At 70.5% G+C, this 222,959-nt stretch carries 204 protein-coding genes, 8 tRNA genes and 4 pseudogenes (2 of these 216 running past the window's edge); 82 read left to right on the forward strand and 134 right to left on the reverse strand.

The window, feature by feature from the left end; translation table 11 throughout:
- Window positions 1-348, reverse strand: the 5' end (the start) of a protein-coding gene (locus ACWCP8_RS08605; protein WP_352266148.1) for a hypothetical protein. The gene continues 936 nt to the left of window position 1, outside the view; 348 of the gene's 1,284 nt are visible here — the first part of the coding sequence; it begins with the start codon at window positions 346-348; its stop codon lies off the left edge, out of view.
- Window positions 348-944 (reverse strand): DUF4365 domain-containing protein, encoded by a 597-nt coding sequence (locus ACWCP8_RS08610; RefSeq protein WP_030918773.1) that lies wholly within the window; start codon window positions 942-944, stop codon window positions 348-350. Before ACWCP8_RS08610 ends, ACWCP8_RS08605 begins: the two co-directional genes overlap by 1 nt.
- 195 nt (window positions 945-1,139) lie before the next feature.
- On the opposite strand from ACWCP8_RS08610, the gene ACWCP8_RS08615 reads away from it, so the two are divergent.
- Window positions 1,140-1,865 carry a 3'-5' exonuclease gene (locus ACWCP8_RS08615; protein WP_352266147.1) on the forward strand — a complete coding sequence of 242 codons (726 nt, stop codon included), beginning with the start codon at window positions 1,140-1,142 and terminating at the stop codon, window positions 1,863-1,865.
- Window positions 1,866-1,954: 89 nt separating this feature from the next.
- Here ACWCP8_RS08615 and ACWCP8_RS08620 read toward each other — a convergent pair.
- Together ACWCP8_RS08620 and ACWCP8_RS08625 are read right to left on the reverse strand one after the other, a co-directional pair.
- A tRNA-Val gene (locus ACWCP8_RS08620) sits at window positions 1,955-2,029 on the reverse strand.
- Window positions 2,030-2,068: 39 nt separating this feature from the next.
- The gene (locus ACWCP8_RS08625; RefSeq protein WP_352266146.1) at window positions 2,069-2,515 is read right to left on the reverse strand and encodes an SRPBCC family protein; all 447 of its coding nucleotides are present in this window, start codon (window positions 2,513-2,515) and stop codon (window positions 2,069-2,071) included.
- Between the two features lie 83 nt (window positions 2,516-2,598).
- Here ACWCP8_RS08625 and ACWCP8_RS08630 point away from each other — a divergent pair, with 83 nt between their 5' ends.
- Complete coding sequence (locus ACWCP8_RS08630; RefSeq protein WP_451114990.1) at window positions 2,599-5,082, forward strand: SCO7613 C-terminal domain-containing membrane protein; 2,484 nt, start codon at window positions 2,599-2,601, stop codon at window positions 5,080-5,082.
- A 61-nt stretch (window positions 5,083-5,143) separates the two neighbouring features.
- Here ACWCP8_RS08630 and ACWCP8_RS08635 read toward each other — a convergent pair whose 3' ends face one another.
- From ACWCP8_RS08635 to ACWCP8_RS08645, 3 genes are all read right to left on the reverse strand, one after another.
- Window positions 5,144-5,362 (reverse strand): hypothetical protein, encoded by a 219-nt coding sequence (locus tag ACWCP8_RS08635; protein ID WP_451114992.1) that lies wholly within the window; start codon window positions 5,360-5,362, stop codon window positions 5,144-5,146.
- Between the two features lie 538 nt (window positions 5,363-5,900).
- A tRNA-Val gene (locus tag ACWCP8_RS08640) sits at window positions 5,901-5,972 on the reverse strand.
- 54 nt (window positions 5,973-6,026) lie between these two features.
- Window positions 6,027-6,494, reverse strand: coding sequence for a TIGR02611 family protein (locus tag ACWCP8_RS08645; RefSeq protein ID WP_352266144.1), 468 nt, complete (start codon window positions 6,492-6,494; stop codon window positions 6,027-6,029).
- 190 nt (window positions 6,495-6,684) lie between these two features.
- Between ACWCP8_RS08645 and ACWCP8_RS08650 the strand changes: the two genes are divergently transcribed.
- Entirely contained in the window at window positions 6,685-7,098 is a 414-nt protein-coding gene (locus tag ACWCP8_RS08650) for an SsgA family sporulation/cell division regulator (RefSeq protein ID WP_003959770.1), read from the forward strand.
- A 344-nt stretch (window positions 7,099-7,442) separates the two neighbouring features.
- Window positions 7,443-8,015: a CGNR zinc finger domain-containing protein gene (locus tag ACWCP8_RS08655; RefSeq protein WP_352266143.1), complete on the forward strand. Its 573-nt coding sequence runs from the start codon at window positions 7,443-7,445 to the stop codon at window positions 8,013-8,015.
- 15 nt (window positions 8,016-8,030) lie between these two features.
- Here ACWCP8_RS08655 and ACWCP8_RS08660 read toward each other — a convergent pair whose 3' ends face one another.
- From ACWCP8_RS08660 to ACWCP8_RS08675, 4 genes are all read right to left on the reverse strand, one after another.
- Window positions 8,031-8,186, reverse strand: a complete 156-nt coding sequence (locus ACWCP8_RS08660; RefSeq protein WP_176902249.1) for a hypothetical protein — start codon at window positions 8,184-8,186, stop codon at window positions 8,031-8,033.
- A gap of 162 nt (window positions 8,187-8,348) precedes the next feature.
- A complete protein-coding gene (locus ACWCP8_RS08665; protein WP_352266142.1) occupies window positions 8,349-9,320 on the reverse strand; it encodes an acetylxylan esterase in 972 nt (323 codons plus the stop codon).
- Window positions 9,321-9,422: 102 nt separating this feature from the next.
- Window positions 9,423-10,442, reverse strand: coding sequence for a LacI family DNA-binding transcriptional regulator (locus tag ACWCP8_RS08670; RefSeq protein WP_352266141.1), 1,020 nt, complete (start codon window positions 10,440-10,442; stop codon window positions 9,423-9,425).
- 172 nt (window positions 10,443-10,614) lie between these two features.
- Entirely contained in the window at window positions 10,615-11,064 is a 450-nt protein-coding gene (locus tag ACWCP8_RS08675) for a hypothetical protein (protein ID WP_451114995.1), read from the reverse strand.
- A 209-nt stretch (window positions 11,065-11,273) separates the two neighbouring features.
- On the opposite strand from ACWCP8_RS08675, the gene ACWCP8_RS08680 reads away from it, so the two are divergent.
- A complete protein-coding gene (locus ACWCP8_RS08680; protein WP_352266139.1) occupies window positions 11,274-11,789 on the forward strand; it encodes a DsbA family protein in 516 nt (171 codons plus the stop codon).
- 36 nt (window positions 11,790-11,825) lie between these two features.
- Here the strand turns inward: ACWCP8_RS08680 and ACWCP8_RS08685 are convergent, their stop codons facing one another.
- The 3 genes from ACWCP8_RS08685 to ACWCP8_RS08695 all read right to left on the reverse strand — a co-directional run bounded on the left by ACWCP8_RS08685 (window position 11,826) and on the right by ACWCP8_RS08695 (window position 14,593).
- Window positions 11,826-12,665, reverse strand: coding sequence for a GNAT family N-acetyltransferase (locus ACWCP8_RS08685; protein ID WP_451114998.1), 840 nt, complete (start codon window positions 12,663-12,665; stop codon window positions 11,826-11,828).
- A gap of 72 nt (window positions 12,666-12,737) precedes the next feature.
- Window positions 12,738-13,559, reverse strand: coding sequence for an aminotransferase class IV (locus ACWCP8_RS08690; protein WP_352266137.1), 822 nt, complete (start codon window positions 13,557-13,559; stop codon window positions 12,738-12,740).
- Window positions 13,559-14,593 (reverse strand): chorismate-binding protein, encoded by a 1,035-nt coding sequence (locus ACWCP8_RS08695; protein ID WP_382832529.1) that lies wholly within the window; start codon window positions 14,591-14,593, stop codon window positions 13,559-13,561. Before ACWCP8_RS08695 ends, ACWCP8_RS08690 begins: the two co-directional genes overlap by 1 nt.
- A gap of 163 nt (window positions 14,594-14,756) precedes the next feature.
- On the opposite strand from ACWCP8_RS08695, the gene ACWCP8_RS08700 reads away from it, so the two are divergent.
- The 5 genes from ACWCP8_RS08700 (at window position 14,757) to ACWCP8_RS08720 (ending at window position 15,202) form a co-directional block, all read left to right on the forward strand.
- A tRNA-Gly gene (locus ACWCP8_RS08700) sits at window positions 14,757-14,829 on the forward strand.
- Window positions 14,830-14,866: 37 nt separating this feature from the next.
- Window positions 14,867-14,940: transfer RNA gene (locus ACWCP8_RS08705), tRNA-Cys, on the forward strand.
- A 1-nt stretch (window position 14,941) separates the two neighbouring features.
- Window positions 14,942-15,013: transfer RNA gene (locus ACWCP8_RS08710), tRNA-Val, on the forward strand.
- 19 nt (window positions 15,014-15,032) lie between these two features.
- Window positions 15,033-15,104, forward strand: a tRNA-Val gene (locus tag ACWCP8_RS08715).
- A 23-nt stretch (window positions 15,105-15,127) separates the two neighbouring features.
- Window positions 15,128-15,202: transfer RNA gene (locus tag ACWCP8_RS08720), tRNA-Val, on the forward strand.
- 67 nt (window positions 15,203-15,269) lie between these two features.
- On the opposite strand, the gene ACWCP8_RS08725 is transcribed toward ACWCP8_RS08720, so the two are convergent.
- From ACWCP8_RS08725 to ACWCP8_RS08750, 6 genes are all read right to left on the reverse strand, one after another.
- Entirely contained in the window at window positions 15,270-15,386 is a 117-nt protein-coding gene (locus tag ACWCP8_RS08725) for an MFS transporter small subunit (RefSeq protein ID WP_415924710.1), read from the reverse strand.
- Window positions 15,367-16,713: an L-lactate MFS transporter gene (locus ACWCP8_RS08730; protein WP_352266136.1), complete on the reverse strand. Its 1,347-nt coding sequence runs from the start codon at window positions 16,711-16,713 to the stop codon at window positions 15,367-15,369. Before ACWCP8_RS08730 ends, ACWCP8_RS08725 begins: the two co-directional genes overlap by 20 nt.
- A 147-nt stretch (window positions 16,714-16,860) precedes the next feature.
- On the reverse strand, window positions 16,861-17,145 hold the full coding sequence (locus ACWCP8_RS08735) for a TFIIB-type zinc ribbon-containing protein (protein ID WP_030968663.1): 285 nt from the start codon (window positions 17,143-17,145) through the stop codon (window positions 16,861-16,863).
- 67 nt (window positions 17,146-17,212) lie between these two features.
- Window positions 17,213-18,208: an aminoglycoside phosphotransferase family protein gene (locus ACWCP8_RS08740; protein ID WP_451115001.1), complete on the reverse strand. Its 996-nt coding sequence runs from the start codon at window positions 18,206-18,208 to the stop codon at window positions 17,213-17,215.
- 272 nt (window positions 18,209-18,480) lie between these two features.
- Window positions 18,481-18,690 carry a hypothetical protein gene (locus ACWCP8_RS08745; protein WP_352266134.1) on the reverse strand — a complete coding sequence of 70 codons (210 nt, stop codon included), beginning with the start codon at window positions 18,688-18,690 and terminating at the stop codon, window positions 18,481-18,483.
- Window positions 18,691-18,879: 189 nt separating this feature from the next.
- The gene (locus ACWCP8_RS08750) at window positions 18,880-19,137 is read right to left on the reverse strand and encodes a hypothetical protein (RefSeq protein WP_030918716.1); all 258 of its coding nucleotides are present in this window, start codon (window positions 19,135-19,137) and stop codon (window positions 18,880-18,882) included.
- A gap of 205 nt (window positions 19,138-19,342) precedes the next feature.
- Here ACWCP8_RS08750 and ACWCP8_RS08755 point away from each other — a divergent pair, with 205 nt between their 5' ends.
- Window positions 19,343-20,671: a serine/threonine-protein kinase gene (locus ACWCP8_RS08755; RefSeq protein WP_352266133.1), complete on the forward strand. Its 1,329-nt coding sequence runs from the start codon at window positions 19,343-19,345 to the stop codon at window positions 20,669-20,671.
- Window positions 20,672-20,689: 18 nt separating this feature from the next.
- Here ACWCP8_RS08755 and ACWCP8_RS08760 read toward each other — a convergent pair.
- Window positions 20,690-20,992: pseudogene (locus ACWCP8_RS08760) on the reverse strand (TrmH family RNA methyltransferase); the annotation flags it as partial.
- A 131-nt stretch (window positions 20,993-21,123) separates the two neighbouring features.
- On the opposite strand from ACWCP8_RS08760, the gene ACWCP8_RS08765 reads away from it, so the two are divergent.
- Window positions 21,124-21,342, forward strand: a complete 219-nt coding sequence (locus tag ACWCP8_RS08765; protein WP_451115330.1) for a hypothetical protein — start codon at window positions 21,124-21,126, stop codon at window positions 21,340-21,342.
- A 103-nt stretch (window positions 21,343-21,445) separates the two neighbouring features.
- Here the strand turns inward: ACWCP8_RS08765 and ACWCP8_RS08770 are convergent, their stop codons facing one another.
- The 9 genes from ACWCP8_RS08770 to ACWCP8_RS08810 all read right to left on the reverse strand — a co-directional run bounded on the left by ACWCP8_RS08770 (window position 21,446) and on the right by ACWCP8_RS08810 (window position 33,307).
- On the reverse strand, window positions 21,446-22,279 hold the full coding sequence (locus tag ACWCP8_RS08770) for a TrmH family RNA methyltransferase (protein ID WP_352266132.1): 834 nt from the start codon (window positions 22,277-22,279) through the stop codon (window positions 21,446-21,448).
- A 64-nt stretch (window positions 22,280-22,343) separates the two neighbouring features.
- Window positions 22,344-23,600 carry a uroporphyrinogen-III C-methyltransferase gene (gene cobA / locus ACWCP8_RS08775; protein WP_451115004.1) on the reverse strand — a complete coding sequence of 419 codons (1,257 nt, stop codon included), beginning with the start codon at window positions 23,598-23,600 and terminating at the stop codon, window positions 22,344-22,346.
- Window positions 23,601-23,837: 237 nt separating this feature from the next.
- On the reverse strand, window positions 23,838-27,122 hold the full coding sequence (cobT, locus tag ACWCP8_RS08780; protein ID WP_451115006.1) for a nicotinate-nucleotide--dimethylbenzimidazole phosphoribosyltransferase: 3,285 nt from the start codon (window positions 27,120-27,122) through the stop codon (window positions 23,838-23,840).
- A 332-nt stretch (window positions 27,123-27,454) separates the two neighbouring features.
- Window positions 27,455-28,684: a precorrin-6y C5,15-methyltransferase (decarboxylating) subunit CbiE gene (cbiE, locus tag ACWCP8_RS08785; RefSeq protein ID WP_352266129.1), complete on the reverse strand. Its 1,230-nt coding sequence runs from the start codon at window positions 28,682-28,684 to the stop codon at window positions 27,455-27,457.
- A 118-nt stretch (window positions 28,685-28,802) separates the two neighbouring features.
- On the reverse strand, window positions 28,803-29,480 hold the full coding sequence (locus ACWCP8_RS08790) for a GNAT family N-acetyltransferase (protein ID WP_267006160.1): 678 nt from the start codon (window positions 29,478-29,480) through the stop codon (window positions 28,803-28,805).
- Between the two features lie 102 nt (window positions 29,481-29,582).
- Window positions 29,583-30,449, reverse strand: coding sequence for a MetQ/NlpA family ABC transporter substrate-binding protein (locus tag ACWCP8_RS08795; RefSeq protein ID WP_326816751.1), 867 nt, complete (start codon window positions 30,447-30,449; stop codon window positions 29,583-29,585).
- A gap of 74 nt (window positions 30,450-30,523) precedes the next feature.
- Window positions 30,524-31,195, reverse strand: a complete 672-nt coding sequence (locus ACWCP8_RS08800) for a methionine ABC transporter permease (protein ID WP_451115009.1) — start codon at window positions 31,193-31,195, stop codon at window positions 30,524-30,526.
- The gene (locus ACWCP8_RS08805) at window positions 31,192-32,271 is read right to left on the reverse strand and encodes a methionine ABC transporter ATP-binding protein (RefSeq protein ID WP_352266127.1); all 1,080 of its coding nucleotides are present in this window, start codon (window positions 32,269-32,271) and stop codon (window positions 31,192-31,194) included. Before ACWCP8_RS08805 ends, ACWCP8_RS08800 begins: the two co-directional genes overlap by 4 nt.
- 388 nt (window positions 32,272-32,659) lie before the next feature.
- Window positions 32,660-33,307 carry an HAD-IA family hydrolase gene (locus ACWCP8_RS08810; protein ID WP_451115012.1) on the reverse strand — a complete coding sequence of 216 codons (648 nt, stop codon included), beginning with the start codon at window positions 33,305-33,307 and terminating at the stop codon, window positions 32,660-32,662.
- A 71-nt stretch (window positions 33,308-33,378) separates the two neighbouring features.
- Here ACWCP8_RS08810 and ACWCP8_RS08815 point away from each other — a divergent pair, with 71 nt between their 5' ends.
- Together ACWCP8_RS08815 and ACWCP8_RS08820 are read left to right on the forward strand one after the other, a co-directional pair.
- A complete protein-coding gene (locus tag ACWCP8_RS08815) occupies window positions 33,379-33,738 on the forward strand; it encodes a hypothetical protein (RefSeq protein ID WP_030968639.1) in 360 nt (119 codons plus the stop codon).
- 2 nt (window positions 33,739-33,740) lie between these two features.
- Window positions 33,741-34,178 (forward strand): hypothetical protein, encoded by a 438-nt coding sequence (locus tag ACWCP8_RS08820; RefSeq protein ID WP_352266125.1) that lies wholly within the window; start codon window positions 33,741-33,743, stop codon window positions 34,176-34,178.
- Window positions 34,179-34,196: 18 nt separating this feature from the next.
- Here the strand turns inward: ACWCP8_RS08820 and ACWCP8_RS08825 are convergent, their stop codons facing one another.
- The 3 genes from ACWCP8_RS08825 to ACWCP8_RS08835 form a co-directional block, all read right to left on the reverse strand.
- Window positions 34,197-34,700 carry a GNAT family N-acetyltransferase gene (locus ACWCP8_RS08825; protein ID WP_352266124.1) on the reverse strand — a complete coding sequence of 168 codons (504 nt, stop codon included), beginning with the start codon at window positions 34,698-34,700 and terminating at the stop codon, window positions 34,197-34,199.
- 47 nt (window positions 34,701-34,747) lie between these two features.
- On the reverse strand, window positions 34,748-35,296 hold the full coding sequence (locus ACWCP8_RS08830) for a sigma-70 RNA polymerase sigma factor region 4 domain-containing protein (protein WP_355995497.1): 549 nt from the start codon (window positions 35,294-35,296) through the stop codon (window positions 34,748-34,750).
- Window positions 35,297-35,395: 99 nt separating this feature from the next.
- A complete protein-coding gene (locus tag ACWCP8_RS08835) occupies window positions 35,396-36,571 on the reverse strand; it encodes a glycerophosphodiester phosphodiesterase (RefSeq protein ID WP_451115015.1) in 1,176 nt (391 codons plus the stop codon).
- A gap of 235 nt (window positions 36,572-36,806) precedes the next feature.
- Between ACWCP8_RS08835 and ACWCP8_RS08840 the strand changes: the two genes are divergently transcribed.
- Complete coding sequence (locus ACWCP8_RS08840) at window positions 36,807-37,478, forward strand: lysophospholipid acyltransferase family protein (protein ID WP_352266121.1); 672 nt, start codon at window positions 36,807-36,809, stop codon at window positions 37,476-37,478.
- 112 nt (window positions 37,479-37,590) lie between these two features.
- Here ACWCP8_RS08840 and ACWCP8_RS08845 read toward each other — a convergent pair whose 3' ends face one another.
- Both ACWCP8_RS08845 and ACWCP8_RS08850 read right to left on the reverse strand, forming a co-directional pair.
- Complete coding sequence (locus ACWCP8_RS08845) at window positions 37,591-39,135, reverse strand: MFS transporter (protein ID WP_451115018.1); 1,545 nt, start codon at window positions 39,133-39,135, stop codon at window positions 37,591-37,593.
- Window positions 39,132-39,683 carry a TetR/AcrR family transcriptional regulator gene (locus tag ACWCP8_RS08850; RefSeq protein ID WP_451115020.1) on the reverse strand — a complete coding sequence of 184 codons (552 nt, stop codon included), beginning with the start codon at window positions 39,681-39,683 and terminating at the stop codon, window positions 39,132-39,134. The genes ACWCP8_RS08845 and ACWCP8_RS08850 overlap by 4 nt, the downstream gene beginning before the upstream one ends.
- Before the next feature lie 580 nt (window positions 39,684-40,263).
- On the opposite strand from ACWCP8_RS08850, the gene ACWCP8_RS08855 reads away from it, so the two are divergent.
- Window positions 40,264-41,496: a glycosyltransferase gene (locus ACWCP8_RS08855; protein WP_451115022.1), complete on the forward strand. Its 1,233-nt coding sequence runs from the start codon at window positions 40,264-40,266 to the stop codon at window positions 41,494-41,496.
- A 191-nt stretch (window positions 41,497-41,687) separates the two neighbouring features.
- On the forward strand, window positions 41,688-43,856 hold the full coding sequence (helR, locus tag ACWCP8_RS08860; RefSeq protein WP_451115024.1) for an RNA polymerase recycling motor ATPase HelR: 2,169 nt from the start codon (window positions 41,688-41,690) through the stop codon (window positions 43,854-43,856).
- Window positions 43,857-44,083: 227 nt separating this feature from the next.
- Here the strand turns inward: helR and ACWCP8_RS08865 are convergent, their stop codons facing one another.
- The 4 genes from ACWCP8_RS08865 to ACWCP8_RS08880 all read right to left on the reverse strand — a co-directional run bounded on the left by ACWCP8_RS08865 (window position 44,084) and on the right by ACWCP8_RS08880 (window position 48,858).
- Window positions 44,084-44,983 carry a sigma-70 family RNA polymerase sigma factor gene (locus ACWCP8_RS08865; RefSeq protein WP_352266116.1) on the reverse strand — a complete coding sequence of 300 codons (900 nt, stop codon included), beginning with the start codon at window positions 44,981-44,983 and terminating at the stop codon, window positions 44,084-44,086.
- Window positions 44,984-45,098: 115 nt separating this feature from the next.
- A complete protein-coding gene (locus ACWCP8_RS08870) occupies window positions 45,099-46,070 on the reverse strand; it encodes an aldo/keto reductase (protein ID WP_451115026.1) in 972 nt (323 codons plus the stop codon).
- A gap of 71 nt (window positions 46,071-46,141) precedes the next feature.
- The gene (argH, locus tag ACWCP8_RS08875) at window positions 46,142-47,575 is read right to left on the reverse strand and encodes an argininosuccinate lyase (protein ID WP_355995476.1); all 1,434 of its coding nucleotides are present in this window, start codon (window positions 47,573-47,575) and stop codon (window positions 46,142-46,144) included.
- Between the two features lie 89 nt (window positions 47,576-47,664).
- Entirely contained in the window at window positions 47,665-48,858 is a 1,194-nt protein-coding gene (locus tag ACWCP8_RS08880) for an argininosuccinate synthase (RefSeq protein WP_451115029.1), read from the reverse strand.
- A 172-nt stretch (window positions 48,859-49,030) separates the two neighbouring features.
- Between ACWCP8_RS08880 and ACWCP8_RS08885 the strand changes: the two genes are divergently transcribed.
- The 3 genes from ACWCP8_RS08885 (at window position 49,031) to ACWCP8_RS08895 (ending at window position 51,689) form a co-directional block, all read left to right on the forward strand.
- Window positions 49,031-50,290, forward strand: coding sequence for a hypothetical protein (locus ACWCP8_RS08885; protein WP_451115030.1), 1,260 nt, complete (start codon window positions 49,031-49,033; stop codon window positions 50,288-50,290).
- A gap of 42 nt (window positions 50,291-50,332) precedes the next feature.
- Complete coding sequence (locus ACWCP8_RS08890) at window positions 50,333-50,923, forward strand: pyridoxamine 5'-phosphate oxidase family protein (RefSeq protein ID WP_355995469.1); 591 nt, start codon at window positions 50,333-50,335, stop codon at window positions 50,921-50,923.
- Between the two features lie 64 nt (window positions 50,924-50,987).
- Window positions 50,988-51,689: a L,D-transpeptidase family protein gene (locus ACWCP8_RS08895; RefSeq protein WP_382832515.1), complete on the forward strand. Its 702-nt coding sequence runs from the start codon at window positions 50,988-50,990 to the stop codon at window positions 51,687-51,689.
- A gap of 18 nt (window positions 51,690-51,707) precedes the next feature.
- Here the strand turns inward: ACWCP8_RS08895 and ACWCP8_RS08900 are convergent, their stop codons facing one another.
- Genes ACWCP8_RS08900 through ACWCP8_RS08925 form a run of 6 tightly spaced genes read right to left on the reverse strand, consistent with a single transcriptional unit; the run spans window position 51,708 to window position 56,752 of the window.
- Window positions 51,708-52,244, reverse strand: coding sequence for an arginine repressor (locus ACWCP8_RS08900; protein WP_352266109.1), 537 nt, complete (start codon window positions 52,242-52,244; stop codon window positions 51,708-51,710).
- A 10-nt stretch (window positions 52,245-52,254) separates the two neighbouring features.
- Window positions 52,255-53,466: an acetylornithine transaminase gene (locus ACWCP8_RS08905; protein ID WP_352266108.1), complete on the reverse strand. Its 1,212-nt coding sequence runs from the start codon at window positions 53,464-53,466 to the stop codon at window positions 52,255-52,257.
- Window positions 53,463-54,383 (reverse strand): acetylglutamate kinase, encoded by a 921-nt coding sequence (argB, locus tag ACWCP8_RS08910; RefSeq protein ID WP_030968605.1) that lies wholly within the window; start codon window positions 54,381-54,383, stop codon window positions 53,463-53,465. Before argB ends, ACWCP8_RS08905 begins: the two co-directional genes overlap by 4 nt.
- Entirely contained in the window at window positions 54,380-55,534 is a 1,155-nt protein-coding gene (argJ, locus tag ACWCP8_RS08915; protein ID WP_352266107.1) for a bifunctional glutamate N-acetyltransferase/amino-acid acetyltransferase ArgJ, read from the reverse strand. The genes argB and argJ overlap by 4 nt, the downstream gene beginning before the upstream one ends.
- On the reverse strand, window positions 55,531-56,559 hold the full coding sequence (gene argC / locus ACWCP8_RS08920; RefSeq protein ID WP_352266106.1) for an N-acetyl-gamma-glutamyl-phosphate reductase: 1,029 nt from the start codon (window positions 56,557-56,559) through the stop codon (window positions 55,531-55,533). Before argC ends, argJ begins: the two co-directional genes overlap by 4 nt.
- A gap of 46 nt (window positions 56,560-56,605) precedes the next feature.
- The gene (locus tag ACWCP8_RS08925) at window positions 56,606-56,752 is read right to left on the reverse strand and encodes a hypothetical protein (RefSeq protein WP_451115035.1); all 147 of its coding nucleotides are present in this window, start codon (window positions 56,750-56,752) and stop codon (window positions 56,606-56,608) included.
- 315 nt (window positions 56,753-57,067) lie between these two features.
- Here ACWCP8_RS08925 and ACWCP8_RS08930 point away from each other — a divergent pair, with 315 nt between their 5' ends.
- From ACWCP8_RS08930 to ACWCP8_RS08940, 3 genes are all read left to right on the forward strand, one after another.
- Window positions 57,068-57,565: a peptidylprolyl isomerase gene (locus ACWCP8_RS08930; protein ID WP_352266105.1), complete on the forward strand. Its 498-nt coding sequence runs from the start codon at window positions 57,068-57,070 to the stop codon at window positions 57,563-57,565.
- 228 nt (window positions 57,566-57,793) lie between these two features.
- Entirely contained in the window at window positions 57,794-58,537 is a 744-nt protein-coding gene (locus ACWCP8_RS08935; protein WP_352266104.1) for a Clp protease N-terminal domain-containing protein, read from the forward strand.
- Window positions 58,538-58,586: 49 nt separating this feature from the next.
- Window positions 58,587-58,778, forward strand: a complete 192-nt coding sequence (locus ACWCP8_RS08940) for a DUF1059 domain-containing protein (RefSeq protein WP_352266103.1) — start codon at window positions 58,587-58,589, stop codon at window positions 58,776-58,778.
- 146 nt (window positions 58,779-58,924) lie between these two features.
- On the opposite strand, the gene ACWCP8_RS08945 is transcribed toward ACWCP8_RS08940, so the two are convergent.
- The 4 genes from ACWCP8_RS08945 to ACWCP8_RS08960 form a co-directional block, all read right to left on the reverse strand.
- Window positions 58,925-60,076, reverse strand: coding sequence for a serine hydrolase domain-containing protein (locus ACWCP8_RS08945; protein ID WP_451115038.1), 1,152 nt, complete (start codon window positions 60,074-60,076; stop codon window positions 58,925-58,927).
- A gap of 113 nt (window positions 60,077-60,189) precedes the next feature.
- Complete coding sequence (locus ACWCP8_RS08950; RefSeq protein WP_382842703.1) at window positions 60,190-60,765, reverse strand: histidine phosphatase family protein; 576 nt, start codon at window positions 60,763-60,765, stop codon at window positions 60,190-60,192.
- 48 nt (window positions 60,766-60,813) lie between these two features.
- Window positions 60,814-61,260, reverse strand: a complete 447-nt coding sequence (locus ACWCP8_RS08955; protein WP_352266100.1) for a GNAT family N-acetyltransferase — start codon at window positions 61,258-61,260, stop codon at window positions 60,814-60,816.
- Window positions 61,253-62,734 carry an aminotransferase-like domain-containing protein gene (locus tag ACWCP8_RS08960; RefSeq protein ID WP_352266099.1) on the reverse strand — a complete coding sequence of 494 codons (1,482 nt, stop codon included), beginning with the start codon at window positions 62,732-62,734 and terminating at the stop codon, window positions 61,253-61,255. The genes ACWCP8_RS08955 and ACWCP8_RS08960 overlap by 8 nt, the downstream gene beginning before the upstream one ends.
- Here ACWCP8_RS08960 and ACWCP8_RS08965 point away from each other — a divergent pair.
- Window positions 62,733-63,650 (forward strand): DMT family transporter, encoded by a 918-nt coding sequence (locus ACWCP8_RS08965; protein ID WP_451115041.1) that lies wholly within the window; start codon window positions 62,733-62,735, stop codon window positions 63,648-63,650. The two genes, ACWCP8_RS08960 and ACWCP8_RS08965, sit on opposite strands and share 2 nt — an antisense overlap.
- Window positions 63,651-63,724: 74 nt before the next feature.
- On the forward strand, window positions 63,725-63,937 hold the full coding sequence (locus tag ACWCP8_RS08970; protein WP_352266097.1) for a DUF1918 domain-containing protein: 213 nt from the start codon (window positions 63,725-63,727) through the stop codon (window positions 63,935-63,937).
- Between the two features lie 56 nt (window positions 63,938-63,993).
- Here the strand turns inward: ACWCP8_RS08970 and ACWCP8_RS08975 are convergent, their stop codons facing one another.
- The gene (locus ACWCP8_RS08975) at window positions 63,994-65,289 is read right to left on the reverse strand and encodes a glycoside hydrolase family 10 protein (protein ID WP_451115332.1); all 1,296 of its coding nucleotides are present in this window, start codon (window positions 65,287-65,289) and stop codon (window positions 63,994-63,996) included.
- A 190-nt stretch (window positions 65,290-65,479) separates the two neighbouring features.
- Here ACWCP8_RS08975 and ACWCP8_RS08980 point away from each other — a divergent pair, with 190 nt between their 5' ends.
- Window positions 65,480-66,340 (forward strand): 3-hydroxybutyryl-CoA dehydrogenase, encoded by an 861-nt coding sequence (locus tag ACWCP8_RS08980; RefSeq protein WP_267006126.1) that lies wholly within the window; start codon window positions 65,480-65,482, stop codon window positions 66,338-66,340.
- Between the two features lie 101 nt (window positions 66,341-66,441).
- Here the strand turns inward: ACWCP8_RS08980 and ACWCP8_RS08985 are convergent, their stop codons facing one another.
- From ACWCP8_RS08985 to infC, 9 genes are all read right to left on the reverse strand, one after another.
- On the reverse strand, window positions 66,442-66,972 hold the full coding sequence (locus tag ACWCP8_RS08985; protein WP_352266096.1) for an NUDIX hydrolase: 531 nt from the start codon (window positions 66,970-66,972) through the stop codon (window positions 66,442-66,444).
- 65 nt (window positions 66,973-67,037) lie between these two features.
- Window positions 67,038-68,378: a transcriptional regulator gene (locus ACWCP8_RS08990; protein WP_352266095.1), complete on the reverse strand. Its 1,341-nt coding sequence runs from the start codon at window positions 68,376-68,378 to the stop codon at window positions 67,038-67,040.
- 505 nt (window positions 68,379-68,883) lie between these two features.
- Complete coding sequence (gene pheT / locus ACWCP8_RS08995) at window positions 68,884-71,397, reverse strand: phenylalanine--tRNA ligase subunit beta (protein ID WP_451115044.1); 2,514 nt, start codon at window positions 71,395-71,397, stop codon at window positions 68,884-68,886.
- On the reverse strand, window positions 71,397-72,536 hold the full coding sequence (pheS, locus tag ACWCP8_RS09000) for a phenylalanine--tRNA ligase subunit alpha (RefSeq protein WP_352266093.1): 1,140 nt from the start codon (window positions 72,534-72,536) through the stop codon (window positions 71,397-71,399). Before pheS ends, pheT begins: the two co-directional genes overlap by 1 nt.
- Before the next feature lie 146 nt (window positions 72,537-72,682).
- Window positions 72,683-73,807 (reverse strand): sensor histidine kinase, encoded by a 1,125-nt coding sequence (locus tag ACWCP8_RS09005; RefSeq protein WP_382842697.1) that lies wholly within the window; start codon window positions 73,805-73,807, stop codon window positions 72,683-72,685.
- 156 nt (window positions 73,808-73,963) lie between these two features.
- Window positions 73,964-74,806: a TrmH family RNA methyltransferase gene (locus ACWCP8_RS09010; protein ID WP_352266091.1), complete on the reverse strand. Its 843-nt coding sequence runs from the start codon at window positions 74,804-74,806 to the stop codon at window positions 73,964-73,966.
- A 132-nt stretch (window positions 74,807-74,938) separates the two neighbouring features.
- A complete protein-coding gene (gene rplT / locus ACWCP8_RS09015) occupies window positions 74,939-75,322 on the reverse strand; it encodes a 50S ribosomal protein L20 (RefSeq protein ID WP_003970214.1) in 384 nt (127 codons plus the stop codon).
- 106 nt (window positions 75,323-75,428) lie between these two features.
- Window positions 75,429-75,623, reverse strand: coding sequence for a 50S ribosomal protein L35 (gene rpmI, locus ACWCP8_RS09020; protein ID WP_003970213.1), 195 nt, complete (start codon window positions 75,621-75,623; stop codon window positions 75,429-75,431).
- A gap of 120 nt (window positions 75,624-75,743) precedes the next feature.
- Complete coding sequence (gene infC / locus ACWCP8_RS09025; protein ID WP_352266090.1) at window positions 75,744-76,493, reverse strand: translation initiation factor IF-3; 750 nt, start codon at window positions 76,491-76,493, stop codon at window positions 75,744-75,746.
- Window positions 76,494-76,806: 313 nt separating this feature from the next.
- Between infC and ACWCP8_RS09030 the strand changes: the two genes are divergently transcribed.
- Window positions 76,807-77,169: a DUF1844 domain-containing protein gene (locus ACWCP8_RS09030; protein WP_352266089.1), complete on the forward strand. Its 363-nt coding sequence runs from the start codon at window positions 76,807-76,809 to the stop codon at window positions 77,167-77,169.
- Between the two features lie 91 nt (window positions 77,170-77,260).
- Here the strand turns inward: ACWCP8_RS09030 and ACWCP8_RS09035 are convergent, their stop codons facing one another.
- A complete protein-coding gene (locus tag ACWCP8_RS09035; protein WP_352266088.1) occupies window positions 77,261-77,989 on the reverse strand; it encodes an SseB family protein in 729 nt (242 codons plus the stop codon).
- An 87-nt stretch (window positions 77,990-78,076) separates the two neighbouring features.
- On the opposite strand from ACWCP8_RS09035, the gene ACWCP8_RS09040 reads away from it, so the two are divergent.
- On the forward strand, window positions 78,077-79,003 hold the full coding sequence (locus tag ACWCP8_RS09040) for a serine hydrolase (RefSeq protein ID WP_352266087.1): 927 nt from the start codon (window positions 78,077-78,079) through the stop codon (window positions 79,001-79,003).
- A 55-nt stretch (window positions 79,004-79,058) separates the two neighbouring features.
- Here the strand turns inward: ACWCP8_RS09040 and mycP are convergent, their stop codons facing one another.
- Both mycP and ACWCP8_RS09050 read right to left on the reverse strand, forming a co-directional pair.
- A complete protein-coding gene (gene mycP / locus ACWCP8_RS09045) occupies window positions 79,059-80,267 on the reverse strand; it encodes a type VII secretion-associated serine protease mycosin (RefSeq protein ID WP_352266086.1) in 1,209 nt (402 codons plus the stop codon).
- Window positions 80,264-81,172: a hypothetical protein gene (locus tag ACWCP8_RS09050; protein WP_451115049.1), complete on the reverse strand. Its 909-nt coding sequence runs from the start codon at window positions 81,170-81,172 to the stop codon at window positions 80,264-80,266. The genes mycP and ACWCP8_RS09050 overlap by 4 nt, the downstream gene beginning before the upstream one ends.
- 609 nt (window positions 81,173-81,781) lie before the next feature.
- Between ACWCP8_RS09050 and ACWCP8_RS09055 the strand changes: the two genes are divergently transcribed.
- A complete protein-coding gene (locus ACWCP8_RS09055) occupies window positions 81,782-82,984 on the forward strand; it encodes an amino acid deaminase/aldolase (protein ID WP_451115051.1) in 1,203 nt (400 codons plus the stop codon).
- 31 nt (window positions 82,985-83,015) lie between these two features.
- On the opposite strand, the gene ACWCP8_RS09060 is transcribed toward ACWCP8_RS09055, so the two are convergent.
- The 4 genes from ACWCP8_RS09060 to ACWCP8_RS09075 all read right to left on the reverse strand — a co-directional run bounded on the left by ACWCP8_RS09060 (window position 83,016) and on the right by ACWCP8_RS09075 (window position 87,555).
- Complete coding sequence (locus ACWCP8_RS09060; RefSeq protein ID WP_451115053.1) at window positions 83,016-83,927, reverse strand: DUF2510 domain-containing protein; 912 nt, start codon at window positions 83,925-83,927, stop codon at window positions 83,016-83,018.
- A gap of 98 nt (window positions 83,928-84,025) precedes the next feature.
- Window positions 84,026-84,814, reverse strand: coding sequence for a 3-oxoacyl-ACP reductase (locus ACWCP8_RS09065; RefSeq protein ID WP_352266083.1), 789 nt, complete (start codon window positions 84,812-84,814; stop codon window positions 84,026-84,028).
- A 6-nt stretch (window positions 84,815-84,820) separates the two neighbouring features.
- Window positions 84,821-86,185 (reverse strand): aldehyde dehydrogenase family protein, encoded by a 1,365-nt coding sequence (locus ACWCP8_RS09070; protein WP_352266082.1) that lies wholly within the window; start codon window positions 86,183-86,185, stop codon window positions 84,821-84,823.
- A gap of 8 nt (window positions 86,186-86,193) precedes the next feature.
- Window positions 86,194-87,555: a glutamine synthetase family protein gene (locus tag ACWCP8_RS09075; RefSeq protein ID WP_451115056.1), complete on the reverse strand. Its 1,362-nt coding sequence runs from the start codon at window positions 87,553-87,555 to the stop codon at window positions 86,194-86,196.
- Between the two features lie 75 nt (window positions 87,556-87,630).
- Between ACWCP8_RS09075 and ACWCP8_RS09080 the strand changes: the two genes are divergently transcribed.
- On the forward strand, window positions 87,631-88,374 hold the full coding sequence (locus tag ACWCP8_RS09080; RefSeq protein ID WP_451115058.1) for a FadR/GntR family transcriptional regulator: 744 nt from the start codon (window positions 87,631-87,633) through the stop codon (window positions 88,372-88,374).
- Window positions 88,375-88,466: 92 nt separating this feature from the next.
- On the forward strand, window positions 88,467-89,162 hold the full coding sequence (locus ACWCP8_RS09085; RefSeq protein WP_451115060.1) for a gamma-glutamyl-gamma-aminobutyrate hydrolase family protein: 696 nt from the start codon (window positions 88,467-88,469) through the stop codon (window positions 89,160-89,162).
- Between the two features lie 18 nt (window positions 89,163-89,180).
- Here the strand turns inward: ACWCP8_RS09085 and ACWCP8_RS09090 are convergent, their stop codons facing one another.
- Window positions 89,181-90,149, reverse strand: a complete 969-nt coding sequence (locus ACWCP8_RS09090; RefSeq protein ID WP_451115062.1) for an aminoglycoside phosphotransferase family protein — start codon at window positions 90,147-90,149, stop codon at window positions 89,181-89,183.
- A gap of 93 nt (window positions 90,150-90,242) precedes the next feature.
- A complete protein-coding gene (locus tag ACWCP8_RS09095) occupies window positions 90,243-91,181 on the reverse strand; it encodes a LysR family transcriptional regulator (RefSeq protein WP_451115064.1) in 939 nt (312 codons plus the stop codon).
- Window positions 91,182-91,251: 70 nt separating this feature from the next.
- Here ACWCP8_RS09095 and ACWCP8_RS09100 point away from each other — a divergent pair, with 70 nt between their 5' ends.
- Window positions 91,252-92,406: a TDT family transporter gene (locus ACWCP8_RS09100; protein ID WP_451115066.1), complete on the forward strand. Its 1,155-nt coding sequence runs from the start codon at window positions 91,252-91,254 to the stop codon at window positions 92,404-92,406.
- On the opposite strand, the gene ACWCP8_RS09105 is transcribed toward ACWCP8_RS09100, so the two are convergent.
- From ACWCP8_RS09105 to ACWCP8_RS09120, 4 genes are all read right to left on the reverse strand, one after another.
- On the reverse strand, window positions 92,345-93,073 hold the full coding sequence (locus ACWCP8_RS09105; protein ID WP_451115068.1) for a helical backbone metal receptor: 729 nt from the start codon (window positions 93,071-93,073) through the stop codon (window positions 92,345-92,347). The two genes, ACWCP8_RS09100 and ACWCP8_RS09105, sit on opposite strands and share 62 nt — an antisense overlap.
- Before the next feature lie 30 nt (window positions 93,074-93,103).
- Entirely contained in the window at window positions 93,104-93,649 is a 546-nt protein-coding gene (locus ACWCP8_RS09110; protein WP_352266075.1) for a helix-turn-helix domain-containing protein, read from the reverse strand.
- Between the two features lie 154 nt (window positions 93,650-93,803).
- A complete protein-coding gene (locus ACWCP8_RS09115) occupies window positions 93,804-96,431 on the reverse strand; it encodes an ABC transporter permease/substrate binding protein (protein ID WP_382844141.1) in 2,628 nt (875 codons plus the stop codon).
- Window positions 96,424-97,491 carry a quaternary amine ABC transporter ATP-binding protein gene (locus ACWCP8_RS09120; protein ID WP_352266073.1) on the reverse strand — a complete coding sequence of 356 codons (1,068 nt, stop codon included), beginning with the start codon at window positions 97,489-97,491 and terminating at the stop codon, window positions 96,424-96,426. Before ACWCP8_RS09120 ends, ACWCP8_RS09115 begins: the two co-directional genes overlap by 8 nt.
- A gap of 287 nt (window positions 97,492-97,778) precedes the next feature.
- On the opposite strand from ACWCP8_RS09120, the gene ACWCP8_RS09125 reads away from it, so the two are divergent.
- Together ACWCP8_RS09125 and ACWCP8_RS09130 are read left to right on the forward strand one after the other, a co-directional pair.
- Window positions 97,779-98,687, forward strand: coding sequence for a 5'-3' exonuclease (locus ACWCP8_RS09125; protein ID WP_352266255.1), 909 nt, complete (start codon window positions 97,779-97,781; stop codon window positions 98,685-98,687).
- Between the two features lie 46 nt (window positions 98,688-98,733).
- Window positions 98,734-99,576: a siderophore-interacting protein gene (locus ACWCP8_RS09130; RefSeq protein ID WP_383919672.1), complete on the forward strand. Its 843-nt coding sequence runs from the start codon at window positions 98,734-98,736 to the stop codon at window positions 99,574-99,576.
- 131 nt (window positions 99,577-99,707) lie between these two features.
- Here ACWCP8_RS09130 and ACWCP8_RS09135 read toward each other — a convergent pair whose 3' ends face one another.
- Entirely contained in the window at window positions 99,708-100,364 is a 657-nt protein-coding gene (locus ACWCP8_RS09135) for a MerR family transcriptional regulator (protein WP_451115071.1), read from the reverse strand.
- A gap of 169 nt (window positions 100,365-100,533) precedes the next feature.
- On the opposite strand from ACWCP8_RS09135, the gene ACWCP8_RS09140 reads away from it, so the two are divergent.
- Together ACWCP8_RS09140 and ACWCP8_RS09145 are read left to right on the forward strand one after the other, a co-directional pair.
- Window positions 100,534-101,445, forward strand: coding sequence for a hypothetical protein (locus tag ACWCP8_RS09140; RefSeq protein ID WP_451115073.1), 912 nt, complete (start codon window positions 100,534-100,536; stop codon window positions 101,443-101,445).
- A complete protein-coding gene (locus tag ACWCP8_RS09145) occupies window positions 101,442-101,912 on the forward strand; it encodes an ABA4-like family protein (protein WP_352266069.1) in 471 nt (156 codons plus the stop codon). The genes ACWCP8_RS09140 and ACWCP8_RS09145 overlap by 4 nt, the downstream gene beginning before the upstream one ends.
- A gap of 21 nt (window positions 101,913-101,933) precedes the next feature.
- Here the strand turns inward: ACWCP8_RS09145 and ACWCP8_RS09150 are convergent, their stop codons facing one another.
- The 3 genes from ACWCP8_RS09150 to ACWCP8_RS09160 form a co-directional block, all read right to left on the reverse strand.
- Window positions 101,934-102,713 carry an ABC transporter permease gene (locus ACWCP8_RS09150; protein ID WP_352266068.1) on the reverse strand — a complete coding sequence of 260 codons (780 nt, stop codon included), beginning with the start codon at window positions 102,711-102,713 and terminating at the stop codon, window positions 101,934-101,936.
- Window positions 102,710-103,723, reverse strand: a complete 1,014-nt coding sequence (locus ACWCP8_RS09155) for an ATP-binding cassette domain-containing protein (RefSeq protein ID WP_451115076.1) — start codon at window positions 103,721-103,723, stop codon at window positions 102,710-102,712. The genes ACWCP8_RS09150 and ACWCP8_RS09155 overlap by 4 nt, the downstream gene beginning before the upstream one ends.
- A 239-nt stretch (window positions 103,724-103,962) precedes the next feature.
- Complete coding sequence (locus ACWCP8_RS09160; protein ID WP_352266254.1) at window positions 103,963-104,625, reverse strand: PadR family transcriptional regulator; 663 nt, start codon at window positions 104,623-104,625, stop codon at window positions 103,963-103,965.
- Between the two features lie 189 nt (window positions 104,626-104,814).
- Here ACWCP8_RS09160 and ACWCP8_RS09165 point away from each other — a divergent pair, with 189 nt between their 5' ends.
- The 10 genes from ACWCP8_RS09165 (at window position 104,815) to ACWCP8_RS09210 (ending at window position 115,290) form a co-directional block, all read left to right on the forward strand.
- Entirely contained in the window at window positions 104,815-105,399 is a 585-nt protein-coding gene (locus ACWCP8_RS09165; RefSeq protein WP_352266066.1) for a sigma-70 family RNA polymerase sigma factor, read from the forward strand.
- Between the two features lie 14 nt (window positions 105,400-105,413).
- Window positions 105,414-106,169 (forward strand): anti-sigma factor, encoded by a 756-nt coding sequence (locus tag ACWCP8_RS09170; protein WP_451115335.1) that lies wholly within the window; start codon window positions 105,414-105,416, stop codon window positions 106,167-106,169.
- A gap of 13 nt (window positions 106,170-106,182) precedes the next feature.
- Window positions 106,183-107,547 carry a cryptochrome/photolyase family protein gene (locus tag ACWCP8_RS09175; RefSeq protein ID WP_451115078.1) on the forward strand — a complete coding sequence of 455 codons (1,365 nt, stop codon included), beginning with the start codon at window positions 106,183-106,185 and terminating at the stop codon, window positions 107,545-107,547.
- 329 nt (window positions 107,548-107,876) lie between these two features.
- On the forward strand, window positions 107,877-109,412 hold the full coding sequence (locus ACWCP8_RS09180; RefSeq protein WP_451115337.1) for a molybdopterin-dependent oxidoreductase: 1,536 nt from the start codon (window positions 107,877-107,879) through the stop codon (window positions 109,410-109,412).
- An 87-nt stretch (window positions 109,413-109,499) separates the two neighbouring features.
- Window positions 109,500-110,144: a fasciclin domain-containing protein gene (locus tag ACWCP8_RS09185; protein WP_451115080.1), complete on the forward strand. Its 645-nt coding sequence runs from the start codon at window positions 109,500-109,502 to the stop codon at window positions 110,142-110,144.
- A 188-nt stretch (window positions 110,145-110,332) separates the two neighbouring features.
- The gene (locus tag ACWCP8_RS09190; RefSeq protein ID WP_451115082.1) at window positions 110,333-111,181 is read left to right on the forward strand and encodes a hypothetical protein; all 849 of its coding nucleotides are present in this window, start codon (window positions 110,333-110,335) and stop codon (window positions 111,179-111,181) included.
- Window positions 111,181-112,200 carry an isopenicillin N synthase family dioxygenase gene (locus ACWCP8_RS09195; RefSeq protein WP_451115084.1) on the forward strand — a complete coding sequence of 340 codons (1,020 nt, stop codon included), beginning with the start codon at window positions 111,181-111,183 and terminating at the stop codon, window positions 112,198-112,200. Before ACWCP8_RS09190 ends, ACWCP8_RS09195 begins: the two co-directional genes overlap by 1 nt.
- 49 nt (window positions 112,201-112,249) lie before the next feature.
- Complete coding sequence (locus tag ACWCP8_RS09200) at window positions 112,250-113,779, forward strand: amino acid permease (RefSeq protein WP_356003513.1); 1,530 nt, start codon at window positions 112,250-112,252, stop codon at window positions 113,777-113,779.
- Window positions 113,780-113,783: 4 nt separating this feature from the next.
- Entirely contained in the window at window positions 113,784-114,743 is a 960-nt protein-coding gene (locus ACWCP8_RS09205) for an ADP-ribosylglycohydrolase family protein (RefSeq protein WP_451115086.1), read from the forward strand.
- Window positions 114,744-114,852: 109 nt separating this feature from the next.
- Entirely contained in the window at window positions 114,853-115,290 is a 438-nt protein-coding gene (locus ACWCP8_RS09210) for an SPW repeat protein (protein ID WP_352266060.1), read from the forward strand.
- A gap of 183 nt (window positions 115,291-115,473) precedes the next feature.
- Here the strand turns inward: ACWCP8_RS09210 and ACWCP8_RS09215 are convergent, their stop codons facing one another.
- Window positions 115,474-116,106, reverse strand: coding sequence for a TetR/AcrR family transcriptional regulator (locus ACWCP8_RS09215; protein WP_352266059.1), 633 nt, complete (start codon window positions 116,104-116,106; stop codon window positions 115,474-115,476).
- A 200-nt stretch (window positions 116,107-116,306) separates the two neighbouring features.
- Between ACWCP8_RS09215 and ACWCP8_RS09220 the strand changes: the two genes are divergently transcribed.
- From ACWCP8_RS09220 to ACWCP8_RS09240, 5 genes are all read left to right on the forward strand, one after another.
- Window positions 116,307-117,125: an urea amidolyase associated protein UAAP1 gene (locus ACWCP8_RS09220; RefSeq protein WP_451115089.1), complete on the forward strand. Its 819-nt coding sequence runs from the start codon at window positions 116,307-116,309 to the stop codon at window positions 117,123-117,125.
- Window positions 117,122-117,757, forward strand: coding sequence for an urea amidolyase associated protein UAAP2 (locus ACWCP8_RS09225; RefSeq protein WP_352266057.1), 636 nt, complete (start codon window positions 117,122-117,124; stop codon window positions 117,755-117,757). The genes ACWCP8_RS09220 and ACWCP8_RS09225 overlap by 4 nt, the downstream gene beginning before the upstream one ends.
- Window positions 117,754-121,278: a 5-oxoprolinase/urea amidolyase family protein gene (locus tag ACWCP8_RS09230; RefSeq protein WP_451115091.1), complete on the forward strand. Its 3,525-nt coding sequence runs from the start codon at window positions 117,754-117,756 to the stop codon at window positions 121,276-121,278. The genes ACWCP8_RS09225 and ACWCP8_RS09230 overlap by 4 nt, the downstream gene beginning before the upstream one ends.
- A 9-nt stretch (window positions 121,279-121,287) precedes the next feature.
- A complete protein-coding gene (atzF, locus tag ACWCP8_RS09235) occupies window positions 121,288-122,934 on the forward strand; it encodes an allophanate hydrolase (protein ID WP_451115093.1) in 1,647 nt (548 codons plus the stop codon).
- A gap of 199 nt (window positions 122,935-123,133) precedes the next feature.
- Window positions 123,134-124,237 (forward strand): LLM class flavin-dependent oxidoreductase, encoded by a 1,104-nt coding sequence (locus ACWCP8_RS09240; RefSeq protein WP_352266054.1) that lies wholly within the window; start codon window positions 123,134-123,136, stop codon window positions 124,235-124,237.
- Between the two features lie 128 nt (window positions 124,238-124,365).
- Here the strand turns inward: ACWCP8_RS09240 and ACWCP8_RS09245 are convergent, their stop codons facing one another.
- From ACWCP8_RS09245 to ACWCP8_RS09300, 12 genes are all read right to left on the reverse strand, one after another.
- Window positions 124,366-127,197 (reverse strand): DEAD/DEAH box helicase, encoded by a 2,832-nt coding sequence (locus ACWCP8_RS09245; RefSeq protein WP_451115095.1) that lies wholly within the window; start codon window positions 127,195-127,197, stop codon window positions 124,366-124,368.
- Window positions 127,198-127,247: 50 nt separating this feature from the next.
- Window positions 127,248-128,138: a diacylglycerol kinase gene (locus ACWCP8_RS09250; protein ID WP_352266052.1), complete on the reverse strand. Its 891-nt coding sequence runs from the start codon at window positions 128,136-128,138 to the stop codon at window positions 127,248-127,250.
- An 18-nt stretch (window positions 128,139-128,156) separates the two neighbouring features.
- The gene (gene tatC, locus ACWCP8_RS09255) at window positions 128,157-129,107 is read right to left on the reverse strand and encodes a twin-arginine translocase subunit TatC (RefSeq protein WP_352266051.1); all 951 of its coding nucleotides are present in this window, start codon (window positions 129,105-129,107) and stop codon (window positions 128,157-128,159) included.
- A 62-nt stretch (window positions 129,108-129,169) separates the two neighbouring features.
- Window positions 129,170-129,460 carry a Sec-independent protein translocase subunit TatA gene (gene tatA, locus ACWCP8_RS09260; RefSeq protein ID WP_030918467.1) on the reverse strand — a complete coding sequence of 97 codons (291 nt, stop codon included), beginning with the start codon at window positions 129,458-129,460 and terminating at the stop codon, window positions 129,170-129,172.
- A gap of 242 nt (window positions 129,461-129,702) precedes the next feature.
- Window positions 129,703-129,900, reverse strand: coding sequence for a hypothetical protein (locus ACWCP8_RS09265; protein WP_351079209.1), 198 nt, complete (start codon window positions 129,898-129,900; stop codon window positions 129,703-129,705).
- A gap of 44 nt (window positions 129,901-129,944) precedes the next feature.
- On the reverse strand, window positions 129,945-130,214 hold the full coding sequence (locus ACWCP8_RS09270) for a CpXC domain-containing protein (protein ID WP_383919714.1): 270 nt from the start codon (window positions 130,212-130,214) through the stop codon (window positions 129,945-129,947).
- An 18-nt stretch (window positions 130,215-130,232) separates the two neighbouring features.
- The gene (locus ACWCP8_RS09275; RefSeq protein WP_356003539.1) at window positions 130,233-131,189 is read right to left on the reverse strand and encodes a helix-turn-helix transcriptional regulator; all 957 of its coding nucleotides are present in this window, start codon (window positions 131,187-131,189) and stop codon (window positions 130,233-130,235) included.
- A gap of 14 nt (window positions 131,190-131,203) precedes the next feature.
- Window positions 131,204-132,157, reverse strand: a complete 954-nt coding sequence (locus ACWCP8_RS09280; RefSeq protein WP_326602665.1) for a helix-turn-helix transcriptional regulator — start codon at window positions 132,155-132,157, stop codon at window positions 131,204-131,206.
- 138 nt (window positions 132,158-132,295) lie between these two features.
- Complete coding sequence (locus tag ACWCP8_RS09285; RefSeq protein ID WP_266987638.1) at window positions 132,296-132,667, reverse strand: FKBP-type peptidyl-prolyl cis-trans isomerase; 372 nt, start codon at window positions 132,665-132,667, stop codon at window positions 132,296-132,298.
- Window positions 132,668-132,710: 43 nt separating this feature from the next.
- Window positions 132,711-133,646, reverse strand: a complete 936-nt coding sequence (locus ACWCP8_RS09290) for an FKBP-type peptidyl-prolyl cis-trans isomerase (RefSeq protein WP_451115099.1) — start codon at window positions 133,644-133,646, stop codon at window positions 132,711-132,713.
- 125 nt (window positions 133,647-133,771) lie between these two features.
- A complete protein-coding gene (pafA, locus tag ACWCP8_RS09295) occupies window positions 133,772-135,133 on the reverse strand; it encodes a Pup--protein ligase (protein ID WP_267006067.1) in 1,362 nt (453 codons plus the stop codon).
- 9 nt (window positions 135,134-135,142) lie between these two features.
- A complete protein-coding gene (locus ACWCP8_RS09300; RefSeq protein ID WP_352266048.1) occupies window positions 135,143-136,402 on the reverse strand; it encodes an MFS transporter in 1,260 nt (419 codons plus the stop codon).
- Between the two features lie 139 nt (window positions 136,403-136,541).
- Here ACWCP8_RS09300 and ACWCP8_RS09305 point away from each other — a divergent pair, with 139 nt between their 5' ends.
- The gene (locus ACWCP8_RS09305) at window positions 136,542-137,573 is read left to right on the forward strand and encodes a LacI family DNA-binding transcriptional regulator (RefSeq protein WP_352266047.1); all 1,032 of its coding nucleotides are present in this window, start codon (window positions 136,542-136,544) and stop codon (window positions 137,571-137,573) included.
- A 53-nt stretch (window positions 137,574-137,626) separates the two neighbouring features.
- On the opposite strand, the gene prcA is transcribed toward ACWCP8_RS09305, so the two are convergent.
- From prcA to arc, 6 genes and pseudogenes are all read right to left on the reverse strand, one after another.
- A complete protein-coding gene (prcA, locus tag ACWCP8_RS09310) occupies window positions 137,627-138,454 on the reverse strand; it encodes a proteasome subunit alpha (RefSeq protein ID WP_352266046.1) in 828 nt (275 codons plus the stop codon).
- Between the two features lie 58 nt (window positions 138,455-138,512).
- Complete coding sequence (gene prcB / locus ACWCP8_RS09315; RefSeq protein WP_352266045.1) at window positions 138,513-139,358, reverse strand: proteasome subunit beta; 846 nt, start codon at window positions 139,356-139,358, stop codon at window positions 138,513-138,515.
- A pseudogene (locus ACWCP8_RS09320) lies at window positions 139,310-139,501 on the reverse strand (endonuclease VII domain-containing protein); the annotation flags it as partial. The gene prcB and the pseudogene ACWCP8_RS09320, both read right to left, overlap by 49 nt.
- A gap of 100 nt (window positions 139,502-139,601) precedes the next feature.
- On the reverse strand, window positions 139,602-139,820 hold the full coding sequence (locus ACWCP8_RS09325; RefSeq protein WP_016325855.1) for a ubiquitin-like protein Pup: 219 nt from the start codon (window positions 139,818-139,820) through the stop codon (window positions 139,602-139,604).
- A 120-nt stretch (window positions 139,821-139,940) separates the two neighbouring features.
- Window positions 139,941-141,452, reverse strand: coding sequence for a depupylase/deamidase Dop (gene dop, locus ACWCP8_RS09330; protein WP_451115100.1), 1,512 nt, complete (start codon window positions 141,450-141,452; stop codon window positions 139,941-139,943).
- A gap of 236 nt (window positions 141,453-141,688) precedes the next feature.
- Entirely contained in the window at window positions 141,689-143,455 is a 1,767-nt protein-coding gene (arc, locus tag ACWCP8_RS09335) for a proteasome ATPase (RefSeq protein WP_030918430.1), read from the reverse strand.
- 241 nt (window positions 143,456-143,696) lie between these two features.
- On the opposite strand from arc, the gene ACWCP8_RS09340 reads away from it, so the two are divergent.
- Window positions 143,697-144,008, forward strand: a complete 312-nt coding sequence (locus ACWCP8_RS09340) for a ferredoxin (RefSeq protein ID WP_030968477.1) — start codon at window positions 143,697-143,699, stop codon at window positions 144,006-144,008.
- Window positions 144,009-144,047: 39 nt separating this feature from the next.
- Here the strand turns inward: ACWCP8_RS09340 and ACWCP8_RS09345 are convergent, their stop codons facing one another.
- From ACWCP8_RS09345 to ACWCP8_RS09355, 3 genes are all read right to left on the reverse strand, one after another.
- Window positions 144,048-144,629, reverse strand: a complete 582-nt coding sequence (locus ACWCP8_RS09345; RefSeq protein ID WP_451115339.1) for a hypothetical protein — start codon at window positions 144,627-144,629, stop codon at window positions 144,048-144,050.
- Between the two features lie 259 nt (window positions 144,630-144,888).
- Complete coding sequence (locus ACWCP8_RS09350) at window positions 144,889-145,794, reverse strand: tRNA (adenine-N1)-methyltransferase (protein WP_351793904.1); 906 nt, start codon at window positions 145,792-145,794, stop codon at window positions 144,889-144,891.
- 52 nt (window positions 145,795-145,846) lie between these two features.
- Window positions 145,847-147,094, reverse strand: a complete 1,248-nt coding sequence (locus tag ACWCP8_RS09355) for a site-2 protease family protein (protein WP_352266250.1) — start codon at window positions 147,092-147,094, stop codon at window positions 145,847-145,849.
- 171 nt (window positions 147,095-147,265) lie between these two features.
- Here ACWCP8_RS09355 and ACWCP8_RS09360 point away from each other — a divergent pair, with 171 nt between their 5' ends.
- Together ACWCP8_RS09360 and ACWCP8_RS09365 are read left to right on the forward strand one after the other, a co-directional pair.
- On the forward strand, window positions 147,266-148,111 hold the full coding sequence (locus tag ACWCP8_RS09360; protein WP_267008150.1) for a RecB family exonuclease: 846 nt from the start codon (window positions 147,266-147,268) through the stop codon (window positions 148,109-148,111).
- A gap of 9 nt (window positions 148,112-148,120) precedes the next feature.
- Window positions 148,121-148,792 carry a response regulator transcription factor gene (locus ACWCP8_RS09365; RefSeq protein WP_352266042.1) on the forward strand — a complete coding sequence of 224 codons (672 nt, stop codon included), beginning with the start codon at window positions 148,121-148,123 and terminating at the stop codon, window positions 148,790-148,792.
- A 45-nt stretch (window positions 148,793-148,837) separates the two neighbouring features.
- Here the strand turns inward: ACWCP8_RS09365 and ACWCP8_RS09370 are convergent, their stop codons facing one another.
- The 3 genes from ACWCP8_RS09370 to metH form a co-directional block, all read right to left on the reverse strand.
- Window positions 148,838-150,439 (reverse strand): ABC transporter substrate-binding protein, encoded by a 1,602-nt coding sequence (locus ACWCP8_RS09370; RefSeq protein WP_451115103.1) that lies wholly within the window; start codon window positions 150,437-150,439, stop codon window positions 148,838-148,840.
- Window positions 150,440-150,802: 363 nt separating this feature from the next.
- Entirely contained in the window at window positions 150,803-151,504 is a 702-nt protein-coding gene (locus ACWCP8_RS09375; protein WP_451115104.1) for an HAD family hydrolase, read from the reverse strand.
- Between the two features lie 119 nt (window positions 151,505-151,623).
- Window positions 151,624-155,136 carry a methionine synthase gene (gene metH / locus ACWCP8_RS09380; protein ID WP_451115106.1) on the reverse strand — a complete coding sequence of 1,171 codons (3,513 nt, stop codon included), beginning with the start codon at window positions 155,134-155,136 and terminating at the stop codon, window positions 151,624-151,626.
- A 239-nt stretch (window positions 155,137-155,375) separates the two neighbouring features.
- Between metH and ACWCP8_RS09385 the strand changes: the two genes are divergently transcribed.
- The 6 genes and pseudogenes from ACWCP8_RS09385 to ACWCP8_RS09410 all read left to right on the forward strand — a co-directional run bounded on the left by ACWCP8_RS09385 (window position 155,376) and on the right by ACWCP8_RS09410 (window position 161,739).
- Complete coding sequence (locus ACWCP8_RS09385; protein WP_352266039.1) at window positions 155,376-156,140, forward strand: IclR family transcriptional regulator; 765 nt, start codon at window positions 155,376-155,378, stop codon at window positions 156,138-156,140.
- A gap of 231 nt (window positions 156,141-156,371) precedes the next feature.
- Window positions 156,372-157,163 carry an MIP/aquaporin family protein gene (locus ACWCP8_RS09390; RefSeq protein ID WP_352266038.1) on the forward strand — a complete coding sequence of 264 codons (792 nt, stop codon included), beginning with the start codon at window positions 156,372-156,374 and terminating at the stop codon, window positions 157,161-157,163.
- Between the two features lie 55 nt (window positions 157,164-157,218).
- Window positions 157,219-158,745, forward strand: a complete 1,527-nt coding sequence (glpK, locus tag ACWCP8_RS09395; RefSeq protein ID WP_352266037.1) for a glycerol kinase GlpK — start codon at window positions 157,219-157,221, stop codon at window positions 158,743-158,745.
- A 5-nt stretch (window positions 158,746-158,750) separates the two neighbouring features.
- Complete coding sequence (locus tag ACWCP8_RS09400; RefSeq protein WP_352266036.1) at window positions 158,751-160,361, forward strand: glycerol-3-phosphate dehydrogenase/oxidase; 1,611 nt, start codon at window positions 158,751-158,753, stop codon at window positions 160,359-160,361.
- Between the two features lie 143 nt (window positions 160,362-160,504).
- A pseudogene (locus tag ACWCP8_RS09405) lies at window positions 160,505-160,947 on the forward strand (LLM class flavin-dependent oxidoreductase); the annotation flags it as partial.
- Window positions 160,948-161,067: 120 nt separating this feature from the next.
- On the forward strand, window positions 161,068-161,739 hold the full coding sequence (locus tag ACWCP8_RS09410) for a FadR/GntR family transcriptional regulator (protein ID WP_352266035.1): 672 nt from the start codon (window positions 161,068-161,070) through the stop codon (window positions 161,737-161,739).
- 122 nt (window positions 161,740-161,861) lie between these two features.
- Here ACWCP8_RS09410 and ACWCP8_RS09415 read toward each other — a convergent pair whose 3' ends face one another.
- The 5 genes from ACWCP8_RS09415 to ACWCP8_RS09435 all read right to left on the reverse strand — a co-directional run bounded on the left by ACWCP8_RS09415 (window position 161,862) and on the right by ACWCP8_RS09435 (window position 167,816).
- Complete coding sequence (locus ACWCP8_RS09415) at window positions 161,862-162,914, reverse strand: ABC transporter permease (protein WP_326602684.1); 1,053 nt, start codon at window positions 162,912-162,914, stop codon at window positions 161,862-161,864.
- Complete coding sequence (locus ACWCP8_RS09420) at window positions 162,911-164,431, reverse strand: sugar ABC transporter ATP-binding protein (protein ID WP_451115110.1); 1,521 nt, start codon at window positions 164,429-164,431, stop codon at window positions 162,911-162,913. The genes ACWCP8_RS09415 and ACWCP8_RS09420 overlap by 4 nt, the downstream gene beginning before the upstream one ends.
- Before the next feature lie 133 nt (window positions 164,432-164,564).
- Window positions 164,565-165,605 carry a sugar ABC transporter substrate-binding protein gene (locus ACWCP8_RS09425; RefSeq protein WP_313936462.1) on the reverse strand — a complete coding sequence of 347 codons (1,041 nt, stop codon included), beginning with the start codon at window positions 165,603-165,605 and terminating at the stop codon, window positions 164,565-164,567.
- An 88-nt stretch (window positions 165,606-165,693) separates the two neighbouring features.
- Entirely contained in the window at window positions 165,694-166,473 is a 780-nt protein-coding gene (locus ACWCP8_RS09430; RefSeq protein WP_451115112.1) for an SDR family NAD(P)-dependent oxidoreductase, read from the reverse strand.
- The gene (locus ACWCP8_RS09435; protein WP_352266032.1) at window positions 166,470-167,816 is read right to left on the reverse strand and encodes an L-fuconate dehydratase; all 1,347 of its coding nucleotides are present in this window, start codon (window positions 167,814-167,816) and stop codon (window positions 166,470-166,472) included. Before ACWCP8_RS09435 ends, ACWCP8_RS09430 begins: the two co-directional genes overlap by 4 nt.
- Window positions 167,817-168,072: 256 nt before the next feature.
- Between ACWCP8_RS09435 and ACWCP8_RS09440 the strand changes: the two genes are divergently transcribed.
- Complete coding sequence (locus tag ACWCP8_RS09440) at window positions 168,073-169,134, forward strand: PAC2 family protein (protein WP_352266031.1); 1,062 nt, start codon at window positions 168,073-168,075, stop codon at window positions 169,132-169,134.
- 69 nt (window positions 169,135-169,203) lie between these two features.
- On the opposite strand, the gene ACWCP8_RS09445 is transcribed toward ACWCP8_RS09440, so the two are convergent.
- From ACWCP8_RS09445 to ACWCP8_RS09465, 5 genes are all read right to left on the reverse strand, one after another.
- On the reverse strand, window positions 169,204-172,251 hold the full coding sequence (locus tag ACWCP8_RS09445) for an NPCBM/NEW2 domain-containing protein (RefSeq protein ID WP_352266462.1): 3,048 nt from the start codon (window positions 172,249-172,251) through the stop codon (window positions 169,204-169,206).
- Window positions 172,252-172,370: 119 nt separating this feature from the next.
- Window positions 172,371-173,600: a cysteine--1-D-myo-inosityl 2-amino-2-deoxy-alpha-D-glucopyranoside ligase gene (mshC, locus tag ACWCP8_RS09450; protein ID WP_383920297.1), complete on the reverse strand. Its 1,230-nt coding sequence runs from the start codon at window positions 173,598-173,600 to the stop codon at window positions 172,371-172,373.
- Between the two features lie 392 nt (window positions 173,601-173,992).
- A complete protein-coding gene (locus ACWCP8_RS09455; RefSeq protein ID WP_352266464.1) occupies window positions 173,993-174,838 on the reverse strand; it encodes an SCO1664 family protein in 846 nt (281 codons plus the stop codon).
- On the reverse strand, window positions 174,802-175,392 hold the full coding sequence (locus tag ACWCP8_RS09460) for a DUF3090 domain-containing protein (protein ID WP_267006045.1): 591 nt from the start codon (window positions 175,390-175,392) through the stop codon (window positions 174,802-174,804). The genes ACWCP8_RS09455 and ACWCP8_RS09460 overlap by 37 nt, the downstream gene beginning before the upstream one ends.
- Before the next feature lie 103 nt (window positions 175,393-175,495).
- A complete protein-coding gene (locus ACWCP8_RS09465) occupies window positions 175,496-176,194 on the reverse strand; it encodes a histidine phosphatase family protein (RefSeq protein ID WP_352266465.1) in 699 nt (232 codons plus the stop codon).
- A 59-nt stretch (window positions 176,195-176,253) separates the two neighbouring features.
- On the opposite strand from ACWCP8_RS09465, the gene corA reads away from it, so the two are divergent.
- A complete protein-coding gene (gene corA / locus ACWCP8_RS09470; protein WP_352266466.1) occupies window positions 176,254-177,249 on the forward strand; it encodes a magnesium/cobalt transporter CorA in 996 nt (331 codons plus the stop codon).
- A 49-nt stretch (window positions 177,250-177,298) separates the two neighbouring features.
- Here corA and ACWCP8_RS09475 read toward each other — a convergent pair whose 3' ends face one another.
- Both ACWCP8_RS09475 and ACWCP8_RS09480 read right to left on the reverse strand, forming a co-directional pair.
- Entirely contained in the window at window positions 177,299-178,087 is a 789-nt protein-coding gene (locus tag ACWCP8_RS09475; RefSeq protein ID WP_451115116.1) for a ferritin-like domain-containing protein, read from the reverse strand.
- Between the two features lie 198 nt (window positions 178,088-178,285).
- Window positions 178,286-179,335 (reverse strand): LLM class F420-dependent oxidoreductase, encoded by a 1,050-nt coding sequence (locus tag ACWCP8_RS09480; protein ID WP_352266468.1) that lies wholly within the window; start codon window positions 179,333-179,335, stop codon window positions 178,286-178,288.
- Between the two features lie 139 nt (window positions 179,336-179,474).
- On the opposite strand from ACWCP8_RS09480, the gene ACWCP8_RS09485 reads away from it, so the two are divergent.
- Together ACWCP8_RS09485 and ACWCP8_RS09490 are read left to right on the forward strand one after the other, a co-directional pair.
- Window positions 179,475-180,458: an aldo/keto reductase gene (locus tag ACWCP8_RS09485; RefSeq protein WP_451115118.1), complete on the forward strand. Its 984-nt coding sequence runs from the start codon at window positions 179,475-179,477 to the stop codon at window positions 180,456-180,458.
- On the forward strand, window positions 180,455-182,698 hold the full coding sequence (locus tag ACWCP8_RS09490; RefSeq protein ID WP_451115120.1) for an ATP-dependent DNA helicase: 2,244 nt from the start codon (window positions 180,455-180,457) through the stop codon (window positions 182,696-182,698). The genes ACWCP8_RS09485 and ACWCP8_RS09490 overlap by 4 nt, the downstream gene beginning before the upstream one ends.
- Before the next feature lie 63 nt (window positions 182,699-182,761).
- Here the strand turns inward: ACWCP8_RS09490 and ACWCP8_RS09495 are convergent, their stop codons facing one another.
- Entirely contained in the window at window positions 182,762-183,421 is a 660-nt protein-coding gene (locus ACWCP8_RS09495) for a hypothetical protein (protein ID WP_356002183.1), read from the reverse strand.
- 47 nt (window positions 183,422-183,468) lie between these two features.
- Here ACWCP8_RS09495 and ACWCP8_RS09500 point away from each other — a divergent pair, with 47 nt between their 5' ends.
- Window positions 183,469-183,657: a DUF5703 family protein gene (locus ACWCP8_RS09500; protein WP_030918345.1), complete on the forward strand. Its 189-nt coding sequence runs from the start codon at window positions 183,469-183,471 to the stop codon at window positions 183,655-183,657.
- Between the two features lie 74 nt (window positions 183,658-183,731).
- Here the strand turns inward: ACWCP8_RS09500 and ACWCP8_RS09505 are convergent, their stop codons facing one another.
- The 3 genes from ACWCP8_RS09505 to ACWCP8_RS09515 all read right to left on the reverse strand — a co-directional run bounded on the left by ACWCP8_RS09505 (window position 183,732) and on the right by ACWCP8_RS09515 (window position 186,336).
- Window positions 183,732-184,496: a chaplin gene (locus ACWCP8_RS09505; RefSeq protein WP_451115123.1), complete on the reverse strand. Its 765-nt coding sequence runs from the start codon at window positions 184,494-184,496 to the stop codon at window positions 183,732-183,734.
- A 138-nt stretch (window positions 184,497-184,634) separates the two neighbouring features.
- Complete coding sequence (chpH, locus tag ACWCP8_RS09510) at window positions 184,635-184,868, reverse strand: chaplin ChpH (protein WP_352266473.1); 234 nt, start codon at window positions 184,866-184,868, stop codon at window positions 184,635-184,637.
- Between the two features lie 142 nt (window positions 184,869-185,010).
- On the reverse strand, window positions 185,011-186,336 hold the full coding sequence (locus ACWCP8_RS09515; protein ID WP_451115125.1) for a M20/M25/M40 family metallo-hydrolase: 1,326 nt from the start codon (window positions 186,334-186,336) through the stop codon (window positions 185,011-185,013).
- A 183-nt stretch (window positions 186,337-186,519) separates the two neighbouring features.
- Between ACWCP8_RS09515 and ACWCP8_RS09520 the strand changes: the two genes are divergently transcribed.
- A tRNA-Leu gene (locus tag ACWCP8_RS09520) sits at window positions 186,520-186,607 on the forward strand.
- Between the two features lie 93 nt (window positions 186,608-186,700).
- On the opposite strand, the gene ACWCP8_RS09525 is transcribed toward ACWCP8_RS09520, so the two are convergent.
- Both ACWCP8_RS09525 and ACWCP8_RS09530 read right to left on the reverse strand, forming a co-directional pair.
- Window positions 186,701-188,488 carry a cation:proton antiporter gene (locus tag ACWCP8_RS09525; protein ID WP_451115127.1) on the reverse strand — a complete coding sequence of 596 codons (1,788 nt, stop codon included), beginning with the start codon at window positions 188,486-188,488 and terminating at the stop codon, window positions 186,701-186,703.
- Window positions 188,489-188,587: 99 nt separating this feature from the next.
- Entirely contained in the window at window positions 188,588-189,508 is a 921-nt protein-coding gene (locus ACWCP8_RS09530) for an aldose 1-epimerase family protein (protein ID WP_352266476.1), read from the reverse strand.
- Between the two features lie 348 nt (window positions 189,509-189,856).
- On the opposite strand from ACWCP8_RS09530, the gene ACWCP8_RS09535 reads away from it, so the two are divergent.
- The 3 genes and pseudogenes from ACWCP8_RS09535 to ACWCP8_RS09545 all read left to right on the forward strand — a co-directional run bounded on the left by ACWCP8_RS09535 (window position 189,857) and on the right by ACWCP8_RS09545 (window position 193,843).
- A complete protein-coding gene (locus ACWCP8_RS09535; RefSeq protein ID WP_451115129.1) occupies window positions 189,857-191,680 on the forward strand; it encodes a glycoside hydrolase family 15 protein in 1,824 nt (607 codons plus the stop codon).
- Between the two features lie 78 nt (window positions 191,681-191,758).
- Window positions 191,759-192,706 carry a cyclase family protein gene (locus ACWCP8_RS09540; RefSeq protein ID WP_352266478.1) on the forward strand — a complete coding sequence of 316 codons (948 nt, stop codon included), beginning with the start codon at window positions 191,759-191,761 and terminating at the stop codon, window positions 192,704-192,706.
- A 15-nt stretch (window positions 192,707-192,721) separates the two neighbouring features.
- Window positions 192,722-193,843: pseudogene (locus tag ACWCP8_RS09545) on the forward strand (GMC oxidoreductase).
- A 65-nt stretch (window positions 193,844-193,908) separates the two neighbouring features.
- Here ACWCP8_RS09545 and ACWCP8_RS09550 read toward each other — a convergent pair.
- Window positions 193,909-194,715 (reverse strand): SDR family oxidoreductase, encoded by an 807-nt coding sequence (locus ACWCP8_RS09550; RefSeq protein ID WP_352266628.1) that lies wholly within the window; start codon window positions 194,713-194,715, stop codon window positions 193,909-193,911.
- A 483-nt stretch (window positions 194,716-195,198) separates the two neighbouring features.
- On the opposite strand from ACWCP8_RS09550, the gene ACWCP8_RS09555 reads away from it, so the two are divergent.
- Window positions 195,199-198,084 carry a glycoside hydrolase family 2 TIM barrel-domain containing protein gene (locus ACWCP8_RS09555; RefSeq protein WP_451115131.1) on the forward strand — a complete coding sequence of 962 codons (2,886 nt, stop codon included), beginning with the start codon at window positions 195,199-195,201 and terminating at the stop codon, window positions 198,082-198,084.
- A gap of 225 nt (window positions 198,085-198,309) precedes the next feature.
- On the forward strand, window positions 198,310-199,245 hold the full coding sequence (locus ACWCP8_RS09560; protein WP_352266480.1) for an RluA family pseudouridine synthase: 936 nt from the start codon (window positions 198,310-198,312) through the stop codon (window positions 199,243-199,245).
- Window positions 199,246-199,257: 12 nt separating this feature from the next.
- Here ACWCP8_RS09560 and ACWCP8_RS09565 read toward each other — a convergent pair whose 3' ends face one another.
- From ACWCP8_RS09565 to ACWCP8_RS09580, 4 genes are all read right to left on the reverse strand, one after another.
- Window positions 199,258-199,887, reverse strand: a complete 630-nt coding sequence (locus tag ACWCP8_RS09565) for an MBL fold metallo-hydrolase (protein WP_356002177.1) — start codon at window positions 199,885-199,887, stop codon at window positions 199,258-199,260.
- Complete coding sequence (locus tag ACWCP8_RS09570; protein WP_352266482.1) at window positions 199,887-200,972, reverse strand: S-(hydroxymethyl)mycothiol dehydrogenase; 1,086 nt, start codon at window positions 200,970-200,972, stop codon at window positions 199,887-199,889. The genes ACWCP8_RS09565 and ACWCP8_RS09570 overlap by 1 nt, the downstream gene beginning before the upstream one ends.
- A gap of 172 nt (window positions 200,973-201,144) precedes the next feature.
- Window positions 201,145-202,788, reverse strand: a complete 1,644-nt coding sequence (locus ACWCP8_RS09575) for an amidohydrolase (protein ID WP_451115134.1) — start codon at window positions 202,786-202,788, stop codon at window positions 201,145-201,147.
- A 44-nt stretch (window positions 202,789-202,832) separates the two neighbouring features.
- Window positions 202,833-204,386: an APC family permease gene (locus ACWCP8_RS09580; protein WP_451115136.1), complete on the reverse strand. Its 1,554-nt coding sequence runs from the start codon at window positions 204,384-204,386 to the stop codon at window positions 202,833-202,835.
- Between the two features lie 52 nt (window positions 204,387-204,438).
- On the opposite strand from ACWCP8_RS09580, the gene ACWCP8_RS09585 reads away from it, so the two are divergent.
- The gene (locus tag ACWCP8_RS09585; protein WP_352266485.1) at window positions 204,439-205,167 is read left to right on the forward strand and encodes a TetR/AcrR family transcriptional regulator; all 729 of its coding nucleotides are present in this window, start codon (window positions 204,439-204,441) and stop codon (window positions 205,165-205,167) included.
- Window positions 205,168-205,235: 68 nt separating this feature from the next.
- On the opposite strand, the gene ACWCP8_RS09590 is transcribed toward ACWCP8_RS09585, so the two are convergent.
- Complete coding sequence (locus tag ACWCP8_RS09590) at window positions 205,236-205,937, reverse strand: FadR/GntR family transcriptional regulator (RefSeq protein WP_352266486.1); 702 nt, start codon at window positions 205,935-205,937, stop codon at window positions 205,236-205,238.
- Between the two features lie 144 nt (window positions 205,938-206,081).
- Here ACWCP8_RS09590 and ACWCP8_RS09595 point away from each other — a divergent pair, with 144 nt between their 5' ends.
- On the forward strand, window positions 206,082-206,591 hold the full coding sequence (locus ACWCP8_RS09595; RefSeq protein ID WP_352266487.1) for a gluconokinase: 510 nt from the start codon (window positions 206,082-206,084) through the stop codon (window positions 206,589-206,591).
- Between the two features lie 11 nt (window positions 206,592-206,602).
- A complete protein-coding gene (locus tag ACWCP8_RS09600; RefSeq protein ID WP_326602718.1) occupies window positions 206,603-208,000 on the forward strand; it encodes a GntT/GntP/DsdX family permease in 1,398 nt (465 codons plus the stop codon).
- Here the strand turns inward: ACWCP8_RS09600 and ACWCP8_RS09605 are convergent.
- The 4 genes from ACWCP8_RS09605 to ACWCP8_RS09620 all read right to left on the reverse strand — a co-directional run bounded on the left by ACWCP8_RS09605 (window position 207,997) and on the right by ACWCP8_RS09620 (window position 212,058).
- Window positions 207,997-208,632 carry a cytochrome b/b6 domain-containing protein gene (locus tag ACWCP8_RS09605; protein WP_352266629.1) on the reverse strand — a complete coding sequence of 212 codons (636 nt, stop codon included), beginning with the start codon at window positions 208,630-208,632 and terminating at the stop codon, window positions 207,997-207,999. The two genes, ACWCP8_RS09600 and ACWCP8_RS09605, sit on opposite strands and share 4 nt — an antisense overlap.
- A gap of 13 nt (window positions 208,633-208,645) precedes the next feature.
- Window positions 208,646-209,311, reverse strand: a complete 666-nt coding sequence (locus ACWCP8_RS09610) for a molybdopterin-dependent oxidoreductase (RefSeq protein WP_356007041.1) — start codon at window positions 209,309-209,311, stop codon at window positions 208,646-208,648.
- A 137-nt stretch (window positions 209,312-209,448) separates the two neighbouring features.
- Entirely contained in the window at window positions 209,449-211,011 is a 1,563-nt protein-coding gene (locus ACWCP8_RS09615; RefSeq protein ID WP_352266488.1) for an APC family permease, read from the reverse strand.
- Between the two features lie 87 nt (window positions 211,012-211,098).
- Entirely contained in the window at window positions 211,099-212,058 is a 960-nt protein-coding gene (locus tag ACWCP8_RS09620; RefSeq protein ID WP_451115140.1) for a tetratricopeptide repeat protein, read from the reverse strand.
- Between the two features lie 239 nt (window positions 212,059-212,297).
- Between ACWCP8_RS09620 and ACWCP8_RS09625 the strand changes: the two genes are divergently transcribed.
- The gene (locus ACWCP8_RS09625) at window positions 212,298-212,768 is read left to right on the forward strand and encodes an ASCH domain-containing protein (RefSeq protein ID WP_451115142.1); all 471 of its coding nucleotides are present in this window, start codon (window positions 212,298-212,300) and stop codon (window positions 212,766-212,768) included.
- Window positions 212,769-212,827: 59 nt separating this feature from the next.
- Here the strand turns inward: ACWCP8_RS09625 and ACWCP8_RS09630 are convergent, their stop codons facing one another.
- Both ACWCP8_RS09630 and ACWCP8_RS09635 read right to left on the reverse strand, forming a co-directional pair.
- On the reverse strand, window positions 212,828-212,995 hold the full coding sequence (locus tag ACWCP8_RS09630; protein WP_352266491.1) for a hypothetical protein: 168 nt from the start codon (window positions 212,993-212,995) through the stop codon (window positions 212,828-212,830).
- An 87-nt stretch (window positions 212,996-213,082) separates the two neighbouring features.
- Window positions 213,083-214,738 (reverse strand): FAD-binding dehydrogenase, encoded by a 1,656-nt coding sequence (locus ACWCP8_RS09635; protein ID WP_451115145.1) that lies wholly within the window; start codon window positions 214,736-214,738, stop codon window positions 213,083-213,085.
- A 210-nt stretch (window positions 214,739-214,948) separates the two neighbouring features.
- Here ACWCP8_RS09635 and ACWCP8_RS09640 point away from each other — a divergent pair, with 210 nt between their 5' ends.
- The 4 genes from ACWCP8_RS09640 to ACWCP8_RS09655 all read left to right on the forward strand — a co-directional run bounded on the left by ACWCP8_RS09640 (window position 214,949) and on the right by ACWCP8_RS09655 (window position 217,534).
- On the forward strand, window positions 214,949-215,842 hold the full coding sequence (locus ACWCP8_RS09640) for a DMT family transporter (protein WP_352266493.1): 894 nt from the start codon (window positions 214,949-214,951) through the stop codon (window positions 215,840-215,842).
- A gap of 436 nt (window positions 215,843-216,278) precedes the next feature.
- Entirely contained in the window at window positions 216,279-216,821 is a 543-nt protein-coding gene (locus ACWCP8_RS09645) for an NUDIX domain-containing protein (protein ID WP_451115147.1), read from the forward strand.
- Window positions 216,822-216,830: 9 nt separating this feature from the next.
- On the forward strand, window positions 216,831-217,226 hold the full coding sequence (locus ACWCP8_RS09650) for a YidH family protein (RefSeq protein ID WP_352266495.1): 396 nt from the start codon (window positions 216,831-216,833) through the stop codon (window positions 217,224-217,226).
- Entirely contained in the window at window positions 217,223-217,534 is a 312-nt protein-coding gene (locus ACWCP8_RS09655) for a DUF202 domain-containing protein (RefSeq protein WP_352266496.1), read from the forward strand. Before ACWCP8_RS09650 ends, ACWCP8_RS09655 begins: the two co-directional genes overlap by 4 nt.
- An 18-nt stretch (window positions 217,535-217,552) precedes the next feature.
- On the opposite strand, the gene ACWCP8_RS09660 is transcribed toward ACWCP8_RS09655, so the two are convergent.
- A complete protein-coding gene (locus ACWCP8_RS09660) occupies window positions 217,553-218,488 on the reverse strand; it encodes an NADP-dependent oxidoreductase (RefSeq protein ID WP_451115149.1) in 936 nt (311 codons plus the stop codon).
- A gap of 159 nt (window positions 218,489-218,647) precedes the next feature.
- Window positions 218,648-219,937 (reverse strand): glucarate dehydratase family protein, encoded by a 1,290-nt coding sequence (locus ACWCP8_RS09665; protein ID WP_451115151.1) that lies wholly within the window; start codon window positions 219,935-219,937, stop codon window positions 218,648-218,650.
- 152 nt (window positions 219,938-220,089) lie between these two features.
- Between ACWCP8_RS09665 and ACWCP8_RS09670 the strand changes: the two genes are divergently transcribed.
- Window positions 220,090-221,112 carry a phosphotransferase family protein gene (locus ACWCP8_RS09670; RefSeq protein WP_451115153.1) on the forward strand — a complete coding sequence of 341 codons (1,023 nt, stop codon included), beginning with the start codon at window positions 220,090-220,092 and terminating at the stop codon, window positions 221,110-221,112.
- Between the two features lie 7 nt (window positions 221,113-221,119).
- Window positions 221,120-222,370 (forward strand): acyl-CoA dehydrogenase family protein, encoded by a 1,251-nt coding sequence (locus ACWCP8_RS09675; RefSeq protein ID WP_352266499.1) that lies wholly within the window; start codon window positions 221,120-221,122, stop codon window positions 222,368-222,370.
- Between the two features lie 95 nt (window positions 222,371-222,465).
- Here the strand turns inward: ACWCP8_RS09675 and ACWCP8_RS09680 are convergent, their stop codons facing one another.
- Window positions 222,466-222,959 carry the final stretch of a hypothetical protein gene (locus ACWCP8_RS09680; protein WP_451115156.1) on the reverse strand. 634 nt of this gene lie beyond the right edge of the window, so 494 of the gene's 1,128 nt are visible here — the last part of the coding sequence; its start codon lies beyond the right edge, outside the window — the gene reads right to left on this strand; it ends in the stop codon at window positions 222,466-222,468.

Below are 222,959 nucleotides of genomic sequence, written 5' to 3' on the forward strand. Positions count from 1 at the left end.
GGCTGAGGGTGCGGCGCTCCGGGCGAGCGCGGTGAGTGCCTCGGCGAGGAGGTCCTCGCTGTCGGGGAAGGCCGTGGTGTCGGGTACGAGCAGGCTCGTACCGCCACCGGAGGGTGCCACGGTTCCCGGCGGGGTCCAGCGGCTGTACCGTCCGGCCGAGCCGCCGCGGCGACGCCAGCCGTGCCGGTCCAGCAGGGCGCCGAGGACCGCGGGGTCGACGCGAGCGGGATCGGGGATGTCCCCGAGGGGCGGCGGCACGGTGGGCCAGTGGCCCACCGTCTCGCTGGGGTGTGGTCGCGTGCCCGACGGCATCGCTGCGTCGACGGGCTCGTCCATCGGCCGGTGCATCAGGGTCTCCCTCCCGCCCCGACCCGCGTCATGATCTCGCAGAGCGCGCGGTCGTCGAATATGCGCGTGGTCGGGATCCGCACAGTGGTCCTGTGCCGGCCTGTCACCGCATGGCCGGCCAGGTTGGTCCAGTAGCAGCAGTGCCGCAGGTCGAGTCGGTCGTGTCCGGCCCGGAGCCAGTCGTCCTGGCTTCGGGGCACCACCATCACGACCAGGATCTTGTGCACCGACACGGGCGTACGGGCCAGCTTCACGAGGTGGGCGTTGTCCAGCGTGAAGGCGAACGTCGGTCCGGACGGGTGCGGTGGTATCTGATAGGTGCATTTCAGCTGCACCTTTATGGTCACCTCGTCGTCGACGAGGTGACCGGGGGCGCCGTGGCTGACATGCCAGTCGATGCCGTTGTCGGGGAAGGGCTGCGACAGGGAGCACCCCGCCGCGGCCGCGACCGCGTGCAAGTAGCCCACCTGGAGGGTCTCCATGCAGGCGGTGGTGGCGAGTGTGCCGCGCAGCGGAGCGATCTGCTGGGGCAACAGCCCTCCCCCGTAGCCTTCGGCACGGGAGGGGCCCCCTGATTCGGGCTGCGCGAGCGCCATGGCTCCGTATGCCTTCCGGGCTGTGCCGTTCGGTTTGTTCGGTTGGTGAGTCCTCGGGGCAACGTCCGCGCCCGTCACCTGTGTTGTCACCGCACGGAGCGGTCCGCAAACGGCGTATCAGGCAAAGGGCCCGGGTATCACCGAATCGGGCAGGGGAATCACGCCATCTGCCGGTCGGGCACGAGGAGTTCGGGGATGACTCACTGGTATGAAGGGCCACTGGCCGCTTTTGACACCGAGACAACAGGAGTGGACGTCGAGGAGGACCGCATCGTTTCGGCGGCCCTGGTCGTCCAGGACACGGCGGGCGGGCGCATGCGCGTGACCCGCTGGCTGGTGAATCCGGGGGTGCCGGTGCCCGTGGGGGCCACCGAGATCCACGGTCTGACCGACGATCACCTTCAGCGCAACGGCCGGTGGCCGGCGCCGGTGGTGGAAGAGATAGCCCGGGCGCTCGCCGAGCAGTGCGCGGCCGGGCGGCCTCTCGTCGTGATGAACGCGCCGTTCGATCTGACGCTGCTGGACCGGGAGCTGAAGCGGCACCGGGCGTCGTCGCTGGCCGGGTACCTGGAGAACACGCCGCTGTGCGTGCTGGATCCACGGGTCCTCGACAAGCATCTGGACCGCTACCGCAAGGGCCGGCGCACGCTCACCGATCTCTGTGCGCAGTACGAGGTGGTGCTGGACGGCGCCCATGATGCGGCGGCCGATGCGGCGGCATCGTTGGAACTGGTGCGGGCCGTGGGGCGACGCTTCTCGTCGCGTCTGGAGCGGTTGTCCCCCTCGGAGCTGCATGCGATGCAGGCGGTGTGGCATGCGGCGCAGGCGCGCGGGCTGCAGGCGTGGTTCGCGAAGAGCGGTACGCCGGAGGCGGTGGACCCGGCCTGGCCACTGCGTCCGGAACTGCCGGCGGCGGCATGATCGCGGGCCTGCGGAAGCCGGTCCCGTGATCGTGGTCCGGACATGCAGAGGCCGGTCCGTCGATGACGCTGACGGACCGGCCTCTCCCGTGGTGGGCGATACTGGTTTCGAACCAGTGACCTCTTCGGTGTGAACGAAGCGCTCTCCCACTGAGCTAATCGCCCGGGAACGCACTGAACCATACAGGGCTCGGCGGGTGTGGTTCAAACTCCTTCAAGACGGGCCACCAGCCCTCGGCGTCCGGCCCGCATCATCAGCGCGTGGTTCGCCCGGAACACCGCACGTCCCGGCACCGCGAGCAGCCGCATCATCGTCCGGCGCACCTCGACCTCCTGCTCGTACGTGGCGCGGGTGCCGGTGCCGTGTGCGGTGACGGTCCAGCGGGCCCAGCCGTCGAGGTCGCCGTCGAGGGTCACTTCGAGCACTCCGGCCGCCGGGTCGCGGCGGCTCTCTCGGACGGTCATGACGAGGTCGTACGGGAGGAAGGAGCGGATCCGCATGGTTCCGGTGGCGTCGTCGACGGTGGCGGCCTCACGGATCTGCGGCCACCATCGCGGGTACTCCTCGGCGCGTTCGAGGACTCCGTACACGACAGCGGGTGGGGCGGATACGTCCCAGATACTCACAAAACGGTAGCGGCTCCAGTCCATGGATCCCAGTCTGCGCGTACTCAGTCCCCCGGCTGAGTATCCGAGCGCATGTCCGACCCTGTGGGCCGCGCCACACTCCGCTCATGGAACATGTGCCGCCGCCCGCCGAGGAATTGGCGCTCCTCGACCGTGAACTGGCCCGGCTGGACGCCCGCCGGATGCAACTGCTGACCCGTCGTGCCTGGCTGCTGAGTGTTCTGCAGCCGCCGGCCACGCCTCCCGCAGCACCGCCCGGACGGCCGGCCCCGGCCCCGTTCGCGCCCTCGTTCCCCTCGGCGGCCCCCGTGCCGCCGCGCAGTGCGCAGAACGTGCTGCTGACCCTGGGCGGTCTGCTGCTGACGATCGCGGCGATCGCATTCACCCTGGTCAGCTGGGGTCAGATGGGGATCGGCGGCCGCTCGGCGGTGCTCGCTCTGGTGACGGTCGCGGCGCTGGCCGCGCCCGCCGTGCTGCTGCGCCGCGGGTTGTCGTCCACGGCCGAGTCGCTGGGCGCGCTCGCACTGGTACTGATGGTACTGGATGCCTATTCGCTGCACCGGGTGGCGGCGCCGGACACCGGCGGTCTCGGGTTCGCCTCGGCCGCTTCGGCGGTGCTGGCCGTTCTGTGGGCGGCCTACGGTCTGGCGCTCGGCAAGCTGCGTCTGCCGCTGCCGATGGCCGTGGTGAGCGTGCAGTTCACGCTGGTGCTGTGGGCCTGGGCGGTGGGTGCGCAGGCGTCGGTCTTCGGTGGGGCGCTGCTGCTGACGGCGGCGCTGGACTGTGCGATCGCCCTGTGGGGCAAGGGTGTTGCGGTGCGGGCGACCGCGGCCGTCGGTGGTTGTCCGACGGGGTCGGCCGGGCTGCTGGTGGCTCTGGTGCTGTCGGTGACGGCCGGTGCGCCGGCGGCGGCGGTGGCGCCCGGGGCGCTGCTGCTGGCGGGGGCGGCGGTCGCGCTGTTCGGGGTGTGGCGGGCGCCGAAGGAGTTCGCGGTGGCCGGTGGGCTGCTGGCCGGGCTCGCCGTGGTGGCCGGGGTGGGCGGTGTGCTGCGTGCGGGGGCGACTGAGGACTGGTCGGTTCCGGTGTATCTGCTGTGCGGTCTGGTGCTGCTGGCCGCTGTACGGGCTCCGCTGCCGCGACCGGCAGGGCAGGGCGTGCTGTGTGCGTCGGGGGTGGTGGTCGCGGGGTCGGTGCTGTCCGCGGCGCCTGCGGTCGGGATGACGCTGATGGGTCCGGTTTCGCGGCTGACGGCGGTGTGGTCGGGTGCGCCGGAGGGCCGCGCTCGCGGTGCACTGGGGCTGGAGGGGATGGAGTGGTCGCAGCTCTCCACGGCCCCGGTGATGCTGTTGGTGGCGGCCGGTCTGACGGGGGTGGCGTACCGATGGTGGACGTGGTGTGTGCGAACAGCCGGGGCGGTGGTCTCCCCCGGTGCGGCGTGGCGAGGTGCGGCGGGTGCGAGTGCGCTGCTGCTCGGCTGGGCGGGGCTGCTGGTGCTGCCGGTTGCGCTGGACGCTCCGTACTCGGTGGCGGTGGCTATGCAGTCGGTGCTGGTCGCTGCGCTCCTCGCCGTGACGGTACGGGGGGTGCGCCGCGGCGCGGACTCTGTGACGGCGGCCGCGCTGGTGTGCGCCGTGGTCGGAGCGGTGAGCGCGGGGGCGCTTTCGCTGGCCGCGGAGCCCGCCACCTATGGAGTGTTCGGGGCGCTGCTGGTGCTGTTCGGGGCGGCGGCGGTGGGGATGCGTGCCGATGCGGCGACGGCGGCACGGGTGAACCGGCTGATGCAGGCGGTGCCGGCGTGTGCGGCCGTGGTGTGCGCGATGGTGCTTGCCGGTGCGGTGGGGGCGTCGCTGGAGCTGGCGACGTACCGGGCCGCGCCGCTCATGCTGGTCGTCCCCACCGTGACGGTCCTGCTCGGGGCGCGGCTGCGGGGCGGGCCGTCGGCGTTGCCGGTCGAGCTGACCGGCGCCGTCGCCGGTGCGGTGGCGGTCGCGATGGCCGTACCGGATGCGCCGTTCCTGGCTCTGGTCCTCGCGCTGTGCGGGGTGCTGGCGGCGGGCACGGCCGTGCGTGCGGAGCGGCGGCCGGCGGCCGGGTATCTGGCGGTGGTCCTGTTCGTCCTGGCGACCTGGGTGCGGCTGTCGGCTTCGGATGTGTCGGCCCCGGAGGTGTACACCCTGCCGGTGACGGTGCCCGCGCTGGTGGTCGGTGTGCTGCGGAGGCGCCGTGATCCGGCGGCGTCCTCGTGGACCGCGTACGGGGCGGGCCTGGCGGCGACGCTGGTGCCGAGCCTCTTCGCGGCCTGGGTCGACCCGTCGTGGGTGCGGCCGCTGCTGCTCGGCGTCGCGGCTTTGGTGATCACGCTGGCCGGGGCGCGGCTGCGGCTGCAGGCGCTGCTGCTGATCGGTGGTGCGGTGCTGGCCATGGATGCGCTGCACGAACTGGCGCCGTATGTGATCCAGGTCGTGGGTGCACTGCCGCGCTGGCTGCCGCCCGCGCTGGCCGGTCTGCTACTGCTGGTGGTCGGGGCGACGTACGAGCAACGGCTGCGCGATGCGCGGCGGCTGAAGGACGCCCTGGGCCGGATGCGCTGACGAAGCCGTGGCCGGCAGCCCGGCCCGGGGCGTGCGTCGGCTGCCTCAGGCCGGCATCCGGTCACCGAGGAGTGCGAGGTTCTCGATGGCGGCGAGTCCGTACAGCGCGGTGTCGTCGGTGTTCGACCGCCAGCACGATCGAGTTGACGAAGAACGTCGAGACCGGGATCTCCGCGATGCCCTCGGTGAGCCGTCGGTAGTGGTCCAACACCGGTTGCGAGGGGAAGAGTTCGAGCCCGCCGATGATGTCCTCGTTGGGCTTCAGCGATCCGCCGATCACCCGAACAAGGGGTAGAGGACGACCGCGAGCACGGCCAGCGCCCCGATGTGCCAGAGGGCCGAGCGCAGGGTGCGCCGCTGCCCGGGGTGCGTGAGCGTACTCATCGGGCGTCCTCCTCGTAGTGCACCCGGCGCCGCTGGGACCAGAACAGCACGGCCGTGACCAGGCCGACAACGAGCAGCAGCATCCAGTGATCTCGACCTTCCCGCCGGCCCCCGCTCCCCCGCCGTCACCGCCGCAGCCGGAGGCCACCAGCCCCGGTACCGCCACACCGATGCCGGCCGCACGCAGCCCCTGGGCACTCCGCCAAGACCTCATGACACACCCCTCCCGGGCAGCGACCCCCGCCACCACGGTTCGATTGAATCGTTTTAAGAGACGCTCGTCAGAGATCCGAAGGGGCAACGTCAACGGTTGAGACGAAATCGATCGAAGCGCTTCGACCCGTACGGGGCGAGAGGGGCCGACGACACCGGATCGGCCCGGGAAACGCAGAGGGCCCGTGAGACTCTGCAGTCTCACGGGCCCTCTGTCCGGGTGGGCGATACTGGTTTCGAACCAGTGACCTCTTCGGTGTGAACGAAGCGCTCTCCCACTGAGCTAATCGCCCGGGCGCACAGCAAACATTACCCCATGTCAGCGGTGCCCTCCGACCACCGTCGGGTCACTCGTGGATCTTCCACGGCATCGTGATGCCGAACTTCCAGACATAGATCCCGACCAGCACCGCGACGATCACCAGCCCGACCACAGTGAGGATGATGTTCCGTCGCCGGACCTTGGGATCGAGTGCCTTCTGCGCCGCCTCGGTGACCTTGCGACGGGTCCAGCGCAGCACCAGCTGCGCCCAGACGAACTCGGTCGCCCAGATCGCCATGCCTCCGAAGATCACCAGCCAGCCGGGCCCGGGCAGCGGCAGCATGATGACGCCCGCCACGACCACGGCGAGGCCGACCACGAAGACGCCGACCTGCCAGCTCACATGGAGCGCCCTGGACGCCTTGATGAAGCCGGGCGCCCGCGATCCGAGCTCCCGTTCACCCTTCGTCGCACCCTCCGTCACGTCCCCCGTAGCGGGCGCCCGGGCCGCCGGTGCGGCGGCCTCGTCCCGCGCGTCACTCTCCGCATTCATGGGCCCCAACCTACCGGAACGGTCTTTGTCGCCGGAATGGCCGCATAACCCAAAGTTACACACCGCTGCACGAGCTACCTGAAGGGCCACAAAAAGGTCAGAGGGGTTTACAACGCCACCGTAGGTGGCATGTCGATTTCGCCGACGTGCGAATCCCCGAGCGCACACTGAGCGAAAGGCCCTGGCGCTTATGAACACCACGGTCAGCTGCGAGCTGCACCTGCGCCTCGTTGTGTCGAGCGAGTCCTCACTGCCTGTACCCGCGGGCCTGCGGTATGACACGGCCGATCCGTATGCCGTGCACGCCACCTTCCACACCGGAGCGGAGGAGACGGTCGAATGGGTATTCGCCCGCGACCTCCTTGCCGAGGGGCTGCACAGGCCCACCGGCACCGGAGACGTCCGTGTCTGGCCATCTCGAAGTCACGGCCAGGGCGTCGTCTGCATCGCGCTGAGCTCCCCAGAGGGCGAAGCCCTGCTCGAGGCCCCGGCGAGGGCCCTGGAGTCGTTCCTGAAGAGGACCGACGCCGCGGTGCCGCCCGGCACCGAGCATCGTCACTTCGACCTCGATACGGAGCTCTCACACATCCTGGCCGAGAGCTGAGCCAGATCGAGAGCTGCACGGCGCCGTCCGACTCGGGGCGACGGTGCCGCGCAGACAACCACATAGGGCAGACACCGGCGCCGTGACCACGGAAACCACCGTGGTGACGGCGTCGGTGCGATGTGCACCGGCGCACATCCGGCCCACCGATCCGCGCCTGGCATCCCCAGCGCGCCCCCAGTGCCCCCGTACGCCTCCCCCTGCCCCCTGATGCCCACCCATGGCCGGCAAGCGCTTCTCGCCGGCTCCACGGGCCCTCTCGGGCCCCTGTGCGTCTTCGCCGAGCCAGTAGAGTCAGCCGGCATCGGCAGGCGCCCGCCCGCCGGAGGCCAGGGAGCGAAAGCGTGCTGATCCCCCACGACACCCGGATCGCCCTCGACACGGTGGTCGATCTGGTGAACACCGCACCGGAGACCGACCGGCCCGAGGACAAGCGGAACGACGGTCTCGCCGGCGTCGAAGCGCTTTACGAATTCGCCCGGCGGCACCGCATCAGCGGCGTGGGCGACCTCGGCGAGAAGGACCTGCGTGCCGTACAGGACGTACGGACCCGCTTCGCGGAGATCTTCGCGACTCAGGACACCCGGATCGCCGCCGGTCTCGTCAACAACCTCGTGGCCGCCGCGGGCACCACGCCGCAGCTCAGCAACCACGACGGCTACGACTGGCATGTGCATTACTTCGCACCGGACGCATCGATCGCCGACCATCTCGCGGCCGACTGCGGCATGGCGCTGGCCTTCATCGTCGTGGCCGGCGAGCTGGAGCGGCTGCGGCGCTGCGAGGCACCGGACTGCCGGGACGCGTTCGTGGATCTGTCCCGCAACCGCTCCCGCAGGTACTGCTCCAGCCGCACCTGCGGTAATCGGCTCCATGTCGCCGCGTACCGGGCGCGCCGCAAGGAAGCGGCCGGCTGACCGCTCACCGCGCGCTCACAGCAGGAAGAGATCGTGCAACGCGGCCATCAGCAGCAGGCTGCCGACCACCGCGAGGAAGATCATCAGAGGGGGCTGGGACAGCGCGAAGAGGCAGCCACGCGGCTCTTCGTCGGGGGGTGCGGGGGCATCGCCCCGGGAGGTGTCCACCATCTCGGGACGATCATGACGCAGGCCGGACTCCGTTGGCGATCAACACGCCTTTTTGTGACGGGAGTTCACTCGCCCCATGACCGAGAGGATTCGCTCCGGCGTCCGATTCGCCGTCACGTATTCGGGACCGCGGCCGGCTTCCCGCACCCACCCCCGTACCGCTCAGCCGAGATCGCGCAACATGCGCAGCTGGACGGCCCGGTGAGCCGATGAGCCGCCCTCGTGGTTGTTCCAGGGGTAGACCTCGATCTCCTTCGGGCCCACCCAGTGGTTATAGGCGGCGAAGACCGTCGACGGCGGGCAGATGGTGTCCATCAGCGCCACCGAGTAGAGCGCCGGGGCGGTCGCCCGGGCGGCGAAACTGATGCCGTCGAAGTAGGAAAGCGTACGGAACACCTGCTCGGCGAGGCCGTGTTGAGTGGCGAGGAAGCGCACGATCTCCTGGTACGGGTCCTTGTCGGTGATCTCGACGGCCCGCCGGAAGTGGGACAGGAACGGTACGTCGATCAGCGCCGCCTTCACGTGCGGGCTGAGCCCGGCCACCGCCTGGGCGATGCCGCCGCCCTGGCTGCCGCCGTGCACGACGATCCGGTCCGGGTCGACGGACGGGTGGGCACGGGCCACCTCGACGGCGCGTACCGCGTCGGTGAACACGCGCCGGTAGTAGTACGCGTCGGGGTCGAGGATGCCGCGGGTCATGAAGCCGGGCGACTGCGGGTTGGCGCCGCCGTGCGGGTCGGGCGTGGAGCCCGCCGAGTGGCTGTTGACGGCGCCCTGGCCGCGCGTGTCGACGAGCAGGGTGGCCCAGCCGGCCGCGGGCCAGACCAGGTGGTCGTGCGGCAGTCCGCGACCGCTGCCGTAGCCGAGGTAGTGGACGACGCACGGGAGGGGACCCTCGGCGCCCGAGGGAACGTTCAGCCAGGCACGTATGCGGTGTCCGCCCCAGCCGGAGAAGGTCACGTCGTGTACGTCGACCGTACTCAACGCCCCGTCGTACGGCTCGAATTCGGGGTCGAGCGGGAACGCGGACGACTCGTCGAGGGTGCGCTTCCAGAAGGCGTCGAAATCGGCGGGTTCACCGGACTCCGGGCGGTAGTCGCGGAGTTGATCCAGGGGAAGATCGAACAGGGGCACGGCGTCTCCGTTTCGGACATACGGCAAGGAGGGACGGATGGACAGGAACACGGAAGAAAGCGGGTCCCGGGCGCGGACCGGGGAACCGGGCGCCGGCCCGGGTCAGTGCGCCGCCGTGCTGGAGGCGCGCACGACCAGCTCCGGCTGGAGCACCACGCTGCGGTGCTCGTGCGTGCCGTCCTCGTCGTCCGCCTCCTCCAGCAGGAGTTCCGCGGCCAGCCGGCCCATCATGACGGCGGGCTGACGGACCGAGGTGAGCGGTACGGCGGCAGCGGCGGCGAATTCGATGTCGTCGTAGCCGACGATGGCGATGTCCTGCGGCACCCGCACGCCGGCCGCGTACAGCGACTGCAGTACGCCGAGAGCCAACAGGTCGTTGGCGCAGAACACTGCGGTCGGCCGGGGCACGAGCCCCAGCAGCCGGGCCCCGGCGTCGCGGCCCGCCGCCACGTCCAGGCGCTCGGAGGGGATCTCGACGAGCGCCTCGGGCCCCAGCCCGGCCCCGGCGAGGGCCGACAGGGCACCCTCGCGGCGGTCCCTGATCTGGTGCAGGTCGCCGGGGCCACTGACGTACGCGACCTCGCGGTGCCCGGCCGAGACGAGGTGACCGACGGCGAGGGCGCCGCCCCGCACGTCGTCGACGGAGACCGCACAGGTCCCGGTGGAGGACGCGACCCGGTCCACCAGCACGAAGGGGATGCGGTGGCGCCTGAACGCCTCCAGATTGCGGCCGGTCGCATCGGCCGGCGTGACCAGCACACCGCACACCCGCTGCTCGGCGAAGAGCCCCAGATACTCGGCCTCCTCCGCCGGGCTCTGGCCGCTGTTGCAGACCATCACCCCGAGGCCGGCCTGCCGCGCGGCGCGTTCGGCACCCCGCGCCACGTCGACGAAGAACGGGTTGCCCATGTCGAGGACCAGCAGCGCCATGATCCGGCTGCGGCCGGCTCTGAGCTGGCGCGCGGACTCGCTGCGTACGTACCCGAGCTCCTCGATCGCGGCCAGCACCCTGGCCCGGGTCTCCGGCAGCACCGCTTCGGGCCGATTGATCACATTGGACACGGTGCCCACGGAGACTCCGGCCTGCCGGGCCACATCCTTGATCCCTGCCACACGCGCCACTTGCCCTGCCCTACCTGAATTGTTTCAATCCGACCGGGACGCTAGTCCCATCTCCGTAGAGCGTCAAGGATCACGGGAGGGCGTCCAGGATCACATATGAATCGATTCATCGCCGATTCGTCATCGCCCGGCCCCGATGGCCCGCCTGCGGGCCGGATCTCCAGGCCGGATCTCAGATGCCGTGCTTCCTCAGGATGGCCTCGATGTCGCTGAAGTCCTCGCCCGCGGCGGTGGCCTTCGGCTTCTCCTTGGCCTGCGGCTGGAGCGCCGGTACGCCACCCCCGAGGGAGGGCGCCGACGCGGCGGGCGCGACGGCGTCACGCTGCGCCACCTGTGCGGCGGCCTTGCGTTCCTTGCGGGTGCCGACACCGCGGCGTTCGATCGCGCGCGTCGTCATGAAGAGCAGCCAGGCCAGCCCGAGCAGTCCGAAGCCGAGCCAGACGCTGGGCTTGAAGGCGATGTCGGAGACCCACTGGACGACCCCGGTCAGCACCAGAGCGATCGGGACCAGGGAGTAGGCGGCGATCCGGGTCGCGGCCAGGAAGCGCTTCCGGTACGCGGTCACGGCGGCGATGCCCAAGCCCGCCGCGGACACCGCGGAGCAAATGGTCTCAGCAAGCATCGGGGCCTCCAGGCGCGCGGGGAAACGTCTCTTCCATCCTGCACCGCCAACCCGGTGGGTGGCCATGATCCAGGACCACATCAGGGACATTTCAGGGCCGGGATCCTCCCCAGGTGCCGACCGGAGCCCGGTCGCATTCCGAACGGGGCCGAGGCGGACGTCCACCGGGCCGATTGGGATGCTCACTCGGACCCTGGGAGACTGGCTCCATGAGCGATTCCACCCCCGCAGCCCCGGTCGTCCTCGACGTCTGGTGCGAGCTCCAGTGCCCCGACTGCCACCGCGCCCTCACCGATGTGCACGCCCTTCGTGCCCGGTACGGCGACCGGCTCGACGTGCGCCTGCGACACTTCCCGCTGGAGAAGCACAAGCACGCCTACGCGGCGGCGCAGGCCGCCGAGGAGGCCGCGGAGCAGGGCAAGGACTGGCCGTACGTCGAGGCCGTGCTCGCCAGGACCGACGAGCTCGGCCGCACGGGCGAGCCGCTGCTGATCGAGGTGGCGCGTGAACTCGGCCTGGACGCCGAGGAGTTCGACACCGCCCTGATCGACGGCCGGCACATGCTGATGGTCGACGCCGACCACGCCGAGGGCAAGGCCATCGGCGTGACCGGCACCCCCACGTATGTGATCGGCGGCGAGACGCTGGACGGCAGCAGGAATCAGGACGGGCTGCGCGAGCGCATCGAGGAGATCGCCGACCGGCTGCTCGCCGAGCAGGCCTGACGGCCCTCTCCGCAGCCGGCGCGGACCTGCCGACGGCTACAGGGCCTTGACGAGGTTGTACCGGGTCACTTCGTAACCGAGCGACTCGTACAGCCGGACCGCCGGCGTGTTGGACGAGAGCACGTGCAGACCGATCCGCTCGTGCCCGGTGTCCAGCGCGATGCGTTCCGCCTCGAGCATCAGCGCCCGGCCGAACCCCCGGCCGCGGAAATCCTCCCGCACCTCGACGTCGAAGACGTACCCGACCACCGTCCCCGGGTGCATCTCGAACCGCGACACCCAGACATGTCCCACGGTCCCGTCGTCCTCATGGACCAGGGTGTGCAGATGCGCGTCCTCCGTGGCGAGTCCGTGCGGCAGATACGTCCGGTGGGAGATCTCGGCCTTCCGCATGGCCTCGACCTCCGGGACGCCGCGGGCGATCCAGGTCTCCGCGTAACCGGTGATGGCGGTGGTCTCCCACTGCGCGAACTCCTCCGGCGTCATCGGTCGCCCGGTGACGCCGTCCGGCAGGACGGGAGGGACCTGCGGCAGATCCTTGATCATGTTCTTGCTGCGCTCGGTGTAACCGAGCGCAGCAGCGAGCCGCTGTCCGGCTGTGTTGTCCGGTCCCACCGAGAGCCCCAGCCGGGAGCACCCCCAGCCACGAAGCACTTCCTCGGCGGCGAGTGCGGCGATGGTGCCGCGGCCGCGCCTGCGGTTCGATTCGTCGATCCGCAGGGAGCGGAGGACCCCTGCCGTCGCTCCGAATCCCGGGTCGGTGCCGATCTCGACGACGCCGACCGGGCGTCCGTTGTCGCACACGTCGTACACGCGGGTCCTCGCGCCGTCGGCGCCTTGCTGGATCGGCCCGGTCGGCCGGAGGGTCGTGGTCATCACCGGTGTTCTATCCGCTGAACCGCGGCCCGTCACCCGATTTTGCGGATCCGGCCGTGGGACGGATCGGGCTCACGGATCGAGGTCGTTCCCGGCATGCTCGTCGAAGACTCGCATGGCCTTCGCCGTCACGGGTCCTGGCGTGCCGGGCAGCTCCCGGCCGTCGATCCGGTGGACGGCCTGGACATCCCGCAGGCTCGAGGTCACGAACACCTCCTCGGCGTGCTCCAGCACATCCATGGACAGTTCGGTCTCGTGCGCCCCCGCCCACTCGACGACCAGCGCGCGGGTGATCCCGGCGAGACAGCCGGAGGAGACCGGCGGGGTGTGCAGCTGTCCGTCGAGGACGACGAAGACGTTGGTTCCGGTGCCTTCGCAGAGCTGCCCGACGGTGTTGGCGAAGAGCGCCTCCGAGGCGCCCCGTTCATGGGCGCGGGCGAGGGCGACGACATTCTCCGCGTACGAGGTGGTCTTGAGCCCGGCGAGCGCGCCGCGCTCGTTGCGCGTCCAGGGGACGGTGATCACGGCGGTGGTGTCGTGACGTCGGGTGGATTCCCCGAGGGCGACGACGAGGCCCGCCCCGTCGTTGCCACGGTCGGAGCCGAGCGGGGAGAGCCCGCCGGTGTACGTGATGCGCAGCCGTCCGAGCTCCATGGGGTTGGCCTCGACGACCGCGGCGCAGGCCCGGCGCACTTCGTCGAGGTCGGGATCCGGCAGGCCGAGACCACGGGCCGAGCGGGTCAGCCGGTCGAGGTGCCGGGTGAGGGCGAAGGGCCGGCCGGCGGTGGTCTTGACGGTCTCGAAGATGCCGTCGCCCACGGTCAGTCCGTGGTCGAACACGGACACCCTGGCGTCGGCCTCGTCGCGCAGTGCGCCGTTGACCCAGATCCTCATCACGCGGTCCTTCCAGTCGCTTGGTGAGCGCCCGACGCTACAGCGAGCAGCCGGGCCGCCTTCAGCTCGGTCTCGTCCCATTCGCGCTCCGGGTCGGAGCCCCAGGTGATCCCGGCGCCGGTGCCGAACCGGAGGACCGGAGCGGCTTCGGTGCGGTCGACCCAGAAGGTCCGGATACCGACGGCGAGGCCGGCGGTGGAGCGGTCGGCGTCGACCCAGCCGATGCCGCCGCAGTAGGGGCCGCGGGGCGCGGTCTCCAGTGACTCGATGATCCGGAGGGCGCTGGACTTGGGTGCCCCGGTGACCGAGCCGGGCGGGAACGTGGCGGCGAGCAGTTCGGGCCAGCCGACGCCGTCGGCGAGGTGGCCGCGCACGGTGGAGACGAGATGGACGAGCCCCGGGTGCTTCTCCACCACGCAGAGGTCGGGGACGGTGACCGATCCGGTGGCGCAGACCCGACCCAGGTCGTTGCGGACCAGGTCGACGATCATCACGTTCTCGGCGTGGTCCTTCTCCAGCAGATCGGCTTCGGTGCGGCCGGTGCCCTTGATCGGTCCTGACTCGACGGTCCGGCCGTCCCGTTTCAGGAAGAGTTCGGGGGACGCGGTGGCGACCTCCACGCCGTGCGCGGGCAGCCGGATCGTTCCTGCATAGGGGGCGGGATTGCCGAGTGCCAGCAGCGCGGTGAGGGCGTCGACGTCCGCGGCAGCCGGGTCCGGCAGCACCGCGGTCATCACCCGGCAGAGGTTGGCCTGGTAGACCTCGCCCGCCGCTATGTACTCCCGGATACGACGTACTCCGGCGGTGTACGCGGCCCGGTCCAGGGACGAGATCCAGTCGCCGGCTCCGGGGCCACGCCAGGCGCCGGGGACGGGCGCGGGCACCGGCGCGGACCGTACGGTACCGAAGCGGGCGCAGACGAGGCCGCCCTCGAAATCGGCGCATACGGCCCAGAAGCCGGACGAGTCGAGGGCGGCTGGATCACTGGTCACATCCTGCAGATCGGACGCGATGAGGCCGTCGAAGCGGGCCATTGGAGCGAGGTCGTGCACGTTGCTGAGTCTAGGACGGCCCGCGGTGACCTGCGCCGGGGCGAACGCACCGCAGCACGCTGCACAAACGCGTTTTTGTACTGGCCCGGGAATCCGCTAGAGTTCAACACGTCGCCGGGACACGCAAGTGGAACGGAAACGACAAGCGGACGTGGCTCAGTTGGTAGAGCATCACCTTGCCAAGGTGAGGGTCGCGAGTTCGAATCTCGTCGTCCGCTCGAAATGGGGGATCTTTTCCCGAACCCCTGCACTCCTGGTGGAGTGGCCGAGAGGCGAGGCAACGGCCTGCAAAGCCGTCTACACGGGTTCAAATCCCGTCTCCACCTCCAAGGACGATTAGCTCAGCGGGAGAGCGCTTCCCTGACACGGAAGAGGTCACTGGTTCAATCCCAGTATCGTCCACCGGTCCGCAAGGATCCCCGCGCGATTAGCTCAGCGGGAGAGCGCTTCCCTGACACGGAAGAGGTCACTGGTTCAATCCCAGTATCGCGCACGCAGTACACGCGGGTTCACCCTGCGCGATTAGCTCAGCGGGAGAGCGCTTCCCTGACACGGAAGAGGTCACTGGTTCAATCCCAGTATCGCGCACCAGCCGAAGCCCCGGTCGTCTCGACGACCGGGGCTTCGTCGTTTCCGCGGTGGGCTCGACCGACCGGGGTCAGCCGGTGAAGAGCTGGGTGGCCTTACGGATCAGTTCGTACAGCCCGTAGGCGAACGGCAGGGCGACCCAGAGCCAGACCACGGCGGTGAGTGTTCTACGACTGCTGGTGTGCACGGGTCTTCCTCTCCGCTGCCTCGTGGAAGCGTGGATGGACGGGGCGTACGAGCTCGTTGGCGGCGAAGCCGACGATCAGCAGTCCGATCATGATCGTCAGCGATGTCGTGTACAGGTCGGACCCACTGCGGCCCGCCCGCTCGCCCGCGTCCGCCACCCAGTTGACGATCAGCGGGCCGAGGACGCCGGCGGTGGACCAGGCAGTCAGCAGCCGGCCGTGGATGGCACCGACCTGATACGTGCCGAAGAGGTCCTGCAGATAGGCGGGGATCGTGGCGAATCCGCCTCCGTAGAACGAGAGAATCACCAGCGCGCAGCAGATGAAGAGCGGCTTGGAGCTGCCGAACTGGACGATCGTGAGGTACATCAGCGCGCCGACACCCAGGTAGATGCGGTACATGTTCTTGCGGCCGATGAGGTCCGAGGTCGAGGACCACAGGAGCCGGCCGGTCATGTTGGCCAGGGAGAGCAGGGCGACGAAGCCTGCCGCGGCGGAGACCGTGACCGGGGCCGAGGTACCCGTGAAGAAGTCCGAGATCATGGGAGCGGCCTTCTCCAGAATGCCGATGCCCGCGGTGACGTTCATGCAGAGCACCACCCACAGACACCAGAACTGCGGTGTCCTCAGCGCGTTGCGGGCGGACACCTGAGCCGTGGTCACGAGGCGGCGGGGCGCCGCCTCCGACCGGCGGCCGGCCGGGAGCCAGCCGTCCGGCGGCACCCGGACAAGGAGGACGCCGAGCGCCATGAAACCGGCGTAGGCGAGACCGTGGACCAGGAAGGCAGTGGCGATTCCCGCGCTGTCGGTACCGAAGGCTTCGAGCATCCCGGTCGACCAGGGCGAGGCGATCAGCGCTCCGCCGCCGAAGCCCATGATGGCGATGCCGGTGGCCATGCCGGGGCGATCGGGGAACCACTTGATGAGCGTGGAGACCGGCGAGATGTAGCCGATGCCGAGTCCGATACCGCCGATGAAGCCGTAGCCGAGGACGACCAGCCAGAACTGCTCGGTGGCCACGCCGAGGGCGGCGACAAGGAAACCCGAGGAGAAGCAGACAAGGGAGACGAACATCGCCCAGCGCGGTCCGTTGCGTTCGACGAGGGTGCCGCCGAAGGCCGCGGAGAGGCCGAGCATGACGATGGCGAGTTGGAAGGGAAGGGCGCTGGCGGTACCGGAAAGGCCGAGAGCCGACTCGAGCGGGGGCTTGAACACGCTCCAGGCATAGGCCTGCCCGATCGAGAGATGCACCGCGAGGGCGGCGGGCGGAACCAGCCAGCGGCTCCAGCCGGGTGGCGCGACGGTCCGGGACCTGTCGAGGAAGCTCATGGGCCGGAACTTTAAGGATCAACCATGTCCCTGCCTAGATGTTCGACAAGACTTTGTCGACGGTATGCACTGCGGTCGGGCCGCGCGCGGTGCGCGCTGCGGGCCCGGACACCGCGCGTCCGGGCCCGCAGCGTGGCGTCGGCCCGATCAGGACGAGAAGAGCATGTGACCGAAGCTCTTGTGCCGGTAGTGACCGCCGTGGTGGCCGCCGTGGTGCTGCGGAGCGCCCCAGGCGGGGGCGGGTGCGGCCGGGTAGGCCTGAGGGGCCGGCGGTACGGGCGGCGCCTGCTGCGTCCACTGCGCCTCGATGCGGGTCAGGGACTCCAGCTCGCCGTAGTCGAGGAATATCCCCCGGCAGCCGCTGCACTGCTCGATCTGGATGCCATTGCGGTTGTATGTCTGCATCTGCGCGTGGCACTTGGGACACTGCATGGTCGGCTCAGCTCCTCGCCGTCGGTTCGCCGTCCCGGAATTCATGCCCGGAGACGATCGGTTCACCCTACGACGAGTGTTCGGCGGCCAACTCGTGCGGGAGGGACGCAATTCGGGCACAGGCGTCGATCATCATCTGTTCCACTTCATCCGGAGTTCTCCCCTCCGCGGCAGACTTGGCGAACGCCAGCGCGGCGGTCTGTACCGTCAGGGCGCGGGCCGGGACGTCCAGGTCGGGCCAGGGGTCGCCGTCGGCGCGTACGGCCGGCCCGCCGGCCGCCCGGTAGGCGTCCAGGAAGCGCAGCCAGACGTCGGGAGGGAGCAGCCCGGCCGCGTACCAGGCGGCGGGGCGCGCGAGGTCCCAGGCGGGGTCGCCGAGGCCCAGGTCGTCGACGTCGATCAGCAGCCACGGGCCGTGCGGGGTGGGGTGGCGCACGAGCTGGCCGAGATGCATATCGCCATGGCAGAGGAAGCGCGCGCGGTGCGGGGGCGCGACATCCTCGTCGCGGGCCCAGGCGGGCAGCCGCCGCCATGCTTCGTGTACGGGGACGGTGGCCGGGTCGCCGGGCCGGGCCCGGCCCATCCGGGCCACGGCGAGTGCGGACTTCGCGGGGCCGCGCATCGCGGGGAGCGCCCGCATGGCCCGGCGCGGGGTCGGTGGTGCGGTGAGGTGGAGCCGGGCCAGGAGGACGGCTGCCTCTTCCCAGGGGGCGGCGTCGGGGTCTGCGGGGTCGACGGGGTCGCCGTGGGGCCACAGGGTCACGGAGCGGCCGTGCAACGTGGAGTTGAGGGCGGTGGGCCCGGCGGGCCGAGGTATGGGTGGCAGGAGGATGCCGGTCAGCGAGGGGGACGCGGCGAGGGCGAGGCGGGCGGCCAGGGCCGTGGTGTCGGTATCCGGGGCGTGGGCCTTCGCGACCACCGGACCACTGCGGACGACCGTGCCGTCGGCGCGGTCCGCGAGCACCGCCGGTACCGGGCAGGCGCACGGGGCCTCGGCACCCGTGGGCGGGTGGGCCGCGTCATGAGCGAGGGCGCCCAGCGCGCGGACGACTGCGGTGGTCACGGTCTCCCCCGGAGGCAGCAGGTGCGACCCGGTTCCGCCCGGGTCCGCCGATGAGCGTACGCGCCGCCGCGCACGCTGCGATGCGGCGCCGAGTGCCGACGCGAAAGCCTCCGAACAGTGCCGCGGCCGGGCGCGAGGGACCCGGAAAGCGCGATGTCCGGTCAGCTCCCCAGCTGACCGGACAAACGCTGCCGTCCGCCGCACCCCCGTCCCCACGGGGCTGTTGGCCCGATGTCCCGGTCCGGACCGCTCTTCCGGACCCGGGGCGCCGCTCAGCGCCCCAGCATCACACCCACGGACGACGCCTGTGTGACCACTGCGTCCCAGCCGCCGAAGACGACTACGAGCAGGGCCGCCAGAGGAAGAACCATGGCCGTCGCCACCAGCGGGTGGCGCGTACCGGACGAAGGGCGGCTGCCGAACGTGGCATGTGCCCTGCGCCCCTGCGTACGGATCGTCGTCCGCGCTGCCGTGTCCGCCATGGTTCCTCTCCTGACCTGTTGTGGGAGCGGCGGGCATCTGACCTCGGGGGACGAGTGCAACGCCCGCCGCTCGACTTCAACATTAGGGACGGCCGAGGCGCGGGTCGTCATGCCCGCGTATCGAATGCCGGGCCTCCCGGAGGATGAGCCGTCGGTGCTCGGCGTACTCCCCTGGGTGGAGATCGGGCACTAGACCTTGGGGTCTTCCCGGAGGGGACGTTCGGATGCGTCCTCCCGGGGGACCGGTTGTTCGACCAGGGCGAGCACCCTGGCCGCCATGAAACGGGCGGTGCGGACCACGGAGCCGTTGCGAGTGACTTCACTCACTTCGACCACCCCTCGGCGGACGGCCGTCTCCACCCGGCGACCCGCTCTGCCGGCCACCACTTCGTAGGTACGCGTCGTGTCCCCGGCGTCCACGACTATTTCGACTCGATCGCCCTTCACTGATCCAATCCCCCTTCTGCGACGGACCTTTGAGATCTCGCACGGGCCGGGGAGCCTGGATCCGCGGCTCCCTGACCACCCTTCAAGTTTCCCACCCGGCACTGACAATCGATGGGCGGACGAGGGCGCGGCCTCTGAGCGCGCCGGGCCACGGGTACGTAAGCTGTGCCACGTCAGGCGGACCAGGCAGCGGGGATGGGCAGACATGGCGATGATGCGGCTCCGGCGCGAGGACCCGCGTGTCGTCGGCTCGTTCAGGCTGCACAGACGACTCGGAGCAGGCGGCATGGGTGTCGTCTATCTGGGTTCGGACCGGCGCGGCCAGCGGGTGGCGCTCAAGGTGATCCGCCCGGATCTCGCCGAGGACCAGGAGTTCCGTTCGCGTTTCGCGCGCGAGGTGTCGGCGGCGCGGCGGATCCGCGGCGGCTGTACGGCACGTCTGGTGGCAGCCGATCTGGAGGCGGACCGCCCGTGGTTCGCCACGCAGTACGTCCCCGGCCCCTCACTGCACGACAAGGTGGCCGAGGAGGGTCCGCTGTCGGCGGCCGAGGTGGCATCGATCGGGGCGGCGCTCTCCGAGGGGCTGGTGGCGGTGCACGAGGCCGGTGTCGTCCACCGTGATCTGAAGCCGTCGAACATCCTCCTCTCCCCCAAGGGACCCCGGATCATCGATTTCGGGATCGCCTGGGCGACCGGGGCGAGCACGCTCACGCATGTCGGTACGGCCGTGGGCTCGCCCGGGTTCCTGGCGCCCGAGCAGGTACGGGGCGCGGCGGTCACCCCCGCGACGGACGTCTTCTCGCTCGGTGCCACGCTGGCGTACGCGGCGATGGCCGACTCGCCTTTCGGGCACGGCAGTTCCGAGGTGATGCTGTACCGCGTGGTGCACGAGGAACCGCAGTTGTACGACGTGCACGACGCGCTGGCGCCGCTGGTGAGCGCCTGTCTGGCGAAGGATCCGGAGGAGCGGCCGAGCACGCTTCAACTCTCCATGCGGCTCAAGGAGATCGCGGCCCGCGAGGCGCAGGGACTGCACGAGAGCCGGCCGCCCGTGCAGCGGTCGGCGCAGGAGCTGGACCGGCCGACCGGCCGGCTCGACGGCCCGTACACCGAACAGCAGACCCGGCGTGCGGCGAGCGCTCCGGCGCCGCGTCCGCAGAGCCGGCAGACGGCGCCCTCGCGCACCGCGTCGCCCCGTACCGGCGGCTCGCGGCCGCAGCCGCCTCGCAACACCACGCGCTCCGGCAAGCGCCCTCAGGCCACCAACGGGACGAACGGCACGAAGGGGCGTCCGGGAACCCGGCACGGGACCCGTACGACATCGACGGGCCGGCGTCCGGCCAACCCGCGGCTGCTGCGGCAGCGTCTTGTCGTCTTCGTCGTGGTGACGCTGCTGGTGGCGCTGGGGATCGCGGCGGCGCAGGGTTGCCAGGGACCGGCCCGTGGGCTGGGCGCCACACAGGCCCCGGGACAGCAGGAACAGCACGAAGTGCAGGAACAGCACCAGGGGCAGCACCTGCTGCCCCGGCGGTAGGCGCCGGGCAGCAGCCGGTCAGTGCTGCGGGCGGCCCGTCGCCACCGCGTAGAACGCGACGGCAGCGGCCGCGCCCACGTTCAGCGAGTCGCCGCCGTGCGCCATCGGGATGCGTACCCAATCGTCGGCAGCGACCAGGGCCTGCGTGGACAGTCCGTCGCCCTCGGCGCCGAGCATCAGCGCCACCTTGTCCATCCGGTGCGGCGCCGCCTCGTCGATACTGCCGGCCTTGTCGTCGGGGGTGAGTGCCAGGAGCTTGAAGCCCGCCTCCCGTACGGTCTCCAGGACCTTGGGCCAGTTGTCGAGACGCGCGTACGGGACAAAGACCTTCGACCGATCGGCGGGGGATGTGAGTGGGAAGTGGAACCCCGCAACCTGGTCGAGCCCGACGCGAACGCTCAGCTCCGGGCGCGGGTGAGCGAGCAGAACAGCAGTCGGCTGTGACGCGGTCTGTGTTCCGCTTCGCCGACTGCACCATTCAGCACGAGCCCCTGGGTGGAGTGACGTGGAAAGTCTTCTGCGCCACCTACGGCTTCGAGGAGACGTCGATCACCGACTCGGATCAGCGGTCATCCGAGTGGGCCATGAGGCACACCGCAGCCACGGGGAACGGCCTCTTTCGCCGCGCCTGCACCGACCATGCGAAAGTCCGTCCGGTCCGACTCCCCTGATCCCCCGCCCCCGCGAGATGCCCTCGGCATCCGGCTCCCCCGTGTCGTGCTCAGGGCCTCGCGGGGACGGGCCGGCACTACGACACCCTGCGACCTACCGAGGTCAGGCAGACTTCGGCCGTGTGGCGTAGAAGGCCACCGCTGAGGCCGCCGCGACGTTCAGCGAGTCGACTCCGGCTTCCATCGGGATGCGGACGTGTTCGTCTGCCGAAAGGAGCGCTTCGGTGGTCAGCCCATCCCCTTCGGTCCCGAAGATGAGCGCCAGCTTCCCGTAGTCCCGCGAGGCGAGCTCGTCGAGGGTGATCGACTGCTCGCTGAGGCAGAGCGCGGCCGTTATGTAGCCAGCCTCCCGGAGGAGCGCAACATCTTTCGGCCAAGACTCCAGCCGGGTCCACGGGACCTGGAAGACTGCCCCCATCGAGACCTTCACGGCCCGCCTGTACAGGGGATCTGCGCATCGCGGAGTGAGGAGGATTGCGTCGACTCCGAGGGCTGCCGCACTACGGAAGGCGGCCCCGAGATTGGCGTGATCGACGATATCTTCGAACACCGCAATGCGCTGACCTGTAGTGACGACGACCCGGCTCGTCGTCAGCAGGTCGTCGGCCGTCGGCAGTGGTTTGCGCTGCATGGAGGCGAGCGCGCCACGGTGCACGTGGTAGCCGGTGACGCGTTCGGCAAGCTCCGGGCTGACCGCGTAGACCGGGGCCGGGACCTCGTCGATGACGTCGCGCATCAGGTCGACCCATTTCGCCGAGAGCAGCATGGACCGCATCTCGTACCCGGCGTGCCTGGCGCGTCTGATCACCTTCTCGCCCTCGGCGATGAAGAGGCCCTCGGCGGGCTCTCGCCTGCGCCGGAGTTCGACGTCGGTCAGGCCCGTGTAGTCGCGCAGGCGCGGGTCGTCGGGGTCGTCGACGGTGATGAGATCTGCCACAGGTCGATACTGCCTTGTCCGGTGTGTGGTGCCAACGGCTTGGAAGAAGATCCGTTACCGCTGGTTACTCGGCGGGGTTCGGGAGGGTGGCCGCACCGACCGCGACGACGTCACCGATGACGATCACGGCCGGGGGGCGTACCTCTTCGGCGGCGGCCCGTTCGCCGACGGTCGCGAGGGTCGCGTCGACCCTGCGCTGCGCCGCCGTGGTGCCCTCCTGGATCAGGGCGACCGGTGTCTCGGGCGACTTGCCGTGGGCGATGAGGGCCTTGGCGATGGCGCCGATCTTGTCTACGGCCATCAGCAGCACGAGGGTGCCGCGCAGCTGCGCGAGGGCCGCCCAGTCGACCAGCGAGCGCTCGTCGTCGGGGGCGACATGCCCGCTCACGACGGTGAACTCGTGGGCGACCCCGCGGTGGGTGACGGGGATACCGGCAGCGCCGGGTACGGAGATCGAGCTGGAGATGCCGGGGACGACGGTGCACGGGATGCCTTCGGCGGCGAGCGCCTGTGCCTCCTCCATGCCCCGACCGAAGACGAACGGGTCGCCGCCCTTGAGCCGGACGACGGCCTTGCCCGCCTTGGCGTGCTCGATGAGCGCCTGGTTGATCGCCTCCTGCGCCATGAAGCGGCCGTACGGGATCTTCGCGGCGTCGATCACCTCGACGTGCGGCGGCAGTTCGTCGAGCAGGTCGCGCGGGCCGAGCCGGTCGGCGATGACGACATCGGCCTCGGCGAGGAGGCGCCGCCCACGCACGGTGATCAGGTCGGGGTCGCCGGGGCCGCCGCCGACCAGGGAGACACCGGGGGTGGGGCGGGTGCGGTGGTGCGGGGCGGCGAGCGTGCCGTCGCGCAGGCCCTCGACGATGGCGTCGCGGACGGCGGCGGAGTGGCGCGGGTCGCGGCCCTGCGCGTCGGTGGAGAGGACGGCGACCGTCACGCCCTCGCTGCGGCCGGTGGCCGGGGTCCAGGCAGTGGCGACATCGGCGTTGTCGCTGCGCACGCACCAGGTGCGGGTGCGCTCGGCCTCGGCGGACGCGGCTTCGTTCGCGGCGGCGTCGTCGGAGGCGATGAGCGCGTACCAGGTGTCGGTGAGGTCCCCGTCCTCGTACCGGCGGCGCTCCCAGTGGATCTCACCGGCGTCGGCCATCGCCTCGACGGACGGCGTCGCGGACGGCGATACGAGGGTGATGTCGGCGCCCGCCGCGATGAGTGCGGGGAGGCGGCGCTGCGCGACCTGACCGCCGCCGACAACGACGACGCGGCGCCCGCTCAGGCGCAGTCCGACGGGGTACGCGGGGTGATCGGCGTGCTCGGCCATGGCGGTGCGGGCTCCTCGGGCGATACGGGGTGCGTGCGGGCCGCTACGGCGGTGGAGCGGCTGTGACGTGCGGTTTTGTGGGGTGTGGGTCCACGATACGGGGTGCGGCGGGGCGGGCCGGTGGGGTGGGATGGGGGCCGCTGTGCGGAGCTCTCCCCCACCCACCCCTTCCGGGAACCGGGGCTCCGCCCCGGCCCCCGCGCCTCAAGCGCCGGTGAGGCCGGCCATGGCCGGCCGCTACTTCTCGGTGACGCCCGCCGAGTCGAACGTCGCCACCTCGTGCATCGCCCGCGCCGCACTCTGCACGATCGGCAGCGCCAGCAGCGCACCCGTGCCCTCGCCGAGGCGGAGGTCGAGGTCGATCAGCGGGCGCAGGCCCAGCTTGTTGAGCGCGGCGACATGGCCGGGCTCCGCGCTGCGGTGACCGGCGATGCATGCGGCGAGGGCCTCGGGGGCGATCGCCCGGGCGACCAGGGCCGCGGCGCCCGCGCTCACCCCGTCCAGGACGACGGGCGTACGCAACGACGCACCGCCCAGCAGGAATCCCGCCATCGCGGCGTGCTCCAGGCCGCCGACCGCGGCAAGTACGCCGATCGGGTCGGAGGGATCGGGCTGGTGCAGTGCGAGGCCACGGCGGACCACGTCGACCTTGCGGGCGTGCATCTCGTCGTTGATCCCGGTGCCACGACCGGTCACCTCGGCCGGGTCCATGCCCGTGTACACGCAGATCAGCGCGGCGGACGCGGTGGTGTTGGCGATGCCCATCTCACCGGTGAGCAGGCCCTTGTTGCCCGCTGCCACCAGATCGCGGGCGGTCTCGATGCCGACCTCGATGGCCGCGAGGACCTCTTCACGGGTGAGGGCCGGCCCGGTCGTGAAGTCGGCCGTTCCCGCACGCACCTTGCGCGGCAGCAGGCCGGGGGTCGCGGGCAGCTCCGTGGCCACGCCGACGTCGACGACGCACACCTCGGCGCCGACCTGGGCCGCGAATGCGTTGCAGACCGCGCCGCCGCCGAGGAAGTTGGCGACCATCTGTCCGGTGACCTCCTGCGGCCATGCGGTGACGCCCTGGGCGTGCACCCCGTGGTCCCCGGCGAAGATCGCGACAGCCGCGGGCTCCGGGATCGGCGGCGGGCACATCCGGGAGAGACCCGACAGCTGCGCGGAGATGATCTCCAGCATGCCGAGTGCACCCGCCGGCTTGGTCATCCGCTTCTGGCGTTCCCAGGCCTCGCCGAGCGCCTTGGCGTCCAGCGGACGGATGTTGGAGATGGTCTCCTGCAGCAGGTCGTGCGGCTCCTCGCCGGGCAGCGCGCGGCGACCGTACGTCTCCTCGTGGACGACCCAGGAGAGCGGGCGCCGCTTGGACCAGCCCGCCTGCATCAGCTCGGGTTCCTCGGGGAACTCGTCGACATAACCGACACAGAGGTACGCGACGACTTCGAGGTGTTCGGGCAGGCCGAGGGCGCGGACCATCTCCCGCTCGTCGAAGAAGCTGACCCAGCCGACGCCGAGGCCCTCGGCGCGGGCGGCGAGCCACAGGTTCTCGACGGCGAGCGCCGAGGAGTACGGGGCCATCTGCGGCTGGGTGTGCCGGCCGAGGGTGTGGCGGCCGCCGCGGGTGGGGTCGGCGGTGACGACGATGTTCACCGGGGTGTCGAGGATGGCCTCGATCTTCAGTTCCTTGAACTGCTTGGCCCGGCCCTTGGGCAGCGATTTGGCGTACGCGTCGCGTTGACGCTGCGCCAGTTCGTGCATGGAGCGGCGGGTCTCCGCGGAGCGGATGACGACGAAGTCCCAGGGCTGCGAGTGGCCGACGCTGGGCGCCGTGTGCGCGGCCTCGAGCACACGGAGCAGCACCTCGTGCGGGATGGGGTCGCTGCGGAAGCCGTTACGGATGTCGCGACGTTCGCGCATGACCCGGAGCACGGCTTCGCGCTCGGCGTCGTCGTACCCGGAGGCGGCGGCGCGGTCGGGAGTCTCCGCGGCGGCCTGCGGCGCCTCGGCCACCGGGGCCTCCTCGGCAGGGGTCCGGACCGGCTCCGTGGGCTCCTGGTCCGGCGCGGGCGCCTCGATGTCCGGGCCGGCGTCGGTGGGCGTGAGGTCCGGGGTCTCGATGACCTCGGGGCCGGTCTCGGGCTCGGGCACGAGGACCGGTTCGGGGGCGGTCCCGGCGGCGGGCGCGAGGACGGGTTCCTCCGGAGCGGCGACCGGCTCCGACGCGGCTACGAGTACGGCGTCGGGCTCGGCCACGACGACGGCCTCGGGAACGACGACGGGCTCGGGGACGACCACCGGCTCCGGTGCGGGAACCGGTTCGGGCGCGGGCACTTCTGCCACAGCAGGCGCGGCTGCGACGGGCTCGGGGGTCCCGACAACCGGGGCCCGTACCGGCTCGATGGCGATCGCGACCTGCTCGGGGGCCTGGGGCTCCGGAACGGCTACGGGTTCGGGCGCGGGCGTCGGCTCGACGACGGCTGCCGGCTGTGCGACCTGCTCCGTGACGACCTGCTCCACGACGGCGTGTTCCACGACGGCCGGCTCCACGACCGGCGTCGGGGCCAGGTGCGGAGTCGTCGGCACGGATCCCTCCACGGGCACGAACCGGCCCATGGATGCGCCGTCCACAAAAGCCTCGGCAGCGGCGGGTCCGGCCTCCGGGGCGGCCTCGACCGGCTGTGCGACCTGCATCGGCTCGGCAACCGGCTCCGGGACGACCGTTTCTGCGGCCGCTTCCGCGGTCAGGGCTTCCGTTTCCACTGCCACGGGCGCCGCGACCTGCTCCGGTGCGTGGGCCGCCCACGGGCTGCCGGCCTGCGGCGGGATCTCGCCGAGCTGCGGGCCCGGCAGGTCGAGGTACTCGGGACCGGTGGTGGGCGGTCCCGCGTGCCGTGCGGGCATCGGGGTCTGCGGCGCCTCCGCGGGTCCGCGGTCGGCGAGCGAACGGACCACACCGCCGGTCGATGTCCCGCCGTACGAGGGGGTCGACTCGCCCGAAGCCGGGCCGCGGTGCAGCGGCCGGCGCACGGGGGCGGCCGCAACCGGTGCGGCAACGGAGACCGGTGCCGGCATGCGTACGCCATTGAGATCGACGGCACCCGAGTCACGGCCGCCGGACTCGTGCGTGCCCTGCCCGGTCCCGGTCATCGCTCCGGCCACGGCCTGCTGCACGGCGTACACGGCCGGGTCCGGCGCCTCCTGGACCTGCACGGGTCCCTGGGCCTGCACGGCCTGCACACCGCCGACGTAGCCCTGCGGCTGCGCCTGGTACGCGGCCTGCGCCTCCGGCGGCGCGGGTGCCTGTACGGCGCCGCCGCCCACCGGCTCACCGGGGGCCGGTGCGATCTGCGGTTCGCTCCAGGCGCCCTGCGGGCTCGGCATCAGCAGAAGATCGTCGTCCTCGGACGCATGCTCGGAGGGAGCGAGGAAGGTGTACGCACCCGGGGCGGGGTTGCCCGGCTGCTCCACCATGCCTGCGTTCTCCGGCAGTCCCTCGCCCGGGATCTGGCCGGTGTCACTCATGCGTACCCCTCGCCCATCGTCAGTGCTCCTTCGGCCCTTCGCCCGGGACGCCCGAACACGGCATGCCGGCGCTCGTCATGAAGAACGAGCGGGCTCGCCGCGCGGCACGAATCGGTCGCGGACACACATCATTCTCGCGGCCGTTCGCCGCCGCGGCAGGTAGTTCCGCCACGGCTCGCTGTGGACTGCGCCACGTTGCGCATCCCCGGGTCCGCTGTACCACAACGGGGTCCAAAACGGTCCCCTTTTCCGGACATTGACGAACGAAGCGACGAACGGCCGGGTACGGTACAACGATCGGCCAGCCTACCCCGCGCCGTACGCCGACCGGGTCAGGGGGCGAGGTCCGAGCGCAGCGCTGAGAGCAGAAACACGACCGAGCGTTCGCGCTCCGACCATGCGGCCGTGTCGAGTTCGACGGACTGGAGGAGGGCGCACTCGACGGTGTATCCGTTCTCGGCAAGTGCCGCACCGAGCGCCTCGGCCTCGTCCCGGGTCGACGCATGGGTGACGATCCGCTCCGGCCTGCGGTCGGCGACAGCGGTGACGACGGGGACTCCGCCGCCACCGATCCGTACGACATCGGGCTCCGGCAGCCGCTCCAGCACGTGCGGGGCACGGCCCTGGACGACCTGGAGCTGTACGCCGAAGGCCCGGGCCGCAGCCGCCGTCCGGGCGCAGGCGTCCGGGTCGCTGTCGACGGCCAGCACCGCCGCACCGAACCCTGCAGCCTCCACCGCGAGAGCTCCGCCGCCGGAGCCGACGTCCCAGACGAGGTCGCCGGTACGCGGACCTAGCCGGGCGAGTTGGGCAGCCCGCAGCCCCGGGGACTCACCCTCGCCCGACTCCCCCTCGGGGTCCGTCGCGCTGCCGGGGTAGGCCTCCGAGGGCAGTGCCCAGCCGCGTACGCCCTGGGGGTGGCGGCCGGCGATCCAGGAGCCGGTGGACTGCTGCTCGGGGCCGCCACCGATGACGATCACGACGTTCGGATCGCGCCAGACGTGGTCGGCGGCCTTGTCGGAGGTGAGGACGGTGACCTGTTCGCGTGCGGTGCCGAGTTCCTCGCAGATGACGAAGGTCCGGTGCACGCCTTCGAGGAGCAGGGCGAGTTCGGCGGGGCCCGCGCCGGGCGAGGTGAGGACGGCGACCTTGTGGTGGGCCCGGCAGACGTTGACGGCGCGGCGCAGGGTGCGGGGGTGGGCGACGACGATCTGGGCGTCCTCCCAGGGCATTCCGGCGCGGGCGAACGCGGTGGCGACTGCGGACACGGCGGGCACGACTTCGACTTCCAGGCCGTGTTCGGGTGCGCGGAGATTGCGTACGACTCCGAAGAAGCCGGGGTCGCCGTCGGCGAGGACCACGGCGCTGCCGCGGTGGCCGGCGATCCTGCGGGCGGCAAGGTCGATGGAGCCGAGGCGGATCCGTTCGGCGGTTGCCGGGACTTCGGGGAGTGCGAGGTGGTGGGCGGCGCCCGCGACGAGGGTGGCGGCCGAGAGCGCGGCCCTGGCCGCTGCGGTCAGTGGCGAGCCGTCCCAGCCGATCACCGTGACCCGGTCGGCCATCTTTCGTCAGTCTCCTGGAGTTGTCGCAGGTGGGGCTGCCCACGAGCGGCGGGCAGGGTGAGAGTACCTGGTCCCCGACCGGTCCGGACCGGTGCGGTCCCCCGCGTCGGTTCCGGCGTCAGTTCCAGTCGCTGTATGTGCCGTAGCCGCCTGCGTCGGCCAGCTGCTCGGCGACTCCTTCGAGGTCCTCGGGAAGCAGCCCCCAGACGATCAGATCGGTCCTGATGTCGGTCCAGCCGCCGTCCTCGGTCTGGGTCCTCGCTATTCGGGCATTGCGCAGGACTCCCTCGCTGATGCAGCCGAGCTTCTGGGCGACCTGCTGGGAGGCGGTGTTGTCGGCGGCGGTGCGCAGTTCGATGCGTTCGAAGCCCTGGTCGCGGAAGAGCCACTGGGCGACGGCCAGCAGGGACTCGGTGGCGTATCCCTCACCTCGGGCCCAGGGGGCGGTGATGTACGCGGCCTCGGTGGCGAGGGTGCGCCAGTCGGTGTTCCGGAGCCGCACCGAGCCGACGAGGCGCTGGGTGAGGAACTCGGTGACGGCGAAGACTATTCCGTCACCGCTGGTGCGCTGCGCGGGGGCGATCCGGCGGACCCAGCGTTCCGCGTCGACCTGGGTGTAGGGGTGGGGCGCCTCCGTCCAGGCGGTGACGAGTTCGTCGTTCATCATCTCGATGTACGCGGGGACGTCCGTCATGTCGAACGGGCGCAGCACCAACCGATCCGTGCTGATGGAGATGGACGGAAAGGTGGAAGTCATGCGCAGCTCCATGCCGAAGACCGTGTAAAGGCACAGCATGCAGCATCGGGCGGACGTTGTGCATGGCCGGGTGCGCACGGCGGAGCCCCGCACACCCCGGTCGGGTGCGCGGGGCTCGGCCACGCGGATGCGGTACGGGTGTCAGGACTTGGCGACGGGGCCGAAGGCCGGGACGACGGAGCCCTGGTAGGTGTCCTCGATGAACTTCTTGACCTCGTCGGAGTGGAGCAGCTTGACGAGCTTCTGGACGCGGGCGTCCTTCTCGTTGCCCGCCTTCACGGCGAGGATGTTGGCGTACGGGTTGTCCTCCGCCTTCTCCAGCACGAGGGCGTCCTTGGCGGGCTGGAGCTTGGCCTCGATGGCGTAGTTGCCGTTGATGACGGCAGCGTCGACATCGTTCAGGGCGCGGGGCACGGTTGCGGCCTCCAGCTCCTTGAACTCCAGGCCCTTCTTGTCCGTGATGTCGCTGAGCTTGGCGTTGGTGCCGACGCCGTCCTTGACGGTGATCAGACCGTTCGCGGCGAGGAGCTGGAGCGCACGGCCCTCGTTGGTGGTGTCGTTCGGTACGGCGATGGTCTGGCCGGCCTTGATGTCCTTCAGGTCCTTGACCTTCTTGGAGTAGAGGCCGAGCGGCTCCAGGTGCACATTGGCGACCGCGACGATGTGGGTGTTGTTCTTCTTGTTGAAGTCGTCGAGGTACGGCACGTGCTGGAAGAAGTTGGCGTCGACCTGGCCGTTCTCGGTGGCGGTGTTCGGCAGGACGTAGTCCGTGAACTCCTTGACCTCCAGCTTGAGGCCCGCCTTGGCCGCCAGGTTCTTCTTGACGAAGTTCAGGATGTCGGCGTGCGGCGTCGGGGACGCGGCGACGACGAGCGCCTTGGAGGTGTCGGCCTTGGCGCCGGTCTCGCTCTTGGAGGCCGGGTCGGACGACGTGCCGCAGGCGGTGAGGCCGAAGGCGAGGGCGGCGGTGGCGGCGGCAGCTGCGGTGATCTTGATGTTCTTACGCACGAAAAGTGCCTCTTTCTGATGGTGAGGTGGTGCGCCCGGACAAGGAGTTCGGGCTTGTGAGCGGAGAGAAAGTCTCAGGAGGCGGTGCGGCCCCGGCGGGCCAGCAGGCGTACGGCCACGTCGCCGATCAGCTGGACCACGGTCACGATGACGATCAGCAGCGCAACGGTGATGAGCATGAACTGGTTGTCGAAGCGCTGGAATCCGTAGGTGACGGCCTTGGAGCCGAGCCCTTCGCCGCCGACCGCGCCGGCCATCGCGGAGTATCCGATGAGCACGATGACGGTGGTGGTGACCGCGGAGACGAGCGACGGCAGGGCCTGCGGCAGCAAGACCTTGCGCACGATCGTCGGAATGGATGCGCCCATCGACTGAACGGCTTCGACGAGCCCGTGGTCGACCTCGCGGACCGCCGTCTCGACGAGCCGGGCGAAGAACGGGATGGCGCCGACGGCGAGCGGCACGATCATCGCGGTCGGGCCGATGAAGGTGCCGACGACCCAGGTGGTGAAGGGGATCAGGGCGATCAGCAGGATGATGAACGGCAGCGAGCGGCCGATGTTCACGATCACGCCGACGACCTTGTTCACCACGGTGTTCTGGAGCAGTCCACCCTTGTCGGTGAGGACCAGCAGTACGCCGAGCGGCAGTCCGACGAGGACGGTGACGACCGCGGACCACAGCACCATGTAGAGGGTGTCGACGGTTCCCTGGGACAGCAGCGGCTGCATTTCGGACCAGGTCACTTGGCCACCTCCTTGGTGAGCGGGGTCTGGGTGAGTGCGGCGGGGGTCTGCGCGGGGATGCCGTCGGCGGCGGCCGTGTCCACGACCTCGGCCTGCAGGCCCTGCTCGCGCAGGAAGCCGATCGGGACGACGTTCTCCTCGAAGCGGCCGGGCAGCTCGATGCGCATCCGGCCGACCTGGTTGCCGCCGACGGTGTCCATCGCGGCGCCCAGGATCGAGATGTCGATGTTGTACGTACGGGAGAGCTGGGAGATCACCGGCTGGGTCGCGGCCTCGCCGTGGAAGGTGACGTCGACGACCGTGCGGTCGGGGCCGGAGGCCGTACCACCGACCGGGAACAGCTCGTGGGCCAGTTCGGAGCCGGGGGTGGCGAGCAGTTCGCCGACGGTGCCGGACTCGACGATGCGGCCCTTCCGCATGAGGGCGGCCGAGTCGCAGATCGTCTTGACGACGTCCATCTCGTGCGTGATGAGCAGGACGGTCAGGCCGAGCTGCCGGTTGAGGTCGCGCAGCAGTTGGAGGATGGAGCGGGTGGTCTCGGGGTCGAGGGCGGACGTCGCCTCGTCGGAGAGCAGCACCTTGGGGTCTCCGGCCAGCGCCCGGGCGATGCCGACGCGCTGCTTCTGGCCGCCGGAGAGCTGGCCGGGGTAGGCCTTCGCCTTGTCGGCCAGGCCGACCAGGTCGAGGAGTTCGAGGGCCTTGCGGGTGCGGTCGCGACCGGAGACGCCGAGGATCTCCAGCGGGAGTTCGATGTTGTCCTGGACGTTGCGCGAGGCCAGCAGGTTGAAGTGCTGGAAGACCATGCCGATACGGCTGCGCGCCTCGCGGAGCTCCTTGCCGGCCCGGCGGCCCCGGCCCGCGAGGGCGGTGAGGTCCTGGCCGGCCACGGTCACGGTGCCCGAGGTGGGGCGTTCCAGCAGGTTGATGCAGCGGATCAGGGAGGACTTGCCGGCGCCGCTCTGTCCGATGACGCCGTACACCTCGCCCTCGCGGACATGCAGGTCGACGCCGTCCAGGGCGGTGACGTCACGGCCGCGCGACTGATAGACCTTCGTGAGGCCCGTAGTGGTGATCACAGGGGTTTCCGTCACTGTCGAGTGCACGGCGCGGTGTCCGCCGGGCACGGGGCATTCGTCTGAAGAGACTGTTCGGACTCGGGTGTTCGGCCGGTGGGTCTCGGCACGGCTGCGGCGGCGTTCGGCCGGGGCAGGTACGTGCTGGAGCAGCTCGTTCCGCTGAGTGCGGACGGCGTGGGCTCGGTCTCGCTTCGGGGCGCGAGGCTCAGGCGGGGGCCCTCAGAAGGCGCGCATTCGACACATACAACGAGCACCGGGCGTCGTGATCGCCTCGGTCGCAAGGGTGCGGTTGCTCGTCGTGGTCATGCGCCAAGTAAAACAGACGTGACGTTCCGGCCTGCCTGCCTGTCCGTATAGCGGACAGCCGTGGACCGTCGTGACACGCGGTTCAGTCCGCGGTGGAGATTTCCACTCCCGCGGCTGTGACCTGCACCGATATGGCGGAGAGATCAGTAACGACCGCGTCGGCGACCAGCTCGGTGCGATCGTGCGTTGTGGCCAAGGCCACGGTCGTCATCCCGGCCGCCCGTCCGGCCCGCAGCCCGGCGGGGGCGTCCTCGAAGACCACGCAGCGGGCCGGGTCGACACCGAGGCGACGGGCCGCGAGGAGGTACGGCTCGGGGTCGGGCTTGCCGCGGGTGATGTCCTCGGCGGCGATCATCACCGGGAAGTCGATGCCTGCCTCGCGCAGCCGCGCCTCGCCCAGCGGGCGGGTGGCGGAGGTGACGACGGCCCAGCGGTGAGCGGGCAGCGAACCGAGCAGCTCCTTGGTGCCGGGGAGCACCACGACGCCACCGGGGACGCCCTCGACCTCCAGCTGTTCGATACGCGCCAGGGCCCCGTCGACCCGGTCCGCGGGCAGCAGCTCGGCGATGATCTCGACGGCCGTGCGGCCGTGCAGTTCGACGCCGGAGAAGTCCTCCGCCGTGACGCCGTACTCCTGTGCCCACCTGGTCCAGCACCGCTGGACGGACTCGATGGAGGAGAGCAGCGTTCCGTCGTTGTCGAACAGCAGAGCCTCGGCGTGGATCTTCATGCTCGCCGACCCTAGCGCCCGGGTATGGGGGCGCACGCAGGGGGCCTATTGGTCCGTAATACCCTCGGCTCATGCTCGACGCCCTGACGGTCGCGGTCTCCGTGACCGCGCTCGCCCTCGCCGCCTGGTGCGGTTTCGCCGCCTACCGGGACCAGCCGACCAAGGACTGGCACTTCATCGGAATGGCCGTGGTGTCGCTGCTGGCGCTGGCTCAACTGGTGGTGGGGATCGTGCAGCTCGCCCGGGGCGAGCGGCCGGACCAAGGCATGACGATCTTCATCTGCTATCTGATCGGTGCGTTTGCCGCCGTGCCGGCAGCAGGTTTCCTGTCGCTGACCGAGCGGACCCGATGGGGTTCGGTGACGGTGGCGGCGGGCGCGGTCGTGCTGGCCGTTCTGCAAGTACGGCTCTACGACATCTGGGGAAGCTGACCGTGACCGAGACCGACACCACCCCCGGTTCCGCACCCGGGCAGAAGGCCCGGTTCGAGCTGGGGACCGGCCCCGGCCGCGTACTCGTCTGGTTCTACGGGGTGTTCACCGTCGCGGCCGCCTCCCGCTCGATCGTCCAGATGATCCTGGACTTCGGCAGGGCGCCGCTCGCCTACGTGCTGTCGGCCGTCGCCGCCCTGGTGTACGGCTTCATCACGTACTCGCTCGTCCGCGGCGGCGAGAAGGCGCGCAGGACGGCGCTGGTGTGCTGCGCCGCCGAGCTCGTGGGCGTCCTGCTCGTCGGTACGTGGACTCTGGTCGAACCGTCGGCCTTCGCGGACGCCACCGTCTGGTCGTATCTGGGCAGGGACTACCTGTTCATCCCGGTGATCCTGCCGGTCACCGGGATGATCTGGCTCCGTCGCGCCAAGAACGTGTGACGTCCGCGTCGTCGCCGCTCAGGCGCTGGCGACGTAGGCCGGCGCGGCGGCGTCCTTCTCCAGCTGGATGAGCCGGACGCCGTCCTGACCGGTGATGTTGCCCACGGGTGCGTATCCCGCCCGCCGGTAGAGCCGCAGATTGGTCTCGCTGCGGTGCCCGGTCTGCAGCCGGAAGCGGGTGACCGACTGCTCGTCCGCAAGTGCGGACTCCGCGGCCCGCAGCAGCCGGGCGCCGAGCCCGTGCCCCTGGAGCCGGGGGTGGACGCAGAGCTTGGCTATCTGTCCGATGCCCTCCGGATCGGTGGATCCGCGTACCGCGCCGACTACTTCGTCCCCGAGCCGCGCCACGAACACCAGGTTCGCGGTCAGTTCGTCGCGCACCGATTCGAGGGTCTGCACAAGCGGGTCGATCCGGTAGTTCCCGTACAGCTCCGCCTCGCTCTGAAAGCAGAGGTACTGGAGCTTCAAGATCTGTTCGGCGTCCTCTGTCGTCGCCGCCGAGATGATCACACTCATGCCCATGTGTGCATGCCTCCCGCTCACCTGATCCGCCGGTTGCCTAACAGCTCCTATCCCCGCAGTTCAGGAACGACAACCTCCACCGCGAGCATTCTGCGCAGACATCCAAGGCATCGGGAACGGATCGGGCCCAAACTGCCTTGTGACATACCCAACTTCCCTGCGATCTCCCGGTAGGTGGGGTCGCCCGGAGCGAGCATCGCGGCGAGCAGCCCGGCGCACCGCCCGGGCAGCCGGTCCACCGCGGCGTGCAGCGCCCTGCGTTCGTCGGCGCCGACCGCCAACCGCTCGGGGCAGCGGGCGGGATCCGCGGTGGTCTCGTCGGCGTACGGACGTTCGCGCCGGGCGGTACGGCGGGCGCGACGCACCTCCGCCCGTACGGTGTCGCGGACCCAGCGCGCCGGGTCCGCCGGCGGCCGCTGATCCGCCAGCAGCTCCAGCAGCCGCAGCCAGACGGCCTGTTCGAGATCGGCGGGTTCGACGGCCGCGCCTGCCGCCGCGTCGCTCGCCTCGGCCGTCGCCTCGGCGCTGACGAGGGGGTACAGGGCGTGGACCACGGCCGCGGGAGGCTGGGCGGCGGCGTCTGCGAGAAGCGTCATACCCCACCCGACGTGGACCGGCGGGGGGCCGGTTGCCGTCCGCGGGACGCACCACCCGACCGGGGCATGCCCGGCCGGATGCTGACGTGGGCGGCGGTGTCAGTTCCCGGTGAAGTCGGCCGCGGCAAGCAGAGCCGTGTCCGGGTTGTCAGAGAAGATCCCGTCAATGCCTGTCGAGAAGTACGTCCGGAACGCGCCGAATGCGTCGCCGTACGCGTTGGGGTCCGTACCGCGCCGGAAGTCGGCGGGCAAGAAGGTGTTCTCGTTGCGCATGGTGTACGGGTGCAGGATCAGGCCCTGCGCGTGCGCGTCCTTCACCAGGGTGGTCGGCGTGGTGAGCCGGCCCGACGCGTCCTTGGGGATGATCAGGTCCAGGGTGGGGCCGATGCCCTGCGCGAAGGACGCCAGCCATGTCAGCCCCGAGGGCTTCACGAGATCGTCGACGGTGCGCGGGTCACCGGTCGCCACGAAGTCCCAGGGCTTCGATCCCGCGCCGGAGAGCAGGACGACACGCGGGGTGGCGACGAGCTTCGACAGCCGCTGAATGCTGGTGGGCTCGAAGGACTGGAGGATGAGCGGCGACTGCTTGCGGTGGCGGTCGTAGTGGCGCAGCAGCTTGGCAAGCGGCTCCTCCAGGCCGAGGCCGAGGCCGCGGAAGTAGGTGGGGTGCTTGGTCTCGACGTACAGCCAGACCTGCTTCCCGCGCCTGCGGCCCTCACGGTCGGCCCACTGGAGCACCTCTTCGAAGGTGGGGACCTCCCAGCGGCCGTCGTAGAGCGTGTTCTTCTGGCGGTTGCCGGGGATGCGCTCCTTGGCGCGGAGCGTCTTCAGCTCGGCGAGGGTGAAGTCCTCGGTGAACCAGCCGGTGAGGGAGACCCCGTCGACGGTCTTTGTCGTTTTGCGGCTCGCGAACTCGGGGTGGGCGGAGACATCGGTGGTGGCGGTGATGTCGTTCTCGTGACGGCAGACAAGGTGGCCGTCCTTGGTGGGTACCAGGTCCTGCTCGATGATGTGCGCACCCATGTCGAGTGCCAGCTGGTACGAGCCGAGGGTGTGCTCGGGGCGGTAGCCGCTGGTGCCGCGGTGCCCGATGACGGTCGGCACCGGCAGGTCCAGCCGGTGACCGTGGCTGCCGGACCGGTCGTCGACCGACCCGGTGGTGTTCTCGGCGGCGTTCGCCGTGCCCGGCAGTCCGAGGGCGGCCGCGCCCAGTACGGCCGCTCCCACTCCCAGGACGGTCCGCCGACCGGGGTTCGCCTGCGCACGCTCTGTCATGACTGCTCCCTCGCATGTGATGTGTGGCACCGTCGAGCGAGGCCCGATCGTAGGGAACTGCACCATCCGCACAGCAGCCCGTGGACGAACATGGCGGAAACACACGTCAACACTGCGTATCCACTCGATGAACCCGATGTGCGATCAGCGAGTACCCGCGAGTATCGTCCTCACCTGCATATACCGTCACGATCCCGCGCCTCGGCCGACCCTGGCCACTACACCGGAGGAACCGTTGTCCCGACACGCACTCATCAAGGCAGTGCTCGGACCGCTCTTGCGCCTGATGTTCCGCCCCCAGGTGGAAGGCGTGGAGAACATCCCCGGAGACGGTCCGGTGATCCTCGCGGGCAACCATCTGACATTCATCGACTCGATGATCATGCCGATCTGCTGCGACCGGCCGGTGTTCTACATCGGCAAGGACGAGTACGTGACGGGCACGGGGCTCAAGGGCCGGATGATGGCCTGGTTCTTCACCGGCTGCGGCATGATCCCGGTGGACCGGGACGGCGGACGCGGCGGTGTCGCGGCGCTGATGACGGGCAGTCGGGTGCTGGAGCAGGGCAAGGCGTTCGCCATCTACCCGGAGGGCACCCGCTCCCCCGACGGGCGGCTCTACCGGGGCCGTACGGGCATCGCACGGCTGACGCTGATGACGGGCGCGCCGGTGGTGCCGTTCGCGATGATCGGCACGGACAAGCTGCAGCCCGGCGGTGCGGGACTCCCCAGGCCCGGCAAGGTGACGGTCCGGTTCGGTGAGCCGATGGAGTTCTCCCGCTACGAGGGCATGGACCGCGACCGCTACGTGCTGCGGGCGGTGACGGACTCCGTGATGGCCGAGGTGATGCGGCTCTCCGGCCAGGAGTACGTCGACATGTATGCGACGAAGGCCAAGGCCGCCTGATCCGGCGGACCCGGCGGATATCCGAAGGGCCCGTACCCCGCTTGGCGGTACGGGCCCTTCCGTATCTGAGAACCACTCGTACGGCCGAAGGCACGGCAGCTCGCGGGCGGCTCTACGGATGCTCGATCTCCTCCTCCAGCGCCTGGCCGCGCAGCAGGAACCAGGCGGCGGCCGCCGTCGCGATCAGGACCGCCGCGCCGATGCCCGCGGCGATGTGCAACCCGTCGACGAACGAGTCCTGTGCCGCCGAGACCAGTGCGTGCGCCTGATCCGCCGGAAGGCCCTGGGCCGCTTCGACGGCGCCGCCCAGGGATTCGTGGGCCGCCGCGGCGGCATCGGCCGGGACGCCGTGCGGGGTGACGAAGTCCTGGTAGACGCCGGTGACGATGGAGCCGAGCAGCGCGATGCCGAGGGCCGCGCCGAGTTCGTACGCCGTCTCGGAGACCGCGGACGCGGAGCCCGCGTGCTCCTTCGGGACGCTGGAGAGGATCACGTCGGAGGTCACGGTGAAGGCGAAGCCCGCGCCGATGCCGACGACCAGCAGCAGCAGACCGATCAGTGGATAGCCGGTCTCCTGGTGGACGAAGGTGACGGCAGCGAGCGCGACGCCGACTGCCGCGAGCCCGGCGGACACCACGAACCGGACCGTGAACCGGCGAGCAGCCTGACCGGCGATCAGACCGCAGGTCACCGCGCCGACTGCGGCCGGCAACTCGGCGAGTCCGGCCTCCAGCGGACCGCGCCCCTGGACCAGTTGCAGGAACTGGGAGAGGAAGAAGACCAGCCCGGACAGGCCGAGGATGGTCAGCAGATCGGCGAGGACCGCGCCCGAGAAACCCCGGTGGTGGAACAGCCGCATGTCCAGCAGCGGATCCGGCAGCTTGAGCTGCCTGCGTACGAACCAGCAGAGCGCGGCCGCACCGCCGATGCCGGCGACGGCAACCTCCCAGCTCGCTCCGTGCGCGGCCAGATCCTTGATGGCGTACACGACACCGATCATGCCGATCAGGGAGAGCGCGACACTCATCAGGTCCCAGGGGCCCGGCGCCGGGTTCTTCGACTCGGGGATCATCCTGACACCGACGACCACGAGGACCGCCATCACCGGCAGGTTGATCAGGAAGACCGACCCCCACCAGAAATGCTCCAGCAGGAACCCGCCGACGACCGGGCCGACGGCCGCGCCCGCGGAGGCCATGGCGCCCCAGATGCCGATGGCGAGTGAGCGCTCACGCGGGTCGTTGAAGAGATTGCGGATCAGGGCGAGGGTGGACGGCATCAAGGTGGCGCCCGCGACGCCGAGCAGCGCCCGCGCCAGAATCATCGTCTCGGGGCTGTTCGCGTACGCGTTGAGCACGGAGACCGCGCCGAACGCGATGGCGCCGCTCAGCAGCAGCTTCTTGCGGCCGATGCGGTCACCGAGGCTGCCCATGGAGACCAGGAGCCCGGCGATGACGAACGAGTAGACGTCGCCGATCCAGAGCAGCTGGGTGCCGGTCGGCTCGAGATCCTCGGTGAGAAACGGCGTCGCAAGGCCCAGGACCGTGGCGTCGATGGCCACCAGCAGGACGGCGAGGACGAGCACGGCCAGCGCGATCCACCGTCCGGGGCGGCGCAGCTCGTCCGAGGTCTCCGCGTGCTGTTCGATGCTGGTCATTGCTCCACGCTCCGGCGTGCTCCGCCGAGCAACAACTCGACGATCATGTACTGGAAGTCCTGTCCGGCGACCCGGCCCGCCTGGACGGCCCAGGCGCCGGTGGAGACGAGCCCGTACAGGGCCTCGGTCAGCCAGGCGGGGGTCAGGTCGATCCGGAACTCGCCGCGCTCCTGGCCGCGCCGGAAGAAGGCGGAGACCCGCGCGTCCAGCCGGTTCCAGCCCTCGTTCATCTCGTCGCCCTCGAAGAGCTGGTTCTCGGTGACGAGGAAGGACAGCAGTCCGGCGCTCGGTTCGACAGCCGCGATCAGCCGACGCAGCGCCTGCTCCGAGGGTCCTTCGTCGAGCGCGGCGGCGTCGAGGGCTGCTTCGAACTCCTGGATTCCCAGGTTCTCCAACGCCCTGACCAGGGCGTCCCGTCCGGCGAAGTGCCGGTGCAGGGTGGCGCGTCCGATGCCCGCGGTCTTGGCGACCTCATCCATGGTGGCGGTCGATTTACGGGTCAGTAGAGCGGCGGCGCTGCGCAGCATCTGCTCACGGTCGACAGTCATGAGACAACTATAACCCAAATGAGACACCATCGTCTCATTCCTGATCCCGACTCTCCGGTGTGAAGTGCTGGTTGCCGGCACCTATCGGGCGCCGGGGCGGCGTCCGGGCGCCCGAAAGGAGGAGATGCGAGTCGGTCGGGGCACCACGGTCGCGGGCGACCTCAACTCGATGCTTCGGCCGAGGTCTGCCAGGTCGATGGTCGTCATGCGAGCGACCCTAGGCTCCCGCAGGACCGTCTCCGGCACGTCGTGACCGGGCGGGTCCGCGATTCACCGGTTCGCGCACCGTCGCGCTTCTGCGCGCCGACTGCTTCATGACCCGGGTCGTAGGCATCCACCGGACGGGCGGACAGCCAGTCGCCAGTGGCTCGTGAAGAGGGCCGACAGTGCCGTACGAGGCGCGGCGCTTCTCGAGGAGGTCGTCCGTTCACAGCGGACGAGGAAGAGGAAAGGGGAGTACCCACTCCTTTCCACTCTCAACGTATAGCGCATGGGGGGCCTTGCGGCAAGGCCCGGGTCATGCCGCAGAATCGGCGGCCGAAGCCGGAACCGACGGAACTGGGAGAGTCACGGAGTGCGCGTGTTGCTGTCTACGTATGGGTCGCGCGGGGATGTCGAACCGCTGGTGGGACTCGCGGTGCAGTTGCGGGCACTCGGCGCGGAGGTGCGGGTGTGCGCGCCGCCGGACGAGGACTTCGCGCAGCGGCTGGCCGGTGTCAGTGTGCCGATGGTGCCCGTCGGCCGGTCGGCGCGCGCGCTGACGACTGCACCGCCGCCGTCGTCGGCGGACCTGCCCCGGCGCGCGGCCGAGTTGATCGCCAGTCAGTTCGACGCGGTCACCGCGGCGGCCGAGGGATGTGATGCGCTGGTGGCGACCGGCATGATGCCGGCCGCGGCCGGCGCACGGTCGGTGGCCGAGAAACTGGGCATCCGCTCCGTGTCCGTGACCTTCCAGCAGCTCACCCTGCCGTCGCCGCACCACCCGCCGCTGGCCTATCCGGGCCGGCCGTTCCCGCCGGACGTGACCGACAACCGGGTGCTGTGGGACCTGGACGCCGAGAGCATCGATGCACTGTTCGGTGAGCCGCTCAACGTCAACCGGGCGTCGATCGGCCTGCCCCCGGTGGGCAACGTCCGCGACTACGTCATCGGCGACCGGCCGTGGCTGGCGACGGACGCGACCCTGGACCCGTGGCAGAAGACGCCCGACCTCGACGTCGTGCAGACCGGCGCGTGGATCCTGCCGGACGAACGCCCGCTCCCTGACGACCTGGAAGCGTTCCTCGAGGCCGGCGAACCACCGGTGTACGTGGGCTTCGGCAGCATGCCCATGCGCGCCTCGAAGGACGTCGCCCAGGTGGCCATCGAGGCCGTCCGCGCGCAGGGTTGCCGCGTACTCGCCTCCCGCGGCTGGGCCGACCTGGCCCTGATCGACGACCAGGACGACTGCTTCGTCGTCGGCGAGGTCAACCAGCAGGCACTGTTCGCCCGGGTGGCCGCCGTCGTGCACCACGGCGGCGCGGGCACCACGACCACAGCCGCCCGGGCCGGCGCTCCCCAGGTGGTGGTACCCCAGTCGGCGGACCAGCCGTACTGGGCCGGCCGGGTGGCCGGCCTGGGCATCGGCGCGGCACACGACGGTCCTACCCCGACCACCGAGTCCCTGTCCGCCGCGCTCAAGACGGCCCTGACACCTGAGACCCGCGCCCGAGCGAGAGCCGTGGCCGGCGCGGTCCGCACCGATGGGGCGACGGTGGCCGCGAAGCTGCTGCTCGACACGATCGGCCGGGAAAGGGCGCCGATGTCCGCGTGAACCACGAGGGATCACCGAGCCAGGACCCGGAGCACAAGAAACTGCACACCCTGACGACCTCGACCGACAACGGTCACGGGTGCGACGCCGGGCGGAGCGTTGCTCGTCATGGCCACCCGGTTCGTCACGCCAGTCCAGACGCCTTGCCGCACGCACATGGTCGCGAGCGACCTCAGATCGGAGCCGATTACGTGAACCCGCTGACCACCAGCGTGTTTGACCTTCCCGACCACCTTTCCCCCAAGGCCGACCCGGCGCTGATCGCCGGTGACGAGCAGCACTTCGCGGCCCTCGCGGAGAGCCTTGAGCAGGCGATCAGCGAACTGTCCGACCGCCTCGATGCCGAGCGCAGGGCGCCCGGCGGCGTCGGCCGGCAGGCGATGGACCGGGACGCGGAGATCCACCGGCTGACCACTCGCCTGCGCGCACTGCGTCGCTTCGGTCTGGACCTGTGCCTCGGGCACATGGTCAGCGCGGACAACCCCGAGCCGGTGTACGTCGGACGACTTGGCCTTACGGACAGCACGGGCCGTCGGCTGCTGCTCGACTGGCGTTCCCCCGCGGCCGAGCCGTTCTTCGGAGCCACCCACGCCAACCCGATGGGTCTGGCAAGCCGCCGCAGGTATCGCTGGACCCGCGGCCGGATCAGCGACTACTGGGACGAGGTCTTCACCTCGGACGGGTTCGCCGGGCACGCCGCGCTCGACGACCAGTCCGCCTTCATCGCCAGCCTGGGCAGCAACAGGTCGGCACGGATGCGAGACGTGCTCGGCACCATCCAGGCCGACCAGGACGCCATCATCCGTGCGGGATCCCGCGGCGCTCTCGTCGTCGACGGCGGCCCGGGTACGGGGAAGACCGTCGTCGCTCTGCACCGCTCCGCCTACCTCCTCTACTCCGACCCTCGCCTCGGTCACCGTCGGGGCGGTGTGCTGTTCGTCGGTCCGCACCGGCCCTACCTGGCCTACGTCGCCGACGTCCTCCCCAGCCTCGGCGAGGAGGGCGTGCAGACCTGCACGCTGCGGGACCTCGTCGCCGAGGGAGCCGCAGCAGCGGTCGAGGCCGACCCGGACGTGGCCGCCCTGAAGTCGTCCGCGAACCTGGTGAAGGCGATCGAGACGACCGTCAGGTTCTATGAGGAGCCGCCCACCAAGGGGATGACGGTCACGACTCACTGGTCCGACATCTGGCTGAGCGCCGACGACTGGGCCGTGGCGTTCGAAGCGGCAGAACCCGGTACTCCGCACAACGAGGCGCGCGAACAGGTCTGGGAGGAGCTGCTCACGATCCTGGTGGACAAGCACGACGGCGACGTCTCGGCCGACCTGCTCCGCAAGTCGCTGCGGCAGAACAGGGAACTGGTCACGACCTTCGACCGCGCGTGGCCGCTGCTCGAATCGGCTGACCTCGTCGGAGACCTGTGGTCGGTACCCGCCTATCTGCGGATGTGCGCTCCCTGGCTCAGCCCCGACGACGTTCAGAAGCTGCAGCGCGGGGACGCCCAGGCCTGGACGGTGTCCGACCTGCCGCTCCTGGACGCGGCACGGCAGCGGCTCGGCGATCCGGAGGCGGCGCGGCGCGAGCGTCGGCACAAGGCCATCCTCGCCGCCCAGCGCGAGCGCATGACCCAGGTCGTCGACAGCCTGATCGAGGCCGTGTCCAACTCCGGCGCCGACGGTGACGAGGGCGAAGGCCTGGTGACGATGCTGCGCGGCGAAGACGCCCAGGTCAGCCTGGTCGACGAGTCCGAACTGACCGACGTCGACCCGGACCTGCTCGCCGGCCCGTTCGCGCACATCGTCGTGGACGAGGCTCAGGAACTGACCGACGCGGAGTGGCAGATGCTGCTGGTCCGGTGCCCGTCCCGGAGCTTCACCATCGTCGGGGACCGTGCCCAGGCCAGGCACGGGTTCACGGAGTCGTGGCAGGAACGGCTCGAGCGGATCGGGCTCGACCGGATCAACCTGGCCTCCCTGAGCATCAACTACCGGACGCCGGAAGAAGTCATGGCGGAAGCCGAGCCGGTCATCCGGGCCGTGCTCCCGGACGCCAACGTGCCTGCCTCCATCCGCAGCAGCGGCGTCCCCGTCGTACACGGATCCGTTTCGGATCTGAGCTCGATCCTCGACACCTGGCTCGCCACACATGCCGACGGGATCGCCTGCGTAATCGGCGATCCCACGTTCCGGACGACGTCCCGTGTCCGGTCGCTGACTCCGGAGCTGTCGAAGGGGCTCGAGTTCGACCTGGTCGTCCTCATCGACCCGGAGGAGTTCGGCAACGGCATCGAAGGAGCGGTCGACCGCTATGTCGCGATGACTCGAGCGACCCGGCAACTCGTCATCCTCACGAGCTCCTGACGTCGGCCGGGCGGCCGTTCGCCGGGTCGGCGACAAGATCAGCGAGCGGGACCCGGAGTGGGTCGCCGGGCACGGACCGGGTGAGGCGCTGCGTCGGATCGACCTGAGAACCGGCCTCGAGCAGGCGGACTTCGACGCGTCGGCACAGTGGGTGCGGACCGGGGCGGGAGCTGCCCCCGGTCCTGCCCGGCCCCGCCCCGGTCTGCCCGGCCCTTCCCCGGTCGTCGTCAGTCGCCGAGGACGGTCAGATCCAGCTCGGGAAGACGGGCCGGATCGTTGACCACGTACAGCTCGACGACCTTGCCGCGCTCGATCGTGAACCGCATGACCGAGAACCGCTGCCCGTCGCGGATCGAGATGACTGCCGGGGCCCCGTCGACCAGTGCCATCCGGGACGACCGCGCGAACGGTGCGAACATGATCGCCTGGCGGGCGACCGAAGCGGCCCCGCGCACCACCGACGGAGCGCCGACGCCGCCGGCGCCACCGTCGGACCGTGCCACCACGTCCGGGGCAAGCACGGCGACGAGCGCCTCGAAGTCACCGCCCCGGGCGGCCGCCAGGAACGCGTCGACGACCTCACGCTTGCGGGCGAGATCGGGGTCCGGCACCCGGTCCACGCCCTGGACGCGGCGGCGAGCCCGGCTGGCGAGCTGCCGGGCCGCGGCCGGGGTCCGGTCCACGATGCGACCGATCTCGTCGAAGGGCACCGCGAACATGTCGTGGAGCACGAAGGCGAGCCGTTCGGCGGGGTCCAGGGTCTCCAGGACCACGAGCAGCGCCAGCCCCACCGAGTCGGCGACCAGCGCCTGATGTTCGGGGTCGCTTCCGGACTGCGGGCCGAGGACCGGCTCGGGGGTGTCGGCGCCCGCCGGCTGCGCCTCCAGGGGTTCCTCGCGCCGGGACCGGCGCGAGCGCAGCATGTCCAGGCAGACCCGGCCGACGACCGTGGTCAGCCAGCCGCTCAGGTTCTCGATCTGCCGGTCGTCGGAGCGGCTGAGCCGGATCCAGGCTTCCTGGACGGCGTCGTCCGCCTCGGTCAGCGAACCGAGCATCCGGTGGGCCACGGCCTTCAGACGGGTCCGGTTCTCCTCGAAGCGTTCCGCCAGAAACTCGTTCTCGTCCACAGGCCCATCCCTCCGTCGTGTTCCGTCACTGCACTGACGAATCGAACGAGACCGATGTGACAGGCCGATGTGACGCAGAGTCCGGTGATCAAGGAATCGGGGCGCGCTTCGCCGGTCAGCTCCAGGGCAGCCCCGCGCGGTGGCGCCAGTACGCCTCGGGCTCCTCCACCAGCGCGTCCAGCCGGTCCCGCCGCTGCTCGTCGAGGTCGAGAACGGGGGCGTGGAGGTTGCTGACGAGCTGGGTGACGGTCGCCGCGCCGGAGAGGACGACGCCGGCCCACGGCTGGTGCAGGATGAGCGCGAGCGCGACCGCGTCGCTGCCGAGGCCCGCCTCCGCAGCGATCTCCTGGACGACGGCGGGGGCCTCCGTTCCGGCGAGCCGGCCGTTGGCCATCGCTTCCTTGACGATCACGGTCAGCCCGGCGTCGTGCGCCTCGGCGAGCGCCTGTCCGGCCGACGTCTCCAGGGCGTTGTAGGTGGCCTGGACGGTACGGAAGAGGGGCTCGCCGTCGACGGTGACGGCGAGGGCGGCGCGGATGGCGTCCGCCTGGCCGGGGCCGCTGGTGGACAGACCGACGGTGACCCCGTCGGCGGCGAGGGCGGCGAGCCGCTCGTGCAGTTCCTTGTCGGTGAGGGCCGGGCTGTCGGCTGTCACGGAGTGGATCTGGTAGAGGTCGAGCCGGTCGCCCAGCAGCGCCTCGGTCTCGGCACGCTGGCGTTCGAAGGTGGCGAGGCTGTGGTCCTTGACCTCGTGCGCCTCGGCGTCGACGCTCCAGTCGGCGGTGTAGGTGTAGCCCCATTTGCTGCCGATGACGACGTCGCGCACATCCGGGCGGGTGGTCAGCCAGTCGCCGAGGAACTCCTCGGCGCGACCGTAGGAGCGGGCGACGTCGAAGTAGCGGACGCCCTGCGCATAGGCGGCGTCGAGAAGCTCATGGGTGTGCTCGCGCAGTGCCTCGACGCTGCGGGTCCCGGGCAGGTCCCGGTCACGGTGGAGATTGATGTAGGCGGGCCTGCCGACCGCGGCCAGACCGAGCCCGATATGGGCGGTCGGGGTCGTCGCTGAGGCCAGGCGGGCGAAGGGCATCGCGGGCTCCTCGTAGGTCGGGTCCGTAACTCCGTCCCGACCAACGTAGCCCGCGATGCCGTTCCCGTGACCTACTGACGGGCGGTGGCCCACGCGTGCTGTGCCGCCAGGTCGTTCTTGACCTCGGCGAGCTGTACGGCGACGGCCGACGGGGCCGTACCGCCGCGTCCGTCGCGGGCGGCGAGCGCGCCCGGCACGTTGAGGACCGCGCGGACCTCGGGGGTGAGGTGCTCGGAGATCTTCGCGAACTGCTCGTCGGTGAGCTCGTCGAGCTCGATGCCGTGCTGCTCGCACTCCTTGACGCACTCGCCCGCGACCTCGTGCGCGACGCGGAACGGGACGCCCTTCTTGACCAGCCACTCGGCGATGTCCGTGGCGAGCGAGAAGCCCGCCGGGGCCAGCTCCTCCATCCGCTCGCGGTTGACGGTCAGCGTGGCCATCATGCCGGTGAAGGCAGGCAGCAGGACCTCGAGCTGGTCACAGGAGTCGAAGACCGGCTCCTTGTCCTCCTGGAGGTCTCGGTTGTACGCGAGCGGGAGGGCCTTCAGCGTGGCCATCAGGCCCGTCAGGTTGCCGATCAGACGCCCGGACTTACCTCGGGCCAGCTCGGCGATGTCCGGGTTCTTCTTCTGCGGCATGATCGACGAGCCGGTGGAGAAGGCGTCGTGCAGGGTGACGAAGGAGAACTCCTTCGTGTTCCAGATGATGACCTCCTCCGCGATCCGGGAGAGGTTGACGCCGATCATCGCGGTGATGAACGCGAACTCGGCGACGAAGTCGCGGGAGGCCGTGCCGTCGATGGAGTTGGCGACGGAACCGTTCTCGAAGCCGAGGTCCGCGGCGACCGCCTCCGGGTCGAGGCCGAGCGAGGAGCCGGCGAGCGCGCCGGAGCCGTACGGGGACACGGCGGTCCGCTCGTCCCACTGCCGCAGCCGCTCGGCGTCCCGGGACAGGGACTGGACGTGGGCCAGGACGTGATGAGCGAAGAGGACGGGCTGAGCGTGCTGGAGGTGCGTCCGGCCCGGCATGGCGACGTCCGGGTGGGCCTCGGCGAGACCGACCAGCGCGTCCTGGAGCTCGGCGATCAGACCGCCGATGATCCGGGCGTGGTCGCGCAGGTACATCCGGAAGAGCGTAGCGATCTGGTCGTTGCGGGACCGGCCGGCGCGCAGCTTGCCGCCGAGGTCCGGGCCCAGGCGCTCCAGCAGTCCACGCTCCAGCGCGGTGTGGACGTCCTCGTCGGCGATGGTGCCGGTGAACGAACCGTCGGCGACATCGGCTTCGAGCTGGTCGAGGCCGGCGATCATGCGCGTCAGCTCGTCCTCGGTGAGCAGACCCGCCTTGTTGAGGACGCGAGCGTGGGCGCGGGAGCCGGCGATGTCGTACGGCGCGAGCCGCCAGTCGAAGTGGACGGAGGCGGACAGCTTCGCCAGCGCCTCGGCCGGACCGTCGGCGAAGCGGGCGCCCCAGAGGCGTACGTCGCTGTTGCCGTTGCCATTGCTCACTGCGTGCTCCTCAAGAGACAAGAGGGTGGATGTGCGACCGCCTCCCCGCCGCGGAGGAACGGGGAGGCGGAGACGTAAACGGGGTGGCGTCAGGCCAGGTCACGCTTGGCGGCGATCTTCGACGAAAGGCCGAAGATCTCGATGAAGCCCTGCGCCTTGGACTGGTCGAACGTGTCGCCCGAGTCGTAGGTGGCGAGGTTGAAGTCGTACAGCGACTCGCTGGACTTCCGGCCGGTGACGACGGCGCGGCCGGCGTGCAGCGTCATCCGGATGTCACCGGTGACATGCTGGTTGGCCTCGTTGATGAAGCCGTCCAGGGCGCGCTTGAGCGGGGAGAACCACAGGCCGTCGTAGACCATCTCGCCCCAGCGCTGCTCGACCTGCCGCTTGTAGCGGGCCAGCTCGCGCTCGACGGTGACGTTCTCCAGCTCCTGGTGGGCGGTGATCAGTGCGATCGCGCCGGGGGCCTCGTACACCTCGCGGGACTTGATGCCGACGAGCCGGTCCTCGACCATGTCGATCCGGCCGATGCCCTGGGCGCCGGCCCGCTCGTTGAGCTGCTGGATCGCCTGGAGGACGGTGACGGGCTTGCCGTCGATGGCGACCGGAACGCCCTCCTTGAAGGAGATGACGACCTCGTCGGCCTCGCGCGGGGTGGCCGGGTTCTGGGTGTACTCGTAGATGTCCTCGATCGGGGCGTTCCAGATGTCCTCCAGGAAGCCCGTCTCGACGGCGCGCCCGAAGACGTTCTGGTCGATCGAGTACGGGGACTTCTTGGTGGTCGCGATCGGGAGGTTCTTCTCCTCGCAGAAGGCGATCGCCTTGTCCCGGGTCATCGCGTAGTCACGGACCGGGGCGATGCACTTCAGGTCGGGGCCGAGCGCAGAGATGCCGGCCTCGAAGCGGACCTGGTCGTTGCCCTTGCCGGTGCAGCCGTGGGCGACGATGCCGGCGTTGTGCTTGTGGGCGGCGGCGACGAGGTGCTTGACGATGGTCGGCCTGGAGAGGGCCGACACCAGCGGGTAGCGGTCCATGTAGAGGGCGTTGGCCTTGATCGCCGGGAGACAGTACTCCTCGGCGAACTCGTCCTTGGCGTCCGCGACCTCGGCCTCGACGGCACCGCAGGCGAGCGCGCGCTTACGAATGACGTCCAGGTCCTCGCCGCCCTGGCCGACATCCACGGCAACGGCGATGACCTCGGCGCCCGTCTCCTCGGCGATCCAGCCGATGGCGACGGAGGTGTCCAGGCCGCCCGAGTAGGCGAGTACGACGCGCTCGGTCACGGGTTTCTCCTTACGGTGCATTCACTGTTGGGTATAACTATGCAGTCCTCCGTATGGTTTGTCAAAGCCGCTGATCAACGGCTCACCCGAACGCGCGAGCCGGACCGTAAATGCCGGGCCGGGACACCGTGCGGACCTCTACGATCGACCTCCGCATACCTGGGGGCGCGTGATGAGCAACGACTACGAGGCCGCTGAACGGCTGGCCCGGGGCATACCGCTCCGGGAAGCACTGGACACCTCGTCGGCAGAGGCCTGGACGGCCCTCGATCTCGGGGTACGGATCCTGACGTACGAGGCGCCCGGGCTGCTCCTGTCGCGCGACTGGACCCGCCGTCGGAGACTGCGCTGGAACTGGGACGCCCCGCTGCCCTCGGTGAATGTGTCCAGGACACCTCCGGACGAGCCGTTGCTCGCCGTCACGCTCTGCCATCCGGACGGCCGGATCCGGGAGGCGGCACTCGAGTGGGTCGCCCGGTCGCCGGCTCTGCGTCCGCTCCTGATCGTGCGCTGCGCGGACTGGGCCGGCCCGGTGCGCGACCGGGCTCGGACACTGTTCTCGGAGATTCCCGACCGGGAGCTGCCGCCGCTGACCGCGCTGGTGCTGCGGCTGTCCAGGCGCGAGCAGGGCGACTTTGCCCGCGAACGGCTGGAGCATGCATTGCGCGAAGGGCCGGCCGAGGACGTCGTGACGCTGCTCACGAGCGAGGACCGGGCCACACGCCGGTTCGCGTACCGCATCGCGGTCGATCGCGGTCTCCTCGCCCCGGCGACGCTGGCCCGCACCGCAGCCGCCGCCTCGGACGATGTGCGCATCCAGACGCTGTGTGCGGAGGCTGCGATCGCGGGGACGCGGGACGGGGCGTACGACGAGGTGCTGGGCCCGCTGCTGTCCGCGCGGTCGCCCCAGGTACGGGCCGCCGGTGTCACCGCGCTGCGGCGGGCCGGGCGGCAGGGCGAGGCCGCGGCGTTCCTCGCCGACCGGTCCGGGGTCGTACGGGCCTGTGCCCGCTATGTACTGCGGCAGGGCGGCATCGATCCGCTCCCCCTCTACCGGTCGATGTGCGCCGACCCGGCCGCCTGCCCCGCAGCCCCCGCCGGGCTCGGCGAGTGCGGCACCAGGGAGGACGCCCCGGCGTTGTGGTCCCTGCTGACGCACCCTGTGCCCGCAGTCCGCGTCCACGCCGTCACCGGTCTGCGCGCGCTCGCCGCGGTGCGGCACGAACAGCTGCAGCCCCTCCTCGACGATCCGTCACCCGCCGTCGTCCGGGCGGTGACGCAGACTCTGCTGCCGGACGCCGACCGGATACCGCACGAGTGGCTGCTCGTCAGGACCGGGCCGGACCGGCCGCGTGCGCTGCGCGTGGCGGCGGAGCGGCTGCTGCGGGCCCACGTCCGCGCGGCGGTCCGGCAGCGGCGTCCCGCCGGCTGAAATGCCACTGCCGGACACCCCATTGGCGCCGATAATCGCCTCATGGGAAAGACGTACGCACGTATCGACGGACGGCTCAGGACCTTCATCGAGGAGCAGCACATCTTCTTCACCGCGACCGCCCCTCTCGGCGGTGACGGCACGGTCAACCTCTCCCCCAAAGGTGTCAGCGGCTCCTTCGTGGTCCTCGACGACCGGACCGTGGCCTATCTGGACTTCGCCGGGAGCAACGCGGAGACCGTGGCCCATCTCCGTGAGAACGGTCGCATCACCCTGATGTGGTGTGCCTTCCAGGGGCCGCCGAACATCGTGCGGGTGCACGGTCGCGGAGAGCCGGTCTTCCGCGACGATCCGCGGTTCCCGGGGCTGCTCGGCCGTTTTCCCGTCGACCCGGCCCCGCACGGGCTGCGCGCGATCATCGTGGTGACGGCCGAGCTGATCCGGGACACCTGCGGATTCGCGGTGCCGTACATGTCCTACGAGGAGGACCGGCCGCTGCACGCCCAGCGCTTCGCGCGCGAGGACGACACCTCGCTCAGCGAGTACTTCGGCAAGAAGGAGTACATCGCGGCGAGCATCGACGGGCTGCCGGGACTGCCGCTCCCGCTGCCGGTGATGCCCACCGCGGACTGAGCCGTTGGGCCGTACGGAGTGCATGCGACGGTGGGCCGGCGCCGCCGGGTCTACCGTCCGGTCCATGCGCACATCCCTGGTGACCGGGTCGGTTCTGCTCGCCCTCGTGGGTTCGTCGGCAGCCGGCCCCGCCGATACGCCCCCGCTCCCGGAGCGGCTGGCCGACACGGGCGGCGGCTCGCAGCTGATCACGGCCGAGGCACCCGGCACGGGATCCACCACGGGCACCGTCAGCTGGTGGGACCTGCAGTCGGGGAAGTGGGTCCGGGCCGGGTCCGCGCCGGCCCGGTTCGGGGCGAAGGGGCTGACCGAGGGGGACAAGCGGGTCCAGGGCACGAACACCACGCCCACCGGTCTGTACGACCTGCCGTACGCCTTCGGCGTCGAGGCGGTCCCGGCCGGGACCCGCTATCCGTACCGCAGGGCAGGCGACCGGTCATGGTGGTGCCAGGACAACGCGGCGCGGGCCTACAACCGCTGGGTGGAGCCGCTGCCCGCGGACTGCGGGGCCGGCGAGGCCGAGCATCTGATCGCGTACCCGAAGCAGTACGCCCGCGCGCTGGTCATCGGGTTCAACTACGACCGGCCGGTGCGCGGGCGGGGTGCGGGGGTATTCCTGCATGTGAACGGGAGCGGTGCGACCGCCGGCTGTGTCTCCGTACCGGCGCCCTCGATGGACCGGATCCTGGCCTGGGCGGACCCGGCCCGCCGCCCGCACATCGCGATCGGGACCCACTCGGGCACGACCGCGATCACCCGCTACTGATCCGTCTCTCCGGGCCGCTCAGCGACCGTTCTGCGCCAGCCGCAGCATGTGGTCGGCGAGCGCCTGACCGCCTGCCGGGTCGCGGCTGATCAGCATCAGCGTGTCGTCGCCCGCGATGGTGCCGAGGACGTCGTGCAGCTCCGCCTGGTCGATGGCCGAGGCCAGGAACTGGGCCGCGCCCGGAGGCGTGCGCAGCACCACGAGGTTGGCCGAGGCCTCCGCCGAGATGAGCAGTTCGGAGGAGAGGCGCCCCATCCGCTCCTCCTTGGCGGACTCGCCGAGCGGTGCCTGCGGGGTGCGGAAGCCGCCCTCGCTCGGCACGGCGTAGATCAGCTCGCCGCCGGTGTTGCGGATCTTCACCGCGCCCAGTTCGTCCAGATCGCGGGAGAGCGTCGCCTGGGTGACGCTCAGTCCGTCGTCGGCCAGGAGCTTCGCCAGCTGGCTCTGCGAGCGCACCGGCAGCCGGTTCAGGATGTCCACGATCCGGCGGTGGCGTGCCGTGCGGGTCTGCGGCACGGACGGCCCGCCGAACTCGGATTCCTGCGCCTCGGTCATCGTCGTCGCCTCATTCTCCGGAGCGCTTCTCTCCGGATTGTCCGTCCCCGTGTGCCGCGTCGAGAGCGCCGGGCAGTGCCGCCAGGAACGCATCCACCTCTGCGTCACCGATGATCAGCGGCGGCATGAGCCGTACGACATCGGGGGCGGGCACGTTCACCAGGAGTCCGGCTCCCTGAGCCGCCTGTTGCACCTGCGGCGCAAGGGGCTCGGTGAGCACGATACCCAGCAACAGACCGGAGCCACGGACGTGGGAGACCAATGGGTGCCCCAGGGCTTCTACACCTTCCCGGATCCGCTCGCCGAGCCGCTTCACCCGGTCCAGGGCGCCGTCGGCGGCGAGCGTGTCCAGGACGGCGAGACCGGCGGCGCAGGCGATCGGGTTGCCGCCGAACGTCGTGCCGTGCTGACCGGGCTTCAGCAGGTCGGCCGTCGCGCCGAAGGCGACGGTGGCGCCGATCGGCAGCCCGCCGCCGAGCCCCTTGGCGAGGGTGACGATGTCGGGCTCGACGCCCTGGTGGGCCTGGTGCTCGAACCACTGGCCGCACCGGCCGATACCGGTCTGCACCTCGTCGAGGACGAGCAGGGTGCCGGTGGCCCGGGTGATCTCCCGGGCGGCCTCCAGATAGCCCTTGGGCGGCACGACCACACCGTTCTCACCCTGGATGGGCTCGATGATCACCAGCGCGGTGTCGGTGGTCACCTCGGCCCGGAGGGCGTCGACATCGCCGTACGGCACATGTGTGACGTCACCGGGCAGCGGAAGGAAGGGCTCCCGCTTCTTCGGCTGGCCGGTGAGGGCGAGCGCGCCCATGGTCCGGCCGTGGAAACCGCCGTCGGTGGCGACCATATGGGTCCGACCGGTGAGCCGGCCGATCTTGAAGGCGGCCTCGTTGGCCTCGGCGCCCGAGTTGGAGAAGTAGACGCGGCCGGTCCGGCCGAAGAGCTGGAGGAGCCGTTCGGCGAGCGCGACGGGCGGTTCGGCGATGAAGAGGTTGGAGACATGGCCCAGCGAGGCGATCTGGGTGGAGACGGCCTCGACGACAGCGGGGTGGGCGTGGCCCAGCGCGTTCACCGCGATGCCGCCGACGAAGTCGAGGTACTCGGTGCCGTCGGCGTCCCGGACACGGGCGCCTTCGCCGCGCACCAGGGAGAGCTGCGGGGTGCCGTAGTTATCCATGAGCGAGCCCTGCCAGCGCTGCGAAAGCTCGGCGTTGGTCATGCTTCCCCCTGTGCGTCGGGTACGTCGGCTGCGTCGGGCACGACCATCGTGCCGATGCCTTCGTCGGTGAAGATTTCCAGCAGGATCGAGTGCTGGACCCGGCCGTCGATGACACGGGCGGTCTCGACACCGTTGCGTACGGCGTGCAGGCAGCCCTGCATCTTCGGGACCATGCCGCTGGACAGCTCCGGCAGCAGCTTCTCCAGCTCGGTCGCGGTGAGTCTGCTGATCACGTCGTCGCTGTTGGGCCAGTCCTCGTAGAGGCCCTCGACGTCGGTGAGGACCATCAGCGTCTCCGCGTTCAGCGCGGCGGCGAGCGCGGCGGCCGCGGTGTCGGCGTTGACGTTGTAGACGTGGTTGTCGTCGGCGGAGCGCGCGATGGAGGAGACGACCGGGATCCGGCCGTCGTCGAGCAACGCCTGGATGGCCCCGGTGTCGATCGCGGTGATCTCGCCGACCCGGCCGATGTCGACGAGTTCACCGTCGATGGTGGGGCGGTGCCGGGTGGCGGTGATGGTGTGGGCGTCCTCGCCGGTCATGCCGACGGCGAGCGGCCCGTGCTGGTTGAGCAGGCCGACGAGCTCGCGCTGGACCTGTCCGGCCAGCACCATCCGTACGACGTCCATCGCCTCGGGCGTGGTGACGCGCAGCCCGGCCTTGAACTCGCTGACCAGGCCCTGCTTGTCGAGCTGGGCACTGATCTGCGGGCCACCGCCGTGCACGACAACGGGCTTGAGGCCGGCCTGCCGCAGGAAGACGACGTCCTGGGCGAAGGCCGCCTTCAGCTCCTCGTCGATCATGGCGTTGCCACCGAACTTGATGACGACGGTCTTGCCGTTGTGCCGGGTCAGCCAGGGCAGCGCCTCGATGAGGATCTCCGCCTTCGGGAGTGCGGTGTGTTTCCGCGCCGCGCTCATGAGCTGTACGCGCTGTTCTCGTGGACGTAGTCCGCGGTGAGGTCGTTGGCCCAGATGACCGCGGACTCGGTTCCGGCGGCCAGGTCGGCGGTGATCTCGACCTCCCGGTAGCGCATGTCGACGAGGTCGCGGTCCTCGCCTACGCCGCCGTTCTTGCAGACCCAGACGCCGTTGATGGCGACATTCAGCTGGTCGGGCTCGAAGGCCGCCTTCGTCGTGCCGATCGCGGAGAGGACCCGGCCCCAGTTGGGGTCCTCGCCGTGGATGGCGCACTTGAGGAGGTTGTTACGCGCGATGGAGCGGCCCACCTCGACGGCATCGTCCTCGGTCGCGGCGTTGATGACCTCGATCCGGATGTCCTTCGAGGCACCCTCGGCGTCACCGATCAGCTGCCGGGCCAGGTCGGCGCAGACGGTCCGTACGGCCTCCGCGAACTCGCCCTGTTCCGGGGTGATACCGCTCGCACCGGAGGCCAGCAGCAGCACGGTGTCGTTGGTCGACATGCAGCCGTCCGAGTCGACCCGGTCGAAGGTGGTTCGGGTGGCGGCGCGCAGCGCGGTGTCGAGACCGGCCGCGTCCACATCGGCGTCGGTGGTGAGGACGACCAGCATGGTGGCAAGTCCCGGCGCGAGCATGCCCGCGCCCTTGGCCATCCCGCCGACGGTCCAGCCCTTGCCGCCCGCGACGGCGGTCTTGTGGACGGTGTCCGTGGTCTTGATCGCGATGGCGGCCTTCTCACCGCCGTGCTCGCTCAGCGCCGCGGCGGCGGTCTCGATGCCGGGCAGCAGCTTGTCCATCGGGAGCAGCGTGCCGATCAGTCCGGTCGAGGCGACGGCGATCTCACCGGCGCTGTGGCCGACCAGGACCTCGGCCGCCTTCTCGGCGGTGGCGTGGGTGTCCTGGAAGCCCTGCGGGCCCGTACAGGCGTTGGCGCCACCGGAGTTGAGAACGACGGCGGATACTTCGCCGCCCTTGAGGACCTGCTCCGACCAGAGGACGGGGGCGGCCTTCACGCGGTTGGAGGTGAAGACTCCCGCGGCGGCGCGGCGCGGCCCGTTGTTGACCACGAGGGCCAGATCCGGGTTGCCGCTCTCCTTGATCCCCGCGGCGATACCGGCCGCCGAGAACCCCTGTGCTGCCGTGACGCTCACGGTGCCACTCCGATCGTGGAAAGACCAGTGTCCTCGGGAAGTCCGAGGGCGATGTTCATGCTCTGCAGAGCGCCGCCGGCGGTGCCCTTGGCAAGGTTGTCGATGGCGCTGATGACGATGATCCGGCCTGCCGCCTCGTCGTAGGCGACCTGGATCTGTACGGCGTTGGAACCGTAGACGGACGCTGTGGCGGGCCACTCCCCCTCGGGGAGCAGATCGACGAACGGTTCCTCGGCGAACGCCTTCTCGTACGCGGTACGAACCGACTCGGCACTCACACCCGGCTTCGCCTTTGCGCTGCACGTGGCGAGGATGCCCCGGGGCATCGGCGCGAGGGTCGGCGTGAAGGAGACCGTGACCGGCTCACCGGCCGCGGCGCTGAGGTTCTGGATCATTTCCGGGGTGTGCCGGTGGACACCGCCGACGCCGTACGGGGACATGTTGCCCATCACCTCGGAACCGAGCAGATGCGGCTTGGCCGCCTTGCCGGCCCCGGAGGTCCCGGACGCGGCGACGATCACGGCCTCGGGCTCGGCGAGCTGGGCCGCGTACGCCGGGAAGAGCGCGAGGGAGACGGCCGTCGGGTAGCAGCCGGGCACCGCGATCCGCTTGGACCCCGCCAGTGCGGCGCGGGCCCCGGGCAGTTCGGGCAGACCGTAGGGCCAGGTCCCGGCATGCGGCGACCCGTAGAACTTCTCCCAGTCGGCGGCGTCCGTCAGCCGGAAGTCGGCGCCCATGTCGACGACGAGCACCTCGTCACCGAGCTGCTGCGCGACGGCGGCGGACTGCCCGTGCGGGAGGGCGAGAAAGACGACATCGTGCCCGGCGAGGACCTCGGCGGTGGTCGGCTGCAGCACCCGGTCGGCGAGCGGCCGCAGATGGGGCTGCAGGGCGCCGAGCTTCTGCCCAGCGTTGGTGTTGCCGGTGAGGGCACCGATCTCGACGTCGGGATGAACCAGCAGCAGACGGAGCAGCTCCCCGCCGGCGTATCCGCTTGCTCCTGCTACCGCTGCACGTACCGGCATCGAAATCCTCCTCGTCGATGGCATGACTATACGCATCGCTGCAGTTTTATGCAAAGGCCGCAACGAAGAACAGGCCGCACCGCTGAATCGGGGCGGGCGCGTCGTGGCGCACGAAGACCAGGGACAAGGCCACGGCGGCGCAGACCAGAGCGGCGCTGCCGAGGGCCCGGGTGATGAGGGTGGAACGTCGCATGGGCGTCCTTGACCGGTGAGGTGGAGCCGAGGTGGGGCACCGTCTCGCGGGGCTGGGTGTACACATACCGGTCGCGTCCGCGGTGGGATGCGGGAGGGGGGAGCGGTGGCCGTGCTCGACACATCAGTGTGGACTGCGATCCGGAGCGAGGGCGAAGAGGCCTCGCGCAACCCTTTCCGATGCACCATCAGCTCACGCTGTCGCCCGCCGCCCACAAGGGTCCCACTCCCGGCCCACCCGGTCGTCCCCGGGCGATCGGGCCCTCGGACCACCCCGTGCGGTGGTGGTCGACAGCCCGGATGTCAGGATGGAACCATGACGACCAAGGTTTTTTTCGACATCACCATCAATGACGAGCCCGCCGGGCGGATCACGTTCAACCTGTTCGACGACGTGGTCCCGAAGACGGCGGAGAACTTCCGCGCGCTGGCGACCGGCGAGAAGGGCTTCGGCTACAAGGGCTCCTCCTTCCACCGGGTCATCCCCGACTTCATGCTCCAGGGCGGCGACTTCACCAGCGGCGACGGCCGCGGCGGCAAGAGCATCTACGGCGAGAAGTTCGCCGACGAGAACTTCAAGCTCACGCACACCAAGCCCGGTCTGCTCTCGATGGCGAACGCGGGCCCGAACAGCAACGGCTCGCAGTTCTTCATCACCACGATCGTGACGTCGTGGCTGGACGGCAAGCACGTCGTGTTCGGCGAGGTCGACGGCCAGGAGAGCATGGACCTGGTCAAGAAGATCGAGAGCTACGGCTCGCAGAGCGGCAAGACCCGGGCGAAGGTCACCATCGCCGACTGCGGCGTTCTCTGACCGCACGAGGGACTCGCGGGCGCGCCTGAGGTGCCTGGCCGGGATGGACCACGCCTCCTGGCCCCCTCCGGACGCCACACCGCCCCTCCCATCGAGAACCGCACCCGAGCGCGTCGGACCGGCCACCTGCCGGTCCGGCGCGCTCTGCGCGTCCGCGCACGCGCTCTCCCTTCCGTGCAGTGTCAACCGATGGTTGACACTGCACGGCCGTCAACCTACGGTTGACGCATGACGAATCCCGTACGCATGACGAATCCGGTCCGGCTCGACGACCTGATCGAAGCCATCAAAAATGTCCACTCCGGCGCTCTCGAGCAGCTCTCGGACGCGGTCATCGCCGCCGACCACCTCGGTGACGTGGCCGACCATCTGATCGGCCACTTCGTCGACCAGGCCCGGCGCTCCGGAGCCTCCTGGACGGAGATCGGCAAGAGCATGGGGGTCACCCGGCAGGCGGCCCAGAAGCGCTTCGTCGCCAAGGCCCCCGGCGAACCCTCGGACCTCGACCCCGGTCAGGGGTTCAGCCGGTTCACCCCGCGGGCGCGGAACGTCGTGATGGCCGCACAGAACGAGGCCCGCGCCGCGGGCAACGACGAGATCCTGCCCGAGCATCTGGCACTCGGGCTGCTCAGCGAGCCGGACGGGCTCGCGGCGGCATTCATCAAGGCGCAGGGCATCGCGCCGGACTCCGTCCGCCGGGCCGCGACCGAGGCGCTGCCGGCCGCAGCCGACGAGCTCCCGGAGCTCATCCCGTACGACGCCGGGGCCCGCAAGGTGCTCGAGCTGACGTTCCGGGAGGCCCTGCGGATGGGCCACAACTACGTGGGCACGGAGCACATCCTGCTCGCCCTGCTGGAGCACGAGGACGGCTCGGGCGTGCTGAGCGGGCTGGGCATCGACAAGGCGACCGCGGAGACCGGCATCGCCGAGGCCGTCACGCTCGCCGTCGCCCGCGCACGCCAGGAGGACTGACCCGGCACGAACGGCCGCAATAGAGTGGAAGGGAGCAAGGAGGTACCTCATGCGGAAGGTCACCGACTGCCAGGAGTACCCCAGCGAGACGAAATGCACCCTTGCCCTCTCCGGTGAGCCGGAGGAAGTGGTCCGCGCCACCAGTGATCTGGCCGTGTCGGTGCACGGTCACGCGGACGACCAGGAAATCCGGGAGCAGACCGGGGCCGGACTCCGGGACGAGCCCACCCAGCTCGCCTGAACCGCACCCCGCAGCACATACAGACACACGTACTGGAGCCCGCCACGGCACACGTCTCCTTGTGGCCGACGCAGAGGCCCGAGTGCCCGACACCTGTGAAGCGCCCTCGCGGCCGGCCGGGGAACCGGACCGGCCGCGGGGTCGCTTCAGAGCGCCTCGTACACCGCCTCGATCAGCGCCATCTTGCGCGGGTCGTCGGCGATGCGCGGGCCCATCCGGTTCATGACGTACCCGAGGGCGACGCCCGCCTCCGGGTCGGCGAGCCCGCAGGAGCCGCCCGCACCGTCGTGGCCGAAGGCGCGCGGGTTGGGGCCGTACGAACCCTGTGGGCCGCTCAGCCACAGGCCGAGGGCGATCTCCGTGTCGTGGTCGAAGCCGATGCCGAGCACCAGGTCCCGGCAGCTGCCCTGACCTTCGCGGGCTCGCTCGGCAGCCCCCTCGGAGAGGATCCGCCGGTCGCCTAGCCGGCCCCGGCCGGCGAAGATCCCGTACAGCGCGGCGACGGCGCGGGCGGTGCCGTGGCCGTTGGCCGCGGGGATCTCGGCAGCCCGCCACTCGGGCGTGTTGGCTGCGGGCGCGCCGGTGGGCGGGTTGAGCAGCGAAGCGACGGCCACCGGCGCCATCCGGGCGAACAGCGCCGCCTGCTCGCCCGCGACGGACTTCGGCACGACGAGCTCCGCGACGCGGTCCGCCTCCTTCTCCGGAAGGCCGATGGTGAAGTCGATGCCGAGCGGTCCGGTGACCTCCTGCCGGAGAAACTCGCCCGGCAGCAGTCCGGTGATCCGGCGGACGACCTCACCGACCAGGAAGCCGTACGAGAGCGCGTGGTATCCCGATCGGGTTCCGGGCTCCCACCAGGGCTCGGTCGCAGCCAGCCGGGTGGTGGTCACCTCCCAGTCGTAGAGCTCGGCCAGGCTGTGCGGCTCGCGCAGCCCGGCCACACCCGAGCGGTGCGAGAGCAGATGGCGTACGAGAACGGCTTCCTTGCCGGCCGCGGCGAATTCCGGCCAGTACATGGCGACGGGGGCGTCGAAGTCGAGCAGCCCCCGGTCGGCGAGGATGTGGGCGCAGAGCGCGGTCGGGCCCTTGCTGGTGGACCAGACGTTGACCAGGGTCTCCCGTTCCCAGGGACGGGTACGGGCCTCGTCGGCCCAGCCGCCCCAGAGGTCGGCCACGGGTTCACCGCCGACCAGGACGGTGACGGCCGCGCCGAGTTCGTGGCGCTCCCGGAAATTCGCTTCGAATGCGGCGCGCACACCTGAGAATCGGTCGTCGCAGTGGCCATGAATCTGCGGCACGGTGGTCTCCCTCGCCTGGGCATGCCTGGTGGTGCAGGGTCGATGGGCAACATACCGACTGGTCGGACCGGCGGGAAGATGTCGCGCACCCGCACGGGGGACGGTTCACCGGATCAGCGGGGGCCCGCTTCGAGGCGCAGGCTCCAGCGGCCCGGCAGTCCGGTGAGCGTGATGGTGGAGAGCGGGCGGACGTCGACGTTCCAGTACGTCGAGGGCGGCGCCCCCAGCGCGTAGACGAGGGCGGCCCGGACGACGGCCGGTTCCGCGACGGCGACGATCGAACCCTCGCGGGCGGGGCGGGTGTCCAGCCAGCCCCCTATCCGTGTGATGAACGCGAGCAGGGGTTCGCCGCCGTGCGGTGCCGAGCGCGGGTCGGCGAGCCAGGCGTCCACCGCGGCCGGTTCGCGGGCCGCCACGTCGGAGAGGGTCAAGCCGCGCCAGCGGCCCATGTCGCAGTCGCGCAGAGCCGGTTGGGCCATCGGGGCGTAACCGAGCGCCTCCCCGGTGGCGCGGCTGCGTGCCGTCGGCGAGCAGTAGCGCAGTTCGGCGGCGCCCAGGGGCACCAGGGCCTGCGCGGCGAGCTGCACCTCGTGCCAGCCGGCCTGGTCGAGCGGCCGGTCGTCGTCGAAGCGCTCGGCGAGCAGTGAGGAGCTGCGCGCCGCGGCGACGAGCGAGACTCGAACACTCATGGCGGAGATCGTGGAGCGGAACGCCGCCCAGGTCAAGGGGGCGCCTTGTCAGACGGATCCGACGACGTCGAGCCGGAGGTACATCCACTTCTCGGGGTTCCTCAGCGGCTTGAAGCCGACCTTCTCGTAGACCCAGTGGGCGTCGTCGGTGGCGAGCATGAGCCTGCGGATGCCGGCCGGGGCGAGGTGGTCGCGCACGGCGGCGGCGAGCCGGGTGCCGAGACCATGACCGCGGGCCGAACGCTCGACGTACACGTCGCAGAGCCAGGCGAAGGTGGCATGGTCCGTCACCACCCGGGCGTAGCCGACCTGCTCCCCCGAAGTGGTGTCGTACGCACCGAAGTTGAGCGATCCGGCGATGGCCAGGTCCTGCTTCTCGCGGGTACGGCCGAGGGCCCAGTAGGCGTCGGTGGAGAGCCAGTGGTGGATCCGGGCCGGGTCCAGCCGGGCCGGATCGGACGAGATCTCGTAACGCTGCTGGGGGCTGTCAGTCATGTCCGGAGGATAGGTGGTGCGGGCCGGGGGCGGCGAAGAGTTTGTCGCAGGCGGCGCGCAGCCGCCGCACACCCTCGGCGATCTCGCCCGCTCCGGCGACCGCGGCGAAGCTCAACCGGACCTGGGCGGACGGAGATTCGGCGCAGTAGTAGGGGCGGCCCGGCGCGATCGCGACGCCCGTGCGCAGCGCGGCCGAGACGAGCGCCGCTTCGTCCGCGCTGGTTGCGGCATCCGGCAGCCGCAGCCAGAGGCTGCCGCCGCCCGCGGGGATGTACGGGAGCGAGAAGTCGGGCAGTTCCAGTCGCAGCGCGACCGTCATGGCGGTCCGCCGGTTCTTCAACTCCGTCGATACGGAACGCAGATGGTGACCCCAGGCCGGGGAGCCGACCAGTTCCAGGGCGGCTTCCTGGAGCGGGCGGGGGACGAAGAAGCTGTCGACGACCTGGAGGGCACGCAGCCGTTCCAGTACCGGTCCGCGGGCGGCCAGCGCACCCACCCGCAGGCTGGGTGAGGTGATCTTGGTGAGGGAGCAGACATGCACGACGACGCCGTCGGGGTCGTCGGCGGCCAGCGGCGCCGGCAAGGGGCCCGCGTCGTCGTGGACGAGCCGACGGGCGAAGTCGTCCTCGACGACGAAGGCCCCCGCCTCGCGAGCGATCCGGACGACCTCGCCGCGCCGGTCCGGGGCGAGGACCGCACCGGTCGGGTTCTGGAAGAGCGGCTGGCAGACGAAGACGCGGGCGCCGGTGGCCCGGAAGGCTGCGGCGAGCAGTTCGGGTCGCACCCCGTCGGCGTCGACCGGTACCGGGACCGGCCGCAGTCCGGTGGCGCGGGCGGCCGCCAGCATGCCCGGGTAGGTGGGCGATTCGACGAGGACGGGGGCGCCGGGCGGGGCGAGGGCGCGCAGCGCGGTGGCCAGGGCGCTCTGGCCACCCGCCGTGATCAGTACGTCGGCTGCGGTGAGCGAGGACCCGATCTCGCGGGCGAACCAGGCACGCAGTTCGGTGAGACCGTCGGTGGGCGGGCGGCCCCAGGCGCCGGGGCGGCGGCCGGCCCTGGCGAGGGCGGCGGCGAGTGCCCGTTCGGGCTGGAGCGAGGGGTGGAGGTAGCCGCCGTTCAGTTCGATGACGCCGGGCGGCGGTGCGGTGAGTGTGACCAGGACACCGGACGCGTCGACGGTTCGCGGCACGACCTCGGGGCCACCGTCGCCGCTGAGGGAGATCTCCTGCCAGGAGGTGTCGCCGGGCGGGGACGCGTCGGTACGGGGCTGCGCCCGGAAGGCGCCGGAGCCGGGGCGGGTGAGGACGAGCCCCTCGGCGGCGAGCTGCGCGATGGCCCGGGAGACGGTCACGGGGCTGACCCGGAAGCGCTCCACGAGGGCCCGACTCGACGGCAGCTTCCCACCTGGTGAGTAGCGGTTCAGTTCGTCCCGGAGGGAACTGGCCAGTGCGGCGACACTGCTACGCTCTTGCATGACAGCACAGGATAGCGCTACCCGATCCACATCGATAGCGGTTGCCCCGCCGGCGGGCAGGAGCGGCACTCTTCTCGCCGGACTCGGCGTGGTCGCCTTCTCGCTGACGTTTCCGTCCACCGTCTGGGGGCTGGAGAGCTTCGGCCCCTGGTCGCTGGTGGCCCTGCGCAGCCTGCTCGCCGCGCTGATCGCGGGCGGGGCGCTGCTCGCGGGACGGGTCCCGGTACCGGACCGGGGCCACTGGAGCGGGCTCGCGGTCGTCGCGGGCGGTGTGGTGCTCGGCTTCCCGCTGCTGACGACGCTGGCCCTGCAGACCTCCACCTCGTCGCACGCGGCGGTCGTCGTGGGGCTGCTGCCGCTGACCACGGCGGTGCTCTCGTCGCTGCGGACCGGGACGCGCCCGCCGCGTACGTTCTGGATCGCGGCGCTGGCCGGGGCGGCCGTGGTCATTGCCTTCACCGTGCAGCAGAGCGGCGGCGCGCTGTCCGCGGGCGATCTGTATCTGTTCGGCGCGCTGCTGGTGTGCGCGGCGGGGTACACGGAGGGCGGCAGGCTGGCAGGGGTGATGCCGGGGTGGCAGGTGATCGGCTGGGCGCTGGTCCTCGCGGCGCCGCTGATGGTGGTGGGCGCGGCGGTCGCGCTCTCCTTCGAGCCGGTGCGGCTGTCCGCACACGGGGTCATCGGCCTGGTGTGGGTGGCGGTGGGTTCGACCTTCGTCGGCCTGTACGTCTGGTACCGCGGCATGGCGGAGATCGGTGTTCCGCGGGCCAGTCAGCTTCAGCTCGCGCAGCCGCTGCTGACCCTGGTGTGGTCGTTCCTGCTGCTCGGTGAGGAGGTCTCGGCGGCCGCGCCGGTGGCAGCGGTGGCCGTGCTCGTCTGCATCGCGGCCACGCAGCGGTCGGGGGCCAGGCGGTAGTCCGTCCGGTGCGCAAGGGCGTCCGGTCATAGACTTGTCGACAAGGACCGCCACCCGTGAGGAGGTCACTCCCGATGGAGGCACACCCGGGCGACCGGCTGCTGACGCACGGCAGGACCGTGGGCCAGCCCGACAAGGTCGCAGAGATCGTCGAAGTGCTCGGTGACGGGGGCGCTCCCCCGTACCGCGTCCGCGCCGACGACGGACACGAACACCTGGTTTCGCCAGGTCCTGACACCGTCGTCCAGCACACCGTGGTCCGGCGCCGGGACCCGGAGACCCTCTAGGGGCCCCCGGGCGGACCATCCCCGACCGCACCACAGCCAGGTGCGCTCTCCTCGGGTCAGCGAGGAGGGCGCACCCTGTGGCGATAGTGGTCGGCGACGACCTGCGCCATCGTGCCGATCCGGTCGGTCACGACGTCCTTCCCCGAGAAGTAGACGTGGCCGCGGACCTGGTCGTAGGCAGCGGCGAAGTCGAGGTGGCGGGAGAGTTCGGCCGGGTCCTGCCAGGCCGCGGGCTGGGCCGGGTCGCCGGCCTTGTAGAGCGCCTCACCGACGAAGAGATCGACGCCCGTGCCCCGTACGACCTCGTCCCACCAGGGCAGCAGCTTGGCGTAGTCGGCGGCGGCGAAGCCGATGTTCCAGTAGATCTGCGGGCAGATGTAGTCGATCCAGCCCTTCTTGACCCAGCCGCGGGTGTCCGCGTACAGATCGTCGTAGGTCTGCACACCTGCCTTGGTGTCCGAGCCGAGCGGGTCGGTCGCGGCGTTGCGCCAGACTCCGAACGGGCTGATCCCGAACTGGACGTTCTTCTTGATCTTCTTGATCCGCTCGGCGGTCTCGCGCACCAGCTTGTCGGTGTTGTCGCGGCGCCAGGCGGCCTTGTCCGGGAAGCCCGCGCCGTACTTCGCATACGTGGCGTCGTCGTCGAAGACCTGTCCGGCGACCGGGTACGGGTAGAAGTAGTCGTCCCAGTGGACGGCGTCGATGTCGTAACGGCGAACCGCGTCGAGCATTGCGTCCTGGACGAAGCGGCGGACCTCGGGCAGTCCGGGGTTGTAGTAGAGCTTCCCGCCGTACGGCAGGACCCAGTCGGGGTGCAGCCGTGCGGGGTGGGAGGGGATCAGCCGGGACGGGTCGGTGTGGTTGGCGACCCGGTACGGGTTGAACCAGGCGTGCAGGTCGAGGCCGCGCCGGTGCGCCTCGCGGACGGCCGTGCCCAGCGGGTCCCAGCCGGGGTCCTGGCCCTGGACCCCGGTGAGGTACTGGGCCCACGGCTCGTAGGGCGACGGCCAGAGCGCGTCGGCAGTCGGCCGGACCTGGAGGATCACGGCGTTCAGCCGCCGGTCCACTGCCTCGTCGAGGTAGGCGATCAGCTCGGCCTGCTGCTCCGCCGCCGTGAGTCCGGGCGCCGACGGCCAGTCGATGTTGGCGACGGTGGCGACCCACATGCCGCGCAGCTCACGCCGGGAGACGGAGTGGGAGCGGGCCTCCTGTCCGGACGACCCACCTGTCCGGGCCTTCGGAACAGTCTGCGGTACGGCGACGGCCTCACCCGCCCCCGCGGTTCCTGCAACTACCCCCGCGACCACTCCGGCCGCACCCGCCACAAAGCCCCTTCGGGCGATTTGCCGCATTCCGTTGCCACCTGCCGTCTCTGTGTCCTCATCCATCACCCTGGTATCCGGGCGCAACGCTGAGCATGCCCGCCCCGGCCCGTCATGACCCATGGGTCGCGGAGTAACGTCGGGGGGTCGAGGCGGGGCCCGGAATCAGACGGGTGCCCGCCGAACAGAGATCAGCGAAAGGCACGAGGTGACGGACTCTATGGCCGACATTGCACGCGTCGGAGTGGTGGGCTGTGGCCAGATGGGCGCAGGCATCGCGGAGGTGTGCGCCCGCAGCGGCCTCGAGGTCAAGGTGGCCGAGACCACCGGCGAGGCGCTGGAGATCGGTCGCACCCGGCTCCACAACTCCCTCTCCAAGGCCGCCGAACGCGGCAAGATCACGGAGGCGGAGCGCGACGAGACACTCGGTCGCCTCAGCTTCACCACCGACCTCGGCGAGTTCGCGGACCGCGATCTCGTCATCGAGGCCGTCGTGGAGAACGAGCAGGTCAAGACCGAGATCTTCCAGGTGCTCGACCAGGTGGTGACCCGGCGGGACGCGATCTTGGCCTCCAACACCTCGTCCATCCCGTTGGTGAAGCTGGCCGTCGCGACCTCCCGCCCGGACCAGGTCATCGGCATCCACTTCTTCAACCCGGCCCCGGTGCAGAAGCTCGTCGAGCTGATCCCCGCGCTGACCACGTCCGACGAGACGGTCACGCGCGCCGAGGCCCTGGTGCAGGACGTGCTCGACAAGCACCCGATCCGCGCCCAGGACCGCTCCGGTTTCGTCGTCAACGCGCTGCTGATCCCGTATCTGCTCTCCGCGATCCGGATGTTCGAGTCGGGCATCGCCAGCCGCGAGGACATCGACAACGGCATGGAGCTCGGCTGCGCCCACCCGATGGGCCCGCTGAAGCTCTCCGACCTGATCGGTCTGGACACCGTGGCCTCGGTCGCCGACTCGATGTACGCCGAGTTCAAGGAGCCGCTGTACGCCGCTCCCCCGCTGCTCCTGCGGATGGTGGACGCGGGCCGGCTCGGCCGCAAGACGGGCTCGGGCTTCTACCCGTACTCCTGACCACTGATCGGGGCCGCACGGGGCCGGCCAGGGATGCCCCGGCCGGCCCCGCGTGCGTGGCTGTCACGGAGCCCGGGTCCCGTCCGGGCGGTGGGCCGGGCTCACCCCAGCCGTAAGTGATGGAGCATCATCAGCCCGGCCACCATGTTGGCGGCCGGGACCTCGCCCCGGGCGATCATGTCGGGCACCAGTTTGAGCGGTATCCACTCACGCCGCGACGACTCGAAGTCGTCCTGTGGATGCCCTGTCCAGCTGGCCTCCTGGGCCCAGTAGAGGTGGTGCCGGGCGTCGGTGAGGCCGTTCGACGGCTCCACGGTCAGCAGCGGCCGCAGCGGGCCGGGGCGCCAGCCGGTCTCCTCCTCCATCTCCCGGGCGGCCGCGGCGGCGATGTCCTCGCCGTCCTCGACGACGCCCGCGGCCAGTTCCCACCCCCAGCTGTCGGTGATGAACCGGTGCCGCCACAGCAGGAGTACCTCATCGGCCTCGTTGACGACGGTTGCCGCGGCGACCGGGCGCAGCCGCACGAGGTAGTGGTCGAGGTGTCGCCCGTCGGGGAGTGCGACGTCCGCCAGATTGACGCGGAACCAGCGGTTTTCATACACCGTTTGTTCGTTCAGATTCGTCCACTGCACAGTTCTGCCACCTTCCGACATGTTGGTGGCAACATCGCAGCAGGTACAGCTCCGGAGGGGAACGTTCAGAGCGGTACGCGCAGCGCTCCTTCGATGAGTTCGGCGGCCCGTTCCGCGTCGGAGCACCCGCTCGCGATCAGATCCTCGCGCACCGCCCGCAGCCGGTCCCGGAGCCGCTGCGACTCCATCCCCCGGACCCGTTCCGCCATTTCGGCCGCCGTGCCGGCCGCTCGGTCCGCCTCCCCCTGCCGCAGCTCGATATGCGTCAGTATGGCCAGCCGGTGCACGCGGCCCCGGTCGTGCGCCGGGGTCCGTACCGCCGCGGCGGCGTGCTCCCGCGCCCCCGGCAGATCGCCGAGGCGGAGCAGCGCCTCGGCCACCTGGACATTGACCAGGCCCGGCTCGACGTACCCCGTCTCGTCGGGCTCGTGCCCGGGACGGATGCGTCCGGCCTCAGACTCGGCGCGCCGGATGCACTCCAGGGCATTGTGGCCGTCGCCGAGATGGGCGTACGCCTTGGCCTGCATCGCGTACAGATCGGCGGCCAGCGCGGGTGTGATGTCCCGGCCCGCGGCCCGCAGCGCCGCCTCCGCGAACGCGACGGACTGCCGGAACTCCGCCAGGAACAGCGACTGGTTGACGAGCAGGGCGATCACATACCCGCCGAACCCCCGGTCCCCGCTCGCCTTGGCCAGCCGCAACGCCTGGTGGAAGTAGCGCTGGGCCAGACCGTGCGCGTCGGAGTCGTAGGCGCAGATGCCCGCGACGGCCACCAGCCCGCCGATCGCCCGGTGCAGCTGGCGGCCCAGCGCATCGCTGTAGCCGCCGCGCAGCAGCGGGGCGGTCTCGGCGTTGAGGAAGCCGACGATGCGGGAACGGGTCGCGATGCCACCGGCCCTGCGGTACATCAGTTCGTAGTGGGAACGGGCCGCACGCAGCATCGCTATGTCGGCCGGGGAGACGCGGGTCGTACCGGCACGGGAGACATCGGCGTCCTCCGGCGGGTTCTCCCACTCCCAGACCGGCATCACCGCCGTCGTGCCGGTGACGGCCGCCGAGGCGAGGATGTGCGGGCGCTGCTGTTCGTCGGAGCGCCACAGCGCGGTGGCCCGCTCGACGAACCCGGTGAGCGTGGAGGCCGGCACGGGTGCACCGCCGCCGGGGCACGCCATGCCGATGTCGTCGAGCGAAACCGGCCGGTGCAGCCGGTCGCCGAGCACCTCACAGATCAGATCGGGCACCTGACCGCGCGGGCGCTGGCCTTTCAACCAGCGCGCCACGGCGGTGTGTTCGTACCGCAGGGACAGCCCTCGGGCGCGCCCGGCCCGATTCACGTGCGCGGCGAGTCCCGCCCGGGAGACGCCCGCCTCGTCGATCAGGGCCTCGAGCAGAATATTGGGCTCCATTGCCCCTCCTCCGCCGGACACGCCTTGAGGCGTGTCGCCCCAGTGGAGCACGTTTCACACGGGGTGTGAACGGAATGCCCGAACCGTCCCGCTGCGCACTCTGTTGCGCCTGGGCGCTGATCGGTTGAATCAGTCGCCTCGCAAGAGGCGGCCGGGTCGTCTGCTCCCCCTCGTACAGTCGACGACCCGCACCAGCGCCGTTCGCCCTGCCGACCTGCCCGACACTCCGTGGCAGCGCGGGCGGCGCCGGATCGCACGACCCACTGCCCACCGATCGGAGGGTGGCTGCGGGGCCGTACCGGAACCGGGTTCCCCCGGGCCGGGACGGGGCCCGCGTGCGGTCCCCCGCCGTTCGGCGAGCACAGGAGGAGGGGGCGTATCCGGCCACCGGATACGCCCCCTCCTCACCATCGTGCCTTCAAGCCCGTCGAGGGGTCCCTCCCTCCCCTGCCGTCAAGGCCATGGGGAGGGCGCGCACACCCGCTGGACGGACGCCGTGGGCGTACTACGCTCCGCGCAGCACCGCCCCGGCCCGCTCGGCAGCCAGGGCGACCGCCGCGTCGCGGGCGGCCGTGGCCTCGTCGACGGTCAGCGTGCGGTCCGGGGCCCGGAACCGCAGCGCGTACGCCAGCGACTTCTTGCCCTCGCCGATCTGCTCGCCGGTGAAGACGTCGAACAGCCGCAGCGATTCGAGGAGTTGACCGGCGCCGGCACGCAGCGCCTGCTCCACCGTGGTGGCGGGCACGTCCTGCGCGACGATCAGCGCGACGTCCTGGGTCGCCACCGGGAAGGTGGAGATCCGCGGAGCCTGGAGCGCGCCGTCGACAGCCTGTTCCAGGAGGTCGAGGTCGATCTCCATGGCGCAGGTCCGCTCCGGCAGATGGAGCTCCTTGATGACGCGCGGGTGCAGCTCACCGGCGTGCCCGACGAGGGCCTCCGCGTCGTTCGCCGTGACGAACAGTGCTGCGCAGCGGCCGGGGTGCCACGGCGCATGCTGGTCGTTCCGGACGATGAGCTCGACACCCGCCTCGCGGGCGATGGCACGAGCGGCCTCGATGGAGTCCGCCCAGTCCACCGGGCGGCCCTTACCCCACCAGCCGGCCTGCTCGCGGGCGCCCGCGAGGACGACCGCGGCACGGCGCGGCTGCCGCGGCAGCGCGGCGTTCAGTTCAGCGATCTGCTCGTCGCTGGGCCGGTGTTCGACGGGCAGGCGTACAGCCTGGGTCTCGTCGCCCGTCGGCCTGAAGACGAGACCGGTCTCGAAGAGTGCCAGGTCGTGGCTGCCGCGGCCGTCGTTGCGCCGCAGTGCGCCGAGGAGGCCCGGCAGCAGCGTGGTGCGCAGCGCCGGCTCCTCGTCGGAGAGCGGGTTGACGAGCTTGACCGTACGGCGGCGGGCGTCGTCGGCATCGAACCCGAGCTGGTCGAGGACGTCGTCCCCGATGAACGGGTAGTTCAGCGCCTCGACGTAGCCGGCTCCGGCGAGCGCCCGGCCGACCCTGCGGTGCAGCCGCTGGCGGTCGGTGAGCCCGCGCCCGGACGGCGGCGTCGGCAGCGTCGACGGAAGGTTCTCGTACCCCTCGAGCCGGATGACCTCTTCGGCGAGGTCGTTCGGCTCGCTCAGGTCGGGCCGCCAGGACGGCACGGTGACGAGCAGCTCGTCCTGCCCGTAGACGTCGCAGCCGACCTGCTGGAGGCGGCGTACGACGGTCTCGCGGCCGTACCCGACTCCGGCCACCCGGTCGGGGTGGTCCGCCGGCATCGCGATGGTGCGGGGCGCGGACGGGGCGGTGACCTCGGTGACACCGGCCTCGGCGGTGCCGCCGGCGAGCAGCACCAGCAGGTCGACCGTGCGCTGCGCGGCGGCGGCCGCGGCCTCCGGGTCCGCGCCGCGCTCGAAGCGCTTGGACGCCTCGGAGGACAGCTTGTGACGGCGTGCGGTCCGGGCGATCGAGATCGCGTCGAAGTGCGCGGCCTCGATGACGACCTCGGTGCTGGTGTTCTCACCGTTCTGGGCGTCGGCGATCTCCGTGTTGGCGCCGCCCATGACACCCGCGAGACCGATCGGCCCACGGTTGTCGGTGATGACCAGGTCCTCGGCGTCCAGGACGCGGACCGTGCCGTCGAGCGTGGTGAGCTTCTCGCCTTGCTGGGCGCGGCGCACCCCGATCGGCCCGTCGATACGGGTGCGGTCGTAGGCGTGCAGCGGCTGGCCGAGCTCCAGCATCACGTAGTTGGTGATGTCGACGGTGAGCGAGATCGGGCGCATCCCGGCCTTCTGCAGCCGGCGCTGCATCCAGATCGGGGAACGCGCCTCGGGATCCAGGCCGACGACGGTGCGCGCGGTGAACCGGTCGCAGCCGATCGGGTCGGCCACCTTCACCGGGTAGCCGAACGCGTTCGGCGCGGGCACGTCGAGGAGCGCCGGGTCGCGCAGCGGCAACCCGTACGCGATGGCGGTCTCGCGGGCGACGCCGCGCATGGAGAGGCAGTAGCCGCGGTCGGGGGTGACGGCGATGTCGAGGACCTCGTCGACGAGCTGGAGCAGCTCGATCGCGTCGGTGCCGACCTCGTGCTCCGGCGCCAGCACGATGATGCCGTGCGTGCCGTCGTCGCCCATACCGAGCTCGTCGGTGGAGCAGATCATGCCGTGCGAGGTCCGGCCGTACGTCTTGCGTGCGGCGATCGCGAAGTCGCCGGGCAGCACGGCGCCGGGGAGGACCACGACGACCTTGTCGCCGACGGCGAAGTTACGGGCTCCGCAGACGATCTCCTGCGGCTCACCGGTGCCGTTGGCGTTGCCGACGTCGACGGTGCAGAAGCGGATGGGCTTCTTGAAGCCCTCCAGCTCCTCGATGGTCAGTACCTGTCCGACAACCAGGGGGCCCTTGAGGCCGGCGCCGATGTGCTCGACGGTCTCGACCTCCAGACCGACGGCGACGAGCTTGGCCTGTACGTCACGGCCGGTCTCGGTCGCCGACAGGTCGACGTACTCCCGCAGCCAGGAAAGCGGGACGCGCATCAGATCTCCATCCCGAACGGCCGGGTGAACCGGACGTCACCCTCGACCATGTCTCGCATGTCTTCGACGTTGTGGCGGAACATCAGCATCCGTTCGATGCCGAACCCGAAGGCGAATCCGCTGTACTTCTGGGGGTCGACGCCGCAGGCGATGAGCACCTTGGGGTTGACCATGCCGCAGCCGCCGAGCTCGATCCAGCCCTCGCTGCCGCAGGTGCGGCAGGGGCGGTCCGGGTTGCCGACGGACGTGCCGCGGCAGACGTAGCAGACCATGTCCATCTCGGCCGACGGCTCGGTGAACGGGAAGAAGTTAGGCCGCAGCCGGGTCTTCATCTCCGGGCCGAAGAGCGCCTGGACCATGTGGTCGAGGGTGCCCTTGAGGTCCGCCATGGTGAGGCCCTCGTCGACGGCCAGCAGCTCGATCTGGTGGAAGACCGGGGTGTGCGTCGCGTCGAGCTCGTCGGTGCGGTAGACCCGCCCGGGGCAGACGACGTAGACGGGCGGCTCACGGTCGAGCAAGGTGCGGGCCTGGACCGGCGAGGTGTGCGTACGCAGCACGATGCCGGACTCGTCGCCCTTGGTCGGCTTCCCGTCGGGCGTGGTGCCCTGGACGAAGAAGGTGTCCTGCATCTGCCGGGCCGGGTGGTCGGGCACGAAGTTCAGCGCGTCGAAGTTGAACCACTCCGCCTCGACCTCGGGGCCTTCGGCGACCTCGTAGCCCATGGCCACGAAGACGTCCGCGACACGCTCCATGATGGTCGTCAGCGGGTGGCGGGCGCCGGCCGGAGTGCGGTCGTACGGCAGCGTGACGTCCACCGCCTCCTCGACCAGCACACGGGCGTCCCGCTCGGCCTCCAGCTCCGTCTGACGGCCGGCGAGGGCCTTGCTCACGGCGCCGCGGGCCTGGCCCACGCGCTTGCCCGCCTCGGCCTTGGCCTGCGGCGGCAGGGCGCCGATCTCCCGGTTGGCGAGCGACAGGGGCGAGGTACCGCCGGTGTGCGCGGTCTTCGCCTGGGCGAGCGCGTCGAGGTCGCCCGCGGCGGCGAAGGCGGCGAACGCCTCGTCCCGCATGCGCTCGATCTCTTCCGGTTTCAGTGCCTCGACCTCGACTGGGTCGTACGACTTGTTCGGTGCCGACATCTCTTCCCGTGCTTCCGATTGGCTGATACTGCTCTTACCGGGGGATACCCCCGGACCCCCGTGGCCCCGCTCGACGACTGGAGGACACAAAGGTGCCAAAGGTCGAGTCTAAAGGCCGCGAGGGGTCGAAGAAGCCCGCGGGCTGCTCAGGCCAGGTAGGCCGGCGCCCCCACGGGCAGAATAAATCGGAACTCGGCACCGCCGCCGGGCCCGCGGCCGACTGTGATCGTGCCGCCGTGCGCCTCCACGATGCCCTTGACGATGTAGAGGCCCAGGCCCGTTCCGCCACGCTTGCTCCCGCGCCAGAAGCGGGTGAAGACACGGCCCATCGACTCCTCGGGGATGCCGGGGCCTTCGTCGCTCACGGTGACGGCCGTTCCCTTCTCGTCTCTGGTCGCGGGTGCGGGTGCGACCTCAATGGTGACGGTTCCCTCGCCGTGGCGCACCGCGTTTTCCAGCAGGTTCCCCAGCACCTGGTCGACCTTGTCCGGGTCGGCCCATACGGCGGGCAGCGGCTGCCGGGTGCGGACGAGGAACCGGTCGGGCGCCAGACCGGTCGCGGTGAGCGCCTGGATGTGCCGTTCGACGGCGGCAGAGAGGTCGACCGGCTGGCGGCGCAGCTCCAGGCGCCCCGAGTCGATCCGGGAGATGTCGAGCAGTTCGGCGATGAGCCGGGTGACGCGGTTGGCATCGGCGTCGACGGTCTCCAGCATGAGCCGCTTCTGGTCGTCGGTGAACCGCTCCCATTTGGCGAGCAGGGTCGCGGTGAAGCCCTTGACCGAGGTCAGCGGGGAGCGCAGCTCATGGGCGACGGTCGCGATCAGCTCGGCGTGGCTGCGCTCGGTGCGGCGGCGGGCCTCGGTGCCGCGCAGGCTGATCACCAGCCGGCGTACGGGCCCGGTGGGGCGCTCGCGTACGTACCGGGCGGAGACCAGCACCTCACGGCCGCCGGGAAGCAGCAGATTCCGCTCGGGCTGTCCGACCCGGGTGGCGAGGCCGCCGTACGGGTCGGTCAGCGCCCACCAGCGGCGGCCCTTCAGGTCCTCCAGCGGCAGTGCGTGTTCCAGCGGGCGGCCGAGAGCTGCGGCCCGGGGGACGGCGGTGATCCGGGCGGCGGCGGAGTTGAAGCAGATGACCCGGCCCGTCTCGTCGGCGATGACGAGGCCGTCGGGGAGGTCGTCGGGGTCGATGGCTCCGTCCGCGTCCGCGACAGTGGTGACGATCGCGATGCTGTCCGCGCGGTCGATGCGCGACTCGCGCGGCCTGCTCATGCCGACTGCCATATTCCCGTACCCCACCTCTCGAACCGGTGCAGTGGGTCCCCGAGTCCGTCACCCTACTAGTCGTCGGTGACGGAGCGACACCCTGTGGGAGCGCACCGCTGCGATGTGCCTGGCGGCCGGGGACGGGCCGGGGGTGCGGAGCGGTCAGCCGGTGGTGCGGCGGGGGCGCTGGGCGCGCGCCGAGGCGTACAGACAGACGGCCGCAGCGGTGGCGAGGTTGAGGCTCTCCGCCCTGCCGTGGATCGGTACCCGTACGACGGCGTCGGCGAGCGCCCGGGTCTCCTCCGGCAGGCCCCAGGCCTCGTTGCCGAAGACCCAGGCGGTCGGCCCGCCCATGGTGCCGGCGTCGAGCTCGTCGTCGAGGTCGTCGTCGCCCGCGCCGTCGGCGGCGAGGATCCGTACGCCCGCGTCCCGCAGCCCCCGTACCGCCTGCTCGACCGGTACACCGACGGCGACCGGCAGATGGAAGAGCGAACCGACTGACGCACGCACGGACTTGGGGTTGTACAGGTCCACTGAGGCGTCCGTGAGCACGACGGCGTCGGCGCCCGCGGCATCGGCACAGCGCAGCACCGTGCCGGCGTTCCCGGGGTCGCGCACATGGGCGAGGACGGCGACCAGGGCGGGCTTCGCGGCGAGGATGGACTCGAAGGGCGTGTCGAGGAAGCGGCAGACACCGATCAGGCCCTGCGGCGTGACGGTCTGCGACATATCGGCGAGCGTGTCGCCGTCGGCGAGGTGCACCCGGGCGCCGGCCGCGTGGGCGGCGTCGACGATGTCGGCGTACCGCTCGGCCGCCTCGACGGTGGCGAATAGCTCCAGCAGCGTCGGCTCACCGTCGCTGCCGCGGTGCCCGGCGGCCTCGCGCACGGCCTGCGGCCCCTCGGCGATGAACCGTCGCTCCTTGCCGCGGAAGTTGCGCCTGGCAAGGCGCCGGGCGGCGGCGACACGCGGCGATCGCGGGGAGATCAGTTCGGGGGTGCCCATGGTCGGCAGCGGGCCTCTCTGCGTGCGGAGGTACGGATCGGGCGGAGGTACGGAACACGTCGTGCAACGCACCGGACCCGCAGACGACGAGCGCCTGCGGGTCCGGCTCAAAGCCAAGAAGTGTGCCCTGGATCAGGCGGCCTTCGGGGCGTTGACATCGCTCGGGAGGGCCTTCTGGGCAACCTCGACGAGGGCGGCGAACGCGTTGGCGTCGTTGACCGCGAGCTCGGCCAGGATCTTGCGGTCCACCTCGATGTTGGCGGCCTTCAGACCCTGGATGAGGCGGTTGTACGTCATGCCGTTCTGGCGGGCAGCAGCGTTGATGCGCTGGATCCACAGCTGACGGAAGTCGCCCTTGCGCTTCTTGCGGTCGTTGTAGTTGTAGACCAGGGAGTGGGTGACCTGCTCCTTGGCCTTGCGGTACAGGCGCGAGCGCTGACCGCGGTAACCGCTGGCGGCCTCGAGGATTGCCCGGCGCTTCTTGTGGGCGTTGACTGCCCGCTTGACGCGTGCCACTTGTTAACTCCTTGTAGCGGGGCCGTGGTTGGACTCACACGGCCCGGAAACGAATTGGTCCCGGTGTGACAGAGGTCGTGCCCCCGGATTCACCGGGGGCCTGGCCTCACTTGCCGAGAAGCTTCTTGATCTTCTTGGCGTCGGCCGGAGCCACGACGACCGTGCCGGTCAGCGAGCGGGTCTTCTTGGACGACTTGTGCTCGAGCAGGTGGCGCTTGCCGGCCCTCTCGCGGAGCACCTTGCCGGAGCCGGTGATCTTGAAGCGCTTGCTGGCACCGCTGTGCGTCTTGTTCTTCGGCATCGCGCCGTTCTCTCCTCGTCAGTGGCGCCCCTCGCGGTGCGGGCACCGGACAGCAGGGGCGTCAGATCTTGGTGGGAATTCCGGGGGGACCCGGGGCCGCCTGGATGGCGCCCCCTGAGGTCACGCCTCGGAAGGTGTATCGGCCGAAGCCTCGGGCTGCGCCTCGGCCGGAGCCTCGGCAGCCTCTCCCGCAGCCTCGGCGTCGGGCGTGTAGCCCTGACGCTCCGCCTTGCGGGCGGCCTGGGCCTCACGGGCTTCGGCCATGGCTTCGGTCTTCTTCTTGTGCGGGCCCAGAACCATGATCATGTTCCGGCCGTCCTGCTTCGGATTCGACTCGATGAAGCCGAGTTCCTCGACGTCCGAAGCGAGACGCTGAAGCAGTCGGAAGCCCAGCTCAGGGCGGGACTGCTCACGACCACGGAACATGATCGTGATCTTGACCTTGTCGCCCTGCTTGAGGAACCGAACGACGTGACCCTTCTTGGTGTCATAGTCGTGCGGGTCGATCTTCGGCCGGAGCTTCATCTCCTTGATGACCGTGTGCGCCTGGTTCTTGCGCGCCTCACGGGCCTTCATGGCCGACTCGTACTTGAACTTCCCGTAGTCCATGAGCTTGCACACGGGCGGACGGGCGGTCGCCGCCACCTCGACCAGGTCGAGGTCGTACTCCTGTGCGAGTTCCAGGGCCTTGGCAAGCGGAACAATCCCGACCTGCTCGCCGCTGGGACCGACAAGTCGCACCTCGGGAACGCGAATCCGGTCGTTGATGCGGGGCTCGGCGCTGATGGATCCTCCTCGGTAGCACCACGCGGCCGCCTGGCGGACAGCCACGTAACGTCTGTTTTCCTGAGACCAACCGCACCAGCACATCAAAAATGCCCCGGACGGGACACAGGCGGGGCTCCTGGAAAACCGGAACACCGCCGCGGTCAACCGCGGGGCGCATCGGGTGGCTCCATCGTCCGTACGGAACGATGGGCGCCACCTGACCGGTGACCTGCCGTCCCGGAGGATGGTCAGGTGGGAGATCGGAGCCTCCACTTGTGGGCCGGGCACATAGATGCCCAACCGGTCGTTACACAAGGCTAGCAGCTCCCCCGGGGTGGCGCGAACCGTGCGGGGACGACCGCTCACGCGGCTCCCGCGGACGGGTGCCGGCAGGCGTGCGCCTATCGTATGGCTCATGAGTGACGCGACCCCCAGCAGTGAATCCCCCGGCTTCGACGACATGGCCCGCGACATCGCGGAGGTCCCCGCGGTCGAGGTGATCGTGACGATCGCCGTCAATCTGATGAGCGCCGCCGCCGTGAAGCTCGGTCTGACCGAGGACGGCGACAAGCACAAGGACCTCGACGAGGCCCGCAAGCTGGTCCACGCGCTGGCCGGCCTGCTGGACGCGAGCACCACCGAGATCAGCTCGTTCCACGCGGCGCCGCTGCGGGACGGTCTGAAGTCGTTGCAGCTGGCATTCCGCGAGGCGTCGCTCGTTCCGGACGAGCCGGGCCAGGGCCCCGGCGAGAAGTACACCGGCCCCGTCTTCGGCTGAGCCCGCCCGCCCCTTCTTCTTCCTTCGACGACCGTGAGCCCCCTGCCCGTCCGGGCAGGGGGCTCACGTCGTTCGCGGGCCGGTCGAGTGATCAGCGTGCGAAGAGAGGCTCACCGGGCGTGATCGCGTCGGCCGGAAGCAGAGCCAGGTCCAGGCCCCGCACCAGCCGGGCGCGCAGCACCTCGTCGGCGGCCAGGGACTCCGCGACCCGGCGGGCCGCGTCGGCAGGGGCCGCGTCGGGTGCCAGGACCAGGGCGAGGGTGCCTCCGTCCCGGCCCGGGACGAGATGGGCGCGGATCACCGCGGGTTCGGCGGCGACCGCCTCGCGCACCGCGGAGGTGACCGCCGGGTCGTCCAGCGGGTCGGCGCTGGTGCGGCCCTCGGCGAGCGCGAGCAGCGCGGAGCCGGTCAGCTCGAACGCGACGGGGCCGGCGAGATCCAGCACCACCGTGTCCGCCTTCTCGTGCGCGGCGGCCTGCAGCGCCTGGTGCAGAGGTACGGCGACGGGGCGGGCCTGCGGGTCCCAGAGCGCCAGTGAGGCGGTCGAGGTGAAGGCGGGCAGGGCGCGACGGTCCCCGGCCTGGAGGGTGGGCACGGCCATGTCACTGGTCTTCTCCCGGCGCAGCCCGGTTTCGTCCTCCTCCACTTCCCCGAGGACGGCGACGACGGGGACCAGGAGGCGGGCGCCCTCGAGCGCCTCGAGGACTGGGCCGATGGCCGTACGGTCCCCGGCCCAGGCGGCGAGTGCCGCGGTCAGTGCGGGGTCGGCCGTGCCATCGTCGTCGGAGTAACCGGAGTCCGGAATGTTCTTCTGCGCCACAGGGTGAGCGTAGTCGGTGCGGTTTCTCACGAAGCCCTCAGGTGGACCACAGCCCGTTGCCAGGTGCGCTTCCTAGCGTCCGGTTCCATGACCCTGCCGATACCGAAGACACGTACGAAGATGCGTACGTCCGTACTGTCCGCGTCCGTGACCACCGTGTTCCTGCTCGCCGGTTCCGTTGCGGGCGGCATGTATCTGGTGGGCCGGTGGTCGGATCCGGGACCCGGCCCCGTCGCCTCCGTATCGTCGGCCGCGGACTCACCGGCTCCGGGCCCGCCGGCTCCGGTGGTGACGAGCGAGGAGCCCGAGGTGGATCTGGACGCGGAGCTGGCCGCAGCGGTGGCGCCGCTGGCCGGCGACTCCAGGGTTTCGGTCGCGGTGCTGGACGCCGCGGTCGGGGCCGGTGCGGTGTACGGGAACGGGACGTACGCCACCGCGAGCATCGTCAAGGTCGACATCCTCGCGGCGTTGCTGCTGCGGGCCCAGGATCAGGGGCGGGAGCTCACCGGATACGAACGCAGTCGTTCCGTCACCATGATCGAGAACAGTGACAACGCCGCCGCGACCGCGCTGCTGCGGACGATCGGCGGGGCGGCCGGGCTCGACGCGGCCAACACCCGGTTCGGCCTGGTCAGCACGGCCGCCGCCGCTGCGTGGGGGCTGACCCGGACCACGGCGGCGGATCAGCTGGTGCTGCTGAAGACGGTGTTCGGTACGCACTCGAAGCTGACCGAGGACTCCCGCGCCTATCTCCAGGGGCTGATGCGGAACGTGGCGGCCGATCAGCATTGGGGGGTTTCCGCGGCGGGCAGCGACTGGGCGCTGAAGAACGGGTGGATGCCGCGGAGCGCCACCGGCCTCTGGGACATCAACAGCATCGGACAGGTGAAGAGCGACGGGCACACGTACCTGGTGGCGGTGCTCTCCGCCGGGCAGCAGACGATGGCGACAGGGATCGAGCGGGTGGAGTCGGTCGCGAAGGCCGCGGTCGGGGTGCTCGACGGGGCGCGGTGAGGCGTAGGAGCCTCGCGGCCGGACGACCGGATCGCGCCGGGGTGCCGCCACGGCTTCAGCGGCGTGCGGAGGTTCTCCTGTCGCGCCACAGCAGCACGGCCAGCGCCAGCAGTACGGCTCCCAGGCCGCCCGCGGCCGGGGCGAGCCAGCCTGCGGGTCCTTCGTCCCGGTGCTGCGCGGTGGGACCGGGGCCGAAGTACCGCTTGCGGTAGCCCGCCTTCGCGGAGTCGGCGGAGCCGGCCGACTCGGTCTCTGCCCGCAGACCGGCCTTGCGCAGCTTGCCGCCCGCCTTGATCGCGGCGGCCGGGTCGACGATGCCGTAGCCCCGGGAGTCGTCGCGGCCGCCCGCCGGCGAGCTGCGGGCGGTGTCCGTCAGGAGCTTCTTCACCTGGGCGGGCGTGAGTCCCGGATGGGCGGCCCGGACCAGCGCTACCGCGCCGGAGACGAACGCGGAGGCGGCCGATGTGCCCCACTCGATGTAGTAGTGACGGTCGGGGGCCGGGACCACTATGTCGACGCCGGGAGCGCTGACGGTGGCGTACCAGTGGCGGGTGGAGAAGGCCGCGTGGGTGCCGTACCGGTCGACGGCGGCGACCGCGATCACGCCGGGGTAGGCGGCGGGGTACGAGATGTGGTCGCCCTTCTCGCCCCCGTTGCCGGCCGACGCGACGACGACGGCGCCCTTCTTCAGCGCGTACTGGATGGCGGCGTCCTCGCCGCCCTCGGGGTGCGCGGACGCGCTGTCGTCGCCCAGGGAGAGGTTGATGACGTCGGCGCCGTGGTCGGCGGCCCAGCGGATGCCGTCGGCCAGGGCCGTACCGCGGGACTCGCGGGCCTTGTCGCGGGACGGGTCGGAGGCTTCGAGGATCACCCGGACCGGGAGGATCTTCGCCTCGGGGGCGATGCCGAGCACTCCGTCGGCGCGGCCGACGCCGTGGCCGCGGCCCGCGATGATCCCGGCCATCGCGGTGCCGTGCCGGGCCCAGGAACGGTCGCCGCGCCCGGCGCCGAAGCCGATCAGGTCCTTGCCGGGCAGTACCTGACCCGCCAGGTCGGGGAGGCTGTCGTCGACCCCGGTGTCGACGACGGCGACGGTGATGCCCTTGCCCTTGGTGGTCTGCCAGGCCCGGTCCGTGTGGAGCGCCTGCAGCCCCCACTGCTGCGGCCGGATGGTGTCCGCGCGGGCGGGGACTGCGGGGAGCAGCGTGAACGCGGTGGCGGCGCAGAGCGCGCCGAGGGCGCGGCGGTGGCGGCGGGTGTTCATCGCGGCTGCTCCGAGAGGTCGGTGACGGTCCGGCGCAGCCCGCGCTCGATCCGGTCGGCGATGCCCTTGGCCTCATGGCCGAGGCCGGCCTGCGCGGCGACCGTGGTCGCGTCCGTGGCGATCGCCTTCGCGACCGGCTGCGGATCGCCGACCGTACGTCCGTCCGCGAACCCGGAGACGGCGAAGACGACGACCGGCACCTCGGTCAGCACATGGACGGTCCAGCTGGCACGCTGCCGGTCGCCGAAGCCGGCGGCGACCGTGTCCTCGACCGCGTACGTACGGGGCATCAGGTCGGTGCGTTCGTCGAGGTGCTGATCGGAGAATCTGGTGCTCAGCGCTCTCATGGCGTCGGTGGAGCCCTCGGTGAAGATCATGCCGACCGTGGTGACGCTGCTGGAGGTGGCGTCCGCGTAGGTGGCGCGCAGCAGCCGCTCGCAGCCGACCGGGCTGATCGTCTTGAGCAGCAGCGGGTCCAGGGCGGGCGTGCAGCCGCTGTCCGGGGCGACGGCGATCCGGGTCCAGACCCGGTCCGCACCGCCCGGCCCCGCGCCGTCCCCTTTGAGGGTGCGGGGGAACAGGGTGTCCACGGGGACGTTGTGCCAGACGGTGCGCCCGGTGGCGTAGGGGTTGCGTGCACCGGCGTCGGCCGAGGAGTCACTGGTGAGCCAGCTGCCGGTGATCGCTCCGCCGATCAGTCCGAGCCCGAGCACGACACATGCCGCCGCGGCGGCGGTCCGTGCGGGGCGGCGGGTACGGACGGGACGCAGCCGGGTGGTGGTCTCGGCGGGCGTCTCGGGCCTGGGGTACGGCAGGGCGTGGGAGTGCGTCTGCGCGGGCGGGAAATAGCCGCCGGGATGCGGCGGGGTCGCGCCGGGATGCGGGGTGAGATCCACAGCCCCCACGGGCCGCCGCCGTGTCGGCGGGGGCGGCGTCGTTCCGGGACGGGGCGGAGCGGTGGGGGCCGGGGCGGCAGCGGCCGCGGGCACGACGCGGAGCCGAGTGGTCGTCTCCACCGGCTTCGGCTCCGGTTCCGGCGGGTGCGGGGAAGTCGGGGCCGCGGCAGGAACATACGGTACGTGCGTCTGCGCGTCCTGCGCGGGAACGACGGGTGCGGTGCGCTCGGGCGCGGGTGTGGGCGCGCCGAACGCCGACGCATCCGGAACCTGGTCGGCCGGAGCCGTCGGCTGCGGGCCCTGGGTCGGGGGTGGAGCCGTCGCCCCGGTCGTACGCCCCGGGTTCCCGTGGGCGTCCGGTGGTGCGGCCGGACGTGGTGGCGCCGTCGGGCGGGGCGGCACGGGAGCGCGCTGCGCCTCGGTACTCATCCGCCCCCCTGGTCCACATTCCGTACCGCTCGCGGATCACCTTCACAGGCAGGCCCGTTGGTCGCCGCGTGTCGTTACTCTACGGGCTGCGGCGGGCCCGGCGGGAGTCGGGCGTCGCGCCCCCGGGGGGGGAGATCTGCCCCGATCGTCCCCCTACCCATCGGTAAAGGCGTCTGGCAAGCTGCGGCCATGACTGCGCGTGCCGCTGACCGGACCCGTTACGAGCGGGCCACCGCACATCTCGACGCCCCGATCGCCGTGGTCGATCTGGATGCCTTCGATGCCAACGCCGACGACCTGGTCCGCCGGGCGGCGGGGAAGCCGATCCGGGTCGCGAGCAAGTCGGTGCGCTGCCGGACGCTGCTGGAGCGGGTGCTCGCGCGGGCGGGGTTCGCCGGGGTGATGTCGTTCACGCTCGCCGAGACGCTGTGGCTGGCCCGGGCCGGTTTCGACGACGTACTGCTGGCCTACCCGTCGGCCGACCGGTCCGCCTTCGCCGAGCTGGCCGGGGACCCGAAGCTGGCCGCCGCGGTCACGGTGATGGTGGACGACCATGCGCAGCTGGAGCTGATCGACGCGGCGCGGGCCGGTGGCCAGGAGGAGATCCGGGTCTGTCTGGAGCTGGACACGTCGCTGCGGCTGCTCGGCGGCCGGGTCAGGATCGGGGCGCTGCGTTCTCCGCTGCGCTCCCCCGCCCAGCTCGCGGAGCTGGCCCGCTCGGTGGCGCGCAGGCCTGGTTTCCGGCTGGTCGGTCTGATGGCGTACGAGGGACATATCGCCGGGGTCGGGGACTCGGTCACGGGGCGGCCGCTGCGTTCCGGGGCGATCCGGCTGATGCAGGCGACGGCCCGCAAGGAGCTGGCGGCCCGGCGGGCGGAGGTGGTCCGGGCCGTGCGGGCGGTGGCGCCGGATCTGGAGTTCGTGAACGGCGGCGGCACCGGCAGTGTGCAGCACACGGCCGCGGAGCCGGCGGTGACCGAGATCGCGGCCGGGTCGGGGCTCTTCGCACCGCGGCTGTTCGACAACTACACGTCGTTCTCGGCCCGCCCGGCGGCGCTGTTCGCGCAGCCCGTGGTGCGGCGGCCCGGCGTGGGGGTGGTCACGGTGCTCGGCGGCGGCTACCCGGCGTCGGGGGCCGCGGGGGCGGACCGGCTGCCCGTTCCGTATCTGCCGGAGGGGCTGCGCTACGACCCGCAGGAGGGGCCCGGTGAGGTCCAGACACCGCTGCTCGGTGCCCCGGCCGACGATCTGCTGATCGGCGACAAGGTGTGGTTCCGGCACGCGAAGGCCGGTGAGCTGTGCGAGCGCTTCGACGAGCTGCGGCTGATCGAGGGCGACCGGGTGACGGCGACCGTGCCGACGTACCGGGGCGAGGGGCAGACGTTCCTCTGACCTCCTGACTCCCTGATCTCCTGACCGGATGTCAGGGAGCCACGGAACTGCCGACGCCTCCGCTGGTCCCGCTGTCGTCGATCGGCCGGATGGCCCGGGTGAGGGTGTCCATGAGGGAGAGCGGTGGTCCGTCGGGTCCCGCGTCGAAGGCGTAGCGCACGATGACCGGCGATTCGCTGCCGACCGTCGACGAGAAGACGAGCGACTGCACATAGCCGCCGGGTCCCTTGGCCGTGTGGACCCGCCAGCGCACCTCGTAGCCCGTGCGGCCGGCCACGCTGACCGATGTGGATCTCAGCTGCTCGTGGGAGGTGATGCCTCCGTGGATCCGGTCGCCGACGATGTTCTCCTCGTACGCCTGGTCGGCCGCGGTGGTGATGTCCTGCTCGGCCAGGGCCTCGGCGGAAGTGAGGTCCGTCTCGCTCGCCGTACGGGTGGTCACCGTGCCGTGGTAGCAGAAGGCGGAGGAGTCGCCGGGGCAGGTGTAGGAGTCGACCGTGCGCATGGTGAGCGCCTTCTCGACCGTGCTCTCCGGCTTCTCCCAGCCGTCGGGGATCGGCAGGGTGATGCCGTTGAGCTGGTCGACGAGCAGCGTCGGGTCCGTCGCCGGACCGTCCCCGCCGGCCGTGGTGGTGGCGGTGGGGAGCGGTGCGGAGCGGGTCGGCCCGGACGACTTGGGTTCCGTACCGCCGTCGTCCCTGCCCAGCAGGACGGCTCCGGTGACGGCCGCGCCGACGACGGCCAGGGCAGCCGTCGCGATCGCCACGATCCGGATGCCGCCCCCGCCGCCGCTGCCTCCGCCTGCGTACGGGGGTGGGACCGGCTGCTGCGGTGCGGGCGTGTTCGGCCGGGTGTGAGCGGTCCATGCCGTGCCGTCCCACCACCGGTCGGTGCCCGGGGCTACGGAGTCCGGATACCAGCCGGGCGGTGTCGCGTTGCTCATGCCTCCACTCTAGGGTTCCGCCGTCAACGGTAGCCCGGGGCGGGCGGTTTGACGCGGGCGGCCGTGCAGCCATGAGCACGCGCGTGACGACGGGCCGGTCAGACGGGCGTGACGTACGCGCCGGAGATTCCACCGTCGACAAGGAAGTCCGTGGCGTTCACGAACGAGGAGTCGTCGCTCGCGAGAAACGCGACCGCCGCCGCGATCTCGGTGGCCTCCGCGAACCGGCCGACCGGGATGTGCACCAGCCGGCGGGCCGCGCGCTCCGGGTCCTTGGCGAACAGCTCCTGGAGCAGCGGGGTGTTGACCGGCCCGGGGCAGAGCGCGTTGACCCGGATGCCCTCGCGGGCGAACTGGACACCGAGCTCGCGGGACATGGCGAGCACGCCGCCCTTGGACGCGGTGTACGAGATCTGGCTGGTGGCCGCGCCCATGATGGCCACGAACGACGCGGTGTTGATGATCGAGCCGCGACCCTGGCGCCGCATGTAGGGCAGGGCGGCCTTGCAGCAGAGGTAGACGGAGGTGAGGTTGACGTCCTGGACGCGCTTCCAGGCCTCCAGTCCGGTGGTGAGGATGGAGTCGTCGTCGGGCGGCGAGATGCCCGCATTGTTGAAGGCGATGTCGACGGAGCCGTAGGTGTCGTACGCGGCCTTGAAGAGCGCCTCGACCTGTTCGGGGTCGGTGACATCGGTGCGTACGAAGATGCCGCCGGCCTCGCCGGCCGCGGCCTTGCCCGCGGTCTCGTCGATGTCCGCGCAGACGACGTGGGCGCCCTCGGATGCCAGGCGGCGGGCGGTGGCGAGGCCGATGCCGCTGCCGGCGCCGGTGATGACGGCGGTGCGGCCGACCAGGCGGCGGCAGATGTTCTCGGTGTCGGTGGTCATGCTGGTTCAGGCCTCCGTACTGATGAAGACGTTCTTGGTTTCGGTGAAGGCGGTGAGGGCGTCGGGGCCCAGTTCCCGGCCGAGACCGGACTGTTTGTAGCCGCCGAACGGGGTCCAGTAGCGGACGCTGGAGTGGGAGTTGACGGACAGGTTCCCGGCCTGGACCGCCTGGGAGACGCGCAGCGCGCGGCCCACGTCCCGGGTCCAGATGGAGCCGGCGAGGCCGTACTCGGTCGCGTTCGCGAGCCGGACGGCGTCGGCTTCGTCCTCGAAGGGCAGGACGACGGCGACCGGTCCGAAGACCTCTTCGGTGGCCACGGGCGAGTCGGGGCGGGCGTCGGTCAGCACGGTCGGCGGGAACCAGAACCCGGGGCCCTCGGGTGCGCCGCCCCGGATCGCGGTCGCACCCTCGGGGACGTACGACCGCACGCGTTCCAGTTGGGCCCGGGAGATCAGCGGCCCCATCCGGGTCTTCTCGTCGGTCGGGTCGCCGACGACGACCGAGGCGACGGCCGGGGCGAGGAGTTCGAGGAAGCGGTCGTAGGCGGAACGCTGCACGAGGATGCGGGTGCGGGCGCAGCAGTCCTGGCCCGCGTTGTCGAGGAACGCCATGGGTGCGGCGGCCGCGGCGGCCTCGATGTCGGCGTCGGCGAAGACGATGTTGGGGCTCTTGCCGCCGAGTTCGAGGGTCAGCCGCTTCACACGCTCGGCGCACCTGGCCATGATCTGTTTGCCGACCCGGGTGGAGCCGGTGAAGACGATCTTGGCGACGCCGGGGTGCTCGACGAGGGCGTTGCCCGTTTCGGCACCGGCTCCGGGCAGTACCTGGAAGAGATGCTCGGGAAGGCCCTCGTCCAGGGCGAGTTCGGCGAGCCGCAGAGCGGTGAGCGGCGTGGTCTCGGCGGGTTTGAGAAGGACGGCGTTGCCTGCGGCGAGGGCAGGGGCGACGCCCCAGGCGGCGATCGGCATGGGGAAGTTCCACGGCGCGATCACGCCGACGACGCCGAGGGGTTCGAGCAGGGTGAGGTCGATGCCGCCGGGTACCGGGATCTGCCGGCCGCTGAGCCGCTCGACTCCCCCGGCGGCGAATTCGAGCAGATCGCGGACGTTGCCCGCCTCCCACCGGGCATTGGCGAGGGTGTGGCCGGCCTCACGGACCTCCAGCCGGGCCAGCTCCTCGCGGTGTTCGTCGACGGCCGCGGCGAAGCGGCGCAGCAGGCGTGCGCGGTCCGCGGGGGCCATCGCCGCCCAGATCCGCTGGGCGGCCGCTGCCCGGCGCACGGCGGTGTCGACCTCGGCCGCGGTGGTGGCCGGGACGATCGCGACGACTTCTTCGGTCGCCGGGTTGAGTACCTGGTGTTCGGTGGTCACGGAGTGCCTCACAGACGTTCGAAGGAGCGGCGGAGCTCCCAGTCGGTCACCGCTGCGTCGAATGCCTCGAGTTCGACGCGCGCCATGTTGCGGTAGTGCGCAACGACGTCGTCGCCGAAGGCCGCCTTCGCCAGGTCGCTCTTCTCCCAGAGGCCGGCGGCTTCACGGAGTGTGGTGGGGACGTGGTCGTACGCGGTGGTGTAGGCGTTGCCCTCGCAGGGTTCGGGGAGTTCGAGCTTCTGCTCGATGCCGTGCAGGCCGGCGGCGATCAGACCGGCGACGGCGAGGTGCGGGTTGACGTCACCGCCGGGCAGCCGGTTCTCGAACCGGGTCGAGCGGCCGTGGCCGACGACGCGGAGCGAACAGGTGCGGTTGTCGTGGCCCCAGGCGACCGCGGTCGGGGCGAACGAGCCGGGCTGGAAGCGTTTGTACGAGTTGATGTTCGGCGCGTAGAGCAGGGAGAAATCGCGCAGTGCGGCGAGCTGTCCGGCGAGGAAGTGGCGCATCACCGGGGACATGCCGCCCGCTTCGCCCGCCATGACGTTGCGCCCGTCCGCGTCCTGGAGGGAGAGGTGGATGTGGCAGGAGTTGCCCTCGCGCTCGTTGAACTTGGCCATGAAGGTGAGCGCGACGCCCTCCTGGGCGGCGATCTCCTTGGCGCCGGTCTTGTAGACGGCGTGCTGGTCGCAGGTGACCAGGGCCTCGTCGTACCGGAAGACGATCTCGTGCTGTCCGGGGTTGCACTCACCCTTCGCGGACTCGACGGTCAGGCCCGCAGCCGCCATCTCGTTGCGGATGCGACGGAGCAAGGGTTCGATGCGGCCGGTGCCGAGGACCGAATAGTCGACGTTGTACTGGTTGGCCGGGGTCAGATCGCGGTAGTTGCGGTCCCACGCCTGTTCGTACGTGTCCTTGAAGACGATGAATTCGAGCTCGGTGCCGACATGCGCGGTGAAACCGTGCTCGGCGAGACGCTCCAGCTGGCGGCGGAGGATCTGGCGGGGCGCGGCGACGACGGGTGTGCCGTCCTCCCAGGCGAGGTCGGCGATGACCATGGCCGTGCCGTCGTTCCATGGGACGCGGCGCAGCGTGGTGAGGTCGGGGTGCATGGCGAAGTCGCCGTACCCACGCTCCCAGGAGGACATGGCGTAGCCGTCGACGGTGTTCATGTCGGTGTCCACGGCGAGCAGATAATTGCAGCCCTCCGTGCCGTGTTCCAGGACCTCGTCGAGGAAGAAGCGGGCGGCGAACCGCTTGCCCTGCAGCCGTCCCTGCATGTCGGGGAAGGCCAGGACGACGGTGTCGATCTCACCGCTCTCGACGAGGAGCCGTAGTTCCTCGACCTCGAGCGGGGGTGTGCGGTCTGCCACGGGAAGATCCTCCTTCGGTCAGCCGGAAGTCATAAGGTATGGGCATGAACCATTGTTGGGAAGGGAGGACGGGACGTGGTGCAGGAAAGCGAGTCCGGCCGGCACGGGTCCGCGCGGCAACTGCGACCCGTGCTGCGGCCCGTGCGCGCGGGCAACGGCTTCGAGGAGGCGCTCGAACAGATCCTCCAGGTGGTCAGGCTCGGGCTGGTGCCCGGCGGCGAGCGGCTGCCCGCCGAGCGCGAACTGGCCGAGCTGCTCGGGATCAGCCGGGTCACGCTGCGCGAGGTGCTGAAGGTGCTGCAGGACCAGCGGCTGGTGGAGAGCAGACGAGGGAGGTACGGCGGCACCTTCGTACTCCCCCGCACCGACAGCCCCGGCGAGGACGAGCTGCGCCGCCGGGTGGCGGCCGTCGACGTCGAGGACGTCCTGCGCTTCCGTGAGGTGCTGGAGACCGGCGCGGCCGACCTGTGCGCCACGCACGGGCTGACGGACGAGGGCGCGGAACGGCTGCGTACGGCTCTGGCGGCGACACACGATGCACCTCTGCCCGACTACCGCAGGCGCGACACCCTTCTGCATCTGACACTGGCCGAGCTGTCCGGCTCCGCTTCACTCACCGCGCAGTACGCGGCCGTCCGGGCCACCGTGAACGACCTGCTGGACTGCATACCGCTGCTCGTGCGGAACCTGGAGCACTCGCAGCATCAGCACACCGCGCTCGTCGAGGCGGTGCTCGACGGGGACGCGGAGGCGGCGCGCGCCGTGATGCGCGAACACTGCGCGGGCACGGCGGCGCTGCTGCGCGGATTCCTGGCCTGACCGCTTGCGCGGCGGCCCACCGGAACGCAAAGGTATTCCTCAGCACCATTGAACCGGGTCCGCCCGCAGGCGGCCGACCGGAGGATCCCGCCATGTCCGTACCGCTCATCGGCGTCACCACCTATCTGGAGCCCGTCGCCCGCTGGGGCGTCTGGGCACTGCCCGCCGCCCTGCTCCCGGCCGCCTACCCGCGGCTGGTCCAGCGGTCCGGGGGCCTCGCCGCTCTCCTGTCGCCGGACGCCCCGGCCCGGGCGGCGGCCGCCGTGGCCCGGCTGGACGGTCTCGTCATCGCGGGCGGCGCCGATGTCGAGCCCGCGCGGTACGGCGCGGAGCCCGGTCCGAGGACCGGACCGCCGAACCGGGAGCGCGACGCCTGGGAGCTGGCCCTGCTCGATGCCGCCCTGGAGTCCGGCACACCGGTGCTCGGCATCTGCCGTGGCATGCAGCTCATGAATGTGGCGTTCGGCGGCACCCTCATCCAGCACCTGGACGGGCATGCCGGCCCGCACGGGACGGCCGGGGTCCTCGGCGAGCACCCGGTGACACCGGTGCCGGGGACCCGCTACGCATCGATCGTCCCCGAGGAGTCCCCCGTACCGACCTACCACCACCAGGCCGTGGACCGCCTCGCACCGGACCTGGTGGCGTCGGCCCACGCGGCGGACGGCACGGTGGAAGCAGTCGAACTGCCGGGGGCGCGGTGGGCGCTCGGGGTGCAGTGGCATCCGGAGATGGGTGACGACCTGCGGGTCATGCGGGCGCTGGTGGCGGAGGCGGCGCGCGGCTGACCGTTCGCCGACCGGCGGCTACCGCGTGCGCCGTCCGAGCCTGCCGCGCAGCCATTCCAGAGCCGCTGCCCCCTGCGCGCCCTGGAACGCCCGTACGGTCGGCAGCCCCGGCGGGTCCGGCATCAGCGAGTGCGCAACGAAGTAGCCGGCGAGCGCGGCAAGTACCGCGTTCACTCCCTCCGGGTCGGCGGCGCGCCCCAGGGGGTGGGTGGTGAACACGGTGTCCGGGTCGGGGCCGCCCTGGGCCGCCACGCACGGCAGCATCACCAGCAGATCGAACCAGGGCGCGGCTCGCAGCGCGTGCGGCCAGTCGACGAACACCACCCGGTCGTCGGTGAGCAGGATGTTGTCGGCGCGCAGATCCCCATGGGCGAGGCTGTCGCCGGTGGCGGGCCCGGCCCAGCCGGACTCCAGCTCCGCGAGTACATCGAGGTGGCGTGCGGCCCACGGGTCGAGCCGCCCGGGCAGCCCGTCGTAGTCACGCGCGGCAAGCAGGGTCCGCCAGCCGCTGAACGTCTCGGCCTCGCTGTCGGCGACGGCGGGCGCGTCGATCGGGGCCGGGGTCAGGGTCCGGTTCAGCTCGCCGACCGCTGTCAGGACCCGGTCCAGCTCCGCCGATGTCCAGGGGATGCGGGGCTGGCGGCCGTCGATGTCCTGGAGGACGAGGGCGACCCGGGTTCCGTCGTCGTACGACCCCAGCAGCCGCGGCACGGGGGAGCCGGGCGGGAAAGCGGCGGTGTTCCGGGCCTCGGCGCGGTGCAGGTCGGGACTGCCCGGGTTCGCCTCGGCACTGACCGCCTTGACGAACGCGCGTCGGCCGTCGGTGAGCCTGACCCGGGCGGCGACTCCCGGTGAGAACCCGCCGCTCTGGCTCTGCGCGTGGACGACGCGGGCGCCGAGGATGTCCTCCACGGCGCTGCGCACGGAGTCCGGGAGGTCGGCCCAGCGGTGGCGGACGCCGACGGCCGGCGGGGCGGTCACTTTCATCTGTGCATCCTTGGCCCCGGGGTACAGGCCGGCCAACCGATTTTCGCGGGGCGAGGGCGTCCCTCCACCTCTGTCCTCGATGGCCCTGTGTCCTCAAACGCCGGGGCTCGATCGGCCCGTCAGCGACAGCAGGTCGCGGGCCGGGCCCGCCGGCCGGTGTCCCGAGGGCCAGACCGCCCGCAGCTGTCGCCTCAGCCGCACCCCGGCCACCGGGATCTTCACCAGCCGCCGCGAGGACAGCTCCTCCCCCAGCGCGAGTTCGCTCAGCACGCACGGCCCCGCGCCGCTCTCCGCCGCCCCCTTCACCGCCGTCGTGGACGACAGTTCGAGCAGTGGCTGCGCAAGTCCGCCGTGCACGGCGAGTGCCGCGTCCAGGACCTGCCGGGTGCCGGAGCCGCGCTCACGCAGGATCAGTGGGGTCGCGGCCAGTTCCTGCGGGGTCAGGGGGGTGCGGCGGCCGGCCCACGCATGGGACGGGGCGACCACGACGACGAGGCGGTCGTGTGCGATGACCGTGCCGTCGAGGCCCTCCGGTATGAACAGTCCCTCCACGAATCCGAGGTCGGCCTCCCCGGCGAGCAGGCGCCCCGCGACCGCCGCCGAGTTGCCCGCCAGCAGTGAGACCGCGGTGTCCGGCCGTTCGGCGCGCAGCGCGATCAGCCAGCCGGGCAGCAGATACTCGGCGATGGTCATGGAGGCGGCGACCCGCAGCCGGGAGTCTCGCCGGTCGCGCAGCGCCTGCGCGCCCACATCGAATGCCTCGGCGGCCTCGACGATCCGGCGCGCCCAGTCGGTGACGAGCGCGCCCGCGTCGGTGAGCCGGGAGCCGCGCGGCGAGCGGTCGAGGAGGGCCACGCCGAGTTGTCGCTCCATCGACCGGATGCGGCTGCTGGCGGCGGGCTGGGTGATGCCGACGTCCCGTGCCGCCCGTCCCAGGCTGCCGTGCCGGGCGACGGCGAGCAGCAGCTCCAGCGCTCCGAGGTCGGGGACCCGGTGGGACAGGAGCACGGGTGCGGGCGCGTCGCTGGGCATAAAGCCAGCTTATGACCTCATAGAGACAAGCTCCCTGGTGGGGGACGACCTCCGGAACAAAGATCGTGACATGGCCATCTTTCCGCAGACCCGCGCCCGGACGAGCGCCCCGTACTCCGCCACCGCGCGGCTTCCTTCCCTGCGGTACATCGGCCCCAACTGGTACGCGACGGTCATGGGCACCGCCATCGTGGCCGGCGCGGGCGCGGCGCTTCCCGTGCACGTGCCCGGGCTGCGCGCTGCCTGCACCGTGGTGTGGGCGCTCGCGGCGCTGCTTCTCGCCGCGGTTCTCGCCGCCCGCGCCGGGCACTGGTCCGCCCACCGCGACCAGGCCCGCGCCCATCTCCTCGACCCGGCCGTCGCCCCGTTCTACGGCTGCCTCTCGATGGCGCTGCTGGCCGTCGGCGGCTCCACGATGACGGTCGGCCGGGATGTCGTCGGGCATCGGGCGGCCCTCGCCGTGGACGTGGTGCTCTACAGCGCGGGCACGGCGATCGGCCTGGCCGTCGCGGTCGCGATCCCGTATCTGATGGTCGTACGCCACCGTCCGGCACCCGGGACCGCGTCGCCGGTCTGGCTGCTGCCGGTGGTGGCGCCGATGGTCTCCGCGGCGCTCGGCCCGCTGCTGGTTCCGGAGCTGCCCGCCGGTCAGTGGCAGGAGGCGATGCTGCTCGCCTGCTACGCGATGTTCGGGCTGAGCCTGCTGGCGACGCTGATGATGCTGCCGCTGATCTTCGCGCGGCTGGTCCACCAGGGTCCGCTGCCGCTCGCCCTGACCCCCACGTTGTTCCTGGTCCTCGGTCCGCTGGGCCAGTCGACGACCGCGGTCGGTCAGCTCGCCGATGTGGCGCCGGGTGCGATCGGGGCGCCGTACGCCTCCGCGCTCGGGGCGTTCGCCGTGCTGTACGGGGTGCCGGTGATGGGGTTCGCGCTGCTGTGGCTGGCGCTGGCCGTGTCGATGGTGGTGCGGGCGGTACGGGGCGGCATGACGTTCAGCATGACCTGGTGGGGCTTCACCTTCCCGGTCGGCACGTGTGTCACCGGCGCGGCGGGGCTGGCCCGGCACACCGGGCTGACGGCGTTCACCTGGCTGGCCGTCGCGCTGTACGTGCTGCTGGTTTCGGCCTGGGCGGTGGCCGGGCTGCGGACGCTGCGCGGGCTGTTCAGCGGAGCGCTGCTCGCAGCGCCGCAGGCGCCCCGGCCAGTGACGGCCCGTACCACGTGAGATACCGCCCGTCGACGAGTGCGGCGGGCAGTGCGGGGAAGGCCTCGGGTCCGTCGCTTGCGGTGAAGCGGTACGGCTCGTCGGGCAGAACGACCAGGTCGGCGCCCGCCGCGTTCAGTTCGTCGAGCGGGATGCGGGGGTAGCGCTCGGCGTGACCGGCGTACACGTTCCGCACGCCGAGCCGGGCCAGCAGATCGCCCGCGAACGTGTCGCGGCCGAGCACCATCCAGGGCCTGCGCCAGATCGGCACGATCGCGCGGCGCGGCTCGTCCGGCGGCGGGAGCGCCGCCCAGCCGGCCTCGGCCTCGTCGAGCCAGCGTGGCCTGGGCAGCCCGCAGCCGGTGACCAGGACACGGTGCAGTTCGGCGAAGGCCTGGTCGAGGCCGCGGATCTCGGTGGTGAGGACCTCGATGCCCGCGGCGCGGAGCACGGCGAGGTCGGGTGCGCGGTTCTCCTCCTCGTTGGCGACGACGAGATCGGGGCGGAGCGCGACGATCGCGGCCACATCGGGGTTCTTGGTTCCGCCGATGCGTGCGGCGGTCAGACCGGCCGGATGGGTGCACCAGTCGGTGACGCCGACGAGGAGGCCGGGGGCGGTGGCGGCGACGGCTTCGGTGAGCGAGGGGACGAGCGAGACGACGCGGAGCGCCGGTGCCGGGGCAGGCATCGGGACGGACACCGATTCGGACACCGGGTCTCAGCGCCTCGGGTCGTTCGTGGCGTCGACGTGTTCCGCGACCGCGACGACCAGCAGCCGGGTCTCCGGCATCGTGGCCCGCCAGCGGTGCCGTACGCCGCCCGACAGGAACAGTGTGTCGCCGCGCTCCAGCCGGTACGCCTGCCCCTCCGCCTCCACCTCGGCGGCGCCCTCCACGACGTACATCACCTCGTCGTTGCGGTGCTGGAACTCCCGCCCGAGATCCATTTCGCCGGTGAACTCCAGCGCGCTGAGCTGATGCCGCCCACGCACCACTCTGCGTGCCCCGTCGCCCTCGCCCGCCCGCACCACCTCGACGGCGCGCGCCGAGTCGGCGGCGGCGCGCAGCCGTGCCGTGGTGGTCTCCAGGGCGTCGGCCACCCGGTCCAGCGACCGGGCGCTGGGCCTGGCGCGCTCGTTCTCGATCTGACTGAGGAACGGCACGGACAGGCCGCTGCGGCTGGCGACCGCGGCCAGTGTGAGCCCCAGGGATCTGCGCCGTCGGCGGACCGCGGCGCCCACGCGGAGTGCTTCCTTGTCGTCCATGTCCGGCTCCCTCCCGACTCGTCATCCTTCCGGCTGCCAGCACCTTACGCACACGGTTACGCAAGGACGGCCGGTAAAGGAACGTCACACAGCCGGAAGGGGTGGGTCCCGCCCATCGGCGGCACCCACCCCTTCCGGCTGTGTCAGGCTCCTGCTACTGGGGAGCCATCTTGTCCGCGATGCCCGGATTCTTGTCCATCCAGGCCTTCACGGCTTCTTCCTCGTGTCCCGTCCCGCGCTTCTGGATCTCGTTCTCCAGGCCGGCCAGCTGCTGCTCGCTGAGCTTGAAGTCCTTGAACCACTTGGTGAGCTGCGGGTAGTTCTTCGGGAAGTCCTTGCTCGCGATCGTACGGATGGTGTCGCCGTTGCCGAAGGCCTTCTTGGGGTCCTTCAGCTTGGTGAGGTCGTACTGGTTGTACGCCCAGTGCGGCGTCCAGAGCAGAACCGCGATCGGTTCCTTCTTGGCGTACGCGCGCTTCAGCTCGGCGAGCATCGAGGGCGTCGAGCTGTCGACGACCTTGTACTCCTTGTCCAGGCCGTAGGCGGGCAGCACGTTGTTCTTCAGGTTGGCCATGGTGGCGGTGCCGGGCTCGATGCCGATGATGCGGTTCTTGAACTCGTCACCGCGGCCCTTGAGGTCCTTGTACGACTCGATGCCCTTGACGTACGAGGGGACGGCGATCTCCAGCGAGGTCGGCCCGTACCACGATCCGAGGTCGGTGAGCCGGGAGCCGTACTTGTTCCAGTAGTTCTTCTGGGTGTACGGCAGCCAGCCGTCGAACTGCACGTCGAGCTGGCCGCGGGACATCGCGGCATACATCGGACCCACCTCGAACTGCTTCAGGTTGATCCTGTAACCGCGGTCCTCCAGGACGGCCTTCCACAGGTACGTGGCGGCGATGTCCTCCTCCCAGGGGAACCAGGCCATCTCGACGGTACGGTCGCGCTCGTCCTTGCCGCTCGCGCCCTTCGCCGCCTTGGCGACGGGCGTCCACTTGTCGGCGACGCCCGGGTTGTCCTTCAGCCAGGCGCGGACGGCGTCCTGCTCCTTGCCCTTGCCGGTCGTCTGGATCTTTGCCTCAAGACTCGTGAGCTGGTCCTCGGTCATCTTGAAGCTCTTGAGCCACTTGCCGACCTCGGGGTTGTCGTCGGCGAAGCCCTTGCGGGTCAGGGTGTGGATGCCGTCGCCCTTGCCCCAGAGGTTCTTGGGGTCCTTGAGCTTGGTGAGGTCGTACTGGTTGTACGCCCAGTGCGGCGACCACAGCGGGACGACGATCGGTTCCTTCTTGGCGTACGCGCGCTTCAGCTCGGCAAGCATCGACGGCGTCGAGCCGTCGACGACCTTGTACTCCTTGTCGAGACCGTAACCCGGCAGGATCTTCTCCTTGAGCAGGCCCGTCTCACCGGCGCTCGGCTCGATGCCGACGACCCGTCCCTTGAAGTCGGACGCCTTGCCCTTGAGGTCGTCGAGCGAGTCGACGCCCTTCACGTACGCGGGGACGGCCAGCTCCAGGGAGGTGGGGCTGTACCAGGAGCCCATGTCCTCCAGGCGGTCCTGGTACTTCTTCCAGTACGTGGCGTGGGTGACCGGGAGCCAGGAGTCGGTCTCGAAGTCGATCTGGCCGCCTGCCATACCGGTGTAGAGCGCGCCGGCCTCGTACTGCTTGACGTCGACCTCGAAGCCGCGCTGCTCCAGCAGCTCCTTCCACAGGAAGGTGGAGGCGATGCCCTCGTCCCACGGGATGTATCCCATGCTGATCTTCTTGCCGTTGCCGATGTTCGCGGCGTCGGTGACGGTACCGGTCTCCGACTTCGACGTACCGAACATGCCCATGCCGCCCGCGACGAGGGCCAGGACGACGACGCCGACAACCGCGACGGCGGGCTGCGGCCGGTGGTTCCAGATCTTCAGTCCGCCGGTCACCGACTGGGCCCTGGCGAGCGCGCGACGGGCCAGCGGGGAGACCTCGCGGCCGAGCGCGCCGGTCATCCGGTCCAGGTACATCGCCAGGATGACGATGGAGACGCCCGCTTCGAAGCCGAGGCCGACGTCGACGTTACCGATGGCGCGGTAGACGGAACCGCCGAGGCCGCCGCCGCCGACCATGCCGGCGATGACCACCATGGACAGGCCCAGCATGATGACCTGGTTGATGCCCGCCATGATCGTGGGCAGGGCGAGCGGCAGCTGGACCCGCAACAGCGTGTTGCGCGAGGTGGTGCCGAAGGCCTCGGCCGCCTCCACGAGTTCGCCGTCGACCTGACGGATGCCGAGCTCGGTCATCCGGACGCCCGGGGGCAGCGCGAAGATGATCGTGGCGATGATGCCGGGCACCACGCCGACGCCGAAGAAGATGACGCCGGGGATCAGATAGACCATGGCGGGCATGGTCTGCATGAAGTCGAGGACCGGCCGGGTCACCGCGGACACGGCCTTCGAGCGTGCCGCCCAGATGCCGAGCGGCACGGCCAGCAGAAGCGTGACGATGGTGGCGACGAGCACCAGGGTGAGCGTGTCCATCGCTTCGTCCCACAGCTCGACGGAGTCGATGAGCGCGAAGCCCACGAAGGCGAGCACACCCGGGAGCAGACCGCGCAGCCACCAGGCGATGACGGCGAGGATGCCCGCGAAGACCAGCGGGGTGGGGGCGGAGAGTACGGCGGCTATGCCGTCGAACATGCCGCTGACGATCGAGCTGATCGCGTCGAACAACCAGGCCAGATGGGTCTGCAGCCAGTCGACCGCAGTGTCCACCCACTCACCGAGCGGGATCCTAAACATCGGCAGCCACCTTCTTCACGGTGGTGGCGGCGTCCTGCGGGACCTCGATGGGGCTCATCGGCTCGCCGAGGACGGCGAGCAGCCGGGACCGGGGCACGACCCCGACGAGCCGGCCGTCGGCACCGGTCACGGCAACCGCGACTCCGCTGCGCGAGCAGGGCGTGAACAGCTCGATGATCGGTGTGGACTCGGAGACCGTGGCCGGCGCCGACCGGAGGATGTCGGCGGGCGTACGGAGCTCCGTGCCGTCGTCCGCCTCGGTGCCCAGGACGGTGTGCGGCTCGGCCATGATGGCGCCTGCGGTCAGCACCCGGGAGCGGTCGACGTCCTGGGTGAAGGAGGCGACGTAGTCGTTGGCCGGGGTGACGAGGATGTCCTCGGCCGTGCCGAGCTGGACGATCTTTCCGTCCCGCATCACAGCGATCCGGTCACCGAGCCGCATGGCCTCGTTGAGGTCGTGGGTGATGAAGACGATGGTCTTCTTGAGCCTCTTCTGGAGTTCGAGCAGCTGGTCCTGCATGTCGCGGCGGATCAGCGGGTCGAGCGCGCTGAAGGACTCGTCCATCAGAAGCAGATCGGCGTCGGTGGCGAGGGCGCGGGCCAGGCCGACGCGCTGCTGCATGCCGCCGGACAACTCGTCGGGCCAGGACTTCTCCCAGCCGGCGAGGCCGGTCAGCTCCAGCGCCTCCGCAGCGCGCTTCTCACGCTCGGCGCGCGGCACACCCTGCACCTCGAGTCCGTACCCGGCGTTCTCCAGGACGCTCCGGTGCGGGAAGAGAGCGAAGTGCTGGAAGACCATGCTGATCTTGGAGGAGCGGACGGTGCGCAGTTCGCGAGGGCTCAGGGCGGTCAGGTCCTGGCCGTCGAACAGCACGCGTCCGGCTGTGGGATCCAGCAGCCCGTTGAGCATCCGCAGCAACGTGGACTTGCCGGATCCGGACAGACCCATCACGACGAAGATCTGTCCCGGCTCGACGGTGAACGAGGCATCGATCACCGCTGCGGTCGTTCCGTCGGCGCGCAGCTCGTCGCGGTCCGTGCCGCTCTCGAGCTTCTGCACGGCTTGATCGGGTCGTCTGCCGAATACCTTGTACAAGTGTTCGGCTTGCAGCCTTGACACATACACCTCACGCGTTGAACCGAAAACGGCCCGCCACCCCCTCCGGCAGACCGTGGAGCGGCGCGGATTCGGCCCGCTCGGCACGCGCTCAAGTTGCAATTGCGACGTGATCCGCTCCGATGGCGCGTCTGCCCATACTTACCTGGACCAAACAGAAGAGTGATCCAGTTCACTTCGGGGCCGGTGTCAGTGGGGTGCGGCATGATCGGGGTGTGACGCGACGCCTGATGCTCCTCGACACCGCTTCCCTCTACTACCGCGCCTACTTCGGGGTCCCCGATTCGGTGCGCGCGCCGGACGGCACGCCGGTCAACGCCGTGCGCGGACTGCTCGACTTCATCGGGCGGCTCGTCCAGGACCACCGGCCGGACGATCTGGTGGCCTGCATGGACGCGGACTGGCGGCCGCACTGGCGGGTCGAGCTGATCCCCTCGTACAAGGCGCACCGCGTCGCGGTGGAGACCGCCGACGGGCTGCCCGACGAGGAGGAGACCCCCGACACGCTGGCCCCGCAGGTTCCGATCATCGAGGACGTGCTCGACGCGCTCGGCATCGCCCGGGTCGGTGTCGCGGAGTACGAGGCGGACGACGTGATCGGCACGCTCACCGGCCTGTCCACCGGCCCGGTGGACATCGTCACAGGCGACCGGGATCTCTACCAGCTCGTCGACGACACCCGCGGGGTGCGGGTGCTCTACCCGCTGAAGGGTGTCGGGTCGCTCCAGCTCACGGACGAGGCGTGGCTGCGCGAGAAGTACGGGGTGGCCGGCTCCGGCTACGTCGATCTGGCGCTGCTGCGCGGCGACCCGAGCGACGGGCTGCCGGGGGTCCCCGGCATCGGCGAGAAGACAGCGGCGAAACTGCTGGACGCCTTCGGCGATCTGGCCGGGATCATGGCCGCGGTGGACGATCCGGCGTCCAGGCTGACACCTTCGCAGCGCAAGCGGCTCGACGAGGCGCGGGACTACGTGGCCGTCGCGCCGACGGTGGTCCGGGTCGCCGGTGACGTACCGCTGCCCGAGTTCGATCCCGCGCTGCCCACCGAGCCGCGCGATCCCGCCGCCCTCGAGGCACTGGCCGACCAGTGGGGCCTGGGCGGCGCCCTGCAGCGCCTGCTCTCGGCCCTCCGGACATGAAGTGCTAACTTAGGCAAGCCTAAGCATTCGGAGCAGGGAGAACCTCGTGGCAGAACGACCGGCGCGGCAGGCACCCACGGCGCAGGGGGCCCAGGTACTGCGCACCGAGCGGATCACCCCGCACATGGTGCGCGTGGTACTCGGTGGTGACGGGCTGGCCGGTTTCGCGCTGTCCGGGTTCACCGACCACTACGTCAAGCTGTGCTTCGCACCCGAGGGCGCGGACTATGCGCACCCGTTCGACATGGCCCGCATCCGCGAGGAGTACCCGCGCGAGCTGTGGCCCACCACGCGCACCTACACGGTCCGCTCCTGGGACCCGGTCACCCGGGAGCTGGCGATCGACTTCGTGGTGCACGGCGACGAGGGCCTGGCCGGCCCGTGGGCGCTGCGGGCGGCTCCGGGCGATCAGGTGACGTTCCTGGGCCCCGGCGGCGGGTACGGGCCGGACGCGTCTGCGGACTGGCACCTCCTGGCCGGCGACGAGAGCGCCCTGCCGGCGATCGCGGCGGCGCTGGAGCAGATGCCGACGGGCGCGGTGGCGCACGCGTACATCGAGGTGGCGGACGCGTCCGAGGAGCAGAAGATCGAGACGGCCGACGGGGTGGAGCTCACCTGGCTGCACCGCGGCGAGCGACCGGTCGGCGAGGCCGTGACCGCGGCGGTGAAGTCGCTGGACTTCCCCGCGGGCGAGGTCCAGGCGTTCGTGCACGGCGAGGCGGGTTTCGTGAAGGAGATCCGCCGGTACCTGCGTCTCGACCGGAAGATCCCGCTGTCGCAGCTGTCGATCTCCGGCTACTGGCGCCTCGGCCAGAACGACGACGCCTGGCGCTCGGTGAAGCGGGAGTGGAACGAGCAGGTGGAGCGCGAGCAGGAGCGCGCGGCGTAGGCCACCGCACCCGGGCCCCTCTTGTGGGTACGTGCGCCCCGGTCGCCGCCCAGGACGGACGGCGACCGGGGCGTACGCGTGTCACGGCTCCCGGACGGTGACACGGGTGTACGTATGTCCTGGGCTCCCGGTCAGCCGGCGCCGCGCGGCTCCCCCGGCCCGCCGTCGCTGTACGCCCGTGCCGACGCGTCCTCGTGTGCGAGCCGGCGCAGCGCGCTGAACATCGCCTCGCCCAGCACCGTGCCGACGACCACGCTCTCCACCAGGTCCTCGCGCGCCACCCGCCGCCCCACATAGTCGAGGTCGGCCTGGGCGACCGCTTCCGCGGCGGCCGCGTAGTCGTCGAGCAGCTCGATGAATCCTCCGTGCCCCGCCCGCCGCAGCGCGACCAGCACCCCGGCCAGGCTCTCGCCGGCCGGACTGTGCGCCTCGGCCCGCCAGCCACGCCGGTCCAGCAACTCGGCCACCTCCTCGCGGGCGTCCTCCAGCTCGGGCCCGGGCTCGCTCCCCGCCGGCGCCGTGATCCGCTTCGCCGCCACGCCCAGCACGTTGTGCACCGGCTGCGCGGGGTCGTCGATGGTCTGCAGGACATCCCCGATCGCGGCGAGCGAGAGGCCGCCGACATCCAGCAGGGCGCGGATCAGCTTCAGCCTGCGCTCGTGCCCGGAGTCGTACGACGCCTGGTTCGGGCTGGTCAACTGCCCTGCGGGCAGCAGCCCTTCACGTACATAGAACTTGATCGTCGGCACCGGAACCCCGGACCTGCGACTCAACTCGCCGATGCGCACCGCGTGTTCCTCCTTCCGCCCTTGCCAACTCCGCATCCCATCATAGATAGTTCCGCTATCGGATAGCGGGGAGTTCCACTATCCATAATGACCCTTCACTGTCACTGGGGGTACACCCATGTCGTCATGGCGTTCCTGGCACCGTCCCTTAGTCCTCTTTGCCGCGGCAATGGCCGTCATGGCCGTCGTCTCCGGGGTGGGGCTGCTGGTCGACGACCGGGTCCTCGCGGGCTCGGCAATCTGGTTCAAGCCCTTCAAGTTCGCGGTCTCGTTCGTGGTGTACGCCCTGGCACTCGCCTGGATGCTGACGCTGCTCACCCGTGGCCGGCGCACCGGCTGGGTGGCCGGGACCGTGGTCGCCCTCTCCAGCCTGGTCGAGATGGCGATCATCACCGGGCAGGTGATCCGAGGCAGGCGCAGCCACTTCAACCACGCCACCCCCCTCGACGAGCGGCTGTTCACCGTGATGGGCGCGACCGTCGTCATCCTCTGGACCGGAACCCTGGTCATCGCGATCCTGCTGCTGCGCGCCCATATCCTGGACCGCGCCGCCGCCCTGGCGATCCGCTCCGGTGTGCTCATAGCCCTGGTGGGAGCCGGATTCGGCTTCCTGATGACGCAGCCGACGCCCGGGCAGCGAGCCGCGGGCAACCTCGACACCGCCGATGTGGTCGGCGCGCACTCCGTCGGCGTACCGGACGGCGGCCCCTCGATGCCGCTCACCGGCTGGTCGACGACCGGCGGCGATCTGCGCATCCCGCACTTCGTCGGGATGCATGCGCTCCAGCTGCTCCCGCTCTTCCTGTTCGCCCTGACCGTGCTGGCCCCGCGCCTTCCCCGACTGGGTGACCCGCGGGTCCGGCTGCGTCTGGTGCGCGTCGCCTCCGGGGCGTACGCGGCGGTCGTCGCCCTCGTCGCCTGGCAGGCGCTGCGGGGGCAGCCGCTGATCCACCCGGACGGCGCGACGCTCGGCACCGCGGCCGCGGTCCTGGCCGCCACCGCCGCCGGTACGTACGCGGCGCTGCGGCCGATTCCCCTGTCCCGTAAGGCTGATGCCGGCAAGAAGGAGTTCGTGGCATGACCGGCACACTCTTCGAAGTCTCGTTCTGGCTGGCCGCGCCCTTCTGGCTGCTGATGATCCTGGCCCCGCACTGGCGGCCCACCGCGCGCCTCGCCGCGTCACCGCTCACCGTGCTGCCGGTACTGGTCATCTATGTCGTCATGGCCGTGCCGGTCTTCCCCGAACTCTGGGCCGCGGTACGCAGTCCCGACATCGACACGTTCCGCGACCTGACCGTGCTGGCGAACGGTGCGGGGGCGATCTGGGCCCAGGTCATCGCCTGGGATCTGCTGCTGGGCCAGTGGATGTTCCTGGAGGGGCGGCGGCTGGGCATCCCCGTCCTGGTGATGAGTCCCCTGCTGGTGCTGACGATCCTGCTGTCGCCGTTCGGCCTGCTCGTCTTCCTGGTCGTGCGCTCGGTCCGCAAGCCGCGGAGCCGGCCCGGGCAGACGCACCCGGACCGGCTCCATGACACGGCGCTGTCGTAACCCCCGCCGCACTCCTGACCGTCAGACGGACTTCTGGTACGAACGGAAGGTGCGGGTCGACAGCCAGACCGCCACCACCGCGAGCACCAGCAGCGCTCCCCCGCGGCTGAGCACCAGGCCCCAGTCGGGGTCCGCGGTCAGCGCCGAACGGCCTGCCACCATCGCCCAGTTGACCGGGTTGAAGTCCGCGATCTGCCGCATCCACGACGGCATCTGACTCGGCGCCATGAACGAGGAAGAGAGGAAGGTCAGCGGCAGCAGGAGAAACGTGTTGATGCCGATGATCGACTCACGCTGGCGGACCAGCATCCCCAAGGCGTTGGAGAGCGCGCCGAACACCGTACCGAGCAGGATCGACGCGACGAGGAGGATCAGCAGTCCGCCCGCCCCGCCCGGGTAGGTGGCACCGGCGGCCCAGCCGAGCAGCACGATGATCACCGACTGCACGGCGGTGCTGATGCCGTTCTGTACGACGTTGGCGTTCATCAGCGCGTTCCGGCTGACCGGGGTGGTCAGGAAACGGTTGAGCGTGCCCCGCTCGATCTCCTCCAGGGTTCCCATCCCGGCCCACATGCTCGATCCGAGGGCGCTCATCACCACGATGCCCGGGATCAGGTAGTCCAGATACGACGTGGTCCCGAAGCCGCCGAGCTCGACGACCTTCTTGAAGAGGTTGCCGAACAGGAACAGCCAGATCACCGGCTGGATCAGGGAGATCGCCAGGAAGACCGGCTGCCTGATGATCGCCATCAACTGCCGCTGGGTCATGTACCAGGTCTGGGCGAGGGTCTGACTGCTCATCGGGAGCCTCCTGCGGCGATGGGAGCGGGGGCCTGCCCGTCGTCTGCGGCCTCGGCCTCGGAGAAGCGGCGTCCGGCGTACCGCAGATAGACGTCGTCGAGGGAGGGGCGGGCGACGGTGGCGGCGGCGACCGACGCACCGGCCTGCTCCAATGCGGTGAGCAGTACCGGGACGGCGGCGGCGCCGTCCTCGGCGCGGACGCTCACCCGGCGGCCGTCGGCCAGCACCTCGTACACCCCGGGCACTCCGGCGAGGGCGGCGGTGATCGCCGTACGGTCACCGTCGGCGCGCAGCTCCATGTGGACGGCGTCGCCCCGGAGTTCACCCTTGAGCTCGTCGGGGGTGCCCTCGACGACGATCCGGCCGCGGTCGACGATCGCGATGCGTTCGGCGAGCCGGTCGGCCTCCTCCAGGTAGTGCGTGGTGAGCACGATCGTGAGGCCCTCGTCGCCGGCCAGCCGGGAGATCTCGTCCCACATGGCCGTCCGGGCCTCGGGGTCGAGTCCGGTGGTGGGCTCGTCGAGGAAGAGCACCTCGGGCCGGTGGACCAGGCCGAGCGCCACGTCGAGGCGGCGCTGCATGCCGCCGGAGTACCCCTTGACCTGGCGCTTGGCGGCGTCGGCGAGATCGAAGCGGTCCAGGAGCTCATCGGCGCGGCGCTGGATCGCGGCGCCCCGCATCCCGTAGAGCCTGCCCTGCAGCACCAGGTTCTCCCGGCCGGTGGCGACGGGGTCGGCGCCCGACCTCTGAGCGACGACGCCTATCGCGCGGCGGACCCGGTCGGGGTGGCGCAGGACATCGTGTCCGGCGACCGTCGCGGCTCCGGAGTCCGGGCGGGCGAGGGTGGTGAGGATCTTCACGGTGGTGGACTTTCCGGCGCCGTTGGGGCCGAGGAGTCCAAAGACCGTGCCGGCACCGACGGTGAGGTCCATGCCGTTGAGCGCGGTGACATCGCCGGGATAGGTCTTGATCAGTTGTCGCGCCTCTACTGCGGGCGCACGGGTGCTCATGACGGAGCTCTCCTGTGGTCAGCGGGGTGTTCGGGCATGCCGAGCCGATCCGCGTGAAAGGAGCCGGGCTATCCTGGGTGTGCCGCACCTCGATCGCCTGGCTCGCCCTCACGGCGTGGCCGGTCCGGGGTTCGAGACCCTGGCGGGCGCTGCTCCAACAGCCTCCTGCCAGGGTCTTTCTTCTTCTCCGGTACTTCTTCTCCGGTAGTGCTCCTGCTGCTTATGAGGTCCTCGTTGCGCTACGTCTTCCGCTCCGGGTCGAGGACGATCTCCTGTTCGTCCAGGTCCTGCCAGTCCTGCGGCACTTCACCGGTCTCGTGGAAGGACTTCCACTCCTCGATACCGCTGATCGTGGCGTCGGCGAGCTCCGTGCGGAACTTCTTGATCCACTCCAGCTGTGCGTCGATCATGTGGAGCTGGTACTCGCTCTCCACGACGAACACCCGGGGCAGCTTCTCCGTCAACCGGCCGAGGACACCCCGGAGCGCTGCGGACTGGAGCTCCAGTGCCGCCTCCCGGGTCTCCAGCAGCTCCGCCACGTCCTCCGGCGGCAGCACCGGCAGCAGCGAGAGCGCGGTCTCGAAGACCGGGTACTCGGCGGCCGGCGCAGCCAGCAGATCGGAGAGCCAGTCGACCATTTCGACGCGCCCCGCCTCGGTGAGGCCGTAGAGCGTGCGCTCGGGGCGGTTGCCCTGGCGCTGCACACCGGCCACCTCGACGTAACCGTGCTTCTCCAGGTTCTGAACGACGGTGTACAGCGAGCCGAAATTGATCTTGACGCTGTGTTCCTTGCCGCGCCGGCGAAGCGTCTGGGCGATCTCGTACGGATGCATGGACCGCTCCGCGAGCAGCACCATCACCGTCAGCGCCAGTGGATTGCTGAGCTTGCGCCGCTTGGCCACTGCCCCCACGCCCTTCACTTCGCCATCGAATACTCGTGGACAAATATATCGCGAGTGCCTCGACACGTCAACCACGATGTATCGCGAATTCGGGGCGACGTGGAAAGATTCCGCGCACTGACCAATCCGCGCTGCCGTCGGCTCCGAATCACCTCACGGAACCGATGCGCATCCTGGGAGGAAGCCCGCGTGAAAGTAGCCGTGCACATCAGCGGAGCACCATCGGCGGGGCCCGATCTCCAGGAGCTCATGGAGCTGGTGGCCCGAGGCGACCAGGATGCGTTCGCCAGGGTGTACGACGCGGTCTGCGGCCCGGTCCTCGGTCTTGTACGGAGTGTGCTGCGCGACCCCGCGCAGTCGGAGGAGGTGGCGCAGGAAGTGCTGGTCGAGGTGTGGCGGACCGCCCCGCGCTTCCAGGCCTCCCGCGGCAGCGCCATGAACTGGGTGCTGACACTGGCCCATCACCGGGCGGTGGACCGGGTGCGCTCCGTCGAGGCGACGACGGCCCGCGAGCACCGGGCGGCACTGCTGGACCGTACGCCGGAGTTCGACGAGGTCACCGAGCAGGTCGAGAGCCGGCTGGAGCGGGAGCAGGTACGCCGCTGCCTGCGGACCCTGACCGAGCTGCAACGTCAGTCCGTCACACTGGCCTACTACCGCGGTCTGACCTACCGCGAAGTGGCGGAACTCCTCGCCGTACCGCTCGGGACGATCAAGACACGACTGCGCGACGGGCTGATCCGGCTGCGCGACTGCCTCGGGGTGAGCGCATGAGCAAGGTGGATCGCATGAGCGGGGCCGAACTGCACACGCTGACCGGGGCGTACGCCCTGCACGCGCTGCCGGACGCGGAGCGCCGGGAGTTCGAACGCCATCTCGGCGACTGCGAGGCCTGCGCAGTGGAGGTGTGGGAACTCTCCGAGACCGCCACCCGGCTCGGGCTCGCGGTGTCCGCGGCCCCGCCGCACGAGCTCCGCGCCCGGGTGCTGCGGGAGATCACGACGGTGCGGCAGGAATCCCCGTCGCACGGCCGGCGCTCCCGCTCGGCCCCCTCCGCCCAACGAGCCGGCCGCTGGCCGAAGTTCGCACTCGCCGCGGCCCTGGCCGCCGCTGCCGGGTTCGGCGGGATCGCGGTGTGGCAGAACCAGGTCGCCCGGAACGCACAGCAGGAGACGTACCGGGCACAGCAGCAGAGCGAGCAGGTGGCGCAGGTCCTCGCGGCGCCGGACGCGAGGACGAGGTCCGGCACGCTGAAGGGCGGGGCGAAGGGCACCGTCGTGGTCTCGCAGACCGAGAACCGGGCCGTTTTCGCGACCTCGGGGATGGCACCTGCCCCCAGCGGCAAGGTGTACCAGTTGTGGTTCGACGACAGTGGGACCATGCGGTCCGCGGGGCTGATGAACCGGGCGGCGACGAGCAACACCGTGCTGCTGGACGGTCCGGTCGACGGGGCGTCGGGCATAGGGATCACCGTCGAGCCGGCCGGCGGCTCCGCGCAGCCGACGTCCGCGCCGCTGGCGCTGCTGACCTTCCCGACCGTGTGAGGGGCTCCCTGCCATGACCGTCTCGGTGGCGCTGTTCACCTCCGATCTACGGCTGCACGACAACCCCGTCCTGTCCGCGGCGGTGCGCGGGACGGATGCCGTCGTCCCCCTCTTCGTCGAGGACGACGGCATCCGCCGGGCCGGTTTCGACGCGCCGAACCGGCGGGCGTTCCTCGCCGACTGTCTCGTCGGTCTCGACACGGAGCTGCGCCGCCGCGGCGGCCGGCTCGTCGTCCGCCGCGGCGACGTGGTCGCCGGGGCCTGCGCCGTGGTCGCGGAGACGGGTGCCCGGAGTCTGCACATCGCCGCCGGGGTGAGCGGGTACGCGCGGAAACGCGAGGACCGTCTGCGTACGGCTCTCGGCGCTGTCGGCTGCACCCTGCACGTCCATGACGCAGTGGTCACCGCGCTCGCCCCGGGCCGGGTCGTCCCGGCGGGACGTGACCATTTCGCGGTGTTCACCCCGTACTTCCGCCGCTGGGAGGCGGCCGGGGTACGGGGCACACTGTCCGGTCCCCGGGCGGTACGGGTGCCGGACACCGCGACGTCCGCACCGCTGCCGGAGCGAGCGGAGGTCACGGGAGTCTCACCGGGTCTCACCGAGGGCGGCGAGACGGCAGGGCGCCGACTGCTGGCCTCCTGGCTGCACGGTCCGATGGCCGACTACGGGTCCGGCCACGACGACCTCGGCGGGGACGCGACGTCCCGGCTGTCGCCGTATCTGCACTTCGGCTGCCTCTCCGCAGCCGAACTGGTGAACCGGGCACGGGAGAAGGGCGGACCGGGCGCCGACGCGTTCGTACGGCAGCTGGCCTGGCGGGACTTCCACCACCAGGTCCTCGCCGCCCGGCCGGACGCGGCATGGACCGACTACCGTCCGCGGGGCGACCGGTGGCGGTCCGATCCCGACGAGATCGAGGCGTGGCGTGCCGGACTCACCGGCTATCCGCTGGTCGACGCGGCGATGCGACAGCTGACGCACGAGGGCTGGATGCACAATCGGGGCCGGATGCTGGTCGCGAGCTTTCTCACGAAGACGCTGTACGTGGACTGGCGTGTCGGCGCCCGTCACTTCCTGGATCTCCTGGTCGACGGGGATCTGGCGAACAATCAGCTCAACTGGCAGTGGGTGGCGGGCACCGGTACGGACACCCGCCCCAACCGGGTGCTCAATCCGGTGGTCCAGGGCAAGAGGTTCGATCCGCGGGGCACGTACGTACGGCGCTGGGTGCCCGAGCTGGCAGGCCTGGAGGACGCTGCGGTCCACGAGCCCTGGCAGCTCACGGGTCCGGACCGGGCGCGGCTCAGCTATCCGGATCCGCTGGTGGACCTGGCCGAGGCCCGCGCCCGCTTCGAACGGGCGCGCGGCCTCGACTGACGGCGGCTGCTCAGCGCTTCCACGGCGGCCGGGGAAGAACCCGCTGATCCGGGTCCGGCGGGTGCCTGCCCGTGCCTGGCGGAGCCCGGTGTGCGCCGAACGGGCCCTCTCCCAGGGGCCCTCGAAGGTGATTCGCAACCGGGGCTCCGAGGGATCGGCGGATGACCGTTTCTCATCCGATCGGTTGACGGACCAATCCGCAGGCCGTCCGGTGACGAACCCCAGATGTGAGCGAAGAACAGAACGATGTGCAGGAGCACAGGGCCACCGGGTCCCGACGGTCCCGACGGTCCCGCTGGGCACGTGCCGGTTTCGCCGGGCTCAGCGGTCTGATCGCCGGCTTCTGCGCCCTGGCCGTGGCCGAACTGGCCTCGGCTGTCGTACGTCCGGAGGCGGGGCCGGTCGCGGCGGTGGGCGGGGCGGTCATCGACCGCACTCCCCCGGCCGTGAAGGACTTCGCCGTACGGCACTTCGGCACCGCCGACAAACTGGTGCTCCAACTGGGCATCCTGGCGCTGCTGGCGGTATTCGCCGTGGCCGTCGGGATCCTGGCGTTGCGGCACCGGTTGCTCGGCTCGGCGGCCGTTCTGATCTTCGGCGTGGTCGGGGCGGTGGCGGCGGTGGGGCGGCCGGAAGGCAGCCCCACCGATGCCCTGCCCTCGGTGGTGGGTGCCGTAGTGGCCGCGGGAGTGCTGTATCTCCTGGTCGGACGGCTCGGCCCGGTGCTCCGTCCCTCTCCCGCGGCTGGAGCGAGGGACGGGCAGGGGGACGGCGCCTTCGACCGGCGCGGTTTCGTGATCGCGGCGACCGCTGCGGCGGCGGCCTCGGCCGGTGCGGGGTTCCTGGGACGGCGGCTGACGTCCTCCGTCCAGGCAGGCGCCGCCGCCTCACGGCATGACCTCGTCCTCCCGGTACCCGCGTCGCCGGCGCCCGCCGTGCCGCCCGGGGCGGATCTGCGGATTCGCGGGCTGAGCTCGTTCATCACCCCGAACAAGAGCTTCTACCGGGTGGACACCGCCCTGGTCGTGCCGCGCATCGACGCCGGTTCGTGGCGGCTGAGAATCCACGGCGAGGGAGTCGCCCGTCCACTCATGGTCAGCTTCCAGGACCTGCTGGGGCGGGAGATCATCGAGCGCGACATCACCCTGGCATGCGTCTCCAACGAGGTCGGCGGCCCGTACGTGGGCAATGCCCGGTGGATCGGTGTGCGGCTGGCCGATCTGCTGCGTGAGGCCGGGGTGAAACCGCCTTCGCAGGGCGGTCCCGCCGACCAGATCGTGGCCCGTTCCGTCGACGGCATGACGATCGGCACACCGGTCGAGACGGTCATGGACGGGCGCGACGCGATCCTCGCCCTCGGCATGAACGGCGAACCCCTGCCGTTCGCGCACGGCTTCCCGGTCCGCATGGTGGTGCCGGGACTCTACGGGTACGTCTCGGCCTGCAAGTGGATCAAGGACATCGAGCTGACGACGTTCGCCTCGTTCGACGCCTACTGGGTCAGGCGCAGCTGGTCCCGGCAGGCGCCGGTCAAGACGGAGTCCCGGATCGACACACCGCGTCCGTTCGCCTCGCCGAAGCCCGGCATCGTACCCGTCGCCGGGGTGGCCTGGGCCCAGCACCGGGGGATCTCCCGGGTGGAGGTACGGGTCGACGGCGGCGCGTGGCATCCGGCCCGGCTCGCGGCACAGGACAACCGGGACACCTGGCGCCAGTGGGTGTGGCAGTGGCCGGCCACCTCCGGCCACCACACGCTGGAGGTCCGTGCGACCGACGGGACCGGGGCCACCCAGACCGGCGAACGCGTCGGCACCGTCCCGGACGGTGCGACCGGCTGGCACTCGGTGGTGGTCGACGTGTCCTGACCCGAACACCCCCCACACGCACCTTCATTCACTCCTTCGTTCTCAACCGTCTCGCGCGCCTCGCGCATCTCGCTTCAGGAGAATCACATGACCCCTCTGCACCTTCGCCATGCCGCCGTTGCCGTCTCCACCGCCGCGCTTCTGCCACTGGCCCTCACAGCCTGCTCCAGCGACTCCAAGGACGCCTCGTCCGGCTCCCCCGCAAGCGCGGCCAAGTCATCGCCGTCGGCTGCGGCGAGCGAGTCGATGGACATGAACGAGCCGTTCGGACCGGCCTGTTCATCCGTGCCGAAGGACGGTGCGGGCAGCTTCGCGGGTATGGCGAAGGACCCGGTCGCCACGGCAGCCTCGCACAACCCGGCGCTCTCCACCCTGGTCACCGCGGTGCAGAAGGCCGGTCTGGTCGACACCCTGAACAACGCGCAGAACATCACCGTGTTCGCCCCGACCAATGACGCGTTCGCCAAGATCCCGCAGGCCGACCTGGACAAGCTGCTGGCGGACAAGGAGCAGCTCACCAAGGTCCTGACGTATCACGTGGTGGGTCAGAAGCTGGCGCCGCAACAGCTGGACAAGGGCTCCTTCGCCACACTGGCCAAGAGCGAGCTGACGACCTCCGGCTCGGACCTGGCCTACACGGTGAACGACACCTCGAAGGTCGTCTGCGGCAATGTCCCGACCGCCAACGCCACGGTGTACATCGTCGACACCGTCCTGATGCCCCCGCAGTAGCGTCACAGGGTCGCCACCGACCGGCCGGGGCTGCGTCACCGCCCCGGCCGGTCTCTGCTGTGCGCGACCGCAGTGAGCACTTCGGCGCCGCACGGACACGGCCGTGTCATTCACCGGAAACAGGCTCTCCCTAATTTCTGTCATCCGACAGGAATGCGGCTCCGGCCGCTGCGCCGCAAGGGGCCGCCATGTCCGCGAAGCCGCACACCCTCCAGCCAGCCGTCCCCGAACTGACCGGTGTCTGGCACCGTTCGCTGCTCGTCGACGCGGACGGGCGCCGGGACACCACCACTGCCGTGACCTGGGTGCAGGGCCCCGCCCGGTACGCGGATCTGCGGCAGCCCGCGAACCACCCCCGCCACCCCGGCGTCACCTCCCTGTCCGGGCTCCGCTTCGAGGAGCTTCTCGCGCTCACCCGCCAGGAGGCCTTCGCGGGGCGGCTGCGGCAGCGCTCCGACGTGTTCCACTGGGCCCGCACCCTCGACTTCGGGCCCGTCGGACTCCCGGACGCCGGGCGGCTGCGCCGCGAGGGCGCCGTGCTCGTCGAGACGGGCGTACACGTCGCCTACCTCGAACACTGGCGCCCGGTGCGCACCGCCGGACCGTCCGCCGCCGTCGAGCTGTTCGATCCGGAGACCGGCTGCACGGGCCTGCTGGTCCGAGCCGGCGACCGGTTCGCCCAGGTGCGCGACCGCGCCGAACCGCTGCCCGCCGATGCCTCGCTGACCGAACTGGTACGCGGCGCCATCGACATCGGCCGGGCCCGTGCCCTCCTCGACTTCGAGCTCTCCCTCGGCCGGATCGAGCACGGCCGGTGGACCGTCGAGCGCTCGACGCTGCCCCACCGCGTGGGCGCCGTACCGGACCCGGCGCTCGACGGCTGCGCGGGACTGCTGGTGAACGACGTGCGGCCCGACGGCAGCCCGTACACCCGGGCCTTCGAGATCACCGCCACCGAGGGACTCCTCGCCGCGCTCCACTCCACCGGAACCACTGCCCTCGCCGCATCCGCGCTCGCCCCGGAAGGCATCCGCTGATGTCCCCGACCTCCTTCACCGAGCTCCCGGTCGTGGACATCACGGCCCTGCGCACCGGCCGCACCGAAGAACGCGCTCACGCCGTGGCCGAGTTGGGACGTGCCGCCCGAGAGACCGGCTTCCTCTACCTCTCGGGGCACGGCATCGACCCCGCGCTCTTCGACCGGCTGCTGGACGCCGCGAAGGCGTTCTTCGCCCAGCCCGTCGAGGAGAAGATGGCCTGCTGGATCGGCAAGTCGTCCAACCATCGCGGTTACGTACCCGAGGGCGAGGAAGTCTTCGCCGGCGCCACCCCCGACCGCAAGGAGGCCTTCGACCTCTCCCTCGAACTCCCCGAAGTCACCGGTCCGTTGCTCGGCCCCAACCAGTGGCCGGCACTGTCCGGGTTCCGTGAGCCGGTCACCGCCTGGTACGACGCCGTCCTCGCCCTGGGCCACACCCTGTTCGGCGGTTTCGCCGAGGCGCTCGGTCTGCCCCGGGACGCGTTCGCCCCGTATCTCACCCAGCCCACCAGCCAGCTCCGGCTGATCCACTACCCGTACGACCCGACGGCGGAGGACCGCCCCGGCATCGGCGCCCACACCGACTACGAATGCTTCACCCTGTTGCGCCCCACCGCCCCCGGCCTGGAGGTGATGAACGGCGCCGGCGAGTGGATCGACGCACCGCCGCTCGACGACTGCTTCGTCGTCAACACAGGTGATCTGCTGGAGCTCTGGACCAACGGCGAGTTCGCCGCCACCTCCCACCGGGTTCGCAAGGTCACCGAGGAGCGCTACTCCTTCCCGCTGTTCTGCACAGTCGACTACGACACCCCCATCGCCCCGCTGCCCGCCTTCACCGGTCCGGGCAGGCCCGCACGCCCCGGTGTCATCGCCGGCGAACACCTCTACGCGCAGACCGTCCAGACCTTCCGCTATCTCGGGCGACGGCTGGCCGACGGCGGGACAACGCTGCCCGCGGGTGCCCTGCCCCTGTCCTCGTTCGGCCAGGAAGCACGCCACACCCCTCGTTCCTGAACACCCTCCCTCCCCCTCCCCCTCCCCGTCCCTGAGAGCAGGTGCTGCCATGTCCGTCACCGCCCCCACCGACGTACTCCCCGATCCCCCCGTCCCCGCCGAATCCAGCTCGCCCCTGCAGGAGTTCGGCTACCGTCAGGAGCTCCACCGAAGCCTCGGCCGCTACGCCTCGTTCGCCGCGGGCTTCTCGTTCATCTCGGTGCTGACGACGGTGTTCCAGTTCTTCGCCGTCGGCTACTCCTTCGGCGGCCCGCTCTTCTTCTGGGCGTGGCCCGCGGTGCTGATCGGCCAGCTGCTGGTCGCCGCCTGCTTCGCCGAACTCGCCGCCCGCTACCCGATATCCGGCGCGATCTATCAGTGGTCGTCGCGGCTGTCCAACCTGACCTTCGGCTGGTTCGCGGGCTGGATCATGGTCATCGGCCAGATCGTGGTGGTCGCCGCAGCCGCGCTGGCCCTGCAGATGGTGATGCCGCCCATCTGGTCGGGGTTCCAGCTGATCGGCGGCGACCCCGCACCGCTGTCCCCGACGGGTGCGATGAACGCGGCGCTGCTCGGCACCATCCTGCTGGTCCTCACCACGCTGGTGAACATCGTCGACAACCGCGTGATGTCGGTCATCAACCGGGTCGGTGTCACCGCCGAGATCATCGGCGCCGTGCTGATCGTGGTGCTGCTCCTCACCCACTCGGAGCGCACCCCGACCGTCACTTTCCATACCGGTGGCGCCGGGACGGGCGTGTTCGGCGCGCTGCTGGTGGGTTCGTTCACGGCCGCGTACGTCATGATCGGCTTCGACAGCGCGGGCGAGATGAGCGAGGAGACCCGCGACCCGCGCCGTACCGCACCGCGCACCGTCCTCTCCGCCCTGGGCGCGGCCGGTCTGCTCGGCGGGCTGCTGGTGCTGGGCGGGCTGCTGGCGGCGCCCAGCCTGACCGACGGTCATCTCGCGGTCGACGGCATGAGTTACGTGCTGACCAGCAGCCTCGGCGACGGGGTCGGCCGGGTGCTCCTGGCGGACGTGGTGATCGCCATCGCCGTGGCGACCCTCGCCGTGCAGACGGCGGCCTGCCGGATGCTGTTCTCGATGGCCCGCGACGGCCGGCTGCCGTGCTCCGGTCTGCTGTCGAAGGTCAACGCGCGTACCGGTATGCCGACAGCCCCGGCAGTCGTCGTGGGCGTGCTCTCGGCGGTCCTGCTGCTGCTCAACTTCGCCTCGCCCGACGCGTTCCTGGCGATCGGCACCACCTGCATAGTGATGCTGTACCTCGCGTACTCGATGGTGACGGGTCCGCTGCTGGTCCGCCGGCTGCGCGGTACGTTCGCCGCGCGGACGGACGCCGTGGACGAGACGGGCCGGCCGCTGTTCTCGCTGGGCCGCTGGGGCATTGCCGTCAACGCGCTCGCGCTGCTGTACGGGCTGGTGATGACCGTCAATCTGGCCTGGCCGCGGGCCGCGGTGTACGACCCTGCGGGCGGGCACTGGTACTTCCAGTGGTTCACGGTCCTGTTCCTGACCGCGACGGTCCTGGTGGGCGCGGCATATCGGGTGTACCGGAGCAGGTCGTTCTCCCTACGCTGACCCCATGGACCAGGGGAGCAGACAGGACCGGGCGGTGGGCGCCGTCGTCGGATCTGCGGTCGGGGACGCGCTCGGGGCGCCGTTCGAGTTCGGTCCCGCCGGCGCGTACACGACCCGGTTCCCAAAGGGCGTCGGGGCCATGTGCGGGGGCGGTGGCTGGGATCCGGGCGAGGCGACGGACGACACCCAGATGGCTGTCCTGGTCGGTGAGTCCCTGCTGGAGCGGGACGGGCTCGACCTCGCCGACATGTTCGGCAGGTTCCGGCGGTGGGCGGCGGGTGAGCCGAAGGACATCGGTCTGCAGACCGAGTACGTCCTGACGAGCGGCGATCCCTGGGACCTGGCCGCCGCACTCCACTTCCAGGTCGACGGGCGTGCGGCGGGCAACGGTTCGCTGATGCGGGCGGCGACCTCTGCCGTGTACTTCGCGCGAGCCGACGGCCCGGAGCCGGCGGCTCGCGCGGCGACAATGGACGCCGCCCGCCGGATCGCGGCACTGACGCACGGCGACCGGGCCGCCTGGGAAGGCACCGCCGTCCTCCATGACCTGATCCGGGTGGCACTGAACGGCGACGACCCGCTCACCGCCCTCCCGGGCGCGCTGGCCGCCGTACACGACGACCGGCGCGAACGCTGGGCGACGGTCCTCTCGCCCGACTGGCACCCCGGCCTGGCGACGGAGTTCAACGGGGCGGTGTGGCCGTGCCTGGGCACCGCTGTCTGGGCGCTGCGTACGACACGTACCTTCGAGGACGCGCTGGCGGCCGCCATCGACGTGGGCGGGGACACCGACACGGTCGCGGCCGTCACCGGCGGCCTGGCCGGGGCGGTGCACGGGAGCGATGCGATCCCGTCGCGCTGGACGGAGCCGCTGCATGTCCCGCTGCCGGGGTACGGAGGCCGGGTCCTGCGAACGGCACAGCTGACGGCCCTGGCCCATGGCCTGGATTCGCACAGTTCCTAGGGGCCGAACATGCACATAAGGCCCATATAAGCGCAGAATGGTGGCAGGAGGCGCCTACCGCACTTCACCCTCCGCGGTCGGGCCTGCAGGATCGAAGGAGACGACTCTCATGTCCAACGTCTCACACACCCGCGCTGACATAACCAGTCACCCGGATGTTTCCGAAATGCGGGAACGCTATGCCCGCATGCTCGGCGGTCGCGATGTGGCACTCGTGGACGGACCGGTGTTCCTCGTCGGCCTCTACTGCGCCGTCTCGCCCTGGGTGCTCCACTTCACCGCGAGCCAGCCCACACTCGTGCAGCACAACCTGATCATGGGGATCGCGATCGCGGTGCTGGGACTCGGGTTCACCGTGATGCCGGCCCGGATGTACGGCCTGAGCTGGGCCATCTGCGCCATGGGCATCTGGATGATCCTGTCGCCGTGGATCGTCGGCAGCAGCCCCGACATGGGCGTCATCATCAACAACGTCATCATCGGCGGTCTGGCGCTGCTGCTCGGGCTGGTCTGCGTCGGTGCCTCGATGAAGAGCAGTCGGACCTAGCACCTGCCCGGCGGATCGCCGCCGGGACGAACGGAGGACGGAAAGCCCTCGGCCGGTCCGCATGGAGCGGGCCGGCCCAGGCATGCCCCGCCCGCACCGCGCATGCCGACCGGGCGTCCGGCTGCCCGAGGCATGGTCCGGCCCCGAAGGCACACAACCCCTGGCCGGGCGCGGGCGGGCCCGTCAGTCGGGCCGGGTCCCGACAATTCTCAACGCCGCATCCGCCGTCGCCGCCGCGAACGCGGCCACCGGCCGATCCGGCCCCGAGCGGCGGACCAGGATCACGCCCTCGATGAGCCCGAAGACCAGATCGGTACGGAGCGCCAGTTCCCCCTCGTCCAGCGCCGCCCCCGCCCGGGTCGCCGCCAGCAGCGTCCCGTACGCCTCCTTGAGCTCGTCCCGCACCCGGTGGAAGCCGGCGAACCGCTCGGCCCGCACCTCGGGCAGTACGTACAGGGCACCCAGGTTGTACGGCCCACCGCACAGCAGCGCCACGTCGGAGCGACAGAGCTCCCACAGCCGGTCCTCGGGGGCCGTCGCATCGTCGGCGAGCAACTTCCCGGCCAGCGCCAACGACGGAGTGACCGTGGATTCCAGGAGCTCCGCCAGGAGATCCTCCTTGCCCGCGACGTAGTGGTACATCGTCGCCTGCCGCATGCCGGCCCGTTCCGCGACGGCCCGGGTGGTGGTCGCGGCGTATCCGCGGGTGGTGAACAGCTCGGCGGCGGCAGTCAGCAGTTCTTCGCGCGCGGACAGTCCGCTGTCCGCGCGCTGCTGGGCGCGCGGCCGGCCGACCCGTCTCCCGGTGGTGGACATGGGCCGATCGTCGCACATCCGTGCCCGCCCCGATCTTGGTGAGCACTCGGTAACTCCCGTGCAACGGACGGGCAATGACCCCGACTCGCCCGCGGCCTAATTTCTGTCACGCGACAGAAATGCACGACGGAACTGCACCGCACAGGCGCGCTGCAGCGGTGCGCGATCGACACAGGCACGTCGAGCCGGAGGGGCCAGCCATGGCGACAGCGACGACACACGGAGCCCGGGACCACGCCCGCGCCCAGCACGGCACCCGTACCGAAACCATGCCGGTGGTGCCCGCGAGCGACTGGCCCGCGGCCGTCCCCGGCATACCGGTCTGGGCCGAGACCGTGGCAGGGGGCAACTACACCCACCGGGTACTCGCCCGCGGCACCGAGCTCCGGCTGACCGATCTCACGGGCGACGCCTGCGCCCATCTGCTGCTGTACGTGGACGGGCGCCCCTGGGAGCGGCTCAACACCGCGGACACCGTCAAGGTCCAGTGGAACGCCTACCTGGGCGCCGACCGGCTGCTCCTCTCCGACCAGGGGCGGGTCCTCGCCTCGGTGGTCGCCGACGGCTCTGGCCGGCACGACGCGCTGTGCGGCACGTCGACCCTCGTACGCAACACCGAGCGGTACGGCGACGGCACCTCGCAGTCGCCGTCCCCCGCCGGCCGGGAGCTGCTGAAGCTCGCTGCCGCGAAGAACGGGCTCGGGCCGCGCGATCTGCCGCCGTCGCTCTCCTTCTTCCAGGGTGTCGAGGTACGTGAGGACGGCGCCCTGGACTTCACCGGCTCCGCCGGACCCGGCGCGTCGGTGACGCTCCGCGCCGAGCAGGACCTGACCGTGCTCATCGCCAACGTCCCGCATCCGCTGGACCCGCGCCCCGACTACGTCTGCACCCCGCTGGAGGTGCTGGCCTGGCGCGCCCGCCCGACTGCGTCCGGGGACCCGCTCTGGGACGCCACACCGGAGGGCCGCCGGGCCTTCCTCAACACGCTCGACTTCCTCGCCGCCAGGGGGCTCGCATGACCGTCGCCACCACTGTCACCCGCACCGTCCGCAGCTCCGACGTGATCCCCGCGCGGGCCGCCTGGTCCGCCGTCGTCCGCGTCGGCGAACAGCTCACGCTGACCGATCTGCACGGCAACCAGGCCGTGGACTTCCTGGTGTACGACGCCCAGGACACCGCCGTCCGCTACAGCGCCCCGGACACCGTCCACGCGCAGGGCAGCATCTTCCTCACCACCGGCAGCGTGCTGCTGTCCAACGAGCACACCCCGCTGATGACGGTCACCGAGGACACCTGCGGCCGCCACGACACGGTCGGCGGCGCCTGCTCCAAGGAGTCCAACACCCTCCGCTACGGGCACCACACCTGGTCGCAGCACGCCTGTGTGGACAACTTCCTCACGGAGGGCGCCCGGCACGGGCTCGGCAAGCGCGATCTGGTCTCCAACATCAACTGGTACATGAACGTCCCCGTGGAGAAGGACGGCACGCTCGGCATCGTCGACGGCATCTCCGCCCCCGGCCTGCGGGTCACCCTGCGCGCCGAACGGGACGTCCTGGTCCTGGTCTCCAACTGCCCTCAGATCAACAACCCCTGCAACGGCTTCGACCCGACGGCAATCGAAGCCACCATCGGCGAGGCCACCGCATGACGAATTTCGACACACTGCTGGTGGCCAACCGGGGCGAGATCGCAGTACGGATCATCCACACCGCCCGCCGCCTCGGTCTCCGTACGGTCGCGGTCTTCTCCGACCCCGACCGCTCAGCGCCCCATGTCCGCCTCGCCGACACGGCGGTACGGCTGGGGCCCGCGCCCGCCAAGGAGTCGTACCTCGACGCCGACCTGGTCCTGAAGGCCGCCAAGGACACCGGGGCCGGGGCCATCCACCCCGGCTACGGCTTCCTCTCCGAGGACGCCGGCTTCGCCCGGCGCTGCGAGGACGCGGGGATCGTCTTCGTCGGCCCGACCGCCGAGCAGCTGGAGCTGTTCGGCGCGAAGCACACCGCTCGCGCGGCAGCCGAGGCCGCGGGCGTACCGCTCGCCCCCGGCACCGGGCTGCTCCCCGATCTGCCGTCGGCGCTGGCGGCGGCCGACCGCATCGGCTATCCCGTGATGCTCAAGGCGACCGGCGGTGGCGGCGGTATCGGCATGTCAGCTTGTCGATCCGTCGACGAACTCGCCGACGCCTGGGAGCGGGTGCAGCGGGTCGCCGCCGCGTCCTTCTCCTCCGCCGGTGTCTTCCTCGAACGCCTCGTGGAGGACGCGCGCCATGTCGAGGTGCAGGTCTTCGGCGACGGCCGGGGCCGGGTGGTGACCTTCGGCGACCGCGACTGCTCCCTCCAGCGCCGCAACCAGAAGGTCCTGGAGGAGGCCCCCGCCCCGGGACTCCCGCCGCACGTCCGTAAGCAACTGACCGCGTCCGCCCAGGATCTGTGCGGGGCGGTGGGCTACCGCTCGGCGGGCACGGTGGAGTTCGTGTACGACGCGGCGCGCGCCGAGGCGTACTTCCTGGAGGTCAACACCCGCCTCCAGGTCGAACACCCGGTCACCGAGGAGATCTACGGCGTCGACCTCGTCGAGTGGATGCTGCGCCTAGCCCAGGGCGACACGGCTGTCGTACACGAACCGGATGCGCCGCGCGGCCATGCCGTCGAGGCCCGGGTCTACGCCGAGGACCCGACCCGCGACCACCGCCCCGGGGCGGGCCTGCTGACCCGGGTCGCGTTCCCCGAGGGAGTCCGTGTCGACACCTGGGTCGAGACGGGGACGGAGGTGACGACGTCGTACGACCCGATGCTGGCGAAGGTCGTCGCGTACGGCACCGACCGCGCCGAGGCCCTCGCACGGCTGGACACGGCACTCGCCGCCACCCGGATCGACGGCATCGAGACCAACGTCGGACTGGTACGGGCCGCTCTGGCCGACGAGCGGGTCCGCACCGCCGCGCACTCCACGGCCACGCTCGCCACCGTCACCGACCCGACCCCGCGCATCGAGGTGGTCTCCGGCGGCACCCTCACCACGGTGCAGGACTGGCCGGGCCGCACGGGCTACTGGCAGGTCGGCGTCCCGCCGTCGGGCCCGATGGACGACCTGTCGTTCCGGCTCGGCAACACCGCGCTCGGCAATGACGCGGGCGCACCCGGCCTCGAATGCACGCTCCAGGGCCCGACCCTGCGGTTCACCCACCCGACCACGGTCTGTGTCACCGGCGCACCGGCCCCCGTCACGGTCGACGGCGAACCGGTCGCCCTGTGGGAACCCTTCACCGTCCCGGCGGGCTCCACGCTCGCGGTCGGCGCACCGGACGGACACGGTCTGCGTACGTACGTCCTCTTCGCCGGCGGCGGCCTGGACGTGCCCGGCTTCCTGGGCAGCGCGGCGACCTTCACCCTCGGCGGCTTCGGCGGACACGGCGGCCGGGCCCTGCGGACGGGCGATGTCCTGCACGGTGGCGCGGTACGGGCCCCGAGCGCCGCCGTTCCGGACTCCGACCGTCCGCACATCGGTGGCATCTGGCACATCGGCGTAGCCGAAGGCCCGCACGCCGCACCGGAGTTCTTCACCGAGGAGGACATCCACGACTTCTACGCCGCCGACTGGAAGGTCCACTTCAACTCGGCCCGCACAGGTGTCCGGCTGGTCGGCCCCAAACCGCGCTGGGCCCGCACCGACGGCGGCGAGGCCGGACTCCACCCCTCGAACATCCATGACACGCCGTACTCCGTGGGCGCCGTCGACTACACGGGAGACATGCCGGTGCTGCTCGGCCCCGACGGGCCTTCGCTGGGCGGCTTCGTCTGCCCGGCGACCGTGGTCACGGGCGAGCGGTGGAAGCTGGGCCAGTTGCGGCCCGGCGACACGGTCCGCTTCACACCGGTCACGATCACCGGCGAGCGCCGCCCGGACATCGTCGACGGCGGCATCCTGTACCGGAGCGGCGATGTCACGTACCGCCGCAGCGGTGACGACAACGTGCTGGTCGAGTACGGCCCGATGCAGCTGGATCTGGCCCTGCGGATGCGGGTGCACGCCCTGATGGAGGCGCTGACCGCGGCGGCCGTACCCGGCATCACCGGCCTCACGCCCGGCATCCGCTCGCTCCAGATCCAGACGGATCCGGAGCTCCTCCCCCAGCACCGGCTCCTGGAGCTTCTCCACGCCACCGAGGCGGCGCTCCCGCCCACGGACGCTCTGACCGTGCCGTCGCGGACCGTGCATCTGCCGCTGTCCTGGGACGATCCGGCGACCCGCGAGGCCATTGCCCGCTATATGGCGGGGGTACGTGACGACGCCCCCTGGTGCCCGTGGAACATCGAGTTCATCCGCCGGGTCAACGGCCTGGACTCGGTCGACGACGTGTACCGCACGGTCTTCGACGCCGAGTATCTGGTGCTGGGCCTCGGCGACGTCTACCTGGGCGCACCGGTCGCCACCCCGCTCGACCCCCGGCACCGCCTGGTCACCACCAAGTACAACCCGGCCCGCACCTGGACGGCGGAGAACTCGGTCGGCATCGGCGGCGCCTATCTCTGCATCTACGGGATGGAGGGGCCGGGCGGGTACCAGTTCGTCGGGCGCACCACCCAGGTGTGGTCGGGGTGGCAGCAGCGCGGCGCTTTCGAGCCCGGCTCACCGTGGCTGCTGAGGTTCTTCGACCGGATCAAGTGGTACCCGGTGGAGGCGGACGAACTCCGGGAGCTCCGCGCGGACATTGCGTCCGGCCGGTTCGTACCGCGGATCGAGGAGGGCGAGTTCTCCCTGGCCCGGTACGAGAAGTTCCTGGCCGACAACGCCGACTCGATCGCCGGGTTCCGCACCCGTCAGGGCGCCGCCTTCTCGGCCGAACGGGACGCCTGGGAGGCGGCCGGCGAGTTCGCGCGGGCGGAGGCCGCCACGGAACCGGCGCCACCGGCGGCCGAGGTGACGGTGCCGTCGGGCGGCCGGCTGGTGGAGGCCGAGTTCGCGGCGTCGGTCTGGCAGCTGAACGTCGCCGCAGGCGACACGGTGACGGCGGGTCAGCCTCTTCTCGCACTGGAGGCGATGAAGATGGAGTCCCGGATCCACGCCCCGGCGGACGGCATCGTCGTGGAGGTCCTCACCCGGCCGGGTGCCCAGGTGGAACCGGGCACCGCACTGCTGGTCCTGGCCCCGCCCCCCACGAACTGAGGAGCACACATGACCACGCCCACACCCGTCCTGGCCCGGGTCCGTGCCGCCCATGCCCGGATCGAGGCCGTCGACCGTCCGGAGATCTGGATCGATCTGCGCCCGCTGCCCGAGGTGGAGGCCGAGGCCAGAACCCTCGACGCCCGCGTGTCCGCGGGGGAACATCTCCCCCTCGCCGGCCGCTTGCTGGCCGTCAAGGGCAACATCGATGTCGCCGGCCTCCCCACCACCGCGGGCTGCCCGTCGTACGCGTACAAGCCGACGGCCGACGCCCCGGCCGTGGCCCGCCTCCGCGCGGCCGGAGCCCTGGTGATCGGCACGACCAACCTCGACCAGTTCGCCACGGGTCTGGTCGGCACCCGCTCCCCCTACGGAGCGGTCCGCCACGCCCATGACCCGTCCCTGATCAGCGGAGGCTCCAGCTCCGGTTCCGCGGTCGCCGTCGCGCTCGGCATCGCCGACCTGTCGCTCGGCACGGACACCGCGGGCTCCGGCCGGATCCCGGCCGCGTTCAACGGGATCGTGGGCCTGAAGCCGACCCGCGGCCTGGTCCCGACCGACGGCGTGGTCCCGGCCTGCGCAAGCCTGGACTGTGTCACCGTCTTCGCCCGTACGCTCCCCGAGGCCGAACAGGCGCTCGCCCTGATGGCCACGACCGCGCCGCAGTCCGCGTCCGCCCGGACACCGGGTCCCTGGCGGATCGCGGTCCCGGCGACCGAACAGCTGGGCGAGCTGGACCCCGGCTGGGCGGAGGCGTACGAGGCAGCGGCCGACCGCCTCCGCGCGGCGGGCGCGCACCTGCAACCGGTGGACCCGGCCCCCTTCCTCGAAGCCGCCGCCATGCTGTACGAGGGAGCATTCGTGGCCGAGCGCTACACGGCGGTCGGCGCATTCATCGACACCGCCCCCACCGCCGACGATCTCGACCCCACCGTCGCCCACATCATCACGGCGGCCCGGGACATCCCGGCACACCGTCTGTTCGCCGACCGGGACCGGCTGGCGGTTCTGCGCGATGCCGCCATGACGGCCCTCTCCGACGCCGACGCCCTTCTCCTGCCCACCGCACCGGGTCACCCCACGCTCGCGGAGGTGGCCGCGGACCCGCTGGGCGTCAACGCACGGCTGGGCCGGTTCACCAACTCCACCAACCTGTTCGACCTGTGCGCGGTGGCCGCCCCCGCCGGCGACGTGGCCGGACGTCCCTTCGGCGTGATGCTGATCGGCCCGGCCCACACGGATGAACGTCTGGCCCGCATCACCGCGCTGCTGACCCCGCCCACCAGGCTCGTCGTCGCGGGCGCCCATCTGACGGGCCAACCCCTGAACCCTCAACTCCTGTCGCTGGGGGCCCACTTGCTCCGTACGACGACCACGGCCCCGGTCTACCGCCTGCACGCCCTGCGCACCGACCCGCCCAAGCCCGGCCTGGAACGGGTGGGCGAAGGCGGCGCCGCGATCGAGGTGGAGGTATGGCAGCTGCCCCCTGAGGGCCTGGGCCGCCTCACGGCGGAGCTCCCGTCCCCCATGACGCTGGGCCGGGTGGAACTCTCGGACGGCACAACCGCCCCCGGCTTCCTGTGCGAGCCCTACGCCCTGCGCGGCACAACAGACATCACGGTGTACGGCGGCTGGCGCGGCTACGTCGACCGCTGACCCGGAGCACGGTTGACGCAGTACCGATCCGCCTGTTCCACTGAGCAGATGCGTCCTCAGCTGCGGCTGGTCACCCGCGACCACATCGACTTCGGTCGAGTGTGGTCGGCCTCGTGTCGTCCCTGACTGCTCATACGTCAGCGCGTCAGCACTGTGCACGACCCGACCGGTTCACCGCAGCACGAGATGAGGCTTTGCCATGCCCGTCGAGTTTCTCGGCATCGCAGCAACCCATGACGGATCCGAAGTGACGCCCCGCTCCGGGGCATCCTTCGACAAGGAATACACACTCGAGCTGGCACGCGCGCACGAGGACTACGGCTGGGACCGGGTGCTCTTCGCCTACGGCTCGGGCTCTCCCGACCCGTCCCCCGCGGCCGCCTATGTCGCAGCGCGCACGGACACCCTGCAGATCCTGGTCGCGCACCGGCCCAACGTCTCGTACCCGACGTTCGCCGCGAAGACCTTCGCCACCCTGGACCGGATCAGTGACGGCCGCCTCGCCGTGCACTTCATCACCGGCGGCAACGATCACGAACAGCAGCGCGAGGGAGACTTCCTCACCAAGGACGAACGGTACGCCCGTACCCGCGAGGCCATCCAGATCATCAAGAAGGCCTGGACCTCGCACGAGCCCTTCGATCACGAAGGCACCCACTACCGCTTCAACGACTTCGTGAGCGATACCTTCCCCGTCCAACAGCCCCACCCGCGGGTCTCGTTCGGCGGTTCCTCGCCGGCGGCCTACGCGGCAGGGGGCGCCGAGGCCGACATCTACTGCCTGTGGGGCGAGCCCCTCGCCGAGACTGCGGAGCAGATCGCCGCGGTCAGGGCGGCGGCGAAGGCGGCGGGACGCCTCGATGTCCCGAAGATCCAGGTCGCCTTCCGCCCGATCATCGCACCGACCGAAGAACTCGCCTGGGAGAAGGCCCACCGGACGCTCGACCGGATCAAGGCCCACAAGGCGGGCACTCCGCTCAGCCGTCGTCACCCGCTCCGGAACCCGGAGAACGCGGGCTCCCGACGGCTGCTCGCCGTCGCCGACCGGGGCGAACGCCACGACCGCGCGCTGTGGACACCCACCGCGGCCGAAACCGGTGGCGCCGGCAACTCGACGGCTCTGGTGGGCACACCGGAGACGGTCGCGCAGGCACTGCTGGACTACTACGACCTGGGGGTCGAAGTGCTGTCCGCCCGGGGCTACGACCTGCTCGACGATGCGATCGACTTCGGGCGCCATGTCATCCCGATCGTCCGGGAAGAAGTCGCCAAACGGGACGCCGCGCGTAAGAACGCTGCGTAACCGGGGGCTCCGTCCCCCGCCCCCCGGTCCTCGACCCCGGACGGGCCCGATCCACCCGGTCCCACCCCGTCCGGGCGGTGATCCAGCCCGTCCGGCGCCTGAGGACCGGGGGCCGGGCAGAGGGCCCGTCACCCCACCGAGCTGTAAGCCACAACCCCTCGCAGCACCGCATCCATCGCCTTACGCGCATTGCGAGCCACGGAGCTCCCCCCGCCCCCCGGCGCCGCGGCAGCGATCTGCCCCAGCACATCGATCACCTGCTTGCACCACCGCACGAAGTCCCCTGCCGGCATCTCCGCCTCGCGCAGCACCTCGTCCAGAGTCCGCCCCGACGCCCACGTGTAGACCGCCCAGGCGAACCCGAGATCGGGCTCCCGCTGCCCGACACCCTCCGTCTGGTTGATCTTGAAGTCCTCCTCCAGGGCATCGAGCCGCCCCCAGATATGGACCATCTCGGCCATCGCCGCCTTCGCCGGCCCGGACGGCAGCTTCGGTGCCACCGCGTCGTCCGCCTGCCGCGCCTCGTACACCAGCGCCGACACACATGCGGCGAGCTCTGCCGGGTTCAGCCCTTCCCAGACCCCGGCCCGCAGGCACTCGCTGGCCAGCAGGTCCAGCTCGCCGTACAACCGGGCCAGTCGCCGCCCGTGCTCGGTGACCTCGTTGCCCCGCAGATAGTCCAGCTCGGTGAGGAGCGCGACGATCCGGTCGAAGGTGCGGGCAATCGTGTTCGTCCGCCCCTCGATCCGCCGCTCCAGCTGCTTCGTGTCCCGCTGCAGCCGGTGGTACCGCTCCGCCCACCGCGCATGGTCCTCGCGCTCGGCGCACCCATGGCAGGGATGGGCCCGCAACTCGGCCCGGTAGCGGGCGATCTGCTGGTCGTCGGCGGCCTCGGCCCGGCCCCTGCGGTGCCGCTCCGGCACGATGTGCCCTGCCTTCGTCCGCAGCGCCGACGCCAGGTCGCGCCTCGACTGCGGCGACCGCGGGTTGAACGACTTGGGCACCCGCATCCGCTCCACGGCCTCGACCGGCACGGGGAAGTCGATCGCGGCGAGCCGCTTGACCTGCCGCTCGGAGGTCAGCACCAACGGCCGCGGCCCGTCGTAGGATTCGAGCCCCCGGTACCCGTTGACCCGCCCGGCAGGCAGCCCCGGGTCCAGCACGAGCGCCAGTCCGGCGAACTTCCCGGTCGGAACGTGGATGACGTCGCCCGGCTTCAGCTTCTCCAGGGACGCCGCAGCCGCCGCCCGGCGCTGCGACGCACCGTGCTTGGCGAGCTCCGTCTCCCGCTCCTTGAGATCGCGGCGCAGCCGCGCGTACTCCTCGAAGTCACCTAGGTGGCAGGTCATGCCCTCGCGGTAACCCGCCAGGCCCTCCTCGTTCTTCTGCACCTGCCGGGAGATCCCGACGACCGACCGGTCGGCCTGGAACTGTGCGAACGAGGTCTCCAACAGCTCGCGCGACCGGTGCCGCCCGAACTGGTGCACCAGGTTGACGGCCATGTTGTACGAGGGCCGGAAGCTGGACCGCAGCGGATAGGTGCGGGTACCCGCGAGTCCGGCCAGCGCCCCCGGGTCCATGCCGCGCTGCCACAGCACCACCGCATGGCCCTCGACATCGATCCCGCGCCGCCCGGCACGACCGGTCAGCTGGGTGTACTCGCCGGGGGTGATGTCCGCGTGCTGCTCGCCGTTCCACTTGACGAGCTTCTCCAACACCACGGAGCGCGCGGGCATGTTGATGCCGAGGGCGAGGGTCTCCGTCGCGAAGACCGCCTTGACCAGCCCGCGTACGAACAGCTCCTCGACGACCTCCTTGAAGGTCGGCAGCATGCCCGCGTGGTGCGCGGCGATGCCCCGCTCCAGCCCTTCGAGCCATTCGTAGTAGCCGAGGACATGGAGGTCCTCCCCGGGGATGGACGCGGTCCGCTCCTCGACGATCTCCCGCACCAGCCGGCGCCTGTCCTCGTCGTTGAGCCGCAGTCCGGCCTGCAGACATTGCTGTACGGCGGCCTCGCAGCCGGCCCGGCTGAAGATGAACGTGATCGCGGGCAGCAGCCCTTCCGCGTCCAGCCGGTCGATGACCTCGGGCCTGGACGGGGTCCAGATCCGGCTGCGCTGGCGCCGCTCGCGCTCGCGGTCCGCCTCGCGCACCATCTTTCCGCGGCGGCGCTCGCGCGGGTTGTACCCGCGCTGGTTCTCCATGCGGGCGAGCCGGACGAGGTCGGGGTCGACCTCGCGGCGGCCGGCGCCACGGCCGCCGTGGTCGGTCTCCTCCTCGAAGAGGTCGTACATCCGGCGGCCGGCCAGCACGTGCTGCCAGAGCGGCACGGGCCGGCTCTCGGCGACGATCACTTCGGTGTCACCGCGGACGGTGTCCAGCCAGTCGCCGAACTCCTCGGCGTTGGACACGGTCGCCGACAGCGACACCAGCGTCACCGAATCCGGCAGATGAATGATCACTTCCTCCCACACCGCGCCGCGGAAGCGGTCGGAGAGGTAGTGCACCTCGTCCATCACGACATGGCCGAGGCCGCGGAGCGCCTGCGAGCCCGCGTACAGCATGTTCCGCAGCACTTCGGTGGTCATGACGACCACCGGGGCATCGGCGTTGACGCTGTTGTCGCCGGTCAGCAGGCCGACCTTGTCCGCGCCGTAGCGCTTGACCAGATCGGCGTACTTCTGGTTCGACAGGGCCTTGATGGGCGTGGTGTAGAAGCACTTGCGGCCCTGGAGGAGCGCGAGATGCACGGCGAACTCGCCGACGATCGTCTTGCCCGACCCGGTCGGGGCGGCGACCAGCACCCCCTTACCCGCTTCCAGGGCCTTGCATGCCTCTATCTGGAACGGGTCCAGATCGAACTCGTACATCTCGCGAAAGGGCGCGAGTGCCGTGGCCTGCTCGGCGGCGCGGATCCGGAATGCCTGGTATCGCTCAGCTGGTGAGAGGTCCTCTGTCATCTTGCTTACGAGCGTACCCGTCACCTCTGACAGTCAGCGCGATCTTTATTTCACTGTGCAAGAACCCTGACCGCACCCGGCACGCACGTGGCGGTGAGGGGCAGCACACCGAGCGGTTCGCCGTCCGCGTAGGCGGTGACGGAGGCGGCGGCCAGCTCGATCGACGAGACCCGGTGCACGGTGACCGCGGGGTGGTCGAGGTGCGTGCCCCTGTAGACCCGGGGGAACACCTTGAGCAGCGTCGTACGGCTGCAGTCGCCGACGACGGTCACGTCGAAGAGCCCGTCGTCCATGACGGCGTGCGCACAGATCCGCATGCCCCCGCCGTAGGTGGAGCCGTTGCCGACCGCGATGAGCGTCGCCTCGATCTCCTGGACCGGCCCGCCGTCGAGCCTGATGCGGTACGGGATCGTCCGGAACGCGGCGAGCTCGGCGAGCATCGCGAGGTCGTACTTGAACCGGCCGCCGACCCAGCGCATCCGGTTGCCCCGGTCGTTGACCCGGGAGTCGAAGCCGGAGGCGAGCACGGACCCGAACCACCGGTCGCCGACCCGGCCGAGGTCGATGTCCCTGATCGCCCCGCCCTTGAGCGCCTCGGCAGCGAGCCGGCCCGCGGCGGCCGGGTCCCGTATCGGCAGACCGAGGGCGCGGGCGAAGTCGTTGCCGGTACCGACGGCGATCACACCGAGCGGCGTCATGGTCCCGGCCACGGCCTGGAGGGCGAGGGACATCATGCCGTCCCCGCCCACGGCTATCAGTGCACCGGTCCCGCCGTCGACCGCCTCACGGGCCCGCCGCAGCGCGTCGTCGGCGTCCTCGCCCAGAACCGTACGTACGGAGAATCCGGCGTCCCGCAATGCGGAAGCGGCCGGCTGCGCGGCGTGCGCGCCCCGGCCGCGTCCTGCGGTGGGATTGACGAAAAGGGTGATCTCGCTGGTCACCCGGGGGACCTTACAAGATCAGGTGATGTCGTCGTAACCGTTCACCCGGTCACGGTCCGGCCCCGACTGGGCCGGCAGCGACCTGACGGACGAGACCGGTTCGATCTCACCGACGTCCTCGGGGGTGAGGTCAAGCTCCGACGCCTCGTCATCGGCGGGACCCTCCGCCGCGCGCTGGGCCTTGCGGCGGTCGTTGAGGAGCGAGAGCGCCGTCGCGCAGAAGTACAGGACCCAGATCGGCCCGGCGAGCGCCAGCATGGTCAGCGGGTCGGTACTGGGCGTGGCCAGTGCGGCGAAGACCGTGATGCCCATGATCATGCCGCGCCACCAGCCGAGCATCCGCTTGCCCGTGATGACGCCGCCGAGGTTCAGCATGACGAGCAGCAGGGGCAGCTCGAAGGAGAGCCCGAAGACCACCACCATGCGCGTGATCAGGTCCAGCAGGTCGTCGAGCGGCAGCTGGTTGTCCAGACCGGCCGGCGAGAACTCCAGCAGGACCTTGGCCATCGTGGGCAGCGTCTTGTACGCGAAGAAGCCACCGGCGAGGAAGAGCGGGAAGCCCGCGCCGACGAAGGCCAGCGAGTACTTCTTCTCGTGTCTGTGCAGTCCCGGGGCGATGAACGCCCAGAGCTGGTAGAGCCAGATCGGCGACGAAAGGACGACGCCTGCCATCAGGGAGACCTTGAGCGCGAGGGTGAACGGCGTCAGCAGACCGTTCAGGACGATGCGCGCACAGGTGCCGTCGTCCTTCTTGGCGAGTTCGGCGAAGCTCGAATGGCAACCGACCGCCTTCAGCACCGGGTCGGTGAAGAACTCGATGATCCCCTTGTAGAAGAACGCAGCGACGATCGTGACGACGACAATCGCCAGGAGAGCCTTCGCCAGCCGGTTGCGCAGCTCACGCAGGTGCTCCACCAAGGGCATGCGGCCCTCGGGATCCGTCTCCTGTTTGCGGGCAGGCTTGAGCAACCCACGTCCTCATCTCGTGCAGCAGGCCGTCACCGGTCACGGCGCCTGCGTCGGCCCAGTTGTCAGCGGTTGGTCGAGTCGGTCGGCTCGGCGACCGGTCGCGAACTCGTCACATCGCCGGGCGCGGCCTTGATCGTGCGCGGGGCTGCCTGGTCCTGAGCGGGGTCGTGCGGCGGGTCGGCGGGGGTGGCCGACGGGTTGCCCTCAGACTTCATGGCTTTGGCCTCGCTCTTGAGGATGCGGGCCGACTTGCCGAGCGAGCGAGCCATGTCAGGAAGCTTCTTCGCGCCGAACAGCAGAACAATGACGACGAGGATCAGGATGATCTCGGGAGCGCCGAGCCTTCCGAACATATGCGTGTACCTTCTCACCGAGGCAGCAGGGGTGGGGCTGATCGAACGTCGGACAGACGTCCGATCTTCGTACTGTCAGCGATCGTATCCCGCAGGAGTAAACGCAGGGCAATACCCATGCATCCTTGCGATTACGGCCCATGCCTCGCTCTCAGGGCCGCCAGTGCAGCGTACCCTCCGAACCTGAGAAACTGGAGGCCGCGCCCCTCGCCGATCGACCGGCCCGATCCGAAATAGCTGGCCTACCGCAGGGATTCACCAGTGGCTGCAAGATCGGTGGCGGCCCGTTCGAGATCCTCGGCCGCCCGGTTGATGCGCTGAGTGGTGCGGGTCACCTGGCGCCCCAGGCGCTGCGCCTCGACGAAGACCTTGACGGCCAGCACGCCGAGGACGGCGATGCCGAGGAACCCCAGGGCGATGGCGAGCATGGGCCAGAACATGCGCAGAGCCTCGATATGTCTAGGTGGGCCGGGTATCCGGAGTGCTACAGCCCGGCGTGGAGGCGGAGCGTCCGTACGCCGCCGCCGGTCAGGAGCTCAATGATCCGCTCCCCGGCCGGCTTGCGGACGGCTGCTCCGCACTCGGGACAGGTGAAGGAGTAGAACGTCGTACGGCGGCTGGCGCCGATGGCGAGGCGCAGGGCACCCGCCGCGAGCTCGAAGCGCCCGCGGCAGTCCGGGCAGGCGGCCTTGAACCGTACGGACTCGGGTACCACCACGGTCGGGATACCTGACACCACAGACATATTGCTCATATCTCCTCAAGTATCCGCTCAGGCCGGGCCGTCATAGGCGGCCAGCGCCGCCCGCGCCGCCTGCCGCGCGCTCTGCGCCAGCTCCTGCGGGGCGACGATGCGCCCTTCCCCGCCGAGCCGTAGCGCAAGCCTGCGCAGCGAGGCCGGATCGGGGGTGCGCAACGTGATCCGCAGTCCGCCGTCGGCCAGTTCCTCCGCGCTGTCGTGCGGGTAGTACTCGGCGACCCAGCGGCCACCGGGCCCCACCTCGATCACGACCTCGGGATCCTCGGCCGCCGGCTGCACCAGCCCCTCGGAGAGGTCCCGCAGCTCCAGCTCCGGGGGTGCGGACGGCTCGTCCAGCAGCCGGATCTCGGCGACCCGGTCGAGCCGGAACGTACGCCGGTCCTCGGAGAGCCGGCACCAGGCCTCCATGTACGTGTGCCCCACGGCGAACAGCCGGATCGGGTCCACCTCACGCTCGGTGAGCTCGTCGCGCGCGGGCGAGTAGTACCGCAGCCACAGCCTGCGCCGCTCGGAGATCGCCCGGTCGACATCGGCGAAGACGCCGCCCTCCGCCTCGAAGGTGACCGAGAGCCGGGAGCTCGCCGCCGCCGCCTCCCCGGCCGCCGTCTCCAGCTTGGCGGTGGCCCGCAGCAGAGCCTGCCGATCGCTCTCCCGCAGCCCCGGCAGCGTGGCCACGGCGCGCGCGGCGACCAGAAGAGCCGTCGCCTCGTCGGCCGCGAGCCGGAGCGGCTCGGCCACGTCGTCCGGGTTGTGCCACCAGATCCGGTCACCGTCGGTGTCGATGTCCAGCAGGTCGCCGCCACGGAAGCTCGTCCCGCACATGGGGAGCACGTCGAGGTCCGAGATCAGCTCGTCCTCGGTGATCCCGAACGCACGGGCCACGTCCTGCACATGGGCGCCGGGGCGCTCCCGCAGATACGTCACCAGGGACAGCATCCGGCGTGTCTGGTCGATCGCGTTCGTCGCCATGAATACGGTCCCCCTCAGTCCTTGGCCACGGCGCGCAGCCGGTCCACCACATCGGCCCGCAGATCCGCGGGTTCCCGCACGACGACGTCCGGGCCGAACTCGACGAGCCAGGCGTCCAGACCGTGTCCGTACGGGATCTCCAACTCGTCCCAGCCGTCTCCGAGTTCCCGCACGGATATCGCGCGCGACCGCAGCGGGTAGCCGGAACCCGACCGCAGCCTGATCAGCGCGGTCCGGGTCGCCGTCTCCCCCGCCCAGCTCTCCACGGTCTCCCGGACGGTCACCACGTCGGGCACCTCGGCGGTGAAGGCCCCGGCCCGCGAGCGGACCCGGCCGGTGATCCGCGACAGCCGGAACACCCGCTCGGCGCCACGGTCCCGGTCCCAGCCCGCCAGATACCAGTGCCCGCGCCAGCACTCCAGCGTCCAGGGCTCGACCTGGCGCTGCTCGGGCCGGGCGGCGTTGGCCTTGCGGTAGTCGAAGGTGACCGGACGGCGGTCGCGGCACGCCAGCATCAGCGGCTCGAACGCGGTCTCATGCACCGGAATGCGGGGCTCGAGCGCGCTGTGCACCTCGTACGCGTCCTCGGCCTCCGGCATCCCCGCGGCCCGCAGCTTCTGCAGCGCACCACTGGCCGCACCCGCGAGCCGGGCCTGCTGCCAGACCTTCGCGGCCAGACCGAGCGCCGCGGCCTCCTCGGCGTCCAGCGTGATCGGCGGCAGCCGGTTGCTGTCCCGGCGGGCCAGATAGCCGGTGTCGCCGTCCAGGTTCTCCACGGTCTCGATGACCAGACCGAGCTCGCGCAGATCGTCCTTGTCGCGCTCGAACATCCGGTTGAAGGCGTCGTCGGAGCCCGCTTCCAGGTACGCCTCGATGGACCCGCGCAGCTCACGCTTGCTGAGCGGGCGCCGGGTCCCCAGCAGGCACAGCGCCAGGTTCATCAGCCGCTCGGCCTTGGCAATGGCCATCGACGCCCCTTTTCTACTTGCTCTACGACGATCGACCGTACCGCTCCCGGGTGTCCGGACAAAAGCGAGGGCCCACGCCGTACGGAACGAGGGCCCGTGCAGTCCAGCACGGGCCCTCGTGATGCGTCCGGGGACGGATCAGACGGCGACCAGGTCGCAGACGAAGATCAGCGTCTCGCCCGGGGCGATACGGCCGCCTGCGCCGCGGTCACCGTAGGCGAGGTGCGCGGGGATGGTCAGCTGGCGACGGCCGCCGACCTTCATGCCCTGCACGCCCTGGTCCCAGCCGGAGATGACCTGACCGACACCGAGCTGGAACTGCAGCGGGGTGCCGCGGTTCCAGGAAGCGTCGAACTCCTCGCCGGTGGAGAAGGCCACGCCCACGTAGTGGACCTTGACCATGTCGCCGGCCTTGGCGACCGCGCCGTCACCCTCCCAGATGTCCTTGATCTCCAGGTCGGCCGGCGGCTCGCCACCCGGGAAGTCGATCTCGGGCTTCTCGATGCTCACTGAACTGCTCCTCCAAATGATGAACTGGACAACCGGGACAGTCTTACATCTTTGCCAGCAGGTCCACGGCGAACACCAGGGTGGACTTGGCGGGGATGGACTGCTGCGCCTTGTCGCCGAACGCCTGGTCCGGCGGGATGACCAGCAGGACACGGCTGCCGATCTTCTTGCCGATCAGACCGTTCTTCAGGCCCTTGAGGGTGACCTGGGCCAGCGGGAAGGTCTGGGTCTTGCCCTGGGCGTAGGTGCTGTCGAACGTCTTTCCGTCCTTCCACAGCAGGCCCACGTAGTTCACGACGACGCTGTCGGTCTCCTTGATGACCTCCCCGTTGGACTCCAGGATGTAGTTGGAGACCAGCTTCTTCGGCGGGTCGGTCTTCTCCGGGATCTTGACGGACGGCGCCTTGCCGTCGGTGTTGGTGCCCACCTTCGGCAGGTCCACGTTGTCCTGGGCGACCGCGGTGCCCTTGGCGGACGTCGGGATCTGCGTCGCCTTCAGGATGTCCACGACGAAGACGAGGGTGGCGTTCGGCTTGATGTCGCCCTGGCCCTGCGCGCCGTAACCGAGGTCCGGCGGAATGACCAGCTGGACACGGCTGCCGACCTTCTGGCCGAGGAGGCCCTGGTCCCAGCCCTTGATGACCATGCCCGCACCGAGCGTCAGATCGAAGGGCTGCTTGCGGTCGAAACTGTTGTCGAACGGCTTGGTGGAGTCCCACGCCTGTCCGAGGTAGTTGACCTGGATCGCGTCGCCGTTCTTGAGCTTCGCGCCATCGCCCTCACTGATGACCTGCGTCTTCAGCTCCTTGGGCGGATCGCCCTGTCCCTTGGACAAGGTGGGCTTCTCGCCGAACTTCGCACCCGCGGTGATCGCGGGGAATCCGTTCTTCGAGGCGGAGTCGGAGCCCTTGCCGTCGCCACCGCACGCCGCCGTCAACAGCAGCAGGGGGACAACGAGAAGGGCGGCAAGTCGGCGCACTGGTTCCTCAGATCTCAGACGACACAGATGGTTGAGTCCCCGACACTCTAGGGCGTGCACAGGGCCCCGTACGAGGACGTACGGGGCCCGAGTCGCACAAGTGCCGAGGCGCGTCCTGCGCCGGCTCACATACCCGCGATCAGCTTCTCCACTCGGTCGTCCACCGAACGGAACGGATCCTTGCACAACACCGTGCGCTGCGCCTGGTCGTTGAGCTTGAGATGGACCCAGTCGACGGTGAAGTCCCGCCGCTGCTCCTGCGCCCTTCGGATGAAGTCGCCGCGCAGCCGCGCCCGGGTGGTCTGCGGGGGCACCGACTTGCCCTCGAAGATCTTCAGGTCGTTGCAGATACGGGCGGCCTGCCCCTTCCGCTCCAGCAGGTAGTACAGCCCGCGCCGACGGTGGATGTCGTGGTACGCGAGATCTATCTGGGCGACCCGCGGATGCGACATGGTCATGTTGTGCTTGGCCCGGTACCGCTCGATGAGCCTGTACTTCATCACCCAGTCGATCTCGGTGTCGATCCGGTCGAGGTCCTCGGCCTCGATCGCGTCGAGCGTGCGGCCCCACAGCTCCAGGACCTGGGCGACGGTGCCGGTACGGATGCCGCGGCGATCGACGAAGTCCGCGGCCTTCTCGTAGTACTCGCGCTGCACCTCGATGGCCGACGCCTCGCGGCCGCTGGCGAGGCGGACCTTGCGCTGACCCGTGATGTCGTGACTGACCTCGCGGATCGCCCGGATCGGGTTCTCCAGTGTCAGATCGCGCATCACCGTGCCCGCTTCGATCATCCGGAGCACCAGGTCCGTCGCGCCGACCTTGAGCAGCATCGTCGTCTCGGACATGTTCGAGTCGCCGACGATGACATGGAGGCGGCGGTACCGCTCCGCGTCGGCGTGCGGTTCGTCGCGCGTGTTGATGATCGGACGGGAGCGCGTCGTCGCGGAACTGACGCCCTCCCAGATGTGCTCGGCACGCTGGCTGACGCAGTAGACCGCGCCGCGCGGGGTCTGCAGCACCTTGCCCGCTCCGCAGAGCAGCTGCCTCGTGACGAGGAAGGGAATGAGGATGTCCGCGAGCCGGGAGAATTCTCCGTGTCGCGCCACGAGGTAGTTCTCGTGACACCCGTAGGAGTTTCCCGCCGAATCGGTGTTGTTCTTGAAGAGATAGACGTCGCCCGCGATTCCCTCCTCGTGCAGGCGGCGTTCGGCGTCGACGAGCAGGCCTTCGAGAATGCGCTCGCCTGCCTTGTCGTGGGTGACCAGCTCGGTCAGATTGTCGCATTCGGGGGTTGCATATTCCGGATGCGATCCCACGTCGAGATAGAGGCGGGCGCCGTTCCGCAGAAAGACATTGCTGCTGCGGCCCCATGACACAACACGGCGGAAGAGGTAGCGCGCCACTTCGTCAGGAGACAGTCGGCGCTGTCCCCTGAACGTGCACGTGACGCCGTACTCGTTCTCCAGCCCGAAAATGCGGCGGTCCATGACTGAACATTACGCCTTATGGCCCGAGCTGAAACCGGGTTCGACAGCACCGTTTCGATCATTTTCCGATACCCGCACAGCAACCGGCGTACGCCCGGGAACTGCGAGGACCCTTCCCGTGGCCAGCAGAACCAGCAGCGCAACCACCCCACCGGCCCCCGCGACGGCGAAGCCCTGCGCCGTCCCGCCCAGCTCTACGGCCGGGCCTGCCAAGGCCGTTCCCGCCGCCGCGCCGACCCCGAACGTCGTCACGAGCCAGGAGAACGCCTCCGTCACCGTGCCCCGCGGAGCATGCCGGTCCACCACGATGAACGAGCACGCGATCGCGGGCGCCAGGAACACCCCGGCGAGCGCGGCCAGTACAGTCATCGCCACCACCCCGGGCGTGAGCATCAGCGGCAGATAGCCGAGTGCCAGCAGCGCGACGATGACCCGCAGCCGGCGCTCCGGCGCCCCGGCCCACTGCCACGCCCCGTACGCCACGCCGCCGATCAGCGCGCCCAGTCCGAGCGCGGCCATCAGCCAGCCGTACACCGACTCCCGGCCGTGGTCGTCGGCGTACGCGACACCCGCCACCGTGATCGACCCCAGGGCGAGCCCGACGAAGAAGAAGGAACCGAGCAGCGCCAGCAGGCCCGGCGAGCGCAGAGCGCCCAGCCAGTGCGCCTCACGGGGTGCCGAACGCCAGGTGCGGGAGGGCTCCGAGACCACCACGGAGAGCGCCCCGAGCACCCCGATCACGTTGATGACGAGCAGCGCGGCGGCGGGCGACCAGAGCGAGACCAGCACCGTCACCAGCAGCGGCCCCACCGTGAACATGACCTCCTGGGCCACCGCGTCCATGGCGTACGCGCGGTGCACCCGGTCCTCGCGCCCCAGGACCGTCGGCCACAGGGCCCGCAGGCCGCCCTCCAGCGGCGGTGTGCAGACGCCGGCCACCATCACGGCCGCGTAGGCCAGCGGCAGCGATCCGAGGCCTGCCAGGGCGAGCAGGGCCATGCCCAGCGCGGACAGTACGGACGCGGGGAGCTGGACGCGAGGCTGACCGTACAGGTCCACGGCCCGGCCCAGCAGCGGCTGCCCGACCGCCGTGGAGAGGCCGTACACCGCCGCGAGCGCCCCCGCGAGGGTGTAGCTGCCGCCCTCGGCGCGGGTGAACAGGACGATCGCGATGTGCGCGGTGCCACTGGGCAGCCGGCCCACCAGTGTGCCGACCAGCAGCCGGGTGGCATGCCGCGCCCGGAGGATGTCCAGATATCCCGCGGCCATGTCTCGCCCCCATCTCTCTCGGACGTTCTTCCGACGCCCGACGTTTTACGTATAACGTCGAGGTTCATACGTACCATGTGCCCAGTCCACAGGTCCACCTCACCGCACGCATCAGTACCGCACCCGTCCGGAGGTCCCAGTGACCAGCGCATCACAGCCCGCCCCGGCCCGGCCCACCAGCCGCGACGTCGCGCGGGCCGCAGGCGTCTCGCAGGCCACCGTCTCCCTCGTGCTGGGCGACAAATGGCGTGGCAGGGTCTCCGAGGCCACCGCCGAGCGTGTCCGCAGCGCCACCCAGGACCTCGGCTACCGGCCGAATCTCGCCGCCCGCAGCCTCCGCCTCGGCCGCACCAGGACGGCGCTGCTGGTCGTCCCCGCCCTCACGAACGAGTTCTTCGCCCGCGTCTACACCGGCGCCGCCGCGGTCGCAGCCGAGCACGGCTTCGGGGTCGTCCTGTACCCCTCCCCCGACGGCACGGGGCCGGCCCGGGACCCCTTCGCCTCCGCCCGCGCCGCACTCGACGGAGTCATCGCCTCCTCGATGGCCGCCGACGCACTCGGCGCCCTGCACGGCGCCGACCTGCCCCTGGTCATGCTGGACAGCGACCCCGCGGACACGGGCGTGGCGGCCCGCGTCAACCTCGACATCGCCGACGGCATGCGGCAGGTGACGGACCATCTGCTCGACCTCGGCCACCGCCGATTCATCCACCTCGCGTCGGCCATCGACTCCTGGACCTTCGCCGTCCGGGCCCGGGCCGTCCACGACGCCGTACAGGGGGTGCCGGGCGCCGTCGTACGGACCGTGCCGGCAGCGCTCGACGTGCGGGCCGGCCGGGAGGCCGCGGAGCACGCGCTGGCCGCCCCCGGCGCCCGGCCGACCGCGATCATCTGCGACGACGACATCCTCGCCGCAGGCGCCTGCAAGGCGGCCCGCCGGCTCGGGCTCCGGGTCCCCGACGACATCTCCGTCACCGGCTTCGACGATCTGGCCCTGGCGACCGCGGTCGAACCCGAACTCACCACCGTGCGACTCCCCGCGGAACAGGTCGGCGAGCGCGGCATGACCGCCCTGCTGGCCGTCCTGGACGGCCGCCCGGCCGAACCCGGGAGCCTGCCCGTGCACCTGGTCGTGCGCGGTTCCTCCGCGCCCCCGCCGCCCCGGTCATGACTGTGCCCCGGCCCACCGGGAACGGCGGACCGGGGCACAGGCACAGCGCTGGACTACTTCTCCGAGGACTCCACGTCGCCACCGGAGTCGCTGGACTTGGTGACATCCGTCGTGCTCGCGGAAGACTCGGAATCCTCACCGTCCTCGATGTCGGAAGGGGCATCCGTCGGTGCGGAGCCACCGTCCGCCTCCAGCAGCCGCGCCAGCTGCCGCCCGACGATCCGCTTGAACTTCCGCTGCTGAGGCCTCGTACGGTCCAGGACCGCCACCTCGAGACGCTCGGCGGGGATCTCCCGCTCACTCCCGTTGGGATCACGGGACAGCGCCTGCACGGCCAGCTTGAGCGCCTCGGCCAGCGTCATCCCGTCACGGTGGCGCTGATCCAGGAACGTACTGATCTGCTCCGCGTTGCCGCCGACCGCGACGGAGCCGTGCTCGTCCACGATCGAGCCGTCGTGCGGCAGCCGGTAGATCTGGTCGCCCTCGGGCCTGGCGCCCACTTCGGCGACCACCAGCTCCACCTCGTACGGCTTCTCGGCCGCGCTGGAGAAAATGGTGCCCAGCGTCTGCGCATAGACGTTGGCCAGTCCGCGGGCCGTCACATCGTCACGGTCGTACGTGTATCCGCGCAGATCGGCGTACCGGACACCGCCGATGCGCAGATTCTCGTACTCGTTGTACTTACCGGCAGCGGCGAAACCGATCCGGTCATAGATCTCGCTGAACTTGTGCAGCGCACGGGACGGGTTCTCGCCGACGAACACAATGCCGTCGGCGTACTGCAGCACAACCAGGCTGCGACCACGGGCGATGCCCTTCCGGGCGTATTCCGCCCGGTCGGCCATGGCCTGCTGAGGTGAGACATAGAACGGCGTCGACACCGGCTATCCGTCCCTTTCTGTCAGTGACGAGTCCATCGAAGAGGCCCTGGAACCGGGATCAGAGCAGCGCGGCGCGCGGGCCGTCGGGCTGTTCCATCCGGCGCTCCAGGATCGCCCGGGCGATCTCGGAGGATTCCGCCTCGGTGAGCTTCCTGAAGCCCTCGTCGGTGATGACGGTGACGATCGGATAGATCCGCCGGGCCACGTCCGGACCGCCGGTCGCCGAGTCGTCGTCCGCGGCGTCGTACAGCGCCTGTACGACCAGGGTGAGCGTCTGCTGCTCCGTCAGGTCCTCGCGGTAGAGCTTCTTCATCGACCCACGGGCGAAGATCGACCCGGAGCCGGTGGCCGCGTAGCCGAGCTCCTCGGACCGCCCCCCGGTGACGTCGTACGAGAAGATCCGGCCCTTCTCGCGGTCGACGTCGAAGCCGGCGAAGAGCGGGACCACGGCGAGGCCCTGCATGGCCATGGCCAGATTGCTGCGGATCATCGTGGAGAGCCGGTTCGCCTTGCCCTCCAGGGAGAGCTGGGCGCCCTCGACCTTCTCGAAGTGCTCCAGCTCCAGCTGGAAGAGCTTGACCATCTCCACCGCGAGACCGGCCGTGCCGGCGATGCCCACCGCCGAGTACTCGTCGGCCGGGAAGACCTTCTCGATGTCGCGCTGCGCGATCATGTTGCCCATGGTCGCCCGCCGGTCACCGGCGAGCACCACGCCGCCCGGGAACGTCGCGGCGACGATGGTCGTCCCGTGCGGCGCCTCGATGGCCCCCTGCATGGGCGGCAGATGCCGGTTGCCCGGGAGCATCTCGGGCGACTGGTCGGACAGGAAGTCCATGAACGAAGAGGATCCCGGCGTCAGGAAGGCAGCTGGTAGACGCCCGGTGCTACGAGTGTTGGCTTCCACGCGTTTCCCTCCAGGTAAGCGATGGCCCTGCGGAAGGTGTCAGGATCATCTCCCAACGTGCCGATGGCCGAATTGCAGTTGAAGCACAGTACGCCACGGACCCTACCCGTCTCGTGGCGGTGATCCACATGGACTGCGGGGGAAGCTCGCGGAGTCCGAAGTGCCGGTTGCGGCCGCGCGGTACGGGCTCCTTTCGCCCGTACCGCGCGCACCACCCCACTCCCCCTTGTTCACATGAGTGAACTACTGTCCACCCTTCTGAACGAACGAACGGACGAAGTCCTCGGCGTTCTCCTCCAAGACGTCGTCGATTTCGTCCAGAACCGAGTCGACATCGTCGCTCAGCTTCTCCTGCCGCTCCTTGAGGTCCTCCGAAGCCTGCGCGTCCTGCGCCTGCTCCTCGACCTCCTCGGTGGAGCGTGTCGCCTTCTGCTGTCCGCCGCCGGTGTCCTTGGTCGCCATGTAGCTCACCCCGCTCGGTTCGAAGCACTTGATCAGACCCTACCTACGGGGTCCGACATTGGCCCGGTACTTGTCTCAACGCACGGGGGCCATCTCGATGATTCCCTGATCGCGGCCATTTCAGCCGCCGGACAGCACCCGGACCAGCTCTTCCGCCGTGCGACAGCGGTCCAGGAGCTCCTTGACGTGGTTACGGGTCCCGCGGAGGGGTTCCAGGGTGGGCACCCGCTGCAGCGAGTCATGACCCGGCAGATCGAAGATGACCGAGTCCCAGGAGGCGGCGGCGACGTCGTCCGCGTACTGTTCCAGGCAGCGCCCACGGAAGTAGGCCCTGGTGTCCTCCGGGGGCTTTGTACGGGCCTGCTCGACCTCGTTCTCATCCAGCAGACGCTTCATCTTGCCGCGGGCCGCCAGGCGGTTGTAGAGGCCCTTCTCGGCCCTCACGTCGGCGTACTGGAGGTCCACCAGGTGCAGCCGGGGCGCGTCCCAGTCCAGGCTGTCGCGCCGGCGGTAGCCCTCCATGAGCTCCCGCTTGGCGATCCAGTCGAGCTCCCCGGAGAGGCTCATCGGATCGTTCTCCAGCCGGTTGAGGGTGTCCTCCCAGCGGATCAGGACGTCCTTGGTCTGCTCGTCGGCGTCCACCCCGTACCGCTCCTCGACGTACTTGCGGCCGAGCTCGAAGTACTCCATCTGGAGCTGCACCGCGGTGAGCGTCCGACCGCTACGGAGCGTGATCAGATGTTGCAGCGAGGGGTCGTGGGAGACGTGGTGCAGGGTGCGCACCGGCTGGTCGACGGCGAGGTCGACATTGATGAAGCCGTCCTCGATCATGGACAGGACGAGCGCCGTGGTGCCGAGCTTGAGGTAGGTGGAGATCTCCGACAGGTTCGCGTCGCCGATGATCACATGGAGGCGGCGGTACTTCTCGGCGTCGGAGTGGGGCTCGTCGCGGGTGTTGATGATGGGGCGCTTGAGCGTGGTCTCCAGGCCGACCTCGACCTCGAAGTAGTCCGCCCGCTGGCTGATCTGGAAGCCGTGCTCGTGGCCGTCCTGGCCGATGCCGACGCGGCCGGCGCCGGTGACGACCTGACGGGAGACGAAGAACGGGGTCAGGTGGCGCACGATGTCGGAGAACGGGGTCTCCCGCTTCATCAGATAGTTCTCGTGCGTGCCGTACGAGGCGCCCTTGTTGTCGGTGTTGTTCTTGTAGAGGTGGATCGGCTGGGCGCCGGGCAGCTGAGCCGCGCGTTCGGCGGCTTCCGCCATGATGCGTTCGCCGGCCTTGTCCCAGAGGACGGCGTCCCGCGGGTTGGTGATCTCCGGCGAGCTGTACTCGGGGTGCGCATGGTCGACGTAGAGCCGCGCTCCGTTGGTGAGGATGACGTTGGCGAGGCCGATGTCCTCGTCGGTCAGCTGACTGGAGTCGGCGGTCTCGCGGGCGAGGTCGAAGCCTCGCGCGTCTCGCAGCGGGTTCTCCTCCTCGAAGTCCCAGCGGGCGCGTCGCGCCCGGTGCATCGCCGCCGCGTAGGCGTTGACGATCTGGGACGAGGTGAGCATGGCATTGGCGTTGGGATGGCCGGGCACGGAGATGCCGTACTCCGTCTCGATGCCCATTACTCGCCGTACGGTCATGCGGCCCTCCTTGCCCGGCGGCGTTCCCTTCCGGGATCGGCGCTCAAGTACCGCTGCTTGTCCGGTGCGTGTGCGGTGCCCGTCCCCGCACTGCGCGACTGGGCGGTACGGAAGAGCCTAGAGCGCCTCTGCGCTGGTGGGGAGATCAATTACGTCATTGCTCCGGTGTCGTGGGAGCTGTCCGGAAAGCAACCGGCTGCGGATGCCCGGCCGGGCATCCGCAGCCGGTCTGCGTTCTACAGGTACTGCCCGGTGTTTGCCACTGTGTCGATGGAGCGACCCGTGTCTGCGCCCTGCTTTCCGGTGACGAGCGTACGGATGAACACGATCCGTTCGCCCTTCTTTCCGGAGATCCTGGCCCAGTCGTCGGGGTTGGTGGTGTTGGGAAGGTCCTCGTTCTCCTTGAACTCGTCCACGCATGCCTGGAGGAGGTGGGAGACGCGAAGGCCCTTCTGGCCCTGGTCGAGGAAGGCCTTGATGGCCATCTTCTTGGCCCGGTCGACGATGTTCTGGATCATCGCGCCGGAGTTGAAGTCCTTGAAGTACAGGACTTCCTTGTCGCCGTTGGCGTACGTGACCTCGAGGAAGCGGTTCTCCTCGGACTCGGTGTACATCCGCTCGACGACGGACTGGATCATGGCGTGCGCCGCGGCTTCCTTGGAGCCGGTGTGCTCGGCGAGGTCGTCCGCGTGCAGGGGCAGGGAAGGCGTGAGGTACTTCGCGAAGATGTCCTTCGCAGCCTCCGCGTCCGGACGCTCGATCTTGATCTTCACATCGAGGCGGCCGGGGCGCAGGATGGCCGGGTCGATCATGTCCTCGCGGTTGGAGGCGCCGATCACGATGACGTTCTCCAACCCCTCCACGCCGTCGATCTCGGCGAGCAGCTGCGGGACGATGGTGTTCTCCACGTCCGAGCTGACGCCGGATCCGCGGGTGCGGAAGAGCGATTCCATCTCGTCGAAGAAGACGATGACGGGGGTGCCCTCGCTCGCCTTCTCACGGGCCCGCTGGAAGACGAGGCGGATGTGCCGCTCGGTCTCACCGACGTACTTGTTGAGGAGCTCAGGACCCTTGATGTTGAGGAAGTAGCTCTTACCGGCGGGCTGTCCGGTCACCTCGGCGACCTTCTTGGCCAGGGAGTTGGCGACGGCCTTGGCAATGAGAGTCTTGCCGCAGCCGGGCGGCCCGTAGAGCAGGATGCCCTTCGGCGGCCGCAGTTCGTGCTCCTTGAAGAGGTCGGGGTGGAGGTAGGGGAGCTCGACCGCGTCCCGGATCAGCTCGATCTGGTCGCCCAGGCCGCCGATCTTGTCGTAGTCGATGTCCGGAACCTCTTCGAGGACGAGCTCCTCGACCTCGCTCTTCGGCACCACTTCGTAGACGTAGCCGGACCTGGGTTCGAGCAGCAGCGCGTCGCCGGGCCGGATGTTGATGTCGAGAAGCGGTTCGGCGAGCCGTACCACCCGCTCCTCATCGGTGTGCCCGAGAACCAGAGCCCGCTCGCCGTCCTCAAGGATCTCCTTGAGGGTGACGATGTCCCCTGCCCGCTCGAATTCCATGGCCTCGACCACGTTGAGCGCTTCGTTGAGCATGACTTCCTGGCCACGCCGGAGGTCGTCGAGCTCGACGCTGGGGCTGACGTTCACCCGGAGCTTGCGGCCCCCGGTGAAGATGTCGCAGGTACCGTCCTCGTTGCCCTGCAGGAAGACTCCGAAGCCGGCCGGTGGCTGTGCGAGCCGGTCGACCTCCTCCTTGAGGGCGACGATCTGGTCGCGGGCCTCGCGCAGGGTATTTGCGAGCCGCTCGTTCTGTGCTGAGACGCCTGCGAGGTTGGTCTGCAACTCGACGATCCGCTCTTCGAGAATCCTCGTATGGCGCGGAGAGTCGGCGAGCTTACGTCGCAGGACGGCGATTTCCTGCTCGAGATAGGCGACCTGGCCGGCTGGGTCTTCAGACCCCCGCCCGGGCCGGATGCCGCGGTTGATGTCGTCGTCGTGGGCTGCCACGGTCCTCACCTCCTCCAAGGGGAGCTGGACGCTTCCTGACCCTACCTGGGTGGGTGGTGATTGAAACCCCTAGATCACAAAGACTCCGGGACGTGTCCGATCTTCACCCTTGCGCTCTCCCTCACGCCAGGGGAATACCCACCCTTCAACATCGGAAAGCGGCCGGTTGTATCGTCGAACCGTTCAACACCCGTCAGGGCTGGCCATTTTTGGTTCGGATACGCAGGAAACGGCAGGAGAAATGACTGTGCAGCAGGACGCCCCGACCGGCAGCGACACGCAGGATCTGGAGGTCTGGATCGACCAGGACCTCTGCACCGGGGACGGCATCTGCGTGCAGTACGCACCCGAGGTGTTCGAGCTGGACATCGATGGTCTGGCGTATGTGAAGAGCAGCGAGGACGAGCTGCTGCAGGACAAGGGGGCGACGACGCCCGTTCCGCTGCCGCTGCTTCAGGACGTGGTCGATTCGGCCAAGGAGTGCCCCGGCGACTGCATTCATGTACGGCGCGTTTCGGACAGGGTCGAGGTCTACGGCCCCGAGGCTGCCTGAACCGGCCGACCCGGCCGGTCCGCTACGCGCAGTGACCGGTCAGGCGCTGGCCGTCTCGCTCTGCGCGGCACGGACGAAGGCGCCGTTCCGCCACTGCCAGGTCACCTTTTCCTTCTGGTCGGGGCAGCAACGCGGGACGTTGACCGAGGAGTAGCCGAAAAGCGTGGCGGAGATGATCCCGTCACGCACGGTGAGGTCGTCGACGCTCACCTTCTGCGCGGGATCCACCAGGGTCGCAACGATCCGGGGTGCGGCCCCGCTTCCCTGTGTGAGGACGTAGACGCCGCTCGGCGGTGTACCGGATCCAGCCGCGCAGTGGACCACCGCGACGGTCTCCGGGCGGCCGTCGCCGTCGAGGTCGCCGGGGACCTGATCGGCAACGGTGCTGTCCGCCGTCCCGCACTGCAGCGGGAAGGTCGCACGGGCCGGATCGGGGGCTGCGACGGGTGCCGTGCCGTGCTGCGCCGTCGTGCGGTGGGACGTCGAGGCCGAGGCGGTCGCGTCGTCGGGCTGGAGCATGCCTGCCCCGGCGATGACGGCGGCCATGGCGGTCGCGGTGGCGAGCCAGTGCATCGGCGTCGTGTCGGTGTGCGCGAGGTCCGGGAGCTCGGAGGTCTGCACGCGGGATGTCTCCTGTGGTTCCTGTGGTTCGGCGATGCCCGTGGACGACGCGGGACCGGTGGCGCGTACGCCGTAGGTGGGGGTGGCCAGCATCGTGCCATACCTCACACGGCAGTGGAACGGTGGGGTCGGTACGGATCCCGATTCCCGGCGGGCGGTCCCGTGCCGGCTGCCTCCGCGCGGGCAACGAAAAGGCGCCGCCGCCGAGTTCCCGGGTCGGTCCGGGAACTCGGCGGCGGCGCCGGTGCGTTGTGCGGGGTCAGCCGCGGGAGGAGCCGCTCTGGCTGCCGGGGCCGTCGTAGTCCTCGCCGTAGGCGCCCTTGGCGGGCCGGCGGCGGCGCAGCGGGGCCTCCACGCCGTCGGCGAGGCGTCGGGCGGTGACGAGGAAGCCGGTGTGGCCGATCATGCGGTGGTCCGGGCGGACGGCCAGGCCCTCGACGTGCCAGTTGCGGATCATCGATTCCCAGGGCTGCGGCTCGGCGAAGCAGCCCATCTCACGGATGGACTCGACGGTCCGGGCGAGCTGGGTGGTGGTGGCGACGTACGCGCAGAGGATTCCGCCGGGCACGAGCGCCTTGGAGACGGCGTCCAGGCACTCCCAGGGGGCGAGCATGTCGAGGATGACCCGGTCGACGTCGGTGTCGGACAGATTGTCCTGGAGGTCGCCGACGGTGAGCTGCCAGGCGGGGTGCGGTTCGCCGAAGTAGCGCTCGACGTTCTGCTGGGCGATCTCGGCGAAGTCCTCACGGCGCTCGTACGAGTGCAGCATGCCCTGGTCGCCGATGGCGCGGAGCAGGAAGGTGGAGAGCGAGCCGGAGCCGACCCCGGCCTCCACGACTCGGGCGCCGGGGAAGATGTCGGCGAACGCCAGGATCTGCCCCGCGTCCTTGGGGTAGACCACGGCTGCGCCGCGGGGCATGGACAGGACGTAGTCGGGGAGCAGGGGGCGCAGCGCAAGATAGGCGACGTTACCCGTGGTTCGGACCACACTGCCCTCGGGCGCACCGATCAGCTCGTCGTGCGGGAAAGAACCCTTGTGGGTGTGGAAGTTCTTTCCGGCTTCGAGCGTGAAGGTGTAGTGGCGTCCCTTGGGGTCGGTGAGCTGGACCTGGTCCCCGACCTTGAAGGGCCCACGTCGGCGGGCGGCACCGGTCGGTTCAGACATGTGACCAGCGTACCGGTGTTTCCCGGGGCTCCGACCGCCCGCCCGGAGCGGCTCAGGCTGCGGGGCGGGCCATGGCGGCGACGAAGGCGCGTTCGACGTCGGCGGTGGACAGGACTCCGTAGATCTCGCCGGTCTCCTCCAGGACGAGGTACTCGGTGGCCGGGCTGGCCCTGAGCGTGTCCAGGAGCGTCTCCCCGGACAGCTCGACGGAGATCTTCATGCCGTCGGTGAGGTCCTGGGCCAGGGCGCTCACCGCAACCCAGGGGCGGCGGTGTTCGGGAACCGAGCCGATGGCGGCCTCGCGGACGACGGCCTTGGGGTCGCCGTGCCCGTCGACGACGACGAGCGCGCGGGCGCCCGCCTCGTTGGCCCGGCGCAGCGCCTCGGAGAGCGGGGTGGCGGCCTCGACGGGGACGGCGCGTCGGGTCAGGGCGCGGGCGCGCAGCTCGGGGAGGTGTTCGCGCAGGCGGGCCATCCGCAGGCTGTTGCCCGCCCCGGTCCAGATGATGGCGCAGAGGATCGCGGCGAGCAGGGCGTCGGTGACGGTGTCCATGCCGCTGATGTCGTCGGTGTTGTTCCCGAACCCCCCGGTCTGGGTGAGGAGCGGGAGTCCGATGAGGACGCTGACGGCGAGGGCCCGACCGACCCAGGCCGCGGCGACGGTGCCGCTCATGGGGCGTCCGGTGATCTTCCAGACGACGGCCCGGAGCATGCGGCCGCCGTCGAGCGGCAGCCCCGGCAGCAGGTTGAAGGCGGCGACGATGAGGTTGGAGATCATCAGCCCGGCGAGCAGGACACCGGGGACGGTGCCGGGTTCGACGAACTTCATGCCGAGGTAGAAGACGCCGGCGAGGACCAGCGAGAGGAGTGGGCCGACGAAGGCGAGGATGAATTCGCGGCCGGGGGTCTCGGACTCCTTCTCGATCTCGGAGACACCGCCGAAGAACTGCAGCTGGATGCGGCGCACGGGGAGCTTGTAGCGAAGTGCGACCACGGTGTGGGCGAGCTCGTGGACGAGTACGGAGGCGTAGAAGGCGATCGCGAAGAAGAGGGAGACGAGATAGCGGGCCGTGCCGAGCTCGGGCAGCACCCGGTCGAGCTGGCCGCCGAAGACCCAGGTGATGAGCGCCGCGACGAGGAACCAGCTGGGTGCGACGTATACCGGCACACCAAAAGGACGGCCCATCAGGAGGCCGCCGCCCGGCTCTCGGGGGCGTTGCGGTTTGCCGTTCTCGGGCGCGGCGGGGTCGGTTCCCCCTGCGCCGGGCTGCGGCTGGCCGCTGTCGCCGCTGTCGTCCACGGGGTCCCTTCGGTCGGTGCCGTTCGGCACGATCATGCAGTGTGCGAGGGTCTGTGGTCGATGGTATGCCGCTGAGTGTCAGTGGCGGGTCGTAGGGTCTTCGTCATGACTTCCGTGCCCCGGCCGCCGCAGCCGCCCTCGTCCCTGTCGCCGTCGCGGGCGAGCGACTTCATGCAGTGTCCTCTTCTGTACCGGTTCCGGGTCATCGACAGGCTGCCGGAGAAGCCCAGCGAAGCGGCTACCCGGGGCACGCTGGTCCATGCAGTACTGGAGCGGCTGTTCGACAATCCGGCGGTGGAGCGTACGGCCGGCCGGGCCACGGCGTTGATCCCCGGCCAGTGGGACCGGCTGCTGGAGTCGAAGCCGGAGCTGTCGGAGCTGTTCGCCGACGATGCGGAGGGCGAGCGGCTCTCGCGCTGGCTGACGGAGGCGGAGCGGCTGGTGGAGCGGTGGTTCTCGCTGGAGGATCCGACGCGACTGGAGCCGGCCGAGCGGGAGCTGTTCGTCGAGACGGAGCTGGAGTCGGGGCTGCGGCTGCGCGGGGTGATCGACCGGATCGATGTGGCGCCGACGGGCGAGGTCCGGATCGTGGACTACAAGACGGGGAAGGCGCCGCGGCCTGAGTATGCGGAGGGCGCCCTGTTCCAGATGAAGTTCTACGCCCTGGTGATCTGGCGGCTGAAGGGTGTGGTGCCGCGGCGGCTGCAGCTGGTCTATCTGGGCAGCGGCGACGTCATGACGTACGACCCGGTCGTAGCCGATCTGGAGCGGGTGGAGCGCAAGCTGCTGGCCCTGTGGGAGGCGATCCGGCTGGCCACGGAGACGGGCGAGTGGCGGCCGCGGCCGACGAAGCTCTGTGGCTGGTGCGACCACCAGGCGGTCTGTCCGGAATTCGGCGGGACTCCCCCGGTATACCCGCTGTCGGTACGGCCGGCGGAGTCAGGGCAGGGTGTCCAGGGCACAATGGGCCCGGTCCGGGCCGAGACCGGCCGGCCGGCGGCCGTCGAAGGACCTTGAGGAGATCTGGTGGCAATCCGCGTCCTACTGGTCGACGACCAGCCGCTGCTGCGCACCGGCTTCCGGATGATTCTGGAGGCCGAGGGAGATCTTGCGGTGGTGGGTGAGGCCGGTGACGGCCTCCAGGCCATCGATCAGGTGCGTGCGCTGCAGCCCGATGTGGTGCTGATGGACATCCGCATGCCGCGGATGGACGGCGTCGAAGCGACGCGTCAGATCACCGGGCCGGGACGGGACGGTCCGGCGAAGGTGCTGGTGCTGACCACGTTCGATCTCGACGAGTACGTGGTGGAGGCATTGCGCGCCGGTGCCAGCGGCTTTCTGCTGAAGGATGCTCCTGCCAATGAGCTGGTGCAGGCGATCCGGGTGGTCGCGGCGGGCGAGGCGATGCTCGCCCCGAGCATCACGCGCAGGCTGCTGGACAAGTACGCGGACCATCTGCCGTCGGGCGAGGACGCCGTGCCGGACACGCTGCACACGCTGACGGAGCGTGAGGTGGAGGTGTTGAAGCTGGTGGCGCGCGGCCTGTCGAATGCGGAGATCGCCGCCGACCTGTTCGTCAGCGAGACGACGGTCAAGACGCATGTGGGCCATGTGCTGACGAAGCTGGGGCTGCGCGACCGGGTGCAGGCCGCGGTGTACGCGTACGAGAGCGGGCTGGTGCGCCCCGGCGCCCAGTGACCCGGCCGGTGCGGCCGGGTCGGGGCGCCGGGGTGGCACCGTAATTCAGACGGCGCTGCGGCGGAGCTCCCAGAGCTGCAGGTCGGCCGAGGAATTGACCGACCACTCGACGCCGGTGAGGCCGTCGCGGGAGGCGACGTACTGCTTGCCCTGCCAGATCGGGAGTACGGGAACGTCGGTGGCGACGATGTCCTGGAGCTTCCGGAAGGTCTTGCCGGCCGAGGCCCGGTCTTCCTCCCGGCGGGACTGCGGGATCAGCGTGTTCTGGGCCGGTGCGGACTTGTACGGCGAGTTGAGGAAGTTGTTCTTGTCGAGGAACGGCGCCGTGTAGTTGTCCGGGTCCGGGAAGTCGGGGAACCAGCCCATGCCGTAGACGGCGTAGTCGCCGCGCTTCTGGGCGGGACGGTACTTCGCCCAGGGGGTGCCCTTGACGTCGACGTCGAACAGCCCGCTGGCGTTGAGCTGCTTCTTCAGCGCCTTGAACTCGGTGGCGGTGGCGGGCCCGTAGTGGTCGGTCGTGTAGTGCAGGGTGAATTTCACCGGTGTCTGGATGCCGGCGGCCTGCAGGATGGCGGCGGCCTTGGTGGTGCTGGGCTCGCCGTACTTGTTGTAGAACGAGTTGGAGTGTCCGGTGATGCTGGACGGGATGAGCGAGTAGAGCGGCTCGGCGGTGGCGCCGTAGACCTGACCGGCGATCTGGCCTCGGTCGACGACCTGGGCGATGGCCTGCCGGACGGCCCTGTTCTTCACCGCGGGGTCGGTGGTGTCGAAGGCGAGGTAGCTGATGGAGAGGCCGGGCATCTCGGTGAGCTTGATGCCGTCCTTCGGCTGCTCCAGCATCTGCTGAGCCTGCCCGGGAGACATGGTGCGGGTCATCATGTCGATCTTCTGGGTGTCGAGCGCCTTGCCCATCGCCTTGGAGTCGGGGAAGAGGTCCAGCTCGACCTTGTCGTTGAGGACCTTCAGATCGCCCTTGTAGCGCGGGTTCTTGGTGAAGACGACCTTGACGACCTGGTCGTTCCTGACCTCCGGCTTCATCGTGTACGGACCGGAGCCGTCGACCTGGAAGCCGCTGCGCGGGGACCTCGCCGGGTACTTGCTCTTCTGCACGATGCCGGCGGCCGGGGTGGCGAGCTTGTACGGGAAGGTCGCGTCCGGCGTGCTCAGGTGGAAGATGACTTCGTTGTCACCGCGCGTCTCGATCGTGTCGATGTTGGCGAGCAGACCGACGGGGCCGCTGTCGGACTTGATGTCGATGACCCGGTTGATGGAGTACTTGACGTCCTCAGCGGTGACGGCTGTGCCGTCGGCAAACGTGAGGCCGCTGCGCAGCTTGCAGCGGTAGCTCTCGTTCTCCCGGTCGGTGAAGGTGCAGCTCTTGGCGGCCTCGGGGACGGGCTCGCCGCCGCCCCGCGGCACGTGCGTCAGGGTCTGCACGGTCTGTCGCAGGACGTTCCAGACGCCTGCTTCGTAGCCTATGGCGGGGTCGAGCGGCGCGGGGTTGTCCTCGGTGGCGACGAACTGGTCCGTGGTGCCGACAACGATGGCGGCCCTGCCATCGCTCCCGCTGTCCGTCCCGCCGCAGGCGGCGAGTACGGGCGCGAGCAGGCCGACGACGGCCGGCAGCACCAGAGTCTTGCGGTTCATCTTGGACGTTCTCCCTCATCCGGCCATTGAGAAAACGACATTAGTAGGCGCCGCCGGTAAAGCCGGACGGATGCTCTGCGATGCGTAATCGAATGACGAGGGGAATGGTCTTCGAGCCGATTTCCCGAGCGGGGAACGTTCCGCACAGGACTCCAGGAATCAGGACAGATCGGTGGATCAAAACGGACAGATGGGTCGATCTTGAAACGCCCCAAGAGCCCGGTGCGTGATAAAACTCACGCCCGAGCCATTTCTCACCTTTGGCATGGCCCCGACTTACGCACACGCACGTACGACGAAATGCGCACATCGCAGTGGCGAGAGTTTTGCTGTTTATTCACAGAAATACTCTCGGTATACGCATCAATGCACTCCAGTGACCAGTCCCCGGAGAAATGCGAGATCGACTTCTTCGAGGGAGCCCACGACGACCCGGCCGGCGGCGGGCGCGATCGGCGCCACGGACGGCACGGCGACGACCCGGCAGCCGGCGGCCTCCGCCGCGGCGACACCGGTCGCGGTGTCCTCGATGACCGCGCAGCGCTCCGGGGCCGCCCCGAAGCCCGAGGCCGCGGTGAGATAGGGCTCCGGGTGCGGCTTCGTCCGGGAGACCTCGTCGCCTGCGACGGTGAGCGAGAAATGGTGGTGCCCGACCGAGTCCAGCACCCGGTCGATGATGCGCCGGTGCGAGGCGGAGACCAGGGCGGTCGGCACCTCGTGGGCCGCCAGTTCGGCGAGCAGCCGGGCGGCGCCCGGCATCAGCGGTACACCGCGGCCGATACGCGCCTCGAAGCGGTCGTTGAGCAGCACGGTCAGCTCGGGGAGCGTGATGTCCGCGCCGGTGACATCGATCAGGTAGCCGGCGCTGCGGGTCATCGGGCCGCCGACGACCACCTTCTTCCACGCCTCGTCCAGCCGGTGACCGAGATCGGCGAAGACCTCGACTTCGGCGTCCCACCAGAACCCCTCGGTGTCGACCAGGGTGCCGTCCATGTCGAGAAAGACGGCCTGAAGGGCGGCGCCGTCGGCCATACGGGTCAAGGACGCGGAGACCGTACTTGTCATGCGGCACACCTTCCACGAGGGACGAGAAGGCCGGTCACCGTTTCCGGAGGAAAAGGCGACCGGCCTGCACTGGACCGACCAGTGTACGACTCGACCCGCTGGCACGCGTCGATCATTTTCTACCGCGCGTTGAAGTACTTCGCCTCCGGGTGATGAATGACGATCGCGTCGGTGGACTGCTCCGGGTGCAGCTGGAACTCCTCGGACAGGTGCACCCCGATCCGCTCGGGCTGGAGCAGGTCGGCGATCTTCGCCCGGTCCTCGAGATCGGGGCAGGCGCCGTAGCCGAGGGAGAAGCGCGCACCGCGGTACTTCAGCGCGAACATGTCCTCGACGTCGGCCGGGTCCTCGCCGCCGAAACCGAGCTCGGAGCGGACCCGGGCGTGCCAGTACTCGGCGAGGGCCTCGGCCAGCTGGACGGAGAGGCCGTGCAGCTCCAGGTAGTCGCGGTAGGAGTTGGCTTCGAAGAGCTTGGCGGTCTCCCCGCCGATCTTCGAGCCGACCGTGACGACCTGGAGGCCGATCACATCCGTCTCACCGGACTCCTCGGGACGGAAGAAGTCCGCGAGGCAGAGGCGGCGGCCGCGGCGCTGGCGCGGGAAGGTGAAGCGGGTGCGCTCCGAGCCGTCCTCGTGGAGCAGGATCAGGTCGTCGCCCTTGGAGACGCAGGGGAAGTAGCCGTAGACGACGGCGGCTTCCAGCAGGTTCTCGGTGTGCAGCTTGTCGAGCCAGCCGCGCAGGTGCGGGCGGCCCTCGGTCTCCACGAGCTCCTCGTACGTCGGCCCGTCACCGGCGCGGGCCTGCTTCAGGCCCCACTGCCCCTTGAAGAGCGCACCCTCGTCGAGCCAGGAGGCGTACTCCTTGAGCTGGATGCCCTTGACGACGCGGGTACCCCAGAACGGGGGCTCGGGGACCGGGTTGTCCGTGGCGACGTCGGAGCGGACGCCCTCCTCCGGCTCATCGACCTCCAGCACAGCGGTCTCCCGCTTGGGCACCCGGCGCTGCTTGAGCTCCGGGAGAGTGGCGCCGGGGACGCCGCGCTTGACCGCGATCAGGGCATCCATCAGGCGCAGGCCCTCGAACGCGTCGCGGGCGTAGCGGACCTCGCCCTCGTAGATCTCGTGGAGGTCCTGCTCGACATAGGCCCTGGTGAGAGCCGCGCCGCCGAGGATCACCGGATATTCGGCGGCCAGCTTGCGCTGGTTCAGCTCCTCCAGGTTCTCCTTCATGATCACGGTGGACTTCACCAGGAGCCCGGACATGCCGATGACATCGGCGCGGTGCTCCTCCGCGGCTTCCAGGATCGCGGAGACCGGCTGCTTGATGCCGATGTTGACGACGTTGTAGCCGTTGTTGGAGAGGATGATGTCGACGAGGTTCTTGCCGATGTCGTGGACGTCGCCGCGGACGGTGGCCAGCACGATGGTGCCCTTGCCCTCCGCGTCCGACTTCTCCATGTGCGGTTCCAGGTGCGCGACCGCGCTCTTCATGACCTCGGCGGACTGGAGCACGAACGGCAGCTGCATCTGGCCGGAGCCGAAGAGCTCTCCGACCACTTTCATGCCTTCGAGCAGGGTGTCGTTGACGATGTCGAGGGCCGGGCGGGTCTGCAGTGCCTCGTCGAGGTCGGTCTCCAGGCCGTTCTTCTCGCCGTCGATGATGCGGCGCTGGAGTCGCTCCTCGAGCGGCAGCGCGAGGAGTTCCTCGGCCTTGCCGGCCTTCATCGACTTCATGTTGACGCCCTCGAAGAGCTCCATGAGCTTCTGGAGGGGGTCGTAGCCCTCGGCGCGACGGTCGTAGATGAGGTCGAGGGCGACCTTGACCTGCTCCTCTTCGAGTCGTGCGATCGGCAGGATCTTGGATGCGTGCACGATCGCGGAGTCGAGTCCGGCCTTGACGCATTCGTCGAGGAAGACGGAGTTGAGCACGACGCGGGCGGCCGGGTTGAGGCCGAAGGAGATGTTCGACAGGCCGAGCGTGGTCTGTACGTCGGGGTGGCGCCGCTTGAGTTCGCGGATGGCCCCGATGGTGGCGATGCCGTCGCCCCGGGACTCCTCCTGACCGGTGCAGATCGTGAAGGTCAGGGTGTCGATGAGGATGTCCGACTCCTGGATGCCCCAGTTGCCGGTCAGATCCTCGATCAGCCGCTCGGCGATGGCGACCTTGTGCTCGACGGTGCGGGCCTGGCCCTCCTCGTCGATGGTCAGGGCGATCAGCGCGGCACCGTGTTCGACGGCCAGCTTGGTGACCTTGACGAAACGCGACTCGGGTCCGTCACCGTCCTCGTAGTTGACGGAGTTGAGGACGGCGCGTCCGCCGAGCTTCTCCAGGCCGGCCCGCAGGACGGGCAGCTCGGTGGAGTCGAGCACGATCGGGAGGGTGGACGCGGTCGCGAAGCGGCCGGCCAGCTCCTGCATGTCGGCCACCCCGTCGCGGCCGACATAGTCGACACAGAGGTCGAGCATGTGCGCGCCCTCGCGGATCTGGTCGCGGGCCATCTCCACGCAGTCGTCCCAGCGGGCTTCCAGCATGGCCTCGCGGAACTTCTTGGATCCGTTGGCGTTCGTACGCTCACCGATCGCGAGGTACGAGGTGTCCTGACGGAACGGGACGGACTGGTAGAGGGAGGCGGCGCCCGGCTCGGGACGCGGTTCGCGCGGGGCGAGGGAGAGGCCGCGGACGCGTTCGACGACCTGGCGCAGATGCTCGGGGGTCGTGCCGCAGCAGCCGCCGACCAGGGAGAGGCCGTACTCGCGGACGAACGTCTCCTGGGCGTCGGCCAGCTCGGCCGGTGACAGCGGGTAGTGCGCGCCGTCCTTGCCGAGGACGGGGAGACCGGCGTTGGGCATGCAGGAGAGCGGGATGCGCGAGTGACGGGCGAGGTAGCGCAGGTGCTCGCTCATCTCGGCGGGGCCGGTGGCGCAGTTCAGGCCGATCAGGTCGATGCCGAGCGGTTCCAGGGCGGTGAGCGCCGCGCCGATCTCGGAGCCGAGCAGCATCGTGCCGGTCGTCTCGACGGTGACGGAGCAGATCACCGGCAGGTTGGCGCCGGTGGCGTCCAGCGCACGGCGGGCGCCGATGATCGAGGCCTTGGTCTGCAGCAGGTCCTGGGTGGTCTCCACCAGGAGGGCGTCGGCGCCGCCGGCGATCATGCCTTCGGCGTTCTGCTGGTAGGCGTCGCGGAGCTTGTCGTACGGGGCGTGGCCCAGCGTCGGCAGCTTCGTGCCCGGGCCCATGGAGCCGAGCACCCAGCGCTGCTGTCCGGTGGCGGCGGTGAACTCGTCGGCGACCTCGCGGGCGATGCGCGCGCCGGACTCGGAGAGCTCGAAGACCCTCTCGGGGATGTCGTACTCGCCCAGGGCCGCGAGGTTGGCGCCGAAGGTGTTCGTCTCCACGCAGTCCACGCCGACCGCGAAGTACTCCTCGTGCACGGAGCGCACGATGTCCGGGCGGGTGACGTTGAGGATCTCGTTGCAGCCCTCGAGGTTCTGGAAGTCCTCAAGGCTGGGATCCTGCGCCTGGAGCATGGTGCCCATGGCACCGTCGGCCACGACCACTCGGGTGGCGAGCGCCTCGCGGAGGGCTTCGGCTCGGTTCCGGCTGTCGGCGGAAAGGGTCGGCAACGAGGCCATGGATGTGCTCCCTGGGATGCGACGGCTGTCGGCTTTGCGGCTTCCGGAAGAGGCCGCACCTCGTCAGGGTAGCCGGGCAGCGCCTCGGAGCGTCACTGTGTCCCACGTGACGGACGGCATGCTGTGCGGGGGATGTCCGGAACCGAGCAGTCGAGCGAATTCCCCACACGAACGGACATGGGTCGACATCGACCGATAGTGTTCAGCATTGTCGAACCACAATGGAGGAGTACGGCGTCATGGCCAAGAACATCCAGTCGCTCGAGCGGGCGGCGGCGATGCTGCGTCTGCTGGCAGGTGGCGAACGTCGGCTGGGGCTCTCCGACATCTCCTCCTCACTGGGCCTGGCCAAGGGCACCGCACACGGCATCCTGCGCACGCTCCAGCACGAGGGCTTCGTCGAACAGGACGCGGCGTCCGGGCGCTACCAGCTGGGCGCCGAGCTGCTGCGCCTGGGCAACAGCTATCTGGACGTCCACGAGCTACGGGCGCGCGCCCTGGTCTGGACGGACGATCTGGCCCGCTCCAGCGGCGAGAGCGCCCATCTGGGCGTCCTGCACCAGCAGGGCGTGCTCATCGTCCACCACGTGTTCCGGCCCGACGACAGCCGGCAGGTCCTGGAGGTCGGGGCGATGCAGCCGCTGCACTCCACCGCGCTGGGCAAGGTGCTGGCGGCGTACGACCCGGTGGCGCACACCGAGGCCGTCGAGGGCGAGCGGCAGCCCTTCACCCCGCGCACCGTCACCGATCTGGAGGAGTTCGAGACGGTGCTCGATCTGACCCGGGCGCGCGGCTGGGCGGCCGATATGGAGGAGACCTGGGAAGGAGTGGCCGCGGTGGCCGCACCGATCCACGACCGGCGCCGGATGCCGGTGGGCGCGGTGGCCGTGACCGGTGCGGTGGAACGTCTCTGCTCCGGCGGCGAGCTGCGCCCCGAACTGGTGGCTGCCGTACGGGACTGCGCGCGGGCGGTCTCCCGGGATCTCGGCGCCAGGCGCTTCTGACCGATTTGGCGGATCATCGGTAACGATCGTGTTATCCGTCCCAGAACCCTTGACGCTTCATTCACCGGGGGGAAACACTGCCGTTCATCGGTCGACATTGTCGAACGCCTAACGGCAATACAAGCTAGGGTGTGGCAGTGCCAAGGGCCGGTGACGCCCTCACCTGAGGGCGCGGACCACCGGAGGGACCCGGGGTTCGGCTTCCCTGGACGAAGGACAAAGGAGTCGCGGGTGTCCAGCTCCGACATCTTCATCGGCGAGACCATCGGTACCGCCGTACTCATCCTGCTCGGCGGCGGTGTCTGTGCCGCCGTCACTCTCAAGCACTCCAAGGCACAGAACGCCGGCTGGCTCTCGATCGCCTTCGGGTGGGGTTTCGCAGTACTGACGGCCGCGTATCTGGCCGGCGGCGTGTCCGGGGCCCACCTCAACCCCGCGGTCACGATCGGCCTCGCCATCAAGGGCGGCACCGCGTGGAGCGACGTACCGCTGTACATCGGCTCCCAGCTGCTCGGCGCGATGATCGGCGCGGTGCTGGTCTGGCTGACGTACTACGGACAGTTCCGGGCCCATCTGACCGACCCGGAGACTCTGTACAGCCAGCCGAGTGAAGAGGGCATGGTCGACCAGGCCGCCGCCCCGAAGGCCGGCCCGGTGCTGGGCATCTTCTCGACCGGCCCGGAGATCCGGAACGCCGTGCAGAACCTGGTCACCGAGGTCATCGCCACCGTCGTGCTGGTCCTGGCGATCCTCACCCAGGGCCTGAACAACGACGGCAACGGGCTCGGCACGCTCGGCGCGCTGATCACCTCCCTGGTCGTCGTCAGCATCGGCCTCTCGCTCGGCGGCCCGACCGGTTACGCAATCAACCCCGTTCGCGACCTCGGTCCGCGTATCGTGCACGCGCTGCTGCCGCTGCCGAACAAGGGTGGCTCCGACTGGGGCTACGCCTGGGTCCCGGTCGTCGGCCCCCTCATCGGCGGCGCGATCGCGGGCGGTCTCTACAACCTCGCCTTCGCGTGAACCGTAGAGCCCTGAGCCGTAACCCTCAGATCCCACAGACTTCCAGGAGCACACCGTGACCGACGCACACACCACCGGACCGTTCATCGCCGCCATCGACCAGGGCACCACGTCGAGCCGCTGCATCATCTTCGACAAGGACGGCCGGATCGTCTCCGTCGATCAGAAGGAGCACGAGCAGATCTTCCCGAAGCCGGGCTGGGTCGAGCACAACGCGGCCGAGATCTGGGAGAACGTCCAGGAAGTCGTCGCCGGCTCCGTCGTCAAGGCGGGTATCACCGCCGCCGACGTCAAGGCGATCGGTATCACCAACCAGCGCGAGACCACGCTGCTCTGGGACAAGAACACCGGCGAGCCCGTCCACAACGCCATCGTCTGGCAGGACACCCGCACCGACGCGCTCTGCAAGGAACTGGGCCGCAACGTCGGCCAGGACCGCTTCCGCCGCGAGACCGGGCTGCCGCTCGCCTCGTACTTCGCCGGCCCCAAGGTCCGCTGGCTGCTCGACAACGTCGAGGGCCTGCGCGAGCGCGCCGAGCGCGGCGACATCCTCTTCGGCACCATGGATTCCTGGGTCATCTGGAACCTGACCGGTGGCACCGAGGGCGGCGTCCATGTCACCGACGTCACCAACGCCTCGCGCACCCTCCTGATGAACCTGCACAGCATGGCGTGGGACGACAAGATCCTCGCCTCCATGGACATCCCGGCGGCCGTGCTGCCCGAGATCCGCTCCTCCGCCGAGGTGTACGGCACCGCCAAGGACGGCGTCCTGGCCGGCGTCCCGGTCGCGTCCGCGCTCGGCGACCAGCAGGCTGCCCTCTTCGGCCAGACCTGTTTCTCCGAGGGCGAGGCCAAGTCCACGTACGGCACCGGCACCTTCATGCTGATGAACACCGGTGAGACGCCCGTCAACTCGTACAACGGGCTGCTGACGACCGTCGGCTACCGGATCGGCGACCAGAAGCCGGTCTACGCCCTGGAGGGCTCCATCGCCGTCACCGGCGCGCTGGTGCAGTGGATGCGCGACCAGATGGGCCTGATCAAGTCCGCGGCCGAGATCGAGACGCTGGCCTCGTCGGTCGAGGACAACGGCGGCGCGTACTTCGTGCCTGCCTTCTCCGGCCTGTTCGCCCCGTACTGGCGTTCCGACGCCCGCGGCGTCATCGCCGGCCTGACCAGGTACGTCACCAAGGCGCACATCGCCCGTGCCGTACTGGAGGCCACCGCCTGGCAGACCCGCGAGATCACCGACGCCATGACCAAGGACTCGGGCGTCGAGCTGACCGCCCTCAAGGTCGACGGCGGCATGACCTCCAACAACCTGCTGATGCAGACGCTCGCCGACTTCCTGGACGCACCCGTGGTGCGTCCCATGGTCGCCGAGACCACCTGCCTCGGCGCCGCCTACGCCGCCGGTCTCGCCGTCGGCTTCTGGCCGGACACCGACGCGCTGCGCGCCAACTGGCGCCGGGCCGCCGAGTGGACCCCCCGCATGGACGCGGACACCCGCGACCGCGAGTACAAGAGCTGGCTCAAGGCCGTGGAGCGGACCATGGGCTGGATCGAAGACGAGGAGTAATCGACATGACCACCCTGCAGAGCGTCCCGGCCCTCGGGACGCACCCGGCCTCCGGCTCCCTTCCGAGCCGCGCCGAGACTCGGGAGCAGCTCTCCAAGGCGACGTACGACCTCCTGGTGATCGGTGGCGGCATCCTGGGCATCTCCACCGCCTGGCACGCCGCGCAGTCCGGGCTGCGGGTGGCTCTGGTGGACGCCGGCGACTTCGCCGGCGCCACCTCCTCCGCCTCCTCCAAGCTGCTCCACGGCGGCCTGCGCTACTTGCAGACCGGCGCGGTGAAGCTGGTCGCGGAGAACCACTTCGAGCGACGTGCGGTGTCCCGTCAGGTGGCCCCGCACCTGGCCAACCCGCTCACCTTCTACCTGCCCGTCTACAAGGGCGGACCGCACGGTGCGGCCAAGCTGGGCGCGGGTGTGTTCGCGTACTCGGCGCTGTCCGCGTTCGGTGACGGCGTCGGCCATGTGATCAGCCCGGCGAAGGCGCAGCGCGATGTGCCGGAGTTGCGCACGGACAATCTGAAGGCCGTCGCGGTCTACGGCGACGACCAGATGAACGACGCCCGGATGGCACTGATGACGGTCCGTGCGGCCGTCGACGCGGGCGCGGTCGTCCTCAACCACGCCGCGGTGACCGGCCTGCGGTTCACCAAGGGCCGGGTGACGGGCGCCGACCTCGAGGACCGTACGGACGGCACGGAGTTCGGCGTCACCGCCCGGCTCGTGCTGAACGCCACCGGACCGTGGGTCGATCACCTGCGGAAGATGGAGGACCCGAACGCGGCGCCTTCGATACGTCTGTCCAAGGGCGCGCACCTCGTCCTGAAGCGCACCCGCCCCTGGAAGGCCGCACTCGCCACCCCGATCGACAAGTACCGCATCACGTTCGCCCTGCCCTGGGAGGACATGCTGCTGCTCGGTACGACGGACGAGGAGTACGAGGGCGACCCGGCGGACGTCGCGGTCAACGAGAAGGACACCGCGCAGATCCTGGACGAGGCGGCGTTCTCGATCAAGGACCAGCAGCTGTCGCGCGAGCTGATCACCTACTCCTTCGCAGGCCTGCGGGTGCTGCCGGGCGGTCCCGGCGACACCTCCAAGGCCAAGCGCGAGACGGTCGTGACGGAGGGCCGCGGCGGGATGCTGTCGGTCGCGGGCGGCAAGTGGACGACGTTCCGCCACATCGGCCGTACGGTGATGAACAAGCTGGCCGCGCTCCCCGGGCATCCGCTGGCCGAGGACATGGAGCCGATGGCCCGTCTGCCGAAGAAGCTCCCGCTGCCCGGTATCGCCAACCCGAACGCGGTCGCGCACCGGCTGCTGATCGACGGCGGAGCGCCCGGCCCGCGGATGGCCGCCGACACCGCGCGGCACCTCGCCACCCACTACGGCTCGCTCTCCTTCGACATCGCGCGGCTGGCGAACGACAACCCGGCGCTGGCCGAGCGCATCCACCCGGACGCGCCGGAGATCTGGGCGCAGGTCGCGTACGCGCGCGACCACGAGTGGGCCGAGACGGCCGACGACGTGCTGCGCCGCCGGACGACGCTGACGATCCGCGGCCTGGCCACGGACGAGATCCGGACCAAGGTCGAGGGCCTGCTGGCCGACAAGGACTGAGACCGGCCGACGTACGCGGACGGGGGCGGCTTCCACGGGGGGAGTCGCCCCCGTCCGCGTACCGCCATGCGCCCGTGCGCGCTGACCTGGAGCGGCCGGTGTACGTGCCCAACAGCCGCCATACGCGCGCAATGTGACGCGGGGAGGGCGTCGACCGGGAGGGCGAGTTCCGGCCGGCCCTGAAGGGTGTGACGACGGTGCCGCGTCCGTACGCCGGGCTGCCGCGCGTCTGGCACGGCTCTGCGACCAGTCTCAACTCCCCCGAGCTGGCCACCTTCCACGGCGATCCGCTGTTCACCGCCAACGCCATCCAGCCGCGGGCTGCCTGGAGGGGAAGGCGGGGTACAACACGCCGTTCCGGACGATCGAGGAGGCCATCGCGGACGGCCCCCAGCTGATCGGCAGCCAGCAGCAGATCATCGACAAGATCCTCGGCCGGCACGAGGTGTACGGTCACGACCTGCAGTCGATCTCCGTGGACGCCTTCGGACCGAGCCACCAGGAGCAGACCGAGACGTTGGAGCGATTCACGGAGGAGATCGCCCCGGTGGTAAGGCGCGAGGCGCCTTCGACACTCTGGGACTGAGCGATCGGTCACCAGCTGCGGCAGACCCGGTTCATCCACCTGTCTCGACCCCCATAATGAGATGAGACATCGGATGTCTTCTTCCGAGGTCTGATCCCGCCCGAATCCAGGAGGACCGTCATGGCTGTCACCGACGAGGCGATCGAGAAGATCAAGGGAATGATCGTCTCGGGTGCGCTACGGCCCGGCGACCGTCTGCCCAAGGAGAGCGAACTCGCGGCGGAGCTCGGGCTGTCCCGCAACTCGCTGCGCGAGGCGGTCCGCGCCCTGTCCCTGATCCGTATTCTCGATGTCCGGCAGGGCGACGGCACGTACGTCACCAGCCTCGACCCGCAGCTGCTGCTGGAGGCGCTGAGCTTCGTCGTGGACTTCCACCGCGACGACACGGTGCTGGAGTTCCTGGCAGTCCGCCGGATCCTGGAGCCGGCCGCCACGGCCATGGCCGCGACCCGGATCACCGAGGCCCAACTCGACATACTGAGCTCTCAGTTGGACGCACTCGGCGCGCAGCCCTCGGTGGAGGAGCTGGTCGCCTGCGATCTGGAGTTCCACCGCGGCATCGTGCAGTCGTCCGGGAACTCGGTGCTCTGCTCCCTGCTCGACGGTCTCTCCGGGCCGACGACGCGGGCCCGCGTCTGGCGCGGCCTGACGCAGGAGGACGCGGTCAGCCGCACCCTGCACGAGCACCGGGCGATCCTGTCGGCGCTGCGCGACCGGGACACGGAGGCTGCGCGGGCGTGGGCGACGGTGCATGTGGCGAGCGTGGAGCAGTGGCTGCGGTCGACGCTGTGACGCCTGCGGCGGGCTTGTTCCCCCACCCGCCACTTCCCGAACCGGGACTCCGCCCCGACCCCACGCCGCAACCCCGGCGGGGCTGAACTTCTCAGCCCCGCCGGCGTCTGCGGGCGTACGGGTCAGTCCTGCTTCTCACCGCTCGCGAAGCGCGAGATGACCAGCGCGACAATGATGATCGCGCCGTTGAGGAACTGGTTCCACAGCGCCGGGACGCCGCCCAGGGTCATCACGTTGACCACCAGCTGCAGCGTCAGTACGCCGGTCAGCGCACCGAACAGCGTGCCTCGCCCGCCCTTGAGGCTGATGCCGCCGATGACCGCTGCGGCAAAAACCTGGAAGATCCAGCCGTTGCCCTGCGTCGCGGCGACCGCACCGTAGTGGCCGGTGTAGAGGATGCCCGCGAAGGCCGCCAGCAGACCGCCGATGGCGAGCACGATCCAGGTGACCCGATCGACCCGGATGCCGGCGGCCCGCGCCGCCTCCGGGTTGCCGCCGATCGCGTACAACGAGCGTCCGTGGCGCAGCCAGGCCAGCGCCGCGCCGCCGATCGCGAAGAGCACCAGGCAGATCCAGACCGCGGCCGGTGCGCCGAGCCACTCGCTCTTGCCGAGGTAGCGGAACGACTCCGGGACATCGGTGATGGACTTGCCCTCGGTGATGCCGATGTGGAGGCCGCGCAGCATGGTGAGCATGCCGAGCGTCGCGATGAACCCGTTGACCCGCAGCTTCAGCATCAGAAAGCCGTTGATCGCACCGATCGCGAGGCCCACCAGCAGACAGAGCGGGATCGCCGACCAGGTGGGCAACAGACCGAGGCCGGCGAACCGGCCGCCCTCGGTGGGCAGGACCAGCCACATCGCGACGACCGGCGCGATGCCGATCGTCGACTCCAGCGACAGGTCCATCCGTCCGCAGATGAGGATCAGTGCCTGGCCGAGGACCAGCAGGCTGAGCTCGGAGGACTGCTGGACGACGCTGATCAGGTTGTCCGAGGTGAGGAACACCGGCGAGACGATGAACCCGATCACCATCAGCACCAGGATCACCGGCACCAGGGAGAAGTCGCTCCACCGGATCAGCCTGAGCCGGCTCAGCGGGCTGTCCTCGCCCAGCCCACCCTTCGGCCCTCCGTTGATGTCGCCGGCCGCCGGCGGCCGTATCGTGCCGGTCATTCCCTTTCCCCCACACCTTCCATGGCGGCGACGAGTTCCCCGTCGGTCCACCCGCTTGCGAATACCCCGACCACGCGCCCGTGGAACAGGGCGAGCACCCGGTCACAGACCCGCAGATCGTCCAGCTCGTCCGAGACGACGACCGCGGCATTGCCCTCGTCGGCGACCCGCCGGACGACTCCGAGCAGCGAGTCCTTGGACTTGACGTCCACACCCGCGGTGGGCCGGACCGCGACCAGCACGCTCGGCTTGCGGGCCAGTGCGCGGGCGACCACCACCTTCTGCTGGTTGCCGCCCGAGAGCCCGGCGACAGGCTGTTCGGGACCCTGTGTCTTGATGTCCAGCGACTCGATCATCGACCGTGCGAACTCCCGGGTACGGGAGGGCAGTACGGTCCCCCACGGTCCGAGCTGGTCGGTGACCGTGAGTGTGGCGTTCTCGGCGACGCTGCGCCCGAGGACGAGTCCCTGGTCGTGCCGGTCCTCGGGGATGTAGCCGATCCCGGCGTCCAGCGCGTGCGGCACGCTGCCGGACCGCACGGACCTCCCGTGTACGCGGACCGTGCCGCCGGTGGCCTTGCGCATCCCGGCGAGCGTCTCACCGAGTGCGGTGTTGCCGCTGGCCGCGGATCCGGCGAGGCCGAGCACCTCGCCGGGGCGGACCTGAAGGTCCAGCGGCTCGAACTGGCCCTCCAGGGCGAGTCCTTCCGTACGCAGTACGGGCTCCGCCGACTCGTCCCGCACCGCCGTCGGCGCACCACCCGCGTACCAGGCGGCGGATCCGCCGCCCTGCTCGCCGGTCATCGCCGCGACCAGTTCGCTCTTGGCGAGGTCAGCGACCGGGGCGGTCAGGACATGGCGGGCGTCGCGGTAGACGGTGACCGCGGTGCACAGTTCGTACACCTCCTGCAGATGGTGGGAGATGAACAGGAACGCCACTCCCTGGCTCTGCAGTTCCCGGAGCTTGTCGAAGAGCCGGCCGATGCCCCGGGCGTCGAGCTGGGCGGTGGGTTCGTCGAGGACGATCAGCCGGGCGCCGAAGGACAGCGCCCGGGCGATCTCGACGAACTGCCGCTGTTCCACGGCGAGATCGCCGGCCCGGGTGCGGGGGTCGACCTGTACCCCGTACTCGGCGAGGAGCTCCTCCGCGCGCCTGCGGAGCCTCCCCCAGCTGATCCAGCGCGACTCGTCGTCCAGCCGGCCGAGAAAGAGGTTCTCGGCGACGGTCAGATCGGGGACGACCATGGACTTCTGGTAGACGCATGCGACCTTCGACTGCCAGGCCGTCGTGTCCCCGAAGGCGGGCGCGGGCTCCCCGCCGAACCGGACCGTCCCCGCGTCCGCCTTGTGCAGTCCGGTCAACACGCCGACCAGGGTGGACTTGCCCGCGCCGTTACGGCCGACGAGGGCATGGGACTCGCCGGGCTGCACGGTGAGCTGCACACCGTCGAGCGCCACGGTGGGCCCGAAGCGTTTGACGACGCCTTCCGCCTGTACGGCAGGTGGTGCCTTTTCCATCAGACCCCTTCTCAGCAAGGCGCTGTAGTAACGTCGATGACCTGCCCTCGGGCGGCGGTCAGGGCTGGGCCGCGTCCCGGCTCTTCGTTGCCGGGAGGGAAGCCCTCTCGGCAACGAGAGGGAGGAGTCACGGCTAGCTCTTCTTCTCCAGCTGATTGGCCCACAGCTTCGGGTCGTCCACGTTGTCCTTGGTCACCAAGGGCGCGGGAAGCTGGTCCTCGAAACCATTGGGAATCTTGATGATGTTCGAGTCGTGGTCGGTCGGGCCTTCCTTGAAGGTCTTGCCGTCCAGGGCCGCCTTGGCGTAGTACAGGGCGTACTTCGCGTACAGGTCGGCGGGCTGGGAGATCGTCGCGTCGATCTTGCCCGCCCTGATGGCGTCGAACTCCTCCGGGATGCCGTCGTTCGAGATGATCGTGATGTGACCCGCCGTACCGGTCGGCTTCAGCAGCTTCTTCTGCTCCAGGAGCGCGAGCGTGGGCTGCAGGAAGACACCGCCGGCCTGCATGTAGATGCCGTTGATGTCGGGGTGAGCGGCGAGCGTCGACTGGAGTTTGGCGGACGCCACGTCGCCCTTCCAGTCGGTGGCCAGCTCGAAGACCTTGATGCCCGGGTAGTCCTTGTCCATGCAGGCCTTGAAGGCCTGGGACCGGTCGCGGCCGTTGATCGAGGACAGGTCGCCCTGGAACTCGACGACCTTGCCCTTGCCCTTCAGCTGCTCGCCGAGGTACTTGCAGGCGTTGGTGCCGTACGCCTTGTTGTCGGCGCGCACCACCATGTAGACGTTGCCCTTGTCGGGGCGGGTGTCGACGCTGACGACCGGGATCTTCTTGTCGTTCAGCGTGTTCAGCGACTCGGCGATGGCGCCGGTGTCCTGCGGGGCCATCACCACGGCCTTGGCGCCCTGGTCGGTGAAGGTCTGGACGTTGGCGACGAGCTTGCCTATGTCGTTCTGGGAGTTGGTCAGCGGCAGTGCCTTGACGTCGCCGGCCTTCACGCCCTTCTCGATGTAGCTCTGGTACGAGTTCCAGAAGTCGCTGTCGCTGCGCGGCAGGTCGATACCGACCTTCCCGGCGCCGGCGCCGTCGTCGGTGGACTCGCGGTTGCAGCCCGCGAGGGCAGTGACGGCCAGCAGTACGGCGCAGGCTGCCGCACTTGTCGTACGCACTCTCATTGGTGTCCCGTCCTTTGTGGAGTACCGGCTCGGTGCTGGGTTGGCAAAGACTGGTGCATGGGGCGGCTCAAGGGCTGGTGGAGCGGGGTCAGTCGGCGGCGGGCCGAAGCCGCAGGCCCTGCATGCCGCCGTCGACGGCGAGTGCCGTCCCGGTGATCGAGGCGGCGGCGGGGCTCGCCAGGTAGACGATCGCGGCAGCCACCTCGTCGGCCGACACCAGCCGTCCCAGCGGCTGGCGGGCGTTGAGGGCGGCGCGCTCGGCTGCCGGGTCGTCGGCCTGGCCGAGGAGCCGGCCGATCCACGGGGTGTCCGCGGTGCCGGGGTTGACACAGTTGACGCGGACTCCTTCGCGGACGTGGTCGGCGGCCATGGCGAGGGTCAGTGACAGGACCGCACCCTTGCTGGCGCTGTACAGGGCGCGTTGCGGCAGCCCGGCGGTCGCCGCGATGGAGCAGGTCTGGGTGATGGAGACGGCACCGGGGCGGTCGGCGGCCGCGCGCCGCAGATGGGGCAGGGCGTGCCGGGCGGTGCGGACCATGCCGAGGACGTTGATGTCGAGGACGCGGGTCCACTCGTCGTCGTCATTGTCCTCGACGGTGCCGATGGAGCCGATGCCCGCGTTCGAGACCAGGGTGTGCAGACCACCCAGCTCGGCGGCGGCCCGGTCGACCGCGTCGCGTACGGCGTCGTCGTCGGTGACGTCCGCCTTGAGGGCGAGCGTGCCCGTGGGGGCGCTTGCGGTCTCCCGGTCGAGTACGGCAACGTCCGCGCCGCGCTCCAGCAGCAGGGTCGCGACGGCGGCCCCGATACCGGAGGCGCCGCCCGTCACCAGGGCGGACATCCCGTCGAAGTCCCTTGTACCGTTCATCGGTCGGCCTCCTCAGGCGTGCGGCGGGCCTGCCATACGGGGCCCTCCGGGTAGCGGTGTGCGGTGATCGAGGCGGGGAGCATCCGGGCGGAGAAGCCCGGAGAGCGCGGGGCGACGTAGCGCCCGGCTTCGATCACGGCGGGGTCGGCGAAGTGTTCGTGGAGATGGTCGACGTACTCGATCACGCGGTTCTCCCAGCTGCCGGAGACGGCCACATAGTCGAACATCGACAGGTGCTGCACCAGCTCGCACAGTCCGACGCCGCCCGCGTGCGGGCAGACCGGCACGCCGAACTTGGCGGCGAGCAGCAGGATCGCCAGGTTCTCGTTGACGCCCGCCACGCGCGCGGCATCGATCTGGACGAAGTCGACCGCGCCGGCCTGGAGCAGCTGCTTGAACACGACACGGTTGGAGACGTGTTCACCGGTGGCGACCTTGACCGGCTGGCCGGCCCGGACGGCGGCATGACCGAGGATGTCGTCGGGGCTGGTGGGTTCCTCGATCCAGTGCGGGTCGTACGGCGCGAGCGCGGTCATCCACTCCACCGCGTCGGCGACGTCCCAACGCTGGTTGGCGTCGACGGCGATCCTGATGTCCGGTCCGACGGCCTCCCGGGCCAGGGCGAGTCTGCGGACGTCGTCGCCGAGGTCTCCGCCGACCTTCAGCTTGATCTGGGTGAAGCCGTCGGCGACAGCCTCCTTCGCAAGCCGGACCAGCTTGTCGTCGGAGTATCCGAGCCAGCCGGGCGAGGTGGTGTACGCGGGGTAGCCCTCGGCGCGCAGCCGTTCGGCGCGCTCGGTGCGGCCCGGTTCGGCGGCCTGCAGGATTTCGAGTGCCTCGTCGGGGGTGAGGACGTCGGTGAGGTAGCGGAAGTCGACGAGGGAGACGAGCTCCTGAGGCGTCATTTCGGAGAGGAACTGCCAGACGGGTCGGCCCGCCTGCTTGGCGGCCAGGTCCCAGGCGGCGTTGATGACCGCGCCGGCCGCCATGTGCATCACGCCCTTCTCGGGGCCGAGCCAGCGCAGTTGCGAGTCATGGGTGAGCTCGCGGTACAGCGCGCCGAGATCGGCCGCGGTACGGGGTGCCGGGCGCCCGATCACGTACGGGCGCAACGCGTCGATGGCGGCTGCCATGACCTCGTTGCCGCGTCCGATGGTGAAGCAGAAGCCATGGCCCTCGATGACGGTCCCGTCAGCTTCCGAGCCGAGCGAGGTATCGGTACGCAGGACGACATAGGCGGCGGAGTAGTCGGGATCGGGGTTCATGGCGTCCGAGCCGTCCAGTTGCTCCGAGGTCGGAAAGCGGATGTCGTGGACCTCGAAGTCCGTGACGGTCTGACTCATGTGCGCCCCCAGGGGAATAACATCGGACCTCTGTTCTGGTCATCCGATGTATAGCGGTGCGACAGCCCCAACGTCCAGAGTTGAGACGAAATCCCCGGTACACAGCTCGGATGAATTCGGAGACAGGTGCCCTGGTTGGACCGGTGATGCACCCCGTGGGGCCGGGTTCACCCGGCCGTGGACGGGGGCTGCGGCGGGAGAGGCCGGAAGCCGTAAGGTTGGTGCGTACGCAAGGGAACTTCGGAAGGAGGCCTGGGTGATCGAGCTCGAGGGGGTTCCCGAGCTGATCGACCCGGTCATGGTGGCCGCGTTCGAGGGATGGAACGACGCAGGTGACGCCGCTTCCACAGCGGTCGCGCACCTGGACCGGGAGTGGAAGGGCGAGGTGTTCGCGGCGCTCGACGCCGAGGACTACTACGACTTCCAGGTCAACCGGCCGACGGTGTGGCTGGACGGCGGGGTGCGAAAGATCACCTGGCCCACCACCCGGCTCTCCGTGGTCCGCGTCGGCGGGGACAAGCCCCGTGATCTCGTCCTGGTCCGCGGTATCGAGCCGTCGATGCGCTGGCGCTCGTTCTGCAACGAGCTCCTGGGCTTCGCCCACGAGCTGGGCGTGGAGATGGTGGTGGTCCTGGGCGCACTGCTCGGCGACACCCCGCACACCCGCCCCGTGCCGGTCAGCGGAGTCACCTCCGACCCGGATCTGGCGCGCACCATGGACCTGGAGGAGACCCGGTACGAGGGCCCGACGGGCATCGTCGGCATCCTCCAGGAGGCCTGCACGCATGCCGGTGTGCCTGCGGTGAGCCTGTGGGCGGCGGTGCCGCACTATGTGTCGCAACCGCCGAACCCGAAGGCGACCATGGCGCTGCTGAACCGCCTGGAGGACCTGATCGGGCTGCGCATCCCCTTGGGCGAACTGCCCGAGGACGCACGTGCCTGGCAGCTCGGGGTCGACCAACTGGCCGCCGAGGACAGCGAAGTGGCCGAGTACGTGCAGACGCTGGAGGAGGCCAGGGACACCGCGGAGCTTCCCGAGGCGTCCGGCGAGGCCATCGCTCGGGAGTTCGAGCGGTATCTGCGGCGCCGGGACGTCGCGCCCGGCCAGGCGCCCGGCGGGCATGCCACCGAGAGCGGCGACGCCTCGTATCTGCGCGACACGTCGAGCGGCCGGACCAGGCCGCCGAAGCCGCCGAAGCCGGAGCCGGAACCGCCGCAGGGAGCCACGGGCGACTCCGCTCAGGACAGGCCCTCCGACGACGACACCGACACCGGTCCCGAGGGTTCATCGGATACGCCGGATTCATCGGAGGACTGAGGAACCGCACGGCAGTCCGTCGCGACCGGTCGAGCGCCGGGCGGGTGGGACCCGCCCGGCGCTCCGCTGTCAGGAACAGCTGAACCGCGCCGCGGCCCAGTCCCCGTGGTCACCGGTCTTGGAACCGTTGGTGTCGGTGACCTTCAGGTGTACATGGCGCGCACCGGCGACGTCCACCTCGACCGGCACGGTCGCCGACGCCCCGGTCACCTTCGGCGACGTCCACAGCACCTTGCCGTCCGCCTCGACGGAGAAGGCCACTTCGCCGTAGCCGTTGATCTCGTCGTCGATCCCCGCGTCAGCGGTGAACGTGGTGCAGCGCCCGCCGAGATAGACCTCGATGTCGGAGTCGGCGTGAGAACCGATCCCCTTCTCGTACGTCTTCCCGGCGAGGGTGAGGGTGTGCCCGTCGGTCGCACCCGACTCGCCGTTGCTGCGGTCGCGCTCGGCCGGCCCGTAGCCGTTGGTCGACTTCAGCCAGACCAGATCGCTCGCCCAGGTGTCGGCGGTCGGGGGCTGGGGCATCACCCCGGCCGCGAACCGCTGGACGGTGGTGCGGGCTTCACCCGCCGCCCGGTAGCGGGCGACCGCGGTGATCCGGGCCTCCCCGGCCACGGCGTCCTTCGCCGGAGTGACTGCCAGCTCGACCCGCCGGGTGGTGCCCGCCGGGATCCGGTCCACGGTCTTCGCCGGGGTGACCTGCCACCCCTCGGGAACGTCCAGGGTGACCGCGGCATCCGTCACATCTGCGCTGCCCGCGGTGACATCGACGGCCACGGTGCCCTCGACTCCCGCTCCGACCTCCTGCGCGTCCGGCGCGGAGACGACGGCCGTGGCGGACGCCTTCCTGCCACCGACGGCGCTGGTGTCCTCCAGCTTCAGGCTGAACTTCCGTTCTGTGCTCAGCGGTGCGGTCTTGATCTTCACCACACCACCGCGGTCGTCCTGGTCGTACCACCAGCCCTGCTTCGCGGTCCGGTACGCGGCCGCGGAGCCCAGCCGGGGCAGTGTTCCGTTCAGCTCGACGGCCCTCGGTGCCGACCCGGTGTGCACGCTGAACTCGTACGGTCGGCTGCTCTGCTTGCCGGTGAAGTCCCCCTTGCTCTCACCGATGTTCACGGTGATGTCGCCCGCGCCCCGGACGGGTGCGTCGACGTCCGCCCGCTGGGTGGCGTACTTGCCGTCGCGGTGCCCGCGGGTGACGCCGTCGTCCTCGTACAGCGTGAAGGAGGACCTGCCCTGCGGGTAGATGTCCCAGGCCAGCGAGGACTCGCTCGTGCGGTCCTGGTACGAGCGGATGCCCGGCCACATCGGCACGTCGGCACCGGCCTTCACGAAGAGCGGGAGGGTGTCGAGCGGGGCACTGTAGTGGTCGACGGTGGTCGGCCCCTCGTACGTCCGGCCGCTCCAGTAGTCGATCCAGGTGCCCTTCGGCAGATAGATCCCGTCGCGGCGGGTGCTGTCCTGGTAGACGGGTGCGACGAGGAAGTCCTCGCCGGACATGAACTCGTACTTCGCCGCGTCCGTCGCCGCCCTGGGGTCGTCCGGGTATTCGAGGACGAGCGGGCGGACCATGCCGACACCGGTCTCGGTCGCCTCGTGTGCGTACGAGTACTGGTAGGGCAGCAGCGACTCCTTGAGCTTGAGGTAGTCGCGGTTGATGGTGGTGTACGGCTCGCCGTACCGGTAGGGCTGCTTGTCGCTGGCCGCCCAGCCGTCCATGGTCATCGTGGTGCCGAGGAACATCTTCCACTGCAGGTCACGGGTGTACGTCTTGGCGCTGCCGCCGAAGATGCCGTCCACGTCGCCGGTGGTGTAGGCGAGACCGGACATCGTGGCGCCCGCATAGGTCGGGATCTGCCAGCGGATGTAGTCCCAGGTGCCGTACTGGTCACCGGACCACTGGACGCCGCAGCGCTGTGCCCCCGACCAGCTCTCGGGGGCGTACGTGAAGCCGCGGGCGTCGCTGTTGTCCTCGATGCCCTTGTACGCGTCCTTGCAGCCGTCGAGAGCGAACTTGTAGCCCGAGCCGACCCACGCGACGTCGAGCTTGGCCACCCGCTGACCGGCCTTGACCTGGTCGGCGATCTTGTCGATGCCGTCCTCGGTCCACAGCCCGAGCTGCATGCCGCGGTCCTGGAGGCCCTTGGAGGTCTCGGCGAGGTCCTCGTAACCGCAGCCGTAGCCGTCGTTGACGAGCATCCAGCCGTTCGGCATGTCGTGCTCGACGTAACCGTCGGCGACCTTCAGGGCGTCCAGGGTGCGGCGCTCGCCGCGGTTGGCGTTGTGCAGATAGCAGTCGGCGTCGCCGATCTCCATCCCGTACACGGGCGGCAGGAAGGGCTTGCCGGTGAGCTTCGTGTACTGGCCGATGACGTCCTTGGCGTCGTCGCCGGCGAAGTAGTAGGCGTCGAAGCGCTGTTCCTGCGCGCTGGTGGTCACCGGGTCGGTGAACGCGTAGGTGTTGGGTGCGTACGTATTGCGGAAGACGCCGTATCCGGCCGAGGAGAGGTAGAACGGCACGGAGTTGGGGTGGCCCCCGTCGTCCCAGTTGTAGTCGACGCCGACCTCGACGGTCTGGCCGCGGTGCGAGGTGTTGCCGCGGCCGTTCTGCATCCCGGCGCCGTAGAACTGCTCGTCGGCGCCGCGGGCCAGGGTCTGGGTGGTCCGCTTCCCGTCCCAGCTCAGCCCCTTGGCCTCGGACCAGACGAGGCTGCCGTCGGCCCGCCGGAGTTCGAAGCGCAGCGGCGACTTGTAGGCGCGCAGGGTGATGCTGCCGGTGGAGAGTTCGTAGCGGTCGCTCCTCTCCTTCCACCGGGTGTGCGGCGGGGCGCCCTGCGGCAGGACTATGTCGTCGCCGGTCGGGTCGGCGAACGTACCGTCCGGAGCCAGTTCGATGCGGAAGGTCTCGGCGGAGACGAAGCTGACGCGGGCCTCGGCGGCGCCGGCTTCGAGGTGGTAGACGGGCCCATCGGCAAGGAAGCCGGTGAGATCACCGACCGTCGTGGCGTCGGGCTCGGCCGACTCGGCCTGTGCGCTGCCAGGTCCCGCGAAGACGGCGACCAGTCCCAGCAGAGCTGCAACTGCCGCCACTCTGATGCGCGTTGATGATTGCATAGAGCGCTTTTAGCGCAGCCGCGAGCATTTGACCATGGACAAAACAGAACCGGCCCCGAACTTCGTGGAGAAGTCCAAGGCCGGTCACCGGACGGAAACAGACGAGGTGTTACAACGGGCTAGAGCGCGACACCCAGCAGCGCGTCGACGGTGCGCGACACAAGACCGGGTGCGCCCTCGTCCGTACCGCCCTCGGCGATCTGGCGCTCGGCCCAGCGGTCCACGGCGGCCAGGGCGGCCGGGGCGTCCAGGTCGTCGGCCAGGGCCTCACGGACCTCCTCGACCAGGGCGTCGGCGGACAGTCCGTCGGGCCGGGAGACTGCGGAACGCCACCGTCCGAGCCGCTCGACGGCATCGGCGAGCACCTGATCGGTCCACTCCCAGTCGGACCGGTAGTGGTGCGAGAGGAGGGCCAGCCGGATCGCGGCCGGGTCCACACCGTCCCGGCGCAGCGCCGATACGAAGACCAGGTTGCCCCGGGACTTCGACATCTTCTCGCCGTCCAGGGCCACCATCCCGGCGTGCACGTACGCCTTTGCGAACGGGTGCTCGCCGGTCAGCACCTGGGCGTGCGAGGCGCCCATCTCGTGGTGCGGGAAGGCGAGGTCGGACCCGCCTCCCTGGACGTCGAAGCCCATGCCGAGGTGGTCCAGGGCGATGGCCACGCACTCGATGTGCCAGCCGGGCCGGCCCAGGCCGAGCGAGGCCCCGTCCCAGCTCGGCTCGCCCTCGCGGGCGGCCATCCACAGCATCGGGTCGAGCGGGTTCTTCTTGCCCGGGCGCTCCGGGTCGCCGCCGCGCTCTGCGGAGAGCAGTCGCATCGCCTCGGCGTCCAGGTTGGACACCTCGCCGAAGTGCGGGTCGGCCTCGACGGAGAAGTACACATCGCCGTCGAGCTCGTAGGCGGCGCCGGCGTCCCGGAGGCGTTCGACGAGCGGGACGATGCCGGGTATCGCCTCCACCGCGCCGATGTAGTGCTCCGGCGGAAGCATGCGCAGGGCGGTCATGTCCTCGCGGAAGAGGGCCGTCTCGCGTTCGGCGAGCTCGGTCCAGTCCTGACCGTCGCGCACGGCCCGCTCCAGCAGCGGATCGTCCACGTCGGTCACATTCTGGACATAGTGAACCTGCCGCTTGGTGTCGAGCCACACGCGCTGAACGAGGTCGAACGCGTTGTAGGTCGCCGCATGACCCATATGGGTCGCGTCGTACGGCGTGATGCCGCAGACGTAGATGCGGGCGACGGGACCGGGGTCAAGAGTGATCCGTCCGCCGGTCGCGGTGTCGTGGATCCGAAGGTCGCGGCCCTTGCCAGGCAGGGCGGGGACCTCAGAAGCGGGCCAGGCATGCATGCCATGAGCGTAACCGGACGTTGCTTCCGGATACGAACCGGATACGGGATCCTGGCCGGAGAGGCGGTCTTGCGCGTGCCGGGCGTTCTCCCCCCGGGATGCCTCTTCCCGAACCGGGACACGGCCCCGGGCCCCCTGAAAGGCGTCCTCGGACGCCGGGCGGGCCGAAAAAGATTTCCTCGATCGCCGGGCGGGCGCGATGCGGCCATCCCGGCCCGACCGCCGATTCCAGCCAGTCCGGCCGTCCTCGCCCCGCCGCCGGTCGACTCGAGGAGCAGCGTCCGGGACGGCCCCGAAGAATCCAGCCCGCCCGGCGCCTGAGGACACCGGGGTCCGGGGCGGAGTCCCGGTTCCGGGAAGGAGCGGGCAGGGGAATCACAACGCCCCACCCGTCACACCGGCGGCCACGGTATGGACGGCCACCCCCCACTCGGCTCCGGATGCCGCCCCGCCACCCGCAGCCCCTCCACCCTCCCCCGCAACGCATCGATCTCCACCGCAGTGATCAACTCTGCCAGTCGGGTGACCAGTGTCGTCCCCGGCACGAGTTCCTCCGCCAACCGCCCCAGCACCTCGACGGCCTCGGCCGTCAACGGCTCGCCCGCCCACCCCCACAGCAGCGTCCGCAGCTTGTCGTCAGCGTTGAATGTCACACCGTGGTCGATGCCGTACAGCCGGCCGCCGGGCGCGGGCAGCAGGTGACCGCCCTTGCGGTCACCGTTGTTGATCACCGCGTCGAGCACCGCGAGCCTCCGCAGCCGAGGATCGTCCGCGTGCACCAGCAGGGCCGTCCTCCCCTCGCCCACCTCGGCGAGGGCGACGGCCTTCCATCCGTCCGCCGGCTCCTCGTCCTCGACGAGCGCCAGCAGCGGTGAGTCGCCGTCCGCCGATTCCCCGGCAGGCGCCTCGATCCACAGCTGGCACATGCCCTCCCCGTACGGTCCGTCCCTCAGCACGGTCGGCGGCACCAGCCCCCACCCCATCGCCTCGGAGATCTCGTACGCGGCCACCTCCCGCTGGGCGAGCGTGCCGTCGGGGAAGTCCCACAGCGGCTGTTCCCCGGCGACGGGCTTGTAGACGCAGGTCCGTTCCTCGCCCTCGTACGCGACGGTGCAGTGGAGCACCGCGTTGGACGCCCCTCGGACCTGACCGAGGACGGTGAGCTGGCCCTTGGTGAGCAGGTCGACCAGCTCGGCGTCCGTCAGGCTCCCCGGCGGTATCCGTTCTGGCGCGGGCATACATGTCCTTCCGGGTCGAGCGGCAGGCTGCACAGCGGGCACGGCGGACGGCCGGCGTTGACGACGTCCAGGGCGCGCTTGGCGAACGCGCGGGCCTGCGCGCCGCTGAGCCGCACCCGGAGCATCGGCGGACCGTTCTCCTCGTCCTGCAGCATCCGCTCCTCGGCCTCCGCGAGATCGTCGTCGGAGTCCGCGTCCAGCTCGACCAGGGCCTGCGCCTCGACGATCATGCGCTGCTCCTCGCCGTCCCAGGCGAGTGCCATGGTGCCGACCCGGAACTCCTCCTCGACGGGCACGTCGAGCGGCGCGGTGTCGGTGACATCCAGCGGTGCGACGGCGGGCACCGGTGAGTTCCCGCCGGTCCGCCGCACCACCTCGTCGAGGAGTTCGTCGATCCGTTCGGCGAGCGCGGCGACCTGGGTCTTCTCCAGGGCCACGCTGGTGACACGTCCGCCTGAGGAGGCCTGCAGGAAGAACGTACGACGTCCAGGCAGCCCGACCGTACCGGCCACGAAGCGGTCCGGGGGGTCGTAGAGGAACACCTGACGGGACACGTCCTGTCTCCCTTGAGTATTGACGGCAAATGAGGGGCGGCCGGGGTCCGGGAAGTCCCCCGGAGAGGCGCCTACGGCGCGTCCACCCTACTGCGCGAAGCGATCACGGCGCCCCAGCGCCGCCCCCGACCGTCGCATCCGTATCCGCATCGGTGCCTGCACTCTGTTCGCGCGGCTCCAGCGAGGCGAAGTCCCCGGTGTCGCCGAGCCGCAGCAGGAAGGGTCGCAGCCGGGTGTACCGGATCGCGGTGACCGAGCAGGGTTCGGCCTGGATCCGCTGGAAGAGGTCGAGGTGCACCCCGAGTGCGTCGGCGACGAGGGACTTGATGATGTCGCCGTGCGAGCACATGACGTACACGGCTCCGTCGCCGTGCTCGGCCTCGATCCGGGCGTTCCAGTCCCGTACGGCGTCGACGGCACGCGCCTGCATGGCGCGCATCGACTCGCCGCCGGGGAACGCCGCGGCCGAGGGGTGCTGCTGCACGACGGCCATCAGCGGCTCGTCGGTGAGTTCCGCGAGTTTGCGCCCCGCCCAGTCGCCGTAGTCGCACTCGCTGATCCGCTCCTCGGTGTGCAGCGGCAGCCCGGGCCGGGCGTCGAGCAGCGGCTGCACCGTCTCCCGGCACCGCTGCAGGGGGCTGCTGACGACGGCGGCGAGGGTCAGTGAAGCGAGTCGCCCGGGCAGCGCGGCGGCCTGCGCGGCGCCGCGCTCGTCGAGCGCGACACCTGGGGTGCGGCCCGCGAGCACCCCGGCCGTGTTGGCGGTGGAGCGTCCGTGGCGTACAAGGATCAGGGTGGGCATACGGGCCAGCGTAGGCTGACGTTCCCCGGAAGGTGCGCCAGGGCCCGGAGCAGGGAAGAATGCGCGCCGTGATTGTGGACTGTGCCATCTACCGGGACGGGCGTCGTACCGACGGACCCGCCGATTTCTCCGATGCCCTCGACGAGGCACGGGCCACTGGGGACGCCTTTCTCTGGATCGGACTGCACGAGCCCACGGAGAAGGAGTTCGACCTCGTCAGCAGCGAGTTCGGACTGCACCCGCTGGCCGTGGAGGACGCGCTGAGCGCGCACCAGCGGCCCAAGCTGGAGGTGTACGACGATTCCCTCTTCGTGGTCATCAAGCCGGTGGTGTACGAGCCGGAGGGCGACACGGTCAGCACCGACGAGCTGATGCTCTTCATAGGCGATTCGTTCGTCGTGACGGTCCGGCACGGGGAGAGTGCGCCGCTCGCCGAGGTACGGCGCCGGCTGGAGGCCGAACCGGAGGTGCTCAAGCACGGGCCGACCTCGGTGCTGTACGCGGTCAGCGACGCCGTCGTCGATCACTACATCGATGTGGCGGCCGAGCTCCAGGTCGACCTGGAGGAGCTGGAGACCGAGGTGTTCGCACCGAGCGGCAGCGTGGACACCAGGAACACCGCATCGCGCATCTACACCTTTAAGCGGCAGGTGCTGGAGTTCCGCCGGGCCACCGGCCCGCTGAGCGCGCCCATGGGCCGGCTGGCGGGCGCCAGTGTGCCGTTCGTCGACGAGCACTCACAGCCGTTCTTCCGGGACGTGAGCGACCATCTGACGCGCGCCAACGAGCATGTGGAGGGGCTGGACCGGCTGCTCTCCGACATCCTGTCCGCACATCTGGCGCAGACGGGGCTGCGCCAGAACGACGACATGCGGAAGATCTCGGCCTGGGCTGCCATGGCTGCCGTTCCGACCATGGTGGCGGGGATCTACGGCATGAACTTCGACCACATGCCCGAACTGCACTGGGTGTGGACCTATCCGACGGTGATCGTGCTGATGGGCTGTACGGTCTTCGGCCTGTACCGCATGTTCAAGCGCCGCGGCTGGCTCTGAGGCGGCAACGGAACCGCACGACGCGGAAGGACGGCCCGGACTGCGCGGCTCAGCCGTACTCGGGCGCCGGGACCGGCGGGCCGCCCAGCGCGTCGGGCCGCTCGGGCGGTACCAGGCTGACCATGCGTCGCCAGCCGACGAGGCGTTCGTACGCGTAGATGCCGCGGATCCCTGCGGCCAGCACCGCCGCCTCGGCCCTGGGCCAGCCCAGGATGCGGCCCATGTGGTCCATCACGGCGAGGCTGACATCGCGGTACACCCCGATCTCGGTGAGCGCGCACTCCCGCAGGATGCGCTGGATCGTACGGCCGTGTCCGGATCGGGCGAGGCGAAGCAACTCCTCGTGGCAGTAGGACAGATGGTTGTCCTCGTCGTTCGAGATCATCTTCACCGCGCGGCCCAGCTCGGGGTGGTCGGCGAAGTGCCTGAGGAGCAGTGCCATCTGTTCGGAGGCGCGCTGCTCGGTGACTCTGCTGTGCGCGAGATACGTGATGATGTCCTGCTCGGTGAGGGGTTCGTCGCGCTTCAGCTGCTCGTGGGCGAGGCCTATGCCGTGCTGCTCCAGGAGCATCGTGTAGTCGGTCTCGTGCGGCACCTCGACCGGCCGCAGCCCGCGCCTCTTCAGCAGGGCGTTGAAGATCCGGCCGTGCTTGTCCTCGTCGGCGCCGTGTCTGGCGATCTTGGGGACGAGGGTGCGCTGGCTCTCGGGGGCGAGGGCCGCGATGCGACCGTTCTCCCAGCCGCCCTGGGACTCGCCGCCGGCGGCGATCGAGCAGAAGAGCCGGAACGAATCGTCGTTGTCGAGGATCTCCTGGAACAGGTTCTTTACCGAGAGCATCGCTGGCGCCTCCGTACCGGTGACCGCAGAAGGAAAGTCAATTGCGGTACGGGGAAGTAGGCAACCGGAGTGCGGTTCGACAGGGCCGAACGGGCGGAGCGTAACCGGTGACGGCGTGGCGCGTTGTGTTGCGTAGCGGCCGTGGCGGGGAAGACTCCCGAGCCCCCACCACGGCCGTAGTGCTGTCCGTGCAGGCGGTTACCCGAGGCCGGACAGCTCCAGGGCGTCCGTACCGGCGCGCAGGGCGGCGAGCCGCTCGTCGAGTGTGAAGCCGGCCGGGGCGAGGGTCAGCGTGGTGACACCGGCGGCGGCGTAAGCCTGCATCCGCTCGGCGATCCGCTCGACCGAGCCGAGCAGTGTGGTCTGGTCGATCAGCTGGTGCGGTACGGCGGCCGCGGCGCCGTTCTTGTCGCCGGACAGATACTTGTCCTGGATCTCGGCGGCTTCCTTCTCGTATCCCATACGCCGGGCGAGCTGATTGTAGAAGTTCTGCTTGCGGCTGCCCATGCCGCCGACATACAGCGCGGTGTACGGACGGAACATGTCGGCGAGTCCGTGGATGTCGTCACCGACGGCCAGCGGCAGCGTCGGGCAGACGTCGAAGCCCTCCATGGTCTTCCCGGCCTTCTCGCGGCCCGCCCGCAGGTACTTCACGGCGGTGTCCTCGAGGTGTTCGGCGGACGGGAAGATCAGCAGCGCACCGTCGGCGATCTCGCCGGTCTGCTCCAGGTTCTTCGGGCCGATCGCGGCGATGTACAGCGGAATGTGCTCGCGCTGCGGGTGGACGGTCAGCTTGATGGGCTTGCCCGGGCCGTCCGGAAGCGGGAGCGTCCAGTGCTCGCCCTCGTACGAGAGCCGCTCGCGGGACATCGCCCGGCGGACGATCTCCACGTACTCACGGGTGCGGGCCAGCGGCTTGTCGAACTTGACGCCGTACCAGCCCTCGGAGACCTGCGGTCCGGACACACCGAGGCCGAGGCGGAACCTGCCGCCGGAGAGCGAGTCGAGGGTGGCGGCGGTCATCGCCGTCATGGCCGGCTGACGGGCCGGGATCTGCATGATGGCGGAGCCGACGTCGATGGACTCGGTCTGGGCTGCGACCCAGGTCAGTACGGTCGGGGCGTCGGAGCCGTACGCCTCGGCCGCCCAGCAGACGTCGTAGCCGAGCCGGTCGGCCTCCTGGGCGACGGCAAGGTTGTCGCCGTCCATTCCCGCACCCCAGTAACCGAGATTGATGCCGAGCCGCATAGCCGCTCCCCTTACTGATCAGTAACGTCCCTGTGCCGGGGACTCTAGCGCGCGGCAGCGGGATCCGGCAGGGGCGACTTGGCCCTGGTTGTCCACAGGCTTCCGCCGAGTGGGGCTCTGGCCAGTAATCTCAGCGCCCATGGAGCAGAGGCATCTCGGCCGCACCGGCCTTCGAGTGTCCCGGATCGGGCTCGGCACCCTCACCTGGGGCCGGGACACCGACGAGCACGACGCCGCCGAACAGCTGAAGGCCTTCTGGGAGGTGGGCGGCACGCTGGTCGACACAGCCGATGTGTACGGCGGTGGCGAGGCCGAGTATCTGCTGGGGCGGCTCGTCGAGGGGCTGGTGCCGCGGCACGATCTGGTCATAGCCACGAAAGCGGGCAGTGTGGCCGATCCGTACCGCCGTTTCAACGGCTCGCGCGGGCATCTGCTGGCCGCACTGGACGCCTCTCTGGATCGGCTCGGTACGGATTACGTGGACTTGTGGCAGGTGCACGCGTTCGACCCGGTGACTCCGCTGGAGGAGACCCTTCAGGCGGTGGACCTGGCGGTGTCCACCGGCCGCGCCCGGTACGCGGGGGTGTCCAACTTCTGCGGCTGGCAGCTGGCCAAGGCGGCGACCTGGCAGCTCGCCTCACCCGGGGTGCGCACCCGGCTGGCCAGTACGCAGATGGAGTACTCACTGCTGCAGCGTGGCGTGGAGCGCGAGGTGCTGCCGGCCGCGCTCGATCTGGGCGTGGGGCTGCTGCCGTCGTCCCCGCTGGGCCGCGGAGTGCTGACCGGCAAGTACCGGACGGGCACTCCGGCGGACTCGCGCGGCGCCTCGGAGATGCTCGCCCCGTTCGTCGAGCCGTATCTCGACGACCCGGCGAGGCGCATTGTGGACGCGGTGGCGACGGCGGCCGACGGTCTGGCCACGACGACCCTGCAGGTGGCGCTCGCCTGGGTCCGGGACCGGCCGGGAGTGGTGGCCCCGATCGTCGGCGCGCGCAACGCGCAGCAGCTCACGGAGGCATTGTCAGTGGAGGCGCTTAGTCTTCCTGACGAGATCTGCCAGGCGCTCGACGATGTGTCGGCGCCCGTGCACCGCTATCCCGACCAGGACTGGAGCACGCTGTGACTGCGCTTCCCCGGGGGGAAACCCCCGGCCCCTCGGCCGCCGCCGATGACGACACGGTTGTCGCGGACACCGCTGCCGCCGCACCCGACCCGTCCGCCGAGGACGTGGGAGGCGACGCGAGCGGGGCGGCCACGGACCCCGAGGCGAAGGAGACGGACGGGACGGACGCGGCCGGCGCAGCGGACTCCACCGACGCGGCCGACGGCGAGGCGGCCGCCGCCGCGCTCTCCGAGTCCGAGGCCGAGCTCGCTGCCCAGCGTGAGTTGCGGGAGCGGATCGAGAAGCGCAAGGCCGAGAAGGGTGGTCCCATCGCGGCCGGCGCCAAGCTGAGCGGACCGGCCGCCGATCTGCTGGCGGCGGTACGTGCCGTGGAGAGCGGCGAGAAGCCCGGTGCGGCGTTCTTCGACGCGCCCGCGCCCGCCCCCCGCCGGGTCGCTCCCGCATCCGCACCGGTACGCCCCCGTGCACCCGAGCCGGTCCGGGCGCCGCAGGGTGCCTCCGCGGAGGCCGTGGCCGCGGTGTCGGCCGTGCTGGCCGAGGCCGGAGCGCCGGAGGCGCTGGCGGGCCCGGCGGCACAGACGCTCGGCGCTCAGGCGGCCGACGTGCTGCGTGAGGACCCGTGGCAGCTGCTGGCCGTCGCCGGCGTCCGGCCTGAGCAGGCCGACGGCTTCGCGCGGGCGCTGCTGGGCGCCGCCTGCGGTCCGGACGACGAGCGGCGGACGGCGGCGCTGGTCGGCTGGCTGCTGGAGCGTGCCGCGCTGCAGGGGCATACCGCGCTGGACGCCTCTGCGGTGCGGGCCGCGCTCGCCGAGCGTGCGGTGACCGACCCCGAGGCAGCCGTGCAGCACGCTGTCGCCGAGGGCGTCGTGCTGGTCTTCCAGGAGGGTCTGGACGAGCTGGACGACGAGGCGGCGGAGGAGCTCGCGGAATCCGCCGAGCAGGCCGAGGACAGCGCCGGGCAGGAGCCGCCGCAGGTGCTGCTCGGCCTCGACCGGTACGCGCTGGCCGAGGAGAGTCTCGCCGACGGTCTGGCGCGGCTGGTCAACGCCTGTGAGAAGGATGCCGACTGGTCGGAGGCGGCCGCGGCCGCCGGTTCCCCCTCGGCGGCCGAGCTGATCCGCACCGTCGCGGCCGGTGGTCTCGTCGCGCACACCGGCGGCGAGGCGGCCAGGGCCGAACCCGCCGCGCTGATCACCGCCGCCCGCTCCCTCGGGCTGCGGGCCATCGGCGCCACCCACAGCGTGGACGGCAGGCGGCGGCTGGCCGAGGCGCTCGACGACCCCTCGGCGGCCGTCACCCTCGCCGGGCTGCTGTCCGGCGCGGAGAGCCCCGGCCGGGACGAGGAGGGGGCGATCGCCGTCGACCTGCTGGTCGTGCTGGACGCCCCGCAGCTGGACGTCGAGACGGCCGCGATCCTGGTGGAGTCCCTCGCCGACGGCACCCGGCTGGTGCTGAGCGGCGATCCGGGCGTGCTGGGCTCGGCGGGTGCGGGCCGGGTGTTCGCGGATGTGCTGGCCGCCCACGCGTGCCCGCAGGTGGTCTCCCGTACGCCGGATCCCGGTCCGATCGGCGAGCTGGTCTCCGGGATCGGCATCGGCGAGCTGAACCAGGTGGAAGCGCCCGGCAAGGAAGTGGTGATCGTCCCCGTGCACGACGCGGGCGAGGCGGTGCACCGCACCGTGCAGCTGGTCGCCGACTCGGTGCCGCGCGCCATCGGCGTACCGTCGGCGGACACGCAGGTGATCACCGTCGGGCACGGCGGCCCGGCGGGCACCCGGGCGCTCAACGCGGCGCTCAAGCAGCGGCTGAACGCCGGTCCCGGACGGTTCGGCGGCTTCGACCCGGGCGACCGGGTCGTGCACATCCCGACGCCAGGCAGGACGGTCCCCGGTGTGGTCGTCTCGGCCGACGCCGAGGGCCTGCATCTGGACTGCGCGGGCACGCCGGTCGTCGTACCGCAGGAGCGGGTGGAGTCGTCGGTACGCCACGGCTGGGCCCTCAGCGCCCACCAGGCGGCCGGGATGCGGTGGCCGGCGGTGGTCGTCGTGCTGCCCGGTGACGCCGCGCAGGGGCTGAGCCGGGCGTGGGTGTACACCGCGTTCAGCCGTGGGGAGCGGCATCTGTCCGTGGTGCACGGGGTGGACCAGGCGCTGCCGCGCGCGGTGGCCCAGCCCCCGTCCCAGGACCGCACGACGCGGCTGCGCGCCCTGCTGGAAGCGCTGCCGACGGCCACCGTCTAGCGGGCCGGAGGGCCGGAGGGCCGGAGGACCGCACCCGGTCCTCCGGCTCCGTCCGCGACGGGATCAGGAGCTCTCGGTCGCCAGGTCGTCCAGCTCCTCGTCGAGGTCGTCCTCGTCGAAGACGGAGCTGACGTCGAAGCGGCAGACCACCAGCTGCGGGTCGGCCTCGTCGAAGGGGGCGCTGAGCCACTCCCCCGCCTCGGGCAGCTCCTCGGCCGCCGAGACCCAGAGCGTGGAGTCGCCCTCCTCCAGGCCGAACTCCTGGTGCCGGGAGGCGATCTCGTCCGGTTCGTACTCGCCGAAGAGCACACCGAGCGCCGCATGGACACTGGCTCCGGCCGCGGCGCCCGTCCCACTGCCGCGGTCGCCCGGATCCGCGTCGACGATCCGCTGCGCCTGTGCGAGCAGCCGGGGCGGCTCCACCACCGCGTAGTCGCGGCGGATCAGCACGCTGAGCGCGTTCGGCTCCTCGGGGCCGGAGTACGGCGGCATGGAGTCGTCGACACCGGGGATCTCGAAGGGGGTGACCTCGTCATAGCGGTCGTAGAGGAGTTCGTCGTAGACCTCGGCCGCAGCGGCCAGTGCGTTGAACGCGTCGTAGACGGCCGGGTCGTCGTCCCCGGACCGGCGCTCGACCGCCTCGAGGTGGTGGTCGAGCGCGGCTTTGACGGCATCGGCGGCGGCGCGTACCTCGGCAGCGGTGGGCTGCGCAGCATCAGACATAGTGCAGACGCTATCCGTACACAGCCTCTGCCCGCACAATAGATGCGATGCCGGAATACGAATTTGTCGACGTGTACGTGCCGCGCGGGGTGTCCCGGAAGGAGACAGCTCGCCTGCTGACCGACCATGCCGAGTACGGGCACTGGGAGTTGGACCGGCTGACGCTGCGCCGGGACGGCAGCCGCAGGGTGCGGCTGCGCCGACGGATCATCCGCCAGCTACGGGCCACCTGGTGAGACGAAGCGGGCCCCGCATCCGCGGGGCCCGCTCGTTTCGTTGCGTTCCTGCTGCGCCGGTGTCCGTCCTGCCGCTACGCGGACATGCGGGAGCGGCGGTACAGCACCGTGCCCGCGCCCGCCAGCAGCAGACCCGCGCTCGCCGGGACGAGCAGGTCGAGCCCGCCCGCTCCGGTGTGTGCGAGCTCGAGTCCCTGGGGCTCGGGTGCATTCGGGTGCAGTCCGAACCCCGTGAGCCCCATCGGGGTGGGCTTGCCCGGGGTGACACGCGTGACCGGCGGTGGTGCGACGTCCGGGTCGTTCTCGCAGCTGTTGCCGGAGACCGGGTTGAGGAGTCCGCCGATGGTGATGCTGTTCCCGCAGGCATTCACGGGGATGTCGATGGGCGCCTGGACGGTGTTGCCCGAGAGGATGCCGGGCGAGTTGTACGTGTACCCCTCAGCGGTCGCCCCGTCCCTGCTGCCGCTGCCGACGGCCCGGTGCTTGCCGGTTCCCGGCCCGAGGTCGACTGCCGGCGCGTCCTGGGCCGTGTGGTTCGATGCCCGGCTGCCCGATGTGGGGACGGCCGAGCCGTGCCGGCTCGAAGCCGCGCTTTCCGAACCGCTTCCGCAAGCGTTTCCGGCCGCGGAATTGAGCAGTCCGACGACACTCACGGAGTTACCGCATGCGTTGACCGGCACGTGGACCGGAATCTCGACCGAATTCCCTGACAGCACCCCCGGGGAATTCGATGCATCGCCGGTCGCTCCCGCGTCGGCGTGCGCATAGCCACCACTCAGCGCGAGCACTCCGCCCGCTGCCGCCATGGTGATCAGGCCTTTACGCGTGACCTGTCGCATAGGTTGTTCCTGCCTTCTACCTTCCGGGAAACCCCCGGACTCGACCGTGCGAGGGGCGGAGTGCCCAGCGGCCCCGGAGTGCATGGCGTGCACCCCGGGGCCGGCCGGGCTCAAACCCTTACGGGTTGATGCACAACGTCAGGCGTTGACGCAACTGTTGCCGAAGGCGGGGTTGAGCAGCCCGATCACGGAGATCGTGTTGCCGCACACGTTCACCGGCACGTGCACGGGGACCTGGATCGTGTTGCCCGAGATCACACCGGGGCTCCCGACAGCGGCACCCTGCGCGCCCGAGTCGGCGACGGCCATGCCCGCACCCGCGAGCACCAGACCGCCAGTGACTGCCGCAGCAGCGACGACCTTCTTGATCATTATTCCTCCTAGTTGGCAATGCGGCCCCAGCCGCGGACCGCATCACCTGTAACGAGGAAGAAGTAATGGGGCTACGAGCGTATGGTTCCTTTCACTCGTACCGGTCACGTACGCACACGCTGGCGATTACCGGCGTGATGATTCAGCAATTGTCGATGAAACGGTCGAGCACCCGCACGCCGAATTTCAGGCCGTCGACCGGCACTCGCTCGTCCACACCGTGGAACATGCCCGCGAAGTCGAGCTCCGGCGGCAGCTTCAGCGGCGCGAATCCGAAGCAGCGGATGCCGAGGTCGTCGAAGGACTTCGCGTCGGTGCCGCCGGAGAGCATGTACGGGACGGCGCGGGCGATCGGGTCCTCCGCCTTCAGCGCGACCTGCATCGCGTCGACCAGGGAGCCGTCGAAGCTGGTCTCCAACGCCTTGTCGCCGTGCACGTCCTCGCGCCTCACCCGCGGGCCGAGGATCCGGTCCAGGTCGGCCAGGAACTCGTCCTCGAAGCCGGGCAGGAAGCGGCCGTCGACATGGGCGGCTGCCTGGCCGGGGATCACGTTCACCTTGTACCCGGCGCCCAGCATGGTCGGGGCGGCCGAGTTGCGCAGGGTGGCGCCGATCATCTTGGCGATGCCGCCCAGCTTGGCGAGCGTGGCGTCCATGTCCTCCGGGTCGAGCGGGGTGCCGAGCGCGTCGGACAGCTCGTCGAGGAAGGACCGTACGGTCTTGGTCACCCTGACCGGCCACTTGTGCCGCCCGAGCCGCCCGACGGCCTCGCAGAGCTCGGTGATCGCGTTGTCGTTGTTGGTCATCGAGCCGTGCCCGGCGGTGCCGTCCACGGTGAGCTTCATCCAGTGCATGCCCTTCTCGGCCGTCTCGACGAGATAGAGCCGCAGCTTCTCGTTGACCGTGAAGGAGAAGCCGCCGACCTCACCGATCGCCTCGCTGACGCCGTCGAAGAGGTCCGGGTGCTTGTCGACGAGATACCGCGCACCGTACGTACCACCGGCCTCCTCGTCGGCCAGGAATGCCAGCACGATGTCGCGCGGGGGCTTGCGGCCGCTGCGCATCCGGTCGCGGACGACCGCGAGGGTCATCGCGTCCATGTCCTTCATGTCGACCGCGCCGCGCCCCCACACGCAGCCGTCCGCCACCTCGCCCGAGAACGGGTCGTGCGTCCAGTCCTGGGCATTGGCCGGCACGACGTCGGTGTGGCCGTGGATGAGCAGCGCGGGCCTCGACGGGTCCTCACCCTCGATCCGGGCAACGGTCGAGGCACGGCCCTTGTGGGATTCGAAGATCTTCGGTTCGAGCCCGACCTCGGCGAGCTGCTCGGCGATGTACTCGGCGGCCGCGCGTTCACCCGGGCCCGAATGGTCTCCGTAGTTGCTGGTGTCGATCCGGATCAGCTCGCGGCAGAGGTCCACGACCTCGTCCTCGCCGGACGGGCCGCCGACCGTGTTCGTCTCGCTCACACTGCTTCCTTCCGCTGTCACCCTGGTGCTCCCGCCCATCCTCCCGCGCCGGGCCCGCTCGCCCAAGGCCGCCCGTCCCCCGTCATGCGCCGTTCGCACGGCCAGTGGCGTGATCGGGCACCTCCGAATGTTTGCTATTGTTTTCCACGTCGGAACGGGCACGGCCCGCGAGACAGACACCTTGTCCGGGTGGCGGAATGGCAGACGCGCTAGCTTGAGGTGCTAGTGCCCTTTATCGGGCGTGGGGGTTCAAGTCCCCCCTCGGACACCACTGGTCTTCCTCCCTTGTGCGGGAAGACGGAGCAGATGCGGATCGAGTATCACCTCGATCCGCATCTGCTTTTTTGTGCGTCCTGCGCCGGTGTCACGACTGCCCCGGAGCGGGTGGCACGGCGGGGTGATCGGCGGGAGTCAGGAGCACGGCGAGGTCACCCGGTCCGGGCAGCGGACGGTTGGCCTCGGTGACCGCATCGAGTCGGCCGTCGCCCCGGACCAGGAACAGCATGTCCCAGTCGGCCGGTGCGGCCTGATCTGCGGGCCTTGTCACGATGGACGCCCCGTCCTCGTGCCTCCGGGTCAGTGCCGCCCCGGTCAGCTCCGTACCGAACAGGACCTCGCCGCCGATGAACGGGGCCACCACACCGACGCTCTCGCGCGGAGAACCGACGCGATGGACGGATCCCTCGACGCTGCCGCGCAGGATGGTGGTCGCCAACGCGTTGAAATCGTCCTCGGCGGTCAGGAAGAACACCGCCGTGACGCCCTCCAGCTCGGCGCCCTCCCCGGTGGCGGCAGCCAGTAGCTCCCCCGGGGCCAGTTCGAGTCCCGCCTGTCCGATGCGCGCACGCTGCTGCTCCAGGCCGGCCCACATCAGTACCTGCAGCCCCGCCGCTCCCAAAGCCCGCCCGAGGTCCACCACCCAGGGCTCGCCGCCGACCAGCAGCGGACGTGAGCGGGACGGTCTGACGACGCCCAGGCGCCTGGCGACCGCCGATGCCGTCAGCCCGTAGAGCGTCACCGTGGCGACGATGACGACGAAGCTGGTGGGCAGAATCCTCGAAGCGCCGCCGATCCCCTTCGCGACCAGGGTGGCGGAGAACGTCGAGGCGGTCGCCGCCGCGACGATGCCGCGCGGCGCCATCCAGCCGATGAAGCCCCGCTCGCCCCTGGTCAGGTCCGTGCCGAGTGTCGACACGAACGCCACCAGTGGCCTGACCACGAGCACGAGGACAGCGGTGAGGCCCAGCGCGGGAAGCAGCACGTGCCGCAGTGACTGCGGGGTGACGGTGGCCGAGATGGAGATGAAGAGCAGGCCGAGAATCAGACTGACCAAAGTCTCGAAGAAGGGCCGGCGTGCCGGGACGTCGAAACCCGGGAGGTTGGCGACTGCCAGGCCCATCATCACGGCGGCGATGAGTCCGGAGTCCTCGCGCACGACGTCGCAGCAGGCCGCCACCGCGATCACCGCGGCGAGCTGGGCAGTGGTCCCGAGGATCTCGCCGGGCCGGAGCCGGCGGAACAGCACCCACAGCAGCGCGGTTCCGGTGATGCCTCCCGCCACCCCGACGCCGACGCTGCCGAGGAAGTTCAGCGCTCCGCTGCCGACGTGACGACCGGTGCTCGCCTCGACGAGATGGAAGACGAGCGCTCCCAGGATGCCGCCGACCGGGTCGATGAGAGAGCCCTCCCAGACCAGGATGTGCTGCGGCCGTTCCTTCGGCCGGACGAAGCCGAGCAGCGGCCCGACCACGGTCGGTCCGGAGACCACGAGGATCGCGCCCAGCATGACGGCCGCCCGCCGGTCCATGCCCAGCAGCGGCATGGCGAGGAGCGTGCCGAGCACCCAGGTGATCAGGACCCCGATCCAGATCAGCCTGATGACGACACGGCGGGTATGCCCCTTCAGCTTCCTGAGATCGAGCCCGAGGCCGGCGTCGTAGAGGATCACCGCGACGGCGAGCGACACGAGAGGGGGGAACGCCGGACCCAGCAGCCGGTGCGGGTCGAGCTCGTCCACCAGAGCGCCGGCGGCGAACCCGACCGGCAGCAGCACGATGAGTGCCGGGATACGCAGTCGCCCTGCCAGGATCTGCGATCCGACGGCGAGAACCAGGGTCAGCCCCACGCCCATGAGGACCTGATCCGTCGTCATGCAGCGCCTCCGTGGTGTCGGGTCGTCCGACGAGCCGGTGGATGTTCCTGCCGCCGATGAACCGGGGACCGGGCAGCATCGAGCACCACGGGGCAACCGTCATTCCTGCCACGGGGTGATCCCCCAGCGGACCGTGTGCTCCTCACCGGGCCCCAGAGTGACAAGTCCCGTCCCACTGCGGAACGCGTCCGGCGGGCACGACATCGGCTCGATGGCGACGGAGCGGCGCCGCTCCCCTTCGGGCAGGGTGTCACCGGTGTAAAGCTGAACGTGATCGGCGCCCTCACCGAGCCATACGTCGGTACCCCATGCGCCGGAGGAATGGGCGAGGCTCACCACGGCCCGCCCGCGCGCATCCCGGTCGAGGTCGCCGAACGTGGTGTCCAGCCGTTGGGTCCCGATGGTTCGAGGCGTACGGAAGTCGTGGGGAGTGCCCTGGACCGGTTCGGCAGCCACCGGCAGCCCCCGCTCGCCGACGCGCAGCCGTGTCCGCGCCGGTACGGTCAGCAGCGCGTCGTCCACGGTCCCGGTGCCGACCGTGAGGTAGGGGTGCTGGCCGACCCCGTAGGGTGCGGCGTTCTCGCCGAGGTTGCGTGCGACGACGGCCACACCGAGACCGTCGTCATCCAGGGTGTACTCGGCGCGGACCCGGAGGTGGAAGGGGTAGCCGGGCTGGGGCCACAGGGAGACATCGAGCACCGCCCGGTCGTCCTGCGCCTCGATGATCCGCCACGACGTCCAGCGGAGCAGGCCGTGGATGGCGTTGCCGTTCCCCGGTTCGGTCAGAGGCAGTTGCTGGTCCTGCCCGTCCCAGTGGTAGCGGCCGTCCCGGATCCGGTTGGGCCACGGCACGAGGATCTGACCGCGCCCGCCGGTGATCCGGTCGTCCGGGGCGAATCCGTCGAGCACGAGCCGGTCGCCGACGGCGTAATGGCGCAGGGCCGCTCCGAGTTCGACGACGACCGCGCTCCGGTTCCCATGACGGAGAATCAGCTGACGTCCGGTCCGGCTCTCGTGCACGCGTGGCCTCCTCGGTCTGCTCGAAGGCGGACGGCCCGCAAGTCCGGGCTGGGTGGCGGCCGGGCCGTCGGCCGCCTCTCGGGAGCGTGCGGACAACGACCTGGCGAGTCAAGCGGGACACGAGCGCCCTGCCCCAATGGCCGGGCAAGTTCGCCCACGGGGGGCATGCGTGGCGGTGACACGGCCCGGCCACCCGCCCACTGCACAAGTGGTCGCGGAGTGGCCGGGCGGTTACGCCGTGACACCGTCCGACGGGCGACGCCCGTACCCCGGGCAGCAGGCGCGGGGATCCGTTCTGTCGGATAGTGGTGGGTGGGGTTCGGGGGCTTCCTACCCACCGGAGCCACTATGGACGAACGCTATCCGCCGATCGCCGAGCACGGGCTGGTCGGCGATCTGCAGAGTGCCGCGCTCGTCTCGTCCCGGGGTGTCATCGACTGGTTCGCCGCTCCCCGGTTCGACTCGCCCAGCATCTTCGCGGCGCTGCTCGACGTCGAGCGCGGGGGGTATTTCCAGCTGGCGCCGGAGCAGCCCGACATCAGCTGCAAGCAGCTCTACTACCCCGACACGGCGGTCCTGGTGACCCGGTTCATGTCTCCGGACGGGGTGGGCGAAGTGGTCGACTACATGCCTCCCGACCGGACGGGTACCGCCACCGATCGGCACACCCTGGTCCGTGTGGTGCGGGTCGTGCGGGGGACCGTCGGTTTCGCGCTCCGATGCCGGCCGCGTTTCGACTACGGCCGGGCCGAGCACGAGCTCGACCTCGGTCCCGACGGCGCTCTCTTCCGGGCCCCTGGCATCAGCGCCCACCTGCAGAGCACCTTCCCACTGGAACGCGACGGTCGGGATGTGCGGGGCACGGTGACCCTGAAGGAGGGCGAGATCGGCAGCGTCGTGTTCACCGTCTGCGATCCGGGCGGCGAGGCTCCCCCGCCCCTGACCATCGAGGCGATCACCGCACGGTCCTGGGACGTCATCCACTTCTGGAAGGCATGGCTGCGCACCTCGCGCTACCGAGGCCGGTGGCCCGAGCTCGTACACCGCTCGGCCATCACTCTGAAGCTGCTCATCTACGCCCCCACCGGAGCCATGGTCGCTGCGGCGACCATGGGGCTGCCGGAACAGGTCGGCGGAGAGCGCAACTGGGACTACCGGTACGCCTGGATCCGCGACGGTTCGCTGTCCGTCCGCGCCCTGATGGATCTCGGCTTCGTCGAGGAGGCGACCGCGTTCGTCCACTGGCTGGTCGCCCGGCTGCACGAGCGCGAGGGAAAGGGCGGGGAGCCGCTGCAGACCGTGTACCGGGTGGACGGTGACCCCGACCTGCCCGAGCAGACCCTGACGCACTTCGAGGGGTATCGGGGCTCGTACCCCGTCCGTGCGGGCAACGGCGCGGCCGACCAGCTCCAGCTGGACATCTACGGCGAAGCCGTCTACGCACTGTCGCAGGGCCGCGAGATCGGCCAGCAGGCCACCTACTCGGGCTGGAAGGCGCTCACCAGGACGCTCGACTGGCTCGCCGACGCCTGGGACCGGCCGGACGAGGGCATCTGGGAGACCCGCGGCGGCCGCAGGGACTTCACGTACAGCCGGGTGATGACGTGGGCCGCCTTCGACCACGGGCTCCGCCTGGCGGACGTCTTCCGCAGGCCTGCCGACACCGTCAGGTGGACGAAGACCAGGGACGCCATTTTCGAGCAGATCATGGAGCGTGGCTGGAGCGAGTCGGAGAAGGCCTTCGTCCAGCGGTACGACGGCGACGTGCTGGACGCCTCGCTGCTGTTGATGCCGAGAGTCGGGTTCATCGCCCCCAAGGACCCGGCCTGGCTGTCCACCCTGGACGCCATGGACCGCACACTCGTCTCGGACAGCCTCGTCTACCGCTACGACCCGGCGGCCTCGCCCGACGGGCTGCGCGGCTCCGAGGGCACGTTCAGTCTCTGCACCTTCCTGTACGTCGACGCGACGGCCCGCGCGGACCGGCTCGCGCTGGCGAGATACGCCTTCGAGAAGATGCAGACCTATGCCAACCACGTCGGGCTCTTCGCCGAGGAGATCGGCCCGAGCGGGGAGCAACTGGGCAACTTCCCGCAGGCGTTCACCCACCTGTCCCTGATCACGGCCGCCACCACGCTGGACGCGGCGCTCGACCTGGAGGAGGGCCGCTGACCCTGTCGTCCCGGCAGCCGCCGGGAGACCGCTCGCCCGGGCAGCCGCCCGGCCGGCTCTCCGAGAGGATCACGGCTCATGGCCACTCAGCCACGCCAGGCAGCAGCGTTCTCGGTGAGCGCCGCGGAGTTCGCCGGTCTCCATGCGCGCGTTCGTCGGCCGGCCGACCCGGGTGCTGCCGGCCGCGGCGCCCTGGAGAACATCACTCCGCGGCAGGTGCGGGCGGCGGCGGACGAGGTCGGATCGGGGCTCACGGTGACGATGGCGGCGCCCGTGGAGACCCGGCAGGGGCCGGACAACCCCGATCCCTGCAGACATGTGATGACCGGGGCCGTCGCGGGCGCCATCAAGGCGAGCGGGCTGCAGTTCGCGAGGGACCGCATCGCCATGAACGTGCACGGTGACGCCGACAGCCACCTCGACGCCCTGTGCCACGTGATCTTCGACGGGACGCTGTACAACGGCGTGCCGGCGAGCGGTCTGACGCCGGACGGGGCGGCCGATCTGACGGTCGGCATGGCGCGCGACGGCATCGTCGGCCGGGGCGTTCTCCTCGACATTCCGCGGTTGCGCGGGGTCCCCTGGCTGGAGCCGGGCGAGTTCGTCACCGCGGACGAACTGGCCGCCGCCGAGACCGCGCACCATCTCCGGGTCGGCCAGGGCGACCTGCTCTTCGTCCGGGTGGGACACCGCCGCCGGCGGGACGAGCTCGGGCCCTGGGACACCACCGAGGCCCGTGCCGGACTCCACCCCACAGCCATGGAGTTCCTGGCGGAGCGCAAGGTCGCGCTGCTCGGCGGCGACGGCAACAACGACACCGCGCCCAGCACGACGGAAGGCGTCGACTTCCCCGTGCACGTACTGGCTGTCCACGCCATGGGGATGCATCTGCTGGACTTCCTGCAGTTCGAGGACCTGGTGCCGGTCTGCGAGGCGGAGGACCGGTGGTCGTTCCTCTGCGTGATCGCCCCTCTCCGGCTTCCCGCAGCCACCGGCTCACCTGTCAATCCGATCGCGATCCTGTGAGGTAGGGGAGCTCTCATGCCGGACGACCGGAGTTACGACGTCATCATCATCGGTACCGGGGCGGGCGGGGGCACACTCGCCCACCGGCTGGCCCCCTCGGGCAAGCGCGTCCTGATCCTGGAGCGGGGCGGCTACCTACCCCGTGAGATCGACAACTGGGACTCGACCGCGGTGTTCGTGAAGGCCAAGTACCTTGCGCCCGAGACCTGGTACGAAGACACGGCCATGAGTTCACCCCCGAGGTGAACTACTACGTCGGGGGCAACACCAAGTTCTACGGCGCCGCGCTGTTCCGTCTGCGGCCCGAGGACTTCGGTGAACTGCGCCACCACGACGGCATCTCCCCGGCCTGGCCCATCCGTTACGCGGACCTCGAGCCGTATTACACCGAGGCCGAGCACCTCTACCTGGTGCACGGCAGGCACGGCGAGGATCCCACCGAGGGGCCGGCCAGTGCGCAGTACCCCCATCCACCGGTCCGGCACGAGCCTCGGATCCAGCAGCTCAGCGACGACCTGGAGTGATCTGCGTCGACCCCGCCCTCGAACACGACAACGTGCGCATGATCAACGGAGCCGATGTGCGCCGGCTGGAGACGGACCCCACCGGACGCACGGTCACCCAGGTGGTCGCGGAGCTCGAGGACGGCTCGACCGCACGCTTCGCCGCCGACATCGTGGTGGTCGCCTGTGGGGCGGTGAACTCCGCCGCGCTGACTTCTGGCTGTGCGGGGAGAACCTTCCGCTGCCGGACAGCCGCGTCACGCTGGACGGCGACGGAAGTCTCCATCTGTCGGTCGACGAGAAGAACAACATGACGGGGCTCACGAAGCTCCGGCACCGGCTGCAGGAGATGCTCGGGCAGCTGGGGATGCATCCGCACCACCTGCTGGACCACAGCCTCTATCTGCACAAGGGCATGCCGATCGGGGCCACCGCACACCAGGCCGGCACGATTCGATTCGGTACGGATCCCAGGAGTTCGGCGCTGGACATCAACTGCAGGGCCCATGACCTGGACAACCTCTACGTCGTCGACACCAGCTTCTTCCCGAGCATCGGCGCGGTGAATCCGTCCTTGACCGCCATCGCCAATGCCCTGCGGGTCGGCGACCACATCGTCGAACGGCTCCGCTGACGTGCGGCGAAAATCCCCGCCGGGTTCCCCTGTCGGCGGGGTGCGGCCCGGGCCGCCGGCGGGGCTCAGCCTCCGGTGGCGAAGCCGGGGAAGAGTGTCATTCCGCCGTCCACGTACAACGTGGCGCCCACGACATAGTCGAGCAGATCGGATGCCACCGCGACGACGGCGTTGGCGATGTCCTCCGGCTCCCCGACCCGGCGGTACGGGATCAGCCGCAGGAGGTCGGCCTCGGCCTCGGGGGTGTCCCAGGCGCTCCTGTTGATGGGGGTGCGGATGGCGCCGGGCGCAACGGCGTTCACCCGGATCCCCTGAGGGGCCAGCTCCTGTGCGAGGGTCTCCATCATCATGCCCACGCCGCCTTTGGAGGAGGCGTAGTTCACATGGCCCGCCCAGGGGACGATCTGGTGGACCGAGCTCATGCAGACGATTTTCCCGGCAGCCCGGGAGACCTCCGGTACCACGCCGCGCCGCACGAACTCCTTGGCGGCCTCCCGCGCGCAGAGGAACTGGCCTGTGAGGTTGACGTCGATGACCTTCTGCCACTGGGCGAGCGTCATCTCCACACTCGGCGCATCCCGCTGGAGGCCCGCGTTGGCCACCATGATGTCGATGGTGCCGAACTCCTCGACCATGCGGGCGACCATGCCGACGACCTGGTCCTCGTCGGAGACATCGGCCTGGTGGGCGTAGGCGCGGACTCCGAGACCCTTGATCTCCGCGACGACCTTCTCGGCCTCGTCCTCGCCGACGACGTAGTTGACCACGACGTCCGCACCGGCCCGTCCGAGTGCGATCGCGGTCGCCCTGCCGATACCCGAATTGGCCCCGGTCACCAGCGCTTTCTGCCCTGCCACGAGCCGCGCGGACATCGCGCTCCGGACCTCACCGGTACTTCCAGCCACCACGACTTCTCCTTCGGCACTCAGGGCGGCCCGTCCGTCGGCAGACATCGCCGCCGGGCGGGCCGCTGAACCGGCAGTCGCTTGCGGGAAGGGCGTTGCGGCGTCACCGCACCGTCCTGCCGGGAGCAGAAGCGAGCCTTTGCGCACCGCACCATCTTCCCCAGGAAGGGAACACCGAGCGCGGCGAGCGGCCCTGACCCGGCGCGCAGAGCGGTCCGGGCGGGGCGGGAATGTCACGCAACCGGGCCAATGACGCGCCCGGCACGCCCGACGCTGCCGGCCGCGCCGACGGTCCCGCCCGGAGCCCCGCTTCCGCGCGCCGACGCCTTGCGCACCCCTGGCTGCCCTGGCCGCTTCTCCGCCCGGTGCCGCTCTCCGCCCCCTTGTTGAAACGGTTCATCCCTGGCTAACGTCCAGCAGCGAAGCGGGCGTTGCCGAGCAAGGAGAATCATGAGCCGTACGGACAGCCACTCTCTCCCCTGGCACATGGACGTGTCTCCCGGATCGGGCGGACTGCCGCCCCGGTCCTGGTATGCGGGGTCGGACGCGCTGCGGATGTCGTTGAACGGGGAGTGGCGGTTCCGGCTCTCGCCGACCGCGACCGCCGAGGACGCGTCGTTCGCACGGTCCGGGTTCGACGCCTCCGGCTGGGAAACGGTCGCGGTGCCCGGGCACTGGGTACTGCAAGGGGTCGGCGGAGCGCCCGCGTACACCAATGTCGTCTACCCGTTCCCGGTCGACCCGCCGCTCGTTCCGACCGAGAACCCGACCGGTGACCACCTGCGGACCTTCGATCTCCCCGACGGATGGCCGGCGGACGGCGACGTCGTACTGCGGTTCGACGGGGTGGAGTCCGCCGCCCGGGTCTGGCTCAACGGCGAGGTGCTGGGGGACTTCAAGGGGTCGCGGCTGCCGCACGAGTTCGCGGTCGGCGGCATCGTGCGGGCCGAGGGCAACGTCCTGGCCGTCCGCGTGCACCAGTGGTCGTCCGGGAGCTATCTGGAGGACCAGGACCAGTGGTGGCTGCCCGGGATCTTCCGGGACGTCACGCTGCTGCACCGGCCACAGGGTTCGCCCCGGGACTTCTTCGTGCACGCCGGCTACGACCACCGCGCCGGGGCCGGGACCCTGCGGGTGGAGTGCGACGGGGCCGGGGGCCGGGTGGTCGTGCCCGAGCTGCGGGTCGACGTCGCGACGGGTGAGGCGGTGACCGTGCCGGTCGAGCCGTGGACCGCCGAGACGCCCCGGCTGTACGACGGCGAGCTGGTGACACCGGGCGAGCGGATCCCGTTGCGGATCGGCTTCCGTACCGTCGTCGTCGAGGACGGGGTCGTCCAGGTCAATGGCCGGCGCGTGCTGTTCCGTGGGGTGAACCGGCACGAGTTCCATCCGGAGACCGGGCGCGCCGTGGACGCGGAGACGATGCGGCGGGATCTGGTGCTGATGAAGCGGCACCACATCAATGCCGTACGGACCAGCCACTATCCGCCGCATCCGGCGTTTCTGGATCTCTGCGACGAGCTCGGGCTCTGGGTGATCGACGAGTGCGATCTGGAGACTCATGGCTTTGTCGACCTGGAGTGGCGCAACAACCCGGTCGACGACGAACGGTGGACCCCGGCGCTCCTCGACCGGGCCGCGCGGATGGTCGAGCGCGACAAGAACCACGCGTCGTTGATCATCTGGTCGCTGGGCAACGAATGCGGGTCGGGGCGCGGACTGACCGCGATGGCCGAGTGGATCAAGGGCCGGGATCCGGACCGGCTGGTGCACTACGAGGGCGATCTGTCCTGCAAGGACGTCGACCTTTACTCGCGGATGTATCCGACGCACGCCGAGGTCGAGCTGATCGGGAAGCGGGCCGAGGAACCGTGGGGCGATCCGGAGCTGGACGCCCGGCGGCGCGCCATGCCGTTCATCATGTGCGAGTACGGGCACGCGATGGGCAACGGCCCCGGCGGGCTCAGCGAATACCAGCGGCTCTTCGAGCAGTACGAGCGCTGCCAGGGCGGGTTCGTCTGGGAGTGGATCGACCACGGTCTCGCCCACCCGGAGCACGGCTTCGCTTACGGCGGGGACTTCGGCGAGGAACTCCACGACGGCAACTTCGTCTGCGACGGACTGCTCTTCCCCGACCGCACTCCCTCCCCCGGGCTGATCGAGTACAAGAAGGTCATCGAGCCGCTACGGATCGAGGCCGGGACGTCGGCGGGCACGGTCAGGATCGGTAACGGGTACGACTTCGCAGGGCTGGACCACGTGGAGTTCGTCTGGTCGCACGAGGTGGACGGCGAGATCCGCGGCGCGGGCCCGCTCACCGTGCCCGACCTGGCACCCGGAGCCCACACCGAGGTTCGGCTCCCCGGGGACGGCGCGGGCGTATGGACCGTGCGGGCACTGCTCGCCGAGGACACCGCGTGGGCGGAGCGCGGGCATGTGGTGGCGTGGGGGCAGGTGGAGGTCGATGCGGCGGTCCCGGCCGCGGCCGCGGTGGGCTCGCGTCCGGAGACGGGTGAGGGGACGGTCACGCTCGGGCACGGTGTCTTCGACGCGCGGAGCGGGGCGCTGGTGCGGCTCGGGGGCGTGCCGGTTCAGGGGCTGCGGCTCGATGTGTGGCGGGCGCCGACCGACAACGACAACGGTGCGGCCTGGCAGCCGGACGAGCGGTACGGGCTGCGGTGGCGGGAGTTGGGGCTGCATCGGATGCACCATCGGATCGACGCCGTGGAGGTGGGCGAGGACTCGTTGACCGTACGGACGTGGGTGGCGCCCGCGGGGGTGGACCTGGGGCTGCGTACGGCGTACCGATGGACCGCCGACGGGGAACGGCTCGGGCTCACCGTGTCCGTGGCACCCGAGGGCGACTGGCGGGTGCCGCTGCCCCGGCTCGGGGTCCGGTTCGGGCTGCCTGCCGCGTACGGCGGGGCTCGGTGGTTCGGCGGCGGCCCCGGCGAGGCGTACCCGGACACCCGGGCCGCGTCGGTGCTCGGGCGGTGGGAGATGCCCGTGGACGCGATGCAGACCCCGTACGTCCGGCCGCAGGAGAACGGCGCGCGGGCCGGCGTCCGGTGGGCGGAGCTGACGGACGGCGGCGGTGCGGGCCTGCGGGCCGAAGGGCGTGCGCCGTTCTGGTTCACCGCCCGGCGGTGGACGAGCGAACAGCTGGATGCGGCGGAGCATCTGCCGGATCTGATGGCCGGGGAGACCGTCTGGGTCAATCTGGATCACGCGGTGCAGGGCATCGGTTCGCAGTCGTGCGGGCCGGGCGTGCTGCCGCAGTACCGGCTCGACGCGGCCGCGGCGGAGTTCTCGTTCGTGTTCTCGACCGTGGAGTGAGCAGGAGGTGAGCAGGGCCCCGTTCCTCCTCGGTGGCCGCGGGGGCCGAGCGCATCGGCTGCGGCCACCGAGGAGAGGGCGCTGCCGCCCGTCCGATGCCGGTGGAGCGTGCCCGCACAGCCGTCGGTGACCTGCGCCGACGCTGTGACAGGATTGCCGCACCATGACCACCAGCACCTCGAGCCGCCGCGCCCCGGACGCCGATGAGCAGGCAGGGCCTGCGCGGTGAGAGGCCGCGCGAAGCCTCCGTCGGCGCCTCTCCCGCAGCGGGACGGGATCGACCCGGTCAGGGTGCGGCTCCCCGAGGATCCGGGCGAGGAGTGGGCGACGGTCCGCGATCATCTGCTGGCGCGGTTCGCCGGTGCGATCGGGGCGGACCGGGTGGACGCCATGTTCGCCGAGGGCCGGTTCGTCTCGGTGCAGGGGCCCGTGGCCCCCGACGAGCCGTACACGGCAGGCCGTTTCCTCTGGTTCCACCGGGACTTCGCGCCCGAGGAGCCGGTGCCGTTCCCGGTCGGTGTGGTGTACCGCGATGCCCGGCTCGTCATCGCCGACAAGCCGCACTTCCTTGCCACGACACCGCGCGGCAGGCACATCACCGAGACGGCCGTGGCGCGGCTCCGCCGGGAGCTGGGGCTGCCGTCGCTGCAGCCCGCGCACCGTCTGGACCGGCTGACCGCGGGCCTGGTGCTCTTCGTCGTACGGCCCGAGGACCGGGGTGCGTACCAGACGCTGTTCCGGGACAAGCTGGTGCGCAAGGAGTACGAGGCGGTGGCACCGTACGCCCCCTCGATCGCCTTCCCCCGTACGGTACGGAGCCGGATCGTCAAGGAGCGCGGGGTGATCGCCGCCCGGGAGGAGCCGGGCGAGGCGAACAGCGAGAGCCGGATCGAACTGCTGGAGCACCGGGAGGGGCTGGGTCGCTACCGGTTGCTGCCCGCCACCGGACGGACCCATCAACTGCGGGTGCACATGAACAGTCTGGGGCTGCCGCTCGTCCACGATCCGGTCTATCCGGTGATCGAACCGGAGGGTGCGGCGGACGACTGGACGCGTCCGCTGCAACTCCTGGCCCGGGTCCTGGAGTTCACCGATCCGGTCACGGGCGAGCCGCGCCGCTTCGAGAGCGGGCTGCGGCTGTCGGCATGGCCGGACCGGTGAGACCCGGCGCGGTCAGTGGCCCCGGGCGATCCATTCGTCCAGGTGGGGCGCCTCCGTGCCGATCGTGGTGGAGTCGCCGTGTCCGGTACGGACGGTGGTCTCCGCCGGCAGCGCGAGCAGCCGGTCCCTGATCGACTCGACGATCGTCGGGAAGTGCGAGAAGGACCGTCCGGTGGCGCCGGGGCCACCCTGGAAGAGCGTGTCCCCGGTGAAGACGGTGGCCAGCTCGGGGGCGTACAGACAGACCGCACCCGGGGCATGACCGGGCGTGTGCAGGACCTGGAGCGTGGTCCCGGCGATCTCCAGCTCCTGGCCCTCGGCCAGTTCGGCGTCGGGGGTGCGGTGCGGGTGGGTCTGCTTCCACAGCGGCAGATCGTCGGGGTGCAGCAGGATCGGTGCACCGGTGGCGTCGGCGAGGTCCGGGGCCGCGTCGATGTGGTCGTTGTGCGCGTGCGTGCAGACGATGGCGCGCAGCGTACGGCCGCCCAGCGCGGCCTCGATGGCAGCGGCGTCATGGGCGGCGTCGATGACGATCGCCTCGGTGTCGTCGCCGACGATCCAGACGTTGTTGTCGACGTCCCACTCGCCGCCGTCGAGGGCGAACGTGCCGGACGTGACGAGGTGGTCGATGCGGGCGGTCATCAGAAGACCACCACCGAGCGCAGCACGTCGCCGCCGTGGATCCGGGTGAAGGCCTGCTCGATGTCGCCGAGTCCGATGGTCTCGGTGACGAATGCGCCGAGATCGATCCGGCCCTGCTGATGCAGGTCGATGAGCATCGGGAAGTCGCGCGAGGGCAGGCAGTCGCCGTACCAGGAGGACTTGAGTGAGCCGCCGCGGCCGAACACGTCGATCATCGGAAGTTCGAGCTGCAACTCCGGTGTGGGGACGCCGACCAGGACGACGGTGCCGGCGAGGTCGCGGGCGTAGAACGCCTGCTTGTACGTCTCCGGGCGGCCGACCGCCTCGATGACGACGTCGGCGCCGTTGCCGCCGGTCAGGGAGCGGATCGCCTCGACCGGATCGGTGGAGCGGGAGTTGACGGTGTGCGTGGCACCCATCTTCTTCGCCATGTCCAGCTTGCGGTCGTCGATGTCCACCGCGATGATCTTCGCCGCGCCTGCCAGCCGCGCGCCGACGACGGCCGCGTCGCCGACGCCGCCGCAGCCGATGACGGCGACCGAGTCGCCGCGGCCGACCTCGCCGGTGTTGATGGCGGCGCCGATGCCCGCCATGACGCCGCAGCCGAGCAGCCCGGCGACGGCCGGGGAGACCTCGGGGTCGACCTTGGTGCACTGGCCCGCGGCGACCAGGGTCTTCTCGGCGAACGCACCGATGCCGAGCGCGGGCGACAGCTCGGTGCCGTCCAGCAGCGTCATCTTCTGGCCGGCGTTGTGGGTGTTGAAGCAGTACCAGGGGCGGCCGCGCAGACACGCCCGGCACTGCCCGCAGACCGCACGCCAGTTGAGGATGACGAAGTCGCCGGGCTCGACGTCCGTGACGCCGTCGCCGACGGACTCCACGATGCCCGCGGCCTCATGGCCGAGCAGGAACGGGAAGTCGTCGTTGATGCCGCCCTGCTTGTAGTGCAGGTCGGTGTGGCAGACGCCGCACGCCTGGATCTTCACGACGGCCTCGCCGGGGCCGGGGTCCGGGATCACGATCGTCTCGACCCGTACCGGCTCGTTCTTCCCCGGTGCGATGACCCCTTGTACCTGCTGCGCCATACCGCGGTCTCCCTTTTCGTGACGGTCCGGGCTTCTGTGACGTGCGACCGATGCCCGGTGATCGAACGCGGACAACCGTACGCGGTGGGTGGGTGTCACGGCAGCGGTGGCGCGGTGGCGCGCGGCAGGGCGGCCCCACCGGAGATTCCTCGGGGGCCGCCCGCCGGTTGTGTCAGGCCTCCGTGTCGTGGACCCGACGTCCGCCGACGTATGTCTGGAGGACGCGGGTGGCGCCGATCTCCTCGGGCGGGCCCGCGTACACGTCGCGGTCCAGGACCACCATGTCGGCGAGGGCTCCGGCACGGATGGAGCCCGTGTCGTCCAGGTGGTTCACATGGGCCGATCCTGCCGTGTACGCGGCGATGGCGGCCGTGAGTCCGATGCGCTCCCCGGGCAGGAAGACCGGTCCCTCGCCGTCCGGGGCGATCCGGTTGACCGCCGTGTGGATGCCGTGCAGCGGTTCGGCGCTGCTGACCGGCCAGTCGCTGCCCGCCGCGACGGTTGCGCCGGACCGCAGCAGCGCGCCGAACGGGTACTGCAGCGCGGCGCGTTCGTCGCCGAGAAAGGGGATGGTCAGCTCGTCCATCTGCGGTTCATGGGCGGCCCACAGCGGCTGGATGTTGGCTGTGGCACCGAGCTCGCGGAACCGCGGGATGTCGTCGGGGTGGACGATCTGGAGGTGGGCGAGGTGGGGCCGGGTGTCGGTGCGGCCGTTGGCGGTGCGGGCGGCCTCGACGGCGTCGAGTGCCTCGCGCACGGCGCGGTCGCCGAGGGCGTGGAAGTGGGTCTGGAAACCGAGGGCGTCGAGTTCGGTGACGTACCGGCGCAGCTCGACGGGGTCGACGAAGCTGGTACCGCTGTTGGCGGTGGCGCAGCCGCAGGCGTCGAGGTACGGGGTGAGCAGGGCGGCGGTGCCCGTCTCGGCCACCCCGTCCTGCATGATCTTCACCGAGCCGGCCCGGAACCGTCCGCCTGTCAGCTCCTTCCGCCTGGCGACGAGTTCGGGTATCTGCTCGGCGCCGCGCTCGCGGTCCCACCACAGGGCGCCGACGACACGGGCGGTGAGCGATCCGTCGAGGGCTGCGGTCAGATAGGCGTCGGACGCATCGTCCATCGAGCCGTAGACGCCGACGATGGCGTCCTGCCAGGCGGTGATCCCGTACGAGTGGAGGAGGCGCTGGGCGCGGAGCAGGGCGCTGAGCCGGTCGGCGGGCGTGGAGCGCGGGGTGTGCTGGGCGACCAGGTCCATGGCGCCCTCCTGGAGGAGTCCGGTGGGCTCGCCCCGGTCGTCGCGTTCGATGCGGCCGTCGGCCGGGTCGGGGGTGTCGCGGGTGATGCCGGCGAGCGTCAGGGCGCGGGTGTTGACCCAGGCGCCGTGGTGGTCACGGTTGACCAGGAAGACGGGGCGGTCGGGTACGACGGTGTCGAGCCGGTCCCGGGTCGGGCTGCCGCCGTCGAAGGCCTCCATGGACCAGCCGCCGCCGGTGATCCACTCCTGGTCCGGATGGCTGTCGGCGTAGGCCCGTACCGCGGCGAGGGTGTCCGCCGCGGTACGGGACTCCGTGAGGTTGCACTGCGCGAGTTCGAGGCCGGCGGTGACCGGGTGGATGTGCGCGTCCTGGAAGCCGGGAACGAGCAGCCGTCCGGAGAGATCGACGACTTCGGTCCTCGGGCCGATCAGTTCACGCACCTCGTCGTGGCCGACGGCGGTGATGCGGTCGCCGGTGACGGCCACCGTGGTGGCGCGGCTGCGGGCCGGGTCCATGGTGAGGACGGGGCCGCCGGTGAGGACGAGATCGGCGGGGGTGTGGTGCATGGGTGGTTCCGTTCCGTGGGAGTCGTGGGGTGGCGCGCTCGGGGTCAGGCCGCTTCGATGACCGCGGGTTCGGCCGGGGCGAGGGAGCGGCCCGTGACGAAATACGGGGACTTCCTTACCCACTTGGCCCAGGCCGCCGCACCCACGCCGGACAACAGCATGGCCGCCGGGCAGAAGAGCATGAACCAGCCGTTGTCCGGGCTGATCGCGAAGTGGTCGGCGGAGGTGTAGAAGGACCAGCAGAGATAGCCGCCGAGGCCGAGCAGTACGACGGCGCTGAGCACCGGGAGTACGACGGCACGCAGCGCCTCGGACGGGCTTTCGCGCAGCAGGCCGCGGAAGCGGGCGGCGGCGGCCAGCGCGGTGAGCGCGTAGTAGACCGAGACGACGACGCCGATCGCGTTGACGGAGGCCAGGATCAGGTCGCCGACCTTCGGGATGACCAGGGACAGAACCGCGACGGCGGCGGCGACACAGCCGATCGCGACCGTTCCGGCCGCCGGTGTGCCGAACCGCGGGCTGACCTTGGTCCAGAGCGGGCCGAGCGTACGGTCCCGGCTCATCGCGAACATGCCGCGCACGGTCGGGATCACACCGGACTGGAGGGAGGCCACGGCGGAGAAGGTGAGGGCGATCAGCGGGAGCGCGGCGAGCGGCTGGTCGGCGAGCCGGTCGCCGAAGTAGGTGAGCCCCTGCGCGCCGTGACCGGTCAACTCGTCCAGGGAGAGGACGCGTTGGAAGGCGAAGGAGCCGAGGAGGAAGAGGCCGAGCATGGTGAAGAGGGTGATGAGCCCGGCCCTGGAGGCGTCCTGCGGGTCGCGGACCTCCTCATTGACGCTGAACGAGGACTCGAATCCCCAGTAGCAGAAGACCGAGAGGAGAAGCCCCTGGGCGAGCTGCTGTCCGGAGGGGATGGTGAACGGGTTGATCCAGTCCAGGCTGAACGGGTGCGGGCCGACGACCAGTCCGTACCCGCAGAACCCGAGCAGCACGACGTACTCGAAGACGAGCAGGTACTTCTGCAGATTGGCGGCGGACCGGATGCCGGTGATCGCGGTGAAGGTGACGGCGATCAGGACGGCGATGCCGAGGGCGGTCGACTGGGCGGTGGAGTCCGGGTCGAGGTGGAGCCCGGCGAGGGTGTGCAGCCCGCCCTCGCCCGCGAGTTGGAGCAGGGCGGATCCGGTGACCGTCGTGGTGTACGAGAGGAAGACGACCGTGGAGACGATGCCGATCCAGCCGACGAGGAAACCGAGCCAGGGGCTGAGGGAGCGGCCGACCCAGACGTAGCCGCTGCCCATGTTCGGCTCGACCCTGTTGAGCCGGGAGTAGGCGCTCGCGATGCCCAGGATGGGCAGGAATCCGAGCAGCATGATGATCGGCAGATGGAGGCCGACGGCGCCCGCGGTGACGCCGAGACCGATGCCGATGCTCGTGGTTGCGGCGGTGGAGGACGCGGCGATGGCGAAGCCGTCGACGACGCCGAGGCTCTTCCTGAGGGACGCGGCTCCTGGTGGGTCGCTGCCGTAGGGGGTGGGTGAGTCCGTCACGGTGGCTCCTTCGCCGAGGGGCGCTCTTCGGCCCCGATGGCGGCACATCGAACTCCTCGGGGGTTCCACACGTCAACGCTGTTGTCATAAGGTGCGCCGCATGAGTGCGAGCGAGCGGGTGGTGGCGGAGGGGGCGCGGCGGCGCAGGCGTCCCACCAAGCAGGGCACGGTGCTGTCGGAACAGCTGATCGTGGAGACGGCGCTGCGACTGATCGGCGAGCACGGGGCGGCGGCACTCACCGTGCGCCGGCTCGGCGCCGCCCTGGGGTGCGATCCGAGCGCGATCTACCGGTACTTCCGGGACACGGACGAGCTGCTGCTCGCGGTGGCCGACGAGCTGATCGGCCGTACGCTGTCGGGCTGGCGGGCGACCGGTGACTGGCGGGCCGACCTGCGTGACCTGGGGTTGCGCATGCATGCCGACTATCTGGCGCATCCGCAGGCGGCCCTGCTGACATGTGCCCGGGTCACCGGCCGTACGCACGAGATCCAGGCAGTGGAGACCATCCTCGGGATTCTGCGCGGGGCGGGCTTCCCGGACGGCGAGGCGGTGCGGATCTACCACGTGTTCGTCGACCAGACGCTGTCGTTCGCGGCGCTGGACGCGTCGACGCTGGTGCTGTCGGAGCGGGCCCGTGCGCTGGAGGTGCAGACGTGGCCGCAGACGTATGCGCGACAGGAGCGGACCACGCATCCGCACATCGCGGCGACCGCGTCGGTGCTGGTGGCGGAGATGGGCCGCAGCGGCTATCCGGCGGCGCTGGAGATGATGCTCGCGGCGGCCGCGGCGCGGCTGCAGCATGTGACAGCGAGCCCGTCCGGTGCCTGAAGCCGGGCCCGCCGGACCTCAGGGTGCGGTGGACGACCAGCTCGTGCACGGCGCCTTGATGAACGGCCTCAGGGCGCGAGGACGTCCAGCTCGTGCAGGGCGCCCACGGCGATCTCCTTCGTCAGCCGCTCCGACTCGACCGCGTCGCCCTCCCGCACCGCCGCCGCGAGCCGTACGTGGAGTGTGACCGCCGCCGGGTCGGGGTCCTCGAACATCACCTGGTGGTGGGTGCGCCCCGCCAGGACCTCGGCGACGACGTCCCCGAGCCGCGCGAACATCTCGTTCCCGGAGGCGTTGAGCACGATCCGGTGGAACGCGATGTCGTGTTCCAGATAGCGCTCCAGCTGCTGACCGCGTGAGGTCGCGACCATCCCGAGCGCGCATTCGGTGAGGGCCGCGCACTGGTCCGGCGTGGCGTGGCGTGCCGCGAGCCCCGCCGCGACCGGTTCGATCGCCGAGCGCAGCACGGTCAGGGAGCGCAGCTGGCGCGGCCGGTCGGTGCCCGCCAGTCGCCACCGGATGACCTGCGGATCGTAGACGTTCCAGGCCTCGGTCGGCTGCACGGTCACACCGACCCGGCGCCGGGACTCGACCAGGTGCATGGACTCCAGGACGCGGACCACTTCGCGTACGACCGTGCGGGAGACGTCGAAGCGCTGGGCGAGCTCGTCGGTGCGCAGAACTTGGCCCGGCGGGCAGTCCCCCGCGGCGATCTCCAGGCCCAGGGTGTCCAGCACGTGTGTATGCAGCCCGGGGCCCTGTGTGGTCATGCACAAAGCCTACGGGGCGCCCTCGAGGAACAAAAAGTACGACGTTTATGTCACAGCATCTTGAATAAGTCGTACGTATAGGTTTCAGTAGCGCGACGGACCGATGTCGAGGAAGACGTCGACGGAGACAGCGAGGCACCACCAATGAGCACCCCCCACGTCGTCGTGGTGATGGGCGTAGCAGGGACCGGCAAGACCACGATCGGCCCCCTGCTAGCAGCCGAACTCGGCGTTCCGTACGCCGAGGGCGACGACTTCCATCCCGCGGCGAACATCGCCAAGATGTCGGCCGGCATCCCGCTGGACGACTCCGACCGGTGGCCCTGGCTCGATGCGATCGGGCAGTGGGCGCACGGCCGGGCCGGACTCGGCGGCGTCGTCAGCAGTTCGGCGCTGAAGCGGGTCTACCGCGACCGGCTGCGGGCCGAGGCCCCCGGGGCCGTCTTCCTCCATCTGACCGGCGACCGCGCCCTCATCGAGGAGCGGATGGCTGAGCGCAAGGGCCACTTCATGCCGACCGCACTGCTCGATTCGCAGTTCGCCACCCTGCAGCCGCTGCAGGACGACGAGGCCGGCGTCGCCGTCGATGTGTCCGGCACCCCCGAAGAAATCACCCAGCGAGCCGTCGCCGCGTTGCGCCGGCTCGAAGTCTAAGGATCATCACCGTGACCAGTCTCAGCGTCGAGATGCTGGCAGCGGACGCCGTCGAACCCATAACTTCGGCCGGTAACGCACAGCTGGGCATCGCCGTTCTGGCGGGCATCGCCGTCATCGTTCTGCTCATCACCAAGTTCAAGTTGCATGCCTTCCTGGCGCTGACCATCGGATCACTCGCGCTCGGCTCCTTCGCCGGCGCCGCCCCCGCCAAGACGATCGCCAGCTTCACCGCCGGCCTCGGCTCCACGGTCGCGGGTGTCGGTGTCCTGATCGCGCTCGGCGCCATTCTGGGCAAGCTGCTCGCCGACTCAGGCGGCGCGGACCAGATCGTCGACACGATCCTCGCGAAGGCGAGCGGGCGAGCCATGCCGTGGGCCATGGTGCTGATCGCCTCCATCATCGGTCTGCCGCTCTTCTTCGAAGTCGGCATCGTGCTTCTGATCCCGGTGGTGCTGCTCGTCGCCAAGCGCGGCAACTACTCCCTGATGCGTATCGGTATCCCGGCGCTCGCCGGCCTCTCCGTGATGCACGGGCTGATCCCGCCGCACCCCGGCCCGCTGGTCGCGATCGACGCCCTCGGCGCCAACCTCGGTGTGACGCTGGCGCTCGGTGTGCTGGTCGCCATCCCGACGGTGATCATCGCGGGCCCGGTCTTCTCCCGGTACGCCGCCCGCTGGGTGGACATCAAGGCGCCGGAGAAGATGATCCCGCAGCGCCCGTCCGAGGAGCTGGAGCACCGTCCCAGCTTCGGCGCCACGCTGGCGACCATCCTGCTGCCCGTCGTGCTGATGCTGGCCAAGGCCCTCGTCGACATCGTCGTGGACAACCCGGAGAACCACGTCCAGCGGGTCACCGATGTGATCGGCTCGCCGCTGATCGCCCTTCTCGCGGCCGTCATAGTCGCCATGTTCACGCTGGGCCGGGCCGCCGGTTTCACCAAGGCGCGGCTCTCCACCACCGTCGAGAAGTCCCTCGCCCCGATCGCGGGTGTGCTGCTGATCGTCGGTGCGGGCGGTGGCTTCAAGCAGACCCTCATCGACGCCGGTGTGGGCCAGATGATCCTGGACTTCTCCAAGGACTGGTCGATCCCGGCGCTCCTGCTGGGCTGGCTGATCGCCGTCGCGATCCGGCTCGCGACCGGCTCGGCGACCGTGGCCACGATCTCGGCGGCCGGTCTGGTCGCCCCGCTCGCCGCCGACATGTCGACGTCGCACGCGGCGCTGCTGGTCCTCGCCGTCGGTGCGGGCTCGCTCTTCTTCAGCCACGTCAACGACGCCGGTTTCTGGCTGGTGAAGGAGTACTTCGGGATGAGCGTCGGCCAGACGGTGAAGACCTGGTCGGTGATGGAGACCATCATCTCCGTGGTCTCGCTGGCCTTCATCCTGCTGCTGTCGCTGATCCTCTAGCCGGACAGCCCCTGGCGACGCGCCGGATCATCGTCCGGCCCGTCGTCGGATTCCCCCCACAGCGGGTGTTCCGTCCGCGCCCAATGGCGCTCGACCGACCCGGTACGCATGCCACGGCGTGCCTCCGGGTCGGCGAGCGCCATTGCCATGTGTCCGGCCAGCACGATCCCGATCGCGAGCGCCAGCCAGTCGTGCACGAAGGTGGCGCCGGTACGCCACATCAGCGGGGCGAGACCGGTGAACCACATCAGCACCCCGGTGCCGATCATGACCAGCACGGCGCCGGCGATCCAGGCCGCGTACAGCTTCTGACCCGCGTTGAACTTCCCGGCCGGGCGGGACCCGGGCCGGTGGTCACGGCGGCGTACCGCCCGTAGCCACACCCGGTCGTGCGGTCCGAACCGGTTGAACCGGGACAGGTCGGCGCGCAGCGCCCGGGAGACGAGACCGGCCAGCAGCGGTACGGGGATCAGCAGCCCGGACCATTGGTGCACGGTGACCACGAGATGGCGGCGGCCGACCAGTTCGGCGAGCTGGGGTACGTACAGGCAGGCCGCGGTCGCCACGCACACCAGCATCAGCCAGGCCGTGGTGCGGTGCACCCAGCGCTCCGCACTGCTGAAGCGGTGCATCCACCCGGCGGGGTCAGCCGGTGGGGTCGTCGTCGCGGCCGTTGGACCGCCCGACCCAGGCATCGACGTCATAACCGAGTTCCTCCCAGTAGCCGGGCTTCACGGAGTCGGTGACGGTGATCCCGGAGAGCCATTTCGCCGACTTGTAGAAGTACATCGGGGCGACATAGAGGCGGACCGGACCGCCGTGCGAGTGGGCCACCGGCTTGTCCTGCATGCGCAGGGCGACCAGCACATCGGGGCGCCGTGCCTGGTCGAGGGTGAGGCTCTCGCTGTACGTGCCGTCGAAGCAGGTGAAACGGATCGCCTTCGCTCCGGGCCGCACCCCGGCCGCGTCCAGCAGCGCGGAGAGCCGGACGCCCTCGAACGGGGTCCCGGGGACCCGCCAGCCGGTGACGCACTGGACGTCCCGGACCAGCCTGGTCTGCGGCAGGGCGCGGAGCCGGTCCAGGGTGTACGTGGCGGGCCGGTCGACGAGGCCGTCGACCGTCAGACGGTAGTCGGCGGCGCTCTTCCTCGGTACGGACGAGGCGACGGAGTAGTAGCGGAAGCCGCCGCCGTTGGGCAGCAGCCCGGTAAGGCCGGTGGGGTCCTTGTCGGCGACCGCGCCGAGCCCGGATTCCATCACCCGCTGGAGGGCGGGCGCCGCCACGACTGCGGCGGCGCCGACCCCGAGCATGGTCAGGACCAGGCGGCGGCCGACGGGTGTGCCTTCGGCATCGGGAGGGCGACTGTTCACCCGCCCATTCGAGCACCCGCAGCCGCGCGCCACCAGGGGCTGCGGGTGTCCGTCACACTTCGGTAAGGCGACCGGGCTCAGTGGCGGACCGAACCGCTCTCGGCCGCCTTCTCCAACTGGAACGCCTCGTTGCCCAGGCCGATCCTGGCGTGCACCTCCGGCTTCGCGGATCGCAGGACCGCGCCGTACACCAGGCCGATGACGAGCGAGGCGACGACAACGCCGGGCAGCACCCAGTTGAGCACCGAGCCCGGGCCCGAGCCGACCAGCACGTCGAAGTCCCGGACCGTGAAGACGGCGATCGCCAGCATCGCCACCCCGGCCAGGCCGGAGGCGATCAGCCGCGGCAGCTGAGCCCGGCCCGCGCCGCGCTTCACGAAGAAGGCGATCACGGCGAAGGAGGCCGCGGCCATCAGCAGGATGACGCCGAGCGCGCCGACGTTGCCCATCCAGGTGAACAGGTGCAGCACGGGGGCGGTCGGGTCACCGACCGGGTTGTCGTCGGTGAACGCGAAGGCCAGCACGATGACCAGGGAGACGACGGTCTGGAGGAGCGAGCCGGTGGCGGGTGCGCCGCTGGACTTGTTGGTACGGCCGAAGGCGGCGGGCAGCAGGCTCTCGCGCCCCATCGCGAACGCATAGCGGGCGACGACGTTGTGGAAGCTGAGCAGCGCGGCGAACATGCCGGTGACGAAGAGCACGTGCAGTACATCGGTGAAGGTCGTGCCGAGCCGGTCCTCGGTGAGACCGAACAGCAGCGCGGGACCCTCCTTGAGCGAGCTGTCCGCGATGAACCCGGGGCCCGCGGCGACGGTCAGCGCCCAGGAGCTGAGCGCGAGGAACAGCGCGGCGTAGCCGACGGCGAGGAACATCACCCGGGAGACGACGATCTGCGGGCGGCTGGTCTCCTCCGCGTACACCGGGGCCTGCTCGAAGCCGACGAACGCGGCGATGCAGAAGCAGAGCGCGGTGCCGAGTCCGGCGCCGGTGAGGGTGTCGGGGTTGAAGGCGTGCATGGACAGGCCCTCAGGTCCCGGCTTGGAGACGGCTGCGATGTCGAAGATCACGACGAGGGCGCATTCGACGACCAGCAGCACGCCGAGGACCTTGGCGTTGAGGTCGATCTTCAGCCAGCCGAGGACACCGACGACCAGTACGGCGACGACAGCCGGTATCCACCAGGCGACGTCCATCTCCAGGTACGTGGAGAAGAGCCCGGAGACCTCGAAGCCGAGGATGCCGTAGATGCCGACCTGCATGGCGCTGTAGGCGACGAGGGCGACGAGCGAGGCGCCGGCGCCCGCGGTCGGGCCGAGCCCACGGGCGATGTACGCGTAGAAGGCGCCGGCGTTGTGGACGTGCCGGCTCATCTCCGCGTAGCCCACGCTGAACAGCATCAGGACGATGCCGAGGATGACGTACAGCAGGGGCTGGCCCACGATGCCCATCACGCCGAAGACGGTGGGCATCACCCCGGCGACGACCATCAGGGGGGCGCTTGCGGCGAGCACCGAGAGCAGCAGCCCCGCGGTGCCGAGGCGGTCCGCACGCAGGGCCCGCTCCTCACCCTTGTAGGTGCTGATGCCGCCCGTATCGCCGGTCACACCGGTCTCACTCGTTCTCGAACTGCCCGTCGACATGGCGGGGGTGGTCCCTTCGTTGAGGAGAATCAGGGGAGAAACATGGGGAGTTGCACAGCAGCGGGTGGATCTGCGGCGGGTGGCTCCTCAAGGCGTACCGAGTGCGGTACCGCGCGCCGTGAGGAAGGCCTGGTACGGGTCCCGGCCCGAGTACGACCAGGGTGCGGCCGTCGCGTGGGGCCCGATGCGGAGGAAGAGGGCGGCGGCCTCGGCCGGCCTGCCCTCGCAGACCTTGGCGTGGGCCAGGAAGTTGAGGTCGGCGCGGTTGCGCGGGTGGTCCTCACGCTCCCATTCCAGCCACCAGTCGAACGCGGCCTTCATCACCTGCCGGGCCCGCCGCCCCGACCAGTGCCCGGAGCGCACCGGGTCGTCGGACTCGCTGCCCGCGGCGACCAGGACGCGGTAGCGCTCGGCGTGCGCGACGACAGGGAGGACGGCGAGCGGCGAATCGGCGGGGGCCTGTTCGGCGGCCCAGGCGGCGAAGTCGTAGACCTCGTGCAGCGGGTCCTGGCCGCTGTCGGGGTGGTTCTCTGCGAGCCGGGCCGTCATCAGATGATGCGCGTAGTGGTGGTCGGGGTGGCGGATGCGTACCGCGTCGAAGAGCTTCCCGGCCTCCTCCTGCGTGCCGTGCACACGGGCCAGCATCAGCTGCCCCAGCCAGGGCGTGGGGTCGTCGGGGGCCAGTCGCGCGGCCCGCAGGCATGCCTCGCGGGCCGCCTCGAGCGTGTCCTTGCCGTGCAGGGCGCGGACCACGGTGGCGCAGGCCAGCAGGGTGGCGGCGTCGGCGCTGTCGGGTTCGGCGAGCAGCCAGTCGCGGGCCCAGCCGGCGGCGGACGGAGTCTCGGCGAGGGCTACGACGCGATGGCTGCGGCGGTCCCAGTCGCTGCCGGTCCCGACCAGCAGGGAGCGGGCCCTGGTCCACCGTCCCTGAGTGAACTGTCTTCGTACCTCGATGAGTTCGGTGTCGTCGAGCGCCGGGTCGAAGGAATGGCCGGAGCGTCCGCCCCGTCTTCGGGAGCGGCCCAGGGGAGGCGGGGGCGGGGACACCGCTGGCTTCCTTTGCGAAACGGGTACGCGCAGGTACGGGCTGGAAAAGGACGGCGGTGAGAGTTGGGGTGAGAGTGGTGGTGCGCAGGCATTCCTGATCGCGGACAGCCAAGCGGTAGGCAAGGCTCCACGTCAAGAGTTGACCTTGATCAACTGCAGTCATTTACAGAAGAGTTGGCCGGAACCCGGCATTCATGAGCCCTCGTCACGTACGTGACGGGGCATGCCAGACTTGCGCCATGCCGAACCGTGAGCCTCTCAAGCCCTTTCTTCTCGCCTTTCCCGGGCCGCTGCGCGATCAGCTGGTGAGGGCGGTGCTCTCGGGCGCGAAGGTATCCACGACGGGGCTGCTGGCGGAGTACGAGGCGGAGAAGGAGGAGCTGCCTCCGGTGGGCGAGCGGTCGGCGGTGATCGACTCGGCCGGCCGGGAGGTCGCGGTGGTGGAGGTGACCGAGGTACGGATCCTGCGGCTCGGCGACATCGATCTCCAGCACGCGATCGACGAGGGCGAGGGCGACACCTCGGTGGCCGCATGGCGCGCGAGCCATGAGCGGTTCTGGCAGGGCGAGGAGATGCGGGAGGCGCTCGGCGACCCGGCGTTCACGGTCGATGACGACACACTGGTCGTCGCCGAACGGTTCCGGGTCGTCGAGCTGCTCGTTCCCGCCGTCGGGGCGGAGGGCCGGCCGACCGGCGGTACGCAGGACTGACCTCCGCCCAGCCGCCGTCGAGGCACTCCGCAGGGCCCTGGCGCGCGCTGTGCCGCGGGTCAGCATAGCCAGCCGTCCTGTACCCAGCCGTGACGGTTGATGTCGCCGTAGGCGAACCCGTACGCCCAGCCACCCTGCTTGCTCTCCACCGTGAAGGTCTGCCCCTTGTAGAGGGTCCCCGTCCAGGCCCTGCCGGGATCCGTGAGGACATGACGAGTCCATGACATTTCAGATGTCATCGCTGCGCCGGCGTCGAGAACGGCGACCACGTGGGCCGGCCGAAACCTCCCCGGACGGCCCACGGATCGGAGCCCTTAGCCGACCGCCTCCGCCGCGGCCCGGCCCGCCGCCCGCCCGGAGAAGATGCAGCCGCCGAGGAACGTTCCTTCGAGCGAGCGGTAGCCGTGCATCCCGCCGCCGCCGAAGCCTGCCGCCTCCCCCGCCGCGTACACACCGGGCAGGGGCGTGCCGTCCTCCCCGAGCACCCGTGACGACAGGTCCGTCTCCAGACCGCCGAGCGACTTCCGGGTCAGGATGTTGAGCCGTACGGCGATCAGCGGACCGGCCTCGGGGTCCAGGATGCGGTGCGGGGCCGCCGTACGGATCAGCTTGTCGCCGAGATACGTGCGGGCGCCCCGGATCGCCGTGATCTGGAGGTCCTTGGTGAACGGGTTGGCTGTCTCGCGGTCCCGGGCGACGATCTCGCGGCGCAGCTCCGCCGCGTCGATCAGCGGTTCTTCGGTGAGCGTGTTCATGCCGCGGACCAGCGATTCGAGGTCCTTCTCGACGACGAAGTCCACGCCGTTGTCCATGAACGCCTTCACCGGGCCCGGCACGTCCGCGCGCGCCCGGCCGATCACGCCGCGGATCGACTTGCCGGTCAGGTCGGGATTCTGCTCCGAGCCGGAGAGCGCGAACTCCTTGCCGATGATCTTCTGGTCGAGGACGAACCAGGTGTAGTCGTAGCCGGACTTCATGATGTGCTCGAGGGTGCCGAGCGTGTCGAAGCCGGGGAAGAGCGGCACCGGCAGCCGCTTGCCGCGGGCGTCCAGCCAGAGCGAGGACGGCCCCGGCAGGATCCGGATGCCGTGCTTGGCCCAGATCGGGTTCCAGTTCTCGATGCCCTCGGTGTAGTGCCACATCCGGTCGCGGTTGATGTGGTGCGCGCCCGCCTCCTCGGTGATGCCGAGCATCAGCCCGTCGACGTGGGCGGGGACCCCGGAGAGCATCTTCGCAGGCGGGGTGCCGAGCCGTTCGGGCCACTGCTTGCGTACCAGGTCATGGTTGCCGCCGATACCGCCGGAGGTGACGATCACCGCCTGGGCCTTCAGCTCGAAGGCGCCGGTCGCCTCGCGGCTGCTCGCGGTGCCGCGCTGGGCGCCGCTCGGTTCGAGCAGTTCACCGGTCACGGTGTCGATCGCGCCCGCGGTGCGGCCCAGGCCGGTGACCCGGTGGCGGAACCTCAGCTGGACGAGCCCCTTGGCGACGCCCTCGCGGACCCGGCGCTCGAAGGGGGCCACGACACCGGGGCCGGTGCCCCAGGTGATGTGGAAGCGGGGTACGGAGTTGCCGTGGCCGTTCGCGTCGTAGCCGCCACGTTCGGCCCAGCCGACGACAGGGAAGATCCGCAGTCCCTGGGCGTGCAGCCAGGACCGCTTCTCACCGGCCGCGAAGTCGACGTATGCCTCGGCCCACTTCCGTGGCCAGTGGTCCTCCTTACGGTCGAAGCCGGCCGTACCGAGCCAGTCCTGGAGGGCCAGTTCGTGGCTGTCCTTGATCCGCATGCGGCGCTGCTCGGGCGAGTCGACGAGGAAGAGGCCGCCGAAGGACCAGTGCGCCTGGCCACCGATCGACTGCTCGGGCTCCTGGTCGAGCAGGATCACCGTGCGGCCCGCGTCGACGAGCTCGGCGGTGGCCACCAGACCCGCGAGCCCTGCCCCGATCACGATCACATCAGCGTCGTACGCCATGGGTTCCATCCTTGTCGGGGCGAGTCGGGGCGAGCGGGGCGAGTCGGGGTCCGCGAGGGAGCGCCGGAAGTTACTCGTGCGTCAGATCTTCGGCACCGGCCGCTGCGGCGTCAACCGCCCGGTCGGACGCGCTCCGGCCGCATCCTCACCCCGGAGGCGCTATCGTCGAAACAAATCACCCTCTCCTGGCCGGACTTGAGGTAGAGAAGCGTGTCGGTGCTGGTGCTCGTACTCGCCGTGAGCGCCGCCTGCTGTCTGGGATTCGGCTTTGTCCTGCAGCAGGCCGCCGCCCGGCACGCCCCGAGGAGGGACTATCTCTCCCCCCGGCTGCTGCTCGACCTGATGCAGGTGCGGAGCTGGCTGGCCGGGGTGGGCCTGATGGTCAGCGGCATGGCGCTGGGGGCGCTGGCCCTGGGCAAGGGCGAGGTATCCGTCGTCGAGCCTCTCCTTGCGACCAATCTGCTCTTCGCCATGGCCCTGTCGCGCCATCGCACCGGCCAGCGGCTCGGCCGGCAGGGCTGGGCCGGGCTCTGGCTGCTGGCAGGCGGTGTCACCGCCTTCCTGCTGGGGGGCCGGCCGCAGGGCGGCGAGACGATCACGAACGCTCTGCGGCACTGGCTGGTGGTCGGCGTGGTCGTGGGTATAGCCCTGCTGCTCACCACCTTCGCCAAACGCTCGCAGCACGGAGCGGCCCCGGCGCTGCTCGCGGTGGCGGCCGGGCTGCTGTACGGCCTCCAGGACGCGCTGACCCGGATGAGCGGGGAGTTGCTGTCGGACGCGGGGTGGACGGCACTGGTGACGAGCTGGCAGCCGTACGCGGTGGTGGTGCTGGGCGTGACGGGGCTGATCCTGGTGCAGAGCGCGTTCGAGACGGCGCCGCTGCGGATGTCGCTGCCCGCGCTGACCGCCGCCCAGCCGCTGGCCGGGATCGCCTGCGGGATCGGTTTCCTCGGCGACCAGGTGCGCACCGATGCGGGTGCGCTGGCCTGGCAGGCGGCCGGGCTGGTGGCGATCGTCGTCGGGATCGTGCTGCTGGGGCTGCATCCGGCGATGCCGACGGGCCACGACCACCACCGCCGGAAGCGCAGCCTGCAGCCGCGCTGACGGGCGGCTCGCCGGGCGGATCATGCGTCCACCCGCCGGGTGCCGGTCGGTGATCCCCGGTTCCGGAGCTGGGGTTCACAACTGCTGGGTACGCAAGCTGCTTTGGCGCAGATGGCCACGATTGAGTGAACGGTGTGACGGTCTGTGGGTATGCCTGGCGGGGTGTGTGTAGCGTATTCGGTGCGATCTGGGACGCCGGGTGTGGTGTCAGCAGTCGGGGCCCCCGTGTCACCAGCGAGATGGTTCGGGGCCTCCCCGTCGCCTCTGGCCACACCCATATGGCCAGGTCGTAGGGATTCCGCCCGCCCGGGACGGACCGCATACGGGATATGCGTCGCCGCCCAGGATGCGAAAGCGGAGGAGCAGTGCGCCCAAGACCGTTCGGGGCGTGCCAGTGAGTCAGGACTCACTGCTCAGGAACGGTTGGATGGGCCGCATGACTGCTGCTGACGAAATTCTGGACATCGTCGACGAGAACGACGAGGTCGTCGGTCAGGCCTCGCGCGGTGAGGCGACCGCGCGGGGCCTGCGCCATCGCTGTGTCTTCATCGAGGCCAGGGACGCCGAGGGCCGGCTCTTCGTGCACCGCAGGACCCCGACCAAGCTGGTCTTCCCCTCGCACTACGACATGTTCGTCGGCGGGGTGGTCGGCGCGGGCGAGTCGTACGACGAGGCGGCGCTGCGCGAGGCCGAGGAGGAGCTCGGTGTCACGGGACTCCCCCGCCCCGAGCCGCTCTTCAAGTTCCTCTACGAGAGCGCGGAGCACACCTGGTGGTCGCACGTCTACCAGGTGCGGTGCGAGCTGCCGGTGAACCCGCAGGTGGAGGAGGTCGCCTGGCACACCTTCCTCACTGATGACGAGCTGGCGGAGCGGCTCGGCGACTGGCAGTGGGTGCCGGACGGTCTGGAGACGTATCGCCGGCTGCGGGAGTTCCGGGCGGACCGGGCCCCGGCAGGCGACCGGCAGAGCGCTGGTTAGGGTTCGGACGTGAACGACTTCGTACAAGGTCTGAGGCTGTGGTTCGCGCCGGAGCGGATCCGTGACGAGGGCGACACCCCCGACTACCGCTTCTCGCTCGCCAACGAGCGCACCTTCCTCGCCTGGATCCGGACAGCTCTGGCGCTCATCGGCGGCGGCTTCGCCGTCGACCAGTTCCTGCCCGACCTGGCCTGGGGGGTCAGAGCTGGGCTGGCGCTCGCACTGCTCGCGGCCGGTGTGCTGTGTGCGCTGCGGGCGGTCAACCACTGGGTGCGGTGCGAGCGGGCGATGCGGCGCGGCGACGACCTGCCGGTCTCCCGCTTCCCGGCGCTGCTCGGCCTTGCGGTCGCCGTCGTCGCCGTCTCGATGGTGGTGGTGGTCGTCTTCGGCTGGGAGGGCCGTTGACGGCCGCCGTCCGGGACCCCGGGCTGCAGCCCGAGCGGACCCGGCTGGCGTGGCGGCGTACCACCCTGTCCTGCACGGTGGTGGCTCTGCTGGCGGGCAGGCAGGCCCTGCACAACGGTGCGACCCCGGCCGGACTCGTCGCCCTGTCGCTGAGCGTGCTGGCCTGGCTGGGCTTTCTGCAGGTTGCGCATCGGCGGGTACAAGGGATGGGGACCGCGCAGCCGCGGCCCCTGTCGCCGCGCGGCGCGCTGACGGCGGCGGTGTGCACGGTGGCGCTCGCGGTGTTCGCAGCGGCGATGATCTTCTGACGGGCCGTGCCGGGGCCGTCAGCTGTCCCAGGGGACGGTGACGACGATCTTCCCCCGGGTGCGCCCCTCCTCGTTCAGCCGGTAGGCGTCCGCGGCCTGTTCCAGCGGGAAGATCCGGTCGACATGGACCGAGATGACGCCCTCCTCGGCCAGGGCGCTCAGCTCGGCGAGGTCGTCGGCATCGGGCCGTACGAAGGCATAGCGGCCGCCGTACGAGAAGACCTCGCCGTCCGCGATGGACACCAGCCGGCCCCCGGGCTTCAGCACTTCCGCGGAGACACGCAGGGCCTCGCCGCCGACGGTGTCGAAGGCGGCGTCGACCCCGTCGGGGGCCAGGGCCCGGATCCGGTCGGCGAGCCCTTCGCCGTACGCCACCGGCTCGCCGCCGAGCTGTCGCACATGGTCGTGGTTGTGGTCGCTGGCGGTGCCGATGACGCGGGCGCCCGCGTGCCGGGCGAGCTGGACGGCCAGTGAGCCCACCCCGCCCGCGGCCGCGTGGATCAGCACGGTGTCGCCGTCCTGGATCCGCAGCGAGCGGTGCAGCACCTGGTACGCGGTGAGACCGGCCAGCGGCAGGCCCGCCGCCGCCTCGAAGCTCAGGCTGAGCGGCTTGCGGGCGAGGGTGCGCACGGGGGCGGCGACGTACTCGGCAAAGGTGCCGCGGGACAGGAAGTCCTCCCGCACATAGCCGATGACCTCGTCGCCGACAGCGAATTCGTCGACGGCGATACCGGGCTGTACGACGACTCCGGAGACGTCCCAGCCGGGGATCACCGGAAAGACGGCCTCCAGCCCCGACTGGAGATGGCCCTCCCTGGCCTTCCAGTCGACCGGGTTGACGGCCGCTGCCCGCACTTTCACCAGCACACTGTCCGGGCCGACCTTGGGGTCGGGCCGCTCGCCGTACTCCAGGACCTCGGCCCCGCCGTACCTGCTGTAGCTGATCGCCTTCATCATCCGACCATCCGGGCTGCTCAGGCCGGACGCAACTCAGACGGTGGCGGCCTCGGACGGCGGCCGCGGCGTGGGCGGGCCGCGGCCGGACGCCCGCCCCGGATCAGGACCGCTGTGGCGGTCTCCCGACACCTGGTCCGCCCCCGGGCCGCCCCGGGCTCACCAGCGCGGGATGGCCGGCGTCACCCACTCCGGCTCGGCCTTGCGCATGGCCGCCGCGTCGTCGCGCTCGCGCATCGTGCCGTCGTCGGCGAGCCACCGCCGGTGCAGTACGGCCAGGCGTTCCCGGTCGAGTTCGACGCCGAGCCCAGGGGCGTCGGAGACGGTCAGCCGGCCGTCCTCGAACACATGACGGGTGGTGATGACGTCCTCGGTCTGCCAGGGGTAGTGGCTGTCGCAGGCGTAGTCGAGGTTGGGGACGGTGGCCGCGACGTGGGTCATCGCGGCGAGGCTGATCCCCAGGTGGGTGTTGGAGTGCATGGAGAGTCCGACTCCGAAGGTGCGGCAGATCCCGGCCAGCTCACGGGTGCGGTGCAGGCCGCCCCAGTAGTGGTGGTCGGAGAGCACGACCTGGACGGCGCCGCGGGCGAAGGCCTCCGGGACCTCGGCGAGGGTCGTGACGCACATGTTCGTGGCAAGCGGTACGTCGGTGCCCGCGGCGACGGCGGCCATCAGGTCCGTGCCGGTCGCCGGATCCTCCAGATATTCGAGTACGTCCTTCAGCTGCTCGGCGACGTACAGCGAGGTCTCGACGGACCAGGCGCCGTTCGGGTCCAGCCGCAGCGGCTGCCCGGGGAACGCCTCGGCGAGGGCACGGACCGCGGCGATCTCCTGGGCGGGTTCGAAGACGCCGCCCTTGAGCTTGAAGGAGGTGAAGCCGTACTCGCCGGCGAACCGACGTGCCTGGGCGACGACCCCGGCCGGGTCGACGGCCGCACCCCAGTCGTCCTGTTCGCCGCCCTCGGGATGGGCGGCCCAGCGGTAGAAGAGGTACGCGCTGTACTCGACGCTGTCGCGGACCTTGCCGCCGAGCAGCGCGTGCACGGGCAGGCCGAGGGACTTGCCCAGGGCGTCCAGGCAGGCGACCTCGAAGCCGGAGACGACGGAGAGCCGGAGCTTGTCGGCGGTCTGGACGCCGCGCAGCCCGCCGGCCTCCACGCGCTCGTCGGCGGCGCGTGAATCACCGCACACCTCCTCGGCGAGGGCGAAGAGGCCGTTCAGATCGCTGACCGAGCGGCCGACCAGTGCCTGGGCGAGCGGCTCGGCGAGTTCGAGGTACTTGCCGTCCCCGTAGGTCTCCCCGATGCCGGTCGCTCCACCGCGCGTGATCACCTCCACGATGAGCCGTGGGGTGTAGGGCTGGTGGACGCCCTGGGTGTTGAGCAGCGGCGGGTCGGCTATGAGAATCGGGGTCAGCCGGACTTCGTCGATCAGCAACGCAGTATCCATACGTGAACCATATTCAGAGACAAGACTGGACACCAGAGTCCGGGACCACCGGGGCCGGAGTCCGCACAGGGGAATCCGGGAGTTCACTGGACGACATACCGACTGGTCGGCATCATGAGCTTCGACGTCTTTTCACCCCGGAGGTGCGCACGATGAGCTCAGTCCACCCGCCAGGTCTCGACCTGGACCGGCTCCGCGGATATCTCGACCGCGAGCGGCCGGGTCTGGTGAACGGACCGCTCGAAGCCCGCCTCATCGAGGGCGGTCGCTCCAACCTGACGTACATCGTCACGGACGGTACCGGGCACTGGGTCGTCCGCCGGCCGCCCCTCGGCCATGTCCTCGCCACCGCGCACGACATGAAGCGCGAGCACCGGGTCATCAGCGCACTGCATCCGACCGCCGTGCCGGTGCCCGAGCCGGTGCTGCTCTGCGAGGACGAGTCCGTCATCGGGTCGCCGTTCTACCTCATGGAGTACGTCGAGGGGACCCCGTACCGCACCGCCGAGCAGCTCGCCCCGCTCGGCCCCGAACGCACCCGGGCGGCCGTCCTCGGGCTGGTCGACACGCTGGTGGAACTGCACGCGGTGGACCCCGGGTCCGTGGGACTCGGCGACTTCGGACGGCCCGAGGGCTTCCTCGACCGGCAGCTGCGCCGCTGGGGCAAGCAGCTGGACGCCTCCCGCAACCGCGAACTGCCCGGCATCGACGAACTGCACGCCGCACTCGGGCGCGAGCTGCCCGCTTCCCCCGCGCCCACCGTCATCCACGGCGACTACCGCCTGGACAACGTCCTGATCGGCTCGGACGACGAGATCAAGGCCGTCCTCGACTGGGAGATGTCGACACTCGGCGACCCGCTGACCGACCTCGGCCTCCTGGTGATGTACAGCTCCGATCTCGGTCTGCCCAAGTCCCCGGCCTCCACCACCAGCGGCGCGGCCGGCCACCCCACCCCCGCCGAACTGATCGAGCGCTACGCCGCCCGCTCCGGCCGGGACACCTCCGCCATCTCCTGGTACACGGCGTTCGCGTGGTTCAAGCTCGCCGTGATCCTGGAGGGCATCCACTACCGCTACACCCTCGGCCAGACGGTCGGCGCCGGCTTCGACCGGATCGGCGATCTCGTCCCCGTCTTCATCGAGCACGGCCTCACCACTCTTCAGGAAGGCTGATCAGCCCATGGATTTCGCATTCGACGCCCGCACGGAAGAGCTGCGCACCAAGCTGCTCACCTTCATGGACGAGCATGTCCTCCCGGCCGAGAAGATCGCGGACGAGCAGCGCGCACTGCTCGCCTCCCCGTGGGACACCCCGCAGGTCGTCGAGGACCTGAAGGCGGAGGCGCGCAAGCAGGGCCTGTGGAACCTCTTCCTGCCCGACTCGGAGTACGGCGCCGGGCTGACCAACCTCCAGTACGCCCCGCTCGCCGAAATCACCGGCCGGTCCCCGCAGTTGGCGCCGACCGCGCTGAACTGCGCGGCGCCGGACACCGGGAACATGGAGGTGCTCTTCCAGTTCGGCACGGAGGAGCAGAAGAAGCAGTGGCTGGAGCCGCTGCTCGCCGGTGAGATCCGGTCGGCGTTCGCCATGACGGAGCCCGAGGTGGCCTCGTCGGACGCGACGAACATCGAGACCCGGATCGTGCGGGACGGAGGGGGCACCTCCCACTCGAGCGGAGCCGAGGGTGGGGGAGACTACGTCATCAACGGCCGCAAATGGTACATCTCCGGGGCGATGAACCCGGACTGCCGGATCTTCATCGTGATGGGCAAGACCGACCCGGACGGCCCCGACATCCGCCGCCAGCAGTCGATGATCCTGGTCCCGCGGGACACGCCCGGCGTCGAAGTGCGGCGCGCGATGCAGGTGTACGGGTACGAGGACCACTATCACGGCGGTCACGCGGAAGTCGTGTTCACCGATGTGCGGGTGCCCGCCGCGAACCTGATCGGCGAGGAGGGCGGCGGCTTCGCCATCGCCCAGGCGCGTCTCGGCCCGGGCCGGATCCACCACTGCATGCGGCTGATCGGGATGGCCGAGCGAGCCATCGAGCTGATGTGCAGGCGGGCGGTGTCCCGTACGGCCTTCGGTAAGCCGCTCGCCCAGCAGGGCGTCGTGCAGAACTGGATCGCGGACGCGCGGGTCACGGTGGAGCAGCTGCGGCTGCTGGTGCTGAAGACGGCGTGGCTGATGGACACGGTCGGCAACCGGGGTGCGCACACGGAGATTCAGGCCATCAAGATCGCCACCCCGCGCGCGGTGGTCGACATCCTCGACCAGGCGGTGCAACTGCACGGCGCGGGCGGCGTCAGCCAGGACTTCCCGCTGGCGGAACTGTGGGCGGCGGCGCGGACGCTGCGGCTGGCCGACGGGCCCGACGAGGTGCACCAGAGGTCGCTGGCGCGGCGCGAGATCAAGCGGTACCTGTAGCAGAGCGACGCGGGCTGCAGCCGCACCGTGTCCTCGAAGCCGGACGGGCTGAGCTTCTGCCCGTCCGGCCCGTGGATGGAGTCGTTCGGGCGCTCTCAGTTCTGGCGCAGCGCAGACATCGGCAGCGCGATGCCGTATGTGGTGGCGCCGACGCCCACGCCGCCCTCGCAGGTGTTGGGCGGCTGGGTGCCGGTGCCGCGCGTGGAGGGCCGCTCGGCGGCCCAGAACATGTAGCCGAGCATCCCGGAGGTGGTCCCCGCCCCGTTCGGCGCGACACTCTGCTCGAACGTTCCCGTCGACTTCTGCAACGAGTTCGCGAAGTCGGTGCACTCCGGCAGTGACTTGGTCTGGTCGCTGATGTAGAAGGCGCCGGTGAACTTTGCGGGAGCGAGCGGCGGCACAGGCGGCGCATAGGTGGGCTTGCCGTCCACATGCTCCTGCCAGTTGGCGATCGCCGTGCTCGCCGAGGGCTGGCGCGCGGGCACCATCGCGTTGGCGTAGTCGAGGACCGGGGTGTCGGTGCGCAGCCAGTCGGCGGTCGCCTTCCGGTTGATGCCGATCAGCCAGCGGTCGCCGGCGGCTGTGTCGA

It is taken from the genome of Streptomyces sp. NPDC002206, assembly GCF_053593595.1.

What these genes read in the sequence shown, in the direction of transcription:
- ACWCP8_RS09675 (WP_352266499.1), top strand. Translation starts at nt 221,120, where the DNA reads ATGGATTTCGCATTCGACGCCCGCACGGAAGAGCTGCGCACCAAGCTG.
- ACWCP8_RS09555 (WP_451115131.1), top strand. Translation starts at nt 195,199, where the DNA reads ATGAGCCGTACGGACAGCCACTCTCTCCCCTGGCACATGGACGTGTCT.
- ACWCP8_RS08960 (WP_352266099.1), bottom strand. Translation starts at nt 62,734, where the DNA reads ATGCAAGAGCGTAGCAGTGTCGCCGCACTGGCCAGTTCCCTCCGGGAC.
- argB (WP_030968605.1), bottom strand. Translation starts at nt 54,383, where the DNA reads ATGAGCGCGGCGCGGAAACACACCGCACTCCCGAAGGCGGAGATCCTC.
- tatA (WP_030918467.1), bottom strand. Translation starts at nt 129,460, where the DNA reads ATGTTCGGAAGGCTCGGCGCTCCCGAGATCATCCTGATCCTCGTCGTC.
- ACWCP8_RS09415 (WP_326602684.1), bottom strand. Translation starts at nt 162,914, where the DNA reads ATGACCGGCACGATACGGCCGCCGGCGGCCGGCGACATCAACGGAGGG.
- ACWCP8_RS09360 (WP_267008150.1), top strand. Translation starts at nt 147,266, where the DNA reads ATGCAGTGTCCTCTTCTGTACCGGTTCCGGGTCATCGACAGGCTGCCG.
- ACWCP8_RS09240 (WP_352266054.1), top strand. Translation starts at nt 123,134, where the DNA reads ATGCCCGTCGAGTTTCTCGGCATCGCAGCAACCCATGACGGATCCGAA.
- ACWCP8_RS08955 (WP_352266100.1), bottom strand. Translation starts at nt 61,260, where the DNA reads ATGACTGACAGCCCCCAGCAGCGTTACGAGATCTCGTCCGATCCGGCC.
- ACWCP8_RS09430 (WP_451115112.1), bottom strand. Translation starts at nt 166,473, where the DNA reads ATGAACGGTACAAGGGACTTCGACGGGATGTCCGCCCTGGTGACGGGC.
- ACWCP8_RS08685 (WP_451114998.1), bottom strand. Translation starts at nt 12,665, where the DNA reads ATGACCACGACCCTCCGGCCGACCGGGCCGATCCAGCAAGGCGCCGAC.
- ACWCP8_RS08885 (WP_451115030.1), top strand. Translation starts at nt 49,031, where the DNA reads ATGAGCAACGACTACGAGGCCGCTGAACGGCTGGCCCGGGGCATACCG.
- ACWCP8_RS09595 (WP_352266487.1), top strand. Translation starts at nt 206,082, where the DNA reads ATGAGCACCCCCCACGTCGTCGTGGTGATGGGCGTAGCAGGGACCGGC.
- ACWCP8_RS08975 (WP_451115332.1), bottom strand. Translation starts at nt 65,289, where the DNA reads ATGCGGCAAATCGCCCGAAGGGGCTTTGTGGCGGGTGCGGCCGGAGTG.
- ACWCP8_RS09185 (WP_451115080.1), top strand. Translation starts at nt 109,500, where the DNA reads ATGACCCCTCTGCACCTTCGCCATGCCGCCGTTGCCGTCTCCACCGCC.
- ACWCP8_RS08830 (WP_355995497.1), bottom strand. Translation starts at nt 35,296, where the DNA reads ATGACGCTTCTCGCAGACGCCGCCGCCCAGCCTCCCGCGGCCGTGGTC.
- infC (WP_352266090.1), bottom strand. Translation starts at nt 76,493, where the DNA reads ATGTGCTGGTGCGGTTGGTCTCAGGAAAACAGACGTTACGTGGCTGTC.
- ACWCP8_RS08810 (WP_451115012.1), bottom strand. Translation starts at nt 33,307, where the DNA reads ATGAAGATCCACGCCGAGGCTCTGCTGTTCGACAACGACGGAACGCTG.
- ACWCP8_RS09230 (WP_451115091.1), top strand. Translation starts at nt 117,754, where the DNA reads ATGACGAATTTCGACACACTGCTGGTGGCCAACCGGGGCGAGATCGCA.
- ACWCP8_RS08890 (WP_355995469.1), top strand. Translation starts at nt 50,333, where the DNA reads ATGGGAAAGACGTACGCACGTATCGACGGACGGCTCAGGACCTTCATC.
- ACWCP8_RS08835 (WP_451115015.1), bottom strand. Translation starts at nt 36,571, where the DNA reads ATGACAGAGCGTGCGCAGGCGAACCCCGGTCGGCGGACCGTCCTGGGA.
- ACWCP8_RS09670 (WP_451115153.1), top strand. Translation starts at nt 220,090, where the DNA reads ATGAGCTCAGTCCACCCGCCAGGTCTCGACCTGGACCGGCTCCGCGGA.
- ACWCP8_RS09100 (WP_451115066.1), top strand. Translation starts at nt 91,252, where the DNA reads ATGGCCATCTTTCCGCAGACCCGCGCCCGGACGAGCGCCCCGTACTCC.
- ACWCP8_RS09245 (WP_451115095.1), bottom strand. Translation starts at nt 127,197, where the DNA reads ATGACAGAGGACCTCTCACCAGCTGAGCGATACCAGGCATTCCGGATC.
- ACWCP8_RS08950 (WP_382842703.1), bottom strand. Translation starts at nt 60,765, where the DNA reads ATGAGTGTTCGAGTCTCGCTCGTCGCCGCGGCGCGCAGCTCCTCACTG.
- ACWCP8_RS08610 (WP_030918773.1), bottom strand. Translation starts at nt 944, where the DNA reads ATGGCGCTCGCGCAGCCCGAATCAGGGGGCCCCTCCCGTGCCGAAGGC.
- ACWCP8_RS08825 (WP_352266124.1), bottom strand. Translation starts at nt 34,700, where the DNA reads ATGGGCATGAGTGTGATCATCTCGGCGGCGACGACAGAGGACGCCGAA.
- ACWCP8_RS08730 (WP_352266136.1), bottom strand. Translation starts at nt 16,713, where the DNA reads ATGAGCTTCCTCGACAGGTCCCGGACCGTCGCGCCACCCGGCTGGAGC.
- ACWCP8_RS09090 (WP_451115062.1), bottom strand. Translation starts at nt 90,149, where the DNA reads ATGAAAGTGACCGCCCCGCCGGCCGTCGGCGTCCGCCACCGCTGGGCC.
- ACWCP8_RS09125 (WP_352266255.1), top strand. Translation starts at nt 97,779, where the DNA reads ATGCTCCTCGACACCGCTTCCCTCTACTACCGCGCCTACTTCGGGGTC.
- ACWCP8_RS09495 (WP_356002183.1), bottom strand. Translation starts at nt 183,421, where the DNA reads ATGTCTGATGCTGCGCAGCCCACCGCTGCCGAGGTACGCGCCGCCGCC.
- ACWCP8_RS08870 (WP_451115026.1), bottom strand. Translation starts at nt 46,070, where the DNA reads ATGCCCTTCGCCCGCCTGGCCTCAGCGACGACCCCGACCGCCCATATC.
- ACWCP8_RS08745 (WP_352266134.1), bottom strand. Translation starts at nt 18,690, where the DNA reads ATGGCGGACACGGCAGCGCGGACGACGATCCGTACGCAGGGGCGCAGG.
- ACWCP8_RS09325 (WP_016325855.1), bottom strand. Translation starts at nt 139,820, where the DNA reads ATGGCGACCAAGGACACCGGCGGCGGACAGCAGAAGGCGACACGCTCC.
- ACWCP8_RS09635 (WP_451115145.1), bottom strand. Translation starts at nt 214,738, where the DNA reads ATGGCGTACGACGCTGATGTGATCGTGATCGGGGCAGGGCTCGCGGGT.
- ACWCP8_RS09615 (WP_352266488.1), bottom strand. Translation starts at nt 211,011, where the DNA reads ATGTCGACGGGCAGTTCGAGAACGAGTGAGACCGGTGTGACCGGCGAT.
- ACWCP8_RS09065 (WP_352266083.1), bottom strand. Translation starts at nt 84,814, where the DNA reads ATGACCACCGACACCGAGAACATCTGCCGCCGCCTGGTCGGCCGCACC.
- pheT (WP_451115044.1), bottom strand. Translation starts at nt 71,397, where the DNA reads ATGCGCGTCCCGCTTTCCTGGCTGCGGGAGTACGTCGACCTGTCGGCG.
- ACWCP8_RS09645 (WP_451115147.1), top strand. Translation starts at nt 216,279, where the DNA reads ATGACTGCTGCTGACGAAATTCTGGACATCGTCGACGAGAACGACGAG.
- ACWCP8_RS09580 (WP_451115136.1), bottom strand. Translation starts at nt 204,386, where the DNA reads ATGTGCCGCCATCGGGGCCGAAGAGCGCCCCTCGGCGAAGGAGCCACC.
- ACWCP8_RS08755 (WP_352266133.1), top strand. Translation starts at nt 19,343, where the DNA reads ATGGCGATGATGCGGCTCCGGCGCGAGGACCCGCGTGTCGTCGGCTCG.
- ACWCP8_RS09175 (WP_451115078.1), top strand. Translation starts at nt 106,183, where the DNA reads ATGACCGTCTCGGTGGCGCTGTTCACCTCCGATCTACGGCTGCACGAC.
- ACWCP8_RS08675 (WP_451114995.1), bottom strand. Translation starts at nt 11,064, where the DNA reads ATGCTTGCTGAGACCATTTGCTCCGCGGTGTCCGCGGCGGGCTTGGGC.
- ACWCP8_RS09155 (WP_451115076.1), bottom strand. Translation starts at nt 103,723, where the DNA reads ATGAGCACCCGTGCGCCCGCAGTAGAGGCGCGACAACTGATCAAGACC.
- chpH (WP_352266473.1), bottom strand. Translation starts at nt 184,868, where the DNA reads ATGATCAAGAAGGTCGTCGCTGCTGCGGCAGTCACTGGCGGTCTGGTG.
- ACWCP8_RS09030 (WP_352266089.1), top strand. Translation starts at nt 76,807, where the DNA reads ATGAGTGACGCGACCCCCAGCAGTGAATCCCCCGGCTTCGACGACATG.
- corA (WP_352266466.1), top strand. Translation starts at nt 176,254, where the DNA reads ATGCGCGCCGTGATTGTGGACTGTGCCATCTACCGGGACGGGCGTCGT.
- ACWCP8_RS08625 (WP_352266146.1), bottom strand. Translation starts at nt 2,515, where the DNA reads ATGGACTGGAGCCGCTACCGTTTTGTGAGTATCTGGGACGTATCCGCC.
- ACWCP8_RS09225 (WP_352266057.1), top strand. Translation starts at nt 117,122, where the DNA reads ATGACCGTCGCCACCACTGTCACCCGCACCGTCCGCAGCTCCGACGTG.
- ACWCP8_RS09435 (WP_352266032.1), bottom strand. Translation starts at nt 167,816, where the DNA reads ATGAGTCAGACCGTCACGGACTTCGAGGTCCACGACATCCGCTTTCCG.
- ACWCP8_RS09265 (WP_351079209.1), bottom strand. Translation starts at nt 129,900, where the DNA reads ATGTTCTGGCCCATGCTCGCCATCGCCCTGGGGTTCCTCGGCATCGCC.
- argC (WP_352266106.1), bottom strand. Translation starts at nt 56,559, where the DNA reads ATGCCGGTACGTGCAGCGGTAGCAGGAGCAAGCGGATACGCCGGCGGG.
- ACWCP8_RS08845 (WP_451115018.1), bottom strand. Translation starts at nt 39,135, where the DNA reads ATGACCAGCATCGAACAGCACGCGGAGACCTCGGACGAGCTGCGCCGC.
- ACWCP8_RS09610 (WP_356007041.1), bottom strand. Translation starts at nt 209,311, where the DNA reads ATGCTCGGGGTCGGCGCCGCCGCAGTCGTGGCGGCGCCCGCCCTCCAG.
- ACWCP8_RS09465 (WP_352266465.1), bottom strand. Translation starts at nt 176,194, where the DNA reads ATGCCCACCCTGATCCTTGTACGCCACGGACGCTCCACCGCCAACACG.
- ACWCP8_RS08905 (WP_352266108.1), bottom strand. Translation starts at nt 53,466, where the DNA reads ATGACCAACGCCGAGCTTTCGCAGCGCTGGCAGGGCTCGCTCATGGAT.
- ACWCP8_RS08900 (WP_352266109.1), bottom strand. Translation starts at nt 52,244, where the DNA reads ATGACCGAGGCGCAGGAATCCGAGTTCGGCGGGCCGTCCGTGCCGCAG.
- ACWCP8_RS09540 (WP_352266478.1), top strand. Translation starts at nt 191,759, where the DNA reads ATGGCCACTCAGCCACGCCAGGCAGCAGCGTTCTCGGTGAGCGCCGCG.
- ACWCP8_RS08695 (WP_382832529.1), bottom strand. Translation starts at nt 14,593, where the DNA reads ATGGCCCGCTTCGACGGCCTCATCGCGTCCGATCTGCAGGATGTGACC.
- ACWCP8_RS08650 (WP_003959770.1), top strand. Translation starts at nt 6,685, where the DNA reads ATGAACACCACGGTCAGCTGCGAGCTGCACCTGCGCCTCGTTGTGTCG.
- ACWCP8_RS09400 (WP_352266036.1), top strand. Translation starts at nt 158,751, where the DNA reads ATGACCACCCTGCAGAGCGTCCCGGCCCTCGGGACGCACCCGGCCTCC.
- ACWCP8_RS09115 (WP_382844141.1), bottom strand. Translation starts at nt 96,431, where the DNA reads ATGTTTAGGATCCCGCTCGGTGAGTGGGTGGACACTGCGGTCGACTGG.
- ACWCP8_RS09055 (WP_451115051.1), top strand. Translation starts at nt 81,782, where the DNA reads ATGACTGCGCGTGCCGCTGACCGGACCCGTTACGAGCGGGCCACCGCA.
- ACWCP8_RS09060 (WP_451115053.1), bottom strand. Translation starts at nt 83,927, where the DNA reads ATGAGCAACGCGACACCGCCCGGCTGGTATCCGGACTCCGTAGCCCCG.
- ACWCP8_RS09385 (WP_352266039.1), top strand. Translation starts at nt 155,376, where the DNA reads ATGGCCAAGAACATCCAGTCGCTCGAGCGGGCGGCGGCGATGCTGCGT.
- metH (WP_451115106.1), bottom strand. Translation starts at nt 155,136, where the DNA reads ATGGCCTCGTTGCCGACCCTTTCCGCCGACAGCCGGAACCGAGCCGAA.
- ACWCP8_RS09040 (WP_352266087.1), top strand. Translation starts at nt 78,077, where the DNA reads ATGACCCTGCCGATACCGAAGACACGTACGAAGATGCGTACGTCCGTA.
- ACWCP8_RS09085 (WP_451115060.1), top strand. Translation starts at nt 88,467, where the DNA reads ATGTCCGTACCGCTCATCGGCGTCACCACCTATCTGGAGCCCGTCGCC.
- ACWCP8_RS09570 (WP_352266482.1), bottom strand. Translation starts at nt 200,972, where the DNA reads ATGGCGCAGCAGGTACAAGGGGTCATCGCACCGGGGAAGAACGAGCCG.
- ACWCP8_RS09445 (WP_352266462.1), bottom strand. Translation starts at nt 172,251, where the DNA reads ATGCAATCATCAACGCGCATCAGAGTGGCGGCAGTTGCAGCTCTGCTG.
- ACWCP8_RS09480 (WP_352266468.1), bottom strand. Translation starts at nt 179,335, where the DNA reads ATGCGGCTCGGCATCAATCTCGGTTACTGGGGTGCGGGAATGGACGGC.
- ACWCP8_RS08690 (WP_352266137.1), bottom strand. Translation starts at nt 13,559, where the DNA reads ATGAGGATCTGGGTCAACGGCGCACTGCGCGACGAGGCCGACGCCAGG.
- ACWCP8_RS09010 (WP_352266091.1), bottom strand. Translation starts at nt 74,806, where the DNA reads ATGGGCACCCCCGAACTGATCTCCCCGCGATCGCCGCGTGTCGCCGCC.
- ACWCP8_RS09500 (WP_030918345.1), top strand. Translation starts at nt 183,469, where the DNA reads ATGCCGGAATACGAATTTGTCGACGTGTACGTGCCGCGCGGGGTGTCC.
- ACWCP8_RS09475 (WP_451115116.1), bottom strand. Translation starts at nt 178,087, where the DNA reads ATGCTCTCGGTAAAGAACCTGTTCCAGGAGATCCTCGACAACGACGAT.
- ACWCP8_RS09200 (WP_356003513.1), top strand. Translation starts at nt 112,250, where the DNA reads ATGTCCGTCACCGCCCCCACCGACGTACTCCCCGATCCCCCCGTCCCC.
- dop (WP_451115100.1), bottom strand. Translation starts at nt 141,452, where the DNA reads ATGACCGTACGGCGAGTAATGGGCATCGAGACGGAGTACGGCATCTCC.
- ACWCP8_RS08660 (WP_176902249.1), bottom strand. Translation starts at nt 8,186, where the DNA reads ATGGTGGACACCTCCCGGGGCGATGCCCCCGCACCCCCCGACGAAGAG.
- ACWCP8_RS09420 (WP_451115110.1), bottom strand. Translation starts at nt 164,431, where the DNA reads ATGGAAAAGGCACCACCTGCCGTACAGGCGGAAGGCGTCGTCAAACGC.
- ACWCP8_RS09210 (WP_352266060.1), top strand. Translation starts at nt 114,853, where the DNA reads ATGTCCAACGTCTCACACACCCGCGCTGACATAACCAGTCACCCGGAT.
- mycP (WP_352266086.1), bottom strand. Translation starts at nt 80,267, where the DNA reads ATGAACACCCGCCGCCACCGCCGCGCCCTCGGCGCGCTCTGCGCCGCC.
- ACWCP8_RS08680 (WP_352266139.1), top strand. Translation starts at nt 11,274, where the DNA reads ATGAGCGATTCCACCCCCGCAGCCCCGGTCGTCCTCGACGTCTGGTGC.
- ACWCP8_RS09665 (WP_451115151.1), bottom strand. Translation starts at nt 219,937, where the DNA reads ATGGATACTGCGTTGCTGATCGACGAAGTCCGGCTGACCCCGATTCTC.
- ACWCP8_RS09005 (WP_382842697.1), bottom strand. Translation starts at nt 73,807, where the DNA reads ATGAGCAGGCCGCGCGAGTCGCGCATCGACCGCGCGGACAGCATCGCG.
- ACWCP8_RS08970 (WP_352266097.1), top strand. Translation starts at nt 63,725, where the DNA reads ATGGAGGCACACCCGGGCGACCGGCTGCTGACGCACGGCAGGACCGTG.
- ACWCP8_RS09150 (WP_352266068.1), bottom strand. Translation starts at nt 102,713, where the DNA reads ATGAGCAGTCAGACCCTCGCCCAGACCTGGTACATGACCCAGCGGCAG.
- ACWCP8_RS08895 (WP_382832515.1), top strand. Translation starts at nt 50,988, where the DNA reads ATGCGCACATCCCTGGTGACCGGGTCGGTTCTGCTCGCCCTCGTGGGT.
- ACWCP8_RS09590 (WP_352266486.1), bottom strand. Translation starts at nt 205,937, where the DNA reads ATGACCACACAGGGCCCCGGGCTGCATACACACGTGCTGGACACCCTG.
- ACWCP8_RS09565 (WP_356002177.1), bottom strand. Translation starts at nt 199,887, where the DNA reads ATGACCGCCCGCATCGACCACCTCGTCACGTCCGGCACGTTCGCCCTC.
- ACWCP8_RS09140 (WP_451115073.1), top strand. Translation starts at nt 100,534, where the DNA reads ATGGCCGTCATGGCCGTCGTCTCCGGGGTGGGGCTGCTGGTCGACGAC.
- ACWCP8_RS09095 (WP_451115064.1), bottom strand. Translation starts at nt 91,181, where the DNA reads ATGCCCAGCGACGCGCCCGCACCCGTGCTCCTGTCCCACCGGGTCCCC.
- ACWCP8_RS08965 (WP_451115041.1), top strand. Translation starts at nt 62,733, where the DNA reads ATGACAGCACAGGATAGCGCTACCCGATCCACATCGATAGCGGTTGCC.
- ACWCP8_RS08735 (WP_030968663.1), bottom strand. Translation starts at nt 17,145, where the DNA reads ATGCAGTGTCCCAAGTGCCACGCGCAGATGCAGACATACAACCGCAAT.
- ACWCP8_RS09195 (WP_451115084.1), top strand. Translation starts at nt 111,181, where the DNA reads ATGTCCCCGACCTCCTTCACCGAGCTCCCGGTCGTGGACATCACGGCC.
- pheS (WP_352266093.1), bottom strand. Translation starts at nt 72,536, where the DNA reads ATGTCGGCACCGAACAAGTCGTACGACCCAGTCGAGGTCGAGGCACTG.
- ACWCP8_RS08790 (WP_267006160.1), bottom strand. Translation starts at nt 29,480, where the DNA reads ATGCTGTGCCTTTACACGGTCTTCGGCATGGAGCTGCGCATGACTTCC.
- ACWCP8_RS09375 (WP_451115104.1), bottom strand. Translation starts at nt 151,504, where the DNA reads ATGACAAGTACGGTCTCCGCGTCCTTGACCCGTATGGCCGACGGCGCC.
- ACWCP8_RS09275 (WP_356003539.1), bottom strand. Translation starts at nt 131,189, where the DNA reads ATGGCGACGAACGCGATCGACCAGACACGCCGGATGCTGTCCCTGGTG.
- rpmI (WP_003970213.1), bottom strand. Translation starts at nt 75,623, where the DNA reads ATGCCGAAGAACAAGACGCACAGCGGTGCCAGCAAGCGCTTCAAGATC.
- ACWCP8_RS08940 (WP_352266103.1), top strand. Translation starts at nt 58,587, where the DNA reads ATGCGGAAGGTCACCGACTGCCAGGAGTACCCCAGCGAGACGAAATGC.
- ACWCP8_RS09300 (WP_352266048.1), bottom strand. Translation starts at nt 136,402, where the DNA reads ATGGCCGCGGGATATCTGGACATCCTCCGGGCGCGGCATGCCACCCGG.
- ACWCP8_RS09630 (WP_352266491.1), bottom strand. Translation starts at nt 212,995, where the DNA reads ATGTCATGGACTCGTCATGTCCTCACGGATCCCGGCAGGGCCTGGACG.
- cobT (WP_451115006.1), bottom strand. Translation starts at nt 27,122, where the DNA reads ATGAGTGACACCGGCCAGATCCCGGGCGAGGGACTGCCGGAGAACGCA.
- ACWCP8_RS08630 (WP_451114990.1), top strand. Translation starts at nt 2,599, where the DNA reads ATGGAACATGTGCCGCCGCCCGCCGAGGAATTGGCGCTCCTCGACCGT.
- ACWCP8_RS08990 (WP_352266095.1), bottom strand. Translation starts at nt 68,378, where the DNA reads ATGGAGCCCAATATTCTGCTCGAGGCCCTGATCGACGAGGCGGGCGTC.
- ACWCP8_RS09110 (WP_352266075.1), bottom strand. Translation starts at nt 93,649, where the DNA reads ATGGACGACAAGGAAGCACTCCGCGTGGGCGCCGCGGTCCGCCGACGG.
- ACWCP8_RS09190 (WP_451115082.1), top strand. Translation starts at nt 110,333, where the DNA reads ATGTCCGCGAAGCCGCACACCCTCCAGCCAGCCGTCCCCGAACTGACC.
- ACWCP8_RS09340 (WP_030968477.1), top strand. Translation starts at nt 143,697, where the DNA reads ATGACTGTGCAGCAGGACGCCCCGACCGGCAGCGACACGCAGGATCTG.
- ACWCP8_RS09280 (WP_326602665.1), bottom strand. Translation starts at nt 132,157, where the DNA reads ATGGCCATTGCCAAGGCCGAGCGGCTGATGAACCTGGCGCTGTGCCTG.
- ACWCP8_RS09425 (WP_313936462.1), bottom strand. Translation starts at nt 165,605, where the DNA reads ATGAGAGTGCGTACGACAAGTGCGGCAGCCTGCGCCGTACTGCTGGCC.
- ACWCP8_RS09410 (WP_352266035.1), top strand. Translation starts at nt 161,068, where the DNA reads ATGGCTGTCACCGACGAGGCGATCGAGAAGATCAAGGGAATGATCGTC.
- ACWCP8_RS09605 (WP_352266629.1), bottom strand. Translation starts at nt 208,632, where the DNA reads ATGCACCGCTTCAGCAGTGCGGAGCGCTGGGTGCACCGCACCACGGCC.
- mshC (WP_383920297.1), bottom strand. Translation starts at nt 173,600, where the DNA reads ATGCATGCCTGGCCCGCTTCTGAGGTCCCCGCCCTGCCTGGCAAGGGC.
- ACWCP8_RS09205 (WP_451115086.1), top strand. Translation starts at nt 113,784, where the DNA reads ATGGACCAGGGGAGCAGACAGGACCGGGCGGTGGGCGCCGTCGTCGGA.
- ACWCP8_RS09535 (WP_451115129.1), top strand. Translation starts at nt 189,857, where the DNA reads ATGGACGAACGCTATCCGCCGATCGCCGAGCACGGGCTGGTCGGCGAT.
- ACWCP8_RS08645 (WP_352266144.1), bottom strand. Translation starts at nt 6,494, where the DNA reads ATGAATGCGGAGAGTGACGCGCGGGACGAGGCCGCCGCACCGGCGGCC.
- ACWCP8_RS09270 (WP_383919714.1), bottom strand. Translation starts at nt 130,214, where the DNA reads ATGAGCAATATGTCTGTGGTGTCAGGTATCCCGACCGTGGTGGTACCC.
- ACWCP8_RS09575 (WP_451115134.1), bottom strand. Translation starts at nt 202,788, where the DNA reads ATGCACCACACCCCCGCCGATCTCGTCCTCACCGGCGGCCCCGTCCTC.
- ACWCP8_RS08815 (WP_030968639.1), top strand. Translation starts at nt 33,379, where the DNA reads ATGCTCGACGCCCTGACGGTCGCGGTCTCCGTGACCGCGCTCGCCCTC.
- cbiE (WP_352266129.1), bottom strand. Translation starts at nt 28,684, where the DNA reads ATGGCCGACCGGGTCACGGTGATCGGCTGGGACGGCTCGCCACTGACC.
- ACWCP8_RS09215 (WP_352266059.1), bottom strand. Translation starts at nt 116,106, where the DNA reads ATGTCCACCACCGGGAGACGGGTCGGCCGGCCGCGCGCCCAGCAGCGC.
- ACWCP8_RS08930 (WP_352266105.1), top strand. Translation starts at nt 57,068, where the DNA reads ATGACGACCAAGGTTTTTTTCGACATCACCATCAATGACGAGCCCGCC.
- ACWCP8_RS09485 (WP_451115118.1), top strand. Translation starts at nt 179,475, where the DNA reads ATGGAGCAGAGGCATCTCGGCCGCACCGGCCTTCGAGTGTCCCGGATC.
- ACWCP8_RS09455 (WP_352266464.1), bottom strand. Translation starts at nt 174,838, where the DNA reads ATGCCCGCGCCAGAACGGATACCGCCGGGGAGCCTGACGGACGCCGAG.
- ACWCP8_RS08615 (WP_352266147.1), top strand. Translation starts at nt 1,140, where the DNA reads ATGACTCACTGGTATGAAGGGCCACTGGCCGCTTTTGACACCGAGACA.
- atzF (WP_451115093.1), top strand. Translation starts at nt 121,288, where the DNA reads ATGACCACGCCCACACCCGTCCTGGCCCGGGTCCGTGCCGCCCATGCC.
- ACWCP8_RS08980 (WP_267006126.1), top strand. Translation starts at nt 65,480, where the DNA reads ATGGCCGACATTGCACGCGTCGGAGTGGTGGGCTGTGGCCAGATGGGC.
- ACWCP8_RS08925 (WP_451115035.1), bottom strand. Translation starts at nt 56,752, where the DNA reads ATGCGACGTTCCACCCTCATCACCCGGGCCCTCGGCAGCGCCGCTCTG.
- ACWCP8_RS09660 (WP_451115149.1), bottom strand. Translation starts at nt 218,488, where the DNA reads ATGAAGGCGATCAGCTACAGCAGGTACGGCGGGGCCGAGGTCCTGGAG.
- ACWCP8_RS09550 (WP_352266628.1), bottom strand. Translation starts at nt 194,715, where the DNA reads ATGTCCGCGCGGCTCGTGGCAGGGCAGAAAGCGCTGGTGACCGGGGCC.
- ACWCP8_RS08850 (WP_451115020.1), bottom strand. Translation starts at nt 39,683, where the DNA reads ATGACTGTCGACCGTGAGCAGATGCTGCGCAGCGCCGCCGCTCTACTG.
- ACWCP8_RS09170 (WP_451115335.1), top strand. Translation starts at nt 105,414, where the DNA reads ATGAGCGGGGCCGAACTGCACACGCTGACCGGGGCGTACGCCCTGCAC.
- ACWCP8_RS09625 (WP_451115142.1), top strand. Translation starts at nt 212,298, where the DNA reads ATGCCGAACCGTGAGCCTCTCAAGCCCTTTCTTCTCGCCTTTCCCGGG.
- ACWCP8_RS09105 (WP_451115068.1), bottom strand. Translation starts at nt 93,073, where the DNA reads ATGCCTGCCCCGGCACCGGCGCTCCGCGTCGTCTCGCTCGTCCCCTCG.
- ACWCP8_RS08935 (WP_352266104.1), top strand. Translation starts at nt 57,794, where the DNA reads ATGACGAATCCCGTACGCATGACGAATCCGGTCCGGCTCGACGACCTG.
- ACWCP8_RS09505 (WP_451115123.1), bottom strand. Translation starts at nt 184,496, where the DNA reads ATGCGACAGGTCACGCGTAAAGGCCTGATCACCATGGCGGCAGCGGGC.
- ACWCP8_RS09525 (WP_451115127.1), bottom strand. Translation starts at nt 188,488, where the DNA reads ATGACGACGGATCAGGTCCTCATGGGCGTGGGGCTGACCCTGGTTCTC.
- cobA (WP_451115004.1), bottom strand. Translation starts at nt 23,600, where the DNA reads ATGGCCGAGCACGCCGATCACCCCGCGTACCCCGTCGGACTGCGCCTG.
- ACWCP8_RS09350 (WP_351793904.1), bottom strand. Translation starts at nt 145,794, where the DNA reads ATGTCTGAACCGACCGGTGCCGCCCGCCGACGTGGGCCCTTCAAGGTC.
- pafA (WP_267006067.1), bottom strand. Translation starts at nt 135,133, where the DNA reads ATGGACCGCCGCATTTTCGGGCTGGAGAACGAGTACGGCGTCACGTGC.
- ACWCP8_RS09585 (WP_352266485.1), top strand. Translation starts at nt 204,439, where the DNA reads ATGAGTGCGAGCGAGCGGGTGGTGGCGGAGGGGGCGCGGCGGCGCAGG.
- ACWCP8_RS09220 (WP_451115089.1), top strand. Translation starts at nt 116,307, where the DNA reads ATGGCGACAGCGACGACACACGGAGCCCGGGACCACGCCCGCGCCCAG.
- ACWCP8_RS09145 (WP_352266069.1), top strand. Translation starts at nt 101,442, where the DNA reads ATGACCGGCACACTCTTCGAAGTCTCGTTCTGGCTGGCCGCGCCCTTC.
- ACWCP8_RS09370 (WP_451115103.1), bottom strand. Translation starts at nt 150,439, where the DNA reads ATGAACCGCAAGACTCTGGTGCTGCCGGCCGTCGTCGGCCTGCTCGCG.